Genomic DNA, 230,686 nt, shown 5'->3' with positions numbered 1-230,686 from the left:
TGCGCCCCATTTGAATTCTTCTCGATCTTCAGGAATGCTGGAAATAGTTTGAATATGGTCAAAAGAGCCGTTTGAACTGTCATAATTCAGTACAACCACTTCACTGCTCAATTCTCCAAGCACATAAGCTTTAGTACCATCTTTAGAGAAAACTAGGTGACGTGGACCAGTACCAGGTTTTGTGTGATAGCGGCCGACTTCTGTTAAGGTGCCTTGGTCGCTGATTGAATAAGTGTAGACCTCATCTGTTCCTAGATCACACGCAACAGCATATTTTTTATCTGGTGTTAGATCGATAAAATGAGCATGAGGACCGTCTTGGTTTTCGTGAACACCAGAACCTTCATGCTGAACTCTGTCTGCAAGAGATATAGAGCCGTCTTTGGATGTGCTGTAAACAGATAAAGTACCGTTGCCGTAATGTGCAGCGTAAACCAATGAACGTTCTGCATCATATGAAACGTAACAAGGTGATGCAGTGTCGTCAGTTGCAGTTGCTACTCTTTCAAAAGTTCCTTCATCTGCAGTTTTGAACATCCCGATCCCGTTTCCGCCATCTTCTCTCAAGATGCCGTATAAATATGAACGGTCATCCGATAAAGTTAAATAAGTGGGATGACCTGCTTCAGCAACCAGTGTTAAGTCTTCCAAGGTTTTGTTTTCAGTATCTAAAGTGATTTTGTAAATCCCTTTACTATCTCCTTTAGTATAAGTACCCAAATAAATCGTTTCTTTCATTGTTGATCCTCCTCATAAACTTCCTATTTGCACACAAATTCAGTATAGCATAAAACGAAGAAAACGGAATCAAAAAGCCAATGTAGAGATAAGCTCACCCCTTAGTCTCAGTTAAAGGACAGAGAAAAACCGCCAAATAGTTGTCTATTCAGCGGTTTTTATGGATGAGTTTAAGAAAATTTATTGCAAGTATTCGGTCACAGCTTTAAATACACGGTCACAAGATTTTGTATCTGGATAATGCATCAAGGCATCTGCTTTTTGACGGTTTTTTCGAGATTGCTTAAACTGCTGATCAGCAACTTGCTGCATCAAATAGAGTAAACTATTCTGTGAAGTTGCGATTTCTCCAGGCAGCTCATTGAGATACGTATTGCGTAAGGACACAGCTGTTGAGTTTCTTTGGAAACGCAAGTCAGGTTGATAAAATAAGACCGGTACTTGCAAGAAACTCGCGTCAAAAGCGAGAGGATTATGATCGGTAATGAACATTTTGCATGTTCTTAATAATGGTAACGGATCGATTTGTTTTTGAGCCACTACTGTACAACCTAGCTCCTCAAATTTCTCCGCATAATCTTGCATAGAGCGAGGAAGAGCGACAATGGTGGTCAAGTAATGTTCGTTTACTAAGGCTTTGAACTCAGGTTGTTTCACCAAAGAAAGAAAAGCCTCAGCCAATTCATGGACCGCATCCTTTTGATAATACAATCCTTTGCTGCTGTCATGAGGATAAATGACTAAGTTTGAAGCTACTTCTAAAGAATCAGGTTCTTTTAAAAGTTCATCAAAGCGAGGCAAACCAGTCAACCGAATCATTTTTTCAGGATACCCTAAGGTTTGTTGCAAATAACGTTCTTCAGTTTTTGAACTGGCCAGAACTAAATCAGTTTGAAAGTTTTTTGCAGCATATCCCAAAGTGTCGCTGACATTTTCCAATCCTAAAACGTTATTCTGCAAGAAAATCTTTTTAGCACGAATGAGATCTATCTGCATTGGGCTTCTGGATGGGTACAACTCGTAAGGTGTTTCTGTAAAAAACAGCACTTTAGCAGCTAAGAGCGTATCGATGTATCGTTTAGATTTAAATTCCAACAAATGCTCTGAATCATATGCATAGGCCTTAGCGTAGTCTGGAGATTGAGTATCCAAAACGTAATAAACAAGTTGTTCTGGATGCTGTTCTCTAAGGTAGCAGAAAAATGCCCAGCCATTATTATTAGCTTCCATTGGATTTTCGCCGATCACCCAAATGTTTTTCCGCTGGTTAAGAGGCGAACGCAAAATAGATAGTGGGGCAGCCTCTTTATAGTAAGCATAAATCTCTTTTTGATATTTTGTAAATGCGAAAGAAATAGCCTGCTGTGATCCTTTCAAATTTAAACCCAAGACAAAAGAAGATTTCCCATAAGAAAGAACAACATCCTTAAAACAATTTCTTGGCAAACTCAAGCCGTTTGTCGTGACAGGAACACTGATAGGGTTGTATAAGCCGTTTAAATACAATTCAAAATAAACGTCGTAATCTTCGTCAGCTATATTATCAATAAGCATATTGCGGGCAAATCTCTGCACATCTAAAGTGAAGTTGTAATCGTAATGATTTAAATGGGTTTCGGTTTCTTGCTCGTTCAGCATATGGTTTGTGGAGAAAAAGTATTCTTTTCCAGAACGATTAGCAACAAGTGTGATGCCGATTTGATTTAAGGTAAATGCTTTTAAAGATAATTTACCTTTCAAAGAGAATTCACTATTCGACAATTTAAATACATTTAATGTGTGTTCTGAAAAATACTGGCTATTAGGAACAGGCACATTTAAAGCAAGACTAAAGATTTCTTCTTTTTCAGTAAAGTAAGGAATCACAATCTGCTTTTGATAGATTGTCTGGCTTAACCCAAAAGCATCAAACTGGTCAAATAAAGCTAGTGATAAAGGGTAATCTTGTTCAATCCAATCATCATTCTCTTTGACACGTAACGTAAAATAAATGCTGAAAGTTTCTTTAGCAACAACATCAGCGTTTTCATTAAAAAGGTCTTCTAAAGGAAGACGAAAATGATATGTATGTGGTCTCAGTTCAGTGCCTTTATAAATCGTTTTTGTCTCGGCAGTATTATAATGAATATTAAATTGAACAAATTCATAAGTTAATTCATCAGTGAGGGATACAGTAACCTCGTAAGCATCTTCTTCTTTTTGAGCAGAAAAAAAAGGGTGTTTGATTTTTTGAGAAAGCGATGGATTTTGTGCTACATCGTATCCTGTATTTTCTTGAACCATTGTTTTACCTCCAGTTACTCGACTATTGTTCACTTTATCATACCAGTCTGAAGAAACAGTTACAAACAGATTCCAAGAGAATCAGTTAAATTTCTCTTTTTAATTAGAAGAATGTGGACAAAAGGGAGGAGATTTGGCAAAAAGATGAAGCTTCTTTAGTAAAGATGGGAGGAATGTGCTAAAATCAGAGTATAAAAGTAGAAGGAAAGTGAAGGGATAAAATACATGTTGATTACAAAAATAACTGCCATTGGTAATAGTGCGATCAGTAAAAGAGATCCATTGATCATTTTATTTGGAGAACAAGCAACAGAGGAATTGCGTAAGGTATCTGTGATTCAATCAAAAGTGTCTGAGGATGATCTGATTGAGTTGAAAATAGGCGGCACCATTGCGTTTGGAGAGCAAGAATATGAAATATTGGATGTTGGAAGTTTAGCCAATACAAATTTGAATTCCATTGGACACGTGACATTGAATTTCGCTCAACCTCCTGAAGCGAAAGAAGACCGGATTGAAAATGGGGTTTACTTAACACCGTTTGAATTGCCGGAACTGAGCGTGGGATTGGAAATAGCGTATAAAGATTAACCATACGGACTGAGGAGGGAAAAACGGTATTGAAAAATGAGCCGAGTGCAGAAAATAATAAAGCCATGGTCAATTGGTTTAAAAGGTGGTTTTTAAGCAACAAACTAGTGGCCATTTTACTAGTGCTTCTATTGATCTTGATCAATATTTTTGTTTTTAGCAAAGTTTCTTACGTCTTGAATCCTGTAAGAGATTTTTTAGAAATTATCGGGTTGCCGGTTATTTTCTCGGTTATTCTGTATTACTTGTTAAATCCGGTCATTGACTGGATGGAAAATAAAAAGATCCCTCGTATTTATGGTATCACTATAGTATTTTTAATCATTGCTGGACTACTGGTCTGGGGCGTCACTACACTGATTCCTTTAGTTCAAACTCAAATAGCGAGTCTGGTGATGAATTGGCCAACTTATTGGAGCGACATCACCACTCAAATCGAAGGATTAACCCGAAGCGATATTTTTTCTCAAATCCAAGAACAGTTTCAAGAGTTTAATCAAAATCTGATGAACACAGTTTCTGATCAAGCAAATGTTGTACTGGATTCTACATTTTCAGGTATCGGAAGTGTTGTGGGCACGATTACGAGCATCGTGATCGCGCTGATCACAATGCCATTCATTTTATTTTACTTACTAAGAGACGGAAAAAGACTGCCATTGTTTTTCTTATCTTTTGTACCAACGAAGATACGAGCTAAAACGTATCGAGTGATGACAGAAATGAATGCGCAAATCAGTCAATATGTTCGTGGACAATTATTGGTAGCTCTTTTCGTCAGTATTCTATTTTGGAGTGGATTTGGAATTATTGGGGTGGAGTTTGCCGCTACTTTAGGGATTTTAGCTGGATTTTTGAATATTATTCCTTATCTGGGGTCAATATTGGCCACAATTCCAGCCTTGGTAGTCGCTTTAGTCGACTCGCCAAGTATGCTGATCAAAGTGATCATTGTATTTTCAATTGAACAAATCATTGAGGGGCGGGTCATTTCACCTCAGATTCTTGGTTCTAATTTGAAGATGCATCCCATCACGATTATTTTTGTTCTATTGACCGGAGGAAAACTTTTCGGCGTGGTAGGTGTCTTATTTGGAATACCAGGATATGCAATTTTAAAAATCATTGTTGTGCATATTTTTCAATGGTACCAAAGCTATTCGGGTCTATATGAAAATGAAGAGAGTTATCGACCTGAAGACATCATAAGACGGGAAAAACTGCAAATGCAAGAAACGGAAACTTCTGATTGAATCTGTTGATTAAATGAAAAATTAAAAAGATGAAGGCACACAACTCTAAAGGGTTGTGTGCCTTTTTGGTTCGCCCAGCATGGGCGAACTCTAACGGGTGTAAGTCCCGAATGCGACCTGACAGTGGTAAGCATATAGCTGACGGCAAGGGTGTCCACCGTGAGGTGGAATCTGAAGGAAGCCCAAGGCAAAACTCTGGTCTGACGAACAGAAATCACATAAGAGGTGAGTCGAGTGGATAAAGCTGCCAAAGAAGCTAAAGTCCGATAACTGTCCTAACTCGAAGCATAAATGTGGCAGATAGATGGAGTGAAAGAGTTCGCACCTTAACTGGGGAGGTCTCATGACGTTATACCAAATACACTTAGTGATAAGTGCTTGACTCATGAGAAGTCAGCAGAGGTCGTAGTAGTGAAGACAGCTAGTGAAAGCTAGAAAGAGCGAAGGACCGAACAATTTTATCGTTACAAACATCTTTATTGGAGGCCGCCAAAGACTATTGGCTACGACAGCGTAAAAGTAGATAGCTGCCTTACGAGAGCAGAAAAGGAGTAACAAGCATGCAGGAAAACAGGACACTGGATAGAATCCTATCCAGAAATAATTTAAACGAAGCCTTTCGACAAGTGGAACGGAATAAAGGTGCCGCAGGCATTGACGGTATGTCTATCGAAGAGGCTAAAGAATATCTTCGTCAGCACAAAGAAGAGCTTATTCAGACTATTCGTCAACGTCACTATCAACCTAAACCTGTCAGAAGAGTAGAAATACCTAAACCATCGGGTGGGGTCAGACTACTGGGTATACCGACAGTGATTGACCGAGTTATTCAACAAGCGATTGCACAAGTTCTCACACCCATTTTTGACGAACACTTCCACAACAGTAGTTATGGATTCCGTCCAAACCGCAACGCCCATATGGCTATAGCGCAAGGGCTAAGAGATATGAACGAAGGGTATCACTGGATTGTCGACATTGATTTAGAGAAGTTCTTTGACACCGTTAACCATGATCGATTGATGAATCTAGTTTCTCGGAAAATAACCGATGGTGATGTGATATCATTGATTCGGAAATATCTCGTGAGTGGCATTATGGTAAACGGAGAATATGAGGAAAGTCCAGTTGGCACTCCCCAAGGGGGAAACCTCTCGCCATTATTGAGTAATATCCTCTTAAATGAACTCGACCAAGAACTAGAGAGAAGAGGTCTACACTTCGTGCGATACGCAGATGACTGCATTATCCTAGTTAAGAGCGAATTCGCAGCAAGGCGCGTAATGCGTTCGGTTACACGATATATTGAGGAAACTCTGGGTTTAACTGTGAACACGAGTAAATCGAAAATCATTAAACCTAATGACCCAACCTTTAAATTCTTGGGATTTGGATTCTATTGGTCGAAAGCAGATAAAGGCTATCAAGCAAAGCCTCATGCCATATCAATCGAGACGTTTAAATATAAGCTTCATCAGCTAAGCAAGAAAAGCTGGGGCATTGATATGGCTTACCGCATCGTTAAATTGAATCAAGTCATCAGAGGATGGGTGAACTATTTCAAAATAGGAAATATGCACACAAAACTCAAGAAAATAGCGAGTCATCTTCGTTATCGACTGAGGATGTGTATCTGGCACCAATGGAAAACAGCCAAAAATCGAAGAAGAGCCCTCACTAAACTAGGGATGAGCGACTACAACGCCTACATGAATAGCCACAGTTCCAAAGGAACTGCCCGAATAGCCCTGTCCTGGGTTATGACAACCACAGTAACCAATAAGATACTAGCCCTTAAAGGTCTAGTATCTCCAGATAGTTACTATTTAAAACAAAAGCATGTTATATAAAATTGAACCGCCGTATACCGAACGGTACGTACGGTGGTGTGAGAGGACGGTAAATAAATTAATTATTTACCTCCTACTCGATTTGCAACATGACAGGTTGTCATATATAATTGTTGGATGCTGTATGAAATTGTACGAACATTGTAGGGTGAAAGGAGAGGTTTCGTTTGCCTACACAAACTTTTTTTAATTTAAGCGAAGAAAAAAGAAATCGACTGATAGACGCTGCAATGGAAGAATTTTCAGAAAAGTCATTGAATCAAGCGTCTATTAATACCATTATAAAGAAGGCTTGTGTGTCTAGAGGAAGTTTTTACCAGTACTTTGAAAATAAAGAAGATTTATTCTTCTATATCATGAAGCTGGTTAAAACAGATTCGCAGCGTCTGTTTATCGAAGAAATCAAAAAAGCGGACGGAGATCTTTTTTTAGGGGTCAGGCATTACTTTCCTAAATTGTTGTCATCCGTCATGGAGACACCGAATGCGGACTTTTTTAAGCAATTATTTTTGCATTTGGATTACCGTACCAGCAAAGAAGTGACTCCAGAGCAGCTGAGAGAAAGCGAAGAAGGGAACGCAACACGAAAAGCTGTTTTTTCTCATGTAGATCGGAACCGTTTGAAAGCCGATACGGATGAAGAACTGTTGTGTTTACTGAATTTCATCGTCTCTATGATGATGCAGGAAATTGTAGAAGGATATGCAAAAGAACGTCCTCGAAAAAAGATTCATTTTTATTTTTGTCGAAAATTAAAGTGGCTGGAACATGGGGCCAGAAAAGAAGTCAAATCAGAAGCGGGGGAAAAATAGCGTGTGGAAATTAACAAAAAGAATGAATAAGTGGGCTATATTTTTAGCCGTAGTATTCATGATCATACAAGTTACTGGAGATTTAGTATTGCCAACATTAACAGCGGATATCATTGATAATGGTATAGCAAATGGAGACGTCGATTATATTTTAGACATCGGATTGAAGATGATGATCGTTGCACTTATAGCAATAGCAGGAGCGATTGCGAATGTCTTTATTGCTGCAAGAGAGTCCCAAGGATTAGGAAAACGATTGAGAAACAAAATTTTCCGCAAAGTAACTCATTTTTCAAATGATGAACTTGATGAAGTGGGGACGGCTTCTTTGATTACGAGAACAACGAATGACGTTGTCCAAGTTCAATTAGTTGTTTTGATGATGTTGCGTATGATGATCATGGCCCCAATTATGATGGTTGGTGCTGGAATTTTGGCATTTACTCGGGAACCTCAATTGGCACGAGCCTTTTTGATCTCTATTCCATTACTAGCTATTATGATCGCTATTATCATGCGATTTGCCGTGCCGTACTTTAAATCGATGCAGCGAAAAACAGATCGATTGAATTTGATTTTTCGTGAAGGCCTGACTGGTGTCCGGGTAGTGAGAGCTTTTAGAAAAGACAAACATGAAGAAAAACGCTTTGATACCGCGAATAAAGACTTTGCAAACACAGCGATCCAAGCTTTTACTTACATGGCATTCCTGATGCCGGCCATGACTGTAGTGATCAGTATCACGAATATCTTGATCATTTGGCTGGGAGGAAGTTTGATTAGTACCGGAGAAATGGAAGTCGGAAACTTAGTAACTTTTTTAACGTATGCTATGCAGATCCTGATCAGTGTTATGCAAGTAGCTTTTATATTTATGTTTATCCCGCGTGGACAAGTTTCAGCTGCTCGTATCAACGAAGTATTAGATTTGAGAAGTAAAATCTTAGATCCAGAAGTGGCAAAAGACATCACAACGGAAAAAGAAGTTTCGTTTGAATTCAGTCATGTGGACTTTCGTTATACAGGTGCCGAAAAGTTGGCATTAGAGGATATTGATTTTAAAGTTCAAAAAGGTGAAACTGTCGCTATTATTGGAGGGACAGGCTCAGGTAAATCTACTTTGGCGAATTTGATTCCGCGGTTTTATGACGTAGAGTCTGGGAGTATAAAGATCAACAGAACGGATATCAGAGATTATACTCAACATGATTTGAGAACACTTATGGGATATGCTCCTCAAAAAGCTGTACTGTTTACAGGAACGATTCGCGAAAACATGAGATATGGAAAACCTGAAGCCACAGATGAAGAAATATGGCATGCACTCGAAATCGCTCAAGCTAAAGATTTCGTGGAAAAAATGCCTAAAGGTCTGGATGCTCATGTTGAGCAAGGCGGAGGAAACTTTTCTGGTGGACAACGTCAACGGTTAAGTATTGCACGAGCCCTTGTATCTCAAGCGGATATTTTACTGTTTGATGATTCGTTTTCCGCTTTGGACTTTAAAACCGATGCGGTCTTAAGGGCTGCATTGAAAAAAGAAACGACGGAGTCAATCGTGATCATCATTGCACAGCGTATCAGTAGTGTAGTAGATGCTGACCTGATCATTGTATTAGATGAAGGGAAAATGGTTGGTAAAGGAACTCATGAAGAGCTGAAAGAGACAAGTGAAACGTACCGTGAAATTATGGAATCTCAAATGAAAGGAGACGAGATCTGATGAAAAACAGTTCGCAGAATAAAGGCGGTCTAAGCCCAAGAAAAGCGAAAAATTTCTGGGGCACTTTAAGACGATTAATGACATACATGGCAAATCGAATCTGGGGAGTTCTATTAGTACTGGTATTAACGATTGCCGCAACAATTTTTACTACGTTGACCCCTAAGATGCTGGGTAGAGCAACGACAGAAATATTTAGAGGGTATCAAGAAGGAATGGCTTTGAGAGAATCCGGACAAACAGTAGATGTGCTGCCGATCAATTTTGATTTGATTGGTGAAATTTTAGTCATGGTTTTTATCCTCTATATATCAGCTGGTCTCACTAGTGTTGCATAAATATAGTCAGAATATTCTGAATTATTATTTTCTTGAAAAAAGTAAAAAAAATTGAATGCTTACGCAAAGGATGACTATTTCCAGAAAATTTTGCTTATTTAGCTGATTCCATTAGCATCCAACAACAACGTTTTATTGTAGTCAATTGGGCACTAAAAGTTCAATCCATTTTTCTGCAGGTTGAAATAGGAGGTAACGAAAAAGTCGTTTAATTTGGAAAATAGACTGTCCAGTCTTTGTTTCTAACTGAATCAAATAGGTTAGTAAACTGGCAATCAAGGCTAAAATCAATTGATTTACGACTCCCTGTTCGCTTCTTGAAAAAAACTTTTTGATTGTCATATGCTGTTTAATGTGTTTGAAGAACAGTTCTATTTGCCAACGAGCTTTATACATTTCTGCAATTTCAGCAGAGGAACAGTCAAAACGATTCGTGATGAACTGAAGAACTTTCCCTTTTTGATCTTGAATAGTCACTAAACGAAATCGGGAAGTTAGATAGTTTTGAGCACCTAATGCGACCAATTGGTCGCTGATAATAGAGTCTTCTTTGGAAGCTGCTAATGTTTCCAAAACATGAACTTTTGTATTCTTTTTGATTCTCGTCACAAAGAAATAACCATTCCAGTGCATTTTATCCATTCGTTCGAAATCTAGGTAACCACGATCGAATACATAAGTTGCCTCAGGTTGATTGACCAACACTTCCAACTGGTTTGTATCATGTTCAATCGCATTAGTTAGTGTAAAATCATCTGGATAAAGATGGTCATTATCCATAAAGCAGAGTTTTAAGTGAAGCTTAACTCCTGATTTCGTTTTACGAAAATCAGCCCATTGATAAAGATTTTGATTCAATGAAAAGGTCGAAGAGTCAATTAAATAGAGACTATTTCGCTTATCCACGGGCATTTTATTTTTAACCTGACTGAGAAGCTGGTAAAAAATAGCTAAAAGAATTTCTGAATCCATTTTGGGAAGAACTCTAGAAAGCTGAGAATAACTGATGCTTTCAATCCCAATCTCTTTTTGAAGTTCTTTGGAAACAAAAGCAGTATCCATATCTCTGAGACTTTCTTTCTCTTCATTGATCGCATGAAGAAAAAGCTGCAGAGCTCGAAAGAAACTAAGTTTCTTATGGTATTTATCAAAGGCAAAAACCTTTTCACGAATAGGAATCGGTAATTTTTCTAACTTAATTGCCGAAAACCATTTATTAAAAGCAGAATTTAGTTTATACTTATCCATAAGTTGGGTCCTTTTTATTGGTCTTGGATAAGTCATCCAAGTTCAGTATAAAGGACTTTTTTGCATATTGGAATAGGATACATAACATTGTGAAACATATTATGTTTCATGCAACACTAGTGAGCTGGTCTATTTAATTACTTTCAACAGTTCACTATGGCGCGTATCGGACAACGAACAGTCTATGATTTGAGAAAAGATTTAAAAGCAAAAATGAGTCGTATGCCGATCAGCTATTACGATACGCATTCTAATGGAGACATCATGTCACGGGCCGTGAATGATATGGACCAAATTGCCAATACCTTGCAGCAGTCATTGACTCAGTTCGTTCAAAGTGTCGTGCAATTTGTTGCCGTTTTGTCGGTGATGTTGAGCATCAGTCTGCAATTGACTGTGGTATCCATGATTATTGTCGTTTTGAGCGGGATTTTTGTAGGTGTCATCGCCCCTAGAGCTCAAAAAATGTTTGCAAAACAGCAGAAAGAATTAGGGATCTTGAATGATCAGGTAGAAGAAATTTATTCTGGACATGCGGTCGTAAAGATCTACAACCATGAAGAAACAGAAATTGAAAAATTTGAGAAGCAAAATGAATCTTACTACGAAGCATCTTGGAAGGCTCAATTTTTGACAGGGCTTATGATGCCATTGATTTCTTTTGCACGTAATGTCGGGTATTTAGCAGTAGCCGTATTAGGTGGGATTAATGTAGCAAATGGCACAATGACACTCGGGAACGTACAAGCTTTCTTACAATACGTAAACCAATTCTCTCAGCCAATGAGAGACATAGCTAACTTGTCTAATACGATTCAAGCTACAGTAGCATCAGCAGAACGTGTATTTGAAGTCTTGGATGAACCCGAGATGAATTTGGAGCAATCAAACATCCAACCTCTTCAAAACTCGCCGTATAAGATTCAATTTGAACATGTGCAGTTTGGTTATGGTGGACCTGATGAACCATTGTTGATGAAAGATTTCAACTTAGATGTTAAAGAAGGCGAAATGATTGCTGTTGTTGGGCCTACTGGCGCAGGGAAATCGACGTTGATTAACTTGCTGCAACGTTTCTATGACGTCAAGGGCGGCAGCATCAAGCTGAACGGTGTAGACACTAGAGACATCACGAGAGAAGAATTGCGTTCTCATTTTGCTATGGTATTGCAAGATACGTGGTTGTTTAACGGTACAATTTTAGAAAATATTCAATACGGCAACGAAGAAGCAAATGAGTCGAAAGAAAAAGTTTTTGAAGCAGCAGCAGCTGCTCATGTCGATGACTTTGTCCGTAAGCTGCCGCATGGATACGATACTGTTTTGAATGAAGAAGCTAGTAACATTTCTCAAGGACAGCGTCAATTGCTGACCATTGCACGCGCTTTTTATGCAGATCCGGAAATTTTGATTCTTGATGAAGCAACGTCTAGTGTGGATACGCGTACTGAAGTATTGATTCAAAAAGCGATGGCGAAGTTGCTGAAAGGCAGAACCAGCTTTGTGGTAGCCCATCGATTATCGACTATTCGGGACGCTGATAAAATCATCGTTATGGATCAAGGAGACGTGATTGAAACCGGAAATCATGATGAGTTGATGGCTAAAAATGGGTTTTACGCTAATCTTTACAACGCTCAATTCGCTCAATCAGAAACTGCTTAACAAAAAGAAGACCGTTCAGCCATCTTTAGGCTGAACGGTCTTCTTTTTAATGGAACTTATTCTAGTACTAAAAGAATGGTGTTATGTTTCAGTCTGTCATTTGATATCCGACTACTTCAATTCCAGCCATTTTTCCGTCATCCTTATAAACAAATGGGGCTTGAAAATTCTCTAAAGTAATGTGCAAATGATCTGAGAAGCCTTCTTTGACTTTTTTACCCATTACTCCATTTTGGGGTGCAGTCAATTCACCAAATTTATCAGGACGAGCGACAATGGTCAAGCGAGCATTTTTATTCTCCAGAATGATTTTTATTTCAGTAGAAGACAATCGTTGAATGGTCATCTTGCTTCTATTATAAGTTGCAAACCGATATTCTTTTCCTTGCATCACCAAATTGCAGATAAAGCCTTCAAGGTTTAACTTCATCAATGGAACATTTGCCACAGAAAAGAACAAGCTTGTCGTAGGATCCTTAAAGTTGTTGCTTTGAATCCACATGTATTCTTTTGGAAAAGAAGTTCCCCAATCTTTTTCAAAATAGCCTTTTCCGCCTGTGAAGTCGATCACACGATTATTGATTTTCACATAACCATTAATAGAGTGGTTCATGCTGATTACGCCATGGTTGCATTCCATGTTGGGAATATAACTCAATGGTCCCATAATGGTAGGATTTAACCATGTCTTTTGGATAGGATGCAAATTGTGCAAAGAAAAAGAACCTTTGATTTTAGTGCCTTCTTTAGTTAAGTGAATCGTAACTTTTTTTTCAGAAAAAACATTTTGACCAATCTGTACTTGAAAAGGTTCATCTCGAGTAATAAATTGATCGATCGGATAAGGAAAATAATCCGTTTTGATCACGGGAAGGTGGTTATGATCTTTGGTCACTGAAATGTATTGAACAAAACAATGTTTGTCCGTTTCGCTTAAACTGATACCTGGAATGAAACTGATCAGTTCTGTTTCATCTTTAGTCACTTGTTTATAATACCAACCCTCAAAATAAACTTTTTTTTCAGTGTTCCCTTGAAACAAAATAGGACGAAATGTTTTTGGCATGATACTCACCTCCAGACTATTGATTTCCATTTTTTCCGATTTATATATTATTAGTATAGTCTTTTGTTAGATAAGAAGTCGATTTGTAAGCTCAAAAAATTGACTGGACAAGAGAATAAACCAACAGAAAAAGCAACACGCTGGGTTTTCTGCAGAATATTTTTTTTAGGATAACTGAACGAAATAAGTCCTTCTCATTAACTAGGTTCAAAGAAAATGTGCTACCATAAAAGAAAAAGAATACGGCATAGAGAAAGAGGCGAAGTCAGATGAGTAAAGTAAGGAATGTCCCGCAAGATCATTTCGAAGAAGCTTATGCTTTAGCTATTTATGCTTTCAACGTACCGGATACGACAGAAAGGAAAGCAAATTTTCGTACGGTTTTTAACCATTCAAATACGTTTGGGATCTACCAGCAAAATGAACTAAAGAGTCAAATGCTTGTACTGTCTTTAGAAGTCTTGTTTCATGGAGAAACAATGTCTATGGGCGGAATTTCATATGTTTCTAGCTATCCAGAAACCAGGGGGATGGGCAACATCAAAAAGTTGTTCACTGCTTCGTTAGACCATATGAACAGAGAAGGGATGGTACTTTCTTATTTAGATCCTTTTTCGTATCCTTTTTATCGTAAATTCGGTTATGAAGTAGCCTTCAATACAGCTTCTTACACGATTGATACAAGTTACATGCCAAAAACAAAAAAATACCCAGGACAGGTTAGTCGAGTAAAATGGGAACAAGAAAAAGAAACGATAACGAATATTTATCTTGAAAAGTATCACCATTCAGTTGGACCGCTAAAAAGAGCGGAATGGATGTGGCAGCAAAAGTTTTCGGATCCAGTTAAACAAAAACTAGCTATTTATAAAGATAACAATGATGAAGCAAAAGGATATTTGTCCTATCATTTTGGAGACAAAACATCAACTGATTTTATAATAGATGAAATGGTTTATTTAACGGCAGATGCGTACACTGCGTTATGGCAATTTGTAGCGTCTCACCAGAGCACGTTTAAAACCGTTCAGTATAAAACAGCAGAGAATGAATACATTATGGAGTTGTTTCCAAGACAGACCATAAAAAAAGAAGTTGATCCTTTCATGATGGCAAGGATTGTGAATATCGAATCTTTCTTGATGCGCTATCCTTTTAAAGAAAAAGCACAAACAACTTTTTATTTACAAGTCAAAGATCGCTTAGCTGATTGGAATAATGGTATCTGGAAAGTAGAACTGAGAAATACAGGTCGAAAAGTAACCAAGCTAGCTATGGAAACAGAAATAAAAGAAGCTGCTTTTTTATCCGCTTCTATTCAAACTTGGACACAGCTCTTTTTGGGTTATCGAAGTATAGAAGAGTTGAAGTTTCATGAAAAATTGATCTGCTCAACGGCTTGTGCAGCAGAATTAGCTGAAAGAATACCACAAGGGGATCCACAGTTATACGACTATTTTTAAAAGAACAAGAAAAGGTGAAAAAATGTATCCAAAAACTAGAAAAGCTATTCAATCGTTGATTCAAGAAGGAATTATGCCAGGGGCTAGTTATGCCTTCATCGAAGGAAATGACGTGCAGCATTACTTAGACGGCTTAGCAGCGGTTTTTCCTGAGGAAGAAGCCATCAAACCAGGTTTATTGTACGATGTAGCCTCTTTGACAAAAGTCATGATGACGACGACTGTCATATTACAGTTAATTGAAGAGGGAAAAATCGCTGTGGATGATCCTGTCCAACAGCATTTGCTTGAATTCTCTTCTGCTGTTGTGACGATTCGACACTTGCTGACGCATACTTCGGCTATCAATGGATACATTCCAAATCGAGATGCTTTATCTGCTTCAGAATTAAAACAATCTTTAGTGCAGCTTCCAGTAGGAGAAAATAGGGGAAAAGAAGTGGTTTACACTGATACTGGAATGATTTTATTAGGCTTTATAATTGAAAAAATCGAACAACTGCCTTTACAACAAGTATTTAATAAAAGAGTCCTCCAACCTTTAAACCTGGAGGACTCAACCTTTGAACCAACAGATGTGAATCAATGTGCTCCTACTGAACTTCACCCAAAAAGAGGGTTGATTCGCGGAGAAGTTCATGACCCGAAAGCTTTTGTATTGAAGGGTCACTGTGGCAGTGCAGGTCTTTTTTCTTCTTTAAAAGATTGCCTAACCTTTGCACAAATGATGTTAAACAAAGGAGAAAGCAACGGAGCGAGGGTGTTGAAAGAAAAAACCGTGGAAGGATTGTTGAAAGATTGGACGCCGACTGGAGATTTATGGCGTTCACTAGGTTGGAATCTAAAAGGAAATAAAGATCATCCTATTCTGTTTCATACAGGTTTCACTGGGACATTTATCTTAATCGATGTTCTGGAACAAAAAGCGTTTGTTTTTTTATCCAACAGAGTTCATCCTAAAAGTCATACACCAACTTATTTAGAGAAAAGAGATTTCTTGATCGACACCTATTTGAAAGAAAAGAGAAAAGAAGAAAATTAAAAGATTATAGTGAGATATCATTTTGAAACGTTTACAAATGTGATAAACTGGAGAAGCGAGGACAAGGTTTATTATTATAGAGTAGAAGCAGGAGGAAATGCAGTGATAGAACCATTAATCTTAGAACCCGTTATGCAAGAAAAAATTTGGGGCGGAACTAAATTAAAAGAAGCGTTTGGATATGACCTCCCCAGTGATAAAGTGGGCGAGTGTTGGGCCATCAGTGCACACAAAAATGGACCAAGCAAAGTTATCAACGGACCCTACAAAGGACTGACGTTGAATGAAGTTTGGGATCAGCATCGTGATGTTTTTGGCAACGCGGAGGGTGATGTATTTCCCTTATTGACTAAAATATTAGATGCGGCAGAGGACCTGTCTGTCCAAGTTCATCCTGATGATGCGTATGGATTAGAGCATGAGGGAGAACTTGGGAAAACGGAATGCTGGTATGTGATTGATGCTGATGAAGGTTCAGAAATCGTGTACGGTCATCATGCTAAAACCAAAGAAGAGTTGACTGAACTGATTCAAAATGGAAAATGGGATGAACTGCTACAGCGCATTCCGGTGAAAAAAGGCGACTTTTTCTTTGTGCCCAGCGGAACGATACATGCTATCGGCGGGGGAATCATGATACTGGAAACACAACAATCTAGTGATACGACGTACCGTGTATATGATTATGACCGTAAAGATGACAGCGGACAAGGAAGAGAACTGCATTTGCAGCAATCAATCGATGTAACAACTATCCCTAGTCAAAATCCTGATTCATCAGTAAAAACAGAAACTTCTAGCAATATCCAGATGACTACATTTGTTGAAAATGAATTTTTCAACGTTTATGAATGGAAAGTCAATGGCGTAGCAACATTCGCTCAAACTGCACCTTATACACTAGTGAGTGTATTGGATGGAGAAGGTGAATTAGTCATAGACGATACTCAATCTTATGAGTTGAAAAAAGGCATGCATTTTATTTTGCCAAATGATTTAAAAGCTTGGTCTATAGATGGAACTTTACAACTGATTGCTTCAACTCCAGGAGAAAAGTTGTAACAAACAAGTGAACAAACGAAAGAGCAGAGAATAAATTTCTCTGCTCTTTTATTGAATGAAGCTGAATGATTTGGGGAATCTATAAAGAATCAGCAGGAATGGGATGTCTTTGAACAAATGGTTGCTTGCAGTTAAAAGGACAAGGTCTTTGAATCGTATCTTGTACTTTAAGTTGATTTACAGTATAATTTTAAAGGATTCTTAGGAGAGAAATGAGGATATATCGGATGGCTCAATTATTTTTTAAGTACGGCGCAATGAACAGTGGTAAAACGATTGAAATTTTAAAAGTCGCACATAATTATGAAGAACAAAATAAACCTGTTATTATTATGACAAGTGGTATCGATGATCGAGACGCTATTGGTGTAGTATCCAGCCGTATTGGGTTACGCCGGAACGGGATAGCCATTTTTGAAGAAACGAATATTTTAGAAGTCGTCAATGAGTTGGATTATGAACCGGCTTGTGTGTTGTTAGATGAAGCGCAGTTTTTAACAAAAGACCACATCATTCAATTAACGAAAATAGTGGATGAATTGAATATTCCTGTTATGGCGTTCGGGTTGAAAAATGATTTCCAAAATGAACTATTTGAAGGTTCAAAATACTTATTGCTATACGCAGATAAGATCGAAGAAATGAAAACTATTTGCTGGTATTGTCATAAAAAAGCCACGATGAACATGCGTGTTGTAGACGGCAAGCCTGTTTATACTGGGGAGCAGATCCAAATTGGTGGAAATGAAGCATACTATCCGGTATGTCGAAGACACTATCACCATCCATTGATTATTGAAGATAATTCAAGAAATTAGAAAAGAGGAATTGACATGTTTGATCAGTTAGAAAGTGTGGTCGGACGCTATGAAGAAGTAAATGAAATGTTAAGTGATCCGGAAGTAATTTCCGATACGAAACGTTTTATGAAACTCTCTAAAGAAGAGGGGAACCTTCGTGAGACCGTTACGACTTATTTGAAATACAAAGAGATCCAACAAGGCATAGAAGAAACTGAAGAGATGCTGAGAGAAAAATTGGATGCTGAAATGGCTGAAATGGCTAAGGAAGAATTGGCTAGTTTGAAAGCTGAGCGGGAAGAATATGAAGAAAAAATCAAAATTTTGATGCTGCCTAAAGACGAAAATGATGACAAAAATATCATCATGGAAATTCGTGGAGCAGCCGGCGGAGATGAAGCTCAATTATTTGCTGGAGATTTATTCAATATGTACCAACGTTATGCTGAATCTCAAGGTTGGAAGACTGAAGTCTTGAATGCCAACATCACAGGTATTGGCGGATATAAAGAAATCACTTTAATGATTACAGGACAAAACGTTTATTCAAAATTAAAATTTGAAAATGGCGCACACCGTGTTCAACGTGTACCCCAAACGGAGTCCCAAGGACGTATCCATACTTCTACAGCAACTGTTGTCGTTATGCCGGAAGCAGAAGAAGTAGAGTTGGATATCGCAGACAATGATATCCGTACAGATATTTACCATGCAAGTGGTGCTGGTGGACAGCACGTCAACAAAACAGCATCTGCTGTTCGATTGACACACATTCCAACAGGTATTGCCGTTGAAATGCAAGATGAACGTTCTCAAATAAAAAACAGAGAGAAAGCAATGAAAGTTTTGCGTGCTCGCGTGTATGATCAATTAAAAAGTGAAGCTCAAGGCGAATACGATGCTGAACGTAAATTAGCTGTTGGGACTGGGGACCGTTCAGAGCGTATCAGAACGTATAATTTCCCTCAAAACCGGATCACAGATCATAGAATTGGATTGACGATTCAAAAACTAGATCAAATCTTATCTGGAAAACTAGATGAAGTGGTCGATGCATTAGTGCTGTACGACCAAACTTCAAAAATGGAGCAATTACAGAATAATGAATACTAATTCAACCTATAGAGAAGTCCTTAAGTGGGCTTCTTCTTTTTTAGAAGCCAGTGCCAAAGAAGGTATCGCAGCTGAACGATTATTGATGGAACGACAACAATGGAACCGAACAGATTTTGTATTGCATTTGAATGAAGAAATGCCGTCCGAGATCAAGCGCCAATTGATCGAAGATGTAGCGGAACATGGCGGAGGAAGACCTATTCAGCATATACTGGGATATGAATGGTTTTATGACTTGAAATTAAAAGTGACCCATGACACGTTGATTCCTCGACCTGAAACGGAAGAAATTGTAGACAAATTTTTACAACAAACAAAACAAGACGATTCGTTAAAGGTATTAGATATCGGAACAGGAACAGGAGCCATTGCGATTGTAGCGAAAAAACAACGGCCAAATGACGATGTGACGGGAACGGATCTTTCACCTAAAGCATTAGCTGTTGCCAAAGAGAATGCTGCGGCAAATGGAGTAGCGGTCCGATTTCTTGAAGGAGACTTAACCGCTCCTGTAAAGGACGAAAAATTCGATGTGATTTTATCTAATCCGCCTTATATAGGAGAACATGAAAAAAACGTGATGGATCAAAGCGTATTGGACTATGAACCTCCTATGGCTTTATTTGCTGAAAACGACGGACTTTTTATTTACCAGCGGTTAGCAAAAGAGCTGCCAAGATTATTGAATCCGAACGGGAAAATCTATTTAGAGATTGGCTATCAACAAGGAGGAGCGGTCAAGGAATTATTCCAAAAAGCTTTTCCTGAAGCTCTAGTACAAATAGAAAAAGACTTGAGCGGATTAGATCGGCTGATTTCTGTCCAAACCTGAACCGCTTTAATTTGAAAGATAAAAAAAAACAAGTAAATGAGTTGCAAAAGAAAAGAAAGAAGGCAAATTTGTGGAAACAAGAGTTTTTCAACAATCAGAAATCAAAGAAGCTGCTGCATTGATCAAAAAAGGTGAATTGGTATCCTTTCCTACTGAAACAGTTTATGGGTTAGGAGCAGATGCAATGAACGATCAAGCTGTAAAAAACGTTTATCAAGCAAAAGGACGTCCAAGCGACAATCCGTTAATCGTTCATGTAGCGTCTATAGGAGAAGTGTATGATTACGTGAAAAATGTGCCGAAAGTAGCCGAAACGTTGATGGAACAATTTTGGCCTGGTCCGTTAACACTGATTTTTGAAGTGAAAGAAGGCGTTTTTGCAGATGCAGTCACGGCAGGTTTAAACAGTGTAGCTATACGGATGCCTAAAAATGAAGCAACATTAAAATTGATCAAAGAAGCTGGAGTTCCTTTAGTTGGTCCAAGTGCCAATACATCTGGTAAACCCAGTCCCACAACGGCTATGCATGTCTACCATGATTTAAAAGGGAAAATTGCCGGAATATTAGATGATGGAGAAACAGGAGTCGGCTTAGAATCAACCGTGTTGGATATCACAGATCCCCAACAACCAACTATTCTTCGTCCAGGCGGAATCTCTAAAGGTGAGCTGGAAGACGTCATCGGACAAGTGTCTGTAGATAAGCACTTGGTATCAAGTGAAGAGACGCCAAAAGCTCCAGGAATGAAATACAAGCATTATTCTCCTAACGAACCGGTAATCATCGTAGAGGGAAATAAAGAGCTTTTTCAAAAAGCTGTCAAGCAGTATGGATCGACTGGAGAAAAAGTTGGTTTATTAGCGGATGATGAAGTGGTAGAAGCCCTTAAATGCAAAGTTGCAGCTGTTTTCTCTCTTGGCGAAATAGACGACATCCATTCAGCTTCGCGCAGACTGTATGCTGGATTACGATACTTTGAAACTACCGAAGCTAGTTTGATTTTAGCGCAAGCTTATCCTGAAGAAGGAATTGGAACAGCTTATATGAACCGATTGAAAAAAGCAGCGGGAAATCAATTCTATAAAGAACATAATTAAAAGAAAATACATAGGAATCGTTTTTCCTATGTATTTTCTTGTTATTATTTTATATAATGTTGAGTTAAGAATACAAAAAAAAATGATGAGGACTCATCATACATAGAAATTCAGGAATGAACTAAAGGGATGTGGCTGAGATGAAGGGTAAATTATGGGATGAAGAAGTGTTTCAAGCGATTGGACAAGAAAAACAACGCCAAGAACAAAATATTGAGTTGATTGCATCAGAGAATTTTGTTTCCGAAGCTGTACTGGCTGCTCAAGGAAGTATCTTAACGAATAAATACGCTGAAGGCTATCCGGGAAAAAGATATTATGGCGGTTGTGAGTACATTGATGTAGTAGAAAATTTAGCCATTGATCGTGCGAAGAAATTATTTGGTGCTGAGTATGCCAATGTTCAGCCTCATTCTGGATCAAGTGCAAATATGGCGGCTTACAATGCTTTATTGGAGCACGGAGATGTAGTTTTGGGAATGGATTTGACACATGGAGGTCATCTTACACACGGTTCTCCAGTAAACTTCAGTGGAAGAACGTACAACTTTGTCCCTTATGGAGTAGACAAAGACACTGAGCAAATCGATTACCAAGAAGTTCGTCGTTTAGCGATGGAACATAAGCCAAAGTTGATTATTGCAGGTGCCAGTGCTTATCCTAGAGCCATTGATTTTAAGGCATTCCGTGAAATCGCTGATGAAATAAACGCATATTTCATGGTCGATATGGCACATATTGCCGGTTTAGTAGCTGCTGGTGTTCACGAAAGTCCTATTCTTTATGCAGATGTCGTAACGACAACGACGCATAAAACGCTACGCGGACCACGTGGAGGAATGATTTTAGCTAAAGAAGCGTTTGCGAAAAAATTGAATAGCGCTATTTTCCCCGGCATTCAAGGCGGTCCTTTAGAACATGTCATTGCTGGAAAAGCCATTGCACTAAAAGAAGCAATGCAGCCTGACTTTGGTGTGTACGCAAAGAACGTTGTAAAAAATGCTCAAGCTATGGCTGAAGTTTTTCTTTCGTCTAAAGCGCGACTGATCAGTGGAGGAACGGATAACCATCTATTGCTGCTGGATGTTAGAAATTTTGCATTGAATGGAATGCAAGCTGAAAAGCTGCTGGATGAAGTAGGGATAACGGTGAATAAAAATACGATTCCGTTTGAAGAGTTGAGTCCATTTAAAACAAGCGGTATTCGAATCGGAACTCCGGCGATTACTACCCGTCAGTTTGATGAAGAAGATGCGAAGAAAGTGGCAAGACTGATCATCGAAACTTTAGAGGCAAAAGACCAACCTGAAAAACTGGAAACTATCCGAAAAGAAGTGCGCCAATTGACAACAAAAAGACCATTGTACTTGGAAAACTAAAGCTGTTTCTCAGAATGCTCTGAAGAAAATTGCAGACGAAATAAAGGATTCTAAACAGCAGCTCACTCTTATTAATTGAGTGAGCTGCTGTTTTATTGTACAGTAGTTTTGTAAAAGAAAATTCGGATTTAAAATAGTCAAAACTAAATTGATTATTTCTTTGTAAAGTGATGAAAGTTCATGTATAATTGGCATGTTTGAACATATTAACCAAGGGGGCAAATAAAATGGCAAAACTTGAAGTAATGGATCATCCTTTAATCCAACATAAGTTAACGATTATCAGAGATAAAAATACAGGGACTAAGGTTTTTCGAGAAGTGGTTAATGAAATCGCCCGCTTAATGGCATATGAAGTATCTAGAGACATGCCGTTGCAAGATGTTGAAATTGAAACACCTTTAGTTAAAAGTATTCAAAAAGAAATAGCTGGTAAAAAAGTTGCCATTATTCCTATCTTACGAGCTGGTCTAGGGATGGTAGACGGAATGCTTGATTTGATTCCTGCAGCAAAAGTAGGTCACGTAGGGATGTATCGTGATCATGAAACACTTGAACCGGTAGAATATTTTGTGAAATTGCCGTCAGACATTAAAGAACGTCAATTATTAGTAGTAGATCCTATGTTAGCAACGGGAGGTTCAGCGATTGCTGCAATCGATTCGTTGAAGAAGCGTGGGGCTACGATTATTAAATTTGTGTGTTTAGTAGCTGCTCCAGAAGGGATCAAAGCTTTACAAGAAGCTCATCCGGATGTAGATATTTATACAGCATCTTTAGATGAAAAATTGGATGAGAATGGATACATTTTGCCTGGTCTAGGTGACGCAGGCGACCGCTTGTTTGGAACGCTATAATCAGAAAATTAAGACCAGAAATCCGTCAAAAGGATTTCTGGTTTTTTGACTCTACCAATAGGAAGCGCTTCAAAAGTTTGTGAAAAGCAAGTGAGTAGTTGCTTAAAAAGCCTTTTGTACAAGCAATTTGATAGAATTAAAACATATTCACATAATTTCTTTGAAATTAAAATCACTTGGTGGTATGATGACAATTGTCTGGGAGAAGAGAGCCTGATTTGAGAGTTTTTCTTTTCTGCTGGAATTTTTTTGATTATAAAGATGGATTCTTGAGAAAGAAGGTGAAAGTATTGGAACACGAAACTCTGACTAGGGAATTTATGGGCCTGACATTTGATCTTACCACTGTATTAGTGACAGTTGCATCGTGCATCATTGTGTTTTTGGTTGTGTTTATTTGTACGCGCAATTTACAACTAAAGCCGACAGGAAAGCAAAATTTTATCGAGTGGGTTATCGATTTCGTAAACAATATTGTATCAACGTCAATTCCTGGGAAACGTGGAGACCGATTTAAACTCCTTGGTTTTACGTTGTTCTTATTCGTATTTGTCTCTAACATGGTAGGTTTGCCACTAGTGTTAGTGATAGATGACATTCAATGGTGGAAGAGTCCTACTGCTGATCCAATCGTAACTTTATCGTTGGCGATGATGGTTATTTTGATGTCGCATTTCTTCGGGGTTCAAGAGCAAGGGTTCAAAAATTATTTCTTAAATAGTTATATACGTCCCGTACCGTTCTTACTGCCCATAAAACTGTTTGAAGAATTTACAAATACGTTGACACTCGCTTTACGTTTGTATGGAAATATATTTGCAGGAGAAATCTTGATTGGTTTAATTGCCAGTTTGGCGAATAGTTTTGGTGCAGTGACTTGGCTTGTGGGAATACCACTCCAAATTGCATGGCAAGGTTTTTCTGTGTTTATAGGAAGTATTCAAGCGTTTGTTTTTACCACTTTAAGTATGGTCTACATTTCTCATAAAATTGGTCATGAAGAGACAGTGGAACACAAAGAATATGTTGAAGCAAGTTAAATAGTTTTTAAATAAAATGAAAAGTCGTTGAAGAACGAGGAGGAAATTAGAATGAATTTAATCGGAGCAGCAATCGCAGTTGCAGGGGCAGCTATTGGAGCAGCATTAGGATCAAGTCGCGTTATTTCAAAAGCTCTTGAGTCTATTGCACGTCAACCAGAAATGAAAGGTGAACTACAAACATTGATGTATATCGGTGTTGGTTTGGTAGAGGCTATTCCAATTATGGGCGTAGTTATTGCATTTATCCTCGTATTCCAATAAAACAATCCATACAAAAAAGTTATCTGAAAATTCACATCAATAAAATGAATTGATGCATAAGACAAGGGAATGGGAGGAGGCAATAAATGATGTTCAACCAGCTCGTTATAGGATCTGCTACTAGTGCCGGTAACACATTAGTAGTACTTGTTTCTTTTTTAATATTACTTTTATTATTGAAGAAATTTGCGTGGAAACCAGTTACTGAAATGATGGAGAAACGTTCTGAAACAATAGCTAATGATTTGGATGGAGCAAAACAAGCCCAGAAAAAAGCTAATGAACTAGTAGCTGAACAACAAAATAAATTGGCTGCTCTGCAGCAAGAGTCTGCAAAACTCATTGAACAAGCACAAGTCAATGCGACTCGAATGGAAAAAGAAATGATCCAAGATGCTAAAGATTCAATAGCTCAAATGAAGAAGCAAGCAAAAATGGATATAGCCTTTGAAAGACAGCAAGCATTAGATGAGGCTAAAAATGAAATTAGCGTATTGTCTCTTCAAATAGCGGAAAAATTGATTGGAAAAGAACTAGATACTGCAACGCATGCGGAGCTAGTTGATGAATTCATTGAAAGGTTAGCTGATTCGAATGAAACTAAATAGAAATATGGATCATGGACAAATGGCGCGTGTCTTTTATGACCATGCCCTTGAAAAAGAGCAGTTAGCTGTAGTGTTCAATGATTTAATGGACGTTCGTCAAATTATGCAAAACAACCCTGATTTAAGCAGGTTTTTCAACAATAGAGCTATTGAGAAAGCTAATAAGGAACAAGTATTGGCAGATTTTACGAAAGAATTTTCTGAATTGACAAAGAGTTTTATTCATACAATCTATGAATATCGTTTAATGGAAGAGCTAAATCACATTGTAAATGAATTTGAGAAAATCTATGATCATCACAATCGAACAGTAGTCGCTAAAGTCATTACTGCAGTGCCTTTGACAAAAGATCAAAGAGATCGATTGTCAGCTGTTTTTGCAGAAAAAATGAAAGCAAAAAAAGTTATTTTCAATGAAATTGTTGAGCCGGAAGTTCTAGGCGGTGTCATCATCGAAACAGAAGACCAAGTCTTTGACGGCAGTTTACGGTTCAATCTTGAAAAACTAAAAAAACAGATTCTTTAGTAATAATGAAGTTAAAGAGGTGAGAAGTAAATGGGCAAAAAAGCAGATGAAATTAGTACGCTTATAAAAAGTCAAATTGAAGGCTATCGTAATGAGTTGGCTATTGATGAAGTCGGAACTGTTAGTTACGTAGGAGATGGTATAGCTCGAGCTTTTGGTTTGAAAAATGTCATGTCGGGTGAATTAGTTGAATTTTCAAACGGTGTCTATGGTATGGCTCAGAACTTGGAAATAGACGATGTCGGGATCATTATTTTAGGGGCGTTTGATGGAATCCGTGAAGGCGATAGAGTAAGACGTACTGGACGTATCATGGAAGTTCCGGTCGGCGAAGAACTTATCGGACGTGTTGTCAATCCTCTAGGTCAACCAGTTGACGGACTTGGGGAAATTCATACTTCTCGAACACGTGAAATTGAAACCGAAGCACCTGGAGTAATGGAACGTCAATCTGTAAAAGAACCTTTGCAAACGGGTATCAAAGCAATCGATGCGCTTGTTCCTATTGGAAGAGGCCAACGTGAATTGATTATCGGTGACCGAAAAACGGGTAAAACCAGCTTGGCAATCGATACGATCTTAAACCAAAAGGGTAAAGATACCATTTGTATTTATGTAGCGATTGGACAAAAAGAATCGACTGTCCGCTCGCAAGTAGAAACACTGAGACGTTTCAATGCCTTGGAATATACGATCGTGGTCACTGCAAGTGCATCACAACCTGCGCCTTTATTATATATTGCCCCTTATTCAGGATTGGCAATGGGCGAAGAGTTTATGTATAACGGTAAACATGTGTTGATCATTTTTGATGATTTAAGCAAACAAGCAGCTGCTTATCGTGAACTTTCGTTATTACTACGTCGTCCTCCAGGTCGTGAAGCTTACCCAGGGGATGTATTTTACTTGCATTCGCGCTTGTTAGAAAGAGCAGCTAAGTTAAGTGATGATCTTGGCGGCGGTTCTATGACGGCTATACCATTTGTAGAAACGCAAGCAGGAGATATTTCTGCTTATATTCCAACGAACGTTATTTCCATTACAGATGGGCAAATATTCTTAGAAAATGATTTATTTTACTCTGGTGTCAGACCTGCAATAGCTGCTGGACTTTCTGTATCTCGTGTTGGTGGATCTGCTCAAATCAAAGCGATGAAAAAAGTTTCAGGGACATTACGTTTGGACCTAGCCAGCTATAGAGAATTGGAATCATTTACGCAATTCGGATCCGATCTAGATGCGGCTACTCAAGCGAAATTGAACCGTGGTCAAAGAACCGTTGAAGTACTGAAACAAGACTTGCACAGCCCAATAGCTGTAGAAAAACAAGTCATGATATTTTATGCTTTGACACATGGGTTCCTTGATTCTATACCAGTAGGCTCACTGAAAGAGTATGAGAAACAATTGTATATATTCTTAGACAATCAACACAGTGAAGTATTGACAGAAATCAGAGAAACTAAAAATTTACCTGCTGAGGATAAACTCGATGCAGTACTGGCTGAATTCAATACGACATTCAGTGCTATGCGTACTGACATCAATCGCTAAAAAGAGGCTAACAATTGAAGGCGGTGAATGAAGTTGGCAGAATCTTTACAAGATATCCAAAAACGAATCCAATCAACTAGAAAAACAAGTAATATCACAAAAGCTATGCAGATGGTTTCTGCAGCCAAGCTAGGGAAACAAGAACAGTTGAATAAAGGTTTTCAAGTTTATTCAGCCAAAGTAAGAGAAATGGTTGTTCATTTGGCTCAAACGCAATTAGCACTATTGGAAGATTCAGATATGATAGGAACAAATTCACCTTCAAATATTGACTTCCACGATATGTTGATTGAACGCCCCGTTAAAAAAACAGGGTATATCATTATCAGCTCGGATACAGGATTAGCAGGCGCATACAACAGTTCTGTCATCAAAACGACGATTGATATGATCCAACGAGATCACCAATCTCCGGATGAATATATTTTTATGGCTATTGGCCGCACAGCAGCTGATTTCTTTAAAAACCGAGGAATGAATATCGCTTATGAGCTGGATAATTTAAGTGATCAACCAGTATTTGACGAGGTGCGCGGGATAGCTCGCCAAATCGTTGAGATGTATAAAAACGAAGTGTTTGACGAAGTTTACCTTTGTTATAATCATCATATAAATACTATTACGTTCCAATATCGAGCGGAAAAAGTATTGCCGTTGACCGATTTAGATATTTCTGAGGCAGAAAAATTAGATTTTGATACAGATTATATTTATGAACCTTCGAAAGAAGAGATATTAGACATATTGCTGCCTCAATATGCAGAAAGTTTGCTCTATGGGGCTATTCTTGATGCAAAAACAGCTGAACATGCTGCTCGTATGACGGCTATGCAAGGCGCAACGGATAATGCAAAACAAATCATTGATGATCTGTCGATAAAATACAACCGAGCTAGACAAGCCGCGATAACTGAAGAAATCACAGAAATTATCGGCGGGTCTGAAGGGCTAAAATAAACAAGATTAAGGTAAGTGAATGGGAGGAAGATGAATGAGTACTGGTCATATTGTGCAAGTAATTGGTCCGGTTGTCGATGTAGAGTTCCCATTAAACGGAGTTCTTCCTGAAATCAATCATGCTTTGATCGTTGAAAAAGCAACCAATGAGTATTCAACAAGCAATTCGGACTCATCTCAAAGTGCAGAGACAGTAGTGCTAGAAGTTTCCTTACAATTGGGAAATGGAGTAGTTAGAACCATCGCCATGGAATCTACAGACGGTTTACAAAGAGGTATGCGGGTGAAAAACACAGAGCGTCCTATCTCTGTTCCGGTAGGAGAAGAAACATTAGGACGTATGTTTAATGTTTTAGGTGAAGCTATTGACCAAAAAGGCGACTTTGATGAAGAGATTAGACGTGATCCAATCCATCGCGAGGCACCTGCTTTTAATGAGCTAGCTGCCAGCACATCTATATTAGAGACAGGAATAAAAGTAATTGATTTGCTTGCTCCTTATTTAAAAGGTGGGAAAATTGGTCTATTCGGCGGAGCCGGCGTAGGTAAAACCGTATTGATTCAAGAACTGATTCACAACATTTCAGAAGAACATGGTGGTATTTCTGTTTTTGCGGGTGTAGGAGAAAGAACTCGTGAAGGAAATGATCTTTATTTTGAAATGATTGATTCTGGCGTTATCAAACGTACAGCTATGGTGTTTGGTCAAATGAACGAGCCGCCTGGTGCGCGTATGCGTGTAGCTTTGACAGGGCTGACAATGGCAGAGTATTTTAGAGATGAAGCTGGTCAAGATGTACTGCTCTTTATCGACAATATTTATCGATTTACTCAAGCCGGTTCAGAAGTCTCTGCTTTGTTAGGTCGTATGCCGTCTGCTGTTGGATATCAACCTACATTAGCTACGGAAATGGGTCAATTGCAAGAACGGATTACTTCTACAACTAGAGGTTCAATCACTTCTATTCAAGCGATTTATGTACCAGCGGATGACTATACGGATCCTGCTCCTGCAACCACCTTCGCCCATTTAGATGCGACAACAAACTTAGAGCGTCGTTTAACGGAGCAAGGTATCTATCCAGCTGTAGACCCATTAGCTTCTTCATCTAGTGCATTGTCTCCTGAAATTGTGGGAGAGGAACATTATGAAGTAGCTACTGAAGTACAGCATATGCTGCAGCGTTATCAAGAATTGCAAGACATTATTGCTATCTTAGGTATGGATGAACTTTCAGATCATGAAAAAATAATCGTTTCGAGGGCACGCAGAATCCAACTCTTCCTATCGCAAAACTTCCATGTGGCTGAAGCGTTCACAGGGATTCCAGGATCATATGTACCGGTTTCTGAAACGGTCAGAGGATTTAAAGAAATCTTAAATGGACGTTATGACGATTTACCAGAAGATGCCTTTAGGAACGTTGGAAGAATAGAAGAAGCTGTAGAAAAGGCGGGTCATTTAAAATATTGATCGACTAAAAATAAGTTGAACTTTTCCATGAGGAGGAATGACGAATGGCGGAGATGAGTGTACAAATAGTTGCACCATCAGGCGTTATCTATGATCATAGAGCGTCTATGGTAAGTGCTAGAGCAATCGATGGTGACATTAGTATTTTGCCGAATCATACTCCAATCATTTTGCCCTTAACGATTCATGCTGTTCGAATCAAACGTATCTCAATAGATGCTGAGGATTGGGTAGCGGTAAATGGCGGAGTATTAGAAGTGCGAAACAATGTCTGTTCCATTGTGGCGGATAGTGCAGAGAGAGCACGTGATATTGATATTGAAAGAGCATTTGAAGAAAAACATCGCGCAGAAGAAAGTATGAAACGTTTGTCAGGTATTAAGGCAAATCTTGAATACAAACGAGCTTCCATTTCTCTACACAAAGCGCTTAATCGAATCAATGTATCAAAAAATAAAAGAGTTTAAAAGACTATTTCAAGAACATGTTGAGACAGGAGGAAAAATCTGTCTCAACATGTTTTTTTATGTAAATAATAGGTAAATCGCTTCAAATAGGTCAGAAACAAAAAAACAGATGTCTTTATTAAAAAACAATAGGAAAATGATAAAACCTTCAGTTGATAACGTTCTCAAAAGCAAAATTTGTGTTTTTACATTACAATTGTGTTACTATCTATTAGGAAGAGAAAGGTAGATGTTTACATGAACTTTATTGGTATCCAAGCGGCAGGAACATTACTATCGCACATTATTTTTATCTTATTAACCTTTTGGGCGCTGCAAGCTGTCCGTGTAGAAAAAGTTATTCGAAAACAACATGTGAATCAAGCCAAAGTTTTGTATTTATTTGTTTCGATCGCTATTGGCTATTTAGTCAGTTCTTTCTTCATGGAATTCATCCTTTCTTCTCAAAATTTGATTTTTCTTTTTGAACGCTAAATTCGTGATAACTTTATGACAAATGCTTATTTCAATTGTTTCACAATCACTGCTCATGCTATAATGCACAAAGTTGTTCGGATTGCATACGTTAGAGTATACGGCATTTACAAAAATCCAGCAGTCAACTCACATTCGGAGGGATACGAAAAAAATGGAAAAAATTATTGTTCGAGGAGGCAAACGCCTCGAAGGTTCAGTTAAAGTAGAGGGCGCTAAAAACGCTGTGTTGCCTATATTAGCCGCTACTATTTTAGCGAGTGAAGGCCAAACTAAATTAACCAATGTTCCTATCTTATCAGACATTTTTACACTTAACCAAGTATTGACACACTTAAATTTAGATATTGAATTTAATCAAGATAAAAAAGAAATTTTATTAGACGCTACTAACCCGCTAAACTTTGAAGCTCCTTTTGAATACATGAGCAAAATGCGTGCATCTATTGTAGTGATGGGACCATTATTAGCTCGTTTAGGACATGCAAAAGTTGCTTTGCCAGGTGGCTGCGCAATTGGAACTCGTCCGATTGATTTACATTTAAAAGGTTTTGAAGCTATGGGAGCTAAAATCAATATCGAAAGCGGATATATCGAAGCTTTTGCAGACCAATTACATGGAGCTCATATTTACTTAGACTTTCCTAGTGTTGGTGCTACTCAAAACATTATGATGGCTGCTACTTTAGCAGAAGGGGAAACGACTATCGAAAACGTAGCTCGCGAACCTGAAATCGTTGATTTAGCGATTTTCTTAAATCGTATGGGAGCTAAAGTGCATGGTGCAGGTACAGAAACGATTCGTATAGAAGGTACTAAAAAACTTCGAGCTACATCGCACAGTATTATCCCTGACCGTATTGAAGCAGGTACATTCATGGTAGCTGCTGCATTAACAAATGGGGATGTATTCATCGAAGATGTGATTCCTGAACACAATAAACCATTGATCTCGAAATTAAGAGAAATGGGTGTGGATTTTGAATTGCACTCTAATGGAATGCGTGTTTTAGGACCAGCTGAATTAAAAGCTGCAGATGTTAAAACTATGCCTCACCCTGGATTCCCAACAGACATGCAAGCTCAATTGACAGTAGCACAAGTTCATGCACAGGGCACCAGCATTATGAAAGAAACCGTGTTTGAAAACCGGTTCATGCATATGGAAGAATTGCGTCGTATGAACGCAGAATTCAAAGTCGATGGACAAACTTTGATCATTCAAGGACCTTCTTCACTACAAGGAGCAGAAGTATCTGCTACAGACTTAAGAGCAGCAGCAGCTTTAATTTTAGCTGGTCTAGTTTCAGAAGGTCATACTACAGTGACTCAGCTGGAACATTTAGATCGTGGTTACTATGAATTCCATAAAAAACTTCAACAACTTAATGCGGATGTTATTCGAGTGAACGATGATAGTTCAAGTGAAGCTATTGAAGAAGAATTTTCTAGTTTGCTGTCTAAATAAGTATTTGTTATTATTTTATAACACAATCGTTATCTATTGGTTTTTTGATAGAATAATAAAAAATAAACAACTGTTATTTTGAATGATGATTAGGAGTGAAAATCCCGCTATGAGACAAGTTTCTCATAATGGGATTTTTGTTTTGTGTCCCCAAAAAAGCAACATTTATTACATTTTTAATAAATTTTAAAACGCCTTTTCCTATTGATTTGTTTTGTGCTATAATTTGTAAGATGGTTATGATTTTATGATTTTTGGCATAGCTGATAATAGCCTGAGAGGAGAACGAAACAAATGGCTAAAGATATTGGAATAGATTTAGGTACGGCCAACGTGTTGATTCACGTAAAAGGAAAAGGGATCGTTTTAAATGAACCTTCTGTTGTTGCTATTGATGTAGCAACTAAAAAAGTATTAGCAGTTGGGGAAGAAGCATACTTAATGGTGGGACGTACTCCGGGTAACATCCGAGCAATTCGCCCATTAGAAGGTGGAGTCATAGCTGATTTTGACACAACTGAAGCGATGTTGACTCATTTTATTGATAAGTTGAACGTTAAAGGCTTCTTATCTAAACCGAATATTTTGATTTGCTGTCCAACAAATATCACTGCTATCGAGCAGAAAGCAATCATTGAAGCAGCTGAAAAAAGCGGCGGAAAAAATGTCTACTTAGAGGAAGAACCTAAAGTAGCTGCTATTGGTGCTGGAATGGATATCTTCCAACCGAGCGGTAATATGGTTATTGATATTGGTGGCGGAACGAGTGATATAGCCGTTTTATCTATGGGCGGAATCGTAACAAGCCGTTCATTAAAAGTAGCTGGTGACACGTTAGATAATGAAATCATCCAATACGTAAAGAAAACACACAAATTATTGATCGGTGAGCGTACTGCTGAAACGATCAAAAAAGATATCGGTACTGTATTTAAAGGACGCCGTGAAGATTCAATGGAAGTACGCGGACGTGATATGGTAACTGGTTTGCCAAGAACGATCACAATTACTTCAAATGAAGTTCAAGTAGCTACTGCTGATTCAATGATGCAAATCGTTGAAATCGCAAAAGTTGTACTAGAACAAACTCCTCCAGAATTGTCTGCAGATATCATTGATCGCGGAATTATTTTAACAGGTGGTGGAGCATTATTAGATGGGATAGAGCAGTTATTTACAGAACAATTAAAAGTTCCTGTATTTACCGCTGAACATCCTCTAGATTCTGTTGCATTAGGAACTGGAATTTTATTAGAAAATATTACGAAAAAGAAACGCAGAATATAGACCTTTCTTTACCTGTTGATTATGTTCTGTATCCTGCTCTGATGTTGGATAGAATTTTTTGATATCAGATAGTACTATTACAAAGAGGTGTAGCAATGACTAAGAAAAAAGTGTTGATGGATATGTTATGGTTTGTTTTGAAAATTATGCTTGTCATTGTTTTGGTATTGATTGCCTTTATTGTAGGAGCAATGGTAGGGTACGGAGTATTAGGAGACGGAGAGCCGGCTGGTGTTTTTGATCCGGCAATTTGGGAAAATATTTTCAGCTACTTTAAAACTCCAGTAATAAAATAAAAAAAAGCTGATCGAAAAAGATCTTTTATCGCCTTCATTTGAAGAGGTAAGAGGTCTTTTTTTGTGTGAAAATAAAGAAAGCAGCGTTTTTTTACATATATTATACTGTCACTAAAATTATAGGAGGGGTAAAGATGAATCAAGTCAATGTAATTGGACGATTGGTTAGGGATATAGAGTTAAAAGATTTGGGAGAAGGAAAACAAGTGATGAATAATACCGTAGCTGTTTCTACAAATTTCAAAAAAGAGGGCGGACAAGATACAGATTTTATACCTATTGTAGCCTGGAATAAAACAGCTGCATTAATGCACCAATACTGTAAGAAAGGCAGCTTGATCGGATTATCCGGCAGAATACAATCAAGATCTTATGTGAACAAAGAGAATGAAACGGTTTATGTGGTAGAGATGGTCGTAAATACGGTAAACTTTTTATCCAGCAAACCGAAAGAAGAAACACACTCTTCTATTCCAGCGTTGTCTTCTGCAGCTGGTACAATGCCTGCCCAATAAATAGCTGAATGATAAAAAAAGCGGTTGGAAATTTTCCAGCCGCTTTTTTAATGGATCAAATGCTAGTTTAGAGGATACGGTTGCTTCTTTAGAAGTGGATGAGAATAGGGTATAATAGAGAGAAAGAAAGTAAAAAGGAGAGTAGGTACTTTGAAAATTTTGATGATTGAAGACAATCCATCTGTCGGAGAAATGATGGATATGTTTTTTCAAAAAGAGAATTGGGAAGCGGTCTTTATACAAGACGGAAAAGAAGGTCTCGAAAGGTTTTTAAAAGAACAAGACCAATGGGACCTGGTCATCCTTGATTTGAATTTACCCAGTATGGATGGGATGCAAATATGCCGTGAAATTCGCACAGTTTCTGCTTCGGTACCTATTATCATGCTGACGGCTAAAGATACTGAAAGTGATCAGGTAATCGGTCTGGAGATGGGCGCAGATGATTATGTAACAAAACCATTTAGTCCCTTGACTATGATTGCTCGGATCAAAGCTTTGCACAGAAGAGCTGATTTGAATGCAGAAGAGCCTAAGAAAAGGATTGATTCTTCGTTTGATATTGAGACGACTTACTTAAAAATCAATAAAAAAACTCGCGAAGCTTTTTTATACGGACAACCGCTTGAAGGGCTTACACCTAAAGAATTTGAACTGTTGTACACAATGGCAAAAAGTCCTAAACAAGTCTTTTCAAGAGAACAATTATTGTCGCTTGTATGGGATTACGAGTATTTCGGAGATGAACGTACGGTAGATGCCCATATTAAGAAATTGCGCCAAAAAATCGATAGAAATGGTCCTCAAGTCATCCAAACCGTCTGGGGGGTAGGATACAAATTTGATGATTCAGAAGTTGAGAGATAAGACAAATCGGACTATAAAACGGAATCCGTTTAGGAGGTCAGTTTGATTCATGAGAATGAAATATTTTTACCAACAAATGCTGGCCTTTTTTGCTGTAATGATTACTTTGTTGATCATTATGACGATCGTGTTTCTAGAATTCACACGTAATTCTACTTATCGAGATACGGAAGAAATGTTGTTTGGCTATGCAGAAGCGTTGATAGATGGAGATTTAGATGAAGAACAATTAGAAAATACTCAATTTGTTCTGCACAATCAAGAAGTAGTGATCACGGTTTTTGATAATAGGAATGAAATGGTTTATCCGAATACTTCTATACCTTATTCAAGCGGAATCTCGAATCAAAATTTTGCCCAATTGAAAAACGGGGAAAAAATCACTTTAAGTTTTCAAGACAAAGATTTCTTCGGTAACCAACTGGAGATTGCTTTAGTATACATGCCGTTTTTTTCTAAGAGTGATGGAACGTTTTCCGGGTTTATCGGAATCAGCTCTCCAATCAGCGGTATCGAAGAGAACTTAAGAGAAATGCGGAGCAATCTGTTCACGGCCGTTTTAGTGTCTGCTTTGGGTGCCATTTTAATGGGGCTGTTTTTTGCTCGGTATCAAGTTGGACGAATCAATCGTTTAAGAAGTGCCACTCATCAAGTAGCTAAAGGGGACTTTGATATTCATTTGGACAGTGACGATAGAGATGAGATCGATGATTTGGCTAATGACTTCAATAGCATGACTCAGTCTCTAAGGGCCTCTCAAGAAGAAATAGAGCGTCAAGAAGAGCGAAGACGACAATTCATGGCTGATGCTGCTCATGAGATGAGAACGCCTCTAACCACTATAAATGGCTTATTAGAAGGTTTGGAACATGACATGATTCCTGAGAATCAGAAGAAGAGAAGCGTACAGTTGATGAGAGACGAAACAAGACGTCTGATTCGTTTGGTGAATGAAAATCTAGACTACGAAAAAATACGGTCTAACCAGATTCGATTAACGAAAAGAACGTTCAATGCCCATGACGCCGTTCGCTCTCTCGTGGAGCCTTTAAAAGGAAAAGCAGATGCTTCAAATAATCAAATCCAAGTCGCATGTCCTGAAGACTTAGAAGTATATGCTGATTATGATCGGTTTATCCAAATTCTTTACAATCTGGTTCAAAATGCGATTCAATTTACAACGGATGGTGTGATTACGATTGCAGCGGAACAAGAGACTGAAGGAAGCAAGTTCATTGTGACGGATACAGGAATTGGGATGACAAAAGAGCAAGCAAGAAACATTTGGGAACGATACTATAAAGCCGATGTCTCAAGAATGAGCACCAAATATGGAGAGTCTGGTTTAGGATTGGCTATCGTCCAACAGTTGGTTCAACTACATGGAGGGAAGATTACGGTGGAGAGCACATTAGGAGAAGGAAGTACTTTTACGATCTTTTTCCCTTCAGAACAGAGTGGAAAGAGCAACTAGTTTCTCAAGCAGTAATGAATACATGTCAGGTATTAGAGCGAATGACAAAAAAATCCCCGATCAGTAGAGGAATGAAATTCCTGTATACTGATCGGGGATTTTTTGAATTGTTTTTTACTCTGCAGTTGTCTCTTCTGTATCAGGAGTGTCTGCAGGTTCTTCTGACAGACCATCTTCTGATTCAGGTGCAAGCTCTGGAGCGTTTGTTTTGTACAAAGGAACAGTCGATTCGTTGCCGTTTAAATGATACAAACTAGTAGAATCTTCTCCTAATTGTTCATTTAATTTTTGAAGACGTTCCAGTTGATTCATATAACTGTAATCAGCAACGTCGTCTTCCAGCAATCCTTCAGGAGTATAGAAACGAAGCAAGTCGCTTTGAAGAATACTGTCTGAAGTACTTAATTGCATAGAAATCTGTTCTTTTAGAGTTTCCACTTCTGATAATACTTCTTGTGAAGGTTCTAAAATCTCTTCACCTGTTTTAGTGTCATAAATCACAGATCCGTCTACCGTATACTTAGGAGTAACGATGTCTCCATTTCTAAATGCAACAGTCTGGTCATGTTCTGGAGAGAACATGTCAGTTCCCATCAATACATAATCTTTTGTATCGATACCCAACAAGTGCAATAAAGTCGGCAGCATATCGATTTGACCACTGTACGTCTCAGATATTTGACCTTTTCCTGTACCAGGAATATGGTAAATAGCAGGAACACGCTGCATCATTGTGTCATCGTAGCCAGTCCATTCTTCGGAGTTTTCACCCAATAGAGGGGCTAATGATTTGTTACGTGCGTTCGAGATACCATAATGGTCCCCGTATAATACGATAATAGAATTTTCATACAGACCTGACTCTTTTAAATAATTGAAGAATTCTTCAACGGCTTCATCTAAATAGTGAGCAGTTACGAAATAATTATCGATTGTATTATCTCCCGTTGTAGCTGCTGGGAAATTAACATTCGGCTCATCCAACGGATAAGGGAAGTGATTAGAAACTGTGATAAATTTACTATAGAAAGGTTGCGGCAATTGTTCTAAATATTGAATAGATTCTTGGAAAAAGACTTTATCTTTCATGCCGTATTCTAGTCGATTTTCTTCTGTGAAAGTATAGTACTCATCATCGAAGAAATAATCAATGCCCATTGATTTGTACGTATCATCTCGGTTCCAGAATGATCCAACGTTTCCATGGAACATAGCAGACGTATAATCTGCTTCTGAGCGTAAAATTTGAGAAGCGGATTGGAAAGTATTAGTTGATCCATATTGAGTAAAAGCTCCACCTTGAGGGGAACCGTACAATGAATTTTCTAAGATCATTTCGGAATCAGCTGTTTTACCTTGTCCTACTTGATGGAAGAAGTTTTCAAAACTGTAGCTGTCTTCGTTATCGAACAAGCTGTTGATGAATGGGGTAACTTCATGAAGCTCACCATTTTCATCTTCTAATTGATAATCGATCAAAAATTGTTGGAAACTTTCTAAATGGATATAAATCACATTTCTGTCTTCTGCGATACCAAACATTTCACTATTCGGTTCACCGTAATGCTCATTGACGTAGTTCAAAACAGTGTCCATATCCGATTCATCGGCACTAGCTTTGATTTGATTGGATTGAGCAGTTTGATAACCGTCAAAAGCAGTGAAAAAGTTGATTCCTAAATATTTGACAATGTAGTTCCGGTCAAACGTACGCAATAACAGTTGTGGACGGTCGCTTTCCGCTAAAGCTAAGTTACCAGCGAACAATGTTACACCTAGAGTTGTCATAGCTACCGCATATCTTTTCATCATAGGACGCTTATCCAGTGTAATGCCGTTTTTCTTGCTGAATGCAACATAAAGCAATCCGAGGAAGTCAGCCCAGTAAAGCAAATCTTGCGGACGCAAGAGAGCAAATGCGCTGGCGCCTATCCCATTAGAAACTTTTCCAGCTCCCAACATAGTAGTAATGGTCAGGAAATCGCTGAATTCACGGTAATATAAGACGTTTGCGTACAGCAGCACACTTGTCAGAAAGTAAACAACAAATAATGCTCCGTAAGCTTTTTTCGGTTTGGTAAAATAAAGCGCAAAAGAGAATAAAAGGACTGTAGTTGCAATTGGATTAATCAATAAAATGAACTCCTGCATCAGTCCTGTTACACCTAATTCAAATTCAATTTGATAAACTAGATAGGTTTTTAACCAAAATAAAATAACAGCAAAAGAAAAAAAGCCGAGTCGTTTAGACAGTAATGGTTTTAATTTTGACACGATGTTGCCTCCTCTATGAAAATGCAGGCGATTAAAATAAATATTTTCAAAAAAAATGATTCACTTAACATTTTAATCTTCTATAAGTATATCTTCCTGTATCAACAAACATTTTACAATTAATACATATTATAGTCAATTAAAAGTAGAAAAGTTAAGACTTTAGTAGTATGATAAATCTTCTAGGGTGAAGGATCGAAAGCAAATGTTAAGAATCAGTAAAAATTTGATAATGAAGACAAGATTAAAGAGACTAGAATAGACTTAATACAAATTCTGATTTAAGATATAATGATCTTTAGAGTAAAGGAGGCTTCTGGCGAAGTGATTTTTTTAGAAGAGATATTTAATATGACAGAAGCCTTATTGGGTGAAGGGCTCAATCACTTCTTCTTGATTGAGTTGATTTTTTTTAGTTTGGATCGTTCCTTACTGTATTTTTTAATTTGGCTGGTTTTTAGAGGATTTTATCTGAAAATCCGGAAAAACCGATGGCCTGTTAAAAATAAACGACGTGAATGGATACTAAACAGTTTTGTGTTTTATATCCTATTGCTGATTCATCTAACGGTATTCAGGGGTGGTACGTCACTATCATCTATTGAGTTGCACATCCAGCCATTGAGCGTAATCAATTGGGTTCCTCTAGTGGAAACCATCAAATTAACCAACGGGATTTCCATGTTTTCTTACTATTATAATCTGTATGGAAACATTTTGTGGTTTGTTCCTATGGGCTTCGGTTCAGCTTATCTGCTGAAAGAGAAACATTCCTTTTTACGCACGTTGTCGATCGGTTTTTTAGTATCGTTATCGATCGAGGTGCTGCAGTATCTGTTGGATACCGGTATACCGGATATTGATGATTTGATTTTTAATACACTGGGAACCATACTAGGCATCTGGTGTTTTCACTTTATCCACTGGGTCAGAGCCAAAAGAAATAAAAAACAAGATAAATTAATCAGCAAAAAAGAATAGACATGAGCGAATATAAAGAAGAATAGTGAGCTATACTAAAAAAGTGAAGCATATTAAACGAAATGAGGTTTAGAAGTGAAAAAAATACCATTAAAACAAAAGGCGACTCAACGGGTACTAAAAGGTTATCCTTTATTAGTCAAAGAAGATTTTGTCCAGCCATTAAATGAAAAGGAAGGTTCTTTGGTCGAATTAACGGATGAACAAAATCACTTTGTAGCAACAGCTTATTTAGCGGAGCAAAATAAAGGTGCAGGTTGGGTATTGAGTTTGAACCCTAACGAAGTAATCACAGAGTCTTTTTATGAACGCTTGTTTATGCAAGCAGCAGACATTAGAGAACATCTGAAAGCTGATGAAACAACTACGGCTTATCGTTTCTTTAATGGAGAAGGAGATGGACTTGGCGGATTGACCATTGATGCATATGAAGACTACTATGTGTTTTCTTGGTATAGTCAAGGGATTTATGAGCATCAAAAGAGTATTCTTAGAGCCTTTGAAAATACGGTAACAGACGCAAAAGGCATCTACCAAAAATTCCGATACAAACGCTCAGACGACATCGTTTCTGAATTTGTTTCCGGAACGCCTGCACCAGAACCGTTGATCATCCAAGAAAATGGTGTGAAATATGCGGTTTATCTAGATGATGGCTTGATGACAGGAATATTTTTAGATCAACGCCATGTACGCAGAAGTCTTATGGAAAATTACTCAGCAGGCAGAAGTGTATTGAATACATTTAGTTATACGGGTGCTTTTTCTGTCGCAGCTGCACTGGGCGGAGCAGTGGAAACGGTGAGCGTGGATCTGGCGAAACGCAGCTTGCCGAAAACGGAAGAGCAATTTGCAGTAAACGGGTTATCTACAGACCAGCATAAAATTCGCGTGATGGATGTTTTTGATTACTTCAAATACGCTGTTCGAAAGAATCTATTGTTTGATACAGTGGTCGTTGATCCGCCAAGTTTTGCACGTTCGAAGAAAAGAACGTTCAGCGTGGCGAAGAATTACACGGCTCTTTTAGAAGATGTGATCGACATTACGCAAAGCGGCGGTACGATCATTGCGTCTACCAATTCGGCTGCTGTTTCTGCGACGCGTTTTGAAACGTTTATTCGAGAAGCTTTTGAAAACAAAGGGCTGCGTTACAGAATTATGGAAACCCACACTTTACCAGAAGATTTCCATGTCAATCCGAATTTTAAAGAGGGCAATTACTTAAAAGTGTACATCGTTCAAAAAGGCTAAAAAAGAGAAAGAAGTTTTTAAATGGCTAAAAAAACAAAAGTACAAAAAACAAATGCAATTAGATTGCTAGAGAAAAACAACCTTTCTTTTGCTGTCCATACGTTCCCTTGGAGTGAAGATCACTCAGGAGCGGAAGAAGCGATGGAAAAGTTGACGGTTCCAAAAGAACACATCTTTAAAACATTGGTCACTACGGGGGATAAAACAGGTATCGTTATCGCAGTTATTCCTGGTGAAGGTGAGTTGGATCTGAAAGCTTTGGCAAAGGTCAGCGGCAATAAGCACATTGAACTGTTGCCGATAACTGAGCTGTTTGCGGCTACAGGATATGTTCGTGGAGGATGTTCTCCTATTGGAATGAAAAAAGAGTATCCGACTTATTTTTCAAATACAGCTGAGAAGATGGACAGCATAATCGTTTCAGCGGGCAAAAGAGGCATGCAAGTGGAACTATCTCCCTTAGACCTTAAACTGGTGACGCATGGTGAATTTGCAGAGATTGAGTCAAAGAAAAAAAGTCATGGGTAAACAAAAAGGCGTTGCTGGATCACAGTCCAGCAACGCCTTTTTAGTCTTTTGATCAGAAAAGCAGCCGCTTTATTTGCTGAACTAATCTTTATTGGTTGGTTAAGGTAATGACGATGAAATGAGGTTTATTATTGATACGTAAAGGAAAAAGACTGTTTCCGATCCCGCGGCTGACGACCAGTTTTTGATCTGCATTTTGAGAGCTGGAATAGACACCAGAAGTATATTTCGGGAAAAATCCTTGTCCTGGAGCAAATAAGCCGCCGATAAAAGGGAGTCGAATTTGACCCCCGTGAGCATGTCCACTAAAGGTCACGTCAGGCTGAATATCAGGGTTGTCTGTAGTGTAAGACGGGAAAAATTCTGGACGATGGGCCAATAAAAGAATCGGTAATTCTTTGATATCTTCTGAAAGAGGGATCATGGAAGTCTGATTCCCGTCTTTTACTCCCATAATGGCAATTTTTTCTCCTGATAGGGTAGCGATGTGTGTGTTGTTTTCCAACAGCACAGCCCCGTTTTCCGTCATAATGTCATTCCATTGGTCTAATTGGCGGCTGGAAGTTTCATGATTTCCAGAAACTGAATACGTAGGAGCTATTTGAGATAAACTCCGGATCAATTCAGCTAGAGGGACATCTTCAATAGAGGCCGAGCGATCGATTAAATCACCCGTAAGAAAAATAACATCTGGGTCTGCTTTTTGTGTTTCTTTAATAAGCTGATCAGGATCGATTCGGTTTTTAGGAAAATGGATATCTGATAGATGGACGATTTTTAACTGATCTAGATTGTCTGGAAGGTCAGGCAACCGGATAGTTAATTCGTCTACATCTAATGAGCGGTTTTCATTATATCCATGAACCAGCAGCATAATGAAAATCAGACATAAAAAGATAAAGCCCCATAGAAATTTTTTCATTTTTTAAAACCTCCTGCCTGATTGAATGAGGATGAAAAGGTTAGTTGAGAAAAAGACTCCTAATCATCAAGATTGAGATTCAGAACGGTCTTCAAGTCTGTCAGCATCCATGAAATAATTTCGTACGTCCATCCAATGATAGACTCGTTCATAGGCACACTGTTCTTGGTTCAACGAGTTGGTAAACAACAAGCCTGTACCTGTGAAACGATTTAATTGACGAATAGAATCATCAATAAGGTAGTCAGCATGTATGACGCTTTTTTCACCGCAAAAAACAAACCGTTGAGGGTCTAAAAAGTCAAAATGCTCCAACAGCCATTCGTATTTTGCTTGGAATGTATTGGGTACGTCCATAGCAGCTGTTGCGATGTATAAATCATAGTGATCATTTAATTCCCGTAAAACACGCTGTGCATCTTTCATAACAGGAATGCGGCGAAAAAATTCATAGGTGTTGATTAGGGGATAGAGTTCTTTTATGACCGTTACGATATCAAAATCAGGGTTTTCGGCCATGTAGTCTTCTATAGAATCAAATTCGACTTGATATTCTTTTTTGTACAACTCGATAAAACTGACTTCCATATCTGCAAGTACTTGATCCATATCAATGGCAATACGTTTTCTCATAAAAAATTTTTCCTTTCATAGTACTTGCTCCAACAATCTAGCTGCAGTTTACTGCTCAAGTGCCGCTAATGCAGCATGCTGACCCGCGATTCGTCCAGTAATAAAAGCACCAGTGATGTTATAGCCTCCAGTATAACCGTTGTAATCCAGAAATTCGCCACTGAAGTATAATCCTTTGGTTAATTTGCTTTCCATTGTTTTAGGATTTACTTCTTTAGTACTGACACCGCCGCCCGTAACAAAAGCCTTTTCAATAGGAAGAGTGCCGTTTGCTTCTAAACGGAAATCCTTCAAATACAAGCAAATATCCTCCAACTGTTGCGCGGTCAATTGCTTCATAGGAGTACTTTCATCGATGTTTAAACGGTTTAGACCAAACAATAAATAGCGTTCAGGCACCAAACCTTTTAATGCATTTTTCACGGCTTTACCACCATCGTCTTTTTGCAATTTCTGCAACTGTTGTGTTAAGTCATGGGCTGTGAATTGAGGCAGAGCATCGATTGAGACCGAAACAGAGTCGGTCTTATCCCGTTTCATTGTTTGATGGATAAACATTGAACAGCGAAGAACAGCCGGACCGGATATCCCAAAGTGAGTGAAAATCATATCCATTTGATGTGAAATGACCTTTTTACCTTTTTTGTTTAAGACGCTCAAATTGATATCGCGTAAAGAAAGGCCTTGTAAGGTACGATCTTGGATAAACTTTTCGTTAGAAGTAATCGGAGATTCAGTTGGGTATAGTTCTTTAATCGTATGCCCAGCTTTTTTCGCCCATTTGTATCCATCACCTGTTGAACCGGTACGAGGCATGGCTTTTCCACCAACAGATAAAACGACACAAGGTGCAGTTAAGGTGCGTCCGTCTTTTAATTGAACACCTTTGACTTCGCCATTTTCATACAATACCGTTTCTACAGGAGCATCTGTGTACACTTTTATCTCCAAACGGTCCATGATCGTGATCAACGTTTCTAAAATAGTTCTAGATTTATCCGTTGTAGGGAACATTCTTCCATGATCTTCTTCTTTTAAAGCTACGCCATTTGAACGGAAGAAATCCATGATGTCGTAGTTGTCGTATTGAGCAAATGCGCTATACAAAAAGCGTCCATTTCCTGGGATATGAGCAATGATTTCTTCTTTGTCTCGGTTATTGGTCACGTTGCAGCGCCCATTCCCGGTAACCAACAATTTTCTTCCGAGGGTTTTGTTTTTTTCGACTAAAATGACATCAGCGCCATTCTCAGCAGCAGAAATAGCCGCCATCATACCGCTTGTTCCTCCGCCGACTACAATTACTTTAGCATCCATTTATTTTGTTAACTCCTTAATTTCGTGGTTTATCAGTGTTTTTTTAGTAGTATTACTTTACCACATTTTACTCAATATAAACTAGACTATTCAATAAACCGGCTGAATCTGTGAAAATGAAGGTGAAAACTTAAAGAAAATATGAGAAAACAGTAGGAAAGATTTTATTTTTGTGTTCTTATTGTTATTATGTAATGTATTACCTTGATAAAGAAATTAAGATAGAGTGGGCGGATGAAAATGAGTTATTTTAGAAAGCTCCCTGTAACGATCGGGGAAGAAAGAAAGTCAGGGTTAGCAAAAGATTTAAAAACAATGGATTTGATTTTATTAGGATTAGGAGCCATTGTAGGGACTGGTATTTTTGTGATTACAGGAACAGCCAGCGCCACAACTGCAGGACCAGCATTGATCTTATCTTTTATTATTGCAGCTTTTTCTTGTGCATTGAGTGCGCTGTGTTTTGCTGAGTTTGCTTCAAGAATGCCAGTATCAGGAGGAGCTTATTCCTATGGATACGCGATTTTTGGGGAAGTGATTGGTTGGATCGTGGGCTGGTTGATGTTGTGTCAGTATTTATTGGCCTGCGCGTCTGTAGCTTCAGGATGGTCTGGTTATTTGAACGGATTTTTAGATGGTCTTGGAATAGGGTTGCCTCAAGCCTTTCGTGCGTCTTATGATTTGGCTAACCGGACATATGTGGACTTGATCGCTGTCGTTATCACATTATTGGTTTCCTATTTAGTCATGCAAGGAGCTAAAAAAGCTTTACGTTTAAACAGTGTTATGGTGTATGTGAAGTTTGGTCTGATTGCTTTATTCTTGATCGTAGGTGTTTTTTACGTAAAACCTGCTAATTGGACGCCTTTTGCTCCATTTGGAATGAGCGGGATCATTGAAGGAGCAGCAATTGTATTTTTTGCTTTCCTTGGTTTTGATGCAGTGAGTACAGCTGCTGAAGAAACGAAAGATCCACAGAAAAGCATGCCCAGAGCAATCATTGGTTCTTTAGGTATTGCTACGGTGTTGTATATATTAGTAACATTGGTGCTGACAGGAGTAGTGCCAGTAGCACATTTGGACGTACGTGATCCGGTTTCGTTTGCAATGCGGTTTATTGGACAAGATTTTGTAGCAGGGATCATTTCGATCGGAGCCATCTTAACGTTATTGACGGTGTTGATTTCTATGATGTATGGATTAGGACGCTTGATTTTTGCGATTAGTAGAGATGGTCTGTTGCCTAAATCATTGAGTAAGATTGATGAAAAAAGCCATACACCTAAAAATGCTACAATCGTAGCGGGCGTTGTGACTGCTATTTTATCTGGTGTCATTCCTTTAGGTAAATTAGCTGAGTTGACAAACATTGTAACGCTAATGGTCTTTGTGATTATGGCAGCAGGTATCATCAAATTGAGAAAAGATCATGGAGAACCTAAAAAAGGTGAATTCCGTGTACCATTGGTTCCTGTATTGCCGATATTATCTATATTGGTGTGTGTTTACTTGATGATCCAATTGTCAGGGATGATTTGGTTGTTATTTGTTATTTGGACAGTTCTTGGTTTAGGAATTTACATGGTCTATGGTTATTCTCATAGTAAAATGAATAATAAAAACCGCTAAAAGATTCCTTTCAAATGATAAGCGAACATAGTTCTTAAATGATTGATTTTTTGATACACTGATAAGCATGCAACAAACACAAAAAATTATGATGTAGAGAGAGTGGAGAAAATGGCATTTGTTAAAATAAAAGATGAATACAAACGCTATAAAATGGGAGAAACGATCGTCGCTGCGAACGATGGAGTTTCATTTGAAATTGAAGAAGGTGATTTCGCAGTCATTGTAGGTCCAAGTGGTGCGGGGAAGACAACTGTTTTGAATATTTTAGGCGGAATGGATACGGCTGATGAAGGTTTAGTGGAAATTGATGGTATCGATATTTCTGATTTCAACAGTAAACAATTGATTCGTTACCGTAGAGAATCAATTGGCTTTGTGTTTCAGTCGTATAACTTAGTGCCTAACTTAACGGCAAAAGAAAATGTCGAGTTAGCTTCAGAAATCTCAGTCAATGCTTTAGATCCGGAGAAAGTTCTCCAAGAAGTAGGGCTAGGGCACAGAATGAACAATTTCCCTGCTCAATTGTCTGGTGGAGAACAACAACGGGTAGCAATCGCAAGGGCATTAGCGAAACAACCGAAATTGCTGCTTTGTGATGAGCCGACTGGTGCATTGGATTATGAGACGGGAAAACAAGTATTGAAGTTATTGAAAGATACTTGTGAAAACTACGGAACAACAGTCATAGTGATTACTCACAATCAAGCCATCACTCCGATTGCTGACCGTACGATTGAAATCAATAACGCGAAAGTACGAAAAGTCACCCTTAACCCTAACCCTAAATCTGTATCAGAAATAGAATGGTAGAGGTGAGACTTTGAAGAAGAAAGCATTGTGGAAAGATATATTTCGAGAAATTTCTAAATCAAAGATGAGATTTCTGTCCATCTTTTTGATTATTTTACTTGGTGTAGCATTTTATTCTGGAATCAAAGCCACTAGTCCTGACATGATCGATACAGCAGATACTTACTATAGAAAACAAAACTTAATGGACGTAAAAGTTTTGTCGACGTATGGTTTAACAGAAGAGGATATTCAGTTGTTGGAACAAATGGAAGGAAACTCTGTTGAAGCTGCTTATACACAAGATGTCATTTTAGAAGAAACAGATTTGACCACAAAAGTAGTCAGTTTGCCAAATGATCAAAAAAATGACTTGAACAAACCGTTGATCGTTGAAGGAAGACTGCCTGAAAAATCGGGTGAGATTGCTTTAGACGCGAGAAGCGCGTACGCAGAAGAATACGCGATTGGAGAAACGGTTGCTTTCAAGACAGATGATAATGCTGTTGATTTAGAAGACTCCTTTACGGGATTGTTATACGAAGTCGTGGGATTTGTGAATTCGCCTCAGTTTATTGAAAATAATGCCAGAGGAAATACGTCTATCGGGGCTGGGACATTAGATGGCTTTGCGTTTATACCAGAAAAAGATTTCACGTTAGACGTGTATACGGAAGCCTATTTGACTTTTGCGAACGTCAAAGATTCTCAATCGTATTCAAGTGAATACGAATCTCAAATTGAGGACAATCAAACAGCAGTAGAAGAACTGTTAAAAGATCGTCCCGAAGAGCGCAGAGATGAGATTACCCAGCGGATTCAAGATGAAATTGATAAAGGGCAAGCTGAAATCGATGATGGGTTAAAAGAAATAGAAGAAGGAAAACAAGCTTTAGAGGATGCAGAAGCAGAATTGGCAAATGCTCGAGCTGAATTAGATGAAGGTTGGCAAGAGTATGAGAATGGTATAGAAACGTTTGAAACAGAAATTGCCGATGGACAAGCTACGATTGATCAGAAAAGACAAGAACTTGAAAATGCACGTATAGAGATTATCAATGGAAAAGCAGAACTTGAGGTTGCCCAAGAGGAATTAGATGAATCTAGAGCTATGTTGGAACAAGAAAGAGCAAATGCTGAAACACAAGTAGCCAACAGTACAGCAGCTATCCAAAATGCTCAAGAAACCATTGTTGTTCCGATAAATTCAATTCCTGCACAGCAGCAAAATACTTTACTTAGTGGAGCACAAGCTATCAGTCCTGAAATGACTGGCTTAATAAGAGGATACTTTGATGGAACTGTTCCTGCCCAGACTGTATTAGATGCTGTCAATGAAGTAGAAGCAGCTTCTGCTGAAGATGAATCCTCAGAAAATCGTGAGAGTTTGGCAGAATGGATCACACTCGCACGTTCTGTTGTTCAAATACCAGGTATGAGTGTGTCATTGAATACACAAGTCCAAGTGGTCGAACAACTGCGAACGATGGATGTGCAACTAAGCGATTTGATGAGTCAGTATTACGATGGAGCAGTACCGCCAAACAATACGATTGAAGCTTTAAGTTCAGCAGAATCCCGTGTAAATGCTATTGATCAACAATTGGATGCTTACGAAGCTGAGTTGAATGCCGGACAAAATCAAATCAACCAGCAAAGAGCTGAACTAGAAGCAGCGGAAACAGAAATCGCTAATGGTCAAGCTGCTCTTGAAGAAGCACAAAATCAACTGTATCAAGAAACAGAAAATGGGCAAGCAGAATTAGAGGAAGCTCGTTTAGAACTAGAACAAGGTGAAGAAGAATACGAAGACGGCCTGGAAGAGTTTGAAACTGAAAAATCAGATGCAGAAACAGAAATTGCAGATGCAGAAACAGAAATCGCTAAGGGTCAAAGAGAATTGGATAAAGCAAAAGCTGAACTGGAAGATATCACTTTACCGGAATATTATGTTTTAGATCGAACAACTAATCCAGGATACGCTGAATTTAAAGACAATGCAGAACGTATTGCCTCTATTGCACAAGTATTTCCAGTTTTTTTCTTCTTGATAGCAGCACTGGTTTCCTTGACCACTTTAACGAGAATGGTAGATGAACAACGTACACAAATTGGGACTTTAAAAGCTTTAGGATACACAAACTGGGATATTTCTAAGAAATTCTTAGTTTACGCTACACTGGCTAGTTTATCAGGAGCAATGATAGGGTTGATTATTGGGTTCCATTTGTTCCCGACGATCATCATTAATGCCTATGGATCCCTATATAACCTTTCAGAGGTCCAAATCAGTTATTATCCGCAAGACATGGCGATTTCCTTGCTCATTGCTTTCTTGTGTACTAGTGTAACGGCGTTCGTAGCTGTTCGAGTATCCTTACAAAGCAACGCAGCAGAATTGATGCGGCCAAAAGCACCAAAAGTTGGGAAACGGATCTTATTGGAACGAGTTCCTTTCATTTGGGACAGATTTGCGTTTACCCAAAAGATTACTGCACGAAACCTTTTCCGCTACAAGCGAAGAATGTTTATGACGGTCGCCGGTATCGCAGGATGTACGGCTTTGCTGTTGACTGGGTTTGGTTTATCAGATTCCATTTCCGATGTGGGCGGTTTGCAGTACGGAAAAATCAATCAATACGATGGAATCATCGCTTTAGACACAGATGCTGAAGAGAGAGAAAAAGAAGAATACACTCAATTGATTGCCGAAACTCCAGAAATCACTTCGACATTGAATGTGTATCAAGAAATTTACCAAGCAGAAGAATCAGGTGTGAATCCACAAGATGTCACTCTGTTTGTTCCTGAATCTACTGATCAATTGGCGGATTTCGTACGATTGAATGATCGCTCTTCTGGAGAAGAATATGAATTAAGCAATGATGGAGCCATTATCAGTGAAAAATTAGCAGATTTATTTGATCTTCAAGTGGGAGATACCCTTTTACTGGAAGATGCAGATAATGAACAAATAGAAGTGACCGTTGACCAGATCACAGAAAACTACTTGCAGCATTTTGTTTATCTGACTCCTGAATATTATGAAACAGTAGTAGGAGAACTACCGGAAGCTACTACACAGTTAGTGAACTTCAACGAATCTGTAAGCTGGGAAAATGATTTTGGTCAAGAATTGACTCAGCTGGATGCTGTTCTGGGAGTGACGTTTACGAGCGTTATTAGTGACTCTTTTAAAGACACATTGGAAAGTTTAGTGATCGTAACACTCGTATTAGTCGTTTCAGCAGCTTTACTAGCTTTTGTCGTGTTGTACAATTTGACCAACATAAATGTATCTGAAAGGATTAGGGAATTGTCGACTATTAAGGTGCTTGGTTTTTATGACAAAGAAGTCACAATGTATGTTTACCGGGAAAACTTCTTGTTGACCTTAATGGGAATCGTTGTAGGACTCGTTTTAGGATTGATTTTACATGGGTTTGTATTGAATACAGCAGAATTGGACATTATGATGTTCAGCCCAGTGATTGCAGTCTCCAGTTACATTTATTCCGCATTGTTGACCATACTCTTCTCCACACTCGTTATGGTGTTTATGCATGTCAAATTGAAAAACGTCGACATGTTGGAAGCTTTAAAAACAATCGAATAAAACAGACATTAATCAGCTTCTTGAGAACTGAAAAAGTGTTGATCGTATTTTGCGATCAGCGCTTTTTTGATTTCTCCCCTAGACTCTTCTGACTACAGCTCACTTCTTTGCTATAATAAATTAAGAAGAGACTGCTGAAAATGGCGGAAATATACAGAAAGGAGGGGATCGTTTGTCGCTTAGTTTGCGGACCCTAAAAATAGCACTTTCAACAGTAGCCGCTATTTTTATTGCGGACTTATTTCATTTGGAGTCAAGCATCTCGGCAGGGATTATTGCTATCTTGAGTGTTTTAGATACTCGTAAAACATCTTTGGAAATAGCCGTTCAACGTGTGGTTTCAACAATATTGGCTTTAGGAATAGCTGCTGTATTATTTAATGTACTGGGTTTTTCTACAGCAGTATTTGGATTATATTTATTGTTCTATGTTCCTAGTGCGTATAAACTAAACGTTCAGTCGGGTATTGCGCCTTGTTCAGTCTTGGTGACTCATTTGCTGCTGGCAGAAAGTACTGCGCTTGGATTGCTGTTTAATGAATTAAGCTTGATGCTGATAGGAGCAGGTATGGCCTTGATAGTGAATTTATATATGCCTTCTCAAGAGAATAAAATCGCAGATATCAGAACTCAAGTCGAAGAACAAATGAAGGTGATTTTATTTCAATTTGATCACTTTTTACAAAATGGAATCGAAGAGGAAATCTCAGACAAAGACTTGGTTCAGTTGAACCATTTGTTGGAACAAGGCATTCGATTGTCTCGCGCAGAAGCTGAAAATCGATTTATCGATCAATCGTATTATCATTTTCGCTACTTTGAAATGAGAAAGAGTCAAGCAAGAATCTTGGAGCAAATGCAATGGAATTTGAAGCAAATTTCAATTCCGCTTCAACAAAGCAGAATTTTAGCTGGAATGTACTATTTAACAGCTGAAACCTTGCATGAGTACAACCCGGGAATCAATTTATTGGAAGAAATCGATCAGTTAACAGATGTATTCAGAGAAAGCGATTTACCTGAAACCAGGGAAGAGTTCGAAAAAAGAGCAGTCCTCTTTCAACTATTGAATGACTTTGAACGTTTCATTCAAATAAAGAAAGATTTTTATGACGAATACAGTAAAGAATGGTTTGTATTATAAATGGATTTAGAAAACGAATGAACAATAGACGTTTTTGATTAGTAATCTCTTATTAATCAAAAACGTCTTTTTGCTTTACTTCGTCAACTAGCTGAAATGACGAAATCAAGATTCTTATTGTTGTATTTAACCAAACTGACAACTTTTGATAAAAACCTTTTGTTATAAGGAAAAAATGTATTGATTAAATATTCTGAATATTCTATACTAAGAAACATCATTACTTTTCTTATTTGATTTTAATTTTATGCTTAACGATAAAGTTGCTGAATAAGAAGTTAGAAATAAAAGGGATAATGGGGGAATGAATAAATGAAAAAGACATTACTATTAGGGGTAGCAGCTTTATCTTTATTTGCAGCAGGATGTGGTGCAGGAAGTGGAGCAGGAGATGAAGATACGATCCAGCTTGGCGCGATGTTTGAAAAAACAGGTCCTGTATCAGCTTATGGAACAGCCGAATCTAATGGAGTAAAGTTAGCCATTAAAGAAATCAATGAAGCTGGCGGTATCTTAGACAAACAAATTGAATTAACAGAATACGATACAAAATCAGATAACGTGGAAGCAACCAGTATTGCAACGCGGTTAGCTACTGAAGACAATGTTGTAGCTATCGTTGGACCTGCTACTTCTGGTGCTGTTCAAGCAGCGACACAACCGATTACTAGAGCAGAAGTGCCGTTGATCACGCCATCCGGTACAGCAGATAACCTGACACTAACAGAATCAGGAGATGTACAGCCATTTGTATTTAGAACTTCTTTCCAAGATTCTTTCCAAGGAGTAGCATTAGCGAACTTTGCTATGGACAGCCTAGGAGCAAAAAAAGCGGTTATTATTGGTGACAGTTCAAGTGATTACGCTGTGGGATTAACGAATGCTTTTAAAGATACTTATGAAGGCGAAATCGTTGCAGAAGAGTACTTTACTCAAGACGACACAGATTTCAGCGCTATTTTGACAAAAATCCAAAATCAAGACTTTGATTTTATCTATCTTCCTGCTTATTATGAGCAAGCAGGTTTAATTTTGAAACAAGCTCGTGAAATGGGGCTGGATCAGCCAGTACTAGGCGGGGACGGATTTAGCAACCAAGCTTTATTGGATTTAGCAGGAACAGAAAATGTATCAGATGTTTACTACTCTGCTCATTTCTCATTAGAAAATGAAGACGAACAAGTACAAACGTTTATTGACAACTATACAGCAGAATACGATACAGCACCTGATGCTTTTTCAGCTCTAGCGTATGATGCAGTATACTTGGTTGCTCAAGCTATTGAAGACGGCGGAGAAGCAACACCTGAAGCTATCACTGATGCACTTGAAAGCATTACGGATTTTGATGGGGTAACTGGAACATTCTCTATCGATGAAAATCACAACCCTGTAAAATCTACGTTGATCATTGAATTGCAAGATGGTAAAGAAACAAGTACACAAGAAATTCAACCTTAACAAAAGATAAATAAAAGGTGCAAAGCAGTTGCTAACTTTGCACTTTTTACTTTTTATAAAATAAGGCAAAAAAATAGAAGTAAAAAGAGAGGTATCCTATGGAAACATTTTTTCAACAAATGATAAATGGACTATCGTTGGGTAGTATTTATGCTTTGATTGCTCTAGGTTATACAATGGTTTATGGAATTATAAAATTGATTAATTTTGCTCACGGGGACATTTATATGGTTGGAGCGTTTATCGGATACACCATGATTCATTCTTTTGGAATGGGATTTTTCCCTGCTCTTCTTACAGCAATGGCATTAAGTGCACTCTTAGGCGTTTTAATTGAGCGCATTGCTTATAAACCCTTACGTCATGCTACTCGAATAGCCGTTTTAATCACAGCTATCGGCGTCTCTTATCTATTGCAAAACGGGATGCTTTATTTCTATGGTGCAGAGGTACGCTCGTTCCCACAAGTCGTCGACAATACACTTTTTGAAGTCGCAGGGTTGCAAGTGAGTCGGATCCAATTGTTGATATTTGCGACAACACTTGTTTTGATGGTCTTGTTGCAGTTCATCGTTCAAAAGACGAAAATGGGGAAAGCTATGAGAGCGGTAAGTACCGATTCATCAGCAGCTCAATTGATGGGGATCAATGTCGACAACGTCATCTCTTTTACTTTTTTCTTAGGCTCGGCTTTAGCAGGAGCAGCAGGAGTATTAGTAGGCTTGTACTACAACACGATTGATCCAATGATGGGGGTAGCTCCTGGTCTTAAAGCCTTTGTAGCTGCAGTTCTAGGAGGAATAGGCTTCATTCCTGGTGCGGTACTTGGCGGTTTTACTATAGGGATAGTAGAAACTTTGGTCAGTGCTTATGGAAACTCCATGATTCGTGATGCAGTAGTATATGGGATCTTGATCCTTATTTTAATTATTCGTCCTGCCGGCATCTTAGGAAAACATGTTAAAGAGAAAGTGTAGGTGACAAAATGAAATTAATAAACAAAACAACGATTGGATGGTTGGTAGTGGCTATAGCAGGATTTTTAGTGCTGCAACTAGCGGTGACTACGGGAATCATCAGTGCCTATTATGAAATCACTTTAGTAACGATTCTAATCAATATTATACTGGCTGTCGGATTGAACCTGATTATTGGATTCTCTGGTCAGTTTTCACTGGGCCATGCTGGTTTTATGGCTATTGGAGCTTATACAGCAGGAATCATCACGAAATATTTCCCAACTTATACCGGTTTGTTTCTTGGTATTTTGGCGGGTGTTATCTTGACCAGTATAGTGGCATTGATTGTTGGGATCCCAACATTACGACTAAAAGGAGACTATTTGGCGATTGCTACGTTAGGGGTAGCAGAAATCATTCGAATTGTTATCGTAAATATGCAATCTGTCACTAATGGAGCTGCCGGGTTGAGCGGTATTCCTTATCTGTCTAAATGGCCACTGATTTATGTATTTACGGTATTGACGATTTTACTCGTTGCCAATTACACACAAAGCAGCCCAGGTCGTGCAACGATTGCTATTAGAGAAGACGAAATCGCTGCTGAATCTATGGGGGTCAATACGACTAAATACAAAACGATCGCTTTTATCTTAGGTGCAGCGACTGCAGCCATTGGCGGAGCTTTACACGCTTCATACTTTAGCGTTATCCGTCCAGGAGATTTTACCTTTAATAAATCAGTAGATGTATTGATCATTGTGGTTTTCGGCGGTATCGGAAGCATAACCGGTTCTGTTGTAGCGGCAATTTTGCTGGGTTTCTTGAACGTGTTTCTACAACCTTTTGGGGCTTTGCGGATGATCATTTATGCACTAGCGTTAATTGGGATCATGATTTTTAAACCTTCAGGATTGCTGGGCAATAAAGAATTCACTGTATCAGGACTGCTGCGTTTATTCAATCGCAAATCTGCGCAAGGGGAGGGATAACGATGAGTTTGCTGGAAGTAAAAAAATTAACGAAAAACTTTGGCGGACTTTCTGCTATTTCCAATGTTCATTTAGAATTAAAAGAAAATGAACTCGTTGGATTAATCGGTCCCAATGGAGCAGGAAAAACGACGTTATTCAACTTACTGACAGGGGTTTACCAACCCACTGAAGGCTCGATTGAAATTGAAACGAATGGGCAAAGAGAATCTGTTATAGGGAAAAAGACTTATACGATAACGGATATGGGATTCGGCAGAACGTTTCAAAATATCCGCTTATTCAAAAATCTAACTGTTCTGGACAACGTATTGATCGCGATGCATTCCAAAAGTAAAGTCGGAACGTTAAAAAGTGTTCTTCGTTTACCAAGTTATTATGCTTCTGAATCGAAAATGAAAAAAGAAGCGATTGAGTTATTGAAAATATTTAGTTTGGAAAATAAAGTAGACGAACTAGCAAAAAATTTGCCTTATGGGGAACAACGACGACTAGAAATCGTTCGAGCGTTAGCTACTAAGCCTAAAGTATTGTTCTTAGATGAGCCGGCTGCGGGAATGAATCCTCAAGAAACAGCTGATCTGACCGCTTTGATCCGTCAAATCCAAAAAGACTTTAAGATCACGATTTTGCTGATCGAACATGACATGTCGTTAGTCATGAATGTGTGTGAACGGATCTACGTATTAGAGTATGGTCGTATGATCGCTCATGGGACACCCGAAGAAATAAAAGGCAATAAACAAGTTATCAAAGCATATTTAGGCGGTGAGTAAATGTTAACTGTAAACAATCTAGCAGTGCACTATGGGGTTATTGAAGCCATTCGAGAGGTTTCTTTTGAAGTAAAAGAAGGGGAAATCGTTTCGTTGATCGGAGCGAATGGTGCCGGAAAATCAACTATTTTAAAAGCTGTTTCCGGATTGATCCGTCCGAGCCAAGGGGAAATCGTTTACGAAGGGACGCCTATTACAACAGCTACTCCGAAACAAATCGTAGAAAAAGGGATTTCTCAAGTTCCAGAAGGCAGACACATCTTTAGCGGAATGACCGTTTTAGAGAATCTGGAGATGGGAGCCTTTTTAAGAAAAGACAAAAATGAGGTCGAAAAAGATCTGCAACTCGTTTTTGATCGGTTTCCTATTTTAAAGGAACGGAAGAATCAGGATGCAGCAACTCTTTCTGGTGGGGAACAACAAATGGTAGCCATGGGAAGAGCTCTGATGAGCCGCCCAAGATTATTGCTCTTAGATGAGCCCTCAATGGGGTTGGCACCGATTTTGATCAAAGAGATTTTTCATATTATTGAAGAAATCAACCGAACAGGTACGACTGTACTCTTGATCGAACAAAATGCTAAAATGGCTTTAAAGATAGCGAATAGAGGCTATGTATTAGAGACCGGAAATGTCGTTCAAACCGGTACAGGGGAAGAATTGTTAGAGAGCGACATCATTCAGAAGGCTTATTTGGGAGGTTAAAGGTATGTTGGTCAAAGATTATATGACAGCTGATGTAGTGTCGGTAAATGAAGAAACAAAAGTATTGGAAGCTTTAGATTTGATGAAAGAACATGACTTCCATCGCTTGCCAGTCGTAAGAAATGAACGAATGGTTGGATTAGTTACAGAAGAGATCATCAGTGACAATTCTCCGTCGACGGCTACATCGTTAAGTATTCATGAGTTGAACTACTTGCTGACCAAAACAACTGTGGGAGACATCATGAACAAAGAAGTTCCTGCTATTGGTCCAGATGATTTACTGGAAGAAGCAGCTACTCGTATGAGAGACTCTAAAGTCACTGTTTTGCCAGTTATAGAAAATGAAGACCAGGTTGTCGGGATTATCACCGATAAAGACATCTTTCGAGCTTTTATCGACTTATTGGGATACAACAACAAAGGCAGTCGTATCGTGATCGATATTCCAGAAGACTATCCCGGTATTTTAGAGGATATCACTAATATTCTGGCGGAAGCTAATGTAAGCATCAACCAAATTGCTGTTTACAGAAAAGAATCATTTACACAAATCGTGATTCAAATGGACAGCGACAAAACCACTGACATAAAAGAAATTCTAACAACAAGCGGATATACTGTCAGTTCAGCTATTTATAAAGAAGGTTACTTAAAAGAGGAATAATAGCTAGTCATAACGAAAAACCATTAGGGGTCACTGCCCTAATGGTTTTTTGGTTCGCCCAGCATGGGCGAACTCTAACGGGTGTAAGTCCCGAATGCGACCTGACAGTGGTAAGCATATAGCTGACGGCAAGGGTGTCCACCGTGAGGTGGAATCTGAAGGAAGCCCAAGGCAAAACTCTGGTCTGACGAACAGAAATCACATAAGAGGTGAGTCGAGTGGATAAAGCTGCCAAAGAAGCTAAAGTCCGATAACTGTCCTAACTCGAAGCATAAATGTGGCAGATAGATGGAGTGAAAGAGTTCGCACCTTAACTGGGGAGGTCTCATGACGTTATACCAAATACACTTAGTGATAAGTGCTTGACTCATGAGAAGTCAGCAGAGGTCGTAGTAGTGAAGACAGCTAGTGAAAGCTAGAAAGAGCGAAGGACCGAACAATTTTATCGTTACAAACATCTTTATTGGAGGCCGCCAAAGACTATTGGCTACGACAGCGTAAAAGTAGATAACTGCCTTACGAGAGCAGAAAAGGAGTAACAAGCATGCAGGAAAACAGGACACTGGATAGAATCCTATCCAGAAATAATTTAAACGAAGCCTTTCGACAAGTGGAACGGAATAAAGGTGCCGCAGGCATTGACGGTATGTCTATCGAAGAGGCTAAAGAATATCTTCGTCAGCACAAAGAAGAGCTTATTCAGACTATTCGTCAACGTCACTATCAACCTAAACCTGTCAGAAGAGTAGAAATACCTAAACCATCGGGTGGGGTCAGACTACTGGGTATACCGACAGTGATTGACCGAGTTATTCAACAAGCGATTGCACAAGTTCTCACACCCATTTTTGACGAACACTTCCACAACAGTAGTTATGGATTCCGTCCAAACCGCAACGCCCATATGGCTATAGCGCAAGGGCTAAGAGATATGAACGAAGGGTATCACTGGATTGTCGACATTGATTTAGAGAAGTTCTTTGACACCGTTAACCATGATCGATTGATGAATCTAGTTTCTCGGAAAATAACCGATGGTGATGTGATATCATTGATTCGGAAATATCTCGTGAGTGGCATTATGGTAAACGGAGAATATGAGGAAAGTCCAGTTGGCACTCCCCAAGGGGGAAACCTCTCGCCATTATTGAGTAATATCCTCTTAAATGAACTCGACCAAGAACTAGAGAGAAGAGGTCTACACTTCGTGCGATACGCAGATGACTGCATTATCCTAGTTAAGAGCGAATTCGCAGCAAGGCGCGTAATGCGTTCGGTTACACGATATATTGAGGAAACTCTGGGTTTAACTGTGAACACGAGTAAATCGAAAATCATTAAACCTAATGACCCAACCTTTAAATTCTTGGGATTTGGATTCTATTGGTCGAAAGCAGATAAAGGCTATCAAGCAAAGCCTCATGCCATATCAATCGAGACGTTTAAATATAAGCTTCATCAGCTAAGCAAGAAAAGCTGGGGCATTGATATGGCTTACCGCATCGTTAAATTGAATCAAGTCATCAGAGGATGGGTGAACTATTTCAAAATAGGAAATATGCACACAAAACTCAAGAAAATAGCGAGTCATCTTCGTTATCGACTGAGGATGTGTATCTGGCACCAATGGAAAACAGCCAAAAATCGAAGAAGAGCCCTCACTAAACTAGGGATGAGCGACTACAACGCCTACATGAATAGCCACAGTTCCAAAGGAACTGCCCGAATAGCCCTGTCCTGGGTTATGACAACCACAGTAACCAATAAGATACTAGCCCTTAAAGGTCTAGTATCTCCAGATAGTTACTATTTAAAACAAAAGCATGTTATATAAAATTGAACCGCCGTATACCGAACGGTACGTACGGTGGTGTGAGAGGACGGTAAATAAATTAATTATTTACCTCCTACTCGATTGTTAAGCAGATTGATTCGTTTTAGACTAGGAACTCAAATGTTATTCAAAATCGTAACACAAGCCCCATTGTTCCCGCAAGTTATCCATGATAGACATCACATCATGAGTCAATTGAATGTGCTTGTTCGGTGCTTGTTGTACAATGTTGCTCGTCATCAATTCGATTTCATAATTTAGAGCTTCGTTAGAGTCGCCCGCTGTCACGGTTTCAGAAGAACCATCTGGATACGTAATGGTTGCAGTATTGGCTCTAGGGTAATCTTCAACAGTAATAAAACCATTTTCAAAAGCAACGATACCCACTTTAGGCATCTTAGCACGGAAAGTCAAACTGACGACAGCCATTTCATTATCTGGGTTTTTCAAAATGACAGCAGATTGCTCATCGACACCCGTTTCATATGGATTCATAGTTGTTAAAATCTCAGTAGGTTGGCTGGATAAGAAGAATCGAGTAAAGGCTAAAGCATACACTCCAATATCCAATAAAGCTCCGCCTGCAATCTCTTTATTAAAGAAGCGGTTAGTCGGATCAGCTTCTTTCAAGCTTCCAAAAGAAGCTTGAATCATTTTCAATTTGCCTAGTTTTCCAGTGGAGATGATGTCTTGCAATTTATGGTAAAGAGGCATATGGTAAATTGTCATTGCCTCAGCTAAAATCAGATTTTTTTCTTCAGCTACAGCTAAAGCTTCGTCCAACTCTTTATTGTTCATAGTGATTGCCTTCTCGCACAATACGTGTTTACCAGCTCGCAAGCTTTTTAAAATATACTTTGCATGATGGCTGTGCGGAGTAGCGATATACACGACATCAATATCCGGATCAAACAACATTTCTTCGTAATTTCCATAAGCTTTTTCAATCCCGTACTTTTCCGCAAATGCATTTGCTTTGTCCAAATTACGTGAAGCCACCGCCAGCAAAGTAGCTTGTTGGACATTAAAATCTTTAGCAAAACTGGATGCGATATCTCCTAAACCGATGATTCCCCAATTAACAGTTGTCATATAGTATTTTAGAAACTCTCTATCATTCATGATACTAGAGCTTCTAATCCTCCTCTCAATAAAAAAGTTCCGCTTTCATTATTGCGTATTTGTCAAAAGAAGTACAGTGAAAGTTATGTCGATTGTTTAAATGAACGAGTATCTTGAAACCTCTTAGTAAAGAACAAAGAGACGATCAAAATCAACTCGAAAGCATTTGTAATAGCTGCACTTGGTAATGAAATAGGGAATGTATTTCCAAGGAACATGATTAATGTACCGACAAAAAACCAGATCCAACCTTGTTTTCTCCAGACAATAATAGAGGTGAAAATCAGTATCAGTGAAACAAACAACACCATTAAAGGAACTCCGGAAGCTGGTTCAACGTTGCTGTAACTCAACACACCATATTTCCAATTGGCTTCTAAAGTCAGTCCGAGTACTTCACTGAATAGTTCGTAAACGATTAAACCCAATGTCAATAGATAAATAATAGCTTGAAACCATTTTTTAAACGCCCATTTGAAATCAGCTTTTTTCATCGCGCCCAAAGAAAACAACACCAGTAAAGGGGTGAAAAAAGCGTGCATATAAAACCGAGGGTAACTTAAGTTTTCCAGTAAACTGCCTTCTCCAATGAATTTACCCACAGCCAGTACACCATTGTCGTAAACCAATCCGATAATAACGAGCAGCAGTACATTTGAGAGATCGTTCCACCCGTAGCGTGCTGCTAGCTTGATACCCCAAATCAATAAAAATAAATATGCAGCGAAGTAACCAAAAAATAAAATGGTGTCTAACATAAATTGTTTCCTCCTTTCTTAAGAAAAATTGAATCTCAATAGTCCTCATAGTTAACATATAATTTTCGCCAACTAGGGTCAAATAGTTGCAACAGAAAGGAGTAAATAACTGGCAAATTAACCTATTAAGTGTATTATAAAAGTATAAAAAGAAAGTTATTTTGCTGCAGCCATTATTCTCGTCACCGTTTAAATTGATTTAAGGAAAGGTGTTCATCATTTCAAGGATAAGGAGAGATGAAGTATGCATGAAGCATTGGTAGCCATTGTATTAGGGGCAGTCAAAGAACAATATGCAACAGAAAAGGCTTTTTATTCTGAACAATTGGGGATCTCTCCCCAAAGTTGGGATCGTTGGAAAAAAGGCCAACAAGGTTTAAAAACAGAAAACATGAATAAGTTGGCTCAATTGTTTACGGATTATGAGTGGATGCTTGTCCAAAAGGTTTGCCGCAATTCCTTGTTGATTTCAGAGGTAGCAGAAAATCCGGTCGCAGAGTATATGAACATGAAATATCACGTAGCGAAAAAATGGTTGAGAAGCAATATGGCAACAATAGAGATTCATCATCAGCCAGAAGAGAACGCAGAAGCTCATCACCGCAAAATCAATCAAACCATTGTACGCATAGAGATCAGTTATGATTTCTGGAGTTATAAGGACCGTATTGAATTGCATTTGCCAGGAATCGTACAGCAGCAATTGGAAACTGAAAAACAAGGTTTGTTGGAATGGTTCAGCAAGAACGTAGAACAACCTTTTCGTGTCTAAAGAAATTTAAAACAATGAATAATAAATTTAACCAATCATCAGCGGGAAGTTTCTTCCTGCTGATTTGTTTTGTGTTGAAGTAGTCGATAAAAAAAGAAAGAAGTAAAATTCAGTCTAAGGTAGGTTGAAAAGCGAAAAAATTTCTATAAAATAGAATAAGTGCAACTAATGATATGAAATGAACGGAGTCTTAACAATGAAATTGAAATTATGGGCAACAATGCTAGCAGTAGGGTTATTGGCTGGGTGCCAAAATGAATCTACGGATGTAACGAATGAATCCACATCTTTAAACAGCGAAGAAGTCAGTCAGGAATCTGAAGAATCAACGGCTCTGACGCCGGAAGAAGAAAAAGAGCAGGAGATGATCGCTGCATTACCAGATGTATCGACAGCAGATTGGAATTTGGTTTTGGTCAATAATTGGCATCCGATTGATGAGACGGTTGAGATTCCATTGGAAACAGTAGCTGATCAAAAAGAAGTCGATGCTCGTATAGTAGAGCCTTATACGAATTGGATGGAAGCTGCCAAAAAAGCAGGTTATACAATTTTCTTAGCTTCCTCTTACCGCTCAATTGAAAGGCAGCAAGCTAATTATGATGCCAGTATTCAAGGTTACATCAATGAAGGCTACTCTAAAGAAGAGGCTATTGAAAAAACGGAAGACTATATTGCTGTTCCTGGAGGCAGTGAACACCACAATGGTTTAGCACTGGATATGGTAGATAATGAATGGCTCAGTACAGGAAAAGGGTTAGTGCCGGAATATGACACGCAAGAATCCCAACAATGGCTGGTCAGTACGGCAGCGGACTACGGATTTATTCTGCGTTTTCCTAAAAATAAAGAAACAGAGACGGGTATTCAATACGAGTCTTGGCATTTTCGTTATGTAGGAGTAGAAAATGCTCAATTTATCCAGCAGTATGGATTGTCTTTGGAAGAATACATTGAGCTTCTTGAAAAAGCTGGAAAAACAGGAGAACAAAGGATAGAATAACTCGTTTTTATCCTAAGTTGTGAAAGGAGCAGTCAAGGTGGCGCAGGCGAAGAAAAAGAAGAAAACGACGTACAGAAAAAAAAGTGCTAAACAAAGACGCTTGTTACCTAGTCGCATACTAATGGTATTATTTGTCTTGTTTTTTGTTTTTTTTGGAGCATTAACTTTTTTGGGGAAATCCATTATCGAACCGTTGAATTCGAGTCGAGAAAAAGAAGAGTTTATCGTTCAAATTTCTGGTCATGCAAAAATATTGCAAGAACAATACGATTTGCTGCCTAGTATCAGTATCGCTCAAGCTATCTTAGAATCAGATTGGGGGACGAGTGAGTTGGCAACTGAGAATAAGAATCTCTACGGCATAAAAGGCAGCAGTCCAGAAAATACGGTTATGATGGAAACAAAAGAGTTTGAAAACGGAGAGTGGATCGAGATAAAAGCTCCTTTTAGAAAGTACGACACTTGGCAAGAGTCAATGGATGACCATGCTCTATTATTTGTCAATGGGACCAACTGGAATGCGGATCAGTATACAACGGTGCTGACGGCTGAAAATTATCAAGAAGCTGCACAAGCCTTACAAGATAATGGTTATGCCACAGACCCCACTTATGCAGAAAAGCTGACTCGTTTGATTGAACAATATCAGCTTCATCAATACGATGATTAACCAGTCAGGAACTTTTATCTCAGCACAGATGTCTATAGAGAATATACTAGGAATAACAAAGGGTTTGGAGTAAACTAACTATAAGTGTATTCAAGTGTAAAAAGGAAACAAACTTAAAGGAGGAGTGGTAAATGTCGACGAATCAACCACAAAGAAAACGGGGGTTGAGTAAACCAATGTGGATAGCAGTTGTTGTCTTTTTAGTAGCTGTTATCAGCGTAATCGGTTGGATGGCTTGGTCATATTTTAACGGGAAAAATTCAGATTCAGCTGCAGCGGAAGAAAAGTCTCAAGAATTTATTGCTTACTTAGAAGAACAAAATTTCTCTGCGTTACCTACTGTATTAAATGAATCCTCATTGGTAGATGCTGGATTTACAAAAAAGCAAGTAGAAGAATTGTATCAGAGTTCTTTTAATGAAATGCAAGTGAATGATGTTGAAGTAACGGATGTAGTGTTTAATGAAAACGAATCGGATGATGTGATGGAATTTTCATATGTCCTAAACTTCGTGACACCAATTGGGACAATGGAAAACCTACCCTATTCGGCTACTTTAACAAAAGGTGCTGAAGAGGAGTTTTTCGTGGATTGGCAGCCAAATCTCGTCTTGCCTGATATGGAGCCCGGAGATGTAGTTGAGGCACAATTTGAAAAAGGCGAACGGGGTAAAATTGTGGATCGAGACGGAGATCCATTGGCAACAGCTGGTGTTTGGATGAGAGCTGGTCTTTATCCTGGAGCATTAGGCGAAGAAGATGCACGAACAGATAATCTCACAAAAATTAGTGAAACGTTTGAAGTTTCAGTAGAGTACCTTGAAGGATTGTTGGAACAAAGCTGGGTTACGGAAGATACTTTTGTGCCGTTTAAAACAATAGCCTCCGATGAGACTGAGGAATTGACAGGTGTAATGTATCAAGAGGTCAGCATGCGGACTTATCCTTTGAATGAAGCTACAGCTCATTTAATCGGCTATGTTGGCGAAGTGAATGCTGAAGAGATCGAAAAGAATCCAACGTTGACTGCTGGGGAAATCGTCGGAAAATCTGGGCTGGAAGCTGCTTATAATGAGCGGTTACGCGGCAAATTTGGTGGTTCAATCGTACTAAAAGATGGGAAAGGAACGACGAAAACCGTCTTAAAAGAACAAGAAGTTCAAAATGGGGAAGATATCCAGTTAACGATCGATGCAGATGTGCAGCAAAAAGCTTATGAAGCACTACAAGAGAAAAACGGATCTGTAGTAGCCATGGACCCTGAAGACGGGAGCTTGTTAGCTCTTGTCAGTACTCCTTCTTATGATGCTGGGTTGATGACGAGAGGGATTACCAATGAAGCTTACCAAGCTTATCTGGATGATGAAAATACACCATTTCTTTCCCGGTATACAGCTCGTCTGGCACCAGGATCAACGTTTAAATTGATCACAGCAGGAATTGGTCTTGATTCAGGGACGACAAATCCTGAAGAAGTACACGAAATCGATGGAGATACTTGGCAGGCGAATGAGTCATGGGGAAATTATGCCGTACATCGTGTAACCGAAGTGGATAACGTTTCTTTAAGAGAAGCATTAGTTTATTCAGATAATATTTTCTTTGCTCAAGAAGCTTTAGAAATGGGGCAAGAGACGGTTGAAAAAGGCATGAGCAACTTTGTATTTGGAGAAGAGTTCGATTTGCCGCTAGTTATGCAGCCGGCTCAATTGTCCAACTCTGGCAAACTGGATTCTGAGATTCTGTTAGCCGATACGGCTTATGGACAAGGAGAATTGTTGATGAGCCCTATCCAGCAAATCGTATCGTATAGTGCATTTTTGAATGGTGGAACAATGATTTATCCGAAATTGACCAGTGATCAAGAAACAGCTGAACCTAAACAAGTAGTGTCTAAAGAGTCCGCTGAGTTGATTCGTTCGTATTTGCTTGAAGTTGTAACGGATGAAAATGGAACAGCTCACGAATTAGCTGATCTGCCTTACTCAATCGGCGCAAAAACAGCAACAGCTGAATTCCAAAACGTAGACAAGAACAATGGGTTCGTTTTGACATTTGATGCAGAAAATAATTCTTACATGATGTTGGGAATGTTGGAAGAAAGCGCAAGTGGAGAAGTGATCGAGCTATTAAAATCTGTCTTAGAAGAAATGCCGAAGTTATTGCAATAACTGGTTTTTAATAACAGACAAATTGATTAGAAACCAATGAGAATCGTTTGTTGAAATAAAGGTTAAATAATGGTACAGTGGTAATGTTTTATAAATGAATTTTTATGACTATTGAAGGAGAAGATGATAAATGACCCCAGACCCCGGAAGTGATTCTTCGCTGAGTGTCCAGATAATCTTAATTGTAGTCTTGACTGCAATTAACGCATTATTTGCCGCAGCAGAGATGGCGTTTGTTTCCTTAGACAAAGGCAAAATAAACGAGAAAGCCATAAATGGTGATAAGAAAGCGAAAAACGTCTTGAAGTTATTAGGCAATTCAGACAACTTTCTATCTACTATTCAAGTAGCAATTACATTGGCAGGTTTCTTAAACAGTGCCTCTGCAGCTACATCATTAGCAAATCGTTTTATGCCGTTGTTGGGAGATATTCCCGGAGCTTCAACTATAGCAGTTGTTATCGTGACAATAATTATTTCCTATATCACATTGGTATTTGGAGAGCTGTTTCCAAAAACAGTAGCTTTACAGCGTTCAGAAAGTGTTGCTCTTGGAACTGCAGGAATTATATTAGCCGTTCAAAAAGTGATGATGCCTTTCGTAAAACTTCTTTCATTATCAACAAATATGTTGAAGAAAATTACACCAATTGAATTTTCGGAAGAAGAAGAGAAGATGACGCGTGACGAATTTCGTTCTTACTTAGAGCAAAGTCAAAAAGATGAAGCTATTGATATAGGCGAATTTTCAATGTTGAAAGGTGTCTTGTCTTTAGATACTAAAATGGCTAAAGAAGTCATGGTACCAAGAACAGATACATTCATGATTGATTACGATGATGGGAATGAGGAAAACATCCCTAAACTATTAGATATCCCATATTCACGTGTCCCTGTTTACTTTGAAGATAAGGACAACATTATTGGGATCATCCATGTAAAAAACTTATTGAGAGAAAGCCGAAACCGTAATATTGACGAGATCGATTTAAAAGACATACTAAATGAACCGTTATTTGTCCCAGAAACAATTTATATTGATGATTTGATTTATGAATTGAGAAAAACGCGCAATCAGATGGCTGTATTGAATGACGAATACGGCGGTGTGGTAGGAGTCGTGACTTTGGAAGACGTGGTGGAAGAAATCGTAGGAGATATCGACGATGAGTACGATGAAGTGTATGCATTGATTGAAAAAATCAATGATAATCGTTATTTAGTAGACGGATCCACTCAATTATCTAAGTTCAATGAGTTCTTTGGCACGAGTCTTGAATCTTCAGACGTTGATACTATTGCCGGATTCTTCATTATAGAATATGGAAATATTCCTAGAGATGGTGATGATGCATTTGTCGAATACGAAAACTTCTTGTTGAAAGCAAATGAAATCGAATCTTCACGAATCAGCAATTTGATTGTTGAAAGAATAGATGAAACCCAAGATACTACAGGAATAAATCTTATGGACGAAGACAAATAATTAACATAAGGGTTAAGCCAGCAATTGGTTTAACCTTTTGTTCTATCTAAATCTTTTTAGCTGCGAGTCATTATGGAGAAATAGAGAACCTATCAACGGGAGGAAGAGAATGAAATTACTTGAAGAAAGAATTGTACAAGACGGGCGTGTATTAAGTGAAGGTGTGTTGAAAGTGGATCAATTTTTGAATCATCAAATAGATCCTGCGTTGATGCAAGCCATGGGAGAAGATTTTGCAAATTACTTTGAGCAAAAAGGGATCACGAAAGTTATAACAATTGAAGCTTCAGGAATCGCTCCGGCTGTTTTTACAGGACTGTCTTTAGGTGTGCCTGTTGTTGTGGCAAAGAAAAATGTCGGGATTACGATGACAGATGAATTGGCGGCAGCTGATGTGTATTCTTTTACCAAACAACAAAATTATACGATATCTGTTTCAAAATCTGTGCTGTCAAAAAATGATACTGTTCTCATCATTGATGACTTTTTAGCCAATGGGCAAGCTGCGTTAGGGTTAATGAGCATTTGTCAGCAACTAGGGGCAGCAGTAGGCGGAATCGGCATTGTTATTGAAAAATCGTTTCAAACGGGTCGTTCTTTATTGGAGGAACAAGGAGCAGATGTTTACTCTCTTGCGCGTATCCGTTCATTAGAGAAGGGACAGGTTGAGTTTGTAGAGGAAAATCTGTCACAACACTAAATGAGCAACTAAAGAGATTTACTGAATGCGTAAAGAGTCAGGTTAACGTTAGATACTAATTTGGCAGATTTATCAGACAAGGAGAGTATAGCTAAAATGGAAATAGATTTGGGACTATTAGCAACAATATTTGTGATCAACGTAGGTTACGTCACTTTGATGACGATTCGGATGATGTTGACGATGAAAGGATACCGTTTAGCTGCACCGTTAGTAGCGATGGCAGAAACGACTATTTACATCGTAGGATTAGGGCTTGTATTGGATCGTTTAGATAATTTTTGGAACATCTTAGTATATGCTTTAGGATACGGTGCCGGAATTTTAGCCGGGATTAAAATTGAAGAATATCTAGCATTAGGGTATATTATGGTTACAGCGATCATACCGTCTATTGAGAATGACATCCCCTCTAAATTACGTGAGTTAGGATATGGGGTAACAACAAGTTACGCCTTGGGTAAAGAAGGCGACCGGATGGTATTAGAAATCCTGACCCCCCGCAAGACAGAACGGAAATTGTATCAACAGATCGAAGAATTAGCACCAAAAGCGTTTGTCATTTCATATGAACCGAAATACATTAGCGGCGGATTCTGGACGAAACGTGTGAAAAAGCGCAGAAAAGAAATTAAACTAGAACAAAAACAACAAAAAATCGATGAAAAAAACTGAATATTTAGAAGGTAGGGATAAATCTTGGCAAATGTGATAACTCCTAGCAAAGTGATTGGTATTATTGGCGGAGGAAACCTAGGAAGAATGCTGACTTTGTCTGCTAAAAAAAGGGGATATCAAGTAGGTATTCTTGATCCTGTACTGGACTGTCCAGCCGCTCAACTAGCTGATTGGCAATTAGTAGGGGATATCAATGACCCTCAGCTTCTAACAGAATTAGCGTTTAAATGTGATGTCGTAACGATTGAAGCAGAAAATGTATTTTCAGAATCAGCTCAAAGAATTTCCAGAACGGTTTCTTTCCCGCAAGGAATTGAACTATTAGATGTTGCTCAAGACAGATTATTGGAAAAAGCCTATTTAGAAGCAGCGAATTTTAATATCGCTCCTTATGCAACGATTGTTTCACCAGAAGACATTGAAATCGCCAGCAGAGAACTAGGGTTTCCTTGTGTATTAAAGACATTGCATCGAGACAAAAAGAAAAAGCAGAAAGTTACATTATACAGTGAAGAAGATTTTGAGAAAAGTGCAGCATTGCTTGTTCACGGGACTTGTATCTTAGAAGCGCTGATCCCGTTTGAAAGACAACTTTCCGTTTCAGTGGTCAGCAACCCTCAAGGAGAAATACGGACTTTTCCAATCTCTGAAAACTTGTATCGAGAGGATGTTTTGTATCAGAGTTTGTTTCCAGCGCATATCGATGATGAAGTAGCAGAAGAAGTGAATCGGATAGCTTTAGATATTGCTCAAAGAAGCCATTTGATAGGCACAATGACAGTAGAATTATTGTTAACGTCCAGTGGTGCCTTATATGTGGACGATATTACGCCAACGATTCACGATAGCGGATTAAGCACGATGGATGCTTGTTCTATATCGCTTTTCGATGCTCATATCCGTGCTATCTGCGGATGGCCGTTGCCGGAAATTAAGTTACACTCTAAAGCTGTGATGGTAAAAGCTTTTGAAAATAACCGTTCTGAAGTGAAAAATCAGCTTCAATTGAAGCCGGATTGGCATTTTTACTATTACGGAGTTGAAAGAGACTATGAGGAAGGTATAGGACATATAACGGTTTTGACAGAAGACATTGATATGACGATAGAATTGCTGCAAGATACAGGTATTTTGAACTGATATTTTTTTGAAAAGGATCAACGACATTGTGTTGATCTTTTTTTCTATCTCATCCAGTCCAAAAAAATAAAGATAAATCATGACAGATGAAAGACATAATGCTAAAGTAATAAAGGGAATTTCAATAATTCAGCAAGAAAATTTTTACTTAAGGGAGACTAAAAAGATGATTGAACGCTACACCAGACCTGAAATGGGAGCTATTTGGACGGATGAGAATCGATACAATGCTTGGTTGGAAATCGAAATATTGGCTGATGAAGCTTGGGCTGAATTAGGAGAGATTCCGAAAGAAGATGTTCAAAAGATTCGTGAAAATGCTTCTTTTGATGTTCAACGTATCCTTGAGATCGAACAAGAGACTCGTCATGATGTGGTTGCTTTTACACGTGCTGTATCAGAGTCATTAGGAGAAGAACGGAAATGGGTTCACTACGGTCTGACAAGTACAGATGTTGTAGATACAGCATATGGATACTTATTCAAACAAGCGAATGATATATTACGTCAAGATCTAGACAGATTCCTTGCTGTGATTGGTGAAAAAGCAAAAGAACACAAGTACACGGTTATGATGGGCAGAACACACGGGGTCCATGCTGAACCGACTACTTTTGGCATGAAGTTAGGTACTTGGTATTCTGAAATGAAACGGAATATTGAGCGTTTTGAACATGCTGCAAAAGGCGTGGAAGCAGGGAAAATCAGCGGAGCTGTTGGAACGTTCGCTAATATTCCTCTGGAAGTCGAGGAGTATGTCTGTGATCGTCTAGGAATCAGAGCTCAAGAAATCTCTACCCAAGTCTTACCTCGTGATCTGCATGCTGAATATATTTCCGCAATGGCGCTTATCGCGACCAGTATTGAGCGTTTCGCTACTGAGATCAGAGGTCTTCAAAAATCAGAAACACGCGAAGTAGAAGAGTACTTTGCAAAAGGGCAAAAAGGATCATCAGCTATGCCTCATAAACGCAATCCAATCGGTTCAGAAAATATGAGTGGATTAGCTCGCGTCATAAGAGGTCACATGATCACTGCTTACGAAAATGTTACGTTATGGCATGAAAGAGACATCTCACATTCTTCTGCTGAAAGAATCATTATTCCTGATACGACTATTTTACTGGATTATATGTTGAATCGATTCAGCAACTTGGTTAAAAATTTAACTGTTTTTCCAGAAAATATGTTGCGCAATATGGATGCTACTTACGGATTGATTTATAGCCAACGTGTTTTACTGAAATTGGTTGATAAAGGGATGAGCCGCGAAGAAGCTTACGATCTAGTTCAACCTAAAACTGCTCAGGCATGGGACGAACAGATACAATTCAGACCATTATTGGAAGAAGATGGACGAATCAGCAAACTTCTTTCTACAGAAGAGTTAGATGATGCATTCAACTATCAGCATCATTTAAAAAATGTAGATCAAGTTTTCAAACGATTAGGGCTTGATTGATCTGATTCGTTGTTTCTTGCAAGAAAAAAATCAGGATAGACACATAGCAAAAACAACACACAAAAATAGAGCTTTTGCTCTAGTTTTTGTGTGTTTCACTATACAAAAGAAGAGCAGGTGCAGAAATGAAAAAAGCAAAAATCAGCATTATTTTTTCGATGATTACTTTTGGGACCATCGGTATTTTCGTAAAAAATATTGCCCTTTCCTCCAGTGAAATTGCCCTATATCGAGGACTCTTTGGGAGTTTATTTTTACTTGGAGTCTTAATGACAAAAAAAGACAGCATCCCTGTATCTGTCCTTAAGAAGAATGCATGGGCATTATTTTTTTCTGGAGCAGCCATTGGTATCAATTGGATTTTATTGTTCGAATCTTATCGTTACACTACGATTTCAAATGCAACTTTGAGTTACTATGTTGCCCCCATTATCGTTGTTGTCGTTTCAGCAAGTCTATTTAAAGAAAAATTGACATTTAGAAAATTTCTTTGTGCCGCAGCCGCTATGTTGGGGATGTTTCTAATCGTTAATGGAGGCGGATCAGGGCTGGGAGGTCCAGGCCATCTCAAAGGTATCGGATTAGCATTAAGTGCTGCTGTTTTCTATGCCAGCGTCATTCTCGTCAATCGATTTGTCAAAGAGTTGTCAGGATTACAAAGTACGTTTATTCAATTATCTGTAGCGTCCATTGTATTATTGCCGTATGTCTTAACGACTCAAGGATTCCACTTAATGGAAGTTGATAGGAGTTCTTTTATCTATTTGTTGATTTTAGGTGTCGTGCACACAGGAATAGCTTATGCACTGTTCTTTTCTGCCATCCCACACTTGAAAAGTCAAACAACAGCTATGTTGAGTTACATTGATCCTGCATCTGCAGTTTTCTTTTCAGCTGTATTCATCAAGGAAGAATTTAGTCTGCTTCAGTTTATCGGGGGCTTACTTGTTCTAGGGGCTTCTTTTATCAGTGAAACAAAGGCCGTTTCTGCTTTTGAACAGTCTGTCTAAAAGTCAAAAGTGTCCGTAAAAAAGAAACTGCTTGTGGGCTCAAGCAGTTTCCTCGGGGCAAAACCATACAAACATATGGTGAAAAACAGTGCTCCATTACACTGATTAAAAGATACCATATCGATATAAAAAACGTGTTAGGAAAAGGTTTTCTTTTTGTAAACTTTAGTTTAATGATAAAAAAAGGTTTCTGATGGTTAAATACGACTAATTTTTGAAAACGCCCTCTTTTTTGGAGGCTGTTTCCTAAAAACAGGTTGAATATCCTTAGATTTATCTTTATAATCAGATGTAATACCTAGGCACAAAATTGTTTTTTAAATAAATGGTATAGTAGTAATGAGTTGGGAACATAGAAATATAAGAAGGGAAAGAAAGAATTGGTAAAAGCAAAAAATTTAGAGACTCAAGCATATCAGTACATAAAAAATAAAATTACTAGTAGACAATGGCTGCCCCAAACACATATAACAGAACTTGATTTGTCTAAAGAGCTGGGAATCAGTCGAACCCCAATCAGAAGAGCTTTTATCCGTCTCCAAGAAGAAAATATCTTAAGAATCATTCCTCATAAAGGAGCGACCATTCAAGAACCTCTTATCGATAATAAAGGTTTCCAAGACCGTCTTGGGTTTATGGAATTGATGCTGAACGATTACTTGCATCAAATGCAGATCAGAGAGGTTTCCTTTACAAAAGAGGATTTATTGGACTATGTGGAAAAAATGTCCTCTTTGACTGGCAGGAATCAAGGAGATGAATTTTATGAGGCAGAGATCTATTACTGGCAAGAATTTGTCAGACATGCCAAGAATTCTTATAATGTCTCCGTACTTATGGATACTTTTCGTTCGTTGAATCAGCAAGACAATAAAGAAATTCAGGCGGTCTTGCTGGAGTGCAGAAAAATAAAAATCCGTCATCTTAAACGGTTGGCTGAATATGTAGCTGATTCCAAGTATGCTTATGCTAGAAAAGAGGTTCGAATCTTGATGAATCAACTATCTTTAGCTTTATTACAAGGCGTTTAAATCATTTTTCATATACAATGACTACAAAGCAAAATCCTTCATTAAATAATGTGGAGGTTTTTGTATTTTTTTTTGTGATTTTACTTTGAAGTTTTGCATCTCATACTCTAAGAAGATTCAAACTATGGTAAAATAGACAAGGAAATAATGGCAGAAGTCAGGATACAGGTATGACAAGAGTAAATTGTACCTTTAGGAATTAGAGAGGATGTAAATAAGTGGTATTACGAGAAGAATTATTAAATGGAATGAATCCGCGTCAAAAAGAGGCCGTGATCCATACTGATGGACCACTCTTGATTATGGCAGGGGCTGGTAGTGGAAAGACCAGAGTACTGACTCATCGTATCGCCTATTTGATTCAGGAAAAAAATGTCAATCCTTGGAATATATTAGCGATCACGTTTACCAATAAAGCAGCTAAAGAGATGAAAGAGCGAGTCAGTCGTTTGATTCGTGATGGTGGGAGTGAAGTATGGGTTTCAACTTTTCACTCGATGTGTGTCCGAATTTTGCGCCGTGACATCGATCGTATCGGTTATACGCGTTCTTTTACAATCAGCGATCCAGGAGAACAACAAACGCTAATGAAACGAATTCTGAAAGAGCGCGACATTGATCCCAAGAAATTCAATCCTAGAGCTATTCTTGCTGAGATCAGTAATGCAAAAAATGAATTGCTGACAGCAGAACAATACAGAGACACAGCAACTTCTTATTTTCAGCGAATCGTGGCAGACTGCTATGATGATTATCAAAGAGAGTTGCGCCGTAATCAAGCAGTCGATTTTGACGACTTGATCATGCTGACAGCTCGTTTATTTAAAGAAAGTCCTGAAACGCTTCAGTACTACCAAGCGAAATTTCAGTATATTCATGTGGATGAGTATCAAGATACCAACCATGCTCAATATACGTTGGTCCAATTATTAGCAGACCGATTCAGAAATATTTGTGTCGTAGGGGATGCTGACCAAAGTATTTATGGATGGCGCGGAGCCGATATGGAAAATATCTTGAACTTTGAAAAAGACTATTCGGATGCAAAAGTGGTATTATTGGAACAAAACTATCGTTCCACTAAATACATTCTGCAAGCCGCAAATGATGTTATTGGCAACAATGCCAATCGAAAAGATAAGAAGTTATGGACAGACAACCACGAGGGAGAAAAAATTTCTTACTACCGTGCTCAAAGTGAAGGCGATGAGTCTCGTTACGTTGTTTCAAAGATCCAAGAAGAAATGAAAAAAAATGGTCTGGGTTATGGGCATTTCGCTGTACTTTACCGAACAAATGCTCAATCGCGTAAAATTGAAGAAAGTCTATTGCAATCGAATATCCCGTACAAAATGGTTGGCGGTCACAAATTCTACGATCGTAAAGAAATCAAAGATGTTTTAGCTTATTTGCGCCTTATTGCAAATCCGGACGACAACATGAGTTTTGAGCGTGTTGTAAATGTACCTAAACGTGGGGTTGGTCCGGGAACGGTAGAAAAATTGAGAGCTTTTGCGAATCAATACGATTGGTCATTATTGGAAGCTGCACAAAACGTAGCTTTAACAAGTATTACAGGAAAAGCTTCTAAAGCGTTAGAAGGTTTTGGTCATATGCTGAAAGACTTGCAGAAAATGCAAGAGTACTTGCCTGTGACAGAATTGGTAGAAGAGTTATTGAAACGCAGCGGATATAAAGAATCATTAGAACTGGAAAAAAGTTTAGAGTCAGAATCTCGCTTAGAAAATATCCAAGAATTCTTATCTGTTACACAACAGTTTGAAAAGGACAATGCAGGAGGAGAAACGGATCTATTGACTTTCTTGACAGATTTGTCTCTTGTATCCGACTTGGACAACTTAGAAGCAGAAAATGGTGAAGTAACTTTAATGACGCTTCATGCAGCAAAAGGGTTAGAGTTCCCGGTTGTTTTCCTGATAGGAATGGAAGAAGGAATTTTCCCGCTTTCTCGTGCCATGATGGAAGAAAACGAACTGGAAGAAGAGCGTCGTTTAGCGTATGTAGGAATTACTAGAGCTGAACAGAAATTGTATTTAACAAATGCTTACTCTCGAGTGTTATATGGACGTACGCAAGCTAATACACCTTCACGTTTCATCCAAGAGATCAGCGATGATGTAATGGATCTGATGCACAGAGAAACGACTTCTGTTCCATTTAGAAGCAATGCACCATTTATCAATAAAGAAAAACGTGCAAGCAGTACGCCGTATCCAACTCAAGCGCCAGTTTCCAGCAAAGTAAGCAGTGGAGCAGATAAAGTTGAATGGAATGTCGGTGATAAAGCTGTGCATAAAAAATGGGGCGTAGGTACAGTAGTCAAACTTACTGGTAATGCTGATAATTTACAGTTGGATATTGCATTTCCAGCTCCAACAGGTATTAAACGTCTATTGGCAGCTTTCGCTCCAATCGAAAAGGTTTAATCGTAAGAAAAAGGGTACGACAAAGGTTACAGCCCGTCAGGTTTCTTTCTAAGGCAAGTAAAAGAGGATGGGCTGCTTTTGTTTCATGAACCAAGAGGTTACGAAATAACAAAGAAAGAAGGGGTTTATGTGACGGATAAAACAGGAAACTATTCTCCAACGAGTTTATCTTTTGAAGAGGCTACAAAGAGAGCAGAGGAATTAAGAGAAACTTTAGATCGTTACAGTCATGAATATTATGTATTGGATAAACCCACAGTAACAGATGCGGAATATGACAGTTTATATAGAGAACTTGTCAGCTTGGAAACAGCTTATCCTGAATTGATCAGTGGCGATTCTCCTACACAACGGGTTGGCGGAACAGTTCTTCCCGGATTTGAAAAAGTGACTCATGACATTCCTATGCTGAGTCTTGGTAATGCATTTGGAGAACAGGACTTATTAGACTTTGACCGTCGAGTACGAAAATTGACGGATAAAAAAGTGGAGTATATTTGTGAGCTGAAAATCGATGGTCTGGCCCTTTCTTTAAAATATGAAGAAGGGAAATTGGTACAAGCTGCTACTCGAGGTGATGGAGTAGTGGGCGAGAATGTGACTCAAAATGTTCGGACTATAAAATCCGTTCCCTTAAAACTAAAAAAACCTTATTCGATTGAAGTACGCGGTGAGTGTTATATGCCGAAAGAAGCTTTTGTAACATTGAATATGGAACGAGAAGAGAACGGGGAAGACATTTTTGCCAACCCTAGAAACGCAGCAGCTGGCGGATTAAGAAATTTGAATCCAAAAGAAACCGCGAAGCGTAATTTGAATACTTTCATGTATACTATTGCTGATTTTGGAGAACTTGATGCAGTCAGCCAGTCTGATGCGCTGGACCAATTAGATACTATTGGTATCCGAACAAATCACGAGCGCCGTGTTTATGAAACCATTGAAGAAGTATGGGCGTATGTTCAAGAGTTTCAAGAGCACCGCAGCGGTCTGCCGTATGATATTGACGGTATCGTCATCAAAGTAAATGATTTTGAAGCGCAAAAAGACATCGGGTATACGATAAAAGCTCCACGTTGGGCGATAGCGTATAAGTTTCCTGCTGAAGAAGCACATACAGTCATTCGAACAATCGAATGGACCGTTGGAAGAACAGGAGTAGTCACTCCCACTGCTATCATGGATCCTGTTCAATTAGCCGGAACGACTGTGCAAAGAGCGAGTTTACACAATGTAGATTTGATCAAAGAGCGAGACATTCGTCTATTTGATACTGTGGTAGTCCATAAAGCGGGAGACATCATACCTGAAGTGACGCGAGTGGTACAAGATTTGCGTCCTGAAGACAGCGTTCCATATGAATTTCCGACCCATTGTCCGGCCTGCGACAGCGAGTTGGTGCATTTAGATGAAGAAGTGGCATTGCGCTGCATCAATCCAAAATGTCCTGCACAAATCATTGAAGGGTTGACTCATTTTGTATCCCGTAATGCCATGAACATTGATGGATTAGGAAATAAAGTCATTATTCAAATGTATGAAAAAGAATTGGTAAAAGATGTAGCGGATTTGTACAGTTTAACGTATGATCAACTAGTCACTTTAGATAAGATCAAAGATAAGTCTGCAAACAATTTGTTGAATGCTATTGATGCAAGCCGCAGTAATTCATTAGAACGGTTGATTTTCGGATTGGGTATTCGCAATGTAGGTGTAAATGCAGCGAAATTACTAGCAGAAGAATTTGAAACCATCGAAAAGCTGCAACAAGCAAAAGCTGAAGATATCACAGCTATTGAAGGCATTGGTAAGATCATTGCGGAGAGTGTAGTAGCATTTTTCGAGCTTCCGGAAGTGGCCGAGTTGATCAATGAGCTTAGAGCAAAAGACATCAACTTGAAGTATCTTGGAAAGAAAAAAGAAGTGGCAGAAGAAAGTGATTCATATTTCAATGGAAAAACAATTGTCTTGACCGGAAAATTAACTCACTTTACGCGTGAAGAAGCTAAAGAACGAATTGAGAATCTGGGCGGAAAAGTAACTGGAAGTGTGTCTAAAAAAACGGACTTTCTAGTTGCCGGAGAAGATGCAGGAAGCAAATTGACAAAAGCGCAAAGTTTAGAGATTCCCGTTTGGAACGAGGATCAATTGTTGGAAACATTAGAAGGAGAGGAATAAGAGTTTGAAAAGCAAACTACTCATGTTACTTGCAGGAAGTGTATTGTTCTTTACTGCATGTGCAGCTCCTGAGGAAGAAAACGCAGGAGAAACAACGACGCACGGTTCAGAAACTGAATTGGCGGCAGAAGAGGCTACGAGTACTTCACGTCAATTATCTGATGAATATTATCGTTCGCTGATTACCGATGGTCAATATCAAACTAGTGCAAACAGAGGCGCCACATTAGGAACAAATTCGAATTACAACTTAAAAGCATTTGAAACGGGATTGTTGGAAATCTCTCAAGAACATTTTTCGACCGATAATCATCTGATACAAGAAGGTCAATATCTGGACAGCAGCACAGTCAACAAATGGCTTGAACGTTATAGATCTGAAGGAAAAGGATTCAATCAGTATGGGGATCCTATTACAGTGGACGAAAGCAGCCAAAACCTTGAAGGATTGAATCCTCAACACAATGGGAGCAAAGAGCCGGACGAACGGACACCCATTTTTCTAGAGTCTATTTTGGAACAAAATTACGTTACTGAAACAGAGAATGGGTACAAACTGTCTGGAATCAGTATAGGATTGGCAATGAATACTGTTGATTATTACCAGAAGAAACAATTTGATGCAACGTTTGAAACGAAGATCAGCGAAGAAGAATTGATTCAACAAGGGAAAGAGATGGCGGATAAAATCATTGAGCGTATGCGCCAAATTGAAGGATTGGAAGAAATTCCAATCGTTGTAGGGATCTTTAAACAAACTCCGCAAGACAGTTTAGCTGGAGGTTCATATGTAGCGGAAGGTGTCAGCGAAAACGGCAGTAATTCAGTCGGCGGATGGACTAATCTGTCTGTTAAAAAGTTGGTCTTTCCATTGCAAGGAGGCGAAAGTACGGAGTTGAACAGCTTCCAAAACTTCAAATCAGAAGTGGAAAGTTTCTTCCCGAACTTAAGCGGCGTTACTGCAGAAGCAACGTATATTGACGATACATTGGTCAAAATGAAAGTTGATATAGTGACTCAATTTTATGGAGAAACAGAAGTGATTGCATTCACACAACACGTTTACGATCAAGCAGTGAAATTTTTACCGCCAAATATCCCCATCGAAATCAGTATTTCATCCATGAAAGGGATGGAAGCTTTCCTGGCAAGAGAGACGGGAGAAAATCAATTTTACAGTCATGTCTTTGATTAAAGCATTTACCGTTAAATCAAAATGAATGATTCCGTTTAAAGTGAGAACAAGAACCGAGTATCTTCTGGTTCACTGTTCTCACTTTTTTTATTTTGTGATTAAAAAGAAAAAATTCTATATGTGTTCTTTAAATGTGCGCTTCTAAAGAATTCTCCTTGCTGAATCAAAGAATTCATAGAGTCTGTACCCGGTTTGTGATATTATAGGAAGGAAGTTTTAAATCTGTGAACTTTTAGAAAGTGAGTGAAATAGCAAATGGTTGTAACTGAAGAAGATATCAAACACGTTGCAAAATTAGCAAAGTTGGAGATAACCGAAGATGAACTCGGAAAATTTACTGAACAAATGGATAAAATTATCGCTATGGTTGAGCAATTAAGTGAGTTGGATACAGAAGATGTGCCTGTGACAACGCATGGTATGGCAACTTCAAGCGTTATGCGTGAAGATAAAGCAGTACCTGGAACAGACCGCGACAAATTATTTGAAAATGTAAAACGCCATGAAAATGGATTAGTGAAAGTACCTGCAATGATAGATAATTCGGAAGGAGATGCATAAGATGAGTTTGTTGGATCATACATTAGAAGAACTGCATACTATGCTGGTAAACAAAGAAACAACAGCAGAAAAAATCATGACTGCAGTTTATGCCCGCATCTCTGAGACGGAAGATCAAGTGGGCTCATTTATTACCTTAACTGAAGAGGAAGCTTTAATAAAAGCACGCGAGATGGACGAAGCTGGAATTGATCCAGAGAATATCTTAGCTGGATTGCCGATTGGGATCAAAGACAACATCGTTACAGAAGGAACTCTGACAACGGCTGCAAGTCGTATGTTGGAAGACTTTGTGCCGATCTATGATGCTACAGTTACAGAAAAAGTAAAAGAGTCTGGCATGATCTCAGTTGGAAAACTGAACATGGATGAATTTGCAATGGGCGGAAGTACAGAAAACTCTTACTTCAAATTAACACGCAACCCTTGGAATCTAGATAAAGTACCTGGTGGATCTTCAGGCGGTTCAGCGGCAGCAGTTGCTGCAGGACAAGTTCCAGTTTCTTTAGGAACAGATACAGGCGGGTCGATCCGCGAACCTGCAGCCTTTACCGGTGTAGTAGGTATGAAGCCGACTTATGGACGAGTGTCTCGTTTTGGTTTGATTGCTTTTGGTTCAAGTTTAGATCAAATTGGACCTTTTACACGTAATGTAAAAGACAACGCGATTGCATTGAATGCTATCAGTGGTCATGACCCTAAAGATGCTATGTCTCATACTGAAGAAGTGCCTGATTTTACAGAAGGCATTACAGATGGCGTTAAAGGAATGAAAATCGGTGTGCCGAAAGAGTACATGCAAGAAGGCGGACTTCAAGACGGCGTAAAAGAAGCTGTTTTAGAAGCTATCGAAACGTATAAGAAATTAGGTGCAATCGTTGAAACGGTTAGTTTGCCGCATTCTAAATATGGAATTCCTGCTTACTACATCATTTCTTCTTCGGAAGCTTCTTCGAACTTGCAACGTTTTGACGGAGTACGTTATGGTTACCGAGCTAAAGATGTAGAATCTTTAGAGGAATTGTATGTTAAAACACGTACAGAAGGTTTTGGATCAGAAGTTAAGCGTCGTATCATGTTAGGTACGTTCTCATTAAGTTCTGGATTCTATGATGCTCATTTTAAACAAGCTTCAAAAGCTCGTACGTTGATCCGTAGAGACTTTGAAAATGTGTTCGAAGAGTACGACTTGATTTTAGGACCTACTACAACAACAACTGCTTATGGTATCGGTGAACAAATCGATGATCCAATCGCAATGTATCTATCAGATATTCTAACAGTACCGGTAAACTTAGCTGGAGTTCCTGCAATTTCAATTCCTTGTGGATTTTCAGACGGCATGCCTGTTGGATTGCAATTGATCGGAAAACATTTCGATGAAAAAACAATCTACCAAGCAGCATATGCATTTGAACAAGCAACAGAATTCCACAAAGCAAGACCAAATTTGTAGGAGGAGAGACGAAACATGAATTTTGAAACAGTAATCGGACTAGAGGTCCACGTAGAATTAAAAACAGACTCTAAAATGTTCTCACCATCTCCAGCACATTTTGGAGCTGAACCGAATACCAACACAAACGTTATCGACTGGGGATACCCAGGTGTTTTACCAACAATCAATAAAGGCGCTGTAGATTTCGGTATCCGTGCTGCATTAGCCTTGAATTGTGAAATCTCACAAGATACAAAATTTGACCGTAAAAACTACTTCTATCCAGATAATCCAAAAGCTTACCAAATTTCTCAATTTGATAAACCGATTGGACACGATGGATGGATCGAGATCGAAGTCGAAGGCAAAAAGAAAAAAATCCGTATTGAACGCGTTCATTTAGAAGAAGATGCTGGGAAAAACACTCACGGCACAGACGGTTATTCTTATGTTGACTTGAACCGTCAAGGAACGCCTTTGATCGAGATTGTATCTGAAGCAGATATGCGTTCGCCGGAAGAAGCTTATGCTTATCTTGAGGCATTGAAACAAATCGTTCAATACACAGGTGTAAGTGATGTTAAAATGGAAGAGGGATCAATGCGTTGTGACGCAAACATTTCTATTCGTCCATTCGGTCAAGATGAATTTGGAACAAAAACGGAATTGAAAAACTTAAACTCGTTCAACTTTGTGCGCAGAGGATTAGCATTTGAAGAAAAACGCCAAGAAAAAGTATTGCTTGCTGGCGGCGTTATTCAACAAGAAACCAGACGTTATGATGAAACAACAGGTGAAACGATATTGATGCGTGTGAAAGAGGGTTCTAGTGACTACCGTTATTTCCCAGAACCAGATCTTCCAAACATATACATTGAAGACGAGTGGATCGAAACGGTAAGAGAAACGATTCCTGAAATGCCTAAAGAGCGTCGTTTACGTTATGTAAAAGACTTTGGCTTATCTGATTATGATGCTGGGCAATTAACAGCAACTAAAGAAATGTCCGATTTCTTTGAAGGAACGATTGCTAATCAAGCGGATGCAAAACAAGCAGCCAACTGGTTGATGGGTGAAGTATCAGCTTACTTGAACAGTGAAAAATTAGAATTACACGATACGAAATTGACGCCTGAGAACTTAGCAGGAATGATCAATTTGATCGCAGATGGAACAATCAGTTCAAAAATCGCGAAAAAAGTTTTCCGTGAATTGATTCAAAATGGCGGAGATGCCAATGAAGTTGTAGAAGCAAATGGCTGGGTACAATTAAGTGATCCATCTAAATTGTTGCCGATCATCAATGATATTTTAGACAACAATGCGCAATCCATTGAAGATTTCAAAAATGGAAAAGACCGTGCGATCGGGTTCCTCGTTGGTCAAATCATGAAAGCTACTAAAGGACAAGCAAACCCTGGTGTAGTCAATAAATTGTTGAACGAAGAATTGAGCAAACGGTAATTTTGGAAAGAAGGTAAAACAGATGCGTGCGAGAATTATTTATAATCCAACATCTGGGCGCGAATTGCTGAAGAAAAATTTAGTAGACATCTTGAGTGTGTATGAAAGTGCTGGTTATGAGACCAGTGCTTTTGCTACAACGCCTGAGCCCTTTTCAGCTCGGAATGAAGCGGAAAGAGCTGCAAGAGCGGGTTTTGATTTGATTGTGGCTGCTGGAGGGGACGGAACGATCAATGAGGTCGTGAACGGATTAGCCGGTCTAGAAAAAAGACCTAAAATGGCGATCATCCCTGCAGGAACGACAAATGATTATGCTAGAGCATTGCATATCCCAAGAAATGATTTGATTGCTGCAGCAAAAATCATCGAGAAAAATCAAACCATCCATATGGACATTGGACAATCAATCACACAAAAACAAATGTCTTACTTTATCAACATTGGTGCGGCAGGCTATTTGACGGAGTTAACCTATGAAGTTCCGTCTCAATTAAAATCCGTTTTTGGCTACTTAGCTTACTTTGTTAAGGGTGCGGAAATGTTGCCACGTGTCAAAGCGGTTCCTATGCGAATCGAATACGATGATGGAGTTTTTGAAGAAAGTGCCTCTATGTTTTTCGTCGCTTTGACGAATTCCGTCGGTGGTTTTGAGCAGCTGGCTCCAGACGCCAGGTTAGACGATGGCAAGTTCACTCTGATCATTGTTAAAACGGCCAATTTGTTGGAAATCCTCCGTTTGATTGCTAAGCTCTTAAACGGAGCTAGACACATATCGAGTCCGAATGTTGTCTATGTAAAAACCAATAAAATCAAAGCACAAACAACGGATTCTACTCCATTAATGATCAATTTAGATGGAGAGTACGGCGGAGATTCGCCTGTTGAATTTATCAACTTGAAACAACACATTGAAATGTATGCAGATGTTGATTTGATTCCTTATGATGTAGAGGAAAAAGATGAATTTGCAGATGATGTGGAAGAAGCCTTCTTGAGACAAGTAGAAGAATTAACAGGAGAATTACCAGAAAACGAGCAAGAAAACAACGAATTGAAGAATTCTTATACAAATGATTCAGACGAATTGTAGAAAACAGGAAATCAACCGGCCGTTGCACATAAAAGAATAATCGCCCCAAAAATGTCCAGCATGTTTTTGAGTGGAAGGAGAATAAGGAATTGAAAAAAGATCAAACTATTCCAGTAAATAAAAATGAACAGCATACGGTTACTATCGAAGATTTAACATTTGAAGGTATGGGTGTTGCTAAAATAAATGGGTATCCATTATTTATAGAAGACGCTTTACCAGGTGAAAAAGCAGAGGTCAAAATCCACAAAACAGGTAAGACTTATGGTTACGCAAAAGTGATGAATCGTTTAAATTCAAGCAAAGATCGTGTTCCTTTGAAAAACAGAAGCTATACACGTGCAGGTATCGCACCTTTGCAACATATGTCTTATGCTGCTCAGTTAGCTTTTAAAAAGAAACAAGTGGCGAATGTTATGCAACGTATTGCAAGAATGCCTGAAGTTCCAGTACTAGATACGATGGGAATGGAAGAGCCATGGGGATACCGCAATAAAGCACAGGTTCCAGTGCGTAAAGTTGAAGGATTGTTGACAACCGGATTTTTCCGTAAAAATAGTCATGACTTGATCCCTATGGAAGATTTTTATATTCAAGATCCAAAAATCGACGAAGCGATTATCGCTGTTCGAGATATTATGCGTGAATACGGAGTAAAACCATATAACGAGAAAGACAATACTGGTAACTTGCGTCATATCGTTGTGCGCAGAGGATATCATACTGGGGAAATGATGATTGTATTGGTTACACGTACAGCTAAATTGTTCCCAACAAGTAAAATCATCCCTGCTATCCAAGAAGCTTTACCAGAAGTTGTCAGCATTGTTCAAAATGTCAATCCAAGAGGAACTAACGTTATCTTAGGAGAAGAAGCAATCGTATTGTATGGTGAAGACAAATATAGAGATGAATTAATGGGAAATACATTTGAAATTTCACATCGTTCATTCTATCAAGTCAACCCATTACAAACGGAAAAACTGTATCAAACAGTTTTAGATTTTGCTGCAATGACAGGCGAAGAAACAGTTATCGATGCTTACTGTGGTATCGGAACGATTACTCTTGCTTTGGCGAAAAAAGCGAAAGAAGTTTACGGAATCGAGATCGTTGAAATGGCAGTTGAAGATGCTAAAAGAAATGCTGCATTAAACGGTGTTGAAAACGTCACTTACCAACTTGGAGCTGCTGAAGAAGTCATGCTTAAGTGGGCTGAGGAAGAACGTACAGCAGATCTATTAGTCGTTGATCCGCCTCGTAAAGGACTGGAAGGACAATTTATCGATGCTGTATTAGAAATGAAACCATCAAAAATGGTTTATGTCAGCTGCAACCCGGCTACATTAGCTCGTGACTTAGCCTTATTGGCAGAGGGCGGCTACAATGTGGAGAAAATCCAACCAGTAGATTTGTTCCCGCAAACAAACCATGTGGAGTGTGTTGCCTTGATGTCTAGGGTGGAGAAATAGGGTTATTCAAAACACTGATAAATAAAGTATTTTCAAGATTGGAGGATTTTCTGCCTAACATCTGGCGGTACCTTTTATTTAGGGTTGTACAATATATGACGTTGGTGAGTGAAAACTTGCTAACGTCTTTTCTATAGAAAAAATAGAAAACAAGTGAGTTCTCCTGTAGAAATAAAGTCACCATAACCAATTCAAAGGAGAGAACTCACTTGCCTACATCAAATGATATGCGAAAAATACTCGATATTCAAGATAAAAATATTGTTTTTGAAGATAATTGCGTAGAATATACGCGATTCAAAGGCAGAAAATGTAAAATGATTAAAGGACGTTTGACGTACATTCCTCAGGAATGTATAAAGTGCCAGATACCAAATGAACAGTATACAGTCTATGCCAACGGAACTCAGATCTCACGCATCACTTTACCAATGAGTGGAGTGCATCCTACTTATTTAGTGCTTAAAAAGCAACGATTCAAATGTAAAAATTGTGGGGCGTCTTTCACTGCAAAAACACCTGTCGTAAAAGAAAATTGTTTTATCTCCAACTATGTAAAAGCGCAAATTTTAGATAAATCATCTATGGCTCAATCGATTAAAGACATTTCTGTCCAAACGTGTGTTTCTTCAGCGACTGCTCAACGGATGATGAATGAGCAGGCTAAACGGTACCAATCAACGGATACTTGGTTGCCTAAACACCTTTCTTTTGATGAGTTTAAGTACGCCAAAGGAACCCTGGCTTTTGAATACATAGATGCTAAAGAAGGGAAAATTCTAGATATTTTGCCTTCCAGAGACAGCCGAACGATAAAAAATCATTTCATTTCCTGTTATAGCCTAAAAAGTAGAAGTATAGTAGAAACGATCACGGTCGATATGAATGCTGGTTATGTCAATCTCATTCCTACTCTCTTTCCAAATGCCAAAATTATCATTGATCGTTTCCATATCGTTCAATTGATCAATCGTTCCTTGAACCGTACCCGAATAACGATTATGAATCGACTACACACCTCAGATGGAGAAGACATGAAAAAAACCGTCGGTTGAAACGGTTCTGGAAAAAGATTCTAAAGAAAGAATCTGAATTATCTTATACGACCTATCACTACTACACTATGTTTGGCTTACGTCTAGAATCAGCGCTCATAGATGAGTTGTTAAGCTATGATGCCACATTGAAGGAAACGTATGAGGTTTATCAAGCGATTCTCAAAGCGATAGATAAAAATGAGTATGATGAGCTAGTGGATCTGTTAAAGAACGACTATCCATTGATTTCACAAGCTATGAAGACGAGTTTAAAAACCTTGAGAAAAATCTCAAACACATTAAAAATACATTTATTTATCCTTATTCCAATGGAAAAATTGAAGGAATCAATAATAAAATCAAAGTCCTTAACCGGGTAGCCTATGGCTACGGGAACTTCACAAACTATAAAAATCGTATTCTTCTACACTTCAATCAAAAACCACAACATGAACAAAACGAAAAAACACTTTCCACGGCAGCCTAAAAGTTGCCTTGAAAAGTGTTCGAATCTTTAAATTAAATAGGGACTAAAATTCTCCACCAACGTCATTTGACAAAGAACCACGATATTCTAACAGCGGCAGGTAAATCAAAATGGAGGCCAGAAACGCTGAAAAAAAATACTACAAAATGAAAAGTACATCGGTGATGCCCTTCTACAAAAAACATATACGGTTGATTTCCTTTCTAAAAAGCGAGTCAAGAATAACGGCATCGTTCCCCAGTATTATGTAGAAAACAGCCATGAGCCTATCATTCCACGCGACCTTTTTATGCAGGTTCAAGAAGAGATGGTTCGAAGAGCAAATCTTCGGGGCGGCAAAGGCGGTAAAAAGAGAGTCTATAGCGGCAAGTATGCTTTATCGAGTATTGTTTACTGCGGTCATTGCGGCGATATTTACCGACGAGTACACTGGAATAACCGAGGTTACAAGTCTATTGTTTGGAGATGCGTCAGCCGTTGGGAGGAAAAAGGGTCTGAATGTACGGCCTCTACCATAAACGAGGAAATATTACAGACAGCAGTGGTCAAGGCTATTAACGAACTTTTGGCTAACAAAGAACCCTTCCTCTCAACGTTACAGAAAAATATAGCCACCGTACTTAATGAAGAAAATGATAATGCCACCGTTGATATTGATGGCAAATTGGAAGAATTGCAACAACAGCTTCTAATCCAAGCAAAGTCCAAGAATGACTATGAAGATGTGGCTGATGAAATTTATCGGCTTCGTGAATTGAAGCAAAATGCACTAGTTGAAAATGCAGAGCGAGAAGGAAAAAGGCAACGAATCGCTGAAATGACTGATTTCTTGAATGAACAATCCTGTGAGTTGGAGGAATATGATGAACAGTTAGTAAAGCGACTTATTGAGAAAGTAACGATATATGAAGATAAGCTCACCGTTGAATTCAAGTCTGGGATTGAGATTGACGAAGAGATATAGAATATTAACCGCCAATTAGGGCTAGCACCCTTTGGCGGTTAATATTGGATTTTTTTAATTTTAAAGTGTCAATGATAAATGAAAATGTCCCGATTTTATTCAAATTTGAGTTAGGTTCACTGTCATTATTTCGTTGATCCTATTCCTGGCAAAACTACCGCGCTACGCTTGGTAAAGTTGATTCAGGAAATGGCTTCGAAAACCACGAAGCCATTTTCTGAATCAACTGAAATTAGCGTTCTAAATCTATTTTCTAGTTAAAAACTTGTATTCATGTTCTAGAATTGGTTTTCAGAGCTTCCTTTTGGTTTTTCTTCCGAAGATAGCGATCATAAGATGCTTTTTTCCAAGGATGGCTCATTGGAGGGATATGCACCTGCATCTTTTTACGTTCGATTGGCTTATCGAATTCTTTTGAAACTTTTTCGTGAAGCGGAATTTCTTTTAACATGAAAAGTGAATCCTGATGACTAGCATACAGTTGATTTTCTTTAGTATGAATAATCATTAACTTCGTTTTTGGGGCCAATAAGACGTGCTGATTTTGATTATATAAATGATATAACTTGTTCTGATATTTGAGTGCGTGTCCCTTCTGGACAACTCGGTGTGAAAAGCGAGCCAGTATATAATCTAAATGGATATCTTTTGGTAGCTTTTCAAAAACACTTTTGGTATCGTTTAGCTGTAAAGCAAATTTGGCGTTATATGTAGGAATATAATGTTTCAAAAATTGGTTTGCTTCTTCAATGGATTGGATATTTTTTAAGGCCATTTCATTTAGGAGACGATCTTGGAGGGTATTCCATAATCGTTCAATTCTTCCTTTTGCTTGAGGAATACTTGTTGTGGTTAACTCTATTCCCAAGTTATGGCAGGCATATCCATATTGTGTAAAAGTGTCCTTCTCTTCTGAAGGGCTCTTTTCTTGTTTATAGTGAAAGATGGTTCGATTATCCGTCAAAATATTATACGGAATACCGTAGGTAGTCAGACACTGATGTGTTACTTCGTAATAGGCATCTAATGTTTCTTCTTTATCAAAGTAAGCCCCAACCACGATTCCAGTGGCGTCATCTATAGCAGCGTGGAGATGCGCATATTTTCCGTTTTGAAACCAATCGTGTCTTGAAGCGTCCATTTGAAGCTGTTCACCTTTATATTTCTTTCGTGAGCGGCTAGGATGAGCTTTCACAGGATCTACGTATTCTAATTCATTTAAAACTTGGCTCTCTTTCTTTGTTAGTAGTTGGTCAGACCGTTCTTTCTCTTTTAATTCTTTGCGCTTCGTTCGTTGTGTTTTTTTAGAAGCACGAGGAGAAAGAATATGTTTTTGATATAATAAATTGCGAACGGTCGTATAAGAGACGGTTACTTGTTCTTCCTCCTGCAGTTTTTCTGTAAAATGGAACAAATTAAAACCATCATATTTCTTTCTGTAGAGTCGAATAATCTTTTGTTGGGTTTCTTTTGACAACGTTGTAGCGGGAGTTCGTCCCTTGTTCCCATGCTTAAAACCTTTTTTTCCTTGCGTTTTATAGCGATTAACCAATCGGTTAATCTGCCTACGGGATAAATCTAGTTCAATCTCTGCCCGCTCCTTTGAACACTGACCATTACATACTTTTTTTATGACTTCATATTTTTTGTTTTCAAACATAGTTAATTCTGCTCCCATTCTATCTCTCCAATCCAATAAGATTAGAGTAACGTAGTTATGGGACATTTTCATTTGTTATTTATTAAGACATTATCATTTGTTAATGACATTAATATTGGATTTTTTTAATTTTAAAGTTGCTTAAAACGACTTGTTGTGTTAAAATATACGCTGATACAAATAAGGATTTAGGAGGAACCGAAACTATGACAGCCTCAATGCGTTTAAGATAAGCTGGCAATAAAAAAAGCAGAATCTATCCCCGATGATAGGCTTTTTTGTTGTGCTTATTTATACGATATTGAGCATTCATTAGTTACGGTGAGGATGTAGGTCATTTAACTATACCTTTATTTAACTATGTCTTTATTATGAATGTTTCCATATTGTATGTATGCAGACCAAAAGCCACATTGTGGATTTAGGCCTGCATTTTTTATTGCCTAGAATGCTATTCAAAATAGAAATTCAAGCAAAATAATATGCAGGAGATAATATAAATGGAAAAATACAACAATTGGAAACTTAAGTTTTATACAATATGGGCAGGGCAGGCAGTATCATTAATCACTAGTGCCATCCTGCAAATGGCGATTATTTTTTACCTTACAGAAAAAACAGGATCTGCGATGGTCTTGTCTATGGCTTCACTTGTAGGTTTTTTACCCTATGCGGTCTTTGGACCAGCCATTGGTGTATTAGTGGATCGTCATGATAGGAAGAAGATAATGATTGGTGCTGATTTAATTATCGCAGCAGCTGGGGCCGTGCTAGCTATTGTTGCATTGTATATGGAGTTACCTATCTGGATGGTTATGGTAGTATTGTTTATCCGTAGCATTGGAACAGCTTTTCATACCCCGGCTCTCAATGCGGTTACTCCACTTTTAGTACCAGAAGAACAGCTTACGAAATGTGCAGGCTATAGTCAGTCTTTGCAGTCTATAAGCTATATTGTTAGTCCGGCGCTTGCAGCATTGTTATATTCTGTTTGGGAATTAAATGCTATTATTGCCATCGATGTATTGGGTGCTGTGATTGCGTCTATTACGGTAGCAATTGTACGTATTCCTAAGCTTGGCGATCAAGTGCAAAGTTTAAAACCAAATTTCATAAAAGAAATGAAAGATGGAATTGTCGTACTGAAACAAAACAAAGGATTATTTGCCTTATTACTTTTAGGCACACTATATACATTTGTTTATATGCCAATTAATGCACTATACCCTTTATTCAGTATGGAATATTTTAATGGGACACCGATGCATATTTCTATCACCGAAATTGCGTTTGCCTCTGGTATGCTGGCAGGAGGCTTGATATTAGGAAGATTGGGAAGTTACGAAAAGCGTGTACTATTAATAACGGGTTCATTTTTTATGATGGGAGCTAGTTTAGCCATTGCAGGATTACTTCCTTCAAATGGATTTGTAATGTTTGTAGTCTGCTGTGCAATAATGGGGCTTTCGGTGCCATTTTATAGCGGTGTGCAAACAGCTCTTTTTCAGGAGAAAATTAAGCCTGAATATTTAGGACGTATATTTTCTTTGACCGGAAGTATTATGTCATTCGCTATGCCGCTTGGCTTAATCCTTTCTGGGTTTTTTGCTGATAGAATCGGTGTAAATCATTGGTTTTTACTATCAGGTATTTTAATTATTGGCGTTGCTATCGTTTGCCCGATGATGACCGAGATTAGAAAATTAGATTTAAAACAAAATTCATAGGAGGGACATATTTATGTATTTAATTTTCATGTAATTCTTCCTGCTTAAATCGTAGGGTTTTCCCTGCGTACAAGCAAATGAAAACATGCGATTATAGACAGGAGGAAAATGTTATGGAATTGATATTAAAAGCAAAAGACATTCGTGTGGAATTTAAAGGACGCGATGTTTTAGATATAGACGATATAGAAGTATATGATTATGACCGTATTGGTTTAGTAGGAGCAAATGGTGCAGGAAAAAGCACTTTATTTAAGGTGATTTTAGGAGAATTAACTCCTCCAGGATGTAAAATGAATCGTCTAGGTGAACTTGCCTATATCCCTCAGTTGGACAAGGTAACCTTGCAAGAGGAAAAAGATTTTGGACTTGTAGGCAAGCTTGGTGTTAATCAATTAGATATTCAGACCATGAGCGGCGGTGAAGAAACAAGGCTTAAAATAGCACAAGCTTTATCGGCACAGGTTCATGGTATTTTAGCGGATGAACCTACCAGTCATTTAGACCGTGAAGGAATTGATTTTCTAATCGGACAGCTAAAATATTTTATAGGTGCACTGTTAGTTATTAGCCATGACCGCTATTTTCTTGATGAGGTAGTAGATAAAATATGGGAACTGAAAGATGGCAAAATCACTGAGTATTGGGGAAACTATTCTGATTATCTTCGCCAAAAAGAGGAAGAACGCAAGATCCAGTCTGCAGAATACGAACAATTTATTGCGGAACGTGCCCGATTGGAAAGGGCTGCGGAGGAAAAGCGAAAGCAGGCCCGTAAAATAGAAAAAAAGGCAAAAGGTGCTTCAAAGAAAAAAAGTACTGAAGGCGGAGGGCGTTTAGCTCATCAAAAATCAATGGGAAGTAAGGAAAAAAAGATGCATAATGCCGCTAAGTCCCTAGAACATAGGATTGCGGCCTTAGGAAAAGTAGAAGCCCCAGAAGACATTCGTAGGATTCGTTTCAGGCAAAGTAAAGCATTGGAGCTCCACAATCCATATCCTATTGCTGGTACGGAAATTAATAAAATATTTGGAGATAAGGTATTGTTTGAAAATGTATCTTTTCAAATTCCGCTTGGAGCAAAAGTGGCATTAACTGGTAGTAATGGAACCGGAAAAACAACTTTAATCCAAATGATCTTAAACCATGAAGATGGAATTTCTATTTCACCTAAGGCAAAAATAAGTTACTTTGCACAAAATGGTTACAAGTACAACAGTAATCAGAATGTCCTAGAGTTTATGCAGGAGGATTGTGATTACAATGTATCGGAAATTCGTTCAGTGCTAGCATCCATGGGGGTGAAACAGAATGATATTGGAAAAAGCTTATCTGTTTTAAGCGGCGGAGAAATTATTAAATTATTGCTAGCTAAAATGCTTATGGGTAGATATAACATCTTACTAATGGATGAACCGAGCAACTTCCTTGACATACCAAGCTTAGAGGCTTTGGAAATACTAATGAAGGAGTATGCCGGAACTATAGTATTTATCACCCATGACAATCGGCTACTTGATAATGTGGCTAATGTGATTTATGAAATCAAAGATAAGAAATTAAACTTAGTCCGATAATTATTTTACTTTTCTTATTTGACAGATCGTAAGTAGGGCAGTGAAAAAGATTATGGATTTTATCTAAGCGCTAAGTAGTTTAGATCACTAATCGGGGAAAATAAGGCCTTCAAGATGAATTCTGAAGGCCCCCTTTCCATATAAATATACGTAAAGCATAAGGAACATATGGCAAAAAAGGTGTTTCTCAACATGAGATATAGCTTTTGATATTGAAAGGAGTGATTCAGTATGATAGATAATATTATTCAATCAGTGACAGAAAAATTATCCTCTTTGCCTTATATAGAAGGCATCGTATTAGGGGGTTCTCGTGCAAGAGGCACCCATACAGAGGATTCTGATATAGATTTCGGAATCTATTACAATTCAGAGTTATTTGACATTACAGTAATTAATCAACTTGCTACAGAGTTGGATGATGAGAATAGAAGCAACCTTATTGTACCTCCCGGAGCATGGGGTGATTGGATTAATGGCGGCGGATGGTTAGTCATAAACGGATATCATGTGGACTTAATTTTACGTGATATTAAACGGGTGGAACAAATAATCAAAGATACGGAGCAAGGAATTGTTACTGCCAATTATCAGACGGGGCATCCCCATGGTTATATAAGTGCTATGTATCGTGGAGAATTGGCAATCAGCAAAGTACTTTATAACAAAAATAGCGGGTTTAATGAATTGAAGAAAAAAGCAGAGATTTACCCTGCTGCTCTAAAAAAGAGCTTAATAAACTTTTTTATATTTGAAGCTGAGTTCTCTTTAATGTTTGTAAAAGCAAATGCAGGAACAGACGATAAATATTATATTGCAGGCCATGTTTTTCGTATTATTTCATGCTTAAATCAAGTACTATTTGCATGTAATAATGCTTATTGCATTAACGAAAAGAAAGCTGTCAAACTGATTGAAACTTTTGAACATAAACCTAGAAAATATGCACAAAAGGTTAATCGTATTTTTGAAGTACTCAGTCTTTCCCTTAATGAATGTTACGAAATGACTGAGAATCTTTATAATGAAGTGAAACAAATTGTATAGGAAATAAATAACTTTTGAGACGAGGAGAATTCATATGAAAGAAAACAAATATGATGATAATATATTTTTTCAAAAATACAGTCAAATGAGTCGCTCACAGCAGGGGCTGGCCGGTGCAGGAGAATGGGAAACATTGAAAAAGCTGCTGCCAGATTTTAAAGAAAAGCGTGTGCTTGATTTAGGATGCGGCTATGGATGGCACTGTATATATGCAATGGAAAATGGTGCTTCTTCTGTTGTAGGTGTTGATATTTCTCGTAAAATGCTCGAAGTAGCAAAAGAAAAAACGCAATTTCCAGAGATTGAATATGAATGCTGTGCCATAGAAGATGTGGATTTTCCCGAGGAGAGCTTTGATGTAATACTAAGTTCTCTTGCGTTTCACTATGTTTCAGATTATGAGTATTTAATAAAAAAGATATCTAGAATGCTGAAAGTTGGCGGTAATTTAGTTTTTACAGTTGAACATCCTGTTTTTACCGCTTATGGAACACAAGATTGGTACTATGACGAAAAAGGAGAGATACTGCATTTTCCGTTGGATAATTATTATTATGAGGGAAAACGAACAGCTGTGTTTTTGGGAGAAAAAGTTACAAAATATCATAGAACACTGACCACATATCTAAATGCACTGCTTTTAAATGGTTTTATAATAAATCAGATTGTGGAGCCACAGCCGCCAGAGAACATGATGGATATTCCGGAGATGCAGGATGAAATGCGCCGTCCCATGATGCTGATTGTATCAGCTAGTAAAAAACAAGAATAGAAAATATTGAAGATATAAACGAGGAGTATGTAAATGAGAACAGAACAGGAAATAATGGATACAATACTTTCCGTAGCAAAAAGTGACGATCGTATTAGGATTATGACCCTCGAGGGGTCACGCACAAATATTAATATACCTAAAGATGAATTTCAGGATTATGATACCACATATTTTGTGACGGATATGAAATCACTTCTATCTAGTGATGATTGGCTTAGTCAATTTGGGAATATCATAATGATGCAAAAGCCAGAGAGTATGGAGCTTTTTCCACCTGAAGAAAAAGGGTACTCATATCTTATGCTTTTTGATGATTATAATAAAATTGATCTTACATTATTGCCGCTAGAAGATTTGGATGATTATTTAAATGGTGATAAATTGATAAAGGTTCTGATTGATAAAGATTGTAGAATTAAAAGGGACATAGTTCCGACTGATATAGATTATCATGTAAGAAAGCCAAGTGCACGGGAGTATGATGATTGCTGCAATGAATTTTGGCATGTAACACCTTATGTTGTTAAAGGATTGTGCCGCAAAGAGATACTGTTTGCAATCGATCATCTGAACCAGATTCTACGGTTTGAATTACTTAGAATGATGTCATGGAAGGTTGGAATAGAAACAGGATTTACATTGAGTGTCGGCAAGAATTATAAATTTTTAGATAAGTATATACCGGAAGATTTATGGAATAGATTGCTATCTACGTATCGTATGGATTCCTATGAAAATGTTTGGAAGTCATTATTTATATGCCACCAAATGTTCAGGGAAGTGTCCAAAGAGGTAGCAGAACTACTCAACTATAGATATCCGGAATATGATAAAAATGTAACAAGGTATACAAAGGATATGTATAAAAAATATGTAGAAAACGATTATTTTTAAGATTAGTAAAATAAAAATTTGATTTTTACTAATAACAATAAGCTAATCATTGGGGGTGAGCATATGACAACCTGGACAAATTGCATTCCAAAGCCTGTACTGGATAAAATAAATGCCTCTGGTAAAACAGGGGTAGAATGGATTGAAAGGTTAGATCATCTCATATACACATTAGAGAAAAGATGGAAGATTGAAGTGATAAAAGTCCTTGAAGGTGGCACCCATGCCTTTATTGGAGAAGCAATTACCCAAAGTAATAAAAGGGTAATATTAAAACTTTCAATGCCTGAGATGATAGGTGAAACTGAATTCGAGAATGAAATTAAAGCTCTTGAATTGGCAGATGTAAATGGCTATGTTCAATTACTTCAGTATGATTTAAGCAGTGGCGCAGCATTATTGGAACAACTCGGTAAACCGCTTAAGATCCTAAATTTACCAGTCGATAATCAAATAGAAATAATCTGTAATACTTTAAGAAAGTCTTGGATTGAAATTCTGAATGGTACTAATCTCCAAGATGGAAAAGACATTTGCTCTTTCTTCTTAAATTTTTTAGATGATCTGTACAAAGAATTTTCTACCCTAATTCCTAGAAAAACTATGGATAAAGTGCTTATGGTATGTGAATCCCGTTTGGATGCATTTATTCCAGAGAAATCTGTTTTGGTACATGGCGATCCTCATAACGCAAACTTATAACAGGATTTATATAGCAACGAGTTTAAGTTAATCGACCCAGATGGTATTTTTTGTGAACCCGCCTACGATTTAGGCATACTTATGAGAAAATGGCCAGATGAATTGTTCGATAATCCAATTATATTGGGTGAAAAACGTTGTGAACTTTTAAGTAAGCTGACAAATGTAGAAAGTCGATTAATTTGGGAATGGGGATTTATACAATGTGTAGCCACTGGATTATTATTGGTGAAAACAGGACAAAAACAAGAAGGTATAAAGCTTCTTAATATTGCAGAATCATGGGCTGGACGCTTTTGACAATAAGGAGGTAAATCATATGCGAGCAATACAAGATAGTAACAGCTCCATGCCTACAACAGATGAAGAGCTGCAAAGGAACATGGTTGGAGAGCTGAAACCGCATAACGCCCCTATCACCCTTGCCGAATACGATCCGATTTGGTCTGAACTATTTGAGCGGGAAAAGCACCGGATTCGTTCAATACTCGGCAGCAAAGCGTTGCAAATTGAACATGTGGGATCAACCTCGGTGCCGGGACTTTGTGCCAAACCAATCATTGATATGCTGCTGGTTGTGAAGGATTCTGCCGACGAGCCGTCATATGTCCCGGCATTGGAAGCAGCCGGTTACACATTGCGGATTCGGGAGTCTGACTGGTTCGAGCATCGTCTGTTTAAAGGACCTGATACCGACATCAATCTGCATGTGTTCAGTTCGGGCACGTCTGAGATGAAACGAATGTTACGCTTTCGTGATTGGTTGCGTTCCAATGAAACCGACCGGGAGAAATATGCGCAAGTCAAGCGAAGCTTGGCAAAGGAAAAGTGGCGGCATGTTCAACACTATGCGAATGCCAAAACATCAATAGTACAGGAGATTATGGAACGAGCAAGTGCAATTAAGTAGTACGACAAACATACTTTTTAATTACTGAGGAGAGGATATGATTATGATTAGGTTTAATAATATATTAGAAAAACAATATAATATAAATTGCATCAATATTATCGCTCAAGCAGGTGGCTGGTCAGCTCTTGCATATAAAGTATTCGACGGTGAGAAGGACTATTTTCTAAAAGTCTACGAAAAAAGTAGAGCTTCAACACCAAAACTGACAGCCCTTATTGATACCTATGTACCAATTACCATGTGGCTGAATGAGAATACGGATATGAAAGAAAAACTCCCCATTCCATTGCTAACCAAAGATGGCAAGTCTAAGTGTGAAGATGACAATGGAATTTATCTGCTTTACAAATATATTGATGGCACAACCGTAGGTAGTAGTGAATTGACAGAGAAGCAGGTGCAGCAGCTTGCAAAAATAATCGCAACTCTTCATTCATATAATGACAAAATACCTATTAATACGAAGTCTATTAGGGAAGATTTTAGCTTGCCATTTCTGAACCAGCTAAAACAAGTATTGCGTAAAGAATGCGCCAGTCTTCCCATGGACTTAAAAAGTTTGCTTGAGGCACACATAAAACCCCTTGAACAATCTATTGACAGAGTTGAAGAACTATCGAAGATTCTGAGGGAAAGTAATCCTAAAATGGTCCTATGTCATACAGATATTCATAATTGGAGCTTGATGCAACGGGATGAGCAGTTAGTTCTAATTGACTGGGAAGGCTTGAAATTGGCTCCAGTAGAAGCTGATCTCATGTTTTTTGTAGATAAGCCATATTATGATGTATTTATGAACATATACCTGAAATTACACAAAGACTTTGTAATCAATACGGATGCTTTATTATTCTATCATATTAGACGTAAACTAGAAGATATATGGGAATTTATTGAACAACTTTTATATGACAATCAAGAGGATAAAGAAAGAAATCAAACTATAAAAGTTCTTGATGGTGAACTGAATAACTAAGTGTTTTGAAAAAATAATAACGTATTATTAAGATAATAATATTGGAGAATTAAATGAATAAACAAGAATTATATCAAATTGCTTTCAGCATAATTAATCATAAAAAGCTACGGAACTTTGGAACTTCGGGGCATGTTACGTGCGCGTTGGAGACAAATAACGGTAACATCTTTACGGGAATATGCATTGACTTGCCTTGTTCTATTGGCTTATGCGCTGAACAGTCAGCTATTGCTGAAATGGTAAAGAACAATGAAACTGCAATCAAAAGGATTATCGCTGTATTTGAAGATGGGAGTATACTTCCACCATGTGGAAGGTGCAGAGAGTTTATTTCACAGATAGACAATCATAATATAGAGACCCAAATTGTATTACCTGAAATGGAAGAAGTGTTGCTGAAAGATTTATTACCAGAAAGGTGGGATGGCAAATGGAACTTAAAAAGATAACTAGCAGGGTCTTTTATTATCCACATCAACCAGAAACTGATCGGCCTATGTTGGCATACTTAAATGGAGATAAAATTGCACTTGCCATTGATGCAGGAAATTCAGCAGACCATGTTGATGAATTTTATAAATCCCTAGAAATCGAGGACCTAAAGAAGCCAGATTTTACTGTCATCACTCATTGGCACTGGGATCATACCTTTGGAATGCATAAAATTCACGGATTGTCCATTGCACACCATAAAACCAACGAGTTTTTGAAACAGGAAAGAGCCAAACTATCTGACAGTGCATATATAAAATTTTTGATAAATGATGATGAGTGCCTAGCTAGAGAATATGTAGATAATAAAAGAATTATTGCTGTTTTATCGGATATCCAATTTGAAAAAGAGCTTACCCTTAATCTAGGTGGAATAACCGCAAAGATTTTTCATACGGCTTCACCCCATTCGGAAGATACGGTGCTTATCTATATTCCTGAGGAAAAAAATATTGTTCTTGGGAGATTCAACAAGCGAGGATTTCTACAATGATTGGTATATGGATAAAGAAAAATTAATGTCATTAACAAATCTGATAGAAAGTATCGACTGTAAGTATTGTATTTTAAGTCATGCAGAGCCTCTAACTAAATCAGATTTATTAGATTACTTAAAATCCATTCTAAAATAATAATCCATGAGGTATATTGATATGTTCCCGTCTACCGATAGTGCCAAAAACGCAGTGGATATGTTTCCGAGAACGGACATACTCAAATGACATTCATTCTGTCCTCTCAAGTCATGTTGAGTCCGTAACGTTGTTGACAAGAAACGAAGCTTAATAAGAAACAATACGATGATTAAGGCCGCGAATTTCGTGGCCTTAATCATTTTCTATTGTAAAAGATAAACAAAAAGTGAAATCCATGAAAACTAACGGAATATTTTTGGATTTGCTAAACGGTAAAAAATCCGCTATAATTTTTAGGGTTAACAACAATTTCTAAAAATAACTAAAAACATTATTAGCATTGAAAAACCGCTAATAGAGACAATCTAATTTGAGGAGAAACAATTGACCTCTTATGAAAGGAATACGTATAGAAAATGAAAGAAAATTTTTGGCAAGAATTACCACGGCCGTTTTTTGTATTAGCGCCGATGGAGGATGTGACAGATGTTGTTTTCCGTCATGTAGTCACTGAAGCAGGAAGACCAGATGTATTTTTTACAGAATTTACAAATTCCGTCAGCTACTGTCACCCAGAAGGACGCAACAGTGTTCGCGGTCGTTTGACCTTTACAGAAGATGAACAACCTATGGTAGCCCATATATGGGGAGATGAGCCAAAATACTTCAGAGAAATGAGTATTGGTATGGCAAAAGAAGGATTCAGCGGAATCGACATCAACATGGGTTGTCCAGTTCCTAATGTAGCCGGTAACGGCAGAGGAAGCGGACTGATCAAACGTCCAGAAGTGGCTGCTGAACTGATTGAAGCTGCAAAAGCAGGCGGACTGCCTGTAAGTGTCAAAACACGATTGGGCTATTTGAAGGTTGATGAATGGAAAGAATGGTTGACTCATTTATTGAAGCAAGATATCGCTAATCTATCGATTCATTTGCGCACTAAAAAAGAAATGAGTAAAGTAGACGCTCACTGGGAATTGATACCAGAAATCGTAGAATTGCGTAACGAGATAGCGCCTCACACATTGATTACGATCAATGGAGACATCCCAGATCGTAAAACAGGTCTAGAATTGGCTGAAAAATACGGTGTAGATGGAGTAATGATTGGACGCGGTATTTTCCACAATCCTTACGCATTTGAAAAAGAACCGAGAGAACATTCTAGCAAAGAATTGTTGGAACTTTTTAGAATCCATTTGGATTTGTTTGATAAGTATACCGTTGATGAGCCTCGTGCTTTTAAACCGCTTCGTCGTTTCTTCAAGATATACGTCAAAGGAATCCGTGGAGCGAGTGATTTAAGAGCTCAATTAATGGAAACTGAAACAACCAATGATGTACGAGCTTTATTGGATGAATTTGAAGAAAAGAATAAAGATATTTTAGGTGAATAAACATTAATTTGAAAAAGCTGTTTTCCTGATTGATTGAGGAAAACAGTTTTTTCTATTTTTCCAATAATTCTTTTACAAAAAAATCCGTAACCTCCCGCATAGTACTCGTTTTGACTAGATGCTCTTCGTCTTCATCAGTAAAATAAATATTTGGGAGTTCTTTTTGTTGATCAGCAAAATCAGCCACATCTTCATAAGGAACAATCAGGTCTTGTTTTCCATGCCAGATAAATAAAGGTCGGCCATCTAGAGTCTCAGGATGAAGAGACAAATCATACTGTGGAATCCAGCTCAGCAATTCTTTGTAGTCTTGAGGTAAGTAACGGTTGGACCACTTAGCGTGTTCGACTATCCTTTCGCGGTAGGCGGACAACTTAGGCGACCCCATCAAACAAGCAGCTGCTTTGATTTCAGGATGATGTGTCAATAAGGCACAAGTGGTTATTCCGCCCATTGAAGTACCGCCTACTCCAATAACATCATCTACAAAACCAATAGTGCGAAAATGATGTACAATAAAACCAAATTCAACTAAATTGGTATGGATACTTTGCCAAAACGTCAAAGAAGGGATTTTGGAAACAGGCTGCTTTCTTTCCCCGTGATTCATAGCGTCCGGTAAAATGACTCTAAAACCTTGGCGTGCCAAATAGCGAGCTTGAGTTAGATTCAGTTCTTTTACTGACTGCCAACCATGATAGTAAATGATCAATGGCAGCAAATCATTGCGTTTTTTTGTTGGAACAACTTCCAGCATTGGGATAGTTCCTAAAGTTCTTTTTCGAATCGTTAATTTCAATTCATCCACCTCATGAGTATCATATCAAATGAATATAGATAAGGAAATGAATACAGTTAGAAGTTTTCGGAAAACAGGTGAAAAGGTTGTTAAAATGGACAAAAAACTATATTTACTTTGCATTAATATAAACAGTGATGTATAGTTATAAATTGTGTGTTCATTATATAAGTAGGAGTGTTTTAAGTTGGAGAAAGAAAAAATTGTTTCAGTAAAAGAAGTAACAGCAAATCCGGCACCACTAGGATTGATGGGATTTGGTATGACAACTATTTTGTTAAATATACATAATGCAGGATTTTTTGAATTAGACGCAATGATTTTAGCAATGGGTATTTTTTATGGAGGTATTGCACAAGTCATCGCAGGTATCATGGAATTTAAGAAAAATAATACATTTGGAACGACAGCATTCACTTCATACGGTTTCTTTTGGCTATCATTAGTGGCATTAAATATTTTACCATTGATGGGATACGGGGAGGCCGCTGGATCTTTGTCTATGGCAGCTTACTTATTCATGTGGGGAGTATTTACATTATTCATGTTCATCGGAACATTACGTATTAACCGTGCATTACAAGTAGTATTTGGTTCTCTGACGATTTTATTCTTTTTATTAGCAATTGGAAACTTTACCGGTTTTAGTTTGATTTTAACGATTGCCGGCTATGAAGGAATCTTATGTGGTTTTTCAGCTATTTATGCAGCTATGGCACAAGTATTGAATGAGTTATACGGCAAAGATATCATGCCTATTGGAGAAGTAAAATAAAATTGATTGGAGAGACTTCGCTGATGATCAGCGAAGTCTTTTATTATGTATATGTATCTATCGGTTCAAATTTCTAATTGCGATTACACAATTTTGAAATTTAAATTTATTTTAAAACAAAATGTGTTTGAATTTCATCTGATAAGTGATATAAGTAAGATAGTACAAAAAGTTAGTAAAACTGGAGGCTTATCAGATGACTATTTACGATATCGAAGTGACTCTTGAAAGCGGAGAAACGTATAAAATGGATAAATACAAAGGCAAAACATTGCTGATCGTCAACACAGCTACCAAATGTGGTTTAGCATCTCAATTCGATGATTTGCAAAAGTTATATGAGAAATACAAAGAAGAGGATCTTGTTGTTTTAGGATTCCCGACGAATCAATTCAAACAAGAAATCGGTTCAGCCAGCGATGCAGCCGAATCGTGCCGGATGACTTATGGGGTAACTTTTCCGATGCACGAAATGATAAAAGTGAATGGAGCAGATGCTCATCCATTGTTTAAATTGCTGAAAAAAGAAACAAAAGGTCTTACAGGAAGAGCTGTAAAATGGAATTTCACTAAATTTTTAGTGGATAAAGAAGGCAATATCATCAAACGCTTTGCGCCTACAACTACACCATTGTCATTTGAAGAAGAATTAACCGGTCTCGTCAGCAAATTCAGTGTTTAAAATAGTCTTATCAAAGACGGAAAAATGTTCTTACATTTTTTCGTCTTTTTTTATTTTCCCCACAGAAAAATATGATAGGCTAGTAAGGAGCAGAATTGCAGATGAAAGAGTTATGGAGGTCCTTATGAAATCAATTCTAGAAACATTAAAACATTATTATGGATATGAGTCTTTTCGACCTGGACAAGAACAACTAATTGAAGCTATTTTAAGAGGAGACGATGTTTTAGGCGTTATGCCTACTGGAGGCGGGAAATCGATTTGTTATCAGATTCCGGCTATTTGTATGGAAGGTGTCACAATCGTTGTGTCTCCTTTGATTTCTTTAATGAAAGATCAGGTAGACGCTTTAGCGACTATGGGAATCAAAGCAGCGTATATCAACAGCCAACTGTCTTTTTACGAGCAAGAAAGCATTCTGTACAGTGCCGTTCATGGGGAATTAGACTTAATTTATGTGTCTCCAGAACGCTTAGAAAACGAGACCTTTATATCCTATGTCCAACAAATGAATGTCAATTTAGTAGCCGTTGATGAGGCGCATTGTGTTTCTCAGTGGGGACACGACTTCAGACCTAGCTATCAAAATATACCTAGATTAATGGATGTTTTGAATAACAGACCACCGTTTGCTGGTTTTACAGCGACGGCGACTACGCCAGTGCGAGCAGATATGATCACGCAATTAAGACTAGAGCAGCCTTATCAATATATTTCCAGTTTTGACCGTCCTAATCTGTATTTTTCAGTGGTCAAACCGAAAAAGAAAGCCGATGAATTGCTGCGTATTTTAGACAACAAAGAATCCAGCATTATTTACTGCAATACGAGAAAGAATGTGGACACTGTTTATGATACGTTAGTCAAAAAAGGGTATCCTGTAACGATGTATCATGCAGGAATCAGTCCACAAGAGAGAACACAAAACCAAGATGACTTTTTATACGACCGAAAACCGATTATGGTGGCTACGAATGCCTTTGGGATGGGGATTGACAAATCAAACGTCAGACGAGTCATTCATTACAACATGCCTTTGGATATGGAAAGTTATTACCAAGAAGCCGGACGTGCAGGAAGGGATGGAGCTCCATCTGAAGCGATCCTCTTTTATTCTGGTCAAGATATCATTACCAATACATTTTTGATCGAACAAGGAAATAACCCGCATGCTAAATCAAATTTGAATACGATGATTACGTACTGCAAAACAGGAAGCTGTTTGCGAAAAACGATTTTAAATTATTTTGATGAAACCCCTGAATGGACCGAGTGCGAGCATTGTTCAAATTGTGATGGGGAAATGATCAAAACAGATATCACTGTAGAGTGTCAAAAAATCCTCTCATGTATTTACCGCATGAATCAAGCCTATGGAACTGGATTGATAGTCGATGTGTTACGCGGAAAATCCACCAGCCGCATCAAGCAGCAAGGGTTTGACGCATTGTCTACTTATGGATTGATGAAAGAATATACGGATGGGGATATCAAAGATATGATTTCTATCATGATCAGTGAAAACTACTTGCACTTAGGTGGGGATCAGTATCCGATTTTGCAATTCACGGCAAAAACCAATGACTTATTACAAGCTAAAGTACGTTTGTCGATGACCAAATCATTGAAAGAAGAACCGACAACAACGAAAAAATCAGTCGAAAATATTGAGAATTATGATACGGGATTATTTGAACAGTTACGCGAATTGCGGAAAGAGATTGCCCAAGGACTGGGTAAGCCGCCATTTGTTGTCTTTTCAGATCGTAGTTTAATTGATATGGCCGCTAAATTTCCTGCTTCAGATGCTGAATTTTTAACCACTCATGGAGTAGGAGAAGCAAAATTAGCTGATTACGGAGATCAGTTCTTAGCTCTTATTAACGATTATATCAGCACAAATGATTTGAATGTGGAACAATTGCGCACAGAAAATTTGTCTACCAAAGCAGTCGTGAAAGCAGCACCTTCTTCAACAAGTCCACGTAAGAAAGGCAAAACACATGAAGAGACATTGAGTTTTTTCCAAGAGGGCAAAACCATTGAAGAAATTGCATCAATTCGTGATTTGTCGCCAACAACGATAGTGAATCATTTGTGTACCTTGATTCAAGAAGGGACAGAATTGGAGTATTCCAGACTAGTTGCTCCAGAAGCTGAATCTGAGATAAGAAAAGCCGTAGAAGAAGTGGGGACAGCATCACTGAAGCCAATTAAAGAAGCTTTAGCGGACTCGATATCTTACGATGAAATCAAGTTTGTCCTAGCGAAAGTAAAAGCAGAGTCGAAGTAATGAAGTTTATTTTTAAATAGATATGGGAGGTCGTCTATTAATCAAGTGAGTGAAGAAAGAGAGTTCATTTGATTAATAGAACAGATTAGCCCTCGAATAAAAGAATATAGACACACCAAAAACACCTATCCTACTTTTGTTACAAGTAGAATAGGTGTTTTTATGTAATAAATCATTTATTCAGATGTGACATTCTCGCTACCGCTCTCTTCAATTGAATTAGGCTCTTCAGAAGGTAGAGGAGATTCGGGGTCTTCGGATTCTTTAGTTTCGTCAGGTGTTTCGTTTGAGCTTCCTTCATCTTCACCTTCACCTTCATCAACTGGAGGAATACCAGGATCACTAGGTTCCGGTTTGGTAGGTTCTTTTACTGAGTCATCCTTTTCTTTTGAAGACTCTGATTCGGATGATTCTGTTTTTGGTTTGGCTTTAGGTTTAGTTGTTTTCTTAGTCGTTTTACCGGTAGAGCTTTTCGGTTTTGACCATTTTTTTGAATTGTTTTGAGAGCTGGATTCAGAACTGTATTCTGTTTCCTCATAAAACTCGCTTTCTTCCAATTCCAATTCACTTTCTTCGCTTTCAACAACTTCTTCTATTTCTTCGGTTTCTTCTTCAACGACCCACAAGTTGCTAGAAATACTGCTGCTGATAGTATCAGTCAATTGACTGCCTCGTGACTCTACTCGCTGGATTGCGGTCAATCCGTCAGCTGAAAGAGGTTCTTTTGCGCGTGATTTTGTCGCAACTTCTTTTTCAATACTTTTTGTCTGAACGGTTTCTTTGCTGAACGTTTTAGTTTGGTTTAATCCCACATAAACAATGGCGAAAAATAAAAGCAATAATACAATAATCGGACCATACTTTTTCATGAAAGACTCCTTTCAATTCACATTATGAGACAATCATATAACAAGCGGTATACAAAAACTAGTTATTTTAAAGATGTTTGGAAAATTGTCACTAAATAGGAATTACTATTCGCAAATACGAGCAAGTTCAAGTAAAGTTAAGCTGAGAAAAGAAATCAATAAAAAGCACACAGATAGGAGATATTCTATGAAAATCATTGTTTTAGAAGGATATACGACAAATCCAGGTGATTTGAATTGGGACGGGTTGAATGAGCTAGGGAATTTAGAGGTTTATCACCGGACCTCTCTAACTGATGAAAAAGAAATTATTGATCGCATAGGGAACGCTGAAATCGTGTTGACCAATAAAACACCTATTACGGGAAGTATCATGGATGCTTGTCCTTATTTGAAATATATTGGCGTATTAGCCACAGGATACAATGTTGTAGACTTGAAGGCTGCTAAAGAAAAAGGGATAGTGGTAACCAATGTTCCAGATTACAGTACGCCTTCAGTAGCGCAAATGACTTTTGCCCTTCTACTAGAGATCTGTCAGCACGTTGGACATCACAGCCAAGCAGTACATGAAGGCAAATGGGAGAAAAGTCCAGATTGGAGCTTTTTTGATTTTCCTTTAATTGAATTGGTTGGAAAAACAATCGGCATTATTGGCTTTGGCAGTATTGGACAAGAGACCGCGAAAATCGCGAATGCTTTTGGTATGAATGTGATAGCTTATAATCGCAGTCAAAGTGAAGAAGGAAAAAAATTGGCTGTTTATGTGTCTTTAGATGAATTATTGAAGCAATCGGATGTTATTTCACTGCATATTCCGTTGGTGGAAGAAACCAAATCGCTTATTGATGAAGAAGCCATTGCAAAAATGAAAAATGGCGTTGTTGTCTTGAATACAGCTCGTGGTGAATTACTGGATGAGCAAGCTGTAGCAGATGCCTTGAATAGCGGGAAAATATATGCTGCTGGAGTTGATGTGGTCAGCACGGAATCTATTGAAAGTTCGAATCCATTATTAAAAGCTCAAAACTGTTTTATCACACCGCACATTGCATGGGCAACTAAGGAAAGCAGAACTAGATTAATTGATATCGCTACGAATAATATCAAACAGTATATAAACGGAGATCCAGTCAATGTAGTGAATAGTGATTAATTCAATTCGTATACAAATAGAGCATTACTCGAAAGAGAGGGGCAATCCGGCTTTTTTTATATTGATCATTATTTGGATGTACGTCTTATTTATGTTTTGTCTATATCAAAATATTCTTTTAAAAGAGCAGCTAAAAAGATTCTAGAAAAAGGAGCGGAGATCCGGTCCTTTTTCTCTACATAAAAAGATCCATAAAAAAAGCGCATTGAAAAATATATTCTTAGTTCAAGCGTATACTTTTTCCATTATAATAAAATACGTTAAGGAATATATGGGGTGAGAATATGCAAAAAATTATGATTATAGAAGATGATCTTACAATTGCCAAAAGTTTGCAGGAAGAGCTGACGAAGTGGAGTTACCAAGCATTTTATACAACTGATTTCAATCAAATCATGGAGCTGTTTACAGAACAAGCCCCGCAATTAGTGTTGATCGATATCAAGTTGCCTTATTTTAATGGATACTACTGGTGTACAGAAATCAGGAAAGTGTCTCAAGTACCGATTATATTTATATCGTCGCAGAATGAGCGAATGGACATTGTTATGGCGATTCAAATGGGAGCAGATGATTTCATTAGTAAGCCCTTCGATTTAACGATTGCGATTGCTAAAATACAAGCTTTATTAAGAAGAACGTATGATTTTAACGAAAGCGATTCTTTTTTGAACCATCAAGGTGTCTATTTGAAAACAAATGAATTGACGCTGCAATTTGAAGAAAAAGAAATGGCTTTGACTAAAACTGAGATGAAAATACTGGAACAGTTGTTTCTGCACAAAAGCGAATTTGTTTCTCGTGAAGCCATTATGGTCAGCTTATGGGAAAACGAAGCGTTTATCGATGATAATACGTTAGCGGTCAATATCGCCCGGTTAAGAAAAAAATTAGCCGAGATAGGGCTGGAGAATTTTATCATCACTAAAAAAGGCTATGGGTACGGATTGATGAAGGGGGAATAAAATGACTTATTTAAAAGAGCAAAGCGCAGTATTTAGGGGGTTTTTATCCGTTAAGCGTTATGAGATAGCTATTTATTTGAGTATGGTCATTCTTTATGGTGTTTTATTTATTTTAGGACGCTTGCCACTGGAATTTTATTTTTACGGCATACTGTTGACTGGATTTTTGTTTTTGTTTTTTTTGATTGTGCAGTTTATTCAATACAATAAACGGTACAAAACATTGAAATACATTGAGACTCAACCTTTAACCGTTTTGAAGGAGCTCGCACCATCTATTGATCCTTCAGAACAATACCTTATTGAAGAGATCAATCATTTGATGGATGAAATAGAGAAATTTCATTACAGTCAGCAAGAAAAAAATACTGAGCAAATGGATTATTTTACCTTATGGCTTCACCAAATCAAAACCCCGATTGCGGCAATGAGTCTATTGATGCAGCAAAATAATGAAAATACAGACTTAACTAAAAAGGTTCGTCAGGAATTGATTCGCATAGAAAATTACACGCATATGGCGTTAAATTATTTAAAGTTGGAACAAGCCGAAAAAGAACTTGATTTAGATGAAGTAGAATTAGATCGTGTCATCAAAAAAGCGCTCAAAAAGTTTTCGATTTTATTTATCTACAATCAGATCACACTAGAGTACCAATCCCTTGAAAAAAAAGTGTTGTCAGATGAAAATTGGCTGCTTATTTTAATAGAGCAGATTTTGTCTAATAGTTTAAAATACACGCCTAAGAAAGGACAGATAAAAATATACATGGATCCGCAGCAAGAAAACCATTTGATTATTGAAGACACAGGGATCGGTATTCGCTCAGAAGACTTGCCCAAGATATTTGAAAAAGGGTATTCGGGATGGAATGGAAAGGTTCAAGAAAAATCTACCGGTTTAGGGCTCTTTTTAAGCAAAAAAATCTGCCGGCGTTTAGGTCACAAGTTAACGATTCAATCAGAAGTAGGTAAAGGAACGCGAGTCAGTATTGATTTGAATCATGAAATAGTGGAAATTTTTTAGTAAAAGACAGTCTTACAAAAGTGTAAGATTGTCTATCATTTTGTAAGGATAGATAAAGGCACCATTTGTTCTAACGGCATACAATAGGGTTAGTTAGAACAAGAGGAGGAAATAAAATGACTTTATTAGAAGTAAATCATTTGAAAAAAACATATGCAACTCGTTTCTCAAACCAACAGGTAGAAGCATTGAAAGATGTCAACTTTACCGTTGAAAAAGGAGAATTCGTTTCAGTCATGGGGGAATCGGGTTCAGGAAAAACGACTTTGTTGAATATTTTATCTACATTAGATAAAGCGAGTTCTGGGGAAGTTTTATTAGAAGGAAAAAATCTAGCCGACATCAAAGACAGTAAAGTGTCAGATTTCAGAAGAAAAGATCTAGGATTCGTTTTCCAAGATTTTAATCTGTTGGACAACTTTTCGATCAAAGACAACATTCTATTGCCGTTAGTGCTGTCCAATACACCGATCAAAGAAATGGAAGCTCGCTTATTGCCGATTGTTGAAAAATTAGGGATTGCCAACTTGATAGGTCACTATCCATATGAAGTATCTGGAGGACAAAAGCAACGCGCGGCTGTTGCCAGAGCATTGATCACACAACCAAAACTGATTTTAGCTGATGAGCCTACTGGAGCGTTGGACTCCAAAGCCTCTCAAAGCTTATTGGAGACATTTGAAGCCATCAATGAAGCAGGACAGACGATTATGATGGTCACACACAGTACGCGAGCTGCAGCACATTCAAACCGAGTGCTGTTCATCCAAGATGGAGTAGTATTTAATGAGATTTATCGAGGAGATCGAACAGTGGATCAGTTTATGGAAAAAATCAGTCAAACGCTAATGGTTCTAGTAAATCGAGGTGAGCAACATGACTAAGCAATTATTTGCAAAGTTGGCCGTTAAAAATATTCGGTCCAACAAACAAATCTATATCCCTTACATTTTGGCATCAGTTGCAACGGTAGCTATGTTCTATCTGATGACATCATTGGTTTACAATGATTTTCTCGTAGAACGTTCATCCACTTTGCCCATGATGTTTATGTTAGGATCCGTCGTGATCGGTATTTTCTCATTTATCTTCATCATGTACACAAATAGTTTTTTGATCAAACGAAGGAAAAAGGAAATTGGATTATACGCGATATTAGGAATGAAGAAAAAACATGTAGCGCTAGTGTTGTTGTTAGAATCTTTGATCACTAGTTTAGGAAGTATTCTTATTGGAATCATCAGTGGACAAATTATTGGAAGATTCGTATTCCTAGCACTGAATTATCTGTTGAAGTTCCCAGTGAGTATGGAATATCCATTTTCTGTAGAAGTAGCTTTGATCACATTTGCTGGTTTTACCTTCATTTTCCTCGTAGCTTTACTGTATAACATCAGTCAAGTTACATTCAGCAACCCTATTGAATTGGTAAAAGGGAAACAGAACGGAGAGAAAGAACCGAAAAGTTCGATCATTTTATTTTTACTATCTGTTATTTTCTTAGGAAGCGGATATGGGATCTCACTTTCGATTGAAGATCCAGTCAGTGCCATACTGTATTTCTTTATAGCAGTTTTGTTGGTCATTGCTGGTACGTATTTGTTGTTTATTTCAGGGTCTATTTTTATCTTGAAAGCCATGAAAAAGAACAAAAAAATCTACTATCGTCCAAATGCGTTTATTTCTATTTCGGGAATGTTGTACCGAATGAAACAAAACGCTGCAGGATTAGCAAATATCTGTATATTAGCTACGATGATTATTGTTGCTGTTTCAACGACTGTAGCTATTTACGTAGGAACTGAAGGAACACTGGAATCGCGTTTCCCTTATGACCACAATGCGACAGTTTTTGAACTCAAGGCAGCAGATGATATGGAAGAGTTTGAAAATCTTGTTCGTACTGAAACAGAAAATGCAGGATTTGCTCTAACAGATTACTCTAGTTATCGCTATGAAACCTTAAGTGGTAATTTAGAAAATGATACATTTGTTGTATCAGGTTCTTCTAGCGGAAGTCTTGTTCCCGCCGAAATGATGCTGATCCCTCAAGAAGATATTGAAAGAATGATTGATGCACCTTTAGAACTCGAAGAAGGAGAAGTGGCGATCTACCACTCAAAAGGACCTTATTCAGGATCTACGATAGAATTAGCAGGTCAAGTTCATCCAGTTCATCAATTTACAGATTCTTCTGTAAAAAATAAAGTGGAGGAACAGTTGAAAGTTATCGAAGGTAATAATCTTGTAGAGACTATTATACTGGTAACACCTAGTGTAGAAGAAACAGACTCGATTATAGCCGGTTATGTAGAAGAAAACCCAGAGCTGTTTGTATTTGGTACACGGGCTATTATCGCTTGGAATACAACGGGAACTGAAGACGATAAAATTGCTAATAGCCACACGATGGATGAAATACTCAATGAATCGGGATTTTCAACTATGCTTGACTCTAGAGATGCTAACCGACAAGAATGGTATAACACTAATGGCGGATTCTTATTTGTTGGTATCTTCTTAGGTTTATTATTTACCTTTGGAGCGATTCTGATCACGTATTTCAAACAAGTTTCAGAAGGATACGATGACCGAGATAAATTCCAGATTATGCAAAAAGTTGGTTTGGACAAACAGATGATTGAAAAGTCGACACGTTCTCAGATTGTATGGATGTTCTTCTTACCGTTACTGGTTGCAGTCATGCATGTTGCCTTTGCTTTTCCGATCATCCAAAAGATGTTGTTATTCTTCAGTGTAACCAATACTACATTAGTCATCTTGTGTATTGTCGGAGTAGTCTTATTCTTTAGCTTGGTGTATTGGATCATTTACCGAATCACATCAAGAGTTTACTTCTCCATTGTAAAATAAAAAAGTTTAAAAAAAAGCAGCTTAGCCCCATCATGTGGGTGCTAAGCTGCTTTTTAACAATCAATATTATTCAGCTGTTACGCCTTCAGTCCACTCAGCAACTTTTTCTGGATTCGCTTCAATCCATGCTTCAGCTGCATCTTCTGGGTCAGTTCCTTCTTGGATGACTAACATGATGCTTTCCATGTCTTCAACTGACCATTCAAATTGATCCAATACTTGGTAAGCTTCTGGCATTTCTTCTTCTAAGCCTTCACGTACCATTGTGTTGATGGTTTCTGCTTCTCCAAAAGTACCATTAGGATCTTCTAGATATTTAAGGTCATATGTCTCGAATTTCCAATGTGGAGACCAACCGGTAACGACGATTTCTTCTTCATTTTCATAGGCTTGACCTAATGTAGTCGTCATTGCCCCAGAAGAAGACGTTTGTACGTTCCAACCTTCTAAGTTAGGGTATTCTTCAACAGTACGTTCAGAAGCTGCTACAACACCAGCACCAGGTTCGATACCTGTGATCGTTTGGCCGGCTTCATCTGTTAAGTCTTCGATTGAATTAACATCTTCCATATAAGTTGGAACAACTAAACCAATTTTTGCGCCTTCTAAGTTAGGACCTAAGTCAACCATTTGGTCGCCATATCTTTCAAATTGTGCTCCATGAGTTCCTGGTAACCATGCTGCTACCATTCCATCAGCTTCACCAGTTGCTACTGCTTCCCACATGATGGCATTATCTAATTGAGTTAATTCAACGTCATAACCTAAATCTTCTAGTACTTTACCAATAACGTTTGTTGAAGCAATCTCAGTATCCCATGCAACATAAGATAACTCGATTTCTTCACCTTTTCCTACAGTATCTTCTTTAGACGCGTCATCTGATGAACAAGCTGCTAATACAAGAGTTGTAGCTAATGCAGCTGTTAAACCTGTTTTTTTCCAATTGAATTTTGACAAATCAATCTCTCCTTTTTGTGTTTTATCCGCTGTGCGGGTTTGTCCTGTTATTTTAAACGAGTTGCTCCACGCTCTGCTTCTGAAACGCGTTGCGCAAGGCAGACTACACGCTTATAAGCCGGATTCGACCTGTTAGGAAAAACACCTAACTGGTCGACCCCTTCTGATAAGCGGTAGCCTAAACGCCTTGCTCCACGCTCTTATTTTAAAACGAGTTCCGAAAAGCAGCCTATGTGCCTATAAGCCAATTTCAACTGCCAGGTAAAGTACACCTGTCTGCTGAAATTTTCTTATAGTCAATAGGCTAAACGCTTTTCTCCACTCTCTGCTCTTACTTAGTGAATTTTTGTGTTAGGCGGTCGATGATGATGGCTAGGATAACTAGGGCTAGTCCTGAGACGAAGCCTGTTCCTACTTGTGCTCTTTGTAGTGAAGATAATACTTGGGAACCAAGTCCTGGAGCACCGATCATTGAGGCAATAACAACCATTGATAAAGCTAACATAACGGTTTGGTTGATACCGGCCATAATCGTTGATTTAGCAAGTGGTAATTCAACTTTAAATAGTTTTTGTGACCCTGTACTACCAAATGAGTCAGCAGCTTCCACTAATTCTTCCGAAACTTGACGAATTCCTAGGTTTGTAAAACGCACAGTAGGTGGCAGTGCGAAGATGACTGAAGCGAAAACTCCGGGCACCATACCGATTCCGAAGAATGCTACTGCGGGAATCAAGTATACAAAGGCCGGCATTGTTTGCATAAAGTCAAGAATAGGGGTAACGATTGCGTTTGCCCACTTGCTTTTAGCCATTAGAATTCCTAGTGGCACACCGATAATCACGGAAACCAAACTAGATACAATGACTAAGGTGATCGTACTCATCAAATCATCCCAAAGACCTTGGTTCTGAACATAAAATAAACCTACAATTGAAAAGGCAGCTAATCCGAATTTTTTACCGGATGCAAAGAAACAGATTGCAGCTATCAGAACGATGAATAATAGAGGAGGGACAAGTAATAGTAGATCAGTTAAACCTTCCATTACGATTTCACTGAATGACTGAACAAAATCAAATATCGGTTCCAACACATCAGTGATCCAATCCATAAAGTTTTCAATATTTTCTGCTACTGGTAATTTGGGTATATTATCTAAAAAATCCATATTATAAAGACACCTCACTATCTTTGGCAAGTGCACCAAGAACTAAACTACGAACAATGATACCGACTAATTTTCCATCTTCGACAACGGCTACTGGTGTAGAAGCATCGTGGATGACTTCAAAAATGTCATTGATCAATGTATCTTTTTGTACAGTCGGAATATCTGTACGTAGAATGTTATCAAAGTTCTTTTCATGGTTCTTAACTGCACGAGCAGTATCGCTATCTGTAACATATCCATATAGTTTTCGGCTGTCATCTATGACAAGCATATTTGACAAACCTTCTTGCTCCATACGTCTTAAAGCTACGTTCGGACCATCTTTCCCTATTTTCAGAGTAGTAGGGCGGTCCATGATGTTTTCTGCTGTCAATACTCTAGAACGATCAACATCTTCGACGAATTTCTCAACGTAATCGTTGGCTGGGTTGGTTAAAATTTCTTCCCCAGTACCGATTTGCATGATTTCGCCATCTTTCATCAAAGCGATATGATTCCCGATGCGCAATGCTTCGTTTAAATCATGTGTGATGAAAATAATCGTTTTATTCATTTTTTCTTGCATGTCTAATAATTCATCCTGCATTTCACGACGAATCAATGGGTCCAATGCTGAGAATGCTTCATCCATTAACAGAATTTCAGGATCGTTAGCTAAAGCACGAGCTAGCCCAACACGTTGTTGCATTCCACCTGAAAGTTGACTTGGATATTGGTCTTTATAAGCAAGTAGACCAGCGTTATCTAAGGCTTTTTCTGCACGTTCGCGACGTTCAGCTTTCGCCATACCTTGGATCTCTAAACCATACTCTGTATTTTCCAAAATTGTTTTTTGCGGGAATAAACCGAAGTTTTGGAATACCATACTCATTTCTTTTCTTCGTACATTACGCAAATCTTCTTTTCCCATTTTTGAAACATTTTTTCCATCAATAAAGATATTTCCTTGAGAAGGTTCAATCAATCGGTTCAATAAGCGAACCAAAGTTGATTTACCACTCCCAGAAAGCCCCATGATGACAAATATTTCTCCCTGTTCAACAGAAAAACTAGCATTGTTGACACCAACAGTTGCACCGGTTCTTTCAAGAATCTCAGATTTTTTCTTACCTTCATTAGCTAGCTTTAAAGCTTGTTCTTCTTTTTTACCAAATACTTTTGACAAGTTTTCAACAGTTACTTTAGGCAAAAGCTTCAACTCCTTTATTTTTTTAATCGTCAGAACACTTTTCATACAAAAGTAGTGAAAAGATTGATTCCATCGAGTTTTGAACGAATGTTTAAATTTTCTTTCCGCCTTGAACACAAGTATAACCGTAACACACTTAAAACAGACCTGTAAAACGGAGTTGCCGTAAAAACACGTTTGTTAACGCTTGCTATGACCATGAGAAAGGGACTCTAAGAATTTGATTAAAAATAAAAATTGGTCAAAATAGGTTAATGAATTTATTTTGAAAAAACAGTTCCATTTGTAGAGATAGTTTGTAAAAAATTCTCCAATAAAAAAGTTGGAAAAGTAAAATTAGCGAAGATTATTAGTGTTAGGTTTTTTTTGTTTAAAGAACTACAGGAATAAAAAAGATGATTTTGAAATCATTAATTTTCGATTAGAAATGGTTTTTTATAGAATAAATCATTGACAAGGAAACGCTTACATGATATATTCTAACTGTAAAGAGGGACATGCTAGAAACAATAGATAAAAAAGAAAGAGCATGCCGCTCTTTAGAAGAACCCCTTGAAAAAGGGTTCTTAGGTTAATAGTTTAAGTAGAGCTATTAACCCAAAGTATCTTAGTTGGTGTTCATCAAGTTTTAGTTGGTTAAAAAGGGACACCAATCTAAGATCTACTATCATAGCAACACGGAGTATCTCACATCTAGATTGTATATCCAAAGCTTCTATGTATTGACGATTCAGATAAACACAGTTTAACAGAGTCCCAACAGAACACTTTGAAAAAGGTAAACAAGATTATCTAGTTCAATTAAGACCATTTACGTGAAAAAATGGCATCGAAAAGATAAAAATGTGAGTACACGTGTTGCACATATGAGAGGGGAGGAGCCGTATAAGGTTCCTTCCTTTTTTTATGCTTTTTTTGACTATGGTGGTAATATAAATAATGAATAGGAATTGTCTTATAAATGTTCTCTTTTTCGTTTTGATTGCTATGGTTTCTGCAGGAAGGAGACTTGCAATGAGAAAGTATAATTTAGCTGCATTTTGCTTTTTGTTTCTACTTACTTCATGTACAATATCAAATGAAAACAGTGAACCAACCTCAGAGATGGAGTTATCTGAGTCTGAGCCCCTTGCAAAAGACCAAACTTCTGATTCTTTAACTTATGAAGTAGGAGAAGCTTATGAAAATGTTACTTTTGACCAGCCTTTACATTTCACTTCAGCCTATGACGACTCGAATAAGGTTTTTATAGTGGAAAGAACAGGGAAAATTTATGTGATGGATAATCAACCTGATGTCACTACTAAAGAAGTATTTGTTGATTTAAGCAATAAAATAAGCACGAACGGTAATGAAATGGGCTTATTAGGATTGGCTTTCCATCCTGATTTTAAACAAAATGGTTACTACTATGTCAATTATACTACTCAAGAAGAGACAGTTATTTCACGTTTCAAAGCAGATCTTAAAAGTTATGAAACGGTCTTGAACAGCGAAACAATATTTATGACATTTCCTCAGCCGTATACTAATCACAATGGAGGACACTTGGCATTTGGGTTTGATGGTTACTTATATATTGGAACAGGTGATGGTGGAGGAAGTGGTGATCCGCAGAACAACGCTCAAGATTTAACAGAGATCCATGGAAAACTCTTGCGAATTGATGTAGATAAAAAGACCGATGATTCAGAGTATAGTATTCCAGAAGATAACCCATATGAAGGAAACAGTGAAAACTATCGAGAAGAGATATTTGCTTACGGTTTTCGTAATCCTTGGAAATTTAATTTTGATATCCAAAAAGAGGAATTGTGGTTGGCGGATGTAGGTCAAAATGCTTTAGAAGAAATCAACTTGGTAGAGTCTGGCAAAAATTATGGATGGCGATTAAAGGAAGGAACTAAAGAATACATTCCGGATAATTCAACAAACAATCAGACTTTGGAAGATCCTGTCTGGGTGTATGACCATTCGCAAGGACAATCCATTACGGGTGGGTATATTTACAATGGCTCAGAAATCCCTAGTTTAAAAGGGGCTTATATTTATGGAGATTTTATATCTGGAAGAGTATGGGCGCTTAAAAAATCAGAAGATGGGCAAATCAAAAATAAAGAATTGCTGGATACTGATCTGATGATTTCTTCTTTTGGACTAGATGAGAATGGGGAGCTGGTTATTATAGATTTTAACGGCAAACTATATAAGCTCATAGAAAAAGAGTAAACGAGCATTTCTTTTTACTAAAATCAGAGGTAGAGCCCCTTTTAAACGGAGAAATTGACCGCTGTTTAAAAGGGGCTTTTCTGTCTGACTATTTTTTTATTTTATCACTCATTTTCGTATACTAAATCAAGCAAAAACAGTACACTTATAAAGAGTAAAAAGCTAAAAGGAAAGGATTCAACTAAATGACATTGATTTTAATAATTGTTTATTTATCTTTTATTAGTTTGGGATTGCCCGATTCTCTACTAGGATCAGCTTGGCCTGCCATGTATGGAGAGCTGGGAGTATCCATATCTTCTATAAGCTGGATTTCAGTAATCACCACTGGCGGGACAGTCCTATCGAGTTTACTGAGCGGAACAATGATCAAGCGTTTTGGTACAGCAAGAGTGACATTAGTCAGCATTCTTTTGACTGCTATAGCTTTATTAGGGTTTGCTTTTTCAGGCAGTTTTTTAGGGTTATGTATTCTAGCGATTCCGTTAGGTTTAGGAGCAGGATCTGTGGATGCGGCTTTGAATAATTTTGTGGCATTGTATTTTAAAGCTAGCCATATGAGTTGGTTACATAGTTTTTGGGGACTAGGGGCTACTATGGGGCCTCTGATCTTGTCTTTCTTTATTGCACGTGGGAGTTGGGAGAACGGCTATTTGGCGATTGGGATTTTGCAATTGATTTTAGTCGCTTTCATAACCAGTTCTTTGCCTAAATGGAAGCAAGTAGAAAACAAAGATGCCAATGATGCATCAGAAGCTGAAGTTGTTTTTCAGTCGAAGAAGTCTGTATTGAAGAAGAATAGTGTTAAGTTGTCAGTGTTGGCGTTCTTTTTGTATAGTGCGATTGAAACTACGACAGGTTTGTGGAGCAGTACTTATTTAGTAGAGTATAAGTCATTAGCTCCAGAAGTGGCTGCGCGTTGGACCTCGCTGTTTTTTCTCGGCATAACCATCGGAAGACTAATTTCCGGATTCTTAACGTATACGATGAGCAATAAATTACTGATTCGTTTGGGACAATTGATTTGTGCATTTGGTGGAGTTTTGTTGTTGGTGCCGTTTTCTGATCTGTTTTCAATGGCAGGTTTATTGTTCATTGGACTAGGTTGCGCACCGATTTACCCTAGCATGATCCATGACACACCAAATCGGTTCGGCAGAGTAGCCTCTCAATCCGTTATGGGACTGCAAGTGGCATTTGCTTATGTTGGAAGCTCAATTATGCCATTAATTTTTAGTGGATTAGTTTCTTTCAGCACAATTGGACTATTTCCAGTTTATATTTTGCTTAGTGTTGTGATCATGACACTTTGTTCAGAAAAAATGAATACTGCTGTTAAAAGTGAATTGCTGTCCAATAAATAAAATACGTACAAAAAAAGCTGTGAGATATTCTTGCGGCTTTTTTATACGTCAAAATAGAACCAGACCGTTTCTTTAGTAAATGACTCTCTAAGAAATTATAATAAAGATGATCCTACTTGGAGGTGGTTACATGCTCAAAGATTTTGATTTTAATGAAACAAGAAACCCTTACGCAGGTTTTAAACGCAAAGAATTGGGAGAACGCTTAGCACGAGCACAACGACTGATCAAAAACTTGAATATTCCAGTTTTGATCATTGTGGATGGCTGGGAGTCTTCAGGGAAAGGTTACGTCATTAAAGACCTTGTTCGAGAACTGAATCCAAAGTCGTATAAAGTCAGTGTATTTGAAACTCCTACTGCAGAAGAAGAAGCTAGACCTTTTTTGTGGCGATTTTGGGAAAAAATTCCGTCAAAAGGGAACATGGCTATCTTTGACCGCAGTTTTTACTTCAATTTACTGAATGATTTATCTATTGAGAATGGCGAATTGCAGCAGGGGATAGAGGACATCAGTATCATTGAAAAACAATTGTTGGATGACAATGTGATCATCATCAAGTTCTTTCTTCATCAGAAAGAAAAAACGCAGCAAGGAAGAATCGACACTTTAAAAAATGATGTCGATAAAGCTTTCATGGTTGGGGAGCGGGACGAAGAGCAATATAAGCATTATGCTGACTATTTAGAACATTTTGATGAGATTCTAGAAAAATCGGATTTCCCTTTCAGCAAGTGGCATATCGTTTCAACGGAAGAGAAAAAAGCTGCTTCGGAAAAGATTCTCGGTATGTCGATCGATTTGATTTATGAAGGGATCGATCGAATTTTAGGACAAAAGAACGGCGGTATCCGTTACGCGAGAAATTATATTCCTTCTCAAAAACCGCTGGAAAAAATTGATTTGGGTCTTACGTTAACAGAAGAAGAGTACGACAAACGAAAAGATGCTCTCCAACTGGAAGCTCAGCGTATCGCTTTTCAACTTTACACTAAAGGGATCCCTACTGTCTTAGTGTTTGAGGGAGTGGATGCTGCTGGTAAAGGTGGAGCCATTGAACGGCTGACGCGGGAAATGGACCCTAGGGGATACGAAGTGATTACAACCTCCGCACCAAATGAGTTAGAGCAACAATACCATTATTTGTGGAGGTTCTATAGAAATTTCCCTAAGAAAGGCGATATCAAAATTTTTGATCGGAGTTGGTACGGAAGAGTTCTGGTTGAAAGAGTAGAGGGATTCGCAACTGAAAAAGAGTGGGACAGGGCTTATGAAGAAATCAATCAAATGGAAGCTCAGTTAACGAAATTTGGGACATTGGTGATTAAATTTTTCCTTTATATTGATAAAGAGGAACAATTGAAACGGTTTAAAGATCGTGAAAATGAGCCGGATAAAGTATACAAACTAACTGATGAAGACTGGCGCAACCGTGAAAAATGGGATGAGTATATCGATGCAATGAATGAGATGTTAGACCGGACTTCTACTCCACAAGCGCCATGGAACATTGTATCAGGAATGGATAAAAAATACGCTCGTATAAACGTTCTTGAAACGTTTATTGAACAAGCGACTAAAAAATTGAATGAATAAACCATAAGAAGCAGAAGATGAATTTTCGTAAGGAGGATTATCAGTGGTAAAAAATAGTTATCTAAGCAATCCAGAAAAGTTGTATGAAAAATTGATTTCCTTAAGAAAAAAAGTTACTGAAGAAGGAGATAGGTTATACCAAAAGTGGCTACCTTTTTTAAAAGAAGAAAATCAAGAATCCAGTGCTAAAAATCTGGCTTATTATTTGGCTTTGCGAAATCACGATATTAGGAAAATTCAAGAAGCTTTGACTCCATGGGGATTGTCTTCACTAGGAAGACTGGAGTCGCGTGTGTTAGATAATTTGAATGCGGTAATTTTAAGTTTAGGAACCATTTTAGGGAAAGAAAAAGAAGTGGCGGAAGTCGACTACCCTTCTATGGACGACTATCTTGCCAGCAGCAAAGAATTGGAAAAAAATACTGCGACTATTTTTGGGAAGAAACCGGCAGACCGCTTTACGCGTATCATGGTTACTATACCTGGCCAAGCAGCTAAAGACAGTAAATTCATTGAAGATTTGATGAAGGCTGGAATGAATGTAGCTCGTTTGAATTGTGCGCATGATGATCCTGAAACATGGAAAGCTATTATCAAAAATATCCGAAAATGTGAAAAAAAGCTTGATCAAAAATGTCAGGTATTGATGGATATTGCAGGACCAAAAGCTAGAATCAGCTGGATCTTTACTAGTTTGAAAAAGCCGAGAGTAAAAGTGGGGAATCAGTTTTTACTGACTGGATCTGACACACCTCCAAAAATGAGCGGAATTGAATTGATGATTGGATGCAACATTCCTGAAATCATCTCTCATTTAAAACAAGGCGACCCAATCAAAATCGATGACGGGATAGTAGAAGGTGTAATAAAAGAAGTTACAGAAGAAGGTGCGATCGTTGAGACGACAAAAGTCGATTCTAAAAAAGGGGTACGATTAAAAGCTGAAAAAGGCTTGAATTTCCCTGCATCAGAAGTGAAAATGGAATTTATTACCGATAAGGATAAAAACGATTTAGATTTTGTCTGCGACCATGCTGATATCATAGGGTTTTCATTTGTTAAAAATGCTGGCGATGTTCAAGAAATCCAACAAGAGTTGCTGAAGCGTATGCCGAAGAAAAAAGCTCAGACGATTCCTTTGATGGCGAAAATCGAAACCGTTGAAGCGGTGAGAAAACTGCCGGAAATCATTGTAGCTGCAGCCGGACAAAATCCGTTTTCTGTCATGATTGCTCGTGGAGACTTGGCTGTTGAAGCTGGGTTCTTAAGATTAGCAGAGTTGCAGCAAGAAATCTTGTGGATCTGTGAAGCAGCTGATGTTCCTGTAGTATGGGGAACGCAAGTGTTGGAAAATATGGTGGCCACAGGAATCCCAACCCGAGCAGAAGTCACGGATGCTGCTCAAGGGAGTCGTTCAGAATGCGTCATGTTGAATAAAGGCGAATATTTAACAGAAAGTGTAGCTTTCTTAGATGAAGTCATCAAGCAAATGCATGAACATGAATATAAGAAAACACCGAAACTAAGAGCACTGAACATTGCAAAAAGAGAAATCGAAAAAGAATAATCAATGAGGTGATCCCCATAGCTGTTGTCGGAATGAACTTAAGCTTTCGAATCGATGAAGCTTATTCTTTAAAGGATAAAAGAAGTGTAATAAAAAGTATTATCCACAAGATGCACCGCAAATTTAATATCAGTATTGCAGAACTGGATAAGCAAGATATGCTGAATCAAGGAGTGATCGGAATCAGCGTGGTGGGGAATGAGTACCAACAATGCCACATCGTACTAGATAAGGTTTTAAACGAAATTGAAGAAACTTATGCGATTGAAGTTTATAACATTGAACGAATGGAAATGTAGAACGGCTTCGGGATAATGATTTTTGGTCATCAAGAGCCAAGGTAGAAGTGTCGTGGACGATTTACAAGTATATTCGTCCGTGAAGAAATAAAAATCAAGGTTGATGGATGTTGTAAAGGTATTTTCGGTCATGAACAAATCAAACCAACAGCTCATGGAACAAAATGACACTTTACAGATGGTTTAGAAGCTGAACACTACAATAAAAAGGCGCTCCCTTTAATAGGGAAGCGCCTTTTTATATACATTATGTTTATTTGCCAAGTTCTTCTTTCAAGCGAGACAATTCATCTTCAACAGCTGCTGAACCTTGAGAAGAGTATTTTTCTTCCAAACTCTTAGCTGGGTCTTCTGGTTGAGCATTTAAATCTGCCATAGCATTAGCTTCATCCAATTTGCGAGTAGCTTTTTCTTCCATACGTTGGAAAGCACTCATTGCGCCGTCTGTTTTTCCAATAGATTCGCTGACTTCATTCAGTTTCTCTTGTGTGTCAGCAACAGATAATTGTGCTTTGATCATTGAACGGCGGCCTCTTAACTTCTCAATATCAGAGGCTAGTTTATCATGCATCTGGCGCATCTTAGTCGCATTTTCATGTGCTTTTGCGTAAGAATTCGCTAAGCCAGTTCCTATGTCTTCCAATTCTTGTTTTTTAGCCAAGAAGACACGAGCGTCATCGTCATTTCCAGCTTCGATAGCTTTTTTTGCGAAGTTGGTGTATTTCATTACTTCAGCTTCATTTTCATCAACTAAACGTTTAGATTTCGTTTCTTCTGCCATAACTCCAGCAGTGTTTTGTTTTACTTCTGCCAAATCTTCCATCATATCACGGAGGTATTGGTCGATCATTTTTTCTGGATCTTCCATTCTATCGATAACCGCATTGATGTTTGCACTGATGATATCTTGAAAACGACTTAATATTGCCATATTGCATTCCTCCTAATAAACTGTTTTTATTTTTTATTGCTGTCCTCATATTTTTTTGCGAGCTTTTCAGCTGCAGAGTCTCCAAAAGTATCCAAAGGTTTGCTGAGCATTTCTTCGGTACGTTTTGCTTCCAAATCTTTTTGTTGTTGTCTTCGTTTCCACCAAGTATACAGTAAGAAAAGTACAGCCAGTACTCCTAGAACGATCAGAACAGGAATCCATGGAGAACGGGTCACTGTCATAATGCGATCTGCAGCATCTCTAAAGGATCTGCTGAAGAATTCTTCGTTACTTAGACTATTATCGTAATAATTCCGGTCGATATAATCCAGTAAAATGTCTCCGGCTTCTGCGTCGATCACACTTTTAGCTTGAGTTCCTGTCACATAATAGTCCATATAAGAATTATTATCTGGAGCAAAGAACACGAGCAACAGATGAGCCTCATCTGTAAATAATTCATCATATAAGTTGTTCGAAAACTCTTCAAGTTCAGCACTAGAAGGGGCAGTAGAACCATTGATATTGTCTGTAATGTATACGTGAGGCTGCACGCCTGTTTCGTTGTAAAAATGTCGTAACCCATCAATCATAGTTGTTTGATTGCCGATCCAGCCAGCTTGTGTTTGATCGGTGAAATAGGCTGTCTCATTGACTGAACCTTCAGGTAAAGCTTCTCGCTCGATAGTTGAACGAGTAATTGATGATGAACCCGAACTAGAACCGGAGAATCCACCTGAAAAGAAATAGAGAATTGCACCCATAACCAATAAAATGATAATAATTGAACTGCAGCCGGTGCCTCCACACCCATTTCCGCCGCCACCTCCACCGGTTCCGTAATAACGACCTCCACGAGGCCTAGAACCATAAAACGGTCTAGTCGGAATAAAAACAGGTCTGGAAGGACGATTGTATCCTCCTCCTCTTCCTCTAGAAGAACCTCCAAAACCACCGAAACCTCCGCCTCGATTGCCGCCAAAACCACCGCCGCCGCTTCGACCGGCTCCGCCTCTGCTTCCTCCGAAAGATCCTCCTCCTCCACGACTTCCGCCACCTCTAGCCATATGCGTGTCACTCCCTCATCCATCATTTACTATTGCCCTAAATCTAGCATAGTAGGTGAAACGCTGTCAATTTATAAGCGGGTCGTCAAAAATGGAATCAATAAAAAGACGGGTGAAGGCGACGTAATTTTCGAACTCTTAGATTAGAAAGAGTATACTTTACTTGAAAAATAAACGGCTAATGGGAGAACTATAAAAACAACTATACTTATTGGAAAGAAAAGAGGTGAGGAAAATGGTTTTGAAAATAGAACAAATATTTGTTAACTTACCGGTGAAAGATTTAGAAGTTTCAATGGATTTCTTTAAGAAAATAGGGTTTGAATTTGATGAACGGTTTACAGACGAAAAAGCCGCTTGTATGGTTTTAGGAACCAATATGTACGCTATGTTGTTAGAAGAAGACTTTTTCAGCAGTTTCACTCACTTGGGCATTGCAGATACAAGTAAAGAAAATGAATGTATTTTGGCATTCAATGTATCTTCCAAAGAAGAAGTAGATACGATATTCAATAAAGCGCTAGAAGCTGGCGGAGAAGACAAATCGATCCCTGGAGAAGAAGAAATGATGTACTTCAAACGGATCAAAGATATAGACGGTCATTTATGGGAAATCAGTTTCATGGAATTCAACCAGTTTGATAATACGGACTATACGATCATATAAAGTTACGAAGAGAGCAAGACTTAGTCGAGCTCTCTTTTTATAGGCATTTTACGAAAAGTAAAATATGATGTAAAATAGAAGTATTATGGAAAGAAAGTCGGGGGTAGAATGCATTCCAAAATAGATTTATGGGTCATTAAAGGAAGCTAAAAAGAATCATTAGAAGAGAGTCTCTTAAGTTATAAACAAGAGCACCTTCTAGAAGTAGCTGCCTATTATGGAATAGATCTTAAAAAGGTATACAAAAGTAAAAATGATGGAGTTGCTGCTGTCGGTAGTAAACGAACAGTTTCAAGAGGAGTGGGAAAAGACACCTTCTATAGAAAAAGAGCAATGGCTGGACATCGAGAGTACGGAAAATGTAAAACTGCAGGACATTCGTCATTGGATTGAAAAAGGATTTCTGTTCGTCTACTTAGTTAAAGGACAATTAAAAGTGAACATACCAGCTGAACTGAAGTACGTAATGCAAAAAACAACCAACAATCCTTTAACAGAAGAACTAGACAGATTTGTTGTGTTTTATCAACATGCAAATATGATGAAAAGGATATACGGTTTTATAAATATCAATCATTTAATTTCTGTTTGGAATCGGTACTATAAATCACAACTTAATAAAGAAAACGTTATCCAATTATTAAAAGCGAAAAATATTCTTGAGTTGTAAAGTTAAATGCAACACTTTCTGTTACATGATTCGATGAACTTAAATCTCTTTACTTCTTCCCCTAGGGGAAGAAAAATTTTAAATACTGCATTGTTGAAAATACTCTTCTGATGAACGTAGCCCTATCACTTCTCTAATCCTTTTATTGATTGCCTGAGCGGCTTGATCGATATCCATTTCTGAAAAAAGATGGATGGATTTCCCTTTAGGGATGAATTCCCTCAACAGTTTATTGAAGTTTTCGTTTGAGCCCCGTTCCCAAGATGCGTAGGCATGACAAAAATATACGTCTGTATTGAGTTCAGACATTAAGGAGAATTCAGAACCATTATCAAAAGTTATTGAAGCAAATAGGTTAGGGTTATCTGCTAGAATCTCTTCAAAGGCATTTTTAACCGTTTGACTTTTATAGTCGCTGATTTTCTTAGTAATGGCATAGCGTGTTTTTCTCTCCACCAAGGTAATGATTGCCGGTTCATTTTTCGTTTTCTTCCCTTTAACCAGATCAGCTTCCCAGTGTCCAAATGTTTCTCTTGATAATACGTCCTCTGGACGATCGGTGATACTGGTACCTAGGATTCTTTTGTTTTTACCCTTAGGGTTACTATGTTGGTTTTTTCTTGGTTTCAGACGATACATGACAGGTAAGTCATGTGGTTTGATAGACAAAAGACCTTGACGTATATAAGAATAGACGGTTTTAAACGTTGGTATATTCTCTACAGGATGCTTTTTTCTATAAAGAGCTATGAATGTCTTTATGTTGTAGAGACGCTGTTTCCCTTTAAACCACCCTTTTGTGAAGGCATCTTCCAGCGCAGAGAAGAAAGCGCTCGAGAAAGAAACAATCTTTTTGCGGACACTCTTTGCTCGTCGTTTTTCATAAATAGATTGCCCGGAATCTGAATAGTACACAGTGACTTTCTTATTATAGCCATTGATCTGTTTGATTTGTTCTACTTTTCCTCGATTGATTTCTCTATGAATTGTGGAACGGTTACGCCCAAGGCGTCTGCCTATCTCTGCTTTATTAACATCTTCATTTAACCATTTTTCTATCAGCTGTCTTTCTTTAAAATCTAAATGAGTAAATGATCGAGTCTGATTTGTGTTATAATTACCTGTGGACATGAAGATTCTCCTTTGCTTATTTTGTGGTGATTTAAGTATAACGAATCTTCATGTCTTTTTGTATTTTCAGAAATTACTGAGTGTTGCAATTCATTTTACAACACACCAGCGAAAAATATTCTTTCAAAACAAAAAATATATCTTGAAAACGAAGAAGTTTACTGAAAAAGGTTGCTATTATAGCAAATAATAAGATAGACTAGATGAAGAGATAAAAATGTCAGGAGTAATTTTTAATGAATAATACAGAGTCTATAACTAGCCCATCACAAACTGGATTAGTCAATTTACTGCAATCAAATACAAAAGATGTAATGATGAGTATTGCAGAAAAACACGAAATCAAAGTTTATAAAAGCCATACAAAAACTAAAATGGCTGAAAATATGAAAGAACCATTATTGCAAAACCTTCCAGGTTTATTGAGTTATATGGACAGCAATAGTCAAGAAACACTGAAGAAAGTCATGAACTTTAAAGACAGTGAAACTATTTTTGACTTTTTAGATGCTAAACCGTTAGCAACTTTAGCTGAACACGGTTATTTATATGTAGAAGAAGAAGACGGCAAATTCCATCCGTTTTTAGCAGATGAAGTAAAAGAAGTTGTAAAAGAGCTGGCCGAAAATGAAGAGTTCCAGCAAGCAACGGCTGAAAACCTAGAATTTTCTAAATACTTAACAGCTCTCATTCATTTATATGGTATTTATTCTGTAGAACAATATGTCAAAGTATGGAATGAACATCATGCTGAGGCGATTACGGAAGAAACAGCCAGCGCAGTGATTGCTCGTTTAGCTGATTGGGATGTTCAATTTACCTTCGAGGAAAATTTAGTGACGTCGGTTTTATTCGAGGCAGAAGAAATCGACAAAGAAGGCTTGAAACGTATTCTTCATGTAGACTACTATATGCCGACAAAAGAAGATGTCGACTATTACGAAAATTATTGGATCGATACAAATTCACTACAGTACTTAAATATGAAACAATATATTTTTGGAAAAGAATTAGATGAAGTAAAGAAAAATCGCGTGCTGTACACTATCGCAGAAGGCGCAGTAATCGGGAAATCTGGTGAAAAACTTTACCAGAGTATTACGAAACAAGACTTTACTTTTGAAAATAAAGAAGAAGTGACCAAGTTTGTCGAATTGTTCAAAGAATTAAGAGAACACGCTAGAACTTGGCATAATCACGGCTTTACTGTTCAAGAATTAGCATCTAGTCAATTGGTGAAATCTGCGAATGTAAAACTAGGCAAACAACAGCCAGTGACTGCTCACAAAGTTGGAAGAAATGAACCTTGCCCATGCGGCAGCGGTAAAAAATACAAAAAGTGTCACGGTAAATAAAAAAATAAGCTCCACAAGAGTCGACTCTTGTGGAGCTTATTTTTTTACATCCGATCTTTTTTGAATTGATTTCTAAAGAAATAGCTAGTGATACCAAATGTAATCAAGTCCGCTGTAGGAACTGCAAAATAAATTCCGTATAATCCAAATAAACGGGAGAAAATAAAAATCAATGGAATCAGTACAATAATTTGTCTCATCAGATTCAAAAAGCTGGCCAGACGTATTTCACCAATAGCTTGGAAGTAATTAGCCCAAACGATTTGTATACCAACCAGAGGGAAACCCAATACCCAAATTCGAATAGCAGGAACACCTAATTCGACAACATCAGGTTCTTGGTTGAACAACATAACTACTGCTTCAGGGAATAGCTGGATCACTAAGAAACCAATAGTAGTAATCACTCCTCCGATGATCGTTCCCCATTTCAAGACTTCTTTCACGCGATCCCCTTTTTTCGCACCATAATTAAAGCTGGTGATCGGCTGCATCCCTTGAATCAATCCTGAAACGAACATAACGATCAACGTTACTGCACTGGTAATGATTCCTGCTACGGACACGGCGACGTCTCCACCGTAACTCACCAAAGTAGTATTTAGAATGATATTCAAAATACTATTAGCGATTTGAAGCATAAAAGCCGGAATACCAATGGATAAAATAGCTGTGACATAGATTTTTTGAGGCAGCATATTTTTTAATTTCAAGGACACATTGCTTCTGCCCCTTAAAAAATAATTCAATTGCCATAACATTGAAAGAAACTGACCGCCAATAGTAGCATAAGCTGCCCCAGCCATTCCCCAGCCGAGTTGAACAATAAAGATGTAATCAAAAACAATGTTGAATCCTGCTCCAATCAGCATACTGATCATGGAAATACGCGGACTGCCATCTGCTCGAGCGAAATTATTCAAAGTTATAGCCACTGATTGGAAAACCGCTCCAAACAAAATAATTCTCAAATAATCTTCAGCATAAGGCAAGACATCTGGACTGGCTCCTAAAAAAGAAAGGAGAGGCTCGATAAACAGATTTCCAAAAATCATGAAAATAGTACCTAAAATAATAGCTATAGCCACTGCGTTGCCTAAGAAATGTTGCGCTTTGTGTTCTTCATTTTTCCCTAAACTGATGGAAAAAATGGTAGATCCTCCAACGGCCACCATAAGAGAAAAAGCTAATAAGACTAAAGTAACAGGGTAAGTAATGGATACTGCAGCTAATCCTAATGAACCGAGATCAGGTGCATTCCCGATAAAGATTCTATCCACTATGTTATAAATGCCGTTTACCATCATTCCAATGATAGCGGGTATAGAAAATTCCATCAATAGTCTAGGGATTTTCTCAGTGCCTAACCGATTTTCTGTCTTCATTTTTTGACCTTCTTTTCTATAATATATGTCTATTAAAAATAGCAGTGTTAAACAATCTTGTCAATTCAATCCGAAAGCCCCGTTTTTTAGATAAGGCATATTATTTCAAATTTTTGAAAGGGTAGGCTATACTAAGATGTGTACAAAATATTACAAAAGAGGAGAGATAGATATGGACAATGTATCGAATACGATTAGTTCAGGATTCAACTCGTTTGTTGATTTCTTGCCTACGTTATTAGGCGCAATTGCTTTAGTCCTAGTGGCATGGGTTTTAGCAGTACTAATTAGAAAAGGGGTCAAGCAAGGTCTTAAAATGGCCGGTTTTAATAGACACCTGGTTAAGTGGGGAGTAGCTCAAAATGAAGAGCAAGCTAATACTACTGTAGAATCAATTGGGAATGTTTTGTACTATCTTGTATGGTTATTATTCTTACCAGCGATTCTAGGTATGTTAGGTTTAACAGCAGTAGCTCAACCTATTTCAAATATGTTTGACACTGCACTAAGCTTCATTCCAACGTTAATTGGAGCTATCTTTATTTTGGTAATTGGTTACTTTGTAGCGAAGTTTGCTAAAAACCTTGTTTACAACTTAGCTTTATCTCTTAACTTAGATAAGTGGATGTCTAAATTAAGCGGATCATCAGACACACCAGATGCTACACCAACAGCATCTCAAAAAAATACGTTAGCCAAAGTATTGGCAAACTTAGTATTTGTAGTGATTTTGATTCCAATTGCTACAGCTGCTCTTGATGTGTTAGGTATTGAAAGCATCTCTAGACCAGTAATTGGTGTGTTAAATTCTATTCTTGCAGCTATTCCTAATATCTTAGTTGCAGTGATTTTATTAGGTATCGGTATTTTCCTTGCTAAATTCATTGGTCAATTATTGGCTGATTTGTTACGCGGAACAGGAATGAACAGCTTAACAAAATACTTGAATACAAATGGTAAAATGAACTTAGATTTAGCTAAGTTGACTGGACAAGTGGTTTCAGTAGTCATTGGTATTTTCTTCTTAGTAGAAGCATTGAATGTTTTGAACTTAGAAGTTCTGAATACGATTGGCGGAGCGATCATTGCTTACTTGCCGCTAGTTATTAGTGCATTAGTTATTCTTGGACTTGGAATCATCGGAGGAACGTTGTTAGGAAACTTCATCTCAACGTCTACGAAGAGTGAATTCTTTGGAGAAGCAGTGAAATACATCTTAATCATTTTCTCAATCTTCATGGCTTTAGATCAATTACAGTTTGCGACAAACATTGTTAATACTGCATTCATGTTTATCATGGGTGGTATTGCAGTTGCCTTTGCTATTGCTTTTGGTATCGGTGGACGCGATGTTGCAAAACGTACTCTTGAAAAAGCAGGAAATAAAGTAGAAAAAGAATCAAACAAAACATCTGATTCTTCAAACGACTTTACTCCTCCAACAATGTAATCAAAAATAAAACAAAGAAGTCTGGCTCTTGAGCCAGACTTCTTTTTATATGGAAGATTTAAAGTAGATTCACAAAGCAAGTACATACAGGTATTCCATTTTATTTATACTTTCAGGTATGGTACAATACTAGATAGATTGTTTGTACTATACAACTTTATAGGAAAGGAAGTGGATGTTATTTGAACCCATTAACAGATAAACTTAAAGAAGTGTTAGTGTCAGTGATGCCAATCGTAGCTATGGTGTTGTTGCTAAACTTCACGATTGTACCTTTAGAAGGAACGATATTGATGCGTTTTTTGCTTGGAGCTGGATTGATCGTTCTTGGATTAGCTATTTTCCTTTTAGGAACCGACATTGGAATCACTCCAATAGGAAACTATCTTGGTAAGGGAGTTACGCGAAGCAATAAAGTCTGGGTCGTTATAGTAGCTGGATTATTTCTAGGTTTTTTTATTTCGATTGCAGAACCTGATTTGCATATATTAGCCAATCAGATCAACACTGTTACCGGCGGCGTGGTTCCTAGTTCTACTATTCTAGTATCTGTTTCTATTGGAATAGCCGTAATGATGACGATCGGTATTTTACGGATTGTCTATAACGTACCGTTATTTAAATTATTAACAGGCGTTTATCTTTTTATCTTAGTTTTGTCTCTTTTTACTTCAAGTGAATTTTTAGCCATTTCGTTTGATGCTTCGGGTGCAACAACTGGTGCACTTACGGTGCCTTTTATGTTGTCTTTATCATCTGGGATATCCTCGTTGAAAAAAAATGGAAAAGCTTCAGAAAAAGATAGTTTTGGTTTAGTAGCTATTTCTTCATCGGGAGCTATTATAGCAGTGATGTTTTTAAATATCATTACTGGACAAAATGAATTGACCGGAGAATTGCCAGTTGATTTGAATCCGTCTGGAACGGTTTTAGAACCTTTTATTCATGAATTACCGATTATTTCACAAGAAATCTTTATTGCTTTGCTCCCTATAGTATTAGTTTTCTTAGGCTATAATTTCTTTTCTTTACGCTTGAACAAGCGACCGTTAAGAAGAGTACTGAAAGGAATTGTATACGTATTTGTAGGATTGGTCATCTTCTTAGTGGGAGTTAATGCTGGTTTCATGAATGTGGGGAGTGTGGTCGGATACCGTCTAGCAGGAATGGAAATGTCCATTTATCTATTAGTTATTGCTTTTGTGCTAGGATTGGTAACGATTTTGGCTGAACCGGCTGTATATGTTTTGACTCATCAAATAGAACAAGTTACCAACGGTTATGTTAAGAGAAAAGCTGTTTTGGGAGCATTATCTCTTGGAGTTGGGCTAGCCGTATTATTATCGGTTATCCGAATTATGGTTCCTGGTTTAGAGCTGTGGCATTATTTGTTGCCAGGATATATTATAGCAGTAGGGCTGATGTATATTGTGCCTAAAATGTTTATTGGAATGGCATTTGATGCCGGTGGTGTTGCCTCAGGTCCAATGACAGCCACTTTTATTTTAGCCTTTGTGCAAGGTGCTGCTCAGTCAATAGAAGGAGCCGACGTGATCCGTGATGGATTTGGGATGATTGCTATGGTTGCTATGATGCCGATCATTACATTGCAATTGCTGGGATTGATCTTTAAATTGAAATCAAAAAGGGAGGATCGTTAATCTATGACAGAAAATCAGTCAGTAAAAGTAAATACCGATCTGCTCTGCCTTATTGTCAATGACGGTATGGGAAGTGAAGTCATCCGAATTGCTAAGAAGAATGGCAGCAGTGGGGGAACGGTTTTTTATGGTTCGGGTACCATTAACAACTCCCGGTTAAAAATGTTTGGTTTAGACAATATTCGAAAAGAAATTGTTCTAATGATTACTAACGATGATCAAAGTGATGCTATTTTGAAAGTTCTTTCAGAAAAATTAAAACTCGATCGCCCAAATCATGGAATAGCTTTTTCAATCTCACTGTTGAATGTTCTTGGAAGACGAAACAGTACTTATGATCAAAATGCTCAAATCGGAGAGGATGACAGTGTAATGCACCAAGCCATTTTTGTTATTGTGGAACGCGGAAAAGCGGAAGACGTTATCGACGCAGCTGTAGAAGCCGGTTCTCAAGGAGGAACCATCATCAGTGCACGTGGTTCAGGAGTAAATGAGACCAGTCGATTGTTCGGAATGGATATCGAACCTGAAAAAGAAATCGTGTTGATTTTGTCAGACAAAGATAAAGTAGATCCAATCGTGGCTTCTATCAGTCATGCTACTGAAATTGAAAAACCTGGTAATGGTATCATTTTTACTATTGATGTAAAAAACACTAAAGGATTATTTTAATTCATTTTTTTACTTAATGGTATAAAAAACAATAGTTCTGAATTGTTTACAAAGGTTCTATAATTTTTAGTGTTGGTGAAGAAAATTCACTAGCACTCTTTTTTGGCAAAAAAATAGAGACATGTGGAAATTTTCGCTAGAATGAAGTTACCACACAAACATCCTAAAGGAGAATCCCACATGTCTTACTCTCATTCTATAAGAACTTCACTGAATTTAAAAGATTTAAATATTCAATTTGAAAAAGATTTTTGTAAAGATACCATCATTAAAGGAAAGACCGCTAAAGCTTATTACGCTAAATTAACTTACACACCTGATCGGTGTCCTAACTGCGGTATGAAGAAAAATGGGTACTCCATTATCAAACACGGTTATAAAGAATCGCGCATTACCTTGAATAGTACCACTCATTACCCGACCTATTTATTTTTGAAAAAACAACGTTTTTTCTGTAAGGCATGTACTTCTACCTTTTCTGCAGAAACAAAAGAAGTAGCTCGTCATTGTTTTATTTCAACACAAACGAAACAGTCCATTGCGATCGAAGCAGCAGATAAAATCTCTGAAAAAGATTTAGCCAAAAGGCACCATGTCAGCGTATCAACGACGTCTAGAATGTTAACCTTATTAGGAGAACAATATAAACTAAATCCGGAATGGCTTCCTGAACACCTTTGTTTTGACGAGTTTAAATCGGTCTCAAAAGCATTAAGTTTTATTTATATGGACTCTAAAACGCACCAAGTCATCGATGTGCTTCCTGATCGAAAACTGGCAACCTTACGGATGCATTTTGGCAGATACACCTATAGCGCACGGTTGAATGTCAAAACCATTGTCATTGATATGAATACACCTTATTTCACATTAATCAACGAACTCTTTCCCAAGGCAAAAATCATTATTGATCCGTTTCATTTGGTTCAGCTCATCAGCCGTTCCATGAATCAAACAAGAGTAGCTTTAATGAACTCTTACCGGACATCTGATTCTGAAGAGATGAAACATTATCGTAAGCTGAAAAATTACTGGCCACTTGTCTTAAAAAAAGAGGAGAATCTCGAGGCTTTTAATTACACTTATCAACGCCTATTCAAAGGACTGAAAACACAAAGAGGCATCATCGATTACTTATTGACCTTAGGAGATACCTTTCAAGTGACCTATGAGTTTTATCAGCGCTTATTATATGCGTTTGATCAGCAAGACTACAGCTTGTTTATGGATTGTTTAAATACAGCGCCCAAAGGGCTCTCTTCTTATATGAAGACCAGCTTACGAACCCTTAAGAAATATCAACACCAGGTGAAAAACACTTTTTCTTATCCTTTTACAAATGGTCCGTTAGAAGGCACAAACAACAAAATCAAAGTGTTAAAACGAATAGCCTTCGGGTTTCGGCGTTTTACAAAGTTTAAAACGCGTATTCTTTTGTCCTGCAATACTATCCAAAACTAAAAATAGAGTCTTCAAACGAATTCGTCTGAAGACCCTATTGGGTTCTTTATTTTATTGAATTATTTTTCTTACCAACACTATTTGACAAAGAGCCTTTACAAAGAAACTATTCAGAACTATTGTTTTTTTGTTTTGACTTTTTGTAAGGGCTTCCTTAAAATTAGATAAAAGAAACTATGTTAAACAGATAAATGTTGGATTGGGAGGAAGTCAAATGGCTTTAAATAAAAATGAGCGAAAAGTTTTAGATGTGATTCGGCAAGATCCCTACGTATCACAGCAAGATCTTGCGGACGCAGTAGAGTTATCCCGGTCTGCAGTCGCAAATATCATTTCAAACTTAGTTAGAAAAGGTTATCTGTTAGGAAAAGCCTATATTGTAAATAAAGAACGTCCTATTGTATGTATCGGTGCAGCTAATATAGATAATCGACATATTGTCCAAGATGATCTAGTTGGGAAAACTTCTCATAATATAAAAGCAGCTTCTTCTTTGGGAGGAGTCGCACGAAACACAGCGGAAAATTTAGGGCGATTAAGTGAACATGTAGAATTGATTTCAGTGGTTGGTAATGATGATGATTGGAAAAGAATCAAGAACCATTCAAAACATTTTATTGATTTAACAAGTGTTTCAGTATTAGAAGAAAAGTCGACTGGGAACTTTATCGAGATCATCAATAAAGAGCAGGAATTGTTGGTTGGTTTAGCTGATATGTCTATATACGAATGTCTTACTCCAAAATTGATCAATAAATACTTAAATGTTATTCAACGTGCGAAATGCATTGTTGTCGATACAAACTGTCCAAAAGAGACTATTGAATTTCTGTTAGCATTTACGAAACGATACAATATCAAATTAGTTTTAATGACAGTTTCGGCACAGCAAATGGGGAATTTGCCTCATCGTTTGGATGGAGCTACCTTAGTCACTAAGCACAATGAATTAGAGACAGCATTTAAACGACCAGTTCAAACAAATGCTGATTTGAAGGAAATGGTTTTGTTATTCTTAAATAGAGGATTCAAAGAAATCATCATTTCTAAAGATAGTGAAAAAATCATATACGGAAATAAAAATCGTATGAGGATATTTGAAAACCCCCGTCCTTATAACAAACAATACGATTGGGGACAAAACGAAGCGATGATTTCCGGAATGCTTTATGCTGAATTTCATCTTGATTTTTGCGAAGATCCTGTTTTGGCAGGTGTAGTAAATGCTTTTAAAACATTAGATTGTTTGGAAATCGTCCGACCTGATTTAACAAATGACAAGCTACAAAAAGAAGTAGAAGAAACCACAACCCCTATAACGGAAATGAAATTTTAATTTCGCTTACATTTGTGCTAGCTCAATCGTTCAACCTGTGTTATCTTTGAAGCAACAGAAAACGAATGTGAGGAAAAAACGGTGAAGTATATCAAATATGTTGGAAACGCCTTATTAGTAATTGCAATCATCCTTTTTGCAGTAACAGCAGCAATCAGTTTTTTCTCAGGTCCGGATGATGAAGGGTTATTTGGTTACAAAGGGTATACGGTTGTGAGTGGAAGTATGGAGCCTGCTTTTTCGACCGGCGATTTTATTTTTGTCAAAACGACTCCTTTTGGAAATATTAAAACAAAAGACATTGTTACATTTGTTAGTGGTGAAGAAATCGTGACCCATAGAGCGATAGAGGTTAAAGATGAAGGGTTGGTCACTCAAGGAGATGCCAACAACATTCCTGATCAAGCCGAAGTGACAGCGGATAATTATATTGGAGAGTTGGCTTTGATTGTTCCTTATTTTGGTTATGTCGTAGTTGCAACGCAGCAACCTTTAGTTCTAGGTGGGTTGGTTGTATTATTGGGAAGCTATTACATTCTTGCTTATATTGATGTAGCGAAAAAAGATAAGCAAAAAACATAATACCTGTTAATTTTATTTGAATTGTCATAATTTGTTCACAATTAAAAAATATACAAAAAAGAAGCAAAAGCTTGAATAGAAACTTATTCCAGCTTTTGTTTCTTTTTTGTGGTGGAAAATTGCATAAATTAAATAGAAAAAATTTAAAAAATAAAATTCAGTTAAACGAGAAAAAATAAATCATGTAATCAAACGAATAAAAATATACCGGTTATTTAATTTGCGGGTAAAATACTTTGAATTCAAAGCATTTGTCATTAATGAAAAATGAATAATAATCCCTAATTTGAATAAAACTAAAGGACAAATGTTTGCTATTTTTTGATAAAACTATTCAAATAGTATTCGATGATGAATATCTTTTGATATAAAAGCATTTTGAAACTCAAAGCATTCATATAACATTGTGTATTTTAATAAATATTTAAACATAATATTATCTTTCGAATTAGTATTAAATAACATGAATATTAAATTATTTTTTGACTTAGAAAAATCAGAAGGCTATATTGAGAAATGGAAAGAGAAAAGAACTATACCAAACGGAGGAATGATTAAAAATGAAAAAAATTAAAAAATATTATCCATTGATTGTCGGTTTAGTACTATTGCTTAGCGTTGCTGCCTATGGAACTCGTGCTTATTTCTCAGATTCAACGAGTGAAGATGCAGGGATTAAACTTACTCTGGGAAATATAGATGTAGAAGGTGGCAGCGAAGAATGGGTTTATAGTGACAAAACTCAATTGAAGATAGATGAAAAAGGTACAGGCGCAGAAAAAAAAACCTATGTGTCTAATGTAAAACCAGGGGACTCATTTACAAAAACATTCATTTTTAAAAATAAGAGTTCATTAAACACTACTTTTAAATTTTCTCAAAATTTATCTAACGCTGACAAAGGACCATTCAATGTTTCATTAGATGTTATTGAAGTAAATGATAAAAAAGTCGATAAAATTTCTTTAGAAACAATAACAGAAGCTGACAGTAATGTTTATGACATGAAAGGTTATGAATCAGTAAAAGTTAATTTAACAGTTACTGTTGACAGTAACAGCGAAAATGTAGCCAAATTTAATGATAATGGGACTAATGTTTTAAATGATGATGAGAAAATGCTGGATTTGCTTGAAAAAGGAATTGAAGTTAATTTGACTCAAGAGTAGTTTAAATCTCTCGTACTACGAATAAAAAATGATTAAATTATGCTTTCCATTGTTGTAAAGATATCGAAGTGAATCAAATGTTCTTATAGCAAAAATTAAAAATGATGTACAAAAGCTATTCTGAATAGTATTGAAATTTAAAAGAAAAAATTATATTTGATAAAATACCCTTTAGTGATCTGACTAGGGGGTATTCTGAATAGGTTACACTAAGTTGGACAATAATTATAAGGTCTTACACACTTAAGTCAAATCACAATGGAGGAAAAGCATTATGACTAAAAGAGAAAGAAGATCGTTCTCTAAGGACTTTAAAGAACAAGTTGTTCAACTGCATTTAGCTGGAAAGCCTCGGGCAGATATTGTTAGAGAATATGATCTGACGCCTTCGGCCTTGGATAGATGGGTCCGTCAACACCAATCAACTGGTTCATTTCAAGAAAAAGATAATCGTACGCCTGAAGAAACAGAATTAATAAAGCTCCGTAAAGAAAATCAGCGTCTTATGATGGAGAACGATATTTTAAAACAAGCAGCGCTGATAATGGGACGAAAGTAGATGTGATTCGGAATAACCTTCACAAATACTCGGTATCAGCAATGTGCGAAGTCCTGCAAATCTCAAGAAGCACCTACTATTACGAAGCGAAACAACGTGATCATCAAGAAGAAGAGCTAACACAGTTGATTGTTCAGGTGTTTAAAGCTAGTCATAACATTTATGGTCAGCGAAAAATAAAAGTCGAACTCCAAAAGCTGGGCTGGCAAGTCTCACGTCGTAGAATTAGTCGAATCATGAAAGAACAAGGTCTGCTCTCTAAATATACGATTGCTCAATTCAAACCAAGTAAATCGACCGTTAATGAGTCTGAAACAGTTAATGTACTGAATCGAAGATTCAATCAAGAGAAGGAATTGACTGTTATTGTCAGTGACTTAACTTATGTGCGCGTAAGGCAAAAGTGGCACTACATTTGTGTTCTGGTAGACTTATATAATCGTGAGATTATTGGGTACAGCTCTGGTCCAAATAAGACCGCAGAGTTAGTTCAGCGCGCTTTTTCAACGGTTCCGTACAATTTAACTCGTCTTAAATTATTCCACACAGACCGGGGAAGTGAATTTAAAAATCATCTCATCGACAAAGCACTAGATACCTTTGGTATCAAACGCTCTTTAAGCAATAAAGGCACTTCATACGACAACGCTGTAGCAGAAGCTACCTTTAAAACGATTAAAACAGAATTGATTAATGGCCGTGTTTTTGAACATCAGAAAGAACTGGACCTTGAACTGTTTGATTACGTTAATTGGTACAATAAGATTCGTATTCACGGGTCGCTCGGTTACTTATCGCCACAAGAATACAAATTATCAGACCTTTAAAAAGTTGTCTAATTAAGTGTTGACATACCAATTCTTAAATAATAGGAAGATAGAAAAGGAGGATTAGTCAATGAAAAGAATAGAGAAATTCAGCTTAATTATTTTCATTTGGATAATCTCTTTTCTATTAGGAGCTCCTTCTAAAGTTCATGCTTACTTTTCAGACAGTACATCGATAGATGCAGGGATAGAAATAACTTTAGGTTCAATTGATTTAGCAATAAATAATTCTACAAATACTAGTGAATTGAAATTAGGTAATGGGATTAATGAAGTTGAATTCAAGGATATAATTCAGAATAATGGAACTCTAGATGGAAAGTTAGCCTATAAGATTAATATAAAAAAAGAAGACGGCACAAAGATAGATTCTTCTTTATTAAATTCGTTAAAACTCACAATAAATAATCAACAACTAAATATGAATAACATAGACCACTATTCGATGGCTTCAACTCAGGCTGGAGAACCTTTTTATTTACATCCTAAAGAGGCGCCTCAAGAAATTTCTGTAAAGGTTAAATTGAACTCAGATCTACAGCAAGCACAACCTATAAGTGTTGAAATAGAGTATATGCTTTTTCAAACGAATGGAACTATTGCAAAACCGCTTTTCTGTGACACTGTAAAATCACATCATAAGATAATAATCGATAAAAAAGATGAGTTTTGGCCTGGAGAACCCATTAAAGTTGGAGATTATAAATATGTTTTAGAATTACCAGAAAGCTTTTATTATTTTGATAGAAAAGAAGATAGAGTAGAGAAAGTGTGGAATGGTTTGTGGTGGACAGAAAAAAAGAAAGAATATAAATACTATACTAGCTTAAATCATGGAACACTCTATCTAGAAAGTAAAGAAAAAATAAGTGACTGGAATAAAATAGTGACCCTACAAAATACAGAATCAATTAAGTATGATATCATTCCGATTTCGGATACTAAAGCCAAAGTAAACTTTTATTTTAACAAAGATATCACTAGTAATAATACAAATCAAAATAAAAACTTTTACGCAGAAAACGGTGCTTTTTATTTAAAAGGTAACAATAGGAATAATCAAGCTACCATAAATTTTAAAATCAATGCAGGAAAACTTCTATTAAGTAGCGATACTGTAGATCAAGATTCGGGTGGTATTACCGAAAATGAAATTGATCTTAACCAATCTTTAAATCAAGTAGCCTCACTTCAATACATTGCTCAGAAGGGGTCTAAGTTTGAGAAAAGAGATGTTGTGTTTGATTATTCCATTGTGTTGAATGCTAACCTTTATATAGACTTCCGTTGGCTGCCGGATATAGCAGAACCTGTACAAGTGACAGGCAATTCGAAAATCCCTTTATTAAGTAGTATAAATCCTTCTCAAAATTTATGGACTATAATCAAAAAGTTTATTGCTGATATCAGTGACAATTATAACCCGCAGTTGCAGATAAATTTAACGAATTCTGCTACTAAGCAGTCTGTTGTATTATCTAGAAATTTGACTAATATTTTACAGCTGCAAAATAGCAGTCGAACCCAACAGACATTCTCAAGACAAAGCCGAAGTCTAGATTTGAATAACGAAAATAATACTGAGCCAAGTTCTTTATCAATAGAAGAAAGTGTACCGAAGGATTCTAATAGTAGTGCAGAAAATCAACCAAAAGTAACAAAAGAAAAAATTCCTGCGAAGCAACCTGACAAAGAAACTCCAAAGAATACTGAGGATTCCAATCATAAGCCGCCGGTGGTTAACGAGGAAGATTCTGAAGCTGAAATCCCAGTACCAGTCGAAGAAAAAGAGGAAATCCCTCAAGAATCAACTGAAAAAGTACCGGAGATAATAGAAGAAGAGGAATCTAGTCATTTACCAACAGAGGAGAAATTTAGTTACTTGGAAGTTAAAGTGAAGGATAAGTCTTACGAAATTGGGATTACTCAAGAACAGTTAGACTGGTTGATAAAATTTAAAACAGTACAGGAATTTACTGATGAAGTAAATAATGAAGCGGATGCGTTATTTATAAAATACGATAGAATCAAAGGGATAGAAAATGTTGAGACATTTATTAATCAGTTAGCTGAAATAGAACAATTAGATGCAACACTTGAAGTGAAAGATCATCCTAAACGAAAAGTAGTGGAGATTAAAATCATAAAATAGAGATGATGAAGAAATTGCAAAATTCTATTGTGGCGCTAAGTATAAGTTAAAGCTTACAATCGAGACAACTATAAAAAAGTCAGTTATCTTGATTTGTTTTGTGCTTTTCAAATAAAAGATGAAAGATGGCAAAGTAAAAATAAGCATGACTCCTTTAATACAAAGGAATCATGCTTATTTTTTACGAAAAAAACAGATAACATCAATTGAAAAAGGAGTTCTTTTACTGTCTATTCTAATATATGAAGATTAGTTTTTTTAAAATATCGTCGAATAAAGTAAATCGTCAGCAGTAGTGTCAGTCCTTCTGTAAAAGGGAGGGTCAACCATACACCTGTCAAATCAAAGAAAGAAGATAAGATAAACAGTAACGGAATGACTAAAATCAATCCTCTCAATAATGAAAGAATAAACGATTGTTTTGGTTTAGCTACTGCTGAAAAGAACGCAATCGATACGATGTTCAGACCCATAAATAAGAAGGCCATAAAATAAAGTGCAATGCCTTTTTTCGTAATAGCCGCTAAGACAGCATCGTTTTCACTGTTAAACCATTGAGTAATGGTATCAGAATAAACTAGACCAATTCCATAAAACAGTATTCCTAAGATTAGAGCAGTAGAAAAACCATACGTCATTAAGTGAATAATATTAGTGTGTTTTTTTGCACCGAAGTTTACGCTCACGATTGGTTGAATACCTTGTCCAATGCCTGTGAAAATAGCTACACAAACCAACGAGATATTGGCAATGATACCATACGCCGCAACCCCGACATTTCCGGATAATTCCAAGATAACAATGTTGAACATAAAAATGACTAATCCAGATGAAAATTCAGTAATGAAAGAGGGGAACCCTATAGATAAAGTTGATAAAAAGGGATTTATCTTCCAATTAACTGTAGAAAAAGCTAATTGTCTTTTAGGGAACCGTTTATGAAAAGTCAAGATTAGTAAACTGATGATCGGAGAAGTTGCTGTAGCTAGAGCGGCTCCTTCCATGCCCATTTCCAAAGGGAAAATGAATGAATAGTCTAATACGATATTTGCTAAGCTGCCTACTAACATTCCAGTCATGGCTAATTGAGGATTGCCGTCATTTCGAACAAAACACACCACAATATTATTCACTACAAAAAACACGGAGAACAATAAAATGATGCCAAAATAATTTTTCGCCAAAGGAAGAATGTTCCCAGTAGCCCCCAGCATTTGGAGTAAAGGATCGATAAACAGCAATCCTAATACAGTAAAAATAATTCCTGAGCCTGTTCCTATAATAAGAGTTGAGGTAAAAATTTGACGGCTTTCTTCTCGCTCATTTTTTCCTTGCGAAATAGCATATAAAGTAGCGCCTCCCATCCCCAGCATTAACCCCAGACCATTCAATACGTTGTAAACCGGGATGACAAGATTCAAAGCAGTCAAACCATCTTGTCCGACACCATTTGCGATAAAGAAAGTATCAGCCAAGATATACAATGATAACCCCAACATACTGAACAAACTTAGACTAACGTAATGGATAAACGATTTATGTAAAGGTTGATTTATTAAGTCGGTAGATTTCATTTTTTTCTCCTTTCAAAATAAAAGAGCACCACTTCTACTGTCCAAGACCTGATGACAGAAGAAACGAGTGCTTTAAGAGGTTCATTGTCCGGCGACAAAAGAACCTCAGCAAAATTCAATTTAACTGGAGTATAGCATATCCTGTTTTACAATCAAAGAGTATGATAGGACTTAATTCTATCTAAGGAAAAAAACGTCAATTTTTCATTTTTAATGAAAAAACTTTTTTTATACTATTAACTTTCTTTTTTTAGTACCGATAAGAATAATAACAACTAAATAGGTAATTCTCGTATAGATGTTCTAAAGTATGTATTTACATAAGCAATGGTTATAATTGCATCCATTTGAACGGAGGAAACCCAATGAACCCAAGTGTATCTCATCCATTTAAATTGAATAATAAGAAATCGTTATCAGCCGCCGTAATTCGTGCGGCTTTTTTTGTACTCATTTTTTCTCTCGTACTTTTAGTGTTAAGCGGACTTCACTTCACAAAAGCGGAGGCTAAAAGTATTTCGTTAGCTGAATCATTAGGGTATCAAATAGTAGAAATGACAAACGAAAATCTACCTGAGACGTTGCAAGTAGCTATCTACAGGGACACCGTTTCTAAAAAAGATGCATTAGCAATCGCTAAAGAATTAAATAAAGAAAACAAACAAGATGTCGTGGTATATGTCAGTATGGCACCACTATCGTCAGAAAAAGAAGTTCGATTCAACGAAGAGATTGCTTACAAAGTTACAGTAAATGACGGTTCTATTGAAACTGTAGACTTCGATGTTTACAAAGATGTCCAGCCGGATAGAACCGTTGATGGAAATTGGAACTTGGAGGATAATGTCCTGAATTTAGTTACGGGTGAAGTGACTATCAATGTCAATATGGACGACGGATTAGCTAAAGAAACGGTTTTGTCTAAAGCTCAAGCTTTATCTGAACAAATTCTAGCTCTTAATAAAGAAAGTGGAGTAAGTTCTGTGCTATTCCGTATTTCTGCAGGTGAAAAAGAGTATGTGTATCATTCTGATCAGTTCTATACCATTGGAGAAGCTCGTGTATCTAAAGGTTAAGCACCTATTAATCAAGTAGAGAATGTTTAAAGTTTCGTTTGACTAATAAAATCACTATATTAGTCAAATAAGCAATAACTAAGGAGTCGCTTGATGAATAGAACTCGCTGTCTAGAAAAATAAAGAAACTCATCAAAAAGGAGAAAGTTAACTGAATAACTTTCTCCTTTAACAACGACTAGTCGTTGTTTTCTTTTTTCACTTGTTTCAGTTTTTCTGGATCGCCAAAAGATTGAAAATCTTCTGGGGCTGTTTCATTTTCTTTATCTGCTTCTGTTTTACCTTCTTCTTCAGCAGGAGAAACGATTTCGCCTAGTCCTTCTTTTACAAAAAATGGGTTGACGATAGGGTTTTGTCCATCACCAGGTGGTTGTTGTGCCATATAAAAACCTCATTTCTTTTATAGTTTAAACTAACTATACCACTATCGTTTTGCAAACGCTTTAAATTTGCTTTATAAAGTGTAAAATTGACTGAGCAATTTATCTCTAAACTTAAAAATATATGGTAAACTAGGAGAAACTGAAATAACTAAGTAATGAATTCTACCGGAGGCAAAGTTATGATTTGGATTATACTAGGATTATTGATCGTATTTATATTGCTTTACTTGTACTTAAACAATACATGGCTTCAAACAACACATTATTCAATTCGGATTCCGTTTTTAGATGAAGAGTTGAAGGGCACGAAAATCGTTCAAGTATCAGATGTGCACTTTCCAAAAGAAGGCGTATCGATCCAGCGATTGTTGAAAAAAGTGGCTAATGAAAGTCCGTCTTTCATTGTGTTAACGGGAGACTTGATTCAAGTAGATGAAAAATTCCCGGCAAGCAAATTAAGCCAATTGAGTACGGGGTTGGCAAAAATTGCACCTACTTATGCAGTAACTGGAAACCACGATTTAAAAGGTGGACATCTGAGAGATTGGGAGCAGATGTTAAGCGAATCAGGAGTCACGGTGCTGATTGATGAAGCAGTTTGGCATCCAATCAATGACAGCGGACTGGTTCTTATGGGGTTGTCTGAAAAAGAAGACTTTGAATCGGCTCCGAAACCTATTTTAAAAGAGATTGAATTGAAGGATGAATTGAAAGATGAAAAACGTATTTTATTAGCGCATCATCCAGAGTTTTTGGAAGAGTACTTGATGGACCTGACGAGAGTTCCGGATCTGATTTTATCTGGTCATGCTCATGGGGGGCAAATCCGACTGCCTTTCTTTGGTGGACTGTTTGCGCCTGGACAAGGACGTTTTCCAAAATACACTTCAGGTGTGCACTTTGATCCGGATCTTCCTGATAAACGCATGGTCGTCAGTCGTGGGATCGGAAACTCAACCTTTCCATTCCGTTTCAATAATCGCCCAGAAATTGTTGTCATTGAATTGCAGTAACACGCAAAGCACTTTTCATTTCGATGAAAGTGCTTTTTGTATAGAAAAGAAGTTTTAATGTAAGTGGTTTCCTTTGATGTTTTTGATGGTCTTAGCTAAACTAAAGGTAACTTGATTAGGAGGCGAAGCATATGGTAGTAGGCTTATATGATAGAATTCCTTTGAACAACGGTTATACGATCCCAAGAATTGGGTTAGGTACGGCAGGCTTGTCGGGTGCAGAAGCAGAGGAAGCTGTGTTTTATGCACTGAATCATGGTTATCGCTTGATTGATACTGCAGCTATATACGATAATGAAGAAGAAGTTGGTCGGGGGATCAATTTAGCGATCAATGCAGGTATCAGCCGGGAAGAAATCTTTGTTGTTACGAAGATTGCACCTGAAGATATGGGGTTTGATAAAACAACTGATGCTTTTGAAGAAAGCTTAGAACGATTGAATACTCAATACGTTGATTTATTATTGATCCATAAACCGGCTAAAGACGATGAAGTAACGTTAGAGACTTGGCGAGCAATGGAAGAAATCTATGCTTCGGGACGAGTACGTTCCATCGGGGTTTCCAACTTTGACCGCGGAGACTTAGCGATGCTGTTGGAAGAAGCGAAAGTCAGACCAGCAGTCAACCAATATCAAATGTTCCCAGGAGCAAGCGCACGACACACGAATGATTATTGTGATGAAGAAAATATCGTGTCAATGGCGTATTCTCCGTTGAAAAAAGGTAAAGTTCAAAAAGACCGCAAATTAAGTTCTATGGCTGAAACGTATGGTAAAACAGCTGAGCAGCTAGTTTTACGCTGGGCAATCGACCGAAACGTCGTGCCAATTCCTCAGTCTGGCAATAAAGATCATATCCGTGACAACATCGATATTTTCGATTTTACGATTAGTGATAATGATATGGAAATTTTAAACAGTTTAGATATTCCTCGTGGAGAAAGACAAAGCAATGACGCTTCGGGCTTGAGAGACCGTACTCACCGCCGTCAAAACATCCAAAAAGGACGCGGAAGAGGTTCAGGTCGAATGAGACATTAATAGAATAAATAGGCTAACTCTTACAAATAAGGAGAAACCATTATCCGTTGCACGTACATTTGTGCAGTGGGTAATGGTTTATTTTTATGGAAGCTTTTACTATTGGATGAGATTTGGTAAAATAAGCATGTGAGTGCGATAGTAGTTGGTTATAGAATGATTGACCCTATTTCGCAAAGAACTATAGATAAGAAGAAAATATACCTACTGGAGGTTATAAAGATGGTTTTAAATCTTGGGATTATTGGTACAAATTCAATTACAAATGTGTTTGTGGATGCAGCATTGGAATCAAAATTATATGCAGTAAAAGCGGTTTATTCGCGCACAATTGAGAAAGCTCAAGCATTTGGGGAACCTTATGGTGCAGATGTATTTGAAACGGATCTGACAGCATTCGCTCAACATCCTGAAATAGATGTGGTCTATATTGCTTCTCCAAACAGCCTGCATTTTGAACAAGCAGTGGAAATCATGAAAAATGGAAAACATGTGATTGTTGAAAAGCCTATGTTTTCTAACCCGACGGAATGGAAAATCGCTGCAGAAACAGCTAAAGAAAATAATGTGTTTATGTTTGATGCAGCTCGTCATATCCATGAAGAGAACTTCAAACGTGTTAAAGAAGAAATTAAAAACATCGAACACATCCAAGGGGCTAATTTGACTTATATGAAATACTCTTCTCGCTACGACAATGTATTAAACGGAGAAGAGCCAAATATCTTTTCATTGAAGTTTTCAGGCGGAGCATTAGCTGATTTAGGCGTGTACGTGGTGTATGCTGCAATCGATTGGTTTGGTGTGCCGCAATCTGCACATTACTTTGCGCAAAAGATTTCTACAGGAGTAGATGGAAAAGGAACGATCATCTTCCGTTATCCAACTTTTGATGTAACAATGCAAACCGGTAAAATTGCTAGTTCATATTTACCGAGCGAAATCTATGGATTGAATAAAACAATCTCCCTAGATGGTGTAACAGGTATTTCAACGATCGATGTGATTGATCGTAAAGCTGGTTTGAAAGACAATATCGCTAAACCAACTCAAAAATCGCCAATGATCGAAGAAGCGGTAGATTTTGCTGATGTCATCAATCATCCTAATGATGAAAAAGCCTTGAAAAATTATCAAGAATGGCTTGAATTAAGCCGAAATGTCAACCAAGTATTATATGATCTAAGAGCTGATGCTGGAATCATTTATCCAGCAGATAAAAAATAAACTACGATAAAATAGAGATGAATAATGGGCTGAGCGAATTGTCTCAGTCCATTAAATTATGTTTTAAGAGGAGCAACTAAAAAATGAGTGAATTTTTAAGTCCTGAATTTCAAGAACATTGGACGAAATCAGGTTTCAAGGCACCAACAGCTATTCAGTTAACAGCGTATGAAGTGTTAAAAGAAAAGAAAGATATGGTAGGGATTTCTCCTACAGGAAGCGGGAAGACATTAGCGTTCACCCTTCCGTTACTGGAAACTCTTGTTCCAGACAAGCGCATGCAATTATTGATTTTAGAACCTTCTCAAGAACTAGCTGTTCAAGTTGGACAGGTAGTAAAAGAGTGGGCTGATATTCGCCAATTAAGCACCCTAACACTGATTGGGGGAGCGAATGTCCAACGTCAGATTGATAAATTAAAAACTAAACCTGAGATCATCATTGGAACACCAGGACGAATTTTAGAATTGGCCGACAAAAAGAAATTAAAACTGCATCAAGTCCAAACAGTCGTTTTAGATGAAGCGGATCAATTGTTGGGACAAGATCAATTGAATACCGTGCGCGAGCTGGTCAAAAAAATGCCGAGTGATCGTCAAATGGGCTTCTTTTCTGCTACAAGCAACACATTGATGGATGATTTATCAACATGGTTCAATGTGGATCCGATTTGGAAAGATGTGACAGCAGTAGATAATTCTAAAGGCGAGATCACTCATGCATTTATTGAGACACCTATTCGTAAAAGAGATGCGATGTTAAAACAACTGAGTCATTTGTCAAAATTCAGAGCATTGGTTTTTTTCAATGATGTAGCTAGTTTGACAGCCGCTTTAGATCGTTTGAGTTACGAAGGTATTTCAGCAGGAGTATTGCATAGTGAGCGAAATAAAACAGAACGGAAACAAGTTTTGCAAGATTTCCGTAATGGAAAGATCCAATTTTTATTGACCACAGATTTAGCTTCTAGAGGATTGGATATTGAAGAATTGGATTACATTATTCAATACGATATCCCTATTTCTAAAGAAAGTTATGTGCATCGTTCTGGAAGAACCGGTCGAATGAGAAGAAAAGGAACCGTCTTAACGTTAGTGAATGAACGAGAACTGCGGAATTTCAAACAACTAATATCTCCTTTAGAGCTTTCGTTAACTCGCTTGTATTTATATGGTGGAGAACTGGTTGAGGAAAAAATTGCTGTTGAAGCACCGCAATTATCTGTAAAGAACACTTCTGAAAAGGGAGCCAAAGAAGTGAAAGTCATGCCGAAAAAAGAGCACAAACCACGTGTTGTAAAAGATTTTCCACCAGTTCCAGTAAAGAAAAAGAAAAAAAATCGGACGAAAAAAGCGAAAAATAAAGGGGCAAGACGTAAAAAAACAGATTAATCCTGTGCAACAAAGGAGAATGTATTGAAGATGAACAATCGTAAAGACTTGGTTTTAACTTTTTTACAGCAAAAACCAAATGAGTCCTTCTCAGCAAAAGTGCTTGCGGAAGAACTAAAGCTTGATCGATCTAATGTGAGTCGTTACTTAAACGAACTTTACAATGAAAACAAAGTTCACAAAAATGCTGGCCGACCAGTATTGTTTCAATTCAAACCATCCCGTACAGAAAAAGAAGAAGGAGAAAGCAAAGCATTTTCAAAAATCGTTGGACATAGTTTGTCGTTAAAAGTGATGGTCCAGCAAGCTAAAGCAGCTATCTTATATCCACCTAGAGGACTGCACACCATTATTTTCGGGGAAACGGGTACGGGTAAATCCGTTTTTGCAAGAAGTATGTATGAATTCGCGTTGGAGTCTAAAGCAATGTCACAAGATGCACCGTTTATTTCCTTCAACTGTGCAGATTATGCCCAAAACCCGCAATTATTATTTGGGCATATCTTCGGTGTAAAAAAAGGCTCTTATACAGGCGCTACAGAAGACAGTCCAGGATTGTTGAAAAAAGCTGATGGAGGGATTTTATTTCTGGATGAAATCCATCGTTTGCCGCCTGAAGGGCAAGAAATGCTGTTCACTTTTATTGACAAAGGTGTCTACCAGCCGTTAGGAGAAAGCGGCAAAGAGTATGAAGCCAGTGTGCAGATCATTGGAGCTACGACAGAGAATTCTGATGTTCTACTATCCACTTTCAACAGACGAATCCCGATGTCGATTACTATGCCTCCTTTAAGAGAACGAACGATTGATGAACGGTATCAATTAGTAGCTTCCTTTTTGCAGCAAGAAGCTCATCGGTTGAATCAAGAGATCGTTGCAGAAAGAGAAGTCGTTTTGGCTTTTATGTTGTACCATCCAGAAGCCAACATTGGACAAGTTGAGCGGGATTTGAAATTGGTCTGTGCTAAAGCCTTTTTGCATTATCGGACCAATAATGAAGACCATTTAACGATCACACAGGAAGACTTGCCTTTGCCGGTTCAAAAAGGGCTGCTGTTGAAAAAAGAAGCTCCGGAAAGATTGAATAGAATCGTTAAACCGCAACAAAAGCACTTTTCTTTTGAACCAAATCAGCCGCAACCGGATTATTTTTTAGGTTCTGGAGAAGATATGAGTGTCTATAACGCAATTGAGGAACGAGTCGATGAGTTGCTCAAATCTGGTGCGGAACAAATTGACTTAGAAACATTTGTTGAAAATGGAATGGGGCATTATTTTAGTGATTACATTGAGCAATTAGCAAGCAGGGAAGTTCGAAAAGAATTAATCTCTAAAGAAATCTTAAAAGCTACTGATTTGGTGTATGACGTTGCAGAAAAACGGTTGAATCGTTCTTTTAATAACAGTACACGCTTTGCTTTTTCATTGCATTTGCAGAGTACTTTAGATCGTATTCGTGAAAACCGTCAGATCATTCATCCTAATCTAAACGGGGTACGGAAACAGTATTCTAAAGAATTTCAAGTGGCTATCGAATTGTCTGCTTTGATTGAGGAACAATTTGCGATTGAAATCCCTTTAGATGAGATTGGCTTTATTACGATGTTTTTAACGATTGATCTCACAGAAAAAGCGGAAAAGACGCAGGAAAAAGTAGGTATCGTGGTTATCATGCACGGTAAATCAACGGCTACCAGTATGCTGGAAACCGTACAAGAATTATTGGATACAAAAGTAGGCATTGCTTTAGACATGCCTTTGACGATGAAAGTGAAAGAAATGTATGAGGTTGTGAGGACTACCTTAAGGCAGAAAAGTAAAGAATACACCAAAGGGATATTTTTGTTGACCGATATGGGGTCGTTGAATTCATTCGGCGGTATTTTAGCAGAAGAATTGAGTCTTCCTATTAAGACGTTATCCATGACCAGCACTCCTATTGTACTTGAAGCTGTTCGGATGGCCAGTTTAGGACGACCTCTGGAGGATATTTACCACAGCTGCTTGAGCGCAATGAATACCAGTCTCCAGCAAATCGTTTCCGTCCAAAAAAACAAACCGCATGCTATTGTGGTCACTTGTTTCACAGGTGAAGGAGTAGCAAAAAGTCTTGAAGATAAATTGGAAAACGAAATAGATACCTCTGCTGTCAAAATTATTTCACTCCAGTTTTTACAGCGAGAGCAATTCAGACAGCAAATCGATCATTTGATGGCAGACTATGATATCAAAGCTATTGTGGGAACAGTTGCTTTTGATTATGCTTCTATCCCTTACTATTCTGCATATGATATTTTTGAAGACAGCAAATTGAATGAGTTGAAGAGACGCCTAGAGGTCCATGTTTCAATAGAAGAAATGGCAAATTCTTTATCAGGAACGCTACGAGCTGTCGGTTCTATTTCAGACCTTTTAACTAAAATTCAAACTGTAGTAAATCAAGTGTTAACGGATAGACGACTTCAAATCGATTCAGGAGTCAAAGTCGGGTTGATGCTGCATATGGCTTTTTTAGTGGACGCCTTGAAATCAGGAACGATTACACGTAAATTTCCAAAGAAAGAAGCTTTTTTGAAGGAAAATCGTTTGTTGATGGATGTAGTGAAAACAAAACTGCTTTCATTGGAACAACAATACAGCATTCAATTTCCTGAAGATGAGATTACATATATCAGCTATATCATTATAGAAAATGCTTTTTAACTACTGAAATACACACTAAAAACAAGAGTGTAACAACTTATCTTTAGTGTGTATTTACTTTTCCGAAAAGAAAGCCCTTTCTGATAACGCTTTCGAAATAAAAAATTGGCACGATACTTGCTTATATAGAAGTGTAAGCAAAAAAACTATTTGGAGTGAATGAATAATGGCAGAAAAAACAATCATGTTAGTATGTGCAGCAGGTATGAGTACAAGTTTATTGGTAAGTAAAATGGAAAAAGCAGCAGCAGCTAAAGGATTAGACGCTGAAATTTTTGCAGTATCCGCTTCTGAAGCAGATGCTCACTTAGCGAATAAAAATGTAGACGTTTTATTATTAGGCCCACAAGTTCGCTTTATGAAGTCACAATTTGAAAAGAAAGTTGCGGACAAAAATATTCCTGTAGACATCATCAACATGCAAGATTACGGTATGATGAACGGTGAAAAAGTACTAGATCATGTATTAACTTTAATCTAAACCTAAAAAATAAAGAATACTTATTTTTAAGATCCGAAAGGGAGTTTTATTGTGGTAGATGAACAAAATTTAGAAACAATCATGGGCCTCATTATTAACGGAGGAAACGCTAAAAGCGATGCTATGGAAGCTATCCAAGCAGCTAAAAAAGGAAACTTTGAAGAAGCAGACCAAAAAATAAAAGATGCTGATACATCATTGACAGAAGCTCACAGATCTCAAACAGGGATGTTGACTAAAGAGGCTTCAGGAGATCCAGTAGCTTTATCTTTATTGATGGTACATGGACAAGATCATTTGATGAATGCAATTACATTCCGTGATCTAGCAGCTGAAGTTGTTGACGTATACAAAGCTATTGCAGGCGTGTCAACTGAACAAGAGTAAAGTCGATGAAAAGCTGTAAAAAGTGTCTATTCCTTTTTGCGGCTTTTTCTTATCATGAAATTATTTGAGGGGGAAAAAAGATGATCTTATTAAATGCACCGATTCAACAAGACAAAATTATTGACACTTTATCTAATTACAGTGAAAATGGAGTTAGCTACAAATTCATCAAAAAAGCTGGTATGAAATTGTACTTTGAAACAACAGCTGAAAATGAAGAAGAAGCAGCACAATTAGCTAAAAAAATCATCAAATCTACTGACTACGGTTCGGTATTGTATTTCCAAGCTACTGTGGAATGAGGGAGATAGGCAATGCTTAAAAACGGAATGTTCATCATGTCCCTAGGATTTATTATCCTTATACTGGGCTTAACGAGTCTGTCCGAGAGCAATTGGTGGATATTGATTTTGGCTGCAGTCTGTATTCTGGTGGGCTTCATTCTGTATTATCGTGCCGAAAAGAAAGAAAAACAATAAATAGCAATGCACAAAAAGACTCTATTTTTAGAGTCTTTTTAGTCTATTAAGGAAAGAAGGGGTCATCATGACAGCGAGTATTCAAAAAATGGACGATCAAGTAATCGTAGAATTTGAAAGAGATTTTCCAGTAGAAATAGATTTAGTATGGCGTATGCTAGCAGAAAACCAATATCTGCAAAAATGGTTCGCCGATTTAGAAATCGAAACACTAGAAGAAGGTGGAAAGATTCTATTTGATATGAAAAATGGAACATTTGAAGAAATGACCATCACTTCTTTAAGTGTGCCAAATGTTCTAGAATATACCTGGGGAATTGATCTCGTGCGTTTTGATGTGACTCCATCGAAAACAGGTACCCATTTGATTTTTAAAGAAACCATCAGCAAAGTAACAGACCACACACCCAAAGATATTACTGGCTGGCATATTTGCTTGGATGTCATTGATGCGATTCTGTCCAATGAAGAATTGCCGGATACCCAATTTAGGTATAATGAACTGTATCCAATGTATGAAGAAAAGTTTGCCGAATTAACCGGAAAATAATGACCCTGACTTAATACTCTTAAAATTTAAAAAAACATGAAGCCTACAGTACATAGGCTTCATGTTTTTTTATGTTGCTTTATCGGGAGCGAACCATTTAGATGAGGGAAGAAGTTCAACATGCAGAACCAGAGATAAATCGATCACAATTGACTCTTCGTTAGCTTGAATGTAAATCAGTTGATTGTCGAACCCTGTCACGACTCCTATAATATCTGGTTCATATAAACCGTCTACAATGAAATCCAATTGAACAGTTAACTGATGACCATATGCAAAAGAACGATGCAAATAATCACTGATGGTAGATAAAGGCTGTTTTTCTTTCGCTATAGGTTTTATTTGCTGTTCCTTTTCTTGATGAATCAAGTCTGAATGATCGGATAAAATGAATCCTTGCCATTTAGCCATTTTTCGATCTTGATACCCTTCTTTAAAAGGACTGATTCTTTTGTTTTTTTCCTCCGATTGAACTTTCTCCATAAACTCGCCTCCATATACTAGCTTCATTATTGATTATACGAACAAATGTTCGGATAGTAAAGCGAAAAACTTATCACCACTTAAAATAGAATATGGTAGAATGGTTTTTAAAGACTGAATGATCAAATCAAAGAGGTGATACATAGTGCAAATTAGAAAGACAGTCCTTAATGAGTTGGAGCTGATCCAAGCGATTTACGATGAAGCCAGACAATACATGAGAGATAACGGCAATTCACACCAATGGGTAAATGGCTATCCTAGTGACGAGTTATTGAAAAAAGATATAGCAGAAGGTATCAGTTATGTTTGTATAGATCAAGGAGAAATCGTTGGTGTATTTGCTTTTTCTATCGGGGAAGATGAAACCTATAAAAAAATATATGATGGACAATGGCTGAATGAAAAGACATACGGAGTGATTCATCGTTTAGGAGTTTCAAGTGCGAAAAAAGGGGTAGGCACTGTGTGTTTAGATTGGTGTTTCCAGCAAATACCAAACATTCGAGTAGATACTCATGAAGCGAATGTGCCGATGCAAAAATTATTGATCAAAAATGGCTATCAAAAATGTGGTATCATTTATGTGAATGATGGCACTCCACGAGCAGCTTTTCAAAAAACAATCGATTCAGTGATGTAATAAAATGGAGTAAAATAAATGCAGATTCTCCTTTTAAGAAGAGCATCAACTAACAAGAATAAAGGAGGATTAATTTTGAGTAAGTTTAAAAGTTATTTAGCGGGTATTTTATTGACCGTTTTACTGGCGATCACAGCTAATCAAATCAGTGGATGGGTGCCAAACGGCATCATCAGCGGAAGTGTATTTGCGTTATTGATCGGGATGGCCTTAAATCCGTTGATTGCTAAGTATCCTATTTTTAAAGATGGTATCCAGTTCGTTTCGAAGCGCGTATTGAAATTTTCGATTATTTTATTGGGATTGACTCTTAGTTTTACCCAAGTATTAAATGTAGGCAAATATTCTTTGATCGTGATGATGTTTACGTTGCTCACTGCATTTGGCGGGGGATATTTGATTGGAAAATTGTTCAATATGAATTGGAAATTATCCAGCTTGATTTCAGCCGGTACAGGGATTTGCGGAGGTTCGGCTATTGCAGCAGTGGCACCAACTATCGAAGCTGAAGACAAAGATGTAGCATACGCGATTTCAGCAACGTTTATTTTCGATATATTGATGGTCATTTTATTTCCTATAGCAGGTGTTTACTTTGGGATGAGCGACTTAGGGTATGGGTTATGGACAGGTACAGCCGTGAATGATACATCTTCTGTAGTAGCTGCTGCTTATGCATTTTCTGACGCAGCAGGGGCTTATGCGGTTATTGTGAAGTTGACAAGAACTTTGGCGATCGTTCCTATGGTCATGATGTTTTCAATCATTAATTTGCGCGTCAAACAAAAAGAACAACTTGCAGCAGGGGAAACTGTCACAAGACAAAAAGTAAACATCAAAAAAATCTTTCCATTTTTCATTCTGCTGTTTCTAGTCATGGTAGCTGTTAAAAGTACAGGAATCATCTCAGATTCATTGAGCAGCCAAACTTCTACAATCAGTAAATTTTTAATGGTGATGGCACTAGGTTCTATTGGGTTAAAGACTAATTTCGCTGATGTCGCAAAATCCGGTTTCAGACCGATGCTGCATGGTTTCATCGTTTCTACACTAGTCGTAGTAGTCTCATTTGTCGTACAAGTATTTTTAGGCCAAGTCTAGAATAAACGAATCGTAAATCGTAGAAGTATTGATGGATTTGCATTTATATAAAATAAGTGCTATACTAATTGAATACGAAAGATATTGATATACGATTTTTGTGTTTTACGCGGCAAGTTTATTCACACTGGAGTAGCTATGGGGCTACAAGGATGTATTAGAGGTTAGGGAATACATTGTATAAATTGAAATATTGAAAATGAGTAATAGTTTAGTCAGCCTTAAAATATTGAATATTGATTAGTTAGATAGCCTTCTCTTAAATAGAGAAGGCTATCGTTCATTTTACAGAGAAAAGCACCGGCAGTTTTATGCGGTGCTTTTCTTATGAGTCGTACTCTAAACGCTTTTTTTCACGCTCTTTCGTAGACGAGCTGCACAGGGCAGGCTTCCTATGATTTCGTTTTGACTTGTTATTGGCAAAAAACGCCAATGACAAGTCAAAATCGAACTCTACGGAACCCTAAACGCCCTGTTCTACTCTCTGGTTTTAGACGAGTTGCACAGGGCAGTTTTCCTATGATTTCGTTTTGCCTTGTTATTGGCAAAAAACGCAAATCACAAGGCAAAATCGAACTCTACGGAACCCTAAACGCCCTGTTCCGCTCTCTTTTTTATTACGGTCCTAGAGAGATTACACACACCTTGATAGTAAAGGGTTTGTAAAGATTCAGCCCGAAATTAGCCCAAATTGGTTTTTTTATTTGTAAATTTCCGAAGCTAAATGCTCAACCTGGTCGTTTCCAATGTCCTCCATTTCTTTGAGGACATGGGCATAAACTTCCATAGTGATAAGGACACTGCTATGACCTAATCGTTTAGAGACGAATTGCATGTCTGCGCCTTTTAGCAACAATAAACTGGCATGCGTATGACGAAGCGAGTGGAAGGAGATAACTTTGATTCCTGCTTCTAGGCATTTTTCTTTTAGAATTTCATTTACTCGTCGATAACTCATTTGTTTGAATAAACGAGTTAAAAAGACGAATTTATTTTCTTTTCGAATACCTATTTTGAGAGCTTCTTTTTTATAATGCTTGATAATAGCATCCAGCACGGACAACGTTTCTTTATCTACAGCGATGCTTCTGACACTAGCTTTGGTCTTTGTTTTGATAAAGTTGTGAGTATCTTTGTAGTCCCAGCTTCGTTTAATTTTAACAGTTTTCTTTTTCCAGTCAATACAATCCTCTGTCAATGCAAAAACTTCTCCTAATCTACAGCCGGTAGATAAAGCAAATAAAATCATAGCACTGGCAGTCTGGCTGCCATCGTAATCCTTCATTATAGTAGCAATCAATTTTTTAACGTCTACTTCATTCAAGAATTTTTTATTCTCATCTTGAGGAGCAGTACCGGTCATTTTGACTTTGAATGTGATGTCAGTCGTGATGTAACCAGTGTGTAAAGCGTATTGAATACAAGCTTTTAATTGCGCGTGTGCTTTTCTAACGGATCGAATCGAATGATTTTCTCCGTACTCATTGATGAATAACTGGTATCTATCAATGCTTATTTTCGAGAGCGGAGCATCTTCCAAATAGATAGCTACAATCCTAGCAGTGGTTTTATATGTCTTCAAGGTAACGGGAGTCACGTGTGGCGCCTTATATAACTCATACCATTTTGTAAAATAATCCCAGAACGGTGCGTCAACATCCATGACAGTATTTGTTTCCAATTGTTTATTGAGTTGTTTTTCTGCTTTTTCAGCTGCTAGCTGAGCTTCTTTTTTTGTCCTGAATTTACTCTTGGATTTTTCTTTGTATTTACCATCGAGATCTTTGTAGCTGATTCGATATTGCCAGCTACCGTTTCTTTTTCTGATTGAAGCCATGTTTACCAATTCCTTTCGTTAACTGTATTAGGGAGCTGAACATGAATTTGATTTTCTTCGAGATCAAATCGGACATCGATGGTTTCATCCAGGATGATATCAGGATAGATGATTCCAGCTGATTTCAATTGAAACCAATCGCTTATAGCAGTCTGTTCTTTGACGTAACGCCTGATTTTCAAGTGAATAAATTCGTCGAAATAGTACGCAAACAAACAACAAACGTTGTCTATGTCGAAAGTCCTCACTCGATAAGCACCGGTATTTTCCGTACTATAGGCTACAAACTCCGATTCTTCTTCTGTCATTTCAATGATTATCATAAAAACAGCTCCTTTTTCCGTATTTTCTTGTTCAAAGTACGAACTTATGTTCTTTTTGTGTTAAAAAGAAAAGCCTTTTAGGCTAATCTTTGTTTATTTAGGATTTACTACCCAAGTAGTATCGTAAATTTGTATTTCGTAAGGACCAGATCCCACAACATCAAAGTACACAGGACCGCTGAAGTTTTTACCAGCAGCTATTTCTTCTAGTATAAAATCTTTAGAGCTTGTTTCACCTTTCGATCCATTACTATCATAGATAGAAAACTCTGAGGCATTAGCTAGGTAAACGTTAGAACCTTTGTTTTCGAATGTAATATCTGCTTTTACATAATGGTCTCCGGTGGGTACGTTGTATTCATCTCCGGAATCTAACGAAACCGAATTAACAGTAATGGCAATTTCATCACCAGTCGAAGAATCTGAGAATATAGCTTGTTCACCCACATCGTAAGTTTCTGCTTGTTCAATTTCGACTGATTCTTCACTATTCACTGAATTAGATCCAGCTTCTTCGACTGGAACAGAAGAAGCATCAGCGTTTGTTTCAGTTTCGGTGGTTTCGTTATCTGAGTTATCTCTTTCGTCCGGAACGCTCGAACCAATAAAATAAAAAACAAGAAGGGCCAATAGGAGCCAGACCCACCATTTCTTATAAAAAGGTTTCTTCTGCACATACACATTTCCTTGATCGTCAGTAATTTTTTTGGACATTTTTATTCCTCCAATTTTCATTTTATAGCAATGCTATGGGTGTGCTATGGCATTGCTATTAATATGCTATAACATACCTATAAATAACTTTAAATGTGCTATTCACAAATATAGGAATGCTATAGGTTGTCAAAAAAATCAATCAATATTTGTTTGCTTATCGCTAGACAAACAAATAATTTATAACACCGCCATAGCGTTGTTATAGCACTGCTATAAATTATAGTTAAACCGTTGGTAATACATTTATTTACTAAGAACATTGTCGAAATAACGTTCTTAGCAAACAAACTCTTTGATAAAAATAGCACTGCTATAGCATTGCTATTGGCAGTGCCATGGCATCAGAGTGGCAAACGATGGCAAAGGAAAGTAAAGTAAAGGAAATTAAAAGAAAGTAAAGGAAAGTAAAGGAAAGGAAATTAAAAGAAAGGTAGTAGTAATTAAAAGCTCCTGCTGCCTACATCTAATAAATACGTTCCGTTAAATATTCTTCGGATAAATCTTCAGGAAAACCAAATTCAAGTTCAAGTTCTTTCGTGGACCCAGGAAGTTGATCATTCAATTCGGCATAATACCAAACCAATAAAGCGGCAGCGAAAGCGTTTGCTTCGTTTTCTAACTTACCTCTGGTTACATTATTTTGTACATAGTACCCAGATAAATCTTCATGTTCGATTGCGTGGTGCAGTTCGTGAGCAACTAGGAAATAGCGATGATTGTGCTCCGCGTATTTTTCATTTATAAGAATAATAGGTTCATCAAACATTTTTAAGTATTGCCCCTCCGGATTAGCGAGAAAGGAGACATATTTAATTTCAATGCCCAAAGTCTCGGCTATCGTAATAGGGTTTAAAGTGCCCGCTGTTTCACGCAGTTTACTGATTAAATGATGATACTTTTCATTCACTTCCATCACTTCGCTTGCGTTTATTCAACTTCTCCCAAAAGATGCCAGTCAAGACATCCTTCACACGTTGTTTTTCTTCTTCAGACAACCTTTCTCCACCGTACGCCATGTTGACGCTACTATTTAGCATTTCTTCTAAATCCATCACATCCTTTTCTGTAGCCCATTGCGGAACGCTATGGCCAAGAAGGTAATCAGTCGTTACTTCATAATATGAAGCTAATTTCTTTAATGTTTCTCCATCAGGTTCATTCCGGTTATTTTCAATGTGAGAATAAGCTGGTCGGGAAAGACCGATTGATTTAGCTACATCATCTTGGGTTTTCCCAGTTTTCTTCCTTAAATCTTTAACTCTATCACCTAACATAATTGCACCGCCTTTAACAAAATAATAACAGAGAAAGGATACGTTTTGTATCTATAAATAAAAAAGATACAAAATGTTTCATAAAAAGCTTGACGATACAAAATGTATCATGTATTATATAGACAAATGATACAAAACGTATCTGAAAGAAAGGAGGTCAAGCATGAGAAGCAACCTTGTTAAAGAAAGAAAGAGTAAAGATTTAACGAGATCAGAACTTGCAGATAAACTCGGTATTGCAGAGATTACAGTTAGAAAGATAGAGGAGGGAAATCGAAATCCTAGTCCTCAAATGGCTAAGAAATTTGCTTTGTTTTATAAAAAAGAATTGGATTATCTGTTCCCCGATATTTTTTTAATCAAATTTGATACAAAACGTAACAAAAATTCATCTTACTAATATTTTATAACGAAAGCGATTGTATTGGAATATCACAAAGTACGGAGTTTTAGGAATAATGGTTAGCCAAATACGAAATAGAAAGAAGGTAATATATTATGAGACAAACAAAAACAAGCGTCATTAGTCGTGAACTACATGTGCTTTCCCAAAGAAAACACATCACTCAAGTTGAGTTGGCTAAAGAAACGAACCGAGCTAAAACAACTATCAACGGTTACTTCCGAGGCGACCCAGTTCCATTCGAAGCTATGCAACAAATAGCTGAAGTGATGGATGACTCAGTTTTTAGTCAACAATTATCGTATAAAACATTTGAAAGTATTCCAGCGATGGAGTCGGAAGTATTTCAAATGGATCCGTACTCATTGGATATTATTCAAGGGATTGAGCAGAAAGAAAGGGACGAACTTAAAATTAAAGCGATGTATGCTTTGACGAAAAATAAAGCTGCATTAACTAAAGAGGATAAAGATGCGATTTTCGATTACGCCATGAATTATTTGGACGAAGTCTTCATTGAAATCCGCTATATCATTTCACTTTTTGACAAGTTGGGTATGTCGCTGATGAGTGCAGTAAGAAGGCGCACCCCTCATTGGGAGAGAAAAAAATATTTGAAGGAGACTAAATCATGAATCTAACTACTATGCATTCAACTCAAACGATCGAATCGAGAGAAGTAGCGAGAATGGTTGGCAAAGAACACAGCAAGTTGTTAAGAGATATCCGTAATTACATTGACTATCTTAACGAAGCCAAAATTGGCTCGGTTGAATTCTTTGTTACATCAAGCTATCAGGATTTAAAAGGTGAAACAAGACTATCATATCTAATCACTAAACAAGGTTGCCAAATGGTGGCCAATAAATTGACTGGAAAAAAAGGTGTCATTTTTACAGCTTTATATGTTCAACGTTTCAACGAAATGGAAAACAAACTCGCTGTTGCTCATTTGGATTCTTACATGATTGAGGATCCGGTAAAAAGAGCAGAGAAATGGATTGAAGAACAAAGAGTGGTCCAACAGTTGGCTGAAAAGAATGAAGTGCAGGCCCAGCTGATTGCTGAATACGAACCGAGGATCAGTTACCTAGACACTATTTTAGATTCAAAAGGTCTGTTGGCAATTAGTCAAATAGCTGCAGATTATGGTATGTCTCCTCAACAATTAAACAAGGTTCTGCATGATCAGCGCGTGCAGCACAAAGTAGGTGGTCAATGGATTTTATACAAAGACCACATGAACAAAGGATATACCAAGTCTCAGACGATCAACATCACACGTACTGGTGGTCATCAGGACACGAAAATGAACACAAAATGGACCCAGAAAGGTCGCTTGTTTATTCATGACATTTTAAAAAATATCGGTGTTACCGCCTTAATGGACAGAGAGGGGCAATAAATATGCAACAGCTTGAAGCGGTAGTCAACATTCAAATTCCTGATCATTTAGTGCTGGTAGAAAAAGCGAAGCTCAGAGAACTGAAAGAGGCGGAAGAGTCCAGCATTGGAGACATGAAATGGCTTTTGAAAGAAACGGCAACAAAGAGCCCGCAAACCATTAAAGAGAAGCTACTTTATCCGTTTCGTGATGAGTTGGAACAGTTTGTGACTTATCCGGATAGCGGAGAACATTGGAAGTTCAATAAATTCCCGATGCGCCGGTGGATGCAGCAGAATTATAAAAAAGTCTGGGGGTAATCACATGCATAAAAAAGTTGAACGCATATCACCAATCAGTAAAGAAACGAAAGATAAATTGTTCTGGTCCAGCCAATCACACAATTACACGAAACCTAACAAAACCGGTAAAGAATTTAGCAAGTATCTGCAGGAAAAAGAACGAGAACTTGAAGATGCTCGATTAAAAATCAGCGAAGCGATAAAAGAAGCTGATGAAAATGAAAAGTGGTGTTAATGGTTATGAAAAAAAACGTTCTTGAGTTTTTCGGCCTGGAAGAGGACGAAATAGAATTGAAAGAGGTTTTAGTTGCGGGAAGCAGCTTGGTTTTGGCTATGGGAATTATATTTCTACCGCTGTTTATGTAAATAGAAGGGAGGTTTGGAACATGGGAATGAATGCGAAAGAAGAAAAAGCTTTTAAGGAGCTCAAAGCTGATTTGCACAACTATCCAGAAATGATCATGATCACAGTTTCAAGAAAAGATTTAGAGTTAGTCATTAATTATTTGGAAAAAGAAAAGGGGAAAAATAATGAATGAAACAAGAGTTGAGCACAAACTAAACGAAGACGAATCAATTAGCAGAATGCTTGCGATGGTAGAAAATTATGATCCTAAGCAAGAAACAATGGTAGTTATTAAAGTTAGCGGTTCTTTATTTTCTTCAAATACATCAATCGGTAGCAACGTAGATTCAGAGCACCTGGTAGGTTTGTTGCGTACGTTAGATGTATTCGGGGAACAATGTTTGAAAAGGGTAGAAGAAAAGAATCCGCTAACGGCGGCTTTAATCGTATCGTTAGTTGAAGAACAAAAAAACAGCTGATGCGTCAACATCAGCTTCAAAACAAAACTTATTTACATTATTTTACCACATCGGAGGCAAAAAAAATGAAACAAATTAAACTAAAAAAAATGAACATTCGCAATTTTAAAGGATTTCAAAGATTAGACATCGACTTCGGTGGATCCGACACACAAATTTACGGGGACAACGCTACGGGAAAAACGAGTATTTTCGATGCATTTACTTTCTGTTTGTTCGGTAAAGACAGCCATGATTCTACTGATTTCGCCTGGAAACCTTTAGATAAAAGCAATAAACAAATTAATCACCTAGAAACTGAAGTTGAACTTGTGCTGGATGAAGACGGCAAAGAATTGACTCTATCCCGCATGACAGCAGAAAAATGGACCAAAAAAAGAGGGGTCAACACAGAAACGTTTCAAGGACATGAAACTACTTATCGAATAGATGGCGTGCAGACTACTCAAAAGAAATTTAAAGAACGTATAGATCAATTTATTAGTGAGGATTTATTTAAACAGCTGACCAATGTTTATTACGTGGCTGAAACGATGAAAGCTAAAGATCGACGGGAAATGCTCTTCAACCTGGTAGGTGACTTCACGGATGAAGATGTCATCAAATCAGAAAAAGAACTAAAACCGTTATTGAAAATTCTTAATGGTCACAGCGTAGATGATAAGCGTTCGCTAATCATTGAAGAACGACGAAAAATCAATAAAGATTTGGACAGTATTCCTAATCGAATTGATGAAGTTGATCGTTCTATCCCTGATTTGAGTAGCTTCGACAAAGAAAGTTTGCAACAAGAAATAGATGAAATTGACAAAGAAATTGAGACGCTAGAGGAAAAAGTTTCCGGGATCCGGAACGGAAATGCAGCTACTGATTTAAGGGCTGAAATCAACACCAAAAAATCTGAATTAGAGTTGGCCATAAGCAAGTATCAAGTGGAACAATACGCAAAAGTTGAAGGATTGCAAAAAGAACAGCAACAGCTTTACGACGAAGCGATGGGCAGAAATCAGGTTGTAGGAGAAATTGAATCATCGTTAAAAGCAGATGAAAAGGCAATTATTGAAGAGACGTCTTTAATCGAGGGTGTTAAGCGAAATCAAGCAGATCTCAGATCTGAATTTTTAACAGTGCGTGACGACGTTTTTCCTTCTTTTGACGAACACAAGACAAGTTGTCAATTTTGCGGACAAGATTATCCACCTGAAAAACAACAAGAAATAAAAGCGACTTATGAAGAGGAGCGCAAAGCTTTCAATATTAAAAAAGCTTCGAAATTAGAAAATATCAATAGCCAGGGTGTCGATTTGAACCTTCAAGTCTCTCTATCCAATGAAAGAATAGCCTCTTTAGAGGAAAATGTAAAAGCAACAAAAAAAGCGTTAGAACTAGCTGTTAAAGCACGTGACGAAGTCAAAGCGAAATACGAAAGTGTAAAAGCAGAGATTAAAGAAATTCAGGCTAAACAAGATCCGTTTGAAGCTACGGATGCCTATAGCGCGATAATAGATGACTTAAATAAATTGAATGAAAAGTTGGATAACATCAGTAAATCGAGTGAGCAACAACTTGAAAAATACCGTATCGATATTTCTAATCAAAAAAATAAACGATATGTCATTGAGGACCAAATTTACCAATTCAAACTAGCTGCTAACCAGGAGAAACGGAAACAAGAATTGATTGATCAAGAAAAAACGTTATCGATTCGTTTTGGTGAATTAGAAGATCAACTTTATCTATTGGATCAATTCACAAGAGTCAAAGTGAATATGCTGACAGAGCGCATCAATAGTCAATTTAAATTCGTTCACTTCAAATTGTTTGAAGAGCAAATCAACGGCGGATTGAAAGAAGTGTGTGAGCCTACTGTAAACGGTGTTCCTTACAGCAGCGGGTTAAATAGTGCAGCAAGAATCAATGCAGGTATCGACATTATTAATGCTATCAGCCGATTAGAAGGAGTCACAGTACCTTTGTTTATTGATAACAGCGAAAGCGTTACGCAGCTTCTTGATACAGAAGCTCAAACCGTTCAAATGTATGTTGCGGAAGGCGTCGATAAATTAAAAATCGAAACTAAAATCACAGAAGGAGTTGTTTAAAAATGTCTAATGAAATGGCTTTGCTTCAAAAAGATATAACTGATCACGTTAGTGGGAAATTGAGCGAACTAGAAAGTACCGGATTGAATTTTCCGCCCAACTATAATCCTCAAAACGCTTTAAAAAGTGCGTTTTTCAAACTTCAGGAAACGAAAGATCGAAAGGATAACCCAGCGTTGAGTGTCTGCACAACAGACTCGATAGCTAATGCGCTTTTAGACATGGTGGTCCAGGGGTTGAGCCCTGCTAAAACTCAATGCTATTTTATCGTTTACGGAAATACATTGAAGCTGAATCGGTCTTACTTTGGAACTCAAGCGGTTCTTAAGAGATTGAAAGGCGTTAAAGATATCTGGGCGAACGTTATTTACGACGCTGATGAGTTTGTAATGGCTATTGAAAAAGGTAAAGAAGTTTTGATCAAACACGAGACAAAATTTGAAAATCGAGACGGCGGCATTAAAGGTGTTTACTGCATCATTGAAAAAGAAGATGGCGCGCAAGAATTGACCGTCATGACAAAAAAAGAAGTTGAAGCAGCGTGGAGCCAATCGAAAACTGGGCAATCTGTCCATAAAAAATTTCCTCAAGAAATGGCCAAGAGAACGGTCATCAACCGTGCAGCTAAAAACATTATTAATACCAGCGACGACAGCGACTTACTGATCGAAGCTATCAACAATACTACTGACAGCGAGTTTGAACCGAGTGAAAGAAAACATGTCGATGAAGCTGAAATTGTTCAAGACGAAGTTGATCAAAATGCAAATCAAAAAGTGCTTGATTTCGATACAATTCCAGCAGAGAGAACCGTGCCTGTTGAAGTTCGAAATGCCGAACCTGTTTATGAAGAAGTAGCTAAAGACCCGGATGAAGAGCAGGGACGATTGTTCGATAATTTAGCTGAAATGGAGCCGAAATTCTAATGGAGATAAGAAGTTTCGGATCCGATAGCTCGGGAAATTCATATCTTATCACTTCCGGAGGGCGTTCGCTTTTATTGGAAGCCGGGATTCCGTTAAAAAAACTACACGGCATTGATTGGTCATCAGTCGATGCTTGTCTGATCACGCATGAACATGGTGATCACACTAAATATGCAAAAGATTTGCTGAAACGTACCGGAATTGACCTGTATTTAAGCGCAGGGACGCAAGAGGTTCTCGAAATAAGTAGTTATCGTATCAAAACGTTAAAAGCGCTCACGAAGCAAAATATCGGCTCTTGGACGGTGCTTCCATTCGATGTACAACATGATGTAAATGAACCGCTTGGTTTTTTGATTCAAGCGCCAGGCGGAGAAAAAATATTATTTGCCACTGACACTTACTACATCAAGTACCAGTTTCCAGGAGTCACTCATTTGATGATTGAATGCAATTACGCGATGGACATCCTTAAGAAAAACGTCGAATCAGGGCGCCTAGGAGCGTTCTTAAGCAATCGGGTTATAAAGTCCCATTTCGAGTTGAACAACGTCAAGAAGTTTATCCAAACGAATGATTTGAGCCAGTTGCAAGAGGTTTGGCTGCTGCATTTATCCAATGGAAATTCGGATGAAAAAAGATTTAAACGAGAAATACAAGAAATAACAGGAACACCTGTATATATCGCTGAATAGGAGATAAAAGAATGACTGGATTTACGGAAGGAACGGAGGCACATGATGGCAAAAGAAGCGTACTACTTTTCTCATGACAATAATGCCAGGAGAGATCCTAAAATACTGGCGCTACGGTCTAAGTATGGAAATGAAGGGTATGCGTGGTATTGGATTCTAATAGAAATGTTGTCGGAGCAGGAAGGTTATATGATGGAGCACAAGAGTTGGAGCTACTACGGCATCGCGATGGAAATGATGTGCGAAGCCGATAAAGCTGAACAATTCATTAACAGCCTCATCAATGACTATGAACTCCTTTCTTCCGACGGCAGTCATTTCTGGAGTGAATCACTACTTAGACGTATGGGAATCAAAGAGGAAAAACGGAAAAAGAAAGTCGAAGCAGGCAGAAAAGGTGCTAAAAAAAGATGGGGAGACAATGGTGCTACAAGCAAACCTGTAGCTGAAGAGAAAAAAGAAAGTTCAGCTGATGAAAAAAAAGAAACCGACTATAAATTTCCTAAAGCTGTCGCTTTTTTTGAAACCAATCTTAAACAAAATGCTAACCCAATCGCTAAACCAATTATAGAAAGTATTGAGTATTGGTGCGATTCACTGAATGAAGAGATGGTCACAGAAGCTATGAAGAGGGCTGTTCTGAACCAAAAAACGTTCAGATATGCAGAAGGAATACTAAAAGATTGGTCTAAAAGAAATATCAACACGATGGATCTGGTTCATCGGGATGATGACGACTATTCTAAACAAAAAGGAGTAACCGGGAATCCCGATAATGACCATAGTAACGAACGGATACACATAAACACAGAGCCACCTGATTGGGCTCAGCCGGAATATTTATCCAGGAATGGACAGGAGGAATAAAGATGGAATTACATTATTATAAAGCGGTCAGAATTGAGAATCTGCCTCCGTATGAAGAATATGATTTTGCTAAAGGATTAGCTGGTTACAAACAGAAATTAAGCATAACTTGTGTGACGGTTCATGGGCTGAAGTATTTGGGTTATGGAACAGCTGAGGACGTTTATGTTCCAGTAAGCAGTAGTCCTGGGAAAATCGTCAAAGCTTCTTATGGTGGCAACGGCGATAGATACTAAGGAGGACGTTATGAAAGCAACGAAGCAAATGAAAAAGCAGTTGAAGCAGCAGCCAGTCACCATGACGCCAGCACAGTTGAACAAATTGAAGTCAGAAGCTACTGAACATGCGTTAAAAGTCATTATCGGGTTTTCGATGTTAGCAATCAGAGATGAATTTGAATTCGGTCACGATCGGTTGATGAGATTTCATAAGAGGTTCTTCGAGATTTCGGAGGCTTATAACGAAGGGTACATCAGCACGCATGACGTGTGGTCAACGATCGAGAAAGAGACAGGGATTCAATTCGATGTGCAAGATTAGGAGAGCGGAGGAATTAAGATGAAGAAAGATAAAGTGGTGATTCCTCAGTTTGTGGCTGATTGGATTGAGGAAAATAAGAAGGATAACCTAAATTTAGGAGACACATTAAACACTCATTATGAGGATGACCGAGAAATGCACACATGGTTATATACGGATGATTCTGGCAACAATGATGAAAAATTCGCCAGAGCATGGCTAGACGGCTATACGGTTGAGAAAGAGAAGTTGTATCACGTACCTCTCCATGATGGAACTTATCTGGTTTCAGATGATGATAAGAACTTGAGCAAAGGTACAACTTATTTTATGCACCAAGAAGATAGTGGATTTTTAAACAGAGTGCATATTTTCACCGAACAAGAAATCAAAAACATAGACGAACGCTACTGGGCTTTTGCTGAGGAGGTTACGGAATGATTAAAGCGAAAATATTAGATGTAAGTAAAATATATGGTGGCAAGGAATACTTCGAAAACGGAGAAGTAGCTCAAGTGACTGCTTCAGTAGACAACGGCGAGGGCGGATATGTTGAAGTATTCAGCAAAAAGATCAGTGACTCCTACCGTATCTATTCTGGAGAGTATGAAGCGCTGGAAGTTTTTCTTTCTACTGAGGACGAGGACGAATGCTAGAAACAATTCAAATTATATCATGTATAGCGTTCTTGCTGTTCATTGTGGTGGAACTAAAAGTGGAGGGATAATTATGAATTTTAAAACAACTGATTTAGATACAAAAAAAAAGAAATTGATGGGTGTATCGTGAACCATGAAAAAACACTGAGTGAGCAAATAGTTGAAGATGAACTAAGATTCAAGCTTAAGCATGCTAATTTAGACTCTTTTGGCGAAGATGAATTAAACATTCATATCGATTATTTAGAACATTTGCGTTCCGTGGAGGTGGGCTAATGACAGAAGTTAAACAAAAAGCATTAGAAAAAATGCTTGATGAAATGAATGGAGAACACACTGGTGCTGAAGATACCGTCCATAATTGGCTATGTGATCAAAACGATGAAAAGCTATTTGAAGGCATCTTGAAAAAAGGGCGCTCCATCAAAGGCGCAATGAAATATTGTATATCAGAAGCATCAAAACAGAAGTCGGGTAACGCTGCAATGGTTGATGATAAAAGGGTTTTTTCTTGGGTAAGAGAATACTTTACTGCTGAAAAAGAACCAGAAATAGTCGCAGATGTTGCTGCTGAAGTAACGACATCAGCTTCAAAACCTGTCAGAAAAGTTAAGAAAAAAGCGAAGGCGAAAAATACAATTTCAGAAGGGGAGCAATTGAGTTTGCTGGATATGTTATGAAAGAGCCAAAATACTATATCAATCATAAACTTAAGCCGCCTAAATCTTTTTTCGACTGGTGTTATTCTCAAATCCATACTTATAAATGGTCCAATAAGCAGAAAACTATTTTAGCTTCAGATAGACAAGACTGCTACGTGGTTGAAAAACGATTAACGAAAAGGACAAACTTAACTTTTTTTGATAAATTTTACTCTTTTGCGATAGTCTTGGTCACTCCAAAACGGATTGAAATCCAATCCTATTGTTTTTGGTCCAAAATTGAAGATGGCAAACAAGTAATTGAATCGGAGTTAGTAAACTTTGAACAGTTCGCTAATAATGAGCACGTAAAAGTAAGCACCAGGAGAGAAGGCGAATATGTCTATGGGTTAACGCCTAATTTTTGTTCAGGCGGCGCATATTCAGGTACTAGATTTTACCATAATGATGCTATAGAAAGAATCAAAGATACGTCTGAATTAAGATACCTGTCTTTTACGCAAGGATTAACTATTTTCGAATTGGAAAACATTTATAAGTACCGAAAGGAAATTGAGTTTCTTCAAAAGATAAATGCTAGAAAACTAGCAGACGAAGTAATGTATCCGCGCTACGTTTACTCGAGCTGGAGCTGTAAAAAGAATGTTGATATGAGAACAATCAACGAGAAGTGGCTGAGAAAAAATAAACCCTTTTTTAAAAATTCTGATCGCAGCTTCAGAGAATATGAACTTGAGAAGCGTATACGAGAACGCAATGGAAAAGTTGTCCCAGGTATCGAAGAGTATTTAGATTATCGTGATATTAATAAAATACCTAAAGGAGTCGGGATCACTCGTTTTCAAAACTGGATGGTCAAGAATCGAGTAGATTTTAATTATTATCTTGATTATTTATCATTACTCAATGATTTAAATGTTGCTTTAGACAGTGAAAATCTTATCATTCCAAAAGATCTAACTAAAGCCCATGATAACGCTGTTAATTTACTGAACCAGATGAAACGTGAAGTAGAAACTAAAGAGTATGAAGGTCGACTCAAAAAGATTTTGAATTATGAGGCTACCATTGATAATTTTTCTTTTGTAGTCCCGAAAGATTTAAATGAATTAATCATAGAAGGGAAAACTCTTCATCACTGCGTTGGTGGTAGTGGTTATATTAACCAACATAAAAATGGTCAGACCACAATCGTTTTTGTCAGAAGAAAAGAGTGTCTTGAAGAGCCATTCTTTACTCTGGAGCTAAAAAATCGTCAGATAGTTCAAGTCAGAGGTAAACATAACCAAGATCCTCCTGAAGAAGTGACAGAAGTTGCTGATAAGTGGCTGGAATGGATAAATAGCCGAAGCAAGAAACATAAACTCGCTAAAGTAGGTGCAGCATGAAAGAAGTTTACGTCGTTTTTAAAACACACAAAGATGGATCAAATACATTGCACGATGTTTTTGAAAGCGAGAAATCAGCTGAACGCAGTGTACGAGGTATAGTGACAAGGTATAAAAATCATCGCTCCATCACCGGAGGCTTCTACGAGAAATATAGACGTGATTCCATTACCGAAAAAGACTTAGAAGGATTGATGGTGTTTGGTTGGGAAGGCTACTTGGAAGAAAAATACAAACGTGGCCAGAACTCGTATTTCAAAAGTGGAAAGTGGGTGCGCGGATGAGTTATGCAGCTGAAATATTGTCTGCTCTAGAAAATGTACCTAATGACATATCAATAAAAGTATTAGCCGATGTTAACCAGCGTATCAACGATTGGTTGGCCAGTGGTGGGAAAGATGATGATCCGTATATTCAACAACAGGTTAGATTTGCTGAGAATGTTGCTAAGAGTTACGAGAGGAGAATGGCGGAATGAAACAATCCATGAAATATATACAACCCGTCTACCTTCCAAGATGCGATAGCTGTCATAGTAACATCATTCCACCAGAAAAATATTACTTCGTAGCGATTGAAGGTCACGACCCAACAGATGTCAGGATTGTCCATCGAGAATGTTACGCACGAAATCGGACGTATCGGGCGAGAGAAGAGTACGAAAAGGAAGGTGCTCAATGAAAAATGATTTTGATTATTGGTTTGCTAAAAAATCTATCCATGACTTTGATTCGAGATTAGTTAGCGATTCATTTATACGCCAGACCTGCAGCAAACCAAAAAAGAGAACGAAGAAGAAACGTAAAAAGTAAGAGGTGATGCAACGTGTTATATGTATTCAAAACCACGAGAGTTGGATTTAATGAGCAAATGAACATTGGTGACATCATTGATTACGAGAAAAGTAAATATATTGTCATCCAGATACTTAATACATCAGTTAAAGTTTTTCGAGATCCTAAAGTTATCAGTGAAGTTGTTTGTCAAAAAATAGGAGAAGTGAATACAGCACACAAATATATAAAACATTTTACTTTTACCGAGAAATACAACATCGCGAAGAAAGCAGAATTCGGAAGTTTGAAAATTTATAAAGTTGGTGAAGTCGTTTTTGATGGTGAGACAGATGTGAAAATCAACGGGATTGAAAAATTTTCCTACGAATTTGTTGATTTGGTAATAACTTACGAAGCTGAGGTAGTTCAACCCTGGGCCGATTATGAAATCAATCAAGCTATCAAAGCGAATAGAATATCTAAGTTCAAGGTTATATCGAGCTAAAAAATAGATGGAGGAGAGTATAGAATGAAAATAAATTTTTGGCCCTTTCACAAACATGAGTACGAGATGGTTCGATGGCGATTAGTTCATCATCCTCACTACGAACCATCGAAAATAATGCTAAGACTTAGATGTAAGTCTTGCGAAAGAGAAATAAATTACTTTCCTAAAAAAGAAAGAGACGTTAACTGGGAAAATAAAAATCGACATTTAGCAGGTTTTTGGCTTGGAAATGAAAAAGTTGCTGAAAGAAAGAAGGATACAGAGTGAGTGAAGAATTCTTAGCAATCGAAGAGGAACGTGGCCGTATCATGGTCGCTTCTCTTCGAAATAGTGGTAACGGCTACACTGGTCACACGATTGAGATCAGTAAACAAAATTTAATTAATAAGTTGATCGTCTCTGGAGTCTTAGAAGATGGAGAAACTATCTATTTTGAGGAGATAAGAAAATGACGATGGGAACCGGTGGAAGAACTTCAGGAAAAAGAGCAAGGTATAACGGTGAAATATTTGAAAAAGTGATTGAAATAAGCTGCAACTACTATAAAAAAATTGGAGCTGCAGACATTCAAAAAACTCCAGAGCCTATGAGAGTGCTGGCTCCTCTAGATCGAAAAAAAGGAACCTTCAAAGCCTGTTTCGCTAAACAAGCGCAGCCTGACTTCAAAGGGGTGCTTCAAGGTGGTCGAGCTGTCATATTTGAAGCAAAGCACACCGAGAGCAATCGGATTGAGCAAAATCGTCTTACAGATGAACAAGTATGTAACTTTAATAGCCAGTACGAATTGGGAGCCAAATGTTTCGTGTTAGTCTCTTTTCAGATGAAACGATTCTATAAAGTACCTTGGCCAGTATGGGAAGACATGCAAGGGATATTTAAGAAAAAATCAGTTAACGAAAAAGATTTAGTTGAGTACAGAGTAGAGTACAAAGGCGGATTCATCCATTTTTTAAACCAATATGAATAAGCGGAGGAACTTCATCATGGCCAATAAATTAACTGCAGTATTAAACATGGCAAAAGAAATTGGAGCACTCGAGTGTCAAATCGAACAGTACAGCATGATGCTGAACAAAGGGAGCGAAAACCCAGCGTCTTCATTGATGCTAGTAACAGCTAAAAAAATAGCTGAAGATCAAAAAGAAAAAGTGTCTACATTTTTAGAGGAAGAAGTTTCGAAAATAAAACTAATCAAATGGGAAGAGGTTGGGGTGTAATGAAAATCACTTTACAAAATGAAGCAACAGGACTGCATTTAATTCTTAAACAAGAAGGTATGATCGAAGAACAAGTTGTACTAGCTGCTTATGAGCTAGTTTCTGGAAACAAACGTTTAAAAGAAGACTGTCTAGTGTCGGATGTTGGGTTGCAGAAAAACAACTCTTCAGGAATGAAGATAGATCAATCTATTTCTCAATCATTTCAAGAAACGAGAGAAGCGTGTTTAGATGAATTAAAAGAGTTTGAGGGACTTTATCCAGGTTATTCTGATGCTAAAAGTGAACAACTGCCTACTGCAGCTTCGATAAAAACTGGTAAAAAGAATGTTGATCAAGGGAAACCTAGACCTAAACAAGTGGAGTTCATCAATGCGGGGAATACTCTTTTTACACCATTAGCAGAGAAATTTGGAGAAGTATTGGCTCGAAAAAACGATATAGTACCAATAGATAAAGATTCATTGGACGCACTGAGCTATGCCGTGCCTTTATGGGTGAAAGACAAACACGAAGATGAACCATATAAAAAAGTAAATGTTCCAATATTTGTCGATTGTCCATCATGTGAATTCGCTGGAAGACAATTCACTTTTAGAGGTAATCGTTATGCAAAATGTAAAGAATGTGGCGAAAAACTTTTCTTAAGACCAGCAGGAAGAGAATGGGGAGAGCTGGATAACGAAGGAAATGAGTATTATGCATCAGCAATTTATAAAGATAAAGCAGCAGGAGGTACTAAATAATGATAAACAACGTCGTTTTAGTTGGAAGACTGACAAAGCCTGCAGAATTAAAATATACTTCCGGAGGCACGGCCGTCACTTCTTTTACAGTAGCAGTAAACAGACAATTTACTAACCAAAGCGGAGAACGCGAAGCAGATTTTATCAATTGTGTTGCTTGGAGAAAAACCGCTGAACTAATAGCTCAATATACGCATAAAGGTTCTATGGTCGGGATAGAAGGAAGAATCCAGACACGTTCTTATGATAATCAACAAAGTCAAAAAGTATATGTGACTGAAGTGGTTACGGATAACGTGACGTTCTTAGACGGAAAAAGAGCTGAGGAGAAGAAAGAAGCGCCTAGTCCTGATAATTACTCAAGCTATCGACAAAACACACCACAGGCTAAAAATGAGGCGAATTACAACACTAGCACGCCAAATTATAATTCTAGTCACGGGATGGATATCAGCGATGATGACTTACCATTCTAAATGTGACAAGGGAGGGGTAAAAACGTGGAATTTGAGAAAATAGATTCAAAAGAATTAGAGAAAATGATAGCAGAAAATGCTATACTTGTAGTAAGCAAAGGAAGCGTTTGGGTTAAAAAACTTCCAGAGTTCGGAGAAACAAAACTTAACCTAGTTTCTCAAAATGGACATGTGCAATACATAGACGACGTGTCTGAAAGTAGAACAAAACTTCAATAAAGCTGTCTGACTAGAGACCCTAGAGGATATTCATTCTTGTACAAATGCGTACAGGGACGAATGTCCTCTTTTTTGTTGTCATTGATGAAAAGGAGGAAATGATATGTGGCATTATGCAGATGAATTAGCAGATGAGTACAAAGAAGGTTTAGAAGCTTTACACGTCCAGCGCAACAAATTAAAAGCACAGCTAAAAAAATGTAAAGATACGAGTTCGAATCAAAAACAGAATGATGTGAGGCTATTAGGCGGGATGATCAGTGATATGGAATATGCTATCAGTTGGTTAGAGTCGGCGAGAGAACCAGGATCTAAAAGAGGTATTTCTAACCGTTCGCGGTATCAACGAACACAATTATGGGCAGAGATTGACATGTTATCTATGCAAGCTTATCGGATGCAGAGCGAACCAGAAGGCAGAGAGTTGACAGCTGAAGAAAACGAAAGAATGGATGAAATTTTATCTATACTTAGCGAGCGAGAAAGGGAAGCTTACAAATGTATTTACGCGGAAGGTCATACATATGCTGAGACTGCTTATTACATGGGAATCAGCCGAGGAGCGACTCAATCACTCATCAATCGAGCTAAAGCTAAAATACAAGACAAGCTTGATGCTGGCCAAATTCAAATGGCTTTAAAAATCTAATTCTGTATTACAAAAGACACTTATTATTAGGCGGACCTTCTGACTTCCGCCATTCCTCCTATTCATTCAGCTAGCGAAGCCCATAAGACACACAACAATACAGTATTATAAAGATTTTCCTTTCGCTAGCTGTTTGTTTTAACCGATGAAATGGATTAATTACCTGGTTCGAATCCAGGCATTGGCATAACTAAAATACATCAAGAAGGTGATGGAAAGTGAGTAAATTAAGAGTACAGTGGAAGAACTTTGCTGATGAGTACATTATCAGTGGAAACATCTATAAATCGGCACTTAAAGCAGGTTACAGTGAAAACTACGCCAAAGGCAATGCTGCTAAATTGTTAGAAAATGTGAGCGTAAAAGATTACATAGAAGAGCGGCTCGAAGAAATCAAATCTCAAAAGGTGGCTGATCAGCAGGAAATCATGGAGTTTCTGACATCCGTCATGCGTGGAGAAGTATCTGAAGAACAGCTGTTAACAGTCAAAGAGGGTTTTGATGAACACGTCGAGTTGCACACGAAGCATCCTGATGTCAACAATCGAACTAAAGCAGCTCAAATGCTGGGCAAACGTTATGCAATGTGGGTTGATAAAGGTGAAGTAGATATTTCCCAACAAATAGTGTTCCAGGGGGGAGATCAACTTGAAGACTAAAAATAATCAAAAAGTGAGTGTTATCATCAATCTTCCTAAAAAAATAGGGAAAGGTTACGGATCCTTTTGGAGGTCCCAAAAGCGTTACCTAGTAGTGAAGGGTGGACGTGGGTCCAAAAAATCTACCACTGCAGCTCAGAAAATTATATACAACATGATGAAATACCCGTTGGCGAACACTTTAGTTCTCCGGCGGTTTTTTAATACACACAAGGATTCGACATACACGCAGCTTAAATGGGCTACTCGTAACTTAGGGGTGGCCCATTTGTGGCATTTTTCAAAAAGTCCGCTAGAAGCAACATACATTCCGACTGGTCAAAAGATTTTATTCAGAGGACTTGATGACCCGGAGTCTATCACATCCATCACAGTAGAAGTTGGGTTTTTATGTTGGGCATGGTTTGAAGAAGTCTTTCAAATAAGGGATGAAGATGCGTTCAACAAAATTGATATGTCTATTCGTGGAGAACTTCCACCAGGGTATTTCAAACAGTTGATCATGACGTTTAACCCTTGGTCAGAGAATCATTGGCTTAAACCGAGGTTCTTTGATGATCCGGATAAAAACACCTTATCGATGACTACGAACTACTTATGCAATGAATTTTTAGGGGACGACGATATTGATATCTTCAAGATGATGAAAAAAAAGAATCCTCGTCGGTACAACATCGAAGGAATGGGTAACTGGGGTATTGCGGATGGTCTGGTTTATGAGAACTGGAAAGAAGAAGAATTCGACTACTCTGTTATCAGTAAGAAGTTGGGTGTTTTCTCTGCATTTGGTCTCGATTTTGGATTTACGAATGACCCTACGGCTTTCATTGCAGCGTTGGTCGATCCGAGGGACGAGAAGATTTACATCTTTGATGAATGGTACAAACACGGGCAATTGAACAAGGATATCGCTAAACAAATCAAATACATGGGGTATAACAAAGAACGAATCATAGCGGACGGTGCCGCACCTAAGGATATCGAAGACTTAAAACAAATGGGACTTTCTCGAATAAAAGGATCCGTCAAAGGGAAAGACTCCATCAATCACGGTATCCAAAAAATTCAAGGGTATGAGGTTATCGTACATCCTCGTTGTGAAAATACATTAGTCGAACTGACTAACTACGTTTGGGATAACAAAGATGGATCAGCTATTAACAAACCAATTGATGACTTCAACCACTTGATGGATGCCTTCCGTTATGCGATGGAATCCGTTCCGGTCAAGAAAAAATCATTACTGGATCGCTACAAGACTAGATAATACAGGAGGAATAAGAATGCCTAAAGCATACAAACGAAAGATATTAGAAGATGGTCAATTAAAAGGACAGCTCCGAACAGACTTCATGCAAGGGAATGGAAAAGCCGGAGCAAGAGATGCTCTTGTTCGTCAAAAGGCGTCACCTAGAAGACGTTTGAGTGCTCAAGAAATCACTGATTTATATGCAAGTAGTGCGATGGTACAGACCATCATAGACACTCCAGCAAATGATCTAACCCGTGCAGGTTGGACCATTAACATGAAAGATAAAAAAGTAAAAGACGCTCTTGAATCTAAACTGAGACAATTGAGAGCGAAAGATGCTTTTAATGACATGTACCGCTACGATCGAATGTATGGAGATGGTTTTATTTCAATTGGAACAGTTGAGGACCATACGCACACACTGGAAGACGAATTAATTCCGGAAAAGGTTAAACGCATCCCTTACATAAATGCATTTTCTAACCAAGTAGTCAGCAACTTTTACATCAATGAAGATATGTTTGATGAGAACTATGGCAAAGTCGAATTGTTCGAGGTCTCCAGAAGGAAGAACGACGGTAAAACAGTTGGCTATTCAATGCAGACGATGGATAAGGTCCATCATTCTCGATTGATCCATCAACAAAGTAAAAGGCTGGAATTTGAGCACGAAGGATTAAGTCTAATCGAATCATTATACGACATCATCACTGTGCTAGACACCTCTCTATGGTCAGTTGGCCAGATGTTATATGATTATTCGTTCAAAGTATTTAAATCGAACGATGTGGATACGTTGACTAATGACGAAAAAGCAGAGCTAGGGATGCTGATGGACTACAAATTTAGAACAGAAGCATTGGCCATCATTGGCACGGACGAAGAACTAGACAAACGAGGTACTCCAATAAGTGGAATCAATGACTTGTTAAGCTTTGTATGGGACTTTTTAGCAGGATCAGTCAAAATTCCAAAGACTATTTTAAAAGGGCAAGAAGCCGGCACATTAACTGGAGCAGAGTATGATGTAATGAATTACTACACTAGCATCGCAGCAATTCAAGAGAACGAGTTGAGACCACAACTAGAAAGATTGATTCGTTTATTGATGACAGCTTCAGATGAGCTTGGCGGGCCTGTTGATCCTGATTCTATAGAATGGTCAATTGAATTCAATCCATTATGGAATGTCGATGCCAAAACTGATGCTGAGATACGTAAACTGCTAGCAGAGACGGACAAGATTTACATTGAGACCGGCGTGTTATCTTCTGAAGATGTTAACGATGTTCGTTTTGGTCGTTTTGGATTGACTGAATCATCCAAATACAACGCTGATGCTGCAGATGAATCGATTGATGTCTTGGCAAAAGCGGTTAAAGAAGGATACGAAGCTCATTTAAAAAATAAGCAGGTGGACTAAATGGTTAAAAAGATACCTAAAACAATTTATCCGCATCGGGCTGAGCAACAATATGCTAAAAAGCTGAAAAAACACTTCTCTGAGCTCGGAGAATACGTTGTGGAAGAATTATCCGGAACACTATCTGAAATCGATTATGAACTAAAAAAACAGCAGATTAGGGAAGATGTGAACATATCTCAAAGGATTAAAAATATCTTCAAAAAGATTCGCAAACAGTCGCTGGAATACGTTGACGAAAAAAAAGTCAGTAAAGAATCTGGGCAGTTCGTCAAAAACATTAGCGCAGTGAACAAAAGCAATGTAGCAGCCCAGGAGAGAGTTAAAGGCATCAATCCGATTGATAACGAACCCTGGTTGAAATCTTACATGGATGAAAAAAACAAAGAGAATGTAGGGTATATTTCCTCTATACGCGACGAAACTTTGGACAAGTTCGAGGAAATTGTTAAAAACGGCGTGAAAAAAGGACAATCAGCTGCAGACATCAAAGATGCCTTAGTCGAACGCTCTGGAATCAGTGAGAATCGAGCTGCTTTTATCGCTAGAGACCAGACTGGATCTATTTTAGGGCAGATGAATGCCAAAAGACATGCTCAAAGCGGCATAAAGGCTTATAGATGGCGTGACTCAGATGATTTGGCAGTGAGAGACAGCCATGCAGAACGTGACGGGAAGATTTATTTCTACGCTGATGGCGAACTACTTCCAGGTGAGGACTATAACTGCAGGTGCGTTGCCGAACCAGTGTTTGATGATGAGTTGGTTGCAGCTGGTTTATTAGAACCTGATAAAGTTTCTCGCGAAACGAATCAAACGGAAAATCAAAGTGAAGAGTTGGCGTCAAAAGAAATCGGTGTTAAACAAAAAATAGAAAAAATCAAAAGCACTATTTCTGACGTTCCTGATGAAGCTTCCATCAAAGAAGCTGGAAAAATCATCGAAGACGAATTCAAAAAAGCTACTTCTTTATCTAGCAGAGCAGAAAAAATAGCTGAAGCTCAAAAAGACTATGAAGAGGTTGCGATCAAAGAAATAGTTACAGAAAGAGAGAACACTCAAAAAATTAAAGACAAATACAAACAGACCGTCATCGAATTGGAAGACCAATATGAGGATGGTTTGATCAATGTCAACGAATACAATAAACGTTTGTCTGAAGCGACGGAATTAAGAAACAAAGAGTTGGATGAGTACAAAGAAAAAAATCCGCGTAAAAGCGATGAATTAAAGAAGATATGTGATGACATGCGATCTAATTTGTATTATGATAACGCTGAAGACGTGAAGCAGATATTTGCTAAAATCAGACCTATGGGAAGCGACGGAATCGATATCAAAACGCACTTAAGCGGTTCTAAAAGCGGAACAGCTAAATTAGTAGCAAATGCATACAATCACTATCCCTCTGAGTGGGTAGAAAAATCGGTATCATACAATAAACTGAAGGTAAAAAAAGTAAAGCGAGGCTTTTACCGCCACTACGAAAAAAATAGCGAATACGCCGAATTAACTTTGTCCGGAGAAGGGCAGCAGGGTTTTATAGTCGCTATCCACGAGTTAGGCCACAGGATGGAAAGAGTCGTTGATGGTCTAATCGGCATAGAAAAGATATTCTATGATCGAAGAACTAAAGGCGAGCTATTAAAGTGGATGGGCGCAGGCTATCGGAAAGACGAAAAGTCAAGAAAAGATGATTTTCTGGACATATACATGGGTAAAGACTACGGTGGTAGAGCTTATGAATTAGTTAGTATGGGATTAGAAAAGCTGTATACTGATCCTGAGACGCTGATGAAAGATAAAGACATGTTTAGATGGATTTGCGGAATATTAGCATTGATGTAAAGGAGAGGGTGAGGGTTTATGGCTAAAATAACCGCTACGGGTAAACGTAGAGGAGAGTATTTACACGTTGTTGTTGAAGACGGCAAAGTGATGATTGACGGCGAAGAAAGCGAAGTGTATGACTACGTCTTAAAAGATGAAGTCGTTCCTATTGGTGGAACTTTTTATCCTGAACCTGGCTCAATGATGAATATTCACAATAATCTGCAACATATTTTTTTTGATGATGCTCCTAAATTGAAAGTTGAGGGAGATATCGGAGAAATACCCTATGAAGAAGGATTCGTCTATTAATTTAATAATGACTGTAGAGCTCTGGCTAATGCCGGGGCTCTTTTTTTTGTATTACAAAAGACACTTATGAGTGAGACAGAAAAGCGAGGTGATGACGATGAACGACGGAAAAGCAAATGCATCAAAACCAAAAGAAGTTAACCAATCGATTAAAGCGCGAACTCACGTGTTTAAAAAAGGCGACCAACTGCATGAAATCGCTACTAAAAATGGCATGACCGTAGGGAATTTACTTATTTTAAATGATCAAAAACGTGAATTCAAAGCTGGTGACGAGATCAAATTGACCCGGGACGGTGATTAAGGATGAAAGTACAGCGATTTGACAAAGCTTATATCAAAGACTTTTCAGAAACATCTGAAGGGTATTTGACAGTTAAAGCTCCTATTACTCGTCCTGGGGTATTCCCGTACTTGCGTTCTGATGGTGGCGTCGAGATGGAAGCAAAACTGCCTGAAGAGCTTTTTAGCGAAAAAACAATTCGGTCTGCAAACGCTAAACCTGTTACTGATGATCATCCAACAGAACTAGTGACTGTTTCGAATCACAACAAATATGCCAAAGGAATGACTCATACCGATGCATCAATTGATGATGACAAGCTTTGTATCTCATTCACTATCACTGATTCAGATTTGATCAGCAAGGTGAGGAACGGGAAAAGAGAGCTTTCTATTGGATTTATGGCCGATGTGAGTCAAGAACAAGGCGAGTATAACGGGATGACTTATGATAGCGTCCAAAGAAATATGGAGATTAACCACTTAGCCGTCGTGGATAAAGGGAGAGCTGGCAGTGAAGTATCTATTCGAGGCGATTCTCAAGCATTCATGATTGATCACGATGATATAGACAACCAAAAAGGAGGAACACGAGCAATGACTAAATTACTTATTGACAGTAAAGAATTTGAAGTAGACTCCGTTGTTAAAGCGCGCATTGACACACTTGAAGCGCAATTAACTGCTGAGAAAGCTAAATCAAGCAACGTTGACACGATCACAGGAGAAAGAGATGCGTTGCAGACTCAATTAACAGCAAAAGAACAAGAGTTAGAAGCATCAAAAGCGAAAGAATTAACTGGTGATGCATTCGACACCGCTGTTAACGATCGTATCGAATTGATGAATAAAGCTAAATCGTTGGTAGGTGACTCTTTCGATTTCAAAGGGAAGTCAGATCGTCAAATCAAAGAGGCAGCTATCAAAACTTTGAATGATTCTATCGATTTAACTGGCAAGTCTGAAGATTATGTTAATGCTTTCTATGATTCTTTGACTACAGTAGTCGAATCAAAAGGTTATACTGCTGGGGCAGTTTTTGTCGATGCTAAAGATACTAAAACGGCAAAAGAAGAAATCGAGAACTTGAAAAAAGAGCGCTTGAATTTAAAAAACAGCTCTAAGAAAGGAGATAAATAATCATGCCTATTCCTATTGGACAAGAATACATGAATGCACCAGCGGCATTGGGGAAAATCGCAAATTATCAATCGGTTGAAGCAAACACCACAGCTTGCGGTGCTGAAGAAATCACTTTCGGTAAAGCGGTATACGCTGAAGATGATGTATCTCAAGTGATGACCACTGGAAAAGACTTTTTCGGAGTGGTATTGGCACGTAACTATGTCAAGGAAATTACAGTTGGAGATAAAGTCGGGGTTTACGTCAAAGGTGACGCTGTCCCGGTTATTAGAAAAGGAACTATTTGGGTCCAAGTAGACGAAGATGTCCTTTCTAATCAAAAGGCAGTGGTTAACACGGCTACAGGGAACTTTTTACCAGCAAATACAGCATTAGAAACTAAAACGGAAGTTGTTGGGACGTTCATGTCTACTGCTATGGCAGACGGACTTGCAATGCTTCAAATCAGCTTACCGTAATTAAAGGGGGAAAATAGAACATGGCAGGAAATATCACAGCAACATTAGAAGCGCGCGACCTAGAAGCTATTGACCGCATTCTTTACGAAGCGCCTAAAGAAGAGTTAGTAGCACGATCATTGTTCAACGTTAAATCAGATGTTGATCCAGGTGCTGAAACATACGGCTATAACGTACTTACGCGTACAGGTGTAGCAAAAATCATCGCAAACGGAGCAGATGATTTACCGTTAGTAGATTTGGACATGAAACGCGAATTCGTTCAAATTTATACTATTGCAGCAGGGTTCCGTTACAGTGTTCAAGAATTAAGACAAGCAAAAATGTTAAATCAATCTGTTGATGCTACAAAGGCAGAAACAGTTCGTCGTGCTATTGCAGAAAAAGAAAATTCATTGGCCTTTTCCGGAGACAACAAGTACAACATCAAAGGTTTATCAAACGTAACCGGAATTCAAGTAGTTAATGCTGCAGCAATCGGGACAGGAAACTCAACAAAGTGGAAAGATAAGACGCCTGCACAAATCGAGGAAGAAATCCGCGTAGCACGTTCAAAAGTAACTGTATTGCCTGGTTATGGTGCTGCAGGACTAGCTTTAGCTTTACCTCCGGAACAGTACGAAATGCTTGATAAACGTTATTCAGATTTTGATACTCGGACAATCAAAGAAGTGATTCGGGCTCATGGCTGGTTTACTGATATCGTTCGTGTAGCTGATTTAAAAGCGGCCGGAACTGGCAAAACAGCATCAATGTTGATCATTGAAACAAGCCGTACTACTGCAGAGTTATTAATCCCTATGGACGTTACTCGTTTAGAAGCGGAATGGAAATATCCAAACTGGACTATCCCTAACGAAGAGCGCTGTGGCGGAATGGTCATTCGCGCACCTTATGGAATTGTCCGTGTAGACGGAATCTAATAAAAAACAGGAGGAATGAAACATGTTAGTACAGAATAAAGGGGAATACATTCGTCACGTAGGGGTCAGATTAATTCCTGGAACAAACAACTTAGAGTCAGAGGAAGCTGAAGCTTTTAAAGAAGCTATCGGAACTAACCCATTAGATAAAGCTCTTGTAAATAAAGAACTCTTCTATGACGCAGAAAAACCTGATGCGGCCATTAAAGACATCAAAGCTAACGATGCATTAGCATTGATTGCTGACACATTTGATGTCAATTTATTGAATCAATTCCATGACGAAGAGGAAGAGTCTAAAAACACTCGTACTTCAGTTTTAAAAGCTATTGAAACCCAAATCGCATCAATTCTTGATCCTAATGAGGACGACATTGTCGACACAGAGAGATAGGAGGTTTTCTATATGAAAACTACCGTCCAAAAGTTGAAAGTATTTGCTGATCTAGCTGCTATGAATGACGTTTCGTTAGAAATGTACATTGATGACGCTTATCTGTCTGTTAAAAGCAAATCATTTCCTGAAGAGTACGAAGAGATGGCCAATCGTTATCTAGCTGCTCATCTGGCTACTATGTCAAATAAACATGTCGTAGCTGAAGCTGTCGGAACCTTAAAGCGCGAATACAGCGACAAAAACACATTATCCGAAGGTTTAGCTTCAACGGTTTACGGCCAAAAGTATCAGGAATTAGAAAAAGAATTTGCTAAAAACAAAGCGAAAAAAGGAATTAGCTTGGTGGTGATTTAATGAAAGTGACGAATGATTATTCTGAACAAGATCGCATCTTAGAGGTCTTTAAAGACTTAAATAGATACTCACTCGAAATCGGAATATTCGGATCAGATGACTCATTTATCGCCATGATTGCAAACGTCCACGAATTCGGGATGACAATCAAACCGAAAGGAAAATACCTAACGATTCCCACAAAAGAAGCAGGAAACAGAAGGGCCAGAGATATACCTAACTTATTCAGACCAAAAGGCGTCAACGCCTTGGCAGTAGAAGACAAGCGAAAACGCGGTAAAAACAAAGATGGTTTTATTGTCATGTTTTGGCTAGTTAAAGAGGTAAATATTCCTGAACGATCCTTTATTCGCTCCACTTTTGACGAAAAGGAAGATAATTGGTTCGAATTCTTTCAAAATCGGTTAGATGACATCATTTTAGGTAAGATTACTGCTAAAAACGTTTGGGAGCAGTTAGGGGCGTTGATCACAAAGGATGTCCAAAACAAGATTAGGGATATTAAAACGCCTGGCAAATCAGAAATGACTTTGCAGCGTAATCCCTCTAAAAACAACCCTTTGATCAACACCGGACGTATGCTTCAGTCCGTTACATGGAAGGTCGTGAAAAGGTAATGGAAAAAATGGATTTTGCTAGCCTGTTAACTGTTTTTGGCGTACCTCTTAAGGTTTACTCGAAAGACAATTTAAAAGGTCATTACGAAGGTACAGAGTGGGTTGAGGGTAGTGTTAAAAATACGCCCTTTACAGCAGTCAACGAACCTTTCATTCCGTCTAGTTTGAATAGTCGAGTACCTATCATGTTAGAGTATGATCAATCTGGAGTGAAAGAAATGTATGACATGACTTGGTTTAGTTCGTTGGTAGTTGAATTAAAAACGGTTGTGGAACATAATGGCAAATTTTATACCGTTGAAGACGCTACTCCGTTCACTGATTATTCGAATGTAACGCAATACGGTTGCAAAGGGGTAGATAAATTTGAACCAGAGCTTTAATTATCGTAAGTTCATCGACAAAATAGCGATGTTATTGAAGGTTAACTTCCAGCTATCACTTATTGAATCTAATTCAATAGGCGAACAGCTGGATTTTCCTTTTATCACATACACCATCACAAGCCCATATATTGCTACAACACAAGACATCGTAGATAACGAAACGTTTGAGATGGTTGTAAGTTTCACGCTTCACACCAGAAGTACTTTGGATGCATTAAATACATCCGGAAGCATCAATAAATGGTTCAGATCAGACAATACTCGATTGGTATTAGCAAAAGAGGGCGTTGTTGTTGTGAAAGTCACCAACTCAGGAAGCCGCGATAATTTTGTATCTGTCGATTATGAAAGAATGGCAGGTTTTGATGTGCGGTTTAGAGTTACTGATCAATATAAAGGTGAAGAAGTAGAAGAAATAAACGCAGTACAAATAGATTATTAAAAAATGGAGGTATTCACATGGCACAACCAATTAGTGACGTAACTGTTAAGATCACTGTACAAACGCCTGCATCCGTTGTTGGTTTAGGTAATCCAGCTATCTTTGTAAAAGGTACAACAGCTGGAATGAAATCTTATTCTGATTTAGAAGGATTGGCAGCGGATTACGCAGTTGGGACAGGCGTCTACAACAAAGCTAAGACAATCTTCGCACAACTCAATAAACCAGCAAAAGTTCTTGTGGTCACATACGCAGAAGGCGCTGTAGCTGCAGCTGCAGATAACGCATTTTACGAAGATTGGCACTTTGCTTTATTAGCAGAGTATAACGAGACTGATGCATTAGCGTTGTCTAACTTTGTAGAAGAACAAAATTACAAATTCGTAGTCTTACAAGTAGAAATGGCTGAAGAGTTATTACCGTATGAAAACAACTCATTAACAATTGGTTTGGTTCATTCTAAACCAGCTGAGGCTTTAGATGCAGCTTTAGTCGGCGACGCAGCTAACGCTACTGTAGGTTCAATCACTTGGAAGTTCCGTCAAAATCTGGCAGGCATTACTCCAGACAACATTAACAGAACAGAGCTAGATGCTATTCACGCCGCAGGAGGAATTGCGTACGTTTCAAAAGCAGGTGTTTCTCAAACTTCTGAAGGGAAAACTGTAGGCGGAGAGTTTATTGATGCGATCCATGGAGAACACTGGGTAAAAGCAACGATTGAATCTCGTGTCCAATCGTTATTGGCCAACACAGACAAATTATCTTTTGACGCAAACGGTATCGCGCTGCTAGATGCTGAATTGACGACTGTTTTACAACAAGCATTCATCAACGGCATTGTTGACATGGTCGACGAATCTGGAGAACCTGATTTTGCTGTTGTCGCATTACAAAGAGCTGATTTAGATCCTGCAGATATTGCTGCAAGAAACTACAAAGGTCTTTCATTCACATACCGACGTTCTGGTGCTATCCACTCTGTGGCAGTAACCGGCACAGTCGAAGTCTAATAGAGGAGGATAATACACATGAACAATACAGCTACTTATGATGCTAAAAGCGTTACTGTAACGATCGACGGATGGGCAGCTTTCGGGTTTGCCGATGGAGACATGGTCACTACTTCGAAAGACAACGATAACGTCGAAATCGTATCAGATGCACAAGGGTTTTCTTCCTTGGCCAAGAATAACGACAAATTGGGCACTATCACAGTACAACTTTCTCAAGTATCGCCTTGCTATCCTAAAATGATGGACTTAGCTCTTAAACAGAAAGTATTTCCTGTATACGTAGTCAATGGAACTGAAAAAATTGGCGGGACTCAAGGGATCGTCACTAAAACACCTGACACAAACTTCGGGAAATCTATTGGAGCGCGTTCATTTACGATTAAAGTAATGGATTATACACATAACGTTAAATAATTGATGAGCGGACTTTTTAGTTCGCTTTTATTTTAATTCCAACTACAAAGGAGAATGATCAATGGCAACAAGTAAAGAATTGAAAGAATTAGAAGTAAAAAACGCTATTCCTGCAGCTGAAAAAACACCTATGAAAAAGTTTGGGGTTCAAGAAAAGAAAGAAGTAGCTGGCATTGAGTACACTCTTCAATTTCCTGGAGTACGAGCTGCACAAAGAATCCTAGATAGTTCTAAACAAATCGGCGGAATCTTTAACGATGAAGCATATAATTCACAAATCATGGAAAGTGTAATTGTAGAACCAAAAGTTGATTGGGACTATTGGGATGAGCATGAGGGCTATCGTGAGTTGATGGCAATAGCCGATAACTTTCTTGGTCGAATGCTTAAGTAGTCCGAATGAATATGAACTACAGAAAGAAATCGACGATAATTACATGCATATCCTGCCTGTTATAGCAGGCATAGCGACTCGTGAAGAAGTCGAATTAGCGACGGCTCATGAGCTGTCGCTTTTTTACTTTATGGCCATAGAAAAAATAAAATTGATGAGAGGAGGTCTGTAAGGTGAGTGATTCATTACGTAAGTCGGTCATCACAATCGATTGGAAAATTAATAATGATAGCTTGGTCAAAGCAAATAAGGAAACTGATGACTTAATTAGTCGAGTTGGCCAGAATGCTGAACAAGCTTTCGGCAAAACAGAAGCTTCCATCGATAAATCTGCAGCCTCTCTAAAAAAACACAACGTTGTCATGCTAGACACTTCAAAAAGTACAGACAACGTCAAAAAATCAGCTGATTCTGCAAAAGACAGTTTTGTTGATTTAGGTAAAAAATCAACGGACTCGTTGGGTAAAACTGATGACGAAGCTCAAGACTTAAATCAATCCATGGAAAAAGTTGGCAAAAAAACTGAATCGGCAAAAACGGATTTTATTCAACTTGGAAATAGTTCTCAGAACTCATTGAATAAAGCAAACCGAGCATCAAAAGACGTTTCTAATTCAGTGGGGGACATAGGAAATAAAACAGACTCCGCAAAAGGGAAAGTTTCTGGATTTGCCTCTAGTTTTAAAACCAGTATGAAAAAAGCCGAATCAGCTACTTCTGGGGTCATATCTAAAGTAGATACATTGAGCACTAGAGTAGCTTCTGCAGCTAAAACGTTGGCTGCTACGTTAGGAAAAACCGCTTTGGTTGCTGGTGCTTTGGCCGTTGCCGGTACAGGCTACTCATTTAATGCTGCATCTGATTTGAATGAGTCATTTAGTAAGACAGAAGTAGCATTCGATTCTCAATCAGACGTTATTAAGGATTGGTCTAAAAATACCATTGAAAACTATGGGTTAGCCCAAGGTACGGCTTTAGATTTGGCAGCAACATTTGGAGATATGTCCACATCGATGGGGCTATCGGATAAAGAGGCGGCAAAGATGTCCATGTCAATGGTTGGATTAGCCGGAGACTTATCATCTTTCAAAAATATCGATATCGAAAATACTTATGCTGCTCTAAATGGAGTGTTTACAGGCGAGACAGAATCGCTTAAAACTCTTGGTATCATAATGACTCAAACCAACTTAGAGCAATTCGCTTTAAATAGAGGTATGGAAAAATCAGTTAAGGAAATGAGTCAAGCCGAACTGGTCCAATTGCGCTATGCATACGTGATGGAAATGACGAAGAATGCCCAAGGCGACTTTGCACGTACATCCGATCAAGCAGCCAACAGTACGCGCGTGTTCTGGGAAACGACTAAAGAGTTTGCCGCTAATGCCGGCCAGTCGTTACTACCGTTATTTACACCAGTAATTCAATTTGGATCTAAAATGATTTCTAGGCTGAATGGCGCTTTGCCTGCTTGGGAGAAAGCTCTAGCTCCTTACAGTGAAAAAGTAGGCGATGGGCTTAAATGGCTTGAAGAACGCATCGATGATGTTCCAGAGGCTTTGAAAGATGCTTCTGCTAAGTTTGAACCCGTCATGAGACCGGCATTAAAAGCAATGGAAACAACGAAAGACTTCATGCTGGATACTTTTATCCCGACAGTATCAGAACTAGCTTCATCGATGGGACCCGGCTTTATGGAGGCTGGCATTTGGGCTTTTGAAGCCGTTGGTACTGCAATTGAAGATTACGCTAAACCAGCTTTTGAATGGGTTCAAGATTATTCAGCCAAGAATCCTGAACAGATGAAATTGATTGCTAAAGGAGCCGCTATAGCTGTAGGTGGGCTATTGCTGTTCAATACAGTCAAAAAACCTATTTCAGGAGTCATTGGATTAGTTGACTCACTTGTTGGTGCAATCGATAAGATTATGCCTTCAAGTCAGAATGCGAATAAATGGCTTTCTAAATTAAGTATACCAGGTGCCAAAAACGTCCCTAACTCTCCTGTAGGCGCAGCTCCAGTTGCGACTACAGCTACTGGCGGTTCATTTATTAAAGGGGTTGGATCTAAAGTTGCTGGATTTGGCTCGAAAATGCTTACGGGAGCTAAGAATACAGGCGGATGGTTAACTGGGGCTACCCAAGGAGCGAAAGCCACGCAAGGTGCTCAAATGTTCTTTGGCGGGGCAACTAAAGGCGCTAAACTATTGAACGGGGCTAAAAACGTTGGGGTTTTAGGAAAAACAGCAGCTAAATCAGTCCCTGGATTGAGTCTCCTGCTTGCTGGCAGTAACTTGATCGGAATGAATCAAGATAATGCTGGCGAAAAAGTAGGAGAAACTAGCGGAATGCTCGCTGGTGGCGGTTTAGGCGCTGCTCTTGGATCTGTCATAGCACCAGGTATCGGGACTGTTATCGGTGGTGCTATCGGTACATTTGCAGGTAGTGCGCTCGGCAAGAACATGGGCGAGTATGTTCAAGAACATTGGAAAGATTGGGGAGACAAACTTTCTACTTTCGCTGAAAGACACCCAATCACTGGGATGCCGATTCGTTTTATCGAAAACACGGTCGATTCTGCTAAAAAAGGCCTAGCTGAACTTAAAGAATTGTTTGAAGATCCCTTAGAAGGAACGACTGATTCCGACTTAGTGAATGAGGGCGTTTCTAAAGAATCGGCTAAAAAAGTAACTAAATGGCTTGAAGGTCAAAACGAATTAGACACTGCTCGAGTAGAGAGAGAATTTACAGGCGGCACTATTTCTCAAGAAGAATTAGATGCTGTGTTGTCTGCTCGTGATCAACAGAACCAAACTATTGTTGATGCCTTAAACGGCAAAAAAGAGGCGTCTGGTAAAAATGTTGATATACTTCAGAACTCAGGTGTACTAGGGTCCAAAGATGCCTCAAATATTTTAAATTGGGCCGAACAACTCAACAAAAAAAGAGTTAACAAAGCGAATGAACTGAATGCCCAATTAAAAGAAATCGAACAAAAACAATACGATGAACAGTTGGCCATCACTAAGACCTATGAAGATAAAATTAATGCGATTAAGCAAGAAGCGAAAGATAAAGGACGCGTTCTTACTCAAGAAGAACTAGCTGAAATTAGCCGTTTAGAAGAACAGGCCGGCTTTGAAAGAAAAGGAATCTACGAGAAATACGAACCGCAGATTACTCAAATCCAAGACGAGCAAAACAAGAACGCTGTTAAGGCTTTATCTGCGTCAGCTGAAGAGCAAAAAATCATTCTTGGTAGGCTAGCAGATAGCACTGGAGAACTTTCAGCAAAGCAAGCTGCAGATATTGTGAAGAATTCAGTCGATGCAAGAGATGGCGCTATTACAGCAGCTAATGACAAATATAACCAGGTAATCGCAGCAGCTGAAGAAGAATATTACGTTCACGGAACTATTTCAAAAGCGCAATTTGAGGAAATCAAAGCGAACGCCGAATCGCAAAGAGATTCATCTATCACTGCAGCCGAAGAAATGCACGAAGGCGTGGTAGACCAAGCGAAAGAACAAGCCAAAGGACATTTAGCACAAGTTGACTGGGAAACCGGAGAAACTTTGACTAAATGGGATCGTTTTGTTTCTAATATTGCTAAGGTCTGGAACAGTATCACAAGTGGTATCAATTGGGTATTAGAATCTTTAGGATTAGATTATTCTATACCTAAATGGACACCTGCAGGTTACAACAACAATACAAGCTACAAAAATGGTAATTCTAAGTCAAATCCCAGATCTACAACAGCTACTCAGATGTACTACTCAGGTACGTCAGCTGCCTATGGTGGACCTGCTTTAGTTGGTGAAGAAGGGTTTGAGTTAGCCTATGATAAAGCAGCGTCACAAGCGATGATTTTAGGTGCTAACGGACCAGAAGTGACTCAAATTAAATCAGGAACACAGATCTTAAATCACAAAGATTCAGTTAAGTTGATGAGTGGCGGCCTTGGCGCCGGGTCGGTGTTGCCGGGCTTTGACAGAGGGAACACAACTCTCGGAGGAATGTTATCAAACGGAATAGACAAAGTTAAGAGCGTGGCATCGAACTTGTGGGGGAGCACTAAAAATATCGCTTCTAATGCATGGGAAGGAGCTAAAAACATTGGCGGGAAAGTAGCTGATGTAGCTTCAGGCGCATGGGACTGGGTAAGCGATCCAGCGGGAAAACTAAAAGAGTTAGTTGCTAAATACAATCCTTTCAGTTTCGATTCAAATAACACTATGGAGCTAACAGGAGCGGGCTTTATTAAAAAAGCCGCAGATGGTGCAAAAGACTGGGTGACTGAAAAGGTTGCTGGTTTGTTTAACTTTTCAGGAACCGGAAGCACTGAACAAGTTAACAGCTGGGTTTCTGAAGCAATCAGTATTGCAGGTGTCCCAGCTTCTTGGGCTGGACCTTTGTCGACGATTGCGATGAAAGAGTCTGGTGGTAACCCTACGGCGCAGAATAACTGGGATATTAATGCTAAAAACGGAATACCTTCCAAAGGCTTAATGCAGACAATAGGCCCAACATTCAACGCTTACAAAGCTCCTGGCCACGGTAACATAATGAATCCAATCGATAATATACTAGCTTCCATCAATTACATCAAGTCGCGTTATGGAGATGTATTTAATGTTCCTGGTATCAAGGCGATGAGCAGGGGTGGCGCTTATGTCGGTTACGCTAAAGGCGGAAAACCTAGTCGAGGAGAAACATTCTTAGCTGGAGAAGAAGGTCCCGAGCTGATCACTACTAAAGATCCTGCTACTGTCTTGCCAAATGGTTTAACCTCTAAGTTGTTAGGACAACAACAATCCAAGGCCAAAACGTTTGAATTTAAACCGGAGATTAACATTAATATCGAGGGCAGCGGCGATCCTCAAGAGGTGGCAAATAAGGTTAAGAAAGAAGTGGCTGAACAAATGGAACTGGTGTATGAAAAAATGCGGAGATTATTTGATCCGGAGGTGGCTTATTAATGGCTAAATTAGATAATATTTATATCTCCAACACAACCGATTCAGCATCGTACAGCGTCAACGTGACCGAGTATCCGGTAGAAAAAGGTATGCCGCTTTCAGACACAGTTATCCAAGTAGCGGACACTTTTACCATAACAGGTTATATCATCGATAAAAATCCCGAAAACATCTTAAATAAATTCAAAAGCAAGATGGAAAAAGGGACAGTAGTGAAGTATGTTGGGCGTGTAATAGCGTCCGATGTACTGATCACTGCTATTAATCCTAGTTATGCCGGAAACATTCAAAATGGAATGTCTGTTTCTATTTCATTGAAAAAAATTAGAATTCCAAAAAGTCCTTGGGTTGTTCGTAAAACTACCACTACTAATAGTGGAACAAAGGCAAAATCTAGTACATCTACAAAGAAATACCACAAAGTAAAAAAAGGCGATACTTATTGGGGCGTCTCCAGGAAGTATAAAAAGAATTTAAAAACAATTATGGGGTATAAGGAAAATCCTTGGCCAGCAAGATTTATTCCTATTGGGGTAAAAATCAGATATCAGTGAGGTGAATGATTAAATGGCTTTTAACACATTGATTGAATTGAATCCTGGAGAGATTCCTGTCGTTTTCGAAGTAGATTTAGGAGGAACAGTTTATTTAATGGGTATCAATAACAATATGGAGTACGATTTTTTGACCGTTGATTTATTCGATTCTGATAGCGAGGCTTTAGTGTTGGGGGAAAAGATGATTATTGATAGGCCGTTATTTGAAGACTATACAGACGATCGATTCCCCGGACCTGTTATCATACCTTCAGATACATCAAAAAACGAAACCAAGGTAACGGCCAATAATTTGGGCGTTACCGTTTTTTTATATATAGATGACGGAGGAGATTCGGATGACTAACCTTAATGAACGAGTTTTGAATGTAACGATCGAAGGAGGAACCAATTATGCAAAATACTCTTATCCAGAAATCGAAATCCATGTTGATGTACCGTTTGATGATGATCCGACGCCGAATGAAGCCACCGTAACGATATATAATTTATCGCAAAATAGCATCAATCGTATAAAAAAAGGGCACAAAATGACGGTTAACGCAGGAACGAAAAAAGAGTCAGGTTTATTGATGGAAGGTTCTATTTCGAAGGTTCATACTCAGATTTCAGGGGCCAACAAAGAGACGGTCATCAATTTAGCTGATTTTAGTTTCGGTAAAAAAACAGTAAACATAACTTTTTCGGACGGTACAAGAGCCGAGACGATACTTAGACGGTTAGCAGCGTTGGCCGGAATCACTATTGCTTACTTGGAACTTCCGACAAACAAAAAATATGAAAAAGGGTATAAAGTATCTGGTTCCGTCGAAAGTTCTTTTTCTACGATAATCGATGATTGCGGCGCTTCCTCTTACTACAGAAAAGGGAAATTATACATTCGGAATCTTAAAAAAGGCGATGACGAACGTTTTAAATTAAGTGCTGAAACAGGATTAATTGGATCGCCTAGTTATGTAGAAACAGAAGATTATAAAGGTTACAACATCCAGTGTGTTCTTCAATATAGGATTGCTACAGCCAGCATCATCACGATATCTTCTCGTTTTGTTTCCGGAACTTATCGAGTGAAGTCTGGAAGACATTCATTTGATGGTAGCAGCTTCAGAACGGAGGCCTTAATTATCTCATGAGTAATACGGATATGTTTTTTAAAGAGTTCAAAAAAGGGGTCTTGTTGGAGCTTAATACTGGATTCCCGGCAAAAGTCATTTGGTTATCTGATGATCAATCTACAGCAAGTGTTCAACCGTTGTTTTTAAGAAAGCTAAAGAGCGGAGTAAAATCTAAACAAACACCGATTTATCGTATCCCGGTAGCCAAACATTGTCGGATAGATATAGAAATAGATAGCTTAGTCATTTGCTTAGCAATGCAGCGTTCTATCGACAACATGAACGGTGTCAAATTGATTGATCCTGATAGCACACGTTTGTTCGATGACAATGATTCTGTAGTGATTGGAGTGATTGAATGAAAACCCTAAAAATGAACGGTTCAGATTTAGATATTCAAAACAATGAATTTGCTTTAGTGTCAGAAGTTGAGGAAGTTGCGCAAACGCTGCAGAACTTATTATCAATAAGGTTAGGAGAATTCGGATTAGATGAATTAGTTGGGTTAGACAGAACAAATTTACTTGGTAAGCCAATAAATTACGATGAAATCAGGGATGATGTCATTTCATGCTTATCAATTGACGACAGAGTTGAAATCGTGAATGACATAGACATCAAAATTGGGAATGACCGGAGTGCCGCCGTTCGCTTTTCCGTTAAATTGATTGGCGGTCAAGACGTGGAAGGAGAAGTGATTGTCGATGCTTGATGATAAAGGTTTAAAAATTCCGACTTATACTGATTTATTAACTGAAATGGAAAGTAAATCCAAAGAGTTGTTTGGAGAAAATATAAATTTATCTTCTTACACACCTTTAGGAATCTTGTTAAGAATTTTTTCTTGGTTCTTAGCTATCGTTTGGCAAGTGGTAGAGAATGTCTATCATAGTTCTTTCATCAAAGATAGCGAAGGAATTCAGTTGGATAGACACGGTCGTAATAGAACGATCACTAGAAATCCAGCAAGCGAATCGACTGTATTCTTGACGATTACGGGTGCCCCTTATTACACGATTCCAATTGGTAGTTATTTTGAAACTGAAGACGAAATTCGATTCATGACTATTTATGAATTGACTTTAGATCAAGCAGGCAAAGGAACCATAGAAGCCGTTTCTGTTGAGCGAGGAGCCGAAAATAATGTACTGGCTAATACGATTATTGTTATTTCTGAACCTGTCGAAGAACTGTATACCGTTACGAATGAACGTGAGGCTGCAGGCGGTTCTAATCAAGAATCAGATGTTAGTTATCGTGAACGATTGATTCAAGGGAATATAGCTCAAAACAACGCTATATTAGATGCTATTTATTCAAGAGTAAGAAATGTGAGTGGAGTAATGTCTGTCAAAATCAAAAATAATAATACGATGGATATAGTAGATGGAGTGCCTCCTAAATCGCTGAATGTTATCGTTGTCGGGGGAAATGATGCTGAAGTCGGCCAAGCTATATATAGCTCTATAGCTGCAGGAGTCGGGACAAGCGGGGAAATAACTTACACAGCTACAGCTGCAGATGGCAATACGCACGAAATTCACTTTTCCAAAGCTATTTCTACGCTTGTTTATTTCAAAGTTTCCGTGACAGTTACGGAAGAGTTTCCGGCTGATGGAGTTGACATGATTAAAGACAACATCATTTCTTATGTCGGCGGAAATTCCAGTGACGGAACAAACTATACAGGCTTGGATTTATCAGAAGAAATGATTTACACCAGGTTATTCCATAATGTTTATTCGATACCAGGAGTAGAAAATACGACTGAGCTATTAGCCGGGTTCAGTAAAGAGGATTTGACAGCCGGGAATATCTCTCCGGGGCTGAACAGCGTGTTGACAACTAGTGATGCAGCAATAGAGGTGAACGTTACTTATGCTTAAAAAAATGTTGAATATGATTCCAGAAGCTTTTTCTAATCTCCCTGAAAGCAATTTCGGGAAAATTTTCGTTCTCATAGAGCAGCAGCTGACGAAAGTAAAAGAAACAGCACAAACTATTGAAGAATGGCATGACATGGACTTGGCCAAAGGCGCGACTTTAAATAAAATCGGTGATGATTACGAGGTTATCCGAGGCAGTGACGACGACTATTTATATCGCTTTAGGATTAAGTCCAAAATTGCTACAGCTCAATCAAATGGAACCTATGACGAAATTATTAACGTCATTTGCAAAACCGTTAATGCGGATCCGAAAGATGTAAGTGTAATTGCTTACGAGAACGAACCGTTAGCTATCCAAGTCGAAAAAGTTCCGATTGATTATTTTAATGACACCGGCATCAAAATTAGTTCTTTTGTTGACAGCGTTAGGGCTGCTGTAGCTGCAGGTGTAAGGGTCGAATCCATTATCATTGAATCTCCTAGCGCAATGGAAATTCAACACAAACGTACCATTTATACAATAAAATACGGGGCATTTTCCGGAGATGGAACGTTTTCCGGAGAATTCCCTTACGAGATATTAAAAGCTGATATAAACAATAATAAGACCGAAATAGAACAATCCACTAACCGTTATTTATTCGATATTCCTTTGACCGGAGAAACTCCTTATGAAATCAAGTTAGGTCAAGTTGTGCGTGAAACTGTTAGCAATGGATTAAAAACGGAAGCTTTTGTAATACATCATCCACTTAATGGTGAGGAGCCGAACGTGAATAAGGTCGGGGACTTTAATGACAACATTGTTAGTCCGGGGATATACACGAAGCCTTACGCCATTGAATTTAAATTTTCCGGCGAAGATGATTTCTAAAGGAGGGATAAAAATGCTTACGGATGCGGCTTTAAAAAGTTATTGCGAGTACACGAAACGGATCATTTCATCTGCTAAATACAAAGTTGGAGCGACTTACTATGATGCGGGTATTGACCGAATTGAACAAACTGCTGGTGACACTATTTCTATATTTTTAGTAATTAATCCGCCTTTTTCAGGAGATGTTACTGTCTCAGAAGTACGGTTATACGACACAGGCGGAGAAATTTGGTTTAGACAGGCAGAAAATATTTCGGTTAAAGCTTATCAAGAAGGTGTGCTGTACAAATTCAGTTTCAAATTCATCGGGAAGGCGGTTTAATAAGATGGTTGCTAAAAGCGAATTTAATGATCGTGTGAACGCGGTCGAACCTGAAAAAGCTTCTGTATTAGTGGTGGCTATAAAGTTGCCGACTGGAGCGCTGGAAATCATTACAAATTATCAAAATATTCCAGAAAAAATTAAATACTATCAGGAAAATTACAATGAGAACATGCGTTTAAAACATGCTCCGGATGTTCAAATTGTAAACTTCATGATCGTGTAGAAGGGAGCATACACATGGGTTTATATTATGAATTCACAAAATGGCTTGATCACGTTGTACAGTACCCTGGTCGAAAAAAAGTGACAGAAAATCCTGACGGCACTGTTGATTTTGAACGCGCTGAAGGTGAAGTAGTCCAACGTGGTACCGCCCAAAGCGCGACAAATTTCAATAATCTTGAAAAAGGGGTCTTTGCTAACCAAGTTCAGCTTTTACAGACTGAGCAGCGCATGTTGCAAGCAGAAAGACGTTTATCAGACTTAAACGGTGCCGTAGGGCAAGTAACATTAACTAATAACAGAGCTTATCCATTTAACAACTCTAGCGCTACAGTGCCGATCGCAAAAGTACGGTCAAGCTTAAATTACGATGTCCAAATGGAAGTTATTAGCAGCTCCGGAGGGTTTGTTGAAGAGGTTATCATCTACGATAAACAAGTCAATGGATTTAAAATTAAGTATACAGGATCAGCTAAATCAGTTGTGATCAAACATAAAGTATCAGGAGGTATTTATAAATGATTATCAATAATGTAACAGATGGCAGAAAAATCCCTTATACCACAAACGGAAATAAGATTTTTTTCAATGACGAAATGATGTTGAATTTAGAAAAATATGAACGTGATTACGAAATTTCCATCGACATTTGTGAGGATGAAAACTTCATGTTAGTTAACGGTTTGGGCCGCCGTTACGTAGCTCAAATTAAAATACCTGAACGCAAGTACAAACAAGTTAACGCCGAACAAGAATCAAACGAAGACGGTGACATTGGAGAAGCTGAACCACAATACGATGTTGTTCCCGTTCCATTTGATATCAACAAGTGTACGTTAAATTTATGGGGGTTAGATTAATATGAGTAATTTCGATGCATTAAAATTAGCAGTAGAGGCGTCTATGCCAAACAATACCGTTTTATTTGACGACAGAGGAATGCCGTCTGTCATGGTAAAAATCCCGAAATTTAAAGTAAGTGATGTGATTACGGGTGGGTCTCAGAGCACACATCCAGCTTTTATTGTGAATGGTGTTGAAAAAGATTTTATCTATATTTCAAAATATCAAAACGTTGTGATTGATGATCGTGCTTACTCTTTGCCAATGCAGGACCCTAAAGTTGCAGTCAACTTTGATCAAGCAAAAGCTTTTTCTGAGAACAAGGGGCAAGGATGGCATTTAATGACGAATGCAGAGTGGGCAGCCATTGCTTTGTGGTGTTTAAAAAACGGATTCTTGCCACGCGGAAATAATAACTACGGTTCTGATCATTCTGCTAGTCACGAAACAGGTGCTGCTTCGTATAGCGAGGGTAACAGAACTGCTAGAATCGCAACTGGATCCGGACCTGTTACTTGGTCACATAATGGAGATGGTTCCGGCATTTATGATTTAAACGGAAATGTTTGGGAATGGGTAGGAGGCTACCGGACTAACGAAGGTGAAATTCAAGTTATTCCTGATAATAATGCAGCTGTTACCGGAACGAATCAAACGGCTTCTAGTACATTATGGAAGGCTATCGATACTACAGGAGCATTAGTGGCTCCAGGCACTTCAGGTACTCTTAAATTCGATAACACTTCTAAATTGGTAACGACACAATCAGGTACAACGGGACAAGGGAATGTTGAATTTGAATCTATGGCAAAAGACGCGAGCATTACTACTGTTCCAGAAATTTTAAAGTCTTTAGGACTATTTCCAGCAGGAACTAACTTAGGTGGAGACAGATTCTACACAGATTCATCCGGGGAACGTCTGGCTTATCGTGGTGGCTATTGGCACAGCACGTCTAACGCTGGTGTCTTTTCTCTGAACGGCTACAGCACTCGTTCGAATGTGACTACGAACATCGGCTTCCGGTCCGCTTTTGTTGAATAACTGAAATCTGTAGCACTGAATCTCTGAAGTGTCCGCGATAGCGGGCGCTTTTATTTTTATGTTTTTTCACTCTAAGTCAAGTGAGGTGTCTCTTGAACGATTTTAAAATATTACAAAAGGTCTATGACATGATTCTTTACGGGAATCAATGTCTAAAGCATTTTCCGAAGTCAGAAAAGTATGCAATGGCAGCAGATATCAAGCAGTCTATGTATCGCTTATTAAGGTTAGTGATTGAAGCGAATAAAAAATATCACAAAAAGACCACAGCTCAACAAATGGATGTAGAGCTTGAAGTTCTTCGTACTTTTATCAGGTTATCAGCTGATAAAAGTTTGAAGTATTTGCCGTTAAGCAAATACGAGAATTGGGCAAAAATGTTAAACGAAATCGGCCGTATGCTAGGTGGTTGGATGAAAACAATGAAATAAATAATAAATTGGGTATAGGTCATATACGTCTGGCTTATCGTGGTGGCAATTGGAACAACACGTCTAACGCTGGTGTCTTTTCTCTGAACGGCAACAACACTCGTTCGAATGTGAATACGAACATCGGCTTCCGGTCCGCTCTACTTTCAATCTTCATCGACAGAAGTTGCAACCTTAAGGGGTTTCATCCAGCTCAAAAGAGAGTAAAGGGATTTATATCCACGCTTGAGAACGAAGCGGAAAATCAATGTACGGATGCATGCAGCTAGTAGCCAACGAACGTTGCAAAACATCACTAACCCCAAGGGGATGAAGTTATAAAACGTATCGGAGATCTTTATAACGAAATATGCAGTTTCGATAATTTGTACCAAGCATATCTAGCAGCCCGAAAAGGCAAAAGATATCGCGAAGAAGTATTGCGGTTCTCTGCAAATTTAGAAGAAAACTTAATTGAAATTCAAAATGAATTGATTTTCCATACATATGAAGTTGGTAAATACCGAGAATTTTTCGTGTACGAACCTAAACAACGTATGATTATGGCGCTACCTTTTAAAGACAGAGTAGTTCAGTGGGCTATTTACAGAGTATTGAACCCCTTGTTCGAAAAACAGTATTACGATCATTCGTATGCATGCCGCGTCGGTAGAGGTACTCACTCAGCAGCTAATAAGCTTCAAGAATGGCTACGAATCGTGAATAAGAAACCAGGTAAATGGTATTACTTAAAGATGGATATTTCAAAGTATTTTTACCGAGTTGATCATGAAATATTAATTAACATCATTGAGAATAAAACAAAAGACGAAGAACTTCTTTCTCTTTTGAGATTACTCATAAATTCCGAAAGCACGGAATTTGGCCTTCCCGTAGCTTCTTCCCTGACAGACACAAATGTTAGAGAAGGTGATAAGGGTATGCCGATCGGTAATTTGACAAGCCAGTTATTTGCGAATATCTATTTAAATGAATTGGATAAGTTCGTAAAGAATGAATTAAAGGCTCGTTATTACATAAGGTATATGGACGATTTCGTTTTATTATCTAACGACAAGCAGGAATTGAATCAATGGAAAGAGGAAATCATTTCTTTCTTGGACGAAAAGCTTAGTTTGCAGACGAATAATAAAACCTGCATACGTCCAATTGCTTTAGGAATTGAATTCGTCGGTTTTAGAATATGGTTTACACATAAGAAACTACGTAAATCAACTGTAAGACGCATGAAAACTCATCTAAAATATTTACAAAAACAATACGGTAGAAATGAGATTGATGTCCCTCGAGTGCATCAAGCGGTTATGAGCTATAAAGGTATGCTGGATCAGACTGATGCACATCTACTCAAAAATAAATTATCTCAAGATGGTGTATTTCGCAGAAATGATTAACAAAGGATTTTCTGTCAAGAAAGGAAGTGAATAAATGGTAAATCGAAAATTGAAGCAAGATCTGCAAAACGCATCAAGTAAAAGGCCCGGCGATTTCTGGGGTGCTTTAATCGCTGGCGTAAGCATTTTGTATGGGGAATTCATTTTTATAATTGACGGTTATTTCATTAACAATGCTGAACCTTACCTAAACAAGATGCCTGAAAACGTAATCGGGTTAATATTAGTGTTTTTAGGTTGCTTAAAGCTAGTTGGATTGATTAGCCACAATAGAACACTAAAAAAACTAGGCATCTGGTCGTTAAGCGGCATGTGGAGTGGCCTATTTTTTGTAGCATTAACATTCTCATTCGGCACCGGTTATCCAGATCCGTCGTATATTTTTATACTTCCGATCATGATAGGTTGTTTCAGGGTGTCGTTAAAGGGGGATTACAGTGCATGAACTGGGAAGTGATTCTAGGTATTTTTATCGGTACAGGCGGAGCCGGGTCTTTAGTTTCTGCTTTTCTTACATACAAAAGCAAACAAAAAGAGCATGAATTGAATCTATTGGCCCGCGCTCGTGAGGAAATCGAACGTTTAGATAAAAAAGTCAAAGATCTCGAAGAAGAAAATGACAAAAAAGATAAAAATGAAATTACGCTCAACAGCATTATCCAAGATTTGAAATTCCAAATCAATGAATTGAAAATTATCGTCCAAAAGAAAGATAACTACATTGACCACTTGAAAGAATTGGTCGATGGGTTCAAAAAAAGAATGAAAAGAGGAGAAGTTGAATGAAAATTAACTGGAAAATCAGGTTTAAGAACCCGCAATTTATTGCACAATTGTTCATGGCCATCTTTATCCCAATACTAACTTATGCAGGTATCACAGCTCAGGACATTACATCCTGGGCTATTTTATGGGAACTGCTCATTGATGCTGTTAGCAACCCATACGTTTTAGGAACAATTCTCGTATCTCTGTATAATGCCGTAATCGACCCAACCACTAAAGGTCTATCGGATAGTATTCAAGCTTTGAACTATACAGAACCTAGAAAGGATGATATTTAATGCCAAACATTATCAAAAAACATACATTGGTAAACTTCACAAACAAGAAAATAAATGTAAAGTATCTTGTAGATCATGATACAGGAGTAAAAGGGCAAACAGCTAAAAGTAATGCAAATTATTTTTACAATACTTTTAGAGGTGCTTCAGCTGGTTATTTTGTAGATAAAAATGACATTTATGAGGTAGTTCCACCTGGTAAAGTATCATGGCATATTGGTGATGATAAAGCAGGGGATCAACACGATATTGGAGATTTAATCAATAATCACAATACAATTGGTATCGAGATGTGTGCTGAAAAAGACGGTAGTTTTCACCCTAACACTATTTCAAACGCAGCATGGCTTACACAAAAACTCATGAAAGAACACAACGTACCAGCTTCGAGAGTCGTTAGACATTATGATGCTAGCGGAAAAAATTGTCCTCAGTTTATGAACAGAGATGGCAAATGGACTCTATGGAAAAAATATCATAGTCAATTAACAGGACAATCGGTAGTCAGTGCTCCATCTGGAACGTTTATTGGCAAAGAATTTGTTCATAAAGTAGTAGCTGGTGATACGTTATGGGGATTATCCAAACAATATAATGCTACAGTCGATCAGATTAAGGAATGGAACAACATCAAATCAGATACGATCGTTATCGGCGACACGTTGAAGATTAAAGCAAACAATCAGCCAACTGACAATCCTGAACATATTGAAACCGTGCCAGCTAAAGTTGATGATGGTAAGTTAGTTGTGGATGGATTACTGGGAAGATTAACAATCCGTGCGTGGCAAAAAGCGTTAGGAACGCCAGCAGATGGAGTGATTTCGAAACCTTCTACAATGATTAAAGAATTACAAAGGTTGTTAGGAGTTACTATTGATGGTTGGTTAGGTAAAGAGACTATTTCAGCTTTACAAAGATACCTTAGTACGCCAGTTGACGGAGAAATTTGGGAACCTTCTGCAATGATTAAAGAATTACAACGTCGATTAAATGCTGGAACCTTCAATCCTAAACCTGCAACTTCTGGTAAACAAAAATCAAGCTATAAAGGTAACTCTCTCGTTGATTATTTAAAATCAATCAAAGTGGATTCTAGTCCTGCAAATCGCAAAAAGCTAGCTGCTAAGTATGGTATTAAAAATTATAAAGGAACAGCTGCACAGAACTTACAGTTATTAAACAAAATGAGATAAGTCAAAAAGCCTCTACCTAAAAATGGTAGGGGCTTTTTTTCGTTGTTCAAATTTGATTCATGATATATTGCATCATATCCAAAGATTCGCTTAAAGATGCATTAAAAAATATAAAAACATGCTTTTCAAAATCTATTTTAAAATAATATGTCGAGTTGTTTTCTTCAATTTTTAATATGACACCATTTAAATTTATGCTATAAATCAGACGGTTCATTTGATCAGTCCTTTTTATTTTTAATATACGCAAAATCAAAATAATGAAGAACATTTAAAAAGAACAACCGTAGTTAACGATTGTTCTTTTTGAATGTTCTATATATAAGCCAAATTGGCCAACCCAAAATGAGAAAACAACTTTTCTGACTGCTAACCCGAAATGAACCCGAAATGATTTATCACCTTATGCGAGTTGTTTACTAAAAATAGTTGATACAAAGAGATTTTAAAGCCTAGTTTTATCTCTTTTTAAACTTGTAACGGCCCTAGAGAGGTTCGAACTCCCGACCTAACGTTTATACTGATAGGTAACGTTCTTCTGCAACATGACTTGCTCAGAATACTTGTTTTCCCCCAGTCCACACCTTGCAGGCGACTTTCATCGCACAAGGCGTTCCATCAATCAGAATTTCGTTGAAGAGAGAAGAACTCTTATGAATGTAAAACACATCTCATTTGCACAAAGACAAAATGAATCTATGATACTGGAAATAAATGCATTATGCTTCAACGAAATACTCGACTGACTTGCCATCTTCCCTCCGCTGGTTGTTATCCCAGGTTCATTGGTACTACACAGCTGCTGCCATAACTATTCAACGACCATTATCCTGTCGTTTAGAACCCTCAAATAGGAGTTAACAGTTCTTAGTTGCTTCCAACGTTCCGTTATTACTAGCTTTACCATTAAACTTAGGTGCTTTCTATAAATGTTTCAGCGTTTTTGATCCACAACCATTCAATCAAAAACTATTAAGGTCAAATCCTTAATAACAGTTTGTGTTTTCCTAGACAGTCCACCGTGCTTTAATTCATCGAGTGAAGAAACATCCGTACGTTCGAAAGTTCGTCAGTGTCAAAACACATTCTCACCTTATTTAATTTATAGCCCTCCGACTACTGGGCAGATGCTTTTCGCCGACTTTACCGAACTTTTGACAATACCCAACTATTTTTAAGTCTTGCCAATCGGAGATCAAGGTATTTCTCAAGCGGTTGACTTGAGTGTGCTTTTTTCATTTTGCACAATATCGTAATAACAGTTAAGCCAAGCGGCTCTTACTTTTTATAAACTTTTTCAAGTTTACTTTGTAGTAAAACGTTGCGTACAGGAAACGTTTGCTCTATCCAACTGAGCTATAGGACCACATGGATAAAATTATTTTCTCATGATTCTAAAAAGTTGTCTAGTGATTTTGAGAGAATTATGATGTCAGTCCATTTTACCTTCACAAAAAAACAAGCTAGGTCTAATGACAATAGCTTGTTAGAAACAAATCAATATTTGTATAACATGGTAATAAATTCATAACCTGTTCCGATCGTCCAGAAGAGAACGTGATCACCGCGTTTGATTTTTTCCGTTTGAATCCCTTCATGTAGAGCCAAAAATGGACTGCTGGTGCCAGGATAGCCGAACTGATCGCCTACAAAAATCATTTGGTCATTTGAAAAACCTATTTCTTCTTGAATCATATCCAGATTAGCTTTATTACTTTGCGAAAAGCAGCATTTCACATCACTTGGAGATAAATCGTATTGATCCAAAAGTTCTCGAATAGAGTCATAGACATGAGGATACATTTCAGAATCATCAAACGGACGAGTCTTCATGTAAGCATGAGAGTTTCCAGCAACTAATTGAGTTAGACCTTCTGCTGGGAACATCATATTGGTTGGATCAGTACTGTCCATATAATGGATGGCATCTATAAAACCTGTCTCTTCATCTGTTTTTTCTAAAATGACTGCAACAGACAGATCGCCAAAGAAAGGATAAGCAACTTCATCTTCTGGATCTAAAATAGGAGAAAAATGGTCTGCACCAACGACTAGAGCTCTCTTTATACGAGGATTGGAGAGCATAGTTCTGGAAGCTTGCTCTACGGCCATCGTCATTCCAGCGCAGTTCGCATTTAAGTCATAATCCAACATCCGGTTTTTTCCTTTGATGGCTTGATGCACAAACAAAGCATTCATCGGAAGACTATGTTCAGGAACTTGAGTAGAGTAAATCAATAAATCGATATCTTCACCAGTTAGGTCAGCTTTTCGCAAAACTTCTCTACTAGCTTTAACAGCCATCGTGACGCCGGTTTCTCCAGAATCCTTTATGCGATAACGGGTCTGTCTTCCAAGGTGCACCAATAGATTTTGAATATCTTTTCCTTTTTCAGCAAAGTGGTCAATAAAATAGTCGTTTTCCACGGTATGAGCAGGGTGGTATAAAGCAATTTCTGTTAGTTTAATATGTGTCACTAAAGACAGTCCTTTCTATTGTATCAATTCAATTAAGTGGATTATTTCTCATAAAAAAAGTAAGGGAAAATGGCTCCCTTACTTCAAAAAACGATTATTTACACTTCAACAACGTTCGCGTTGGTTAAATTAACTTGACGCACTATGCGATTAATTTGCATTTTTAAAATAGCACTATTAACTTCAAATGTAATTTCTTTAAAACCTGTTTCTTTGTATAAATTAAAACTAGCTGCTAGTTGCTCCAGCATATCAGGTGTCTCTACTTGCATTTCTTTGCAATCTACCACTAATTCGTATACAGATGTTTTAATGTCGCTGACAGTTTGACTGTAATCATTGAAGAATCGTTGAACTGCCTCCAGTTCTGCTTTACCAGATACAAAAAGAAAGACTTTTTTCTCTTTTGCGTCTACAGTGATAGTATAACTACCTTTTGATGAAATGGACATATGTATAACTTTCCCTTCCTAAAAAAAATATAATTGTACAGAATTTTATTATACCATTTAAGAGAAGGTTCACAATGAAAAAAATGAATAAAGTGGATATTTTTAAATCAAGGAAAGTAAAAAAAGGCGAAAATAAGCTTAGATTCTGTATTCATATGCATAACTAAAGCATAGACCAGCATGTTGGAAATTTTTATCACAAGACTGAAACCATGTTATACTATATAAAATAAGTAGATGAAAATAGAAAAGAGGGATAGAATGACTGCTTTTAAGCAAGCAACATCCATTGAAGAAGTAAGACGATTTATTGAAGAGAATCAATTGGCTTTTGTGTATATTTCAAGAGAAGATTGCAGCGTTTGCCATGCAGTTCGGCCTCAAGTACAAGATATTCTCAAGAATTATCCACGCATCCAGTCTATCCAAGCAGATGCAGATCAAATTCCAGAAGTAGCTGGAGATTTTACAGTTTTTAGCGTACCGGCATTGTTACTGTTTGTAGAAGGAAAAGAACTGATTCGAGAAGCCCGATTTGTCAACATGGAAAATTTAAATCGTCAGTTCAGCCGAGTGGTCGAAAATTACTGATTGTTAATGAGTTCGTAAGCCATTCATATTGTTTTACAAGGTGTTTTGATGACTGCTAAGATAGAGCAGTAAACACATTGAAGGGAATGAAGACAATGAATAAATCTATTCCAACATATACACTGAATGACGGTCAAGAAGTACCGGTTATTGGACTGGGAACGGTCGGGATAAAAGGAGCTAAGGGAGTAAATGAGGTCTTAGATGCTCTGGATAATGGGTATCGGTTGATCGATACATCCACGAATTACAATAATGAAGGAATGGTTGGAGAAGCTATTCGCCGAAGTTCCGTACCGCGTGATCAAATTTTAGTCAGCTCAAAATTACCTGGTGCTAAACATAAATACGAAGACGCGATTCAAATGATCCAAGAATCTTTGTATCGTATAGGCATCGACTATTTTGACAAATATTTGATTCACTGGCCATTGCCTAAACAAGATCAATATGTAGAAGCATGGCAAGCACTTGTAGATGCACAAAAATTCGGCTTGATTCGTTCCATCGGAGTATCTAATTTCCTGCCGGAACATTTAGACCGCATCATTGAGGAAACAGGTGTAACTCCGGCTTCCAATCAAATCGAGCGTCATCCATATTTTACAAACAAACGTGTTATAGAGTACAACAAAGAACACGGTATTTTAACAGAAGCCTGGAGTCCATTTGGCCGGGAAATCAATGATTTGTTAGAAAATGAAACTATTGCTTCACTAGCTGAAAAGCACAAGAAATCTGTTGGGCAAATCATTTTGCGGTGGAATTATCAAGAACAAATTTTGTCCATTCCTAAAGCTTCCAGCAATAAGCATCAAAGAGAAAATATAGATATTTTCGATTTTGTTTTAAGCGCGGAAGAAATGAAGAAGATCGACGGATTGGACAAAGGGTTAGACGGTTTGGTTGAAGGACAACATCCAAATGAATACGAAGAGTTTGATTAACGAGCAAAAAATACCAGCCGAGATAATATTTCTCGGCTGGTATTTTACTTAGTTGGATCTGATGGTTTAAATTATGCCCACTCACCATTACGGAAAACAGGAACTGTTGAACCGTCTGCTTTGATTCCATCGATATTCATATCTTTTGAACCAATCATAAAGTCCACATGAACAGTAGAGCGGTTTAATCCGGCTGCTGCTAATTCTTCTTCAGACATTTCAGTTCCGCCAACGATGTTGAACGCATAACCTGAACCTAAAGCTAAGTGGTTTGAAGCATTTTCGTCAAATAGCGTATTGAAGAAAGTCAAACCAGATTGAGAAATAGGAGATTGGTTAGGAACTAATGCTACTTCACCTAAACGAGCAGCTCCTTCATCGGTTTCGATCAAACGTTTTAACGTTTCTTCTCCTTGAGCTGCAGTAACTTCTACAACTTTACCATCTTTGAAAGTGAATTCCATGTCTAAGATAGTTGTTCCTGCGTAACTTAACGGTTTAGTACTGCGCACTACACCATCAACACGGTTAGCATCTGGAGCAGTAAACACTTCTTCAGTCGGCATGTTCGCCATGAAGCGTTCGCCGCGAGCGTTCAAGCTTCCAGCACCTTCCCAACGGTGACCAGCAGGCAACCCGACAGTTAAGTCAGTACCAGGAGCCGTATAGTGTAAAGCAGTGAATTGTTGCGCGTTCAATTCTTCAGCTTTTGTTTCCAGCGTAACGTCTTTTTCTTTCCAAGTTGCGATAGGATCTTCATCATAAATATGAACAGCTTTAAAGATAGCATCCCATAAAGCGTCAACTTGTTCTTCAGTTGTTTCTAGTTCAGGGAAAACTTTAGCAGCCCATTTAGCACCTGAAGCTGCAGCTACTAACCAGCTTACTTTGTTTGCTTGAGTAGCTTTTCTTTGTTCAATCATTGCTTTACCCACTGCTGATTGGTAAGCAGCAATTTTCTCTGCATCGATTCCTGATAGAGCATCCGGATCAGAAGAACGAACGCTGATGCGGCTTGCGCCTTTTTCAATATGATCTAATGACTCGTCAATTTTGTATTGCGGGATATCTGTCAAACGTTCCACCGGAGTGTGTGTCATAACCTCGCGATTAATGATGTCGTCCGCCCATTTGACAATCACTTCAGTAGCTCCTAGAGCGTAAGCTTCTTTAGTGATCATACGTGCTAGTGGTGCTTGGTCTACGTCGATAGATAGAACAACTGTATGACTCTTTGATACATTGACACCAACTTCAACGATTGCACGAGCATATTTTTGTAAATTTTCTTCAAAATTTGGTAATACCATTTTTAAAATCCTCCTCATCTTAGATAACACACGATTTTACTGCAATAATTCACCTTTCTATCATAGCATAAGAAAATAAGAAAAAACAATTTGCCTGATAAAAAAATCTGAAGCTGGAACAGTTGCTAAATCTAAAGGCGTTCTGATATTATTACATAAATAACCTATGGTATAATTATTGTGCATAAGATAGAGGTTGCTTTATATAAAAATTGCCGTTATATTAATATGCATCTTGTCTTTATTACTATACAAGTGATACAATAATGATTGTCTGCTAAAGAGTAGAGGAAAAAATTGAAAAAAACGTTGGTAAATTTCTTAACCGTTTCAGAAAGAAGAACTAATCAAAATGTATTTTTATGCTAAATGAACAGCATAAAGTTTGTGTACCTTTCTAAGTCGTTTAAGAATTTTTTGTATGGATACTATAACCAAGAGGTAATACTGTAGCTGAGACTATAACTATTCCTTGAGAAAAGAAAGAATTTAGAGGTGAGGAAGATGGCAAGGAAAAAAACGATTATGAAGTCTAGTATTTTAGACACTGCATATGAAGTTGTCAGAAAAGAAGGGTTTGACGGGTTTACTGCTCGTAATATTGCAAAAGAAATGAACTGTTCTACACAACCTATTTACTTGGAATTCAAAAACATGAATGATCTAAAAAGAGAATTGATTATCAGAATAAAAGCTCATTTGACAGAAACGATCTATACTCAAGAAAGAACAGAACATCCAGTATTGAATGACGCACTCAACTATTTGTATTTTGCAAAAGAGGAATCTACTTTCTTTAAAGCGTTGTACTTGGAGAACCGCTTAGATGCAAAAAAAGTCTACACTATTTCACGTGATGTAGTGCTTGATTCATTTAATGAAGTATCTGAAACAAAAGAGTTGACGGAAAAAGAAAAAGAAAAAGTCTTCGGTTTATTTTGGTCCAGTGTACACGGAGGAGCTTCATTTATTGCTCAAGAACTAGTTCCGCTTCATGAAGAAGATTTGATCCAATATTTAAACCAAGCATTCCAAACCAGCTTAAAACTTGTCCAATAGGCTAAAAACTAAAAAACTCAACGTCCTGATGACGTTGAGTTTTTTAGTTTGCAGCAGCTTTTTCAACTAATGATTTGCTGAAGGCTACTAATTTATTGATGTCTTCTTCTTCCGGATCCAGATCTACTTTGACACTTTCTGCGCCTTCTACAGCACCAACAGATTTGAATTGTTCTGTAAAATCATCCACAGACTGGCAAAATTTTTCATAAAAGGTATCTCCTGAACCAAACGTCCCAAAAATTTTTCCTGTTAAATCTACCTCTGACAACTCTTCATAGAAGTCCTCGATCTCATCCGGCAAGTTGGCATCTGTCCCGTAAGTATAAGTAGCGACCAAGCACAAATCTACATCTAGAAAGTCATGAGGATCAGCTTGCATGCTTTCTACAACTTCAACATCTACATCCAAGTCTGTTAAGGCTTCTTCAACAATATCCACGCATTGAGCTGTATTTCCTGTTAAACTTGCATATACGATCAAGGCTTTAACCATTCTGTTTTCATCCCTTTGTGTATAGTTTCTCAAGCTAGTATATCAAATTTTATCTTCCAGTACCAATAGGAATCTTAGAAGAAATGAATGAAGGGATAAAGCGCATAATCTAGTAGTTGCATAAGTAAAAAAATGTTCATAATAAGGCGTTAAAAATAACGTATAATAAGAGCAAAATTATGCTAAGATGAAAAGGAAATCAACTTTGAGCGCTAGGGGGAAAGAGCGTGTTTAATTTAGATACGATCCATTCATTTACTGAAACTGAGAGAGTGCTTTACGACTATATTATGCAGCATAAAGATACGGTCTATTATATGCGTGTTCGCGACTTAGCGGAAGCAGCACACTTTTCACCGGCGTCTGTTATCCGCTTGATGAAAAAAAGCGGGTATGAAAGTTTCGCAGAGTTTAAGCTGGAGATTCGAAATCAACACAAACAAGTAGAGCAACAAGCTGTTTTTGATACGAAAGAAATCGTGGATGAGTTTTTCAATCGCACATTGAGCAATGACTACAATAAGCAGTTAGATAAAGCGGTAGAAATGATTCATACTGCGGGACTAGTGATTTTTCTAGGGATTGGAACCTCAGGTATTTTAGCGGAATATGGATCCAGACAGTTTTTTAATCTAGGGCAGCGGACATTCTTTGTAAAAGATCCTTTTTATCCGCTAGGGCACTCTAGAGAAGACTTTACAGATTCGGTGGCAATTATTTTGTCGGTCTCTGGAGAAACAGAACAAATATTGGAACAAACGGAGATATTGATCGAACGGGGAAGCAAGATCATTAGTATCACAAATACTTCTGGAAATACATTAGCAAAACATTCCGATGTAAATCTGGCGTATCATTTAACCCCAGAAACGATCAATAAAACGGTCAATATTACTTCTCAAGTTCCTGTAGCCTATTTAGTTGAAACTTTGGCACGAAAAAACTACGCAAAAAGGCAAAACCGCATTTGAAACACTGTGTTTCAAATGCGAAACATGTTCCAATTAAATGAAACCGCATCCATAAAATTAAAAACAGATTGTTTTATTTGTAAAAACGGTTACAATAAAAAGTGTAATAAATGAAAAATTGAGGTGAGGAAATGGAACACAAAAAATTAGTCCCTTTTCCTGAAGACTTTCTATGGGGATCTGCTTCTGCAGCCTATCAAGTAGAGGGTGCGATGGAAGAAGACGGTAAAGGATTGTCTGTTTGGGATGAATTTGTAAAAATCCCAGGTAAAACATTTAAAGAAACCACAGGAGAGGTAGCAGTAGATCACTACCATCGCTATAAGGAAGATGTTCAGTTGATGGCTGAACAAGGCTTGAAAGCGTACCGTTTTTCTGTTGCATGGAGTCGAGTGATTCCGGATGGAGATGGAGAAGTAAACGAAGCAGGACTTCAATACTACGAAAACCTGATTGATGAATTGCTGGCTCATAACATTGAACCAATCGTTACATTGTATCATTGGGATATCCCACAAGCTCTGCAAGACAAATATAATGGGTGGGAATCTCGCCAAGTGATTGAAGATTTCACTCGTTACTCTACAATTTTATTTGAACGTTTCAATGGGAAAGTAAACTATTGGGTAACGTTGAATGAGCAAAATGTTTTTACATCACATGGGTATATGATGGGCAGTCATCCACCAGGTGTCAAAGATCCAAAACGTTTTTATGAAGCCAATCATATTGCCAACTTGGCAAATGCTTCAGTGATCAAAGCGTTTAGAGAACTGGAGATCAAAGGAAAAATCGGACCAAGCTTTGCTTATGGACCAACTTATGCGTTAGATTCTAAACCAGAAAATCAATTAGCTGCAGATAACAACGAAACCTTTAATGCCCATTTTTGGATGGATGTTTATGTGTTTGGGAAATATCCAAAGCTGGCAATGAAATGGTTAGAAGAAAATAATTTAGCGCCTACGATCGAAGAGGGAGATTACGCTTTATTAGCAGAAGGAAAACCGGATTTTATGGGCTTAAACTATTACCGCAGTTCAACTGTAGAACACAATCCGTTAGATGGTGTTTCTGAAGGTAAAATGAATACGACCGGAGAAAAAGGTTCGACTGAAGCGGGTGGAGTACCTGGACTTTACAAAGGAACAGATAATCCTTTTGTAGAGAAAACGAACTGGGATTGGGATATTGATCCAACTGGATTGCGGATTGGTATGCGCCGAATTGACAGCCGCTACGAATTGCCTATATTGATCACGGAAAATGGTTTAGGAGAATACGATACATTGGAAGAAGATGGTTCAATCCATGATACATATCGAATTGACTATCTAAAAGCCCATGTACAAGCAATCCAAGAAACGATCTCCGATGGAGTAGAAGTATTAGGTTATTGTACTTGGAGCTATACAGACTTATTGAGCTGGCTGAACGGCTACCAAAAACGTTACGGTTTTGTTTATGTCGATCGAGAAGAGAACGACGAAAAAGAACTGAAACGCTACAAAAAAGACAGCTATTACTGGTATAAAAAAGTCATTGAAAACAATGGAGTAACAGATTAAAAATCATTTCTTCGCTCTTCAGTGGGGCTTTTAGCCTCACTGATCGAAGGGGGGCAACAAGTTTAGAGTCAGTGTTCATTCGACATACCGCAGAAAAGATTTTCTTTAAAGGGATAGGAATTATATTGTTACTTATTGGAGGGAAACCACATGAGCTTTATGGACAAATTTGAAGGCGCATTAGAAAAAACCTTAGTGCCCTTATCAATTAAGTTAAACAGCCAAAGACACATCGGAGCTGTACGTGATGCATTTATTCTAGCTTTTCCATTAACAATGGCAGGATCATTGATCCTATTACTCAATTTTGCTGTATTATCCCCAGACGGATTCATCGCTTCATTATTGAATTTAGAAAGTATTTTTCCCAACTTAGCCGAAGCACAAAATATTTTTTCACCCGTTGTCCGTGGAACGAATGATGTCTTATCTATCTTCATCGTCTTCATGATCGCAAGAAACTTAACTGAAACATATAAGCAAGATTCTTTATTAGGTGGATTGACAGCGATTTCAACATTCTTTATTCTGTATCCGCCATATCAAAATGTTGAAGGTGCGAACTACTTAGCTACACAATACATAGGCGCTCAAGGATTATTTGTTGCTATGATCGTCGGATTGTTAGTTGGGGAAATTTTCAGCCGTTTGTCTTTAAATAAACGCTTAAAAATCAAAATGCCGGAGCAAGTACCTCCAGCTGTAGCCCGTTCGTTCTCTGTATTGATTCCGATCATTTTGATCTTGATGCTTTTCTCAGTGATCAATTATGTAGTGACTTTATTCTTCCCAGATGGAATCAATCAATTGATTTACTCATTAATTCAAGCACCACTAACAAATATTGGTGGAAACGTATTTGCGGTTATCATTTTAGCACTAGTTTCTAACATGTTATGGGTGTTGGGAATTCATGGACCAAATACCATCGCAGCGATTCGTGATCCTATCTTCTCACCGATGGGAATTGAAAACTTGAACTATATTGCTGAAAAAGGAACAACATGGGGCGTTCCTTATCCAATCAACTGGGGTTCTATGAACGATGGTTTTGCGAACTACGGTGGTAGCGGAATGACTCTTGGATTGTTGATTGCTGTGTTCTTAGTGTCAAAACGTAAAGATTACCGCAACATTGCTAAATTATCTTTTGCTCCTGGTCTATTCAACATCAATGAGCCAGTAGTATTTGGACTTCCAATCGTATTGAACCCAATCATGATCATTCCTTTTGTATTGACTCCGATCATCAACATTTTGATAGGATATTTCTTTATTGTGAGTGAAATCATACCTCCAATAGGTTATTCAGTACCTTGGACAACTCCAGGTCCGCTGATCCCGTTCTTAGGAACAGGCGGTAGCTGGGGAGCATTAGCTGTTGGGTTCTTATGTTTAGGAGTATCTGTTTTGACATACATGCCATTTGTTTTAGCAACTAATAAAGCAGCTGTAAAAATGGAAGAAATGGATAACGCACAAGATACTACTAGTAGTGTAGAAGCTTAATATTTGAAAAACTATCTGTCTGAAAACCTCAGACGGATAGTTTTTTCACTAAGGAGGTTACGATCAAATGAATGCAGTTTGTTTTGATATTGGAGGAACAGCTATCAAGTATGCATTAGTTTCCCAAAATAAAGGAATTGCCCATCAAGGAAAAATCACTACGCCTTACGACCTTACTACATTTCAAAAAGTGATTGCGGAAGTCGTAGAAGAATACGCTGCAACAGATGAAATAACGGCGGTTGGTATCAGTATGCCAGGTTACATCAATCCCCAAACGGGATATGCTGAAAGAGCCGGTGCGTTAGCTTATCTAGACCACAAAAATATCATTGATGTGCTGAGCGAGAAAATTTCGTTCCCGATTTACATAGAAAATGATGCAAGATGCGCAGCGTTAGCAGAGCGGTACTCGGGAAATGCTCAAGGATTGGACAACTTTATTGTGATGACGATCGGTACGGGTATCGGAACTGCTTTTTATTTGAACGGCAGTTTGTATCGAGGAGCATCTTTCAAAGCTGGAGAATTCGGACATTCTAGAATCGATTATCAAAAAAGACCACAGCACACTATGCACGATATTTTTTCGACACGCATATTAGTAGAAGAATATAAAAAGCACATGAAGATACCTGCTCCGGCGGTCGTCACCGGTGAAGAAGTATTTGAAACGGCTAAGTTGGATCCTGAAGTAGAAGAAATGATTCAAGGATGGGTACAGTGGGTGTGTGTAGGGATATATAATCTGGCATGTACCTTCAATCCAGAAAAAATCTTGATTGGAGGAGGAGTCAGTGCGAATCCAGAGTTGTTGCCGAGGATCGAACGACAACTGTCTCAGGTTGATGAACGATGGATCACAGATTTTTATACAGTGATCGAACCCTGTAAATATTTAAATAATGCAGGTATCTTAGGAGCTTTTTATTTTGTGGAACAACAATTAGAAAAACAAACCGTTAAAGGAGAGAGCTGAATGGCCATTCTATCAGGATCATTTCAATCGCGTGAATTGTTTCGAAAAGTTAGTTTTACGGCAGTCATTCCAACGAGTACACGATCTATTTATGAAGCTAAAATAGAAAATGAAGAGGAAGGCAAACCTCTAAAGACGTTATATTTATTGAATGGATGGGACGGAAATCATGAAGATTGGCTGCATAATACGCGTATAGCGGAATTAGCTATCAAGTATCATGTGGCTGTCATTATGCCGGATGGGCAAAACAGTTTTTACGCTGATCATCCCAATGGGGATAATTATGGTGCTTATATAGGGGAAGAGTTGGTACAGGAAACAAGGAAATTGTTTCATTTGTCGACGAAAAAAGAAGATACAGCTATAGGAGGTCTGTCGATGGGAGGATACGGGGCTTTAAGAAATGGGCTCAGCTACTTGGAGACGTTCGGTACGATCATAGCTTTGTCAAACAAAGTCCTGACCAAAAGTTCAAAGGAGCATTTTGATGCTGCTTATCCTATTTATCAAAGGCTTCAAGCCATAGTCCAAACAGACAGAGCTGAAAAGATGCCTGATGAGATGGATATTGAGTCGTTGGTTTTAAACGCATTGGAACAACCAGAGAAAAAACCGGACTTGTATTTGGCATGCGGAACAGAAGACGATATTTTCCAAGAAAATAAAAAGTTGCATCAGTTTTTGATGACACACGGCTATCAGCATAAATATATAGAAGCACCCGGGAAACATGATTGGGATTTTTGGAATACAACCATCAAAGACAGTATGGAGTGGTTGTATGGAGAAAGCAAAAACTAGTCAAACTAACGGTCCTTGTTAGGAGAAAACCTCTCTTAATAAGGATTTTTTTATTTACGTTAAATTTGTAAATACAATTTTATCATAAAGCTTTACAATTCAATTGGAAGGGGTAACAATAATGGTGTCAAAAAAAGGAGGAAAGACAAAATGGAAGAAAGTAAATGGGTCTGTATGTTAGGTAATTTCGCAGCAAAAGTCAACAGTTACAAATACATCATCGCCATCAAGAATGCTTTTACGATGTTATTACCGGTCATCATTACCGGTGCATTTGCAACCTTGATCTCAAATATGGTGTTTGGAACTACAAGTGGTTTAGCAGCTATCAATGGGTTCGGTTTTCTAGAAAATTTAAAACCGATAACGGACTCGATCAGTTATGCTACATTGAACTTTTTAACGATTAGTGCGGTATTTTTGATCGGTATGGAGTTGGGGAAATTAAACCAGTTAAAAGGATTTTTCCCAGGGTTATTGGCGGTTATCAGTTACATAACCATTATCCCGAAAACGATTGAAACATTGGTCAATGAATCGCCTGTAGAAGTGGTAGATGTGATCGCTAAACAATATACCAACAGTTCAGGATTATTTTTAGGCATGTTTGTAGCTATTTTATCTATCGAATTGTTTAGCTGGTTGCAGAGACAAGATAAGTTGAATATTCACATGCCTGATTCAGTGCCTTCTAATGTGTCAGCGAGTTTTTCAGCATTGGTTCCTACGATTTTAACAATCACCATTATTTCTGCACTAGGTTTTGCGGTGTTGTCTCTGACAGGTATGACCCTTTACGATATCATTTACACGATCGTTCAAGAACCATTATCTAATCTAGTATCAGGATTGCCGGGAATATTATTGTTGATGTTTGTATCGCAAGTCTTTTGGGTAATCGGTATTCATGGAAATCAAATCATCAAACCGATTCGCGAACCGATTCTATTAGCTGCCATCGCAGAAAATACTGCAGCATTTGAAGCGGGAGAAGCGATTCCTAACATCATCAACATGCCTTTTTGGGATATTTATATGAGCGTGGGGGGATCAGGAGTAACTTTTGGTCTGTTGATCGCTATTTTCATCGTCAGCAAACGGGAAGATTACCGTTCAATCTCTAAATTATCTTTTGCTCCAGGAATTTTTAATATCAATGAACCAATGATTTTTGGATTGCCGATCATGCTGAACCCGGTCATGGCGATTCCATTTATTATCACACCATTAATAACAGGGGTAATTGGTTACTTTGCAACAGCTATCGGGTTTGCCGGTCCAGCTGTAGTTATGATTCCATGGACAACTCCGCCAATCATCAGTGCTTACTTGGCAACAGCTGGAAGTCTTGGGGCTGTAGCGACACAATTGATTTGTATCGCAGTTGCCACATTGGTTTACTTGCCATTTGTCAAAGCATCAAATGTGACTAAAAGAGTCGATGAAGTAGAAGAAGTACCGCAAGAACAAAACTAAAGGAGAGATTTTGTGTTTAAAACAATACCAGAGAATTTTATTATCGGAGCTGCCTCTTCAGCGTGGCAGACAGAAGGATGGAAAGGGAAAAAAGAAGGACAAGATTCTTATTTGGATACATGGTATAAAAATGAGCGTCATGTCTGGCATGAAGGTTATGGACCAGGAGTAGCTACCAATTTTTATGAACGCTACGGAGAAGATGTAGCTTATATGAAAGAAATCGGCCTTACGCATTACCGTACGTCGATCAATTGGGCTCGTTTCTTTACCGACTATGAAACATTGGAAGTGGATGAAGATTATGCTCAACATATAGATGATGTCATTGATGCTCTTCTTGAAGCCGGTGTAGAACCAATTCTTTGTCTGGAGCATTATGAGTTGCCGACTGCCTTGCAAGAAAAGTATGATGGATGGAGTTCTAAAAAAGTAGTGGAGCTGTTCGTTGGATATGCGGAGATTGTATTTGAACGGTATGCTGATCGTGTCAAACAGTGGTTTACCTTCAATGAGCCGATCGTTATCCAAACCCGCGTCTATCTAGATGCGATCCGTTACCCTCATGAACAAAATACGAAAAAATGGATGCAATGGAACCATCATAAAGTTCTCGCAACTACAAAAGTAGTAGAACTATATCATCGAAAAAACTACGACGGCGAAATCGGTATTGTATTGAATCCTGAGGTCACTTATCCGCGTTCTTCTTCTCAAGCAGATAAAAAAGCTGCTGAGATGTATGATTTATTTTATAACCGTGTTTTCTTAGATCCATTGGTCAAAGGAGCTTATCCGGAAGAACTATTTTTAAAAATGGCCGAACATGACATCACTTTTGATTACACACAAGAAGAATTGGACATTATCCGTGAAAATACAGTAGATTATTTAGGAGTCAATTTGTATTTCCCACATCGTGTCCAAGCGCCTAAACATAAATGGAATGAAAACACACCATTCCATCCAGCTTATTACTTCGATTCATTTGAGCTGCCAGGCCGTCGAATGAACAAATCCAGAGGATGGGAAATTTACCCGCAAATCGTTTACGATATGGGAATGCGTTTGAAAGAAGAGTATGGAAACATTCCGTGGATTTTGACAGAAAACGGTATGGGGATCGAGAATGAACACTTATTCATGAATGAGGACGGTGTCGTTCAAGACGACTACCGCATTGAGTACATTACTGAACACATGAGTTGCTTATTAGATGCTTATGAAGCAGGATCGAACTGCCGTGGATATATGCTGTGGGCCTTTACCGACTGTGTGTCGCCAATGAATGCTTTCAAAAATCGTTATGGTTTAGTGCGGATCGATTTGGAAAACAATCGAGCTCGTTCGCTGAAAAAATCAGGTTTTTGGTATAAAGACGTGATCTCAAGTAGTCGATTAGAAGTACCAGACGTTCCAGAGTACAAGTAGACACTCGTTTACCCCCAGCAAGAGTTGAGAGAAATCTTTCAACTCTTGCTTTTTTGTGTAGGAGGGGCTACAATCCTCTATAAAAATTTGCGTTCCTTTATCTAGAAAGAAGAGATGCAACAGGGAATACAAAAGGCAAATGGCTAAGCGGAGTGTTTGAATTTGTCTATACAAATCAAAACACTGTCGTTTAAACTTATACAAATTCATGCTATACTAAAAAAGCAGTTATCTCATGAAGTTAGGTGAATGAAATGGTCAAATACAAAGAAGTAGCAAATGAAATTCGTAAGCGAATCAAAAACGGGTCGTATCCCCTTGAAAAACGAATGCCTGATCAAACATCATTAGCAAAAGAGTTCCACACAAGTCGTGTGACAATAAAAAAAGCTCTAGACTTGCTGACTGTCGCAGGATTAGTGTACACTATCCAAGGTTCTGGAACATATATTAAACAAAACGCTTTTCAATTAGCGGAATCGAGTATTCGCATCGGTCAAAACGTTGGATTGACCGCTCAAGTAGATGACAGCATGAATTTGGAGAACAAAACCATCAAATTTGATGTACGCTTTCCAACTGAAGAAGAGTGTGAGCAGTTGTTGTTGAAAAAAGAAGACCCGGTCTATGAAATCGAGCGGCTGCGTATTTTAAATAAGCAGCCTTATTCTTTGGAACATTCCATATTGCCTTTGTCGCTTGTACCAGGCGTGACAAATGATGTGTTGCAAAAATCCATGTATGATTACATCAGAAATGAGCTGGGTATCGTATTTGGTGAAAATCGCCAGACTATTCGGGCAGCTCAGCCGGATGAATTAGATAAAGAATTTTTGCAATGTGAAGACGATGAACCTGTACTGGAAGTGACGAAAGTGATGTTCACTTCGAGTGGAACACCATTGGAATTTTCTAAAGTACGTCATCGATTTGACATGGTGGAGATGTCGTTTGTCAATTTAAATACTGAGATCTACTAGGCTTTAGAATAAGGATGTTGAGGGTTTCATGTTGTTGTAGGAGAATGAGAAAGAAGACTTTCTCTTCACAACCTTCAAAAATGCGTTATAATAGATAAGAATGGTATAGTGCAAAAAATAGAAAAGAGGAATAAGAGTGATTACATTAAAGTCAAAACGCGAAATTGATGCAATGGACGAATCAGGTACATTGTTGGCCAATATGCATATCGCATTGCGTGATTTTATCAAGCCAGGAATTACAAGCTGGGATATTGAAGAGTTCTGTCATAAATACATCGTTGACAATGGAGCCATTCCTGAACAGATTGGGTTTGAAGGGTATGAATACGCTACTTGTGTGAGTATCAATGATGAAATCTGTCATGGTTTCCCGCGCAAAGAAAAACTAAAAGATGGAGACTTGATTAAAGTCGACACTGTTATCAATTTAAAGGGTGCTTTAAGTGATTCTTGCTGGAGCTATGTAGTCGGGAAATCGACTCCAGAATTAGATAAATTGATGGAAGTAACTCGTACCGCTTTATACAAAGGAATCGAACAAGCACAAGTAGGCAATCGTATTGGAGATATTGGACATGCGATTCAATCTTATGTAGAACCAGAAGGGTTTTCAGTTGTACGTGAATTTATTGGACATGGTGTTGGACCAACTCTTCATGAAGCTCCATCTGTTCCTCACTACGGAGATCCAGGTAAAGGCCTTCGTTTGAAAGAAGGAATGGTCATTACGATTGAACCGATGATCAATACAGGAACATGGAAGTCTAAAATGGACGATAATGGCTGGACTGCTCGTACTCAAGATGGTGGAATCAGCTGTCAGTTTGAACACACATTAGCGATCACAAAAGATGGTCCGAGAATTTTAACTTCTCAAGGCGACCAATAATTTAGTTGAATAGTAGATAAGGACAGGCAAGAAAGAGATTTTTCTCTTTCTTGCCTGTTTTGCTTTTTAGAGTCTGGAGCTAAAATAAACCATAAGTCTTGTCTCAATATTCAAAAAGTCATATTGATTAGTTTTTAGCAGACTTTTGGTATAATAAAGTATCATCAAAAAAAGGGGCAGCTTATGAAAAACAGATTATGGTATGTTGATTTGATACGAGTGGTATCTATTTTTTTAGTTATCGTAGTACATATTTCTTCCAGCAATTTTGATTGGTACCAACCTAATTCAGCTGAGTGGCAAATCATCAATGCCTATGACTCTGTGGCTCGAATCTGCGTTCCATTATTCGTCATGATCAGCGGAATCTTTTTTCTCGACCCGAAAAAAGAAATCGGTATTCGTAAGTTATACCGAAAAAATATTTGGCGTATCGTGAGGGTCTTCCTTTTTTGGTCATCTTTCTATGCTATTTTTATGGCATTTTACCCATTTAATTCATTTTCTATGGATCAAATGGACGAAACGATGAACCGATTTATTGAAGGTCACTTTCATTTATGGTTTTTATTCCGGATCGTAGAACTCTATATTATGACGCCTATACTCCGTAAAATTTCAGAAGAGAAAAAACTCATGCAGTATATCATGTTGTATTGTTTTGTATTAGGATTTCTAATCCCTACGATTCGACAATTCCCGATTGGTTCAACGGTCACCATGGCAGACGATTGGATCAATTTAGACATTACTTTCGGGTATGTTGGTTACTTTTTTGCTGGAAGTTACCTTCATCGGTATGGAGTGACACCAAGAGTGAAAAAATGGATTTACGCTCTAGGAGTGATCGGATTGTTAACGACGTTTTTAGGAACCGGACTTTTATCTATAGAGGCAGGGAGACCAGTGGGGTGGTTATATGAATACTTGACGCCTAATGTGATGATTACTAGTTTAGCTGTATTTCTATGGTTTAAAGAGACCTTCAATCACCGCACATTCTCTAAAAGAGCACAAAAATGGATCAAAGAATGTTCGGATATCTCATTTGGAGTTTATTTGAGCCATGTATTAATCATCTTTTTACTGAACCAATTGAACATCACTACACAACTTTTAAATCCGATTTTATCGGTACCATTGCTAACAGGAATAGTAGCGATACTGGGTTACATCGTTGTAAAAATGATGTCAAAAGTACCGGGATTAAAAAAATGGATTTTATAACGGTTTCGGTTGACTATTTTTAAAAAAAGAATGATATACTAAATCGGAAAACGATTTCAACAATAGAGTGGAGGAACTAATGTGAACAAAATCAGTATAGGACAGTCAGAGTTAATGGCTTCTCAGATTTCTTTGGGAGTCATGCGCATGAATGCTTTATCTGTAGAAGAAGCAAAAACGGTCATCGAAACAGCTATCAGTGAAGGTATCGATCACTTTGACCATGCGGATATATATGGTAAAGGCGCCTCAGAAACGATATTCGGTCAAGCGTTTAAAAAGCTGGGTATTTCTCGCGATTCAGTCATTTTACAAACGAAGACAGGAATCGTGCCAGGAATCATGTATGATTTTTCAAAAGAGCACATCATCCAATCAGTAGAAGAAAGTTTGACTCGTTTACAAACGGATTATGTCGATACCTTACTGCTTCACCGACCAGATGCACTAATAGAACCAGAAGAAGTGGCAGAAGCATTTGATGAGTTGGAAAAATCTGGAAAAGTAAGAACATTTGGAGTCAGCAACCACAATCCTTTGCAAATTGAATTGCTGAAAAAATTTGTTAATCAGCCATTGATCATAAATCAATTACAATTGAGCTTGACTCATACGCCGATGATTGATGCCGGATTGAATGTGAACCGAATGGAAGCCGGATCTGTCTTGCATGAGGGACAATTAATTGATTACAGCCGAATAAACGATATGACGATTCAACCATGGTCTCCATTCCAATCAGGAAATGGGAAAAAAGGATTGTTCTTTGACCATCCCGACTATCTTGAACTGAACAAAGTGGTTGATGAAATGGCTAAAGAAAAAGGAATGGCTCGTGAAGCCATTGCGATCGCTTGGTTATTGCGTCATCCAGCGAAGATGCAGCCGATAGTTGGTACAATGAACCCAGATCGTATCAAAGCGATCACAAAAGCAACAGAAGTTTCTTTAAGCAGAGAAGAGTGGTATAAACTTTACCTAAGCGGTGGAAAAATGTTGCCATAAAATAAAAAAATGCTCTATTCCTATGTTTATTGGAATAGAGCATTTTTTGTTTGATTTAATCAGTGTATCCATTTGGATTGTTTTCTTGCCATTTCCAAGAATCGCGGCACATTTCCTCTAAAGTGAATTTTGCTTTCCAGTCCAATTCTTTAGCTGCTTTTGATGCATCTGCGAAACAAGTGCCTATATCACCAGGTCGTCTATCAACGATTTCGTATGGCACTTTTTGACCAGTAGCTTTTTCAAAATTGTTAACGACATCTAATACACTGTATCCAACGCCAGTACCTAAATTGTATGCTTCGATTTGTTCCGTTTCTAGAACCTTGTTTACGGCTTTTAAATGACCTTTAGCTAAGTCAACGACGTGAATATAGTCACGCACACCAGTACCGTCTGGAGTGTCGTAGTCATCCCCAAATACACTTAGATGTTCTCTTTTACCAACGGCTACTTGAGTGATGTATGGCATCAAGTTATTCGGAATACCGTTTGGATCTTCACCAATACGTCCACTTTCATGAGCACCGATAGGGTTGAAGTAACGTAATAAAGCAATACTCCATTTATTATCAGATGCATAGACATCTTGCAGTATTTGTTCAATCATCATTTTAGTTGTTCCGTATGGATTGGTTGTACTTAATGGCAAGTCTTCTGTAAGAGGAGACACATTGTTCATGCCATAAACCGTTGCTGAAGAACTGAAAACTATTTTCTTCACATTGTATTGTGCCATTAATTCACACAGCACAAAAGTACCTGTCAAGTTATTGTGGTAGTACTTCAAAGGTTCAGCAACGGATTCACCAACTGCTTTATAACCCGCAAAATGAATAACGGCCTCTAATTTGTTTTCTTTAAAGACAGTTTCAAGAGCTTCTTTATCCAAAATATTAACTTCATAAAATTTAAAGCTTTTACCAGTGATTTCTGTGATACGGTTTAAAACTTCTGGTTTGCTGTTTGAATAATCGTCTGCAATAACTACTTCATAACCTGCATTTAATAATTCTACCACTGTATGGCTGCCAATATACCCGGCTCCGCCTGTAACTAAAATTGACATATTCATCCTTCTTTCTGGTTTTAAAAGTTGGTTTAAATCAATGTTTGATTTTTTGTAAGCATACTGCTATCACGAATTTTGGCAAAGCCAGCATCCGTTTGAATCTGGTGGGCTGTTTAATCAGCCTGTAAAACCACTCTAAATTGTGTTTTAAATAGAATTCAGGTGCGCGTTGAGATGTTCCCGATAACACATCGAAACTTCCACCAACACCCATTAAGAAACCTTTATCTGCTATTTCAAGATACTGGCTGATCCAAAGTTCTTGTTTAGGGAAACCTAAAGCTGCAAAAACCATATCAGGATTTTTTTGCTTAACTTCTTCCAAAACTTTTTCATCCTTAAGATCAAAGTAACCGTCACGATACCCAACAATATCAATATTCGGGTATTGAGTAGCAACGTTACTAACTGCCTTTGTGACAACTGATTCCTTAGCACCTAAAAAGTAGACTTTTAACGCTTTTTTATCTGCTTCTGCCAACAACTCCAGCAAAAGTTCATAACCTGGGACTCGTTCTTTCAAAGGTTTGCCCAGAATCTGAGCACCTTTTACAATACCAATTCCATCTGGAATTACCATATGAGCGTGTTCTAAAATCTTCATATAAGAGGAATGGTTTCGAGCGTACATGACGATTTCAGGATTTGCAGTTACTGCAAAAGTTTTTTCTTGTTTTTCAATCCGAGATAAAATCTCAAAAACAAATTCTTGTTTTGTTTTGTTAATAAATTCGACGCCTAATATATTTACTGATGTATCTGTCATAAGTTATTTCTGTCCTATCTATCCAGTAAAATGTGTTATTTCTCTAACACTATACCATTAAAATACAATAGTGTTAACAAGAAAAATGAATCAAAAGACTAAAAAAAATGCTTTTCCAATCTAGTAAGAAAAAGCAGAGAGTTCAGAATGTAATCGTTTTATGGTACTATAGAGTGGATAATTAAAGAAAGCAGTTAATGAATGGAGAGATTAAACGATGAAAACAAAAATTGCTGTCATTGGGGCAGGTTCTTGGGGAACCGCTCTAGCTAAAGTGCTGGAAGAAAATGGACATGAGCCGATTTTATACAGTAACGTAGAAGAGCAAATCAAAGAAATTAATGAACAACACACAAATAAGACTTTTTTACCCGAATTGGTTATATCAAAAAATATCAAAGGAACTACTCATTTAAAAGAAGCTTTAGAAGGCGCACAAGTGGTATTATTTGTTGTACCGACAAAAGTTACCCGTATGGTAGCTAAGCAAGTTGCGGAATTGCTGACAGATAAAGTTATTTTAGTGACAGCTAGTAAAGGTTTGGAACAACAAACGCACAAACGAATTTCTACTATCTTAGAAGAAGAAATTCCAGAAAACAAAAGAGCGGGGGTTGTAGCTTTATCCGGCCCTAGTCATGCAGAGGAACTTGCTGTAAATGACTTAACGACTATCACAGCAGCCTCATCTGACATGGATGCTGCTGAGAAAGTTCAGCAACTATTTATGAATGATTACATGAGAATTTACACAAACAAAGATATTGTGGGTGTAGAGTATGGCGCAGCCCTTAAAAACATCATTGCTTTAGGAGCGGGTGCTTTAGCGGGTCTGGGATACGGAGATAATGCTAAAGCTGCTTTGATCACTAGAGGTTTAGCTGAGATAAGCCGCTTGGGAATAGCCTTTGGAGCTGATCCACTTACGTTCATCGGGCTAAGTGGAGTTGGTGATTTAATTGTTACGTGTACGAGTATTCATTCGAGAAACTGGCAAGCGGGCAATATGATTGGAAAAGGTCATTCTTTAGACGAAGTATTAGGAAGTATGGGGATGGTTGTTGAAGGAGCTTCGACGGTTGTAGCTGCGTATGAATTAGCGAGAGAAAAAAATATCGAAATGCCGATCACTGAAGCTATCTATGATGTCTTATACAATAATGCAGATGTTAGAGAAACTATTGTAGCTTTAATGAATCGTGATCCAAAATCTGAAGCACATTCAAAAGATTAATAATAAATCATTACTCGAGACAGCCTGGAAATTATTTTCAGGCTGTCTTTTTGAGCTATTTTATTTTTTTTGAAATCAGCTATAATAAACAGTAGTTGAACAAACTATCACTTTTTTCTTAACAAATCTTAATTTTGATTAATAATAGAAAAAATTTAAATGATTCTATGCTATAATCTCATAGATTATCAAAAGTTGAAAACAAAGAAAATCTATACTACTATGTATAGGTTAGTTCAAAAGATTCACAAGTTTGAAGAAATTTATCAATCAAAGAATAGGTGAAACATGTTGGAAAACAAATTAAAAGTACGTATTGAGAATGTTACAAAACAATATGATTTATATAAGCAAAAGTCAGATAAAGTTAAAGCGCTGTTTAAGTTTTCTAGAAAAGATATTCCTACGTTTTGGGCTCTAAGAGGAGTTACTTTAGATGTATACGATGGCGAGACAGTTGGGTTGATAGGTGTGAATGGTTCAGGTAAATCAACCCTGTCCAACATCATTGCAGGAATCATACCGCCAACGACTGGAAAAGTAGAAGTTAATGGAGATACTTCTATTATTGCTATCTCTGCTGGTTTGAAAAATCAATTGACTGGATTGGAAAATATTCGATTAAAATCATTGATGACAGGTAAAACAAACCAAGAAATTGATGCAACCATCGATGATATCATTGATTTTGCTGAAATTGGAGATTTTATTAATCAACCGGTAAAGAGTTATTCAAGCGGTATGAAGTCGCGTCTTGGATTTGCCATTGCAGTTCATACGGATCCGGATATTTTGATTATCGATGAAGCCCTATCAGTTGGTGATGAGACTTTTTATCAAAAGTGTGTAGACAAAATGCTAGAATTCAAAGCGCAAGGAAAGACCATTTTCTTTGTTAGTCATTCATTGAATCAAGTCAAAAAGTTGTGTGATAAAATTGTGTGGATGCATTATGGTGAAGTTCGTATGGCAGGACCTGCGGAAGAAGTAGCTGCTGAATACAAAAAATTTAGCGATGACTTTAAGAAAAAAAGTGCAAAAGACAAAAAAGCGTATCAAAACAAACACAAACAAGACCAGAAAGACTTTGATGTTCGTGCATACTTTAAAAAACAAGAAGAACAAACAACAGACAGCAATAAATTAAAAGATTTGAATACTCAATTTGAAGAAGAAAAAGTAACCGATCGTATGAAATTGTCAACACGCTTGACGTTACTAGGTATAACATTAGCCACTGGGTTTCTAATTGGGGTGCACTTAAGCGGCAACTCACTAAGCAGTGTATTGTTTGGTGCTCAATCAGAAACTGAGCAGACACAAGAAGCAGCAGTTGCTTTTGTTGATGAAGATATAAAATTAGCAGAAACAACCGTGGCAGACATTTAACATAAATAGAGACTATATAGAAAGAAGGAGAAAGTTGGAACAAATCAAAAAAATAATATACGTATGGTTGATTAGGTTCTTCTCTCTTCTTTCTAAGCCTTTACCAGTCAAAAAAAGAATTGTTTATTTAATGAGTTTTCCGAAAAATGATAATGGTTTTCTAGAGGCTTTAATCACAGAAAACCCAACCATTGAGATCGTCATTCTTTTTGAAAAAAATTGCGAAGAAGAGGCAATAAAATTTAAAGAAGCAGGAGTTAGTCTGATACCTATCTCTTCTTCAATAGATTTTCTACGAAAAGCAGTGCCTATTCTTATGCAAGCAAAGATCATCCTATGTGACAATTACTTCCCATTTTTAGCAGGGTTGTATCCAAGCAAGGAAACAATGATCATTCAAATCTGGCATGCGAATGGAGCCATCAAACGATTTGGTTTAGAAGATCCTACGGCCTTGAAGAGAAGCTTTTTCGATCACCTTCGCTTTAAACAAGTCTACAAACGCTTTAACGAGTACATTGTAGGTTCAGAAATGATGGGGAGAGTCTTTCAAAAAAGTTACGGTGCAAGTAAAAGCAGCATAAAACCGTTGGGGAATCCTAGAACAGATATTTACTTCAATAAAGTATTAATGGATGAAAAAAGAGAGTTTTTCTTTGACCAGTACCCGGAGTTAAAAGATAAAAAAATTATTTTGTACGCTCCTACTTATCGATATGGATTAGAAGACGACTATCCCTTCGATGTTCGTCGATTATATCAAGCTTTAGGAAATGAATATGCTGTTCTAATGAAAAAGCATCCTCATGTTTTGAGTAGGCCTATTGCAAATGAGTACAAAGAATTTTTTTATGGGGATTTAAGTCAGCATAAAATTGAAGATTTACTAGTAGTTACGGATATTTTGATTACGGATTATTCCTCCGTACCTTTTGATTTTACCTTGCTCGATAATGCCAAGAATATATTGTTTTATTGCTACGACTTAGAAGAATACGATCAAATAACAGGACTGCAAAAAGATTTCAAAGAATGGGCACCTGGAGAAATCGTGCAAACGATGGATGAGTTGATCGTTCAAATAAAAAAAGAAACCTATAATGATTTTGTAGAATTTAATGATAAATGGAATACGTACAATGATGGATATGCTATCAAACATCTTATAGAGCATGTCCAACAATTATTGTAGTATCTATATGAATAAGGAGATTCAACATGAAAAATGTTATGCTTATTATAAAAGAACAAATTGATAACGTTGGAATTATAAGACGTGTATCAAAGTATGAAGAAAAAGCAACTTATCAAAGCCACTATCTAGGCTTGATGTGGCAATTTTTAAATCCTTTAATCCAAATCGGGATTTACTATCTTGTCTTCGGTTTAGGTGTTAACGGTGGACGAAACGTTGAGGGAGTCCCTTTCATTGTATGGATGTTGATCGGGATTATTGTTTGGTTTTTTGTAAACTCTAGTCTCTTAGGTGGTTCAAACAGTATATACAATAAAGTGGGAATGGTTTCTAAAATGAAATTCCCGGTCAGTGTGTTGCCATCAATCAATATGGCCAGTAATATTGTTTCTTACTGGTGGATGATGGCCATCCTTATAGTCGTTATGTTTATTTTTGGTGTTTATCCTACGATTTACTGGTTACAATATATTTACTATTTTATTTGTATGATAGCCTTTTTGTTTGCTATGGGGATTTTAGATTCAACCATCACTATTTTGGTTCGTGATTACCATATTATGCTGCAATCGATTTTAAGATTACTTTTCTATGTTTCAGGTCCTATCTGGGATATTGAAACGCGTAGTTTCCCTGACTGGTTAGTTAGAATTTTCCAGATTAACCCTGTGTATTATTTTATAGACGGGTTTAGAGATACTTTTCTTTCAAGAGAATGGTTCTGGGAAAAACCAACCTTAGCATTGATTTTCTGGGGAATTATTTCTATTATTTTGATATTAGGTACACATCTACACATGAAGTTCAGAGCCCGTTTTGTAGACTTTATTTAAATTGATTATAGTATCAAACAGAAAAATTGGAGGGAACAATGATGAGAAAAGTATTAACTTATGGAACATTCGATCTATTACACAAAGGGCATATATTATTATTACAACGAGCAGCTGCCTTGGGGGATCACTTAACAGTAGCTGTCTCTACAGATGAGTTCAACGCTATTAAAGGGAAAAAAGCTTACACATCATGGGAAGATCGCAAACTAATTTTAGAAGCATTGTCATGTGTAGATGAGGTTATTCCAGAAAATGATTGGGATCAAAAAATACGAGATGTACAAAAATATGATATTGATGTATTTGTTATGGGAGACGATTGGGAAGGAAAATTCGATTTCCTGAAAGAATATTGCCAAGTAGTGTATTTGCCGCGAACAGAAGGTATATCTACTTCTAAAATAAAAGAAGACTTGAAACAAATCAAAGCTGAAGTAGACAAAATCAGCAAAAAAATTGAAGAAGACATTGAAAGAGAGTTTTAGTAAATAATGAAGCAAAAAATAATTACTTTCGTCTTAACTCTTGTTTTTAATATTTTTAAATTACTACCGATCAAACGAGGAGTATATATTTTTGAATCACAATATGGTGGGCGATTCGATGATAATCCCAAAGCTGTTTATGATTATTTGAAAAAACAAGATAATGCTGAACATAAATTATTTTGGAGTATTCGTTACCGCGACCGTAATGTAGTGGGGGAGGAAGACGTCAACGTATTGTATCGTTTTTCTCTTCGCTGGTTGTATTACATGGCTAGAGCTGAG

230 protein-coding genes and 5 pseudogenes (2 of these 235 only partly in view) are annotated in these 230,686 nt (G+C 37.9%); 201 read left to right on the top strand and 34 right to left on the bottom strand.

Features of this window, described 5'->3' with window-relative positions; genetic code table 11:
* Positions 1-738 carry the 5' portion of a lactonase family protein gene (locus tag LMF32_RS01800; RefSeq protein ID WP_188204054.1) on the bottom strand. 297 nt of this gene lie to the left of the window's left edge, so 738 of the gene's 1,035 nt are visible here — the first part of the coding sequence; it begins with the start codon at positions 736-738; its stop codon lies off the left edge, out of view.
* A 180-nt stretch (positions 739-918) separates the two neighbouring features.
* Positions 919-3,021 carry a CDP-glycerol glycerophosphotransferase family protein gene (locus LMF32_RS01795; protein WP_230523654.1) on the bottom strand — a complete coding sequence of 701 codons (2,103 nt, stop codon included), beginning with the start codon at positions 3,019-3,021 and terminating at the stop codon, positions 919-921.
* Between the two features lie 225 nt (positions 3,022-3,246).
* On the opposite strand from LMF32_RS01795, the gene LMF32_RS01790 reads away from it, so the two are divergent.
* The 6 genes from LMF32_RS01790 to LMF32_RS01765 all read left to right on the top strand — a co-directional run bounded on the left by LMF32_RS01790 (position 3,247) and on the right by LMF32_RS01765 (position 9,588).
* On the top strand, positions 3,247-3,612 hold the full coding sequence (locus LMF32_RS01790) for a PTS glucitol/sorbitol transporter subunit IIA (RefSeq protein WP_230523653.1): 366 nt from the start codon (positions 3,247-3,249) through the stop codon (positions 3,610-3,612).
* 65 nt (positions 3,613-3,677) lie between these two features.
* Positions 3,678-4,865, top strand: a complete 1,188-nt coding sequence (locus LMF32_RS01785; protein ID WP_230525058.1) for an AI-2E family transporter — start codon at positions 3,678-3,680, stop codon at positions 4,863-4,865.
* Positions 4,866-5,425: 560 nt separating this feature from the next.
* Entirely contained in the window at positions 5,426-6,715 is a 1,290-nt protein-coding gene (gene ltrA / locus LMF32_RS01780; protein WP_230523625.1) for a group II intron reverse transcriptase/maturase, read from the top strand.
* A 167-nt stretch (positions 6,716-6,882) separates the two neighbouring features.
* Positions 6,883-7,527 carry a TetR family transcriptional regulator gene (locus LMF32_RS01775; protein ID WP_230523652.1) on the top strand — a complete coding sequence of 215 codons (645 nt, stop codon included), beginning with the start codon at positions 6,883-6,885 and terminating at the stop codon, positions 7,525-7,527.
* 1 nt (position 7,528) lies between these two features.
* Complete coding sequence (locus tag LMF32_RS01770) at positions 7,529-9,250, top strand: ABC transporter ATP-binding protein (RefSeq protein ID WP_230523651.1); 1,722 nt, start codon at positions 7,529-7,531, stop codon at positions 9,248-9,250.
* The gene (locus LMF32_RS01765) at positions 9,250-9,588 is read left to right on the top strand and encodes a hypothetical protein (protein ID WP_230523650.1); all 339 of its coding nucleotides are present in this window, start codon (positions 9,250-9,252) and stop codon (positions 9,586-9,588) included. The genes LMF32_RS01770 and LMF32_RS01765 overlap by 1 nt, the downstream gene beginning before the upstream one ends.
* A 141-nt stretch (positions 9,589-9,729) precedes the next feature.
* Here LMF32_RS01765 and LMF32_RS01760 read toward each other — a convergent pair whose 3' ends face one another.
* Entirely contained in the window at positions 9,730-10,836 is a 1,107-nt protein-coding gene (locus tag LMF32_RS01760) for an IS4 family transposase (protein WP_230523649.1), read from the bottom strand.
* 129 nt (positions 10,837-10,965) lie between these two features.
* Here LMF32_RS01760 and LMF32_RS01755 point away from each other — a divergent pair.
* Positions 10,966-12,501: pseudogene (locus LMF32_RS01755) on the top strand (ABC transporter ATP-binding protein); the annotation flags it as partial.
* Between the two features lie 88 nt (positions 12,502-12,589).
* Here the strand turns inward: LMF32_RS01755 and LMF32_RS01750 are convergent.
* A complete protein-coding gene (locus tag LMF32_RS01750; RefSeq protein WP_230523648.1) occupies positions 12,590-13,567 on the bottom strand; it encodes a tocopherol cyclase family protein in 978 nt (325 codons plus the stop codon).
* A gap of 269 nt (positions 13,568-13,836) precedes the next feature.
* Between LMF32_RS01750 and LMF32_RS01745 the strand changes: the two genes are divergently transcribed.
* The 24 genes from LMF32_RS01745 (at position 13,837) to LMF32_RS01630 (ending at position 36,488) form a co-directional block, all read left to right on the top strand.
* Positions 13,837-15,030 carry a GNAT family N-acetyltransferase gene (locus tag LMF32_RS01745; protein ID WP_230523647.1) on the top strand — a complete coding sequence of 398 codons (1,194 nt, stop codon included), beginning with the start codon at positions 13,837-13,839 and terminating at the stop codon, positions 15,028-15,030.
* A gap of 22 nt (positions 15,031-15,052) precedes the next feature.
* The gene (locus LMF32_RS01740; RefSeq protein ID WP_230523646.1) at positions 15,053-16,072 is read left to right on the top strand and encodes a serine hydrolase domain-containing protein; all 1,020 of its coding nucleotides are present in this window, start codon (positions 15,053-15,055) and stop codon (positions 16,070-16,072) included.
* 102 nt (positions 16,073-16,174) lie between these two features.
* Entirely contained in the window at positions 16,175-17,134 is a 960-nt protein-coding gene (gene manA, locus LMF32_RS01735; protein WP_230523645.1) for a mannose-6-phosphate isomerase, class I, read from the top strand.
* Between the two features lie 227 nt (positions 17,135-17,361).
* Positions 17,362-17,952 (top strand): thymidine kinase, encoded by a 591-nt coding sequence (locus LMF32_RS01730; RefSeq protein WP_230523644.1) that lies wholly within the window; start codon positions 17,362-17,364, stop codon positions 17,950-17,952.
* A gap of 15 nt (positions 17,953-17,967) precedes the next feature.
* Entirely contained in the window at positions 17,968-19,047 is a 1,080-nt protein-coding gene (gene prfA / locus LMF32_RS01725; RefSeq protein WP_230523643.1) for a peptide chain release factor 1, read from the top strand.
* Positions 19,037-19,882: a peptide chain release factor N(5)-glutamine methyltransferase gene (prmC, locus tag LMF32_RS01720; RefSeq protein WP_230523642.1), complete on the top strand. Its 846-nt coding sequence runs from the start codon at positions 19,037-19,039 to the stop codon at positions 19,880-19,882. Before prfA ends, prmC begins: the two co-directional genes overlap by 11 nt.
* Before the next feature lie 70 nt (positions 19,883-19,952).
* Positions 19,953-20,981: an L-threonylcarbamoyladenylate synthase gene (locus tag LMF32_RS01715; RefSeq protein ID WP_230523641.1), complete on the top strand. Its 1,029-nt coding sequence runs from the start codon at positions 19,953-19,955 to the stop codon at positions 20,979-20,981.
* Between the two features lie 140 nt (positions 20,982-21,121).
* Positions 21,122-22,360: a serine hydroxymethyltransferase gene (glyA, locus tag LMF32_RS01710; RefSeq protein WP_230523640.1), complete on the top strand. Its 1,239-nt coding sequence runs from the start codon at positions 21,122-21,124 to the stop codon at positions 22,358-22,360.
* A 227-nt stretch (positions 22,361-22,587) separates the two neighbouring features.
* Positions 22,588-23,217: a uracil phosphoribosyltransferase gene (gene upp, locus LMF32_RS01705; protein WP_188204067.1), complete on the top strand. Its 630-nt coding sequence runs from the start codon at positions 22,588-22,590 to the stop codon at positions 23,215-23,217.
* A gap of 290 nt (positions 23,218-23,507) precedes the next feature.
* The gene (gene atpB / locus LMF32_RS01700) at positions 23,508-24,257 is read left to right on the top strand and encodes a F0F1 ATP synthase subunit A (RefSeq protein WP_223155955.1); all 750 of its coding nucleotides are present in this window, start codon (positions 23,508-23,510) and stop codon (positions 24,255-24,257) included.
* 51 nt (positions 24,258-24,308) lie between these two features.
* Positions 24,309-24,521 (top strand): F0F1 ATP synthase subunit C, encoded by a 213-nt coding sequence (gene atpE / locus LMF32_RS01695; RefSeq protein ID WP_092479404.1) that lies wholly within the window; start codon positions 24,309-24,311, stop codon positions 24,519-24,521.
* A gap of 86 nt (positions 24,522-24,607) precedes the next feature.
* Positions 24,608-25,129 (top strand): F0F1 ATP synthase subunit B, encoded by a 522-nt coding sequence (gene atpF, locus LMF32_RS01690; RefSeq protein WP_230523639.1) that lies wholly within the window; start codon positions 24,608-24,610, stop codon positions 25,127-25,129.
* Positions 25,116-25,655 carry an ATP synthase F1 subunit delta gene (gene atpH / locus LMF32_RS01685; RefSeq protein WP_230523638.1) on the top strand — a complete coding sequence of 180 codons (540 nt, stop codon included), beginning with the start codon at positions 25,116-25,118 and terminating at the stop codon, positions 25,653-25,655. The genes atpF and atpH overlap by 14 nt, the downstream gene beginning before the upstream one ends.
* A gap of 30 nt (positions 25,656-25,685) precedes the next feature.
* Positions 25,686-27,209, top strand: coding sequence for a F0F1 ATP synthase subunit alpha (atpA, locus tag LMF32_RS01680; protein ID WP_230523637.1), 1,524 nt, complete (start codon positions 25,686-25,688; stop codon positions 27,207-27,209).
* A gap of 33 nt (positions 27,210-27,242) precedes the next feature.
* Positions 27,243-28,166, top strand: a complete 924-nt coding sequence (locus LMF32_RS01675; protein ID WP_230525057.1) for a F0F1 ATP synthase subunit gamma — start codon at positions 27,243-27,245, stop codon at positions 28,164-28,166.
* A 34-nt stretch (positions 28,167-28,200) separates the two neighbouring features.
* Entirely contained in the window at positions 28,201-29,640 is a 1,440-nt protein-coding gene (gene atpD / locus LMF32_RS01670) for a F0F1 ATP synthase subunit beta (RefSeq protein WP_092479408.1), read from the top strand.
* Between the two features lie 44 nt (positions 29,641-29,684).
* On the top strand, positions 29,685-30,107 hold the full coding sequence (locus LMF32_RS01665; protein ID WP_230523636.1) for a F0F1 ATP synthase subunit epsilon: 423 nt from the start codon (positions 29,685-29,687) through the stop codon (positions 30,105-30,107).
* Between the two features lie 237 nt (positions 30,108-30,344).
* On the top strand, positions 30,345-30,581 hold the full coding sequence (locus tag LMF32_RS01660; protein ID WP_092479410.1) for a DUF1146 family protein: 237 nt from the start codon (positions 30,345-30,347) through the stop codon (positions 30,579-30,581).
* 154 nt (positions 30,582-30,735) lie between these two features.
* Complete coding sequence (gene murA, locus LMF32_RS01655) at positions 30,736-32,049, top strand: UDP-N-acetylglucosamine 1-carboxyvinyltransferase (protein ID WP_230523635.1); 1,314 nt, start codon at positions 30,736-30,738, stop codon at positions 32,047-32,049.
* A 294-nt stretch (positions 32,050-32,343) separates the two neighbouring features.
* A complete protein-coding gene (locus tag LMF32_RS01650; RefSeq protein WP_092479412.1) occupies positions 32,344-33,336 on the top strand; it encodes a rod shape-determining protein in 993 nt (330 codons plus the stop codon).
* Positions 33,337-33,431: 95 nt separating this feature from the next.
* Positions 33,432-33,632 carry a DNA-directed RNA polymerase subunit beta gene (locus tag LMF32_RS01645; protein ID WP_092479413.1) on the top strand — a complete coding sequence of 67 codons (201 nt, stop codon included), beginning with the start codon at positions 33,432-33,434 and terminating at the stop codon, positions 33,630-33,632.
* 134 nt (positions 33,633-33,766) lie between these two features.
* Positions 33,767-34,147 (top strand): single-stranded DNA-binding protein, encoded by a 381-nt coding sequence (locus tag LMF32_RS01640; protein ID WP_230523634.1) that lies wholly within the window; start codon positions 33,767-33,769, stop codon positions 34,145-34,147.
* A gap of 150 nt (positions 34,148-34,297) precedes the next feature.
* Positions 34,298-35,014 (top strand): response regulator transcription factor, encoded by a 717-nt coding sequence (locus LMF32_RS01635; RefSeq protein ID WP_092479415.1) that lies wholly within the window; start codon positions 34,298-34,300, stop codon positions 35,012-35,014.
* A 49-nt stretch (positions 35,015-35,063) separates the two neighbouring features.
* On the top strand, positions 35,064-36,488 hold the full coding sequence (locus LMF32_RS01630; protein WP_347401895.1) for a HAMP domain-containing sensor histidine kinase: 1,425 nt from the start codon (positions 35,064-35,066) through the stop codon (positions 36,486-36,488).
* Between the two features lie 114 nt (positions 36,489-36,602).
* Here the strand turns inward: LMF32_RS01630 and LMF32_RS01625 are convergent, their stop codons facing one another.
* On the bottom strand, positions 36,603-38,762 hold the full coding sequence (locus LMF32_RS01625; RefSeq protein WP_230523633.1) for an LTA synthase family protein: 2,160 nt from the start codon (positions 38,760-38,762) through the stop codon (positions 36,603-36,605).
* Positions 38,763-39,086: 324 nt separating this feature from the next.
* Here LMF32_RS01625 and LMF32_RS01620 point away from each other — a divergent pair, with 324 nt between their 5' ends.
* From LMF32_RS01620 to ybaK, 3 genes are all read left to right on the top strand, one after another.
* Complete coding sequence (locus tag LMF32_RS01620; RefSeq protein ID WP_230523632.1) at positions 39,087-39,743, top strand: VanZ family protein; 657 nt, start codon at positions 39,087-39,089, stop codon at positions 39,741-39,743.
* Positions 39,744-39,818: 75 nt separating this feature from the next.
* A complete protein-coding gene (locus LMF32_RS01615) occupies positions 39,819-40,997 on the top strand; it encodes a class I SAM-dependent rRNA methyltransferase (RefSeq protein WP_230523631.1) in 1,179 nt (392 codons plus the stop codon).
* Positions 40,998-41,018: 21 nt separating this feature from the next.
* A complete protein-coding gene (ybaK, locus tag LMF32_RS01610) occupies positions 41,019-41,525 on the top strand; it encodes a Cys-tRNA(Pro) deacylase (protein WP_230523630.1) in 507 nt (168 codons plus the stop codon).
* An 88-nt stretch (positions 41,526-41,613) separates the two neighbouring features.
* Here the strand turns inward: ybaK and LMF32_RS01605 are convergent, their stop codons facing one another.
* The 3 genes from LMF32_RS01605 to LMF32_RS01595 all read right to left on the bottom strand — a co-directional run bounded on the left by LMF32_RS01605 (position 41,614) and on the right by LMF32_RS01595 (position 44,397).
* Positions 41,614-42,447, bottom strand: a complete 834-nt coding sequence (locus tag LMF32_RS01605) for a metallophosphoesterase (RefSeq protein ID WP_188204075.1) — start codon at positions 42,445-42,447, stop codon at positions 41,614-41,616.
* Positions 42,448-42,513: 66 nt separating this feature from the next.
* The gene (locus tag LMF32_RS01600) at positions 42,514-43,080 is read right to left on the bottom strand and encodes a 5'(3')-deoxyribonucleotidase (protein WP_092479421.1); all 567 of its coding nucleotides are present in this window, start codon (positions 43,078-43,080) and stop codon (positions 42,514-42,516) included.
* Between the two features lie 48 nt (positions 43,081-43,128).
* The gene (locus LMF32_RS01595) at positions 43,129-44,397 is read right to left on the bottom strand and encodes an NAD(P)/FAD-dependent oxidoreductase (protein ID WP_230523629.1); all 1,269 of its coding nucleotides are present in this window, start codon (positions 44,395-44,397) and stop codon (positions 43,129-43,131) included.
* A 240-nt stretch (positions 44,398-44,637) separates the two neighbouring features.
* Here LMF32_RS01595 and LMF32_RS01590 point away from each other — a divergent pair, with 240 nt between their 5' ends.
* The 11 genes from LMF32_RS01590 (at position 44,638) to ltrA (LMF32_RS01540) (ending at position 58,972) form a co-directional block, all read left to right on the top strand.
* The gene (locus LMF32_RS01590; RefSeq protein WP_230523628.1) at positions 44,638-46,026 is read left to right on the top strand and encodes an amino acid permease; all 1,389 of its coding nucleotides are present in this window, start codon (positions 44,638-44,640) and stop codon (positions 46,024-46,026) included.
* Between the two features lie 111 nt (positions 46,027-46,137).
* Positions 46,138-46,839, top strand: a complete 702-nt coding sequence (locus tag LMF32_RS01585; RefSeq protein WP_188204079.1) for an ABC transporter ATP-binding protein — start codon at positions 46,138-46,140, stop codon at positions 46,837-46,839.
* A gap of 10 nt (positions 46,840-46,849) precedes the next feature.
* Entirely contained in the window at positions 46,850-50,434 is a 3,585-nt protein-coding gene (locus LMF32_RS01580) for an FtsX-like permease family protein (RefSeq protein ID WP_230523627.1), read from the top strand.
* 172 nt (positions 50,435-50,606) lie between these two features.
* Positions 50,607-51,578, top strand: coding sequence for an aromatic acid exporter family protein (locus LMF32_RS01575; protein ID WP_230523626.1), 972 nt, complete (start codon positions 50,607-50,609; stop codon positions 51,576-51,578).
* Positions 51,579-51,890: 312 nt separating this feature from the next.
* Positions 51,891-53,039: an ABC transporter substrate-binding protein gene (locus LMF32_RS01570; RefSeq protein WP_092479427.1), complete on the top strand. Its 1,149-nt coding sequence runs from the start codon at positions 51,891-51,893 to the stop codon at positions 53,037-53,039.
* Positions 53,040-53,137: 98 nt separating this feature from the next.
* Complete coding sequence (locus tag LMF32_RS01565) at positions 53,138-54,016, top strand: branched-chain amino acid ABC transporter permease (RefSeq protein WP_092479428.1); 879 nt, start codon at positions 53,138-53,140, stop codon at positions 54,014-54,016.
* Between the two features lie 8 nt (positions 54,017-54,024).
* Positions 54,025-54,990, top strand: coding sequence for a branched-chain amino acid ABC transporter permease (locus LMF32_RS01560; protein ID WP_092479429.1), 966 nt, complete (start codon positions 54,025-54,027; stop codon positions 54,988-54,990).
* A 2-nt stretch (positions 54,991-54,992) separates the two neighbouring features.
* Positions 54,993-55,766 (top strand): ABC transporter ATP-binding protein, encoded by a 774-nt coding sequence (locus tag LMF32_RS01555; protein WP_092479430.1) that lies wholly within the window; start codon positions 54,993-54,995, stop codon positions 55,764-55,766.
* Positions 55,767-56,471 carry an ABC transporter ATP-binding protein gene (locus tag LMF32_RS01550; protein WP_092479431.1) on the top strand — a complete coding sequence of 235 codons (705 nt, stop codon included), beginning with the start codon at positions 55,767-55,769 and terminating at the stop codon, positions 56,469-56,471.
* Positions 56,472-56,475: 4 nt separating this feature from the next.
* The gene (locus LMF32_RS01545) at positions 56,476-57,138 is read left to right on the top strand and encodes a CBS domain-containing protein (RefSeq protein WP_092479432.1); all 663 of its coding nucleotides are present in this window, start codon (positions 56,476-56,478) and stop codon (positions 57,136-57,138) included.
* 544 nt (positions 57,139-57,682) lie between these two features.
* The gene (ltrA, locus tag LMF32_RS01540) at positions 57,683-58,972 is read left to right on the top strand and encodes a group II intron reverse transcriptase/maturase (RefSeq protein ID WP_230523625.1); all 1,290 of its coding nucleotides are present in this window, start codon (positions 57,683-57,685) and stop codon (positions 58,970-58,972) included.
* Between the two features lie 123 nt (positions 58,973-59,095).
* Here the strand turns inward: ltrA (LMF32_RS01540) and LMF32_RS01535 are convergent, their stop codons facing one another.
* Complete coding sequence (locus LMF32_RS01535; RefSeq protein WP_230523624.1) at positions 59,096-60,094, bottom strand: Gfo/Idh/MocA family oxidoreductase; 999 nt, start codon at positions 60,092-60,094, stop codon at positions 59,096-59,098.
* Between the two features lie 83 nt (positions 60,095-60,177).
* Positions 60,178-60,852: a hypothetical protein gene (locus LMF32_RS01530; protein WP_230523623.1), complete on the bottom strand. Its 675-nt coding sequence runs from the start codon at positions 60,850-60,852 to the stop codon at positions 60,178-60,180.
* 244 nt (positions 60,853-61,096) lie between these two features.
* Here LMF32_RS01530 and LMF32_RS01525 point away from each other — a divergent pair, with 244 nt between their 5' ends.
* The 22 genes and pseudogenes from LMF32_RS01525 to LMF32_RS01420 all read left to right on the top strand — a co-directional run bounded on the left by LMF32_RS01525 (position 61,097) and on the right by LMF32_RS01420 (position 87,308).
* The gene (locus LMF32_RS01525) at positions 61,097-61,624 is read left to right on the top strand and encodes a hypothetical protein (RefSeq protein WP_092479434.1); all 528 of its coding nucleotides are present in this window, start codon (positions 61,097-61,099) and stop codon (positions 61,622-61,624) included.
* A 196-nt stretch (positions 61,625-61,820) separates the two neighbouring features.
* Entirely contained in the window at positions 61,821-62,627 is an 807-nt protein-coding gene (locus LMF32_RS01520; RefSeq protein WP_230523622.1) for a M15 family metallopeptidase, read from the top strand.
* Between the two features lie 37 nt (positions 62,628-62,664).
* Positions 62,665-63,297: a glycoside hydrolase family 73 protein gene (locus LMF32_RS01515; RefSeq protein ID WP_230523621.1), complete on the top strand. Its 633-nt coding sequence runs from the start codon at positions 62,665-62,667 to the stop codon at positions 63,295-63,297.
* Between the two features lie 131 nt (positions 63,298-63,428).
* The gene (locus tag LMF32_RS01510) at positions 63,429-65,468 is read left to right on the top strand and encodes a penicillin-binding transpeptidase domain-containing protein (RefSeq protein WP_230523620.1); all 2,040 of its coding nucleotides are present in this window, start codon (positions 63,429-63,431) and stop codon (positions 65,466-65,468) included.
* Between the two features lie 130 nt (positions 65,469-65,598).
* Positions 65,599-66,954 carry a hemolysin family protein gene (locus tag LMF32_RS01505; protein ID WP_092479437.1) on the top strand — a complete coding sequence of 452 codons (1,356 nt, stop codon included), beginning with the start codon at positions 65,599-65,601 and terminating at the stop codon, positions 66,952-66,954.
* A 109-nt stretch (positions 66,955-67,063) separates the two neighbouring features.
* The gene (locus LMF32_RS01500; protein WP_230523619.1) at positions 67,064-67,654 is read left to right on the top strand and encodes a xanthine phosphoribosyltransferase; all 591 of its coding nucleotides are present in this window, start codon (positions 67,064-67,066) and stop codon (positions 67,652-67,654) included.
* Between the two features lie 96 nt (positions 67,655-67,750).
* Positions 67,751-68,329, top strand: a complete 579-nt coding sequence (locus LMF32_RS01495; RefSeq protein WP_230523618.1) for a DUF2179 domain-containing protein — start codon at positions 67,751-67,753, stop codon at positions 68,327-68,329.
* Positions 68,330-68,362: 33 nt separating this feature from the next.
* The gene (locus LMF32_RS01490) at positions 68,363-69,472 is read left to right on the top strand and encodes an ATP-grasp domain-containing protein (RefSeq protein WP_347401921.1); all 1,110 of its coding nucleotides are present in this window, start codon (positions 68,363-68,365) and stop codon (positions 69,470-69,472) included.
* Between the two features lie 166 nt (positions 69,473-69,638).
* Positions 69,639-70,934 carry an adenylosuccinate lyase gene (purB, locus tag LMF32_RS01485; RefSeq protein WP_092479441.1) on the top strand — a complete coding sequence of 432 codons (1,296 nt, stop codon included), beginning with the start codon at positions 69,639-69,641 and terminating at the stop codon, positions 70,932-70,934.
* Between the two features lie 125 nt (positions 70,935-71,059).
* Positions 71,060-71,944: a DMT family transporter gene (locus LMF32_RS01480; protein ID WP_092479442.1), complete on the top strand. Its 885-nt coding sequence runs from the start codon at positions 71,060-71,062 to the stop codon at positions 71,942-71,944.
* A 380-nt stretch (positions 71,945-72,324) separates the two neighbouring features.
* Entirely contained in the window at positions 72,325-72,975 is a 651-nt protein-coding gene (locus LMF32_RS01475; protein ID WP_230523616.1) for a GntR family transcriptional regulator, read from the top strand.
* 218 nt (positions 72,976-73,193) lie between these two features.
* Entirely contained in the window at positions 73,194-75,422 is a 2,229-nt protein-coding gene (gene pcrA / locus LMF32_RS01470) for a DNA helicase PcrA (protein ID WP_230523615.1), read from the top strand.
* Positions 75,423-75,551: 129 nt separating this feature from the next.
* Positions 75,552-77,600 (top strand): NAD-dependent DNA ligase LigA, encoded by a 2,049-nt coding sequence (ligA, locus tag LMF32_RS01465; RefSeq protein ID WP_230525055.1) that lies wholly within the window; start codon positions 75,552-75,554, stop codon positions 77,598-77,600.
* A 4-nt stretch (positions 77,601-77,604) separates the two neighbouring features.
* A complete protein-coding gene (locus LMF32_RS01460; protein ID WP_230523614.1) occupies positions 77,605-78,795 on the top strand; it encodes a CamS family sex pheromone protein in 1,191 nt (396 codons plus the stop codon).
* Between the two features lie 255 nt (positions 78,796-79,050).
* Positions 79,051-79,356, top strand: coding sequence for an Asp-tRNA(Asn)/Glu-tRNA(Gln) amidotransferase subunit GatC (gene gatC / locus LMF32_RS01455; protein WP_092479447.1), 306 nt, complete (start codon positions 79,051-79,053; stop codon positions 79,354-79,356).
* 1 nt (position 79,357) lies between these two features.
* Complete coding sequence (gene gatA, locus LMF32_RS01450; protein WP_230523613.1) at positions 79,358-80,812, top strand: Asp-tRNA(Asn)/Glu-tRNA(Gln) amidotransferase subunit GatA; 1,455 nt, start codon at positions 79,358-79,360, stop codon at positions 80,810-80,812.
* 15 nt (positions 80,813-80,827) lie between these two features.
* Positions 80,828-82,258 carry an Asp-tRNA(Asn)/Glu-tRNA(Gln) amidotransferase subunit GatB gene (gene gatB, locus LMF32_RS01445; protein WP_230523612.1) on the top strand — a complete coding sequence of 477 codons (1,431 nt, stop codon included), beginning with the start codon at positions 80,828-80,830 and terminating at the stop codon, positions 82,256-82,258.
* Positions 82,259-82,280: 22 nt separating this feature from the next.
* Complete coding sequence (locus tag LMF32_RS01440) at positions 82,281-83,348, top strand: diacylglycerol kinase (protein ID WP_230523611.1); 1,068 nt, start codon at positions 82,281-82,283, stop codon at positions 83,346-83,348.
* 89 nt (positions 83,349-83,437) lie between these two features.
* A complete protein-coding gene (gene rlmD / locus LMF32_RS01435; protein WP_230523610.1) occupies positions 83,438-84,820 on the top strand; it encodes a 23S rRNA (uracil(1939)-C(5))-methyltransferase RlmD in 1,383 nt (460 codons plus the stop codon).
* Between the two features lie 209 nt (positions 84,821-85,029).
* Positions 85,030-85,875 (top strand): transposase, encoded by an 846-nt coding sequence (locus tag LMF32_RS01430; protein ID WP_230523609.1) that lies wholly within the window; start codon positions 85,030-85,032, stop codon positions 85,873-85,875.
* A gap of 605 nt (positions 85,876-86,480) precedes the next feature.
* Positions 86,481-86,600, top strand: a pseudogene (locus LMF32_RS13670) (integrase); the annotation flags it as partial.
* Positions 86,601-86,633: 33 nt separating this feature from the next.
* A complete protein-coding gene (locus LMF32_RS01420; RefSeq protein ID WP_230523608.1) occupies positions 86,634-87,308 on the top strand; it encodes a zinc ribbon domain-containing protein in 675 nt (224 codons plus the stop codon).
* 271 nt (positions 87,309-87,579) lie between these two features.
* Here the strand turns inward: LMF32_RS01420 and LMF32_RS01415 are convergent, their stop codons facing one another.
* Positions 87,580-88,986: an ISNCY family transposase gene (locus LMF32_RS01415; RefSeq protein ID WP_230523607.1), complete on the bottom strand. Its 1,407-nt coding sequence runs from the start codon at positions 88,984-88,986 to the stop codon at positions 87,580-87,582.
* 482 nt (positions 88,987-89,468) lie between these two features.
* On the opposite strand from LMF32_RS01415, the gene mef(A) reads away from it, so the two are divergent.
* From mef(A) to LMF32_RS01355, 12 genes are all read left to right on the top strand, one after another.
* Complete coding sequence (gene mef(A), locus LMF32_RS01410; RefSeq protein ID WP_230523606.1) at positions 89,469-90,695, top strand: macrolide efflux MFS transporter Mef(A); 1,227 nt, start codon at positions 89,469-89,471, stop codon at positions 90,693-90,695.
* Positions 90,696-90,808: 113 nt separating this feature from the next.
* Positions 90,809-92,272, top strand: coding sequence for an ABC-F type ribosomal protection protein Msr(D) (msr(D), locus tag LMF32_RS01405; protein WP_230523605.1), 1,464 nt, complete (start codon positions 90,809-90,811; stop codon positions 92,270-92,272).
* A 231-nt stretch (positions 92,273-92,503) separates the two neighbouring features.
* Positions 92,504-93,319 (top strand): nucleotidyltransferase domain-containing protein, encoded by an 816-nt coding sequence (locus LMF32_RS01400; RefSeq protein WP_230523604.1) that lies wholly within the window; start codon positions 92,504-92,506, stop codon positions 93,317-93,319.
* Positions 93,320-93,353: 34 nt separating this feature from the next.
* Positions 93,354-94,091, top strand: a complete 738-nt coding sequence (locus LMF32_RS01395) for a class I SAM-dependent methyltransferase (RefSeq protein WP_188205200.1) — start codon at positions 93,354-93,356, stop codon at positions 94,089-94,091.
* 33 nt (positions 94,092-94,124) lie between these two features.
* Positions 94,125-94,988 carry an aminoglycoside 6-adenylyltransferase gene (gene ant(6), locus LMF32_RS01390; RefSeq protein ID WP_188205201.1) on the top strand — a complete coding sequence of 288 codons (864 nt, stop codon included), beginning with the start codon at positions 94,125-94,127 and terminating at the stop codon, positions 94,986-94,988.
* Between the two features lie 63 nt (positions 94,989-95,051).
* The gene (locus LMF32_RS01385; RefSeq protein ID WP_188205202.1) at positions 95,052-95,690 is read left to right on the top strand and encodes a hypothetical protein; all 639 of its coding nucleotides are present in this window, start codon (positions 95,052-95,054) and stop codon (positions 95,688-95,690) included.
* A gap of 81 nt (positions 95,691-95,771) precedes the next feature.
* Positions 95,772-95,990 (top strand): hypothetical protein, encoded by a 219-nt coding sequence (locus LMF32_RS01380; protein ID WP_188205203.1) that lies wholly within the window; start codon positions 95,772-95,774, stop codon positions 95,988-95,990.
* A 19-nt stretch (positions 95,991-96,009) separates the two neighbouring features.
* Positions 96,010-96,600: a GrpB family protein gene (locus LMF32_RS01375; protein WP_188205204.1), complete on the top strand. Its 591-nt coding sequence runs from the start codon at positions 96,010-96,012 to the stop codon at positions 96,598-96,600.
* 43 nt (positions 96,601-96,643) lie between these two features.
* The gene (locus tag LMF32_RS01370) at positions 96,644-97,579 is read left to right on the top strand and encodes an aminoglycoside phosphotransferase family protein (protein ID WP_230523603.1); all 936 of its coding nucleotides are present in this window, start codon (positions 96,644-96,646) and stop codon (positions 97,577-97,579) included.
* A gap of 53 nt (positions 97,580-97,632) precedes the next feature.
* Positions 97,633-98,031: a cytidine deaminase gene (locus LMF32_RS01365; protein WP_188205206.1), complete on the top strand. Its 399-nt coding sequence runs from the start codon at positions 97,633-97,635 to the stop codon at positions 98,029-98,031.
* Positions 98,013-98,567, top strand: coding sequence for an MBL fold metallo-hydrolase (locus LMF32_RS01360; protein WP_230523602.1), 555 nt, complete (start codon positions 98,013-98,015; stop codon positions 98,565-98,567). The genes LMF32_RS01365 and LMF32_RS01360 overlap by 19 nt, the downstream gene beginning before the upstream one ends.
* Before the next feature lie 558 nt (positions 98,568-99,125).
* Positions 99,126-100,106, top strand: coding sequence for a tRNA-dihydrouridine synthase (locus tag LMF32_RS01355; RefSeq protein ID WP_188205208.1), 981 nt, complete (start codon positions 99,126-99,128; stop codon positions 100,104-100,106).
* 52 nt (positions 100,107-100,158) lie between these two features.
* Here LMF32_RS01355 and LMF32_RS01350 read toward each other — a convergent pair whose 3' ends face one another.
* Positions 100,159-100,905 (bottom strand): alpha/beta fold hydrolase, encoded by a 747-nt coding sequence (locus LMF32_RS01350; protein ID WP_230523601.1) that lies wholly within the window; start codon positions 100,903-100,905, stop codon positions 100,159-100,161.
* A 187-nt stretch (positions 100,906-101,092) separates the two neighbouring features.
* Between LMF32_RS01350 and LMF32_RS01345 the strand changes: the two genes are divergently transcribed.
* The 3 genes from LMF32_RS01345 to recQ all read left to right on the top strand — a co-directional run bounded on the left by LMF32_RS01345 (position 101,093) and on the right by recQ (position 104,655).
* The gene (locus LMF32_RS01345; protein ID WP_092479454.1) at positions 101,093-101,680 is read left to right on the top strand and encodes a GPR1/FUN34/YaaH family transporter; all 588 of its coding nucleotides are present in this window, start codon (positions 101,093-101,095) and stop codon (positions 101,678-101,680) included.
* Positions 101,681-101,876: 196 nt separating this feature from the next.
* On the top strand, positions 101,877-102,362 hold the full coding sequence (locus LMF32_RS01340) for a glutathione peroxidase (protein ID WP_230523600.1): 486 nt from the start codon (positions 101,877-101,879) through the stop codon (positions 102,360-102,362).
* A 124-nt stretch (positions 102,363-102,486) separates the two neighbouring features.
* Positions 102,487-104,655: a DNA helicase RecQ gene (gene recQ / locus LMF32_RS01335; RefSeq protein ID WP_230523599.1), complete on the top strand. Its 2,169-nt coding sequence runs from the start codon at positions 102,487-102,489 to the stop codon at positions 104,653-104,655.
* Positions 104,656-104,831: 176 nt separating this feature from the next.
* Here the strand turns inward: recQ and LMF32_RS01330 are convergent, their stop codons facing one another.
* Complete coding sequence (locus LMF32_RS01330; RefSeq protein ID WP_230523598.1) at positions 104,832-105,524, bottom strand: hypothetical protein; 693 nt, start codon at positions 105,522-105,524, stop codon at positions 104,832-104,834.
* 187 nt (positions 105,525-105,711) lie between these two features.
* Here LMF32_RS01330 and LMF32_RS01325 point away from each other — a divergent pair, with 187 nt between their 5' ends.
* The 5 genes from LMF32_RS01325 to LMF32_RS01305 all read left to right on the top strand — a co-directional run bounded on the left by LMF32_RS01325 (position 105,712) and on the right by LMF32_RS01305 (position 111,546).
* Positions 105,712-106,680, top strand: coding sequence for a D-2-hydroxyacid dehydrogenase (locus LMF32_RS01325; RefSeq protein WP_092479464.1), 969 nt, complete (start codon positions 105,712-105,714; stop codon positions 106,678-106,680).
* 284 nt (positions 106,681-106,964) lie between these two features.
* Positions 106,965-107,645 (top strand): response regulator transcription factor, encoded by a 681-nt coding sequence (locus LMF32_RS01320; protein WP_230523597.1) that lies wholly within the window; start codon positions 106,965-106,967, stop codon positions 107,643-107,645.
* Between the two features lies 1 nt (position 107,646).
* Entirely contained in the window at positions 107,647-108,672 is a 1,026-nt protein-coding gene (locus LMF32_RS01315; protein WP_230523596.1) for a sensor histidine kinase, read from the top strand.
* A 116-nt stretch (positions 108,673-108,788) separates the two neighbouring features.
* Entirely contained in the window at positions 108,789-109,556 is a 768-nt protein-coding gene (locus tag LMF32_RS01310; protein WP_188205216.1) for an ABC transporter ATP-binding protein, read from the top strand.
* Complete coding sequence (locus LMF32_RS01305) at positions 109,549-111,546, top strand: ABC transporter permease (RefSeq protein WP_230523595.1); 1,998 nt, start codon at positions 109,549-109,551, stop codon at positions 111,544-111,546. Before LMF32_RS01310 ends, LMF32_RS01305 begins: the two co-directional genes overlap by 8 nt.
* A 66-nt stretch (positions 111,547-111,612) precedes the next feature.
* On the opposite strand, the pseudogene LMF32_RS01300 reads toward LMF32_RS01305, so the two are convergent.
* The 3 genes and pseudogenes from LMF32_RS01300 to LMF32_RS01290 form a co-directional block, all read right to left on the bottom strand.
* Positions 111,613-112,392: pseudogene (locus LMF32_RS01300) on the bottom strand (glycine betaine ABC transporter substrate-binding protein); the annotation flags it as partial.
* Positions 112,393-112,852: 460 nt separating this feature from the next.
* Positions 112,853-113,620, bottom strand: a pseudogene (locus LMF32_RS01295) (proline/glycine betaine ABC transporter permease); the annotation flags it as partial.
* 58 nt (positions 113,621-113,678) lie between these two features.
* Positions 113,679-114,869, bottom strand: coding sequence for a glycine betaine/L-proline ABC transporter ATP-binding protein (locus LMF32_RS01290; protein ID WP_092479470.1), 1,191 nt, complete (start codon positions 114,867-114,869; stop codon positions 113,679-113,681).
* A gap of 1,014 nt (positions 114,870-115,883) precedes the next feature.
* Here LMF32_RS01290 and LMF32_RS01285 point away from each other — a divergent pair.
* From LMF32_RS01285 to LMF32_RS01265, 5 genes are all read left to right on the top strand, one after another.
* Positions 115,884-117,098, top strand: coding sequence for a PQQ-dependent sugar dehydrogenase (locus tag LMF32_RS01285; RefSeq protein ID WP_230523594.1), 1,215 nt, complete (start codon positions 115,884-115,886; stop codon positions 117,096-117,098).
* A 185-nt stretch (positions 117,099-117,283) separates the two neighbouring features.
* On the top strand, positions 117,284-118,462 hold the full coding sequence (locus LMF32_RS01280) for an MFS transporter (protein WP_230523593.1): 1,179 nt from the start codon (positions 117,284-117,286) through the stop codon (positions 118,460-118,462).
* A gap of 130 nt (positions 118,463-118,592) precedes the next feature.
* Positions 118,593-120,059: a phosphate:AMP phosphotransferase gene (locus tag LMF32_RS01275; protein ID WP_230523592.1), complete on the top strand. Its 1,467-nt coding sequence runs from the start codon at positions 118,593-118,595 to the stop codon at positions 120,057-120,059.
* A gap of 43 nt (positions 120,060-120,102) precedes the next feature.
* Positions 120,103-121,626 carry a pyruvate kinase gene (locus tag LMF32_RS01270; protein WP_230523591.1) on the top strand — a complete coding sequence of 508 codons (1,524 nt, stop codon included), beginning with the start codon at positions 120,103-120,105 and terminating at the stop codon, positions 121,624-121,626.
* 32 nt (positions 121,627-121,658) lie between these two features.
* Positions 121,659-121,925 carry a DUF503 domain-containing protein gene (locus LMF32_RS01265; RefSeq protein WP_230523590.1) on the top strand — a complete coding sequence of 89 codons (267 nt, stop codon included), beginning with the start codon at positions 121,659-121,661 and terminating at the stop codon, positions 121,923-121,925.
* Between the two features lie 253 nt (positions 121,926-122,178).
* Here the strand turns inward: LMF32_RS01265 and LMF32_RS01260 are convergent, their stop codons facing one another.
* Together LMF32_RS01260 and LMF32_RS01255 are read right to left on the bottom strand one after the other, a co-directional pair.
* Positions 122,179-122,856, bottom strand: a complete 678-nt coding sequence (locus LMF32_RS01260) for a PspA/IM30 family protein (protein WP_092479475.1) — start codon at positions 122,854-122,856, stop codon at positions 122,179-122,181.
* A gap of 26 nt (positions 122,857-122,882) precedes the next feature.
* Positions 122,883-123,923 (bottom strand): hypothetical protein, encoded by a 1,041-nt coding sequence (locus LMF32_RS01255; protein WP_230523589.1) that lies wholly within the window; start codon positions 123,921-123,923, stop codon positions 122,883-122,885.
* Between the two features lie 235 nt (positions 123,924-124,158).
* On the opposite strand from LMF32_RS01255, the gene LMF32_RS01250 reads away from it, so the two are divergent.
* Positions 124,159-124,590 (top strand): VOC family protein, encoded by a 432-nt coding sequence (locus tag LMF32_RS01250; RefSeq protein ID WP_230523588.1) that lies wholly within the window; start codon positions 124,159-124,161, stop codon positions 124,588-124,590.
* A gap of 253 nt (positions 124,591-124,843) precedes the next feature.
* A complete protein-coding gene (locus tag LMF32_RS01245; protein WP_230523587.1) occupies positions 124,844-125,260 on the top strand; it encodes a hypothetical protein in 417 nt (138 codons plus the stop codon).
* Positions 125,261-125,338: 78 nt separating this feature from the next.
* On the opposite strand, the gene LMF32_RS01240 is transcribed toward LMF32_RS01245, so the two are convergent.
* The gene (locus LMF32_RS01240; RefSeq protein ID WP_138472062.1) at positions 125,339-126,391 is read right to left on the bottom strand and encodes an IS30 family transposase; all 1,053 of its coding nucleotides are present in this window, start codon (positions 126,389-126,391) and stop codon (positions 125,339-125,341) included.
* A 1,238-nt stretch (positions 126,392-127,629) separates the two neighbouring features.
* Between LMF32_RS01240 and LMF32_RS01235 the strand changes: the two are divergent.
* Positions 127,630-127,746: pseudogene (locus tag LMF32_RS01235) on the top strand (SEC-C metal-binding domain-containing protein); the annotation flags it as partial.
* A gap of 44 nt (positions 127,747-127,790) precedes the next feature.
* Here the strand turns inward: LMF32_RS01235 and LMF32_RS01230 are convergent.
* The gene (locus LMF32_RS01230; RefSeq protein WP_230523586.1) at positions 127,791-129,131 is read right to left on the bottom strand and encodes an MATE family efflux transporter; all 1,341 of its coding nucleotides are present in this window, start codon (positions 129,129-129,131) and stop codon (positions 127,791-127,793) included.
* Positions 129,132-129,303: 172 nt separating this feature from the next.
* On the opposite strand from LMF32_RS01230, the gene LMF32_RS01225 reads away from it, so the two are divergent.
* From LMF32_RS01225 to LMF32_RS01185, 9 genes are all read left to right on the top strand, one after another.
* The gene (locus LMF32_RS01225; RefSeq protein WP_188205227.1) at positions 129,304-130,581 is read left to right on the top strand and encodes a mechanosensitive ion channel; all 1,278 of its coding nucleotides are present in this window, start codon (positions 129,304-129,306) and stop codon (positions 130,579-130,581) included.
* Between the two features lie 182 nt (positions 130,582-130,763).
* Positions 130,764-132,242, top strand: coding sequence for a DUF1538 domain-containing protein (locus LMF32_RS01220; protein WP_177192465.1), 1,479 nt, complete (start codon positions 130,764-130,766; stop codon positions 132,240-132,242).
* A gap of 3 nt (positions 132,243-132,245) precedes the next feature.
* Positions 132,246-132,914 (top strand): P-II family nitrogen regulator, encoded by a 669-nt coding sequence (locus tag LMF32_RS01215; RefSeq protein WP_230523585.1) that lies wholly within the window; start codon positions 132,246-132,248, stop codon positions 132,912-132,914.
* A gap of 180 nt (positions 132,915-133,094) precedes the next feature.
* Positions 133,095-134,375 carry an ISL3 family transposase gene (locus LMF32_RS01210; protein WP_230523584.1) on the top strand — a complete coding sequence of 427 codons (1,281 nt, stop codon included), beginning with the start codon at positions 133,095-133,097 and terminating at the stop codon, positions 134,373-134,375.
* A gap of 214 nt (positions 134,376-134,589) precedes the next feature.
* Positions 134,590-135,711: a PfkB family carbohydrate kinase gene (locus tag LMF32_RS01205; protein WP_230523583.1), complete on the top strand. Its 1,122-nt coding sequence runs from the start codon at positions 134,590-134,592 to the stop codon at positions 135,709-135,711.
* Positions 135,712-135,792: 81 nt separating this feature from the next.
* Complete coding sequence (locus LMF32_RS01200) at positions 135,793-136,293, top strand: signal peptidase I (protein ID WP_230523582.1); 501 nt, start codon at positions 135,793-135,795, stop codon at positions 136,291-136,293.
* 560 nt (positions 136,294-136,853) lie between these two features.
* Complete coding sequence (locus tag LMF32_RS01195; protein WP_230523581.1) at positions 136,854-137,462, top strand: hypothetical protein; 609 nt, start codon at positions 136,854-136,856, stop codon at positions 137,460-137,462.
* 274 nt (positions 137,463-137,736) lie between these two features.
* A protein-coding gene (locus LMF32_RS01190; protein WP_230523580.1) for an IS3 family transposase occupies positions 137,737-138,848 on the top strand; the annotation gives its coding sequence in 2 pieces (ribosomal slippage) (positions 137,737-137,992 and positions 137,992-138,848; 1,113 coding nt in all).
* 70 nt (positions 138,849-138,918) lie between these two features.
* A complete protein-coding gene (locus tag LMF32_RS01185; RefSeq protein WP_230523579.1) occupies positions 138,919-141,000 on the top strand; it encodes a hypothetical protein in 2,082 nt (693 codons plus the stop codon).
* 230 nt (positions 141,001-141,230) lie between these two features.
* On the opposite strand, the gene LMF32_RS01180 is transcribed toward LMF32_RS01185, so the two are convergent.
* Positions 141,231-142,574 carry an MATE family efflux transporter gene (locus LMF32_RS01180; RefSeq protein ID WP_230523578.1) on the bottom strand — a complete coding sequence of 448 codons (1,344 nt, stop codon included), beginning with the start codon at positions 142,572-142,574 and terminating at the stop codon, positions 141,231-141,233.
* A 365-nt stretch (positions 142,575-142,939) separates the two neighbouring features.
* Here LMF32_RS01180 and LMF32_RS01175 point away from each other — a divergent pair, with 365 nt between their 5' ends.
* On the top strand, positions 142,940-143,650 hold the full coding sequence (locus tag LMF32_RS01175) for a hypothetical protein (protein ID WP_230523577.1): 711 nt from the start codon (positions 142,940-142,942) through the stop codon (positions 143,648-143,650).
* A 178-nt stretch (positions 143,651-143,828) separates the two neighbouring features.
* Here LMF32_RS01175 and LMF32_RS01170 read toward each other — a convergent pair whose 3' ends face one another.
* Entirely contained in the window at positions 143,829-144,032 is a 204-nt protein-coding gene (locus LMF32_RS01170) for a hypothetical protein (protein ID WP_188204858.1), read from the bottom strand.
* Between the two features lie 180 nt (positions 144,033-144,212).
* Here LMF32_RS01170 and LMF32_RS01165 point away from each other — a divergent pair, with 180 nt between their 5' ends.
* The 9 genes from LMF32_RS01165 to LMF32_RS01125 all read left to right on the top strand — a co-directional run bounded on the left by LMF32_RS01165 (position 144,213) and on the right by LMF32_RS01125 (position 153,307).
* Complete coding sequence (locus LMF32_RS01165) at positions 144,213-145,046, top strand: metallophosphoesterase (RefSeq protein WP_230523576.1); 834 nt, start codon at positions 144,213-144,215, stop codon at positions 145,044-145,046.
* A gap of 131 nt (positions 145,047-145,177) precedes the next feature.
* The gene (locus LMF32_RS01160) at positions 145,178-146,089 is read left to right on the top strand and encodes an aldo/keto reductase (RefSeq protein ID WP_188204860.1); all 912 of its coding nucleotides are present in this window, start codon (positions 145,178-145,180) and stop codon (positions 146,087-146,089) included.
* 222 nt (positions 146,090-146,311) lie between these two features.
* Positions 146,312-147,316, top strand: a complete 1,005-nt coding sequence (locus LMF32_RS01155; protein ID WP_188204861.1) for a Gfo/Idh/MocA family oxidoreductase — start codon at positions 146,312-146,314, stop codon at positions 147,314-147,316.
* 83 nt (positions 147,317-147,399) lie between these two features.
* Positions 147,400-148,707, top strand: coding sequence for a DEAD/DEAH box helicase (locus tag LMF32_RS01150; protein ID WP_230523575.1), 1,308 nt, complete (start codon positions 147,400-147,402; stop codon positions 148,705-148,707).
* Between the two features lie 30 nt (positions 148,708-148,737).
* Positions 148,738-151,410: a sigma-54-dependent transcriptional regulator gene (locus tag LMF32_RS01145; RefSeq protein WP_230523574.1), complete on the top strand. Its 2,673-nt coding sequence runs from the start codon at positions 148,738-148,740 to the stop codon at positions 151,408-151,410.
* Positions 151,411-151,576: 166 nt separating this feature from the next.
* Entirely contained in the window at positions 151,577-151,891 is a 315-nt protein-coding gene (locus LMF32_RS01140; protein WP_092479494.1) for a PTS sugar transporter subunit IIB, read from the top strand.
* A 48-nt stretch (positions 151,892-151,939) separates the two neighbouring features.
* Positions 151,940-152,278, top strand: coding sequence for a PTS lactose/cellobiose transporter subunit IIA (locus LMF32_RS01135; RefSeq protein ID WP_230525054.1), 339 nt, complete (start codon positions 151,940-151,942; stop codon positions 152,276-152,278).
* Between the two features lie 80 nt (positions 152,279-152,358).
* Entirely contained in the window at positions 152,359-152,580 is a 222-nt protein-coding gene (locus LMF32_RS01130) for a hypothetical protein (RefSeq protein WP_092479496.1), read from the top strand.
* A 244-nt stretch (positions 152,581-152,824) separates the two neighbouring features.
* A complete protein-coding gene (locus LMF32_RS01125; protein ID WP_230523573.1) occupies positions 152,825-153,307 on the top strand; it encodes an SRPBCC family protein in 483 nt (160 codons plus the stop codon).
* A 69-nt stretch (positions 153,308-153,376) separates the two neighbouring features.
* Here LMF32_RS01125 and LMF32_RS01120 read toward each other — a convergent pair whose 3' ends face one another.
* Positions 153,377-153,790: a hypothetical protein gene (locus LMF32_RS01120; protein ID WP_230523572.1), complete on the bottom strand. Its 414-nt coding sequence runs from the start codon at positions 153,788-153,790 to the stop codon at positions 153,377-153,379.
* Between the two features lie 145 nt (positions 153,791-153,935).
* Here LMF32_RS01120 and LMF32_RS01115 point away from each other — a divergent pair, with 145 nt between their 5' ends.
* Both LMF32_RS01115 and LMF32_RS01110 read left to right on the top strand, forming a co-directional pair.
* Positions 153,936-154,433, top strand: coding sequence for a GNAT family N-acetyltransferase (locus tag LMF32_RS01115; protein WP_230523571.1), 498 nt, complete (start codon positions 153,936-153,938; stop codon positions 154,431-154,433).
* Positions 154,434-154,508: 75 nt separating this feature from the next.
* Entirely contained in the window at positions 154,509-155,534 is a 1,026-nt protein-coding gene (locus LMF32_RS01110) for a putative sulfate exporter family transporter (protein WP_230523570.1), read from the top strand.
* Positions 155,535-156,234: 700 nt separating this feature from the next.
* Here LMF32_RS01110 and LMF32_RS01105 read toward each other — a convergent pair.
* The 5 genes from LMF32_RS01105 to LMF32_RS01085 all read right to left on the bottom strand — a co-directional run bounded on the left by LMF32_RS01105 (position 156,235) and on the right by LMF32_RS01085 (position 159,685).
* A complete protein-coding gene (locus tag LMF32_RS01105; RefSeq protein WP_230523569.1) occupies positions 156,235-157,371 on the bottom strand; it encodes a site-specific integrase in 1,137 nt (378 codons plus the stop codon).
* A 2-nt stretch (positions 157,372-157,373) separates the two neighbouring features.
* Complete coding sequence (locus LMF32_RS01100) at positions 157,374-157,694, bottom strand: hypothetical protein (RefSeq protein WP_230523568.1); 321 nt, start codon at positions 157,692-157,694, stop codon at positions 157,374-157,376.
* Between the two features lie 93 nt (positions 157,695-157,787).
* Positions 157,788-158,408 (bottom strand): DUF4352 domain-containing protein, encoded by a 621-nt coding sequence (locus LMF32_RS01095; protein ID WP_230523567.1) that lies wholly within the window; start codon positions 158,406-158,408, stop codon positions 157,788-157,790.
* Between the two features lie 466 nt (positions 158,409-158,874).
* Complete coding sequence (locus LMF32_RS01090; RefSeq protein ID WP_230523566.1) at positions 158,875-159,318, bottom strand: ImmA/IrrE family metallo-endopeptidase; 444 nt, start codon at positions 159,316-159,318, stop codon at positions 158,875-158,877.
* Positions 159,311-159,685 carry a helix-turn-helix transcriptional regulator gene (locus LMF32_RS01085; RefSeq protein WP_230523565.1) on the bottom strand — a complete coding sequence of 125 codons (375 nt, stop codon included), beginning with the start codon at positions 159,683-159,685 and terminating at the stop codon, positions 159,311-159,313. Before LMF32_RS01085 ends, LMF32_RS01090 begins: the two co-directional genes overlap by 8 nt.
* Positions 159,686-159,848: 163 nt before the next feature.
* On the opposite strand from LMF32_RS01085, the gene LMF32_RS01080 reads away from it, so the two are divergent.
* The 65 genes from LMF32_RS01080 to LMF32_RS00765 all read left to right on the top strand — a co-directional run bounded on the left by LMF32_RS01080 (position 159,849) and on the right by LMF32_RS00765 (position 203,249).
* The gene (locus tag LMF32_RS01080) at positions 159,849-160,085 is read left to right on the top strand and encodes a helix-turn-helix transcriptional regulator (protein ID WP_230523564.1); all 237 of its coding nucleotides are present in this window, start codon (positions 159,849-159,851) and stop codon (positions 160,083-160,085) included.
* Between the two features lie 98 nt (positions 160,086-160,183).
* Entirely contained in the window at positions 160,184-160,723 is a 540-nt protein-coding gene (locus LMF32_RS01075; protein WP_230523563.1) for a helix-turn-helix transcriptional regulator, read from the top strand.
* Positions 160,720-161,493 (top strand): phage regulatory protein/antirepressor Ant, encoded by a 774-nt coding sequence (locus LMF32_RS01070; RefSeq protein ID WP_230523562.1) that lies wholly within the window; start codon positions 160,720-160,722, stop codon positions 161,491-161,493. The genes LMF32_RS01075 and LMF32_RS01070 overlap by 4 nt, the downstream gene beginning before the upstream one ends.
* Positions 161,494-161,495: 2 nt before the next feature.
* A complete protein-coding gene (locus LMF32_RS01065; RefSeq protein ID WP_230523561.1) occupies positions 161,496-161,792 on the top strand; it encodes a DUF771 domain-containing protein in 297 nt (98 codons plus the stop codon).
* A gap of 4 nt (positions 161,793-161,796) precedes the next feature.
* Positions 161,797-162,009 carry a hypothetical protein gene (locus tag LMF32_RS01060; RefSeq protein WP_230523560.1) on the top strand — a complete coding sequence of 71 codons (213 nt, stop codon included), beginning with the start codon at positions 161,797-161,799 and terminating at the stop codon, positions 162,007-162,009.
* 5 nt (positions 162,010-162,014) lie between these two features.
* Entirely contained in the window at positions 162,015-162,140 is a 126-nt protein-coding gene (locus LMF32_RS13540; protein WP_278046244.1) for a hypothetical protein, read from the top strand.
* 20 nt (positions 162,141-162,160) lie between these two features.
* The gene (locus LMF32_RS01055) at positions 162,161-162,313 is read left to right on the top strand and encodes a hypothetical protein (protein ID WP_230523559.1); all 153 of its coding nucleotides are present in this window, start codon (positions 162,161-162,163) and stop codon (positions 162,311-162,313) included.
* A complete protein-coding gene (locus tag LMF32_RS01050; protein ID WP_230523558.1) occupies positions 162,306-162,599 on the top strand; it encodes a hypothetical protein in 294 nt (97 codons plus the stop codon). Before LMF32_RS01055 ends, LMF32_RS01050 begins: the two co-directional genes overlap by 8 nt.
* A gap of 65 nt (positions 162,600-162,664) precedes the next feature.
* Positions 162,665-164,701, top strand: a complete 2,037-nt coding sequence (locus LMF32_RS01045) for an AAA family ATPase (RefSeq protein WP_230523557.1) — start codon at positions 162,665-162,667, stop codon at positions 164,699-164,701.
* A gap of 2 nt (positions 164,702-164,703) precedes the next feature.
* Positions 164,704-165,627 (top strand): recombinase RecT, encoded by a 924-nt coding sequence (locus LMF32_RS01040; protein WP_230523556.1) that lies wholly within the window; start codon positions 164,704-164,706, stop codon positions 165,625-165,627.
* Positions 165,627-166,322 (top strand): MBL fold metallo-hydrolase, encoded by a 696-nt coding sequence (locus LMF32_RS01035; RefSeq protein WP_278046243.1) that lies wholly within the window; start codon positions 165,627-165,629, stop codon positions 166,320-166,322. Before LMF32_RS01040 ends, LMF32_RS01035 begins: the two co-directional genes overlap by 1 nt.
* Positions 166,323-166,367: 45 nt before the next feature.
* Positions 166,368-167,189: a Lin1244/Lin1753 domain-containing protein gene (locus LMF32_RS01030; protein WP_230523554.1), complete on the top strand. Its 822-nt coding sequence runs from the start codon at positions 166,368-166,370 to the stop codon at positions 167,187-167,189.
* 2 nt (positions 167,190-167,191) lie between these two features.
* Complete coding sequence (locus LMF32_RS01025; RefSeq protein WP_230523553.1) at positions 167,192-167,425, top strand: hypothetical protein; 234 nt, start codon at positions 167,192-167,194, stop codon at positions 167,423-167,425.
* 10 nt (positions 167,426-167,435) lie between these two features.
* A complete protein-coding gene (locus LMF32_RS01020) occupies positions 167,436-167,729 on the top strand; it encodes a hypothetical protein (protein ID WP_230523552.1) in 294 nt (97 codons plus the stop codon).
* Positions 167,730-167,747: 18 nt separating this feature from the next.
* Positions 167,748-168,149 carry a DUF1642 domain-containing protein gene (locus LMF32_RS01015; protein WP_230523551.1) on the top strand — a complete coding sequence of 134 codons (402 nt, stop codon included), beginning with the start codon at positions 167,748-167,750 and terminating at the stop codon, positions 168,147-168,149.
* On the top strand, positions 168,146-168,364 hold the full coding sequence (locus tag LMF32_RS01010) for a hypothetical protein (RefSeq protein WP_230523550.1): 219 nt from the start codon (positions 168,146-168,148) through the stop codon (positions 168,362-168,364). The genes LMF32_RS01015 and LMF32_RS01010 overlap by 4 nt, the downstream gene beginning before the upstream one ends.
* A gap of 278 nt (positions 168,365-168,642) precedes the next feature.
* Positions 168,643-169,047, top strand: a complete 405-nt coding sequence (locus LMF32_RS01005; RefSeq protein WP_230523549.1) for a Cas9 inhibitor AcrIIA9 family protein — start codon at positions 168,643-168,645, stop codon at positions 169,045-169,047.
* The gene (locus tag LMF32_RS01000) at positions 169,044-170,417 is read left to right on the top strand and encodes a PcfJ domain-containing protein (RefSeq protein WP_230523548.1); all 1,374 of its coding nucleotides are present in this window, start codon (positions 169,044-169,046) and stop codon (positions 170,415-170,417) included. The genes LMF32_RS01005 and LMF32_RS01000 overlap by 4 nt, the downstream gene beginning before the upstream one ends.
* Complete coding sequence (locus LMF32_RS00995; RefSeq protein WP_230523547.1) at positions 170,414-170,701, top strand: hypothetical protein; 288 nt, start codon at positions 170,414-170,416, stop codon at positions 170,699-170,701. The genes LMF32_RS01000 and LMF32_RS00995 overlap by 4 nt, the downstream gene beginning before the upstream one ends.
* Entirely contained in the window at positions 170,698-170,895 is a 198-nt protein-coding gene (locus LMF32_RS00990; RefSeq protein ID WP_230523546.1) for a DUF6877 family protein, read from the top strand. Before LMF32_RS00995 ends, LMF32_RS00990 begins: the two co-directional genes overlap by 4 nt.
* Before the next feature lie 347 nt (positions 170,896-171,242).
* The gene (locus LMF32_RS00985) at positions 171,243-171,698 is read left to right on the top strand and encodes a hypothetical protein (protein WP_230523545.1); all 456 of its coding nucleotides are present in this window, start codon (positions 171,243-171,245) and stop codon (positions 171,696-171,698) included.
* A 24-nt stretch (positions 171,699-171,722) separates the two neighbouring features.
* Positions 171,723-171,968 (top strand): hypothetical protein, encoded by a 246-nt coding sequence (locus LMF32_RS00980; RefSeq protein ID WP_230523544.1) that lies wholly within the window; start codon positions 171,723-171,725, stop codon positions 171,966-171,968.
* Positions 171,965-172,153 (top strand): hypothetical protein, encoded by a 189-nt coding sequence (locus tag LMF32_RS00975; RefSeq protein ID WP_230523543.1) that lies wholly within the window; start codon positions 171,965-171,967, stop codon positions 172,151-172,153. Before LMF32_RS00980 ends, LMF32_RS00975 begins: the two co-directional genes overlap by 4 nt.
* Positions 172,150-172,668, top strand: a complete 519-nt coding sequence (locus LMF32_RS00970; protein ID WP_230523542.1) for a Holliday junction resolvase RecU — start codon at positions 172,150-172,152, stop codon at positions 172,666-172,668. Before LMF32_RS00975 ends, LMF32_RS00970 begins: the two co-directional genes overlap by 4 nt.
* A gap of 16 nt (positions 172,669-172,684) precedes the next feature.
* Entirely contained in the window at positions 172,685-172,918 is a 234-nt protein-coding gene (locus LMF32_RS00965) for a hypothetical protein (RefSeq protein ID WP_230523541.1), read from the top strand.
* Positions 172,918-173,664, top strand: coding sequence for a hypothetical protein (locus LMF32_RS00960; protein WP_230523540.1), 747 nt, complete (start codon positions 172,918-172,920; stop codon positions 173,662-173,664). The genes LMF32_RS00965 and LMF32_RS00960 overlap by 1 nt, the downstream gene beginning before the upstream one ends.
* Complete coding sequence (gene ssb / locus LMF32_RS00955; protein ID WP_230523539.1) at positions 173,664-174,140, top strand: single-stranded DNA-binding protein; 477 nt, start codon at positions 173,664-173,666, stop codon at positions 174,138-174,140. Before LMF32_RS00960 ends, ssb begins: the two co-directional genes overlap by 1 nt.
* 24 nt (positions 174,141-174,164) lie before the next feature.
* Positions 174,165-174,359, top strand: a complete 195-nt coding sequence (locus LMF32_RS00950; RefSeq protein WP_230523538.1) for a hypothetical protein — start codon at positions 174,165-174,167, stop codon at positions 174,357-174,359.
* Between the two features lie 103 nt (positions 174,360-174,462).
* Positions 174,463-175,008 (top strand): sigma-70 family RNA polymerase sigma factor, encoded by a 546-nt coding sequence (locus LMF32_RS00945; RefSeq protein ID WP_230523537.1) that lies wholly within the window; start codon positions 174,463-174,465, stop codon positions 175,006-175,008.
* 218 nt (positions 175,009-175,226) lie between these two features.
* Positions 175,227-175,667 (top strand): terminase small subunit, encoded by a 441-nt coding sequence (locus LMF32_RS00940; RefSeq protein ID WP_230523536.1) that lies wholly within the window; start codon positions 175,227-175,229, stop codon positions 175,665-175,667.
* Entirely contained in the window at positions 175,657-176,934 is a 1,278-nt protein-coding gene (locus tag LMF32_RS00935) for a PBSX family phage terminase large subunit (RefSeq protein ID WP_230523535.1), read from the top strand. Before LMF32_RS00940 ends, LMF32_RS00935 begins: the two co-directional genes overlap by 11 nt.
* A 16-nt stretch (positions 176,935-176,950) precedes the next feature.
* Positions 176,951-178,342: a phage portal protein gene (locus LMF32_RS00930; protein ID WP_230523534.1), complete on the top strand. Its 1,392-nt coding sequence runs from the start codon at positions 176,951-176,953 to the stop codon at positions 178,340-178,342.
* Complete coding sequence (locus LMF32_RS00925) at positions 178,343-180,190, top strand: minor capsid protein (RefSeq protein WP_230523533.1); 1,848 nt, start codon at positions 178,343-178,345, stop codon at positions 180,188-180,190.
* Between the two features lie 18 nt (positions 180,191-180,208).
* Positions 180,209-180,484 (top strand): hypothetical protein, encoded by a 276-nt coding sequence (locus LMF32_RS00920; protein ID WP_230523532.1) that lies wholly within the window; start codon positions 180,209-180,211, stop codon positions 180,482-180,484.
* 97 nt (positions 180,485-180,581) lie between these two features.
* A complete protein-coding gene (locus tag LMF32_RS00915; protein ID WP_230523531.1) occupies positions 180,582-180,788 on the top strand; it encodes a hypothetical protein in 207 nt (68 codons plus the stop codon).
* A 2-nt stretch (positions 180,789-180,790) separates the two neighbouring features.
* Entirely contained in the window at positions 180,791-181,906 is a 1,116-nt protein-coding gene (locus LMF32_RS00910) for a DUF2213 domain-containing protein (RefSeq protein WP_230523530.1), read from the top strand.
* Positions 181,907-181,908: 2 nt separating this feature from the next.
* Positions 181,909-182,367 carry a hypothetical protein gene (locus LMF32_RS00905; RefSeq protein ID WP_230523529.1) on the top strand — a complete coding sequence of 153 codons (459 nt, stop codon included), beginning with the start codon at positions 181,909-181,911 and terminating at the stop codon, positions 182,365-182,367.
* A 20-nt stretch (positions 182,368-182,387) separates the two neighbouring features.
* Positions 182,388-183,290 (top strand): family 1 encapsulin nanocompartment shell protein, encoded by a 903-nt coding sequence (locus LMF32_RS00900; protein WP_230523528.1) that lies wholly within the window; start codon positions 182,388-182,390, stop codon positions 183,288-183,290.
* 22 nt (positions 183,291-183,312) lie between these two features.
* Positions 183,313-183,684 (top strand): hypothetical protein, encoded by a 372-nt coding sequence (locus LMF32_RS00895; protein WP_230523527.1) that lies wholly within the window; start codon positions 183,313-183,315, stop codon positions 183,682-183,684.
* 12 nt (positions 183,685-183,696) lie between these two features.
* Positions 183,697-184,041: a DUF4054 domain-containing protein gene (locus LMF32_RS00890; protein ID WP_230523526.1), complete on the top strand. Its 345-nt coding sequence runs from the start codon at positions 183,697-183,699 to the stop codon at positions 184,039-184,041.
* The gene (locus tag LMF32_RS00885; protein WP_230523525.1) at positions 184,041-184,658 is read left to right on the top strand and encodes a hypothetical protein; all 618 of its coding nucleotides are present in this window, start codon (positions 184,041-184,043) and stop codon (positions 184,656-184,658) included. Before LMF32_RS00890 ends, LMF32_RS00885 begins: the two co-directional genes overlap by 1 nt.
* An 8-nt stretch (positions 184,659-184,666) precedes the next feature.
* The gene (locus LMF32_RS00880) at positions 184,667-185,041 is read left to right on the top strand and encodes a hypothetical protein (RefSeq protein ID WP_230523524.1); all 375 of its coding nucleotides are present in this window, start codon (positions 184,667-184,669) and stop codon (positions 185,039-185,041) included.
* Positions 185,025-185,486 carry a hypothetical protein gene (locus LMF32_RS00875; RefSeq protein WP_230523523.1) on the top strand — a complete coding sequence of 154 codons (462 nt, stop codon included), beginning with the start codon at positions 185,025-185,027 and terminating at the stop codon, positions 185,484-185,486. The genes LMF32_RS00880 and LMF32_RS00875 overlap by 17 nt, the downstream gene beginning before the upstream one ends.
* A gap of 17 nt (positions 185,487-185,503) precedes the next feature.
* Positions 185,504-186,499: a DUF3383 family protein gene (locus tag LMF32_RS00870; RefSeq protein WP_230523522.1), complete on the top strand. Its 996-nt coding sequence runs from the start codon at positions 185,504-185,506 to the stop codon at positions 186,497-186,499.
* Positions 186,500-186,517: 18 nt separating this feature from the next.
* Positions 186,518-186,916 (top strand): hypothetical protein, encoded by a 399-nt coding sequence (locus LMF32_RS00865; RefSeq protein ID WP_230523521.1) that lies wholly within the window; start codon positions 186,518-186,520, stop codon positions 186,914-186,916.
* Between the two features lie 61 nt (positions 186,917-186,977).
* Entirely contained in the window at positions 186,978-187,310 is a 333-nt protein-coding gene (locus tag LMF32_RS00860; protein WP_230523520.1) for a hypothetical protein, read from the top strand.
* Positions 187,311-187,483: 173 nt separating this feature from the next.
* Positions 187,484-192,292, top strand: a complete 4,809-nt coding sequence (locus tag LMF32_RS13665) for a transglycosylase SLT domain-containing protein (RefSeq protein ID WP_230523519.1) — start codon at positions 187,484-187,486, stop codon at positions 192,290-192,292.
* A complete protein-coding gene (locus LMF32_RS00850; protein ID WP_230523518.1) occupies positions 192,292-192,846 on the top strand; it encodes a phage baseplate protein in 555 nt (184 codons plus the stop codon). Before LMF32_RS13665 ends, LMF32_RS00850 begins: the two co-directional genes overlap by 1 nt.
* Before the next feature lie 13 nt (positions 192,847-192,859).
* Positions 192,860-193,195 (top strand): hypothetical protein, encoded by a 336-nt coding sequence (locus LMF32_RS00845; RefSeq protein ID WP_230523517.1) that lies wholly within the window; start codon positions 192,860-192,862, stop codon positions 193,193-193,195.
* Positions 193,188-193,982 (top strand): hypothetical protein, encoded by a 795-nt coding sequence (locus LMF32_RS00840; RefSeq protein ID WP_230523516.1) that lies wholly within the window; start codon positions 193,188-193,190, stop codon positions 193,980-193,982. The genes LMF32_RS00845 and LMF32_RS00840 overlap by 8 nt, the downstream gene beginning before the upstream one ends.
* Positions 193,979-194,326, top strand: a complete 348-nt coding sequence (locus LMF32_RS00835) for a hypothetical protein (protein ID WP_230523515.1) — start codon at positions 193,979-193,981, stop codon at positions 194,324-194,326. The genes LMF32_RS00840 and LMF32_RS00835 overlap by 4 nt, the downstream gene beginning before the upstream one ends.
* Entirely contained in the window at positions 194,323-194,676 is a 354-nt protein-coding gene (locus LMF32_RS00830) for a hypothetical protein (protein ID WP_230523514.1), read from the top strand. Before LMF32_RS00835 ends, LMF32_RS00830 begins: the two co-directional genes overlap by 4 nt.
* Positions 194,669-195,850: a baseplate J/gp47 family protein gene (locus tag LMF32_RS00825; protein ID WP_230523513.1), complete on the top strand. Its 1,182-nt coding sequence runs from the start codon at positions 194,669-194,671 to the stop codon at positions 195,848-195,850. The genes LMF32_RS00830 and LMF32_RS00825 overlap by 8 nt, the downstream gene beginning before the upstream one ends.
* Complete coding sequence (locus LMF32_RS00820) at positions 195,843-196,727, top strand: hypothetical protein (RefSeq protein ID WP_230523512.1); 885 nt, start codon at positions 195,843-195,845, stop codon at positions 196,725-196,727. The genes LMF32_RS00825 and LMF32_RS00820 overlap by 8 nt, the downstream gene beginning before the upstream one ends.
* Before the next feature lie 13 nt (positions 196,728-196,740).
* The gene (locus LMF32_RS00815) at positions 196,741-197,052 is read left to right on the top strand and encodes a hypothetical protein (RefSeq protein WP_230523511.1); all 312 of its coding nucleotides are present in this window, start codon (positions 196,741-196,743) and stop codon (positions 197,050-197,052) included.
* Between the two features lie 4 nt (positions 197,053-197,056).
* Positions 197,057-197,278: a hypothetical protein gene (locus LMF32_RS00810; RefSeq protein WP_230523510.1), complete on the top strand. Its 222-nt coding sequence runs from the start codon at positions 197,057-197,059 to the stop codon at positions 197,276-197,278.
* Between the two features lie 14 nt (positions 197,279-197,292).
* Positions 197,293-197,799 carry a hypothetical protein gene (locus tag LMF32_RS00805; RefSeq protein ID WP_230523509.1) on the top strand — a complete coding sequence of 169 codons (507 nt, stop codon included), beginning with the start codon at positions 197,293-197,295 and terminating at the stop codon, positions 197,797-197,799.
* Positions 197,796-198,137, top strand: a complete 342-nt coding sequence (locus LMF32_RS00800; RefSeq protein WP_230523508.1) for a hypothetical protein — start codon at positions 197,796-197,798, stop codon at positions 198,135-198,137. The genes LMF32_RS00805 and LMF32_RS00800 overlap by 4 nt, the downstream gene beginning before the upstream one ends.
* A 1-nt stretch (position 198,138) precedes the next feature.
* On the top strand, positions 198,139-199,164 hold the full coding sequence (locus LMF32_RS00795; RefSeq protein ID WP_230523507.1) for an SUMF1/EgtB/PvdO family nonheme iron enzyme: 1,026 nt from the start codon (positions 198,139-198,141) through the stop codon (positions 199,162-199,164).
* Positions 199,165-199,244: 80 nt separating this feature from the next.
* Entirely contained in the window at positions 199,245-199,595 is a 351-nt protein-coding gene (avd, locus tag LMF32_RS00790) for a diversity-generating retroelement protein Avd (RefSeq protein ID WP_347401893.1), read from the top strand.
* Between the two features lie 365 nt (positions 199,596-199,960).
* Positions 199,961-200,989, top strand: a complete 1,029-nt coding sequence (locus LMF32_RS00785) for a reverse transcriptase/maturase family protein (protein WP_230523505.1) — start codon at positions 199,961-199,963, stop codon at positions 200,987-200,989.
* A 34-nt stretch (positions 200,990-201,023) separates the two neighbouring features.
* Complete coding sequence (locus tag LMF32_RS00780) at positions 201,024-201,434, top strand: hypothetical protein (protein WP_230523504.1); 411 nt, start codon at positions 201,024-201,026, stop codon at positions 201,432-201,434.
* The gene (locus LMF32_RS00775) at positions 201,431-201,775 is read left to right on the top strand and encodes a hypothetical protein (protein WP_230523503.1); all 345 of its coding nucleotides are present in this window, start codon (positions 201,431-201,433) and stop codon (positions 201,773-201,775) included. Before LMF32_RS00780 ends, LMF32_RS00775 begins: the two co-directional genes overlap by 4 nt.
* Positions 201,772-202,053, top strand: a complete 282-nt coding sequence (locus LMF32_RS00770; protein WP_230523502.1) for a phage holin — start codon at positions 201,772-201,774, stop codon at positions 202,051-202,053. The genes LMF32_RS00775 and LMF32_RS00770 overlap by 4 nt, the downstream gene beginning before the upstream one ends.
* Complete coding sequence (locus tag LMF32_RS00765) at positions 202,053-203,249, top strand: N-acetylmuramoyl-L-alanine amidase (RefSeq protein WP_230523501.1); 1,197 nt, start codon at positions 202,053-202,055, stop codon at positions 203,247-203,249. Before LMF32_RS00770 ends, LMF32_RS00765 begins: the two co-directional genes overlap by 1 nt.
* Positions 203,250-204,746: 1,497 nt before the next feature.
* On the opposite strand, the gene LMF32_RS13485 is transcribed toward LMF32_RS00765, so the two are convergent.
* Positions 204,747-205,727, bottom strand: a complete 981-nt coding sequence (locus LMF32_RS13485) for a 3-oxoacyl-ACP synthase III family protein (RefSeq protein WP_230523500.1) — start codon at positions 205,725-205,727, stop codon at positions 204,747-204,749.
* A 98-nt stretch (positions 205,728-205,825) separates the two neighbouring features.
* A complete protein-coding gene (locus LMF32_RS00755; RefSeq protein WP_230523499.1) occupies positions 205,826-206,179 on the bottom strand; it encodes a hypothetical protein in 354 nt (117 codons plus the stop codon).
* Between the two features lie 261 nt (positions 206,180-206,440).
* Between LMF32_RS00755 and LMF32_RS00750 the strand changes: the two genes are divergently transcribed.
* Together LMF32_RS00750 and LMF32_RS00745 are read left to right on the top strand one after the other, a co-directional pair.
* A complete protein-coding gene (locus tag LMF32_RS00750) occupies positions 206,441-206,770 on the top strand; it encodes a thioredoxin family protein (RefSeq protein ID WP_230523498.1) in 330 nt (109 codons plus the stop codon).
* A 95-nt stretch (positions 206,771-206,865) separates the two neighbouring features.
* Positions 206,866-207,717, top strand: coding sequence for an aldo/keto reductase (locus LMF32_RS00745; protein ID WP_230523497.1), 852 nt, complete (start codon positions 206,866-206,868; stop codon positions 207,715-207,717).
* 71 nt (positions 207,718-207,788) lie between these two features.
* Here LMF32_RS00745 and LMF32_RS00740 read toward each other — a convergent pair whose 3' ends face one another.
* Positions 207,789-209,027: an aminopeptidase gene (locus tag LMF32_RS00740; protein WP_188204872.1), complete on the bottom strand. Its 1,239-nt coding sequence runs from the start codon at positions 209,025-209,027 to the stop codon at positions 207,789-207,791.
* Positions 209,028-209,531: 504 nt separating this feature from the next.
* On the opposite strand from LMF32_RS00740, the gene LMF32_RS00735 reads away from it, so the two are divergent.
* Positions 209,532-210,086: a TetR/AcrR family transcriptional regulator gene (locus tag LMF32_RS00735; protein WP_092479506.1), complete on the top strand. Its 555-nt coding sequence runs from the start codon at positions 209,532-209,534 to the stop codon at positions 210,084-210,086.
* Positions 210,087-210,129: 43 nt separating this feature from the next.
* On the opposite strand, the gene LMF32_RS00730 is transcribed toward LMF32_RS00735, so the two are convergent.
* Entirely contained in the window at positions 210,130-210,582 is a 453-nt protein-coding gene (locus LMF32_RS00730; RefSeq protein WP_230523496.1) for a flavodoxin, read from the bottom strand.
* A 227-nt stretch (positions 210,583-210,809) separates the two neighbouring features.
* On the opposite strand from LMF32_RS00730, the gene LMF32_RS13660 reads away from it, so the two are divergent.
* From LMF32_RS13660 to LMF32_RS00675, 11 genes are all read left to right on the top strand, one after another.
* Positions 210,810-211,553 carry a MurR/RpiR family transcriptional regulator gene (locus LMF32_RS13660; protein ID WP_230523495.1) on the top strand — a complete coding sequence of 248 codons (744 nt, stop codon included), beginning with the start codon at positions 210,810-210,812 and terminating at the stop codon, positions 211,551-211,553.
* A 131-nt stretch (positions 211,554-211,684) separates the two neighbouring features.
* Positions 211,685-213,121, top strand: coding sequence for a glycoside hydrolase family 1 protein (locus tag LMF32_RS00720; RefSeq protein ID WP_230523494.1), 1,437 nt, complete (start codon positions 211,685-211,687; stop codon positions 213,119-213,121).
* Between the two features lie 150 nt (positions 213,122-213,271).
* Entirely contained in the window at positions 213,272-214,630 is a 1,359-nt protein-coding gene (locus LMF32_RS00715) for a PTS sugar transporter subunit IIC (RefSeq protein WP_230523493.1), read from the top strand.
* A gap of 67 nt (positions 214,631-214,697) precedes the next feature.
* Positions 214,698-215,609 carry an ROK family protein gene (locus LMF32_RS00710; protein ID WP_230523492.1) on the top strand — a complete coding sequence of 304 codons (912 nt, stop codon included), beginning with the start codon at positions 214,698-214,700 and terminating at the stop codon, positions 215,607-215,609.
* Positions 215,610-216,413 carry an alpha/beta hydrolase-fold protein gene (locus LMF32_RS00705; protein ID WP_230523491.1) on the top strand — a complete coding sequence of 268 codons (804 nt, stop codon included), beginning with the start codon at positions 215,610-215,612 and terminating at the stop codon, positions 216,411-216,413.
* A gap of 150 nt (positions 216,414-216,563) precedes the next feature.
* On the top strand, positions 216,564-217,889 hold the full coding sequence (locus LMF32_RS00700; protein WP_230523490.1) for a PTS transporter subunit EIIC: 1,326 nt from the start codon (positions 216,564-216,566) through the stop codon (positions 217,887-217,889).
* Positions 217,890-217,901: 12 nt separating this feature from the next.
* Entirely contained in the window at positions 217,902-219,320 is a 1,419-nt protein-coding gene (locus tag LMF32_RS00695) for a glycoside hydrolase family 1 protein (protein WP_230523489.1), read from the top strand.
* Between the two features lie 254 nt (positions 219,321-219,574).
* Positions 219,575-220,300 (top strand): GntR family transcriptional regulator, encoded by a 726-nt coding sequence (locus tag LMF32_RS00690; RefSeq protein WP_230523488.1) that lies wholly within the window; start codon positions 219,575-219,577, stop codon positions 220,298-220,300.
* A 136-nt stretch (positions 220,301-220,436) separates the two neighbouring features.
* Positions 220,437-221,192 (top strand): type I methionyl aminopeptidase, encoded by a 756-nt coding sequence (gene map / locus LMF32_RS00685; RefSeq protein WP_230523487.1) that lies wholly within the window; start codon positions 220,437-220,439, stop codon positions 221,190-221,192.
* Positions 221,193-221,375: 183 nt separating this feature from the next.
* Positions 221,376-222,419: an acyltransferase family protein gene (locus LMF32_RS00680; RefSeq protein WP_230523486.1), complete on the top strand. Its 1,044-nt coding sequence runs from the start codon at positions 221,376-221,378 to the stop codon at positions 222,417-222,419.
* A gap of 81 nt (positions 222,420-222,500) precedes the next feature.
* Complete coding sequence (locus LMF32_RS00675; protein WP_230523485.1) at positions 222,501-223,424, top strand: aldo/keto reductase; 924 nt, start codon at positions 222,501-222,503, stop codon at positions 223,422-223,424.
* A gap of 55 nt (positions 223,425-223,479) precedes the next feature.
* On the opposite strand, the gene galE is transcribed toward LMF32_RS00675, so the two are convergent.
* Complete coding sequence (gene galE, locus LMF32_RS00670; protein ID WP_230523484.1) at positions 223,480-224,493, bottom strand: UDP-glucose 4-epimerase GalE; 1,014 nt, start codon at positions 224,491-224,493, stop codon at positions 223,480-223,482.
* 37 nt (positions 224,494-224,530) lie between these two features.
* Positions 224,531-225,262, bottom strand: a complete 732-nt coding sequence (locus tag LMF32_RS00665; protein ID WP_230523483.1) for a WecB/TagA/CpsF family glycosyltransferase — start codon at positions 225,260-225,262, stop codon at positions 224,531-224,533.
* A 217-nt stretch (positions 225,263-225,479) separates the two neighbouring features.
* On the opposite strand from LMF32_RS00665, the gene LMF32_RS00660 reads away from it, so the two are divergent.
* From LMF32_RS00660 to LMF32_RS00635, 6 genes are all read left to right on the top strand, one after another.
* The gene (locus LMF32_RS00660; RefSeq protein WP_230523482.1) at positions 225,480-226,496 is read left to right on the top strand and encodes an NAD(P)H-dependent glycerol-3-phosphate dehydrogenase; all 1,017 of its coding nucleotides are present in this window, start codon (positions 225,480-225,482) and stop codon (positions 226,494-226,496) included.
* A 288-nt stretch (positions 226,497-226,784) separates the two neighbouring features.
* Complete coding sequence (tagH, locus tag LMF32_RS00655) at positions 226,785-227,885, top strand: teichoic acids export ABC transporter ATP-binding subunit TagH (RefSeq protein WP_230523481.1); 1,101 nt, start codon at positions 226,785-226,787, stop codon at positions 227,883-227,885.
* A 34-nt stretch (positions 227,886-227,919) separates the two neighbouring features.
* The gene (locus tag LMF32_RS00650; protein ID WP_347401892.1) at positions 227,920-229,077 is read left to right on the top strand and encodes a CDP-glycerol glycerophosphotransferase family protein; all 1,158 of its coding nucleotides are present in this window, start codon (positions 227,920-227,922) and stop codon (positions 229,075-229,077) included.
* A gap of 26 nt (positions 229,078-229,103) precedes the next feature.
* On the top strand, positions 229,104-229,913 hold the full coding sequence (locus tag LMF32_RS00645; RefSeq protein WP_230523479.1) for an ABC transporter permease: 810 nt from the start codon (positions 229,104-229,106) through the stop codon (positions 229,911-229,913).
* 41 nt (positions 229,914-229,954) lie between these two features.
* Complete coding sequence (tagD, locus tag LMF32_RS00640; protein WP_092479526.1) at positions 229,955-230,401, top strand: glycerol-3-phosphate cytidylyltransferase; 447 nt, start codon at positions 229,955-229,957, stop codon at positions 230,399-230,401.
* A gap of 6 nt (positions 230,402-230,407) precedes the next feature.
* Positions 230,408-230,686, top strand: partial view of a CDP-glycerol glycerophosphotransferase family protein gene (locus tag LMF32_RS00635; protein ID WP_230523478.1) — the beginning only. The gene runs 891 nt beyond the window's last position; 279 of the gene's 1,170 nt are visible here — the first part of the coding sequence; its start codon is at positions 230,408-230,410; the stop codon falls past the right edge of the window.

Origin of the sequence: Desemzia sp. C1 (assembly GCF_020882875.1) — a bacterium.
Lineage (GTDB): Bacteria > Bacillota > Bacilli > Lactobacillales > Carnobacteriaceae > Desemzia > Desemzia incerta.
Note: the sequence above shows the minus strand (reverse complement) of the source record. Positions and strands in the feature narration are given on the sequence as shown.

What these genes read in the sequence shown, in the direction of transcription:
- LMF32_RS01795 (WP_230523654.1), bottom strand. Translation starts at nt 3,021, where the DNA reads ATGGTTCAAGAAAATACAGGATACGATGTAGCACAAAATCCATCGCTT.
- LMF32_RS01790 (WP_230523653.1), top strand. Translation starts at nt 3,247, where the DNA reads ATGTTGATTACAAAAATAACTGCCATTGGTAATAGTGCGATCAGTAAA.
- LMF32_RS01785 (WP_230525058.1), top strand. Translation starts at nt 3,678, where the DNA reads ATGGTCAATTGGTTTAAAAGGTGGTTTTTAAGCAACAAACTAGTGGCC.
- ltrA (WP_230523625.1), top strand. Translation starts at nt 5,426, where the DNA reads ATGCAGGAAAACAGGACACTGGATAGAATCCTATCCAGAAATAATTTA.
- LMF32_RS01765 (WP_230523650.1), top strand. Translation starts at nt 9,250, where the DNA reads ATGAAAAACAGTTCGCAGAATAAAGGCGGTCTAAGCCCAAGAAAAGCG.
- LMF32_RS01760 (WP_230523649.1), bottom strand. Translation starts at nt 10,836, where the DNA reads ATGGATAAGTATAAACTAAATTCTGCTTTTAATAAATGGTTTTCGGCA.
- LMF32_RS01750 (WP_230523648.1), bottom strand. Translation starts at nt 13,567, where the DNA reads ATGCCAAAAACATTTCGTCCTATTTTGTTTCAAGGGAACACTGAAAAA.
- LMF32_RS01745 (WP_230523647.1), top strand. Translation starts at nt 13,837, where the DNA reads ATGAGTAAAGTAAGGAATGTCCCGCAAGATCATTTCGAAGAAGCTTAT.
- LMF32_RS01740 (WP_230523646.1), top strand. Translation starts at nt 15,053, where the DNA reads ATGTATCCAAAAACTAGAAAAGCTATTCAATCGTTGATTCAAGAAGGA.
- LMF32_RS01730 (WP_230523644.1), top strand. Translation starts at nt 17,362, where the DNA reads ATGGCTCAATTATTTTTTAAGTACGGCGCAATGAACAGTGGTAAAACG.
- prfA (WP_230523643.1), top strand. Translation starts at nt 17,968, where the DNA reads ATGTTTGATCAGTTAGAAAGTGTGGTCGGACGCTATGAAGAAGTAAAT.
- prmC (WP_230523642.1), top strand. Translation starts at nt 19,037, where the DNA reads ATGAATACTAATTCAACCTATAGAGAAGTCCTTAAGTGGGCTTCTTCT.
- glyA (WP_230523640.1), top strand. Translation starts at nt 21,122, where the DNA reads ATGAAGGGTAAATTATGGGATGAAGAAGTGTTTCAAGCGATTGGACAA.
- upp (WP_188204067.1), top strand. Translation starts at nt 22,588, where the DNA reads ATGGCAAAACTTGAAGTAATGGATCATCCTTTAATCCAACATAAGTTA.
- atpE (WP_092479404.1), top strand. Translation starts at nt 24,309, where the DNA reads ATGAATTTAATCGGAGCAGCAATCGCAGTTGCAGGGGCAGCTATTGGA.
- atpF (WP_230523639.1), top strand. Translation starts at nt 24,608, where the DNA reads ATGATGTTCAACCAGCTCGTTATAGGATCTGCTACTAGTGCCGGTAAC.
- atpH (WP_230523638.1), top strand. Translation starts at nt 25,116, where the DNA reads ATGAAACTAAATAGAAATATGGATCATGGACAAATGGCGCGTGTCTTT.
- atpA (WP_230523637.1), top strand. Translation starts at nt 25,686, where the DNA reads ATGGGCAAAAAAGCAGATGAAATTAGTACGCTTATAAAAAGTCAAATT.
- atpD (WP_092479408.1), top strand. Translation starts at nt 28,201, where the DNA reads ATGAGTACTGGTCATATTGTGCAAGTAATTGGTCCGGTTGTCGATGTA.
- LMF32_RS01665 (WP_230523636.1), top strand. Translation starts at nt 29,685, where the DNA reads ATGGCGGAGATGAGTGTACAAATAGTTGCACCATCAGGCGTTATCTAT.
- LMF32_RS01660 (WP_092479410.1), top strand. Translation starts at nt 30,345, where the DNA reads ATGAACTTTATTGGTATCCAAGCGGCAGGAACATTACTATCGCACATT.
- murA (WP_230523635.1), top strand. Translation starts at nt 30,736, where the DNA reads ATGGAAAAAATTATTGTTCGAGGAGGCAAACGCCTCGAAGGTTCAGTT.
- LMF32_RS01650 (WP_092479412.1), top strand. Translation starts at nt 32,344, where the DNA reads ATGGCTAAAGATATTGGAATAGATTTAGGTACGGCCAACGTGTTGATT.
- LMF32_RS01645 (WP_092479413.1), top strand. Translation starts at nt 33,432, where the DNA reads ATGACTAAGAAAAAAGTGTTGATGGATATGTTATGGTTTGTTTTGAAA.
- LMF32_RS01640 (WP_230523634.1), top strand. Translation starts at nt 33,767, where the DNA reads ATGAATCAAGTCAATGTAATTGGACGATTGGTTAGGGATATAGAGTTA.
- LMF32_RS01630 (WP_347401895.1), top strand. Translation starts at nt 35,064, where the DNA reads ATGAGAATGAAATATTTTTACCAACAAATGCTGGCCTTTTTTGCTGTA.
- ybaK (WP_230523630.1), top strand. Translation starts at nt 41,019, where the DNA reads ATGGCTAAAAAAACAAAAGTACAAAAAACAAATGCAATTAGATTGCTA.
- LMF32_RS01605 (WP_188204075.1), bottom strand. Translation starts at nt 42,447, where the DNA reads ATGAAAAAATTTCTATGGGGCTTTATCTTTTTATGTCTGATTTTCATT.
- LMF32_RS01600 (WP_092479421.1), bottom strand. Translation starts at nt 43,080, where the DNA reads ATGAGAAAACGTATTGCCATTGATATGGATCAAGTACTTGCAGATATG.
- LMF32_RS01595 (WP_230523629.1), bottom strand. Translation starts at nt 44,397, where the DNA reads ATGGATGCTAAAGTAATTGTAGTCGGCGGAGGAACAAGCGGTATGATG.
- LMF32_RS01590 (WP_230523628.1), top strand. Translation starts at nt 44,638, where the DNA reads ATGAGTTATTTTAGAAAGCTCCCTGTAACGATCGGGGAAGAAAGAAAG.
- LMF32_RS01585 (WP_188204079.1), top strand. Translation starts at nt 46,138, where the DNA reads ATGGCATTTGTTAAAATAAAAGATGAATACAAACGCTATAAAATGGGA.
- LMF32_RS01570 (WP_092479427.1), top strand. Translation starts at nt 51,891, where the DNA reads ATGAAAAAGACATTACTATTAGGGGTAGCAGCTTTATCTTTATTTGCA.
- LMF32_RS01565 (WP_092479428.1), top strand. Translation starts at nt 53,138, where the DNA reads ATGGAAACATTTTTTCAACAAATGATAAATGGACTATCGTTGGGTAGT.
- LMF32_RS01560 (WP_092479429.1), top strand. Translation starts at nt 54,025, where the DNA reads ATGAAATTAATAAACAAAACAACGATTGGATGGTTGGTAGTGGCTATA.
- LMF32_RS01555 (WP_092479430.1), top strand. Translation starts at nt 54,993, where the DNA reads ATGAGTTTGCTGGAAGTAAAAAAATTAACGAAAAACTTTGGCGGACTT.
- LMF32_RS01550 (WP_092479431.1), top strand. Translation starts at nt 55,767, where the DNA reads ATGTTAACTGTAAACAATCTAGCAGTGCACTATGGGGTTATTGAAGCC.
- LMF32_RS01545 (WP_092479432.1), top strand. Translation starts at nt 56,476, where the DNA reads ATGTTGGTCAAAGATTATATGACAGCTGATGTAGTGTCGGTAAATGAA.
- ltrA (WP_230523625.1), top strand. Translation starts at nt 57,683, where the DNA reads ATGCAGGAAAACAGGACACTGGATAGAATCCTATCCAGAAATAATTTA.
- LMF32_RS01535 (WP_230523624.1), bottom strand. Translation starts at nt 60,094, where the DNA reads ATGAATGATAGAGAGTTTCTAAAATACTATATGACAACTGTTAATTGG.
- LMF32_RS01530 (WP_230523623.1), bottom strand. Translation starts at nt 60,852, where the DNA reads ATGTTAGACACCATTTTATTTTTTGGTTACTTCGCTGCATATTTATTT.
- LMF32_RS01525 (WP_092479434.1), top strand. Translation starts at nt 61,097, where the DNA reads ATGCATGAAGCATTGGTAGCCATTGTATTAGGGGCAGTCAAAGAACAA.
- LMF32_RS01520 (WP_230523622.1), top strand. Translation starts at nt 61,821, where the DNA reads ATGAAATTGAAATTATGGGCAACAATGCTAGCAGTAGGGTTATTGGCT.
- LMF32_RS01510 (WP_230523620.1), top strand. Translation starts at nt 63,429, where the DNA reads ATGTCGACGAATCAACCACAAAGAAAACGGGGGTTGAGTAAACCAATG.
- LMF32_RS01505 (WP_092479437.1), top strand. Translation starts at nt 65,599, where the DNA reads ATGACCCCAGACCCCGGAAGTGATTCTTCGCTGAGTGTCCAGATAATC.
- LMF32_RS01500 (WP_230523619.1), top strand. Translation starts at nt 67,064, where the DNA reads ATGAAATTACTTGAAGAAAGAATTGTACAAGACGGGCGTGTATTAAGT.
- LMF32_RS01495 (WP_230523618.1), top strand. Translation starts at nt 67,751, where the DNA reads ATGGAAATAGATTTGGGACTATTAGCAACAATATTTGTGATCAACGTA.
- purB (WP_092479441.1), top strand. Translation starts at nt 69,639, where the DNA reads ATGATTGAACGCTACACCAGACCTGAAATGGGAGCTATTTGGACGGAT.
- LMF32_RS01480 (WP_092479442.1), top strand. Translation starts at nt 71,060, where the DNA reads ATGAAAAAAGCAAAAATCAGCATTATTTTTTCGATGATTACTTTTGGG.
- gatC (WP_092479447.1), top strand. Translation starts at nt 79,051, where the DNA reads ATGGTTGTAACTGAAGAAGATATCAAACACGTTGCAAAATTAGCAAAG.
- gatA (WP_230523613.1), top strand. Translation starts at nt 79,358, where the DNA reads ATGAGTTTGTTGGATCATACATTAGAAGAACTGCATACTATGCTGGTA.
- gatB (WP_230523612.1), top strand. Translation starts at nt 80,828, where the DNA reads ATGAATTTTGAAACAGTAATCGGACTAGAGGTCCACGTAGAATTAAAA.
- LMF32_RS01440 (WP_230523611.1), top strand. Translation starts at nt 82,281, where the DNA reads ATGCGTGCGAGAATTATTTATAATCCAACATCTGGGCGCGAATTGCTG.
- LMF32_RS01420 (WP_230523608.1), top strand. Translation starts at nt 86,634, where the DNA reads ATGCAGGTTCAAGAAGAGATGGTTCGAAGAGCAAATCTTCGGGGCGGC.
- LMF32_RS01415 (WP_230523607.1), bottom strand. Translation starts at nt 88,986, where the DNA reads ATGGGAGCAGAATTAACTATGTTTGAAAACAAAAAATATGAAGTCATA.
- LMF32_RS01400 (WP_230523604.1), top strand. Translation starts at nt 92,504, where the DNA reads ATGATAGATAATATTATTCAATCAGTGACAGAAAAATTATCCTCTTTG.
- LMF32_RS01395 (WP_188205200.1), top strand. Translation starts at nt 93,354, where the DNA reads ATGAAAGAAAACAAATATGATGATAATATATTTTTTCAAAAATACAGT.
- LMF32_RS01385 (WP_188205202.1), top strand. Translation starts at nt 95,052, where the DNA reads ATGACAACCTGGACAAATTGCATTCCAAAGCCTGTACTGGATAAAATA.
- LMF32_RS01380 (WP_188205203.1), top strand. Translation starts at nt 95,772, where the DNA reads ATGAGAAAATGGCCAGATGAATTGTTCGATAATCCAATTATATTGGGT.
- LMF32_RS01375 (WP_188205204.1), top strand. Translation starts at nt 96,010, where the DNA reads ATGCGAGCAATACAAGATAGTAACAGCTCCATGCCTACAACAGATGAA.
- LMF32_RS01370 (WP_230523603.1), top strand. Translation starts at nt 96,644, where the DNA reads ATGATTAGGTTTAATAATATATTAGAAAAACAATATAATATAAATTGC.
- LMF32_RS01365 (WP_188205206.1), top strand. Translation starts at nt 97,633, where the DNA reads ATGAATAAACAAGAATTATATCAAATTGCTTTCAGCATAATTAATCAT.
- LMF32_RS01360 (WP_230523602.1), top strand. Translation starts at nt 98,013, where the DNA reads ATGGAACTTAAAAAGATAACTAGCAGGGTCTTTTATTATCCACATCAA.
- LMF32_RS01355 (WP_188205208.1), top strand. Translation starts at nt 99,126, where the DNA reads ATGAAAGAAAATTTTTGGCAAGAATTACCACGGCCGTTTTTTGTATTA.
- LMF32_RS01340 (WP_230523600.1), top strand. Translation starts at nt 101,877, where the DNA reads ATGACTATTTACGATATCGAAGTGACTCTTGAAAGCGGAGAAACGTAT.
- recQ (WP_230523599.1), top strand. Translation starts at nt 102,487, where the DNA reads ATGAAATCAATTCTAGAAACATTAAAACATTATTATGGATATGAGTCT.
- LMF32_RS01330 (WP_230523598.1), bottom strand. Translation starts at nt 105,524, where the DNA reads ATGAAAAAGTATGGTCCGATTATTGTATTATTGCTTTTATTTTTCGCC.
- LMF32_RS01325 (WP_092479464.1), top strand. Translation starts at nt 105,712, where the DNA reads ATGAAAATCATTGTTTTAGAAGGATATACGACAAATCCAGGTGATTTG.
- LMF32_RS01320 (WP_230523597.1), top strand. Translation starts at nt 106,965, where the DNA reads ATGCAAAAAATTATGATTATAGAAGATGATCTTACAATTGCCAAAAGT.
- LMF32_RS01315 (WP_230523596.1), top strand. Translation starts at nt 107,647, where the DNA reads ATGACTTATTTAAAAGAGCAAAGCGCAGTATTTAGGGGGTTTTTATCC.
- LMF32_RS01310 (WP_188205216.1), top strand. Translation starts at nt 108,789, where the DNA reads ATGACTTTATTAGAAGTAAATCATTTGAAAAAAACATATGCAACTCGT.
- LMF32_RS01305 (WP_230523595.1), top strand. Translation starts at nt 109,549, where the DNA reads ATGACTAAGCAATTATTTGCAAAGTTGGCCGTTAAAAATATTCGGTCC.
- LMF32_RS01285 (WP_230523594.1), top strand. Translation starts at nt 115,884, where the DNA reads ATGAGAAAGTATAATTTAGCTGCATTTTGCTTTTTGTTTCTACTTACT.
- LMF32_RS01280 (WP_230523593.1), top strand. Translation starts at nt 117,284, where the DNA reads ATGACATTGATTTTAATAATTGTTTATTTATCTTTTATTAGTTTGGGA.
- LMF32_RS01275 (WP_230523592.1), top strand. Translation starts at nt 118,593, where the DNA reads ATGCTCAAAGATTTTGATTTTAATGAAACAAGAAACCCTTACGCAGGT.
- LMF32_RS01265 (WP_230523590.1), top strand. Translation starts at nt 121,659, where the DNA reads ATGAACTTAAGCTTTCGAATCGATGAAGCTTATTCTTTAAAGGATAAA.
- LMF32_RS01260 (WP_092479475.1), bottom strand. Translation starts at nt 122,856, where the DNA reads ATGGCAATATTAAGTCGTTTTCAAGATATCATCAGTGCAAACATCAAT.
- LMF32_RS01255 (WP_230523589.1), bottom strand. Translation starts at nt 123,923, where the DNA reads ATGGCTAGAGGTGGCGGAAGTCGTGGAGGAGGAGGATCTTTCGGAGGA.
- LMF32_RS01250 (WP_230523588.1), top strand. Translation starts at nt 124,159, where the DNA reads ATGGTTTTGAAAATAGAACAAATATTTGTTAACTTACCGGTGAAAGAT.
- LMF32_RS01245 (WP_230523587.1), top strand. Translation starts at nt 124,844, where the DNA reads ATGATGGAGTTGCTGCTGTCGGTAGTAAACGAACAGTTTCAAGAGGAG.
- LMF32_RS01240 (WP_138472062.1), bottom strand. Translation starts at nt 126,391, where the DNA reads ATGTCCACAGGTAATTATAACACAAATCAGACTCGATCATTTACTCAT.
- LMF32_RS01230 (WP_230523586.1), bottom strand. Translation starts at nt 129,131, where the DNA reads ATGAAGACAGAAAATCGGTTAGGCACTGAGAAAATCCCTAGACTATTG.
- LMF32_RS01225 (WP_188205227.1), top strand. Translation starts at nt 129,304, where the DNA reads ATGGACAATGTATCGAATACGATTAGTTCAGGATTCAACTCGTTTGTT.
- LMF32_RS01215 (WP_230523585.1), top strand. Translation starts at nt 132,246, where the DNA reads ATGACAGAAAATCAGTCAGTAAAAGTAAATACCGATCTGCTCTGCCTT.
- LMF32_RS01210 (WP_230523584.1), top strand. Translation starts at nt 133,095, where the DNA reads ATGTCTTACTCTCATTCTATAAGAACTTCACTGAATTTAAAAGATTTA.
- LMF32_RS01205 (WP_230523583.1), top strand. Translation starts at nt 134,590, where the DNA reads ATGGCTTTAAATAAAAATGAGCGAAAAGTTTTAGATGTGATTCGGCAA.
- LMF32_RS01195 (WP_230523581.1), top strand. Translation starts at nt 136,854, where the DNA reads ATGAAAAAAATTAAAAAATATTATCCATTGATTGTCGGTTTAGTACTA.
- LMF32_RS01185 (WP_230523579.1), top strand. Translation starts at nt 138,919, where the DNA reads ATGAAAAGAATAGAGAAATTCAGCTTAATTATTTTCATTTGGATAATC.
- LMF32_RS01180 (WP_230523578.1), bottom strand. Translation starts at nt 142,574, where the DNA reads ATGAAATCTACCGACTTAATAAATCAACCTTTACATAAATCGTTTATC.
- LMF32_RS01175 (WP_230523577.1), top strand. Translation starts at nt 142,940, where the DNA reads ATGAACCCAAGTGTATCTCATCCATTTAAATTGAATAATAAGAAATCG.
- LMF32_RS01170 (WP_188204858.1), bottom strand. Translation starts at nt 144,032, where the DNA reads ATGGCACAACAACCACCTGGTGATGGACAAAACCCTATCGTCAACCCA.
- LMF32_RS01165 (WP_230523576.1), top strand. Translation starts at nt 144,213, where the DNA reads ATGATTTGGATTATACTAGGATTATTGATCGTATTTATATTGCTTTAC.
- LMF32_RS01160 (WP_188204860.1), top strand. Translation starts at nt 145,178, where the DNA reads ATGGTAGTAGGCTTATATGATAGAATTCCTTTGAACAACGGTTATACG.
- LMF32_RS01155 (WP_188204861.1), top strand. Translation starts at nt 146,312, where the DNA reads ATGGTTTTAAATCTTGGGATTATTGGTACAAATTCAATTACAAATGTG.
- LMF32_RS01150 (WP_230523575.1), top strand. Translation starts at nt 147,400, where the DNA reads ATGAGTGAATTTTTAAGTCCTGAATTTCAAGAACATTGGACGAAATCA.
- LMF32_RS01145 (WP_230523574.1), top strand. Translation starts at nt 148,738, where the DNA reads ATGAACAATCGTAAAGACTTGGTTTTAACTTTTTTACAGCAAAAACCA.
- LMF32_RS01140 (WP_092479494.1), top strand. Translation starts at nt 151,577, where the DNA reads ATGGCAGAAAAAACAATCATGTTAGTATGTGCAGCAGGTATGAGTACA.
- LMF32_RS01130 (WP_092479496.1), top strand. Translation starts at nt 152,359, where the DNA reads ATGATCTTATTAAATGCACCGATTCAACAAGACAAAATTATTGACACT.
- LMF32_RS01125 (WP_230523573.1), top strand. Translation starts at nt 152,825, where the DNA reads ATGACAGCGAGTATTCAAAAAATGGACGATCAAGTAATCGTAGAATTT.
- LMF32_RS01120 (WP_230523572.1), bottom strand. Translation starts at nt 153,790, where the DNA reads ATGGAGAAAGTTCAATCGGAGGAAAAAAACAAAAGAATCAGTCCTTTT.
- LMF32_RS01105 (WP_230523569.1), bottom strand. Translation starts at nt 157,371, where the DNA reads ATGGCTTCAATCAGAAAAAGAAACGGTAGCTGGCAATATCGAATCAGC.
- LMF32_RS01100 (WP_230523568.1), bottom strand. Translation starts at nt 157,694, where the DNA reads ATGATAATCATTGAAATGACAGAAGAAGAATCGGAGTTTGTAGCCTAT.
- LMF32_RS01095 (WP_230523567.1), bottom strand. Translation starts at nt 158,408, where the DNA reads ATGTCCAAAAAAATTACTGACGATCAAGGAAATGTGTATGTGCAGAAG.
- LMF32_RS01085 (WP_230523565.1), bottom strand. Translation starts at nt 159,685, where the DNA reads ATGTTAGGTGATAGAGTTAAAGATTTAAGGAAGAAAACTGGGAAAACC.
- LMF32_RS01080 (WP_230523564.1), top strand. Translation starts at nt 159,849, where the DNA reads ATGAGAAGCAACCTTGTTAAAGAAAGAAAGAGTAAAGATTTAACGAGA.
- LMF32_RS01075 (WP_230523563.1), top strand. Translation starts at nt 160,184, where the DNA reads ATGAGACAAACAAAAACAAGCGTCATTAGTCGTGAACTACATGTGCTT.
- LMF32_RS01070 (WP_230523562.1), top strand. Translation starts at nt 160,720, where the DNA reads ATGAATCTAACTACTATGCATTCAACTCAAACGATCGAATCGAGAGAA.
- LMF32_RS01065 (WP_230523561.1), top strand. Translation starts at nt 161,496, where the DNA reads ATGCAACAGCTTGAAGCGGTAGTCAACATTCAAATTCCTGATCATTTA.
- LMF32_RS01060 (WP_230523560.1), top strand. Translation starts at nt 161,797, where the DNA reads ATGCATAAAAAAGTTGAACGCATATCACCAATCAGTAAAGAAACGAAA.
- LMF32_RS13540 (WP_278046244.1), top strand. Translation starts at nt 162,015, where the DNA reads ATGAAAAAAAACGTTCTTGAGTTTTTCGGCCTGGAAGAGGACGAAATA.
- LMF32_RS01055 (WP_230523559.1), top strand. Translation starts at nt 162,161, where the DNA reads ATGGGAATGAATGCGAAAGAAGAAAAAGCTTTTAAGGAGCTCAAAGCT.
- LMF32_RS01050 (WP_230523558.1), top strand. Translation starts at nt 162,306, where the DNA reads ATGAATGAAACAAGAGTTGAGCACAAACTAAACGAAGACGAATCAATT.
- LMF32_RS01045 (WP_230523557.1), top strand. Translation starts at nt 162,665, where the DNA reads ATGAAACAAATTAAACTAAAAAAAATGAACATTCGCAATTTTAAAGGA.
- LMF32_RS01040 (WP_230523556.1), top strand. Translation starts at nt 164,704, where the DNA reads ATGTCTAATGAAATGGCTTTGCTTCAAAAAGATATAACTGATCACGTT.
- LMF32_RS01035 (WP_278046243.1), top strand. Translation starts at nt 165,627, where the DNA reads ATGGAGATAAGAAGTTTCGGATCCGATAGCTCGGGAAATTCATATCTT.
- LMF32_RS01030 (WP_230523554.1), top strand. Translation starts at nt 166,368, where the DNA reads ATGGCAAAAGAAGCGTACTACTTTTCTCATGACAATAATGCCAGGAGA.
- LMF32_RS01025 (WP_230523553.1), top strand. Translation starts at nt 167,192, where the DNA reads ATGGAATTACATTATTATAAAGCGGTCAGAATTGAGAATCTGCCTCCG.
- LMF32_RS01020 (WP_230523552.1), top strand. Translation starts at nt 167,436, where the DNA reads ATGAAAGCAACGAAGCAAATGAAAAAGCAGTTGAAGCAGCAGCCAGTC.
- LMF32_RS01015 (WP_230523551.1), top strand. Translation starts at nt 167,748, where the DNA reads ATGAAGAAAGATAAAGTGGTGATTCCTCAGTTTGTGGCTGATTGGATT.
- LMF32_RS01010 (WP_230523550.1), top strand. Translation starts at nt 168,146, where the DNA reads ATGATTAAAGCGAAAATATTAGATGTAAGTAAAATATATGGTGGCAAG.
- LMF32_RS01005 (WP_230523549.1), top strand. Translation starts at nt 168,643, where the DNA reads ATGACAGAAGTTAAACAAAAAGCATTAGAAAAAATGCTTGATGAAATG.
- LMF32_RS01000 (WP_230523548.1), top strand. Translation starts at nt 169,044, where the DNA reads ATGAAAGAGCCAAAATACTATATCAATCATAAACTTAAGCCGCCTAAA.
- LMF32_RS00995 (WP_230523547.1), top strand. Translation starts at nt 170,414, where the DNA reads ATGAAAGAAGTTTACGTCGTTTTTAAAACACACAAAGATGGATCAAAT.
- LMF32_RS00990 (WP_230523546.1), top strand. Translation starts at nt 170,698, where the DNA reads ATGAGTTATGCAGCTGAAATATTGTCTGCTCTAGAAAATGTACCTAAT.
- LMF32_RS00980 (WP_230523544.1), top strand. Translation starts at nt 171,723, where the DNA reads ATGAAAATAAATTTTTGGCCCTTTCACAAACATGAGTACGAGATGGTT.
- LMF32_RS00970 (WP_230523542.1), top strand. Translation starts at nt 172,150, where the DNA reads ATGACGATGGGAACCGGTGGAAGAACTTCAGGAAAAAGAGCAAGGTAT.
- LMF32_RS00965 (WP_230523541.1), top strand. Translation starts at nt 172,685, where the DNA reads ATGGCCAATAAATTAACTGCAGTATTAAACATGGCAAAAGAAATTGGA.
- LMF32_RS00960 (WP_230523540.1), top strand. Translation starts at nt 172,918, where the DNA reads ATGAAAATCACTTTACAAAATGAAGCAACAGGACTGCATTTAATTCTT.
- ssb (WP_230523539.1), top strand. Translation starts at nt 173,664, where the DNA reads ATGATAAACAACGTCGTTTTAGTTGGAAGACTGACAAAGCCTGCAGAA.
- LMF32_RS00945 (WP_230523537.1), top strand. Translation starts at nt 174,463, where the DNA reads ATGTGGCATTATGCAGATGAATTAGCAGATGAGTACAAAGAAGGTTTA.
- LMF32_RS00930 (WP_230523534.1), top strand. Translation starts at nt 176,951, where the DNA reads ATGCCTAAAGCATACAAACGAAAGATATTAGAAGATGGTCAATTAAAA.
- LMF32_RS00925 (WP_230523533.1), top strand. Translation starts at nt 178,343, where the DNA reads ATGGTTAAAAAGATACCTAAAACAATTTATCCGCATCGGGCTGAGCAA.
- LMF32_RS00920 (WP_230523532.1), top strand. Translation starts at nt 180,209, where the DNA reads ATGGCTAAAATAACCGCTACGGGTAAACGTAGAGGAGAGTATTTACAC.
- LMF32_RS00915 (WP_230523531.1), top strand. Translation starts at nt 180,582, where the DNA reads ATGAACGACGGAAAAGCAAATGCATCAAAACCAAAAGAAGTTAACCAA.
- LMF32_RS00910 (WP_230523530.1), top strand. Translation starts at nt 180,791, where the DNA reads ATGAAAGTACAGCGATTTGACAAAGCTTATATCAAAGACTTTTCAGAA.
- LMF32_RS00905 (WP_230523529.1), top strand. Translation starts at nt 181,909, where the DNA reads ATGCCTATTCCTATTGGACAAGAATACATGAATGCACCAGCGGCATTG.
- LMF32_RS00900 (WP_230523528.1), top strand. Translation starts at nt 182,388, where the DNA reads ATGGCAGGAAATATCACAGCAACATTAGAAGCGCGCGACCTAGAAGCT.
- LMF32_RS00895 (WP_230523527.1), top strand. Translation starts at nt 183,313, where the DNA reads ATGTTAGTACAGAATAAAGGGGAATACATTCGTCACGTAGGGGTCAGA.
- LMF32_RS00890 (WP_230523526.1), top strand. Translation starts at nt 183,697, where the DNA reads ATGAAAACTACCGTCCAAAAGTTGAAAGTATTTGCTGATCTAGCTGCT.
- LMF32_RS00885 (WP_230523525.1), top strand. Translation starts at nt 184,041, where the DNA reads ATGAAAGTGACGAATGATTATTCTGAACAAGATCGCATCTTAGAGGTC.
- LMF32_RS00880 (WP_230523524.1), top strand. Translation starts at nt 184,667, where the DNA reads ATGGATTTTGCTAGCCTGTTAACTGTTTTTGGCGTACCTCTTAAGGTT.
- LMF32_RS00870 (WP_230523522.1), top strand. Translation starts at nt 185,504, where the DNA reads ATGGCACAACCAATTAGTGACGTAACTGTTAAGATCACTGTACAAACG.
- LMF32_RS00865 (WP_230523521.1), top strand. Translation starts at nt 186,518, where the DNA reads ATGAACAATACAGCTACTTATGATGCTAAAAGCGTTACTGTAACGATC.
- LMF32_RS00860 (WP_230523520.1), top strand. Translation starts at nt 186,978, where the DNA reads ATGGCAACAAGTAAAGAATTGAAAGAATTAGAAGTAAAAAACGCTATT.
- LMF32_RS00850 (WP_230523518.1), top strand. Translation starts at nt 192,292, where the DNA reads ATGGCTAAATTAGATAATATTTATATCTCCAACACAACCGATTCAGCA.
- LMF32_RS00845 (WP_230523517.1), top strand. Translation starts at nt 192,860, where the DNA reads ATGGCTTTTAACACATTGATTGAATTGAATCCTGGAGAGATTCCTGTC.
- LMF32_RS00840 (WP_230523516.1), top strand. Translation starts at nt 193,188, where the DNA reads ATGACTAACCTTAATGAACGAGTTTTGAATGTAACGATCGAAGGAGGA.
- LMF32_RS00835 (WP_230523515.1), top strand. Translation starts at nt 193,979, where the DNA reads ATGAGTAATACGGATATGTTTTTTAAAGAGTTCAAAAAAGGGGTCTTG.
- LMF32_RS00830 (WP_230523514.1), top strand. Translation starts at nt 194,323, where the DNA reads ATGAAAACCCTAAAAATGAACGGTTCAGATTTAGATATTCAAAACAAT.
- LMF32_RS00825 (WP_230523513.1), top strand. Translation starts at nt 194,669, where the DNA reads ATGCTTGATGATAAAGGTTTAAAAATTCCGACTTATACTGATTTATTA.
- LMF32_RS00820 (WP_230523512.1), top strand. Translation starts at nt 195,843, where the DNA reads ATGCTTAAAAAAATGTTGAATATGATTCCAGAAGCTTTTTCTAATCTC.
- LMF32_RS00815 (WP_230523511.1), top strand. Translation starts at nt 196,741, where the DNA reads ATGCTTACGGATGCGGCTTTAAAAAGTTATTGCGAGTACACGAAACGG.
- LMF32_RS00810 (WP_230523510.1), top strand. Translation starts at nt 197,057, where the DNA reads ATGGTTGCTAAAAGCGAATTTAATGATCGTGTGAACGCGGTCGAACCT.
- LMF32_RS00805 (WP_230523509.1), top strand. Translation starts at nt 197,293, where the DNA reads ATGGGTTTATATTATGAATTCACAAAATGGCTTGATCACGTTGTACAG.
- LMF32_RS00800 (WP_230523508.1), top strand. Translation starts at nt 197,796, where the DNA reads ATGATTATCAATAATGTAACAGATGGCAGAAAAATCCCTTATACCACA.
- LMF32_RS00795 (WP_230523507.1), top strand. Translation starts at nt 198,139, where the DNA reads ATGAGTAATTTCGATGCATTAAAATTAGCAGTAGAGGCGTCTATGCCA.
- LMF32_RS00780 (WP_230523504.1), top strand. Translation starts at nt 201,024, where the DNA reads ATGGTAAATCGAAAATTGAAGCAAGATCTGCAAAACGCATCAAGTAAA.
- LMF32_RS00775 (WP_230523503.1), top strand. Translation starts at nt 201,431, where the DNA reads ATGAACTGGGAAGTGATTCTAGGTATTTTTATCGGTACAGGCGGAGCC.
- LMF32_RS00770 (WP_230523502.1), top strand. Translation starts at nt 201,772, where the DNA reads ATGAAAATTAACTGGAAAATCAGGTTTAAGAACCCGCAATTTATTGCA.
- LMF32_RS00765 (WP_230523501.1), top strand. Translation starts at nt 202,053, where the DNA reads ATGCCAAACATTATCAAAAAACATACATTGGTAAACTTCACAAACAAG.
- LMF32_RS00755 (WP_230523499.1), bottom strand. Translation starts at nt 206,179, where the DNA reads ATGTCCATTTCATCAAAAGGTAGTTATACTATCACTGTAGACGCAAAA.
- LMF32_RS00750 (WP_230523498.1), top strand. Translation starts at nt 206,441, where the DNA reads ATGACTGCTTTTAAGCAAGCAACATCCATTGAAGAAGTAAGACGATTT.
- LMF32_RS00745 (WP_230523497.1), top strand. Translation starts at nt 206,866, where the DNA reads ATGAATAAATCTATTCCAACATATACACTGAATGACGGTCAAGAAGTA.
- LMF32_RS00740 (WP_188204872.1), bottom strand. Translation starts at nt 209,027, where the DNA reads ATGGTATTACCAAATTTTGAAGAAAATTTACAAAAATATGCTCGTGCA.
- LMF32_RS00735 (WP_092479506.1), top strand. Translation starts at nt 209,532, where the DNA reads ATGGCAAGGAAAAAAACGATTATGAAGTCTAGTATTTTAGACACTGCA.
- LMF32_RS00730 (WP_230523496.1), bottom strand. Translation starts at nt 210,582, where the DNA reads ATGGTTAAAGCCTTGATCGTATATGCAAGTTTAACAGGAAATACAGCT.
- LMF32_RS00720 (WP_230523494.1), top strand. Translation starts at nt 211,685, where the DNA reads ATGGAACACAAAAAATTAGTCCCTTTTCCTGAAGACTTTCTATGGGGA.
- LMF32_RS00715 (WP_230523493.1), top strand. Translation starts at nt 213,272, where the DNA reads ATGAGCTTTATGGACAAATTTGAAGGCGCATTAGAAAAAACCTTAGTG.
- LMF32_RS00710 (WP_230523492.1), top strand. Translation starts at nt 214,698, where the DNA reads ATGAATGCAGTTTGTTTTGATATTGGAGGAACAGCTATCAAGTATGCA.
- LMF32_RS00705 (WP_230523491.1), top strand. Translation starts at nt 215,610, where the DNA reads ATGGCCATTCTATCAGGATCATTTCAATCGCGTGAATTGTTTCGAAAA.
- LMF32_RS00700 (WP_230523490.1), top strand. Translation starts at nt 216,564, where the DNA reads ATGGAAGAAAGTAAATGGGTCTGTATGTTAGGTAATTTCGCAGCAAAA.
- LMF32_RS00690 (WP_230523488.1), top strand. Translation starts at nt 219,575, where the DNA reads ATGGTCAAATACAAAGAAGTAGCAAATGAAATTCGTAAGCGAATCAAA.
- LMF32_RS00680 (WP_230523486.1), top strand. Translation starts at nt 221,376, where the DNA reads ATGAAAAACAGATTATGGTATGTTGATTTGATACGAGTGGTATCTATT.
- galE (WP_230523484.1), bottom strand. Translation starts at nt 224,493, where the DNA reads ATGTCAATTTTAGTTACAGGCGGAGCCGGGTATATTGGCAGCCATACA.
- LMF32_RS00665 (WP_230523483.1), bottom strand. Translation starts at nt 225,262, where the DNA reads ATGACAGATACATCAGTAAATATATTAGGCGTCGAATTTATTAACAAA.
- LMF32_RS00660 (WP_230523482.1), top strand. Translation starts at nt 225,480, where the DNA reads ATGAAAACAAAAATTGCTGTCATTGGGGCAGGTTCTTGGGGAACCGCT.
- tagH (WP_230523481.1), top strand. Translation starts at nt 226,785, where the DNA reads ATGTTGGAAAACAAATTAAAAGTACGTATTGAGAATGTTACAAAACAA.
- LMF32_RS00645 (WP_230523479.1), top strand. Translation starts at nt 229,104, where the DNA reads ATGAAAAATGTTATGCTTATTATAAAAGAACAAATTGATAACGTTGGA.
- tagD (WP_092479526.1), top strand. Translation starts at nt 229,955, where the DNA reads ATGAGAAAAGTATTAACTTATGGAACATTCGATCTATTACACAAAGGG.